Source organism: Phyllobacterium calauticae, assembly GCF_019991125.1.
Lineage (GTDB): Bacteria > Pseudomonadota > Alphaproteobacteria > Rhizobiales > Rhizobiaceae > Phyllobacterium > Phyllobacterium calauticae.
This window is the reverse complement of record NZ_JAGENB010000001.1, coordinates 726,999-956,586: the sequence shown is the minus strand read 5'-3', so window position 1 is coordinate 956,586 and position 229,588 is coordinate 726,999. Positions and strand designations below refer to the sequence as shown.

Here is a 229,588-nt window from a genome sequence, read left to right as displayed (position 1 = left end):
CCTCTACCAGCTTTTATGCCAACGCCAACTTTGAAACCACGTTCGATGCCCGCAGCTATGGTATCGACGGCAAAATGGGGCTGAGAGTCAATTGGTAACGATGGCTTGATGCAAATCGATGGGATGGAAGGCTCCCGCTCCGCCAGTGCTAGATCGGCACCGGTTAGGATGGACAAACCGGGAGTGTTCGAATGGAAGAGGCGATCTGTGAGGCGGTGATGCGCCCGACGATGCGCTTCGTGTCGATAAAATCGGTCGAGCAACAATCGGCGGCGATGTTACACCGCTCACGGGCTCTCCTAATCAAGCAGCGGACGATGCTGCCGAATGCGATCCGCGCACATCTGGCCGAGATCGGCATATCAACCGGGGCCGGGACCAGCCAAATGGCCCGTGTCATTCGGGAACTTGTGCAGGGCGAACGCACCGATCTGCTGGAACTTGCCCGGTTCGTGCTCGAAGCACTGGCCAACCTGGTGCAAGATCTCGCGCAGCGGCTTCAGGAGATCGAAAAGAAACTGATCTCATGGCATTATCGGAACGATCTCTCGAACCGGTTGGAGACCATTGCCGGAGTGGGCTTAGTGGCTCGACAAAATTCATCGGGCGGCAAGACGCGTCTTGGTCGCATCAGTAGGCAAGGAAATCGATATATCCGGCAACTGCCAATCCTCGGCGCGACATCAGTGCTGCGATACGTTCGTCGTGACCGAGGCGGCGGCACAAGCTGGGTCGGTGGGTTGTTGCGTCGCCGAAGGCCAGCAGTCGACAACAATGGCTGCATCAAAGGCCGGACACACGACTGCACTCGAGATGTGCTGCATGACCGAACCAGTTTCGCTTAACGCCGGCGCCTTGCACACACTTCGCTAAGCTCTCTTTCACACCTGCCGGACGATGGAACCGATTGTGTTGACGACAATGCGCGCAGCCGTCAGCGCTGACATGCCGTCAATGTCCGCGGGCGGATAGAGCTCGACAAGATCGAATCCTGCGATCCTTGCCCGCTTGCCGACACCTGCTATCAGATCGATCACCTGCGTGTAGGTGAGGCCACCAGGGGTGCGCGCCGCCACGCCAGGCATGATGCTGGGATCGAGGCTATCGCAGTCGAGCGTGATAACCACCCGCGCACCTTGCGGAATATGCCGCAGAGCGGCTTCGACGCCGTGGGCGTGAATCTCGCGGGCCGTTACAAAGTGGCTACCATAGCGTCGTGCTGCGTCGACATCAGCCAGACGTGCGCTGCCAACACTGCGCAGGCCGGCTTGCACCATGCCCGCGACATGCGGCATCTCGCTTGCCCGACGCATAGGGCTGGAATAGCCGTAGCGTTCGCCGTGGACCTCGTCGCGCCAGTCGATATGGGCATCGATCTGCAAAACCCAGACAGGACCATCGTCTCTAAAGCTGCCAAGAAAAGGAAATGTCACAGAACAATCGCCGCCGAGCAGGATAGGTACAGCCTGCAAAGCCAAGGCTTCACGCGTCTTTGCCTCGATGCGTGCTCGGTTGCCTTCATTGTCATGCATGGTGGTCTGGACGTTGCCAACATCCACGCAGCATCCCGGCTCGCCGTTAAAAAGTGGCCCTCCAAGATCAAAATCCCAGTGCTCGACAAGCGTGGCATCGTCCTGGCTTGCAGCGCGAATGGCGTCAGCGGCCAAGGTGTAGCCGCCACTATCCTTGCCCGGATAGGTGCTGCCGTGACCAACGCCAAAAATCACGATACGAGGCGTGCGGTCGTCGCCAAGGTGAGCGGGGAAGCCGAGAAAAGAGGATGAGATGTTCATTGGGCTGTCCTGAAAAGGTGAAATTCTAGTGTTAAGCACGCATGGTGGTGTCGTTCGACGGCTACAAACCGGAATGGTACCGTAACATAACGCCGGCCATCTCCTGCAGGTATCCGATGGCCTGTTGTGGTCTATCGGTTATGCTGACATCGTGCGTTCTGATGGCATGAGATGGGAGCGCCTTGCGTTTCCGAGGAATTCCAGGATCGGATGATTTACGATAATGCCTGGCGCCAACGAGGGGATGGGTCGACGCAAGCGTGTGGGCGAGTAGTGTTGCGGAAATGATAAAAAAAGACAGAATACGCTAAGTGTTGCCGCTCTGGCCGAATGCCATCTTGGCGGAGCTGTGGCTGGGGCCACTTGACCGCGGTACAGGCTTGCAAATCAAAACAGAAATCGTTGAGATGGAACTTGACGCGGTGCTCAAGAATTTTCTGCCGGCATTGCGGCAACGCGGACTTAAAGTCGGGATCTGCTTCGATCAGGCAAGCGACGGACGCATTGAGTCCGTCCACAAGGTGATCGCCGATATCAGGCATGAGATCCAGACGGGGTTTTCCTACCTGAAACCCTGACGACGGACATGGAGGATCAGGTCGAAAGGCAGATCATGCCGCCGTGGCTCCATGGACAGGCCTGGCCTCGCATTCTACCGTGGCGCGAGAAGAACGTGCTTCGGATTTACCCAATGTCGTGTCGTGAGGGCATGTTGAGTATGTGCTCAGCAAAGAAGAGATTGATAGCGTTTGAAGTCCCATGAATAGGACGCCATCAAACCCGCTTGGTCGACAACACTTCAAATGTCTTGGCAAGGGTGGCAACAGACCGGTCGTAGTCGGCGAGAGCAAGGCACGCGATCAGTGCATCAACGATCGCGAGTTGAGCAATCCGGCTGGTCATAGCCTCCGTTCGGAACTGCGTCTCGCGTGCCAGCGTATTCAGCACGATATCTGCATGCGCTAGAAGCGGCGACTTGCCGAAGTTCGTGATGGCAATGGTCGTTGCGCCTGCTTCCTTGGCGAGCCTTGTAGCGGTCAATGTTTCTATGGTGCTGCCGGAGTGCGAAATTGTAATCACTGCGGTCGATGAGTCAGCCAGAGATGCGGTGATCGCCTGAACATGGCTGTCGACGCTTGCGCGCGATTCTATGCCAATGCGCAGCAGCCGATAATTGGTATCCTCCGCAATGGTGGCGGCGCTGCCTATCCCGAATACCTCGACACGGCGCGCGGTTCGTATCACCTCGACGGCGCGGGCCAAGGAATGGACGTCGAGGGCATTCTGCGTGTCACGCAAGGCCTGCAAATCCGACTGAAATACCTTTTCGATCACCGCAGCCGTATCATCATCCGGGGTCAAATCCTCGTGGATAAATTGCACAGGTTGCACCAGTTCACGCGCAAGGGAGAGCTTGATCTGTTGGAACCCACGGGCACCGATGGTCTGGCAAAAACCGATAACGCTTCCCTCGCTCACTTCTGCCCGTTCTGCGACCTCGGTCACGGACATGTGCACGACGTCGGCGGCGTTCTTCGTGATGAAATCCGCAATGCGGCCGGCAGCCGGCGCCAGGTCCTTTCGAATTGCCTGAATACGATCAATAACCCCGGAAAACGCTTGTCCACCCGATGTCTTTTCCCGGTCACTGGTCATTGTCGCCTCACGTTCTCAGAGCTTCAGACTGTGGCTAGTCGAAGCGGTTGCCTTATGATGCCATTCTGTACGAGATGGAACCGCATTCCGAGACGGTGTGCACCAAGACCGTCAGTTTGCGGATTGTCGCCGATCATCACGGCTTCTGACGGCTCTATTCCAAGCCTTTTGCACGCCAATTCAAACAGGATGGGTTCCGGTTTGCCGATGATGATGTAATCGCGCGCGCCGGCACAGGCAAGAATTGCTGCCGCCAATGCGCCGGTCTCCGGCACCGGCTTCCCATCCGTGCCGGGATGGCTGAGATCTGGTGCTGCCACGTAAAACTCGGCGCCATCCGTGAGTGCTCCGGCTGCGGCTGCGAGTTTGGCATAGGAGAATTGCCTGTCGCGGGCAACGAGAACGACATCCGGCTTCGGCGCGTCGAGGCAAAGACCCTTGTCCTTCGCATAGGTTTGCAATGCGTGGCTTCCGAGAAGCATGACAGCTCCACCAGGATAGCTCATCGCTATCCGGTCAATGGCGCATGTTCCTGCCAGGACGATCCCTTCCTCGGCAATCTCCAGGCCGAGCGTATGCAACATGTGCGATAACTGGTGCGGCGTGTGTTCGGCATTGTTGGAAACAAGAACATGGCGCCCGGCAACGGCTTTCAACAGCCAGCGCGCATCCGGCAGGATCGTCCGGCCACTCAGCAAAGTGCCATCAAGATCAATCAGGTAGCCCCTGGCATGCAAGTCGAATTCAATCACGGTTCAATCCTCGATTCCGGGAGATGAATGGACTGAGGAAAACTCAATGTCAACAATTATAAATAATGAGTATAGTTCATAAAACTGTTACGAGCGGTGTTTAATCCTTGGGTAAAGAGTGACCTAAAGGAGCAGGCATGAAGATCGCGATCATCACAGATATCCATCATGGGCCGCAGTCCCATACCAAGGACGCGAATTGGAATGGCTTGCCGTTTGTGCGCCAGTTCATTGATCGGGCAATCGAGGAGAAAGCCGATCTCGTGCTTGATCTTGGTGATCATATTTCAGACACGACCCACGAGAATGACTATCGCTGTGCCACAGAACTTGCCGAGATCTTCAAGACGTTCCCAGGCAATCGCGTTCACATCCTCGGCAACCATGATGTGAACAATCTGAGCATTGCTGATAATGAGGCGATCTTCGGACAATCGATGCAAAGCAGCGTGCATGATCTTGGCGCGTGTCGTCTGATCGCATGGCAGCCCGATGTAAAGATCCAGATGGGCATTGGCTTTTCCAAAGCAGAACCTCACCTTGAATGGCTGGTTGAAACGCTGAATGCGGACGACCGCCCGGCCATCATCGCGACCCATGTTCCACTGTCTGGACACTCCCAGATCGGTAACTACTATTTCGAGCGCAATGCGCACTATTCAAGCTATCCGGACCATGCCGTTGTCCGGCGCGCTGTCGAGGCGACTGGACGGGCGGCACTTTGGCTCTCCGGACATGTTCACTGGAACACGGTCACCAATGTGGGCAATGTGCAGCACATCACCATTCAGTCCCTGAGCGAACGGTTCACGACCATGCCCATGACGGCATGCGCCTACGCTGATCTCGATATCAAGGACGACCAATTCACCATTGACGTCTTGGGTAACGATCCCTTCCACGCCCGTTTACCCTTCCGCAAATCCGATGACCGTCCGTGGGTGGTTCCTGTTCCACCTTTCACGGAAGCCGATCGCACTATCGAACGGGAGCGGCTTCGTGCTTGATTTTCTCGCCAGGCGAATGATCGGGGCAATCATCACGCTATGCGTGGTCATCGCCGCCGTATTTGCCGCGACCCGTCTGTCGGGTAATGCGATGGATTATCTTCTGCCGCCCGGAACGGATGCTGCGACGCGGGCAGCCATGATCCAGCATTTTGGACTCGACCAGCCTCTCTGGAGCCAGTTTTTCCATTTTGTCCGGGGTTTGTTCAATGGCGATTTTGGGATCAGTCTGTATGAGCGCCGGCCCGTCGCAGATATCTATGCGGAGCGGCTGCCCAATACGCTGATCCTTTTTGCCTATGCATTGTGCTTTTCGCTCGCTGTTGGTGTGCCGCTCGGGATCTTTGCGGCACTGAAACGGGGCAGTGCGGTAGGCTCGGTCATCATGGGATTGGCGTTTCTCGGATACGCAACGCCAAACTTTGTCCTGGCGATCCTGATGATCCTGTTCTTTTCCTTGAAACTACACCTGCTTCCGAGTTCAGGATCGGCAACGCCATTGCACTTCGTCATGCCGGCATTGGTCCTTTCGGCGCTCATGCTCGCCGAAATACTGCGGTTCACCCGTAATGCGATGCTTGATGTGATGAGCCAGGATTATATACGAACCGCCCGGGCCAAGGGTATGTCGCGATTTTCCGTCATCGGTAAGCACGCTCTTCGCAACGCAGCAATACCGGTTGTAACGATCATAGGCTTGCAGATCGCGGGGATGGTCGGGCGTTGCGTCCTGGTCGAAGCCATCTTCGCAACAAAGGGCATCGGCGATCTCATCGTCCACGCCGCCATAGGCAGAGACTACCCCGTCCTGCAGTTCGGCGTCATCTTCATAGCGAGCCTCGTTGTATTCACCTCGGTCGTCATCGACCTGCTTTATGCCCTTATTGATCCTCGTGTGAAGGTAACCGTATCATGAGTGAGCTGACAGCATCCGCCGCATCCATCCCCCTGAACACAACGGCCGCACGGGCCCATCGACGCAAGACTGGGATTGCGCGCCTCTGGTCAAGAGCTGGCCTGATGCCTCGGATCTATATTGCCGCCTTCGCCTTGATCCTGGTTGCCGCAATTGCTGGCCCTGCGATCGCACCTTTCGATCCCAACGCACAGACACTGCTGGCACGACTGCGTCCGCCAGTCGGCTTTGATCGCGCCATGGCAATCCATCCACTTGGGACAGACGAACTTGGGCGGGACTTGTTGTCGCGCACATTGTCGGGGTTGCAACTGACGATGCTGATCGCACTCGCCGGCAGTTTCATCAGCCTGGTGGTCGGGGTCGCATTCGGAACTGTCGCTGGTTATTTTCGCGGCCGCCTTGGCATGTTTCTTGTTGCTGTGGTTGACGTGCAGATGGCCGTACCTTTCACCCTCATTGCACTTCTCGTCATCGCGACACTCGGTAACTCGCTTCCGGTTCTAATTTCGGTGATTGGTATTTCCGGCTGGGAAGTCTATGCGCGCTTGGTGCGTGCACAGGTGCTGTCCATTTCCCATCAACCGTTTGTCGAGGCCGCACGGGCCGCGGGTGCATCGCATAGCCGAATTCTGTTCCGCCATGTGATCCCCAATGTTTTCTCGCCGATCATCGTCATCTGGACCATGACCTTCTCGGCACTGATCCTGCTGGAATCGTCGCTCTCCTTCCTCGGTCTTGGTGTTCAGCCTCCAACTGCAACGCTTGGGTCGATGGTCGGTTCGGGCCGTGATTATCTTGCTACGGCGCCTTGGGTTGCCGTGGTGCCATCGCTGGTCATCATGTTCATCTCGCTTCTGGTGCTGCTGATTGGCGATTGGCTGCGCGACGCACTCGACGTCAAGCTCAAGTAAGCCCCTGGCGGCTGCGCCCGCCTGGTGTGTTCGACACTGATACCAATTCGATTTTTGTGCCCTGCCGCGCTGCGCGTTGGACGGAAGGGATAATTTTACCCGCAAAGGAACCTGATATGAACCCTAGATTCACGCTTGCGCTGGCTTCGGCGCTGCTTCTTTCCACCTCTGCAATTGCTGCCGACCTGCGGGTCGGCGTGCAGAACCTTCCCCCGTTCCTCGATCCCGGCAAGGATTTCAGCAATACCGGGTCGCAGATGTATTACAACGCATTCGATCCATTGATCGAGAAGGACTATTCCAAGCCGGAAGCCGTTTTCAAACCCGGTATTGCCACATCCTGGAAACAGGTTTCACCAACGGTTTTCGAGGTGAAGATCCGCAATGACGTCAAGTTCCAGAATGGTGATCCTCTGACGGTCGACGATGTTGTATTTACCTTTGAACGATTGCTGAAAGACATGACTCCTGAGTTTGCGGGAATCCACCGGCAGTTTTTTGCGAATTTCATCAATGTCGACGCTCTGGACGAGTCCACGGTCCGCTTCACGACCGAGAAGCCGGAACCTCTTTTCGAGACACTCCTGAATACCTCCGAGGGCTCGATTGTGCCAAAGAAATACATCATGGGCCTGACCGGTGATGCGAATCTTGCAGAAAAGTCCGACTTCGATGCTTTTGCCCTCAAACCGATTGGTACAGGCCCGTACCAGATTGCGGACTACACGCCGAACGAGAGCCTGACCTACAAGCGGTTTGATGGTTTCTTTGGCGACAAGGCACCGTTCGAGACTGTTACCGTGCGCCGCATTCCGGAAATGGCGGCACGCACCACAGCGCTTGCCAATGGTGAAGTCGACATGATCACCAATGTTCCGCCGGATCAGCTCGACGCGATCTCTTCCAATCCTGCGCTCAAGGTTGAAGGGGCGGTCACACCACTTTTCCATGTGGTTATTTTCAACACGAGAAATGGTGTGCTGAAGGACAAGCGTATCCGCGAGGCGCTCAGCATGGCGATCGATCGCGATTTGCTGAATGAGTCACTCTGGCTTGGGAAGGCCGTCGTCCCGGGTACGCATACCTATCCCCAGTACGGGCCGCTCTACATGCCTGAATTGAAGACCTTCGAATACAATCCTGAGAAGGCGAAACAACTGCTGAAGGACGCTGGCTATGATGGCTCACCGGTCCGTTACGACACGGAAGCCACCTACTATACCAACGGTCTTCTCGCAGCACAGGCGATCAAGGAGATGTGGGCTGCAGTTGGTGTGCCGATGAACATCAATGTGACGCCGAAATGGACCGCCGCCGATCCGGACATGAATTCGCGCAATTGGTCGAATCCAATGTATTTCGCCGATCCGGTCGGCTCCTTTGGCACCATGTGGGCGCCGAAAGGTGCTGGAACGGAAGCCTCCTGGTCAACCACGCCGGTCTATGATGCCATGTGGGAACGTTTTCGTTATTCGACGGATGTGAACGAGCGCAAGAAGGCCTATGCCGAGATGATGAATTATGTGAAGGACGAAGCGCCGTTCATCCCGCTGTATCAGCCGTTCGAATCCTATGGAATGAGCCGGAAGCTCGACTGGAAGCCGTTACCGGGGCACATCCCTTACGTCCTTGACTTCCGTGCTGGCGCCGTTTCCATCGCCACCAACTGAGGCCGCTTGCGCCGCCGGGCTTCGTGCCTTCCGGCGGCGCTCATTCTCCAGCTATCGAGGGGTCACCATGAACAAGCCGCCACTGCTTTCCATCGAAAACCTGTGCATCAGTTTCAAGACCGGAAGCGGCCGACTGCTTGCCGTGGAGAAATTGTCTTTCGATGTGTCTCCCGGTGAATGTGTCGCCATCGTTGGCGAATCCGGATCAGGGAAGTCAGTCACGGCGATGTCCATTCTTGGCCTGACCACCTTCAACGGCGGCGTCATCGAGCAAGGGACATTACAGTTCCGCCAGCGCAATGGGGAGCTTGTCGACCTGGCACAGCTTCCGGAAAGGCAACTCGAAAGCATCCGCGGCGATGAAATCGCAATGGTTTTCCAGGAACCGATGACCAGCCTCAACCCAGTTTTTACCGTGGGTGAGCAGGTGGCGGAGGTTGTCAAGCAGCACCGTCAAGTTGGCAAGACTGAAGCGTCTGCTCGTGCGCTCGAACTTCTGAAGCGTGTGCAGATTGCGGAAGCTGAGACCCGCTTCCGGCAATATCCGCATGAATTGTCAGGTGGAATGCGGCAACGTATCGTCATTGCCATGGCTCTTGCATGCTCGCCACGTCTGCTGATTGCCGATGAGCCAACGACAGCGCTGGATGTTACGATCCAGGCGCAGATTCTTGATCTATTAAAGGAACTTGCCAGACAGGATGGTTTATCGCTGTTGTTCATTACGCACGACATGGGTGTGGTTGCCGAGATCGCTGACCGGGTTATCGTCATGCGGCAGGGCTGCAAGGTTGAAGAAGGGCCAACGGAAACACTGTTTGCCTCTCCCGTCCAACCCTACACGCGCCAACTCCTCGACGCGGTTCCAAGACTCGGGGCAATGGCGTCGTTTGCAGAGCCGCGTGCGTTTGGCGATCATCGGCCAGACCTGGTTGGGGATAAACCGGCCAGATTGCCTCTGTTGCGGGTTCGCGATCTCGTGAGCCGGTTTCCAGTGTGCAAGGGCGCTCTGCAGCGGCATGTGGCAAATGTTCATGCTGTCGAAAACGTCTCCTTTGATCTGGCGCAGGGAGAGACCCTTTCCCTCGTTGGTGAATCCGGCTGCGGCAAATCCACCACCGGCCGATCCATACTTCGCCTCATAGAACCTCTGTCCGGAACCGTTGAACTGGCGGGCGAAGATATATTGGCCCTGAAGGGCAGGGAGCTTCAGGCGCGCAGGCGCGACATGCAGATCATTTTTCAGGACCCCTATGCCGCGCTCGATCCAAGGCTGACCGCGTTTGATCAGGTTGCCGAACCCCTTGTCATCCACAAGGTGGATCAAGGGTCTGCCCTTCGCGACCGCGTGGTCGCACTGATCGAGCGCGTGGGGCTTTCAGCCGAACATCTCGATCGCTATTCGCATGAATTTTCCGGCGGCCAGCGCCAGCGCCTCTGCATCGCCCGGGCTCTGACACTATCGCCCAAACTCATCATTGCCGACGAGCCTGTTTCAGCACTCGACGTATCGGTTCAGGCACAAGTGGTCAATCTTATCATCGAACTGCAGGAGGAACTGGGGCTGTCATATCTGTTCATCTCTCACGACATGGCCGTCGTCGAACGGGTGAGCCACCGGGTGGCCGTCATGAACATGGGACGCATAGTTGAGATAGGCTCGCGCGCGGCTGTATTCGGCAATCCGCAGCATCCCTACACGCAATCCTTGCTGGCGGCTGTTCCCAGCACCGACCCTACAACGAAAAGGAAAGTTCCGGTGGCGCCTACTCAGCTCGTTTCGCCGGTTCATCCTGTTGGCTACCTCCCGCCCGAGACAAGGTTTGAGCGCATCTCTGCGGATCATCACGTGCTCGTAAACTGAAGACAAATCGAGCGTGGGGAACACTTAGGCAAACAGGCGGATGATAGGCTTTCGACGAGTTTCTTCCCGTCGAGCATAGCAAAAATGCCAGGAAGGATGCCGCAGTATTGCCGCTCACTGCTGGTGGAATACGCAAAGATAAAACAAAATATGTGGGGCATTTCGGCCACAATGACAAACGTATCGCATCAGAATAGGGGATTCTTGCGAGCAATCAATTTCTTTCGTACGTTGAAGTTGTAGCAATGATTCCGTTGCGCAGCGCTATCAATATTTAACGGCAAGAATGGACGGGGATCATACATGCAGAGGCCATTGAAAATGCATTCGGCACAATTGCTTGCAGCAACGGCCCTCATTGGGACGTTTGTATTTGTCGATACATCGTTTGCAGCTTGTACCACCGTTGGCGGAGTGACGACGTGCGATACGACCGCCCCCAATCCTTGGACTACCAGAGTCGGAAACGGCCCGGCCGCGAGTGAAGACAACCGAACCCTTATTGTAAAAAGCGGAAGCCAGATCAATTCCGGCAATGACAATGCTGTCACGTTCCGCGACAATGCCAATATCACCGTTCAAAGCGGCGCTACGGTCAGCAATTTTGCCACGACCACCGCTGGCCAATACAACACGGGCGGCGACACGGTCGAGGTTCGCAACAATTCGACAATAACCGTCGAACAGGGAGGCCAGATTCTCGCAGCAGGACCGCAGAACAGCGGCGAGGCGATCAATCCGGAAGGCTTCGGCAATACAATTATCAACAATGGAACGATCAGGGGCACGAACTCCGCTGCCATCTGGTTTCAGAACACAACTGGCTCCAACACCGTCATCAACAACGAGACCGGCGTCATTCAAGCGCCCGGTAACGTCATCGGGGCGTCGGGCAACGGCTCCGTGGATTTCACCAACAAAGGCATGGTGATCGGCAATCTCGTCTTTGCGGGCGGTAATGATACATTGCGGCTCTACACGGGCTCGACCATCACCGGCAACTTCAATGGCGGCGGCGGCAACAATACTATTTTTCTCAGTGGAACCGGGCAATCGTCGCTGCCCGGCAACATGGCCAATTTCCAGACGCTGATCAAGAACGATACCGGCACGTGGACCCTGACCGGAACGATTACCGGCGTAACGGCCTCTACGGTGCAGGAAGGCACCTTGGTCCTGACCGGCAACAATACGAATTACACGGGAACGATTCTTGTTGCTCCCGCCGGCACACTCGAAGCGCGGGCCCAGAGTCTGCCACCGACCGTTACCGACAACGGCCTTGTGCGCTTCAACCAGCCGGATACCGGAACCTATAGCGGTCTTATTTCTGGCACAGGCGTTGTGGAAAAGACTGGCGCGGGCGTCGTCACCCTGGCCCCGACAGCTCCAGGCGGCAATACCTATTCCGGCGGAACACGGATCAATCAGGGTGTTGTCGCTGTCGGTGTCGATAATGCATTGGGCGCTTCGAACGGGGGCATCACGTTCAACGGCGGGACGCTGCAGCTTAACAACAGCTTCAATCTAGCCGCAACGCGGGCCATCGTCGTCAACGCGCCCGGTGGCACGGTTGATACGCAAGGGTATACCTCGACCGTTAGTCAGGGCATCACGGGTGCAGGCGCGTTGAACAAGGCTGGCTCCGGGGCGCTTATCTTGACGGGCAACAACGCCTATACTGGCGGAACGACGATTGCAGCCGGCACGTTGCAGCTCGGCAATGGCGGCGCGAGCGGCAGCATTGTCGGTAATGTCACCAACAACGGTGCCCTTGCATTCAACAGGTCCGACACATCCACCTTCAGCGGTGTGGTTTCCGGTTCCGGTTCCGTTGCGCAGATTGGCACCGGCACGACAATTCTTACTGCGGACAATACTTACACCGGCGGCACTACGATCAGCGCCGGAATCCTGCAGCTCGGCAATGGCGGTACGAGCGGCAGTATTGTCGGCAATATCACCAACAACGCTGCCCTCGCGTTCAACAGGTCCGACACGGCAACCTACGCCGGCGTGATTTCGGGTTCCGGTTCAGTTGCGCAGATTGGTGCGGGCACCACGGTTCTGACTGGGGACAGCAGCTATACCGGCGGCACAACGATCAGCGCCGGGACCCTGCAGCTCGGCAATGGCGGTACGAGCGGCAGCATTGTCGGCAATGTCACCAACAACGCTACCCTTGCATTCAACAGGTCCGACACATCCACCTTCGGCGGTGTGGTTTCCGGTTCCGGTTCCGTTGCGCAGATCGGCACTGGTACCACCATTCTCACCGCCAATAACAATTACACCGGCGGGACAACGATTTCAGCCGGGACGCTTGCCGTCGGTGACGCAGCCAATCCGGGCGCAGCGCTTTCTGGTGGCGGACCGATCAACATCGCATCGGCAGGCACACTCGCCGGCTTTGGCAGCGTTACTGGCGATGTCACCAATGACGGTACGATTGCCGTCGCCAATGCTCTGCCCGCATTCACATCCGGACCAAACGGCAATTTCACCATCAACGGAACGCTGACCAATCGTGGCCATGTTCAGCTTGGCGGCAACGGCGTCGGAAATACCCTGAATGTTACCAACTATGTCGGTCAGAGCGGGACCATAGGTCTCAACACCTACCTCGGTACCGACGGCTCGCCGTCCGACAGGCTGATCGTCAATGGCGGGACTGCGTCCGGCTCGACGGCATTGCAGATAACCAATGTCGGCGGTCCCGGTGCAGCAACCACCAACAACGGTATTCTTCTTGTCGATGCTGTGAATGGTGGAACGACCGCGCCCGGTGCATTCTCGCTGGCTGGACCCGTTGCAGCTGGAGCGCGCGAATATGTGCTCTTCAAGGGCGGCGTCACAGGCGGCACCGCGCAGAATTGGTATCTGCGGTCTGCCATTACACCGCCGGACGAAGGCGTACCACCGGCAGTGCCCGGCGACACTGCCGGCGGCACGCCACTACCCCCGACGCCGGGGGATCCAAACCCGCAGCCACCCAATCCCGGCGCAACGCCGGTTATCCCCACCAATGGGGAGGCCGTTCCGCTTTACCGACCGGAAGTGCCCACCTATACCGTTGTCCCGCCGGCACTACGGCTGGCCACGCTGGCCACGCTCGGGACCTTCCACGAACGACGGGGCGAACAGAGCGTGTTGACGACCGGAGACAATTTTTCTGCGGCTTGGGGCCGCGTCTTCGGACAGGACATCGAACAGAAGTGGTCTGGCACCGTTGACCCATCAATCGACGGATCGATATGGGGCGGCCAAGTCGGCCTCGACATTCTGCGCCGGGATAGCGGCAACGGTCACCGCGACACCGCAGGTGTGTTCTTCGGGTATTCGACGATCAACGCCAAGGTAAAAGGCCAGGCATTGGGTTGGAACGATCTGAGCGTCGGTGATATCAATGCCGATGTTTCCAGCCTCGGCGGATACTGGACTCATATCGGACCGACCGGATGGTATGTCGACGGTGTGCTGATGGGGTCATGGTTCAACGGTAGCGCCAAGACCAATCGCGGTATCGGCATCGACACAAACGGCAGCGGCATTACTGCTTCGTTGGAAGGTGGCTATCCAATATCTATTGCTCAGGATTGGGTGCTTGAGCCGCAGGCACAGATCATCTGGCAGGACCTATCCATCGATAATCAAAACGACGGGTTTTCGTCAGTCAATTTCAATACCGACAACAGTTGGACCGGACGCGTCGGCATGCGCCTGCAAGGCAACGTCGAGACCTCCGCAGGTTTGCTTCAGCCTTATCTGAAAGCCAATCTTTGGCATGCATTCGACGGCAGTGACCGCGTCCGATTTGGCTCGGATATCATCAGCACAGACTTCGGAGGGACCTCGCTGGAGCTTGGTGGCGGTATCGTGGCGGCAGTTGCGAAAGACGTCAGCCTCTACGCAACGGCGGACTACACTTTTGAAGTCGACGGTGAAAAGCAGCGGGTTATCAAGGGAAATGCAGGCATTCGGGTACATTGGTGATTGCCCGGCTCGCTCCCCACTCTCGCAGGCGCCATAGGATCGCTCATAGTCTATAATCGCTTCCATTTTGAAAGCATAAAAATTTAGCAAATTCAGCAGTTTGCAGAAGTTCTGCTGTCTTAAGCATCGACTGGTTCCGAAACGGAACCAGTTCTGAAATACTTTTGGGCATTTTTATAGGAAACAGCTCGCCAAGCGGCCTTCCGAACGCAAGTGAATGTCGCCCCGATGACAGCGTTGACTGCATCGCAACGGGAGCTGGCATTGTCATGATGAAACAGAGATCCAATGGAAATGCATTCGGTTGTGATCGCCCGGAGCAAAGGGTTCGTCGCGCTGTGCTGAAGGTGGATTACAGCCAGGAAGGTCATCCGGAGCACTTAAAGACATCGTGTTCCGCAGTAAGGGCAGAGCAGGAAATCCAATGCCCTCCTCATATTTTGCTGCCGGTCTGGGTCGGCGTGATCGCGGTCTGCCTGTTGTTTTGGGTATTCATCGCGACGCTCTTGCTGGATTTCTGAGACCGCTAATGCGCTGCGACGCTCCCCACGAATGACATTCACGGTCCTTCGACCGGCCGCGCTCTTTGGCCAATTGGGAAACGGAAATTCGAGCACGCCTACGGACCTCTCAGGTCGATATGCTTAAAAGGAAATTCAAATGCTTAAATCAGTTCTACTTTCTCTCGCGGGAGCTGGCATTGCCGCGCTCGCAATCTATAATCCGGCTTTCGCCGCCGACAGTGGGCTCCCAGGCGGTGCAACATCATTGCGCGAACAGTATGGCGCCTGGACCGTTATCTGTGGTGTCGATGACAAGCAGGCCAAGAACTGTGTCCTTCAACAGGAACAAGTTCGTCAGGTTAAGAATAGTCCAAGTCAGCGCGTTCTCGCCGTTGAGATTCAGCCAAAGGGGAAAGAGGCCGACGCTCTTTTGGTGTTGCCACTTGGTCTTAAGCTGGTAGGTGGCGCCGTACTTCAAATCGATGATGGCAAGGCCAGTGCGGCCAATCCATTTCGAACATGCGTTCCGGCAGGTTGCATTGTCAGCGTCAAGGCCGATGCCAAAATGTTAGCTCTGCTGGGCAACGGTAAGTCGCTGGCGGTCAAAACCACGACCGACGATGGCAAGGAAGCGAATTTTGCCATCACCCTTGATGGGTTCCAAAGCGCACTCAACCGCGCTGTCGCGCTGAAAAACTAAGGCGACCAACTAACTGAAATCATGCGGCGGGCTCTTCATCGGAAGAGCCCGATGCTTCGCCACGCCGGTTATCGCCAATTTACACAACAATCAAACGATCCAGCTGCCGGCCAATGGTGTCAGGCGCACAACAGCGAGTTCATAACATGCAAATGAAATCTAAAAGCAAAGGAGGGCTCTCTATCAGCTCCTCCATCAAGCGACTGGGGCTGTCCACGGCACTCGTATCCGTGTTGGCTGTTCCAGCATTCAGTCAAAGCTATGACCTCGTCATCGATACAGACCAGACATCTGCGGTGCAGCTTTCTGCATCTGGTGGTTCGGTTCTGGTACAGGAGGGGGTGACGGTAAGTCCCAACACGTCAGCCGCCGATTTTGCTCTCGGTGGACTCAACGCCCTGAACTGGACTGTCGTCAATAACGGAACGATCAACTACGACCCCGGAAGTGGTGGATATGGCGTTCAACTGGTTGGCGACACGAGCGCGGTCATAAACGCGGGCTCTATTTATGGCAGTTATGTTGGCCTACAGAGCGGAACCAATTACCTCGGCAATCTGGATGCAATTTCAGTCACCAATCTTGCGGGCGGGACGATCAGCGGTGCCAGTCAGGGCATCTTTGCCTGGGATGGTCTGAAGGTTGAAAATCACGGCACTATATCAGGCGGGTCGGTCGGCATATACGGCACCGACAGCGGCAAAACTGGTGGAGATACGACGAAATCCATTGCAAATTATGGGACCATCTCTGGTGGGAACGTCGCAATCTCATTGTCAAATGGCACCGAAATTCTCAACGCCGCTGGCGGCCAGATTCTTGGCGGGGCCAATGGCGATGGCATCGATGTATCGAATTCAAACTCGTTCAACATCACCAATGAAGCGGAATCCATCATCCGTGGTGGCCGTCGCGGGATAAACTCGGCCTATTTCGGTACATATGTCAATCTGGATAATGCCGGGACGATCGAGGGCGGGACTGGCGCAGGCGCGTACCTTTACGCCAGCAGCACTGTCAACAACAGGGAAGGCGCAACCATCAGCGGAGCCGGTGGTCTTACGTTGGGGCGTCTTTCTTATCATAGCCTGACCAATGCCGGCACCATCGTGGGAACCGGTACGAGCCTTGTTGAAGGAAGCATCTTCTATGACGATCTCGGAGCTGGTGCGGGCATTTATATTGGCGGCGGCTTTGCTGTCATCCAAAATCTTGCGCCCGGTCGCATCGAGGGAGGCGCTTATGGCATTTATACGGGTGCCCTGAATGGCACTGCTGCTGGTTATTCTTCCATAGACAATGCGGGCACAATTACCGGCAATACCGGCATTGGCGTTGATGGCGTCGGTATGAGCATCGTCAATTCCGGTACGATCGAAGGGACGGGCGGCGTTGCCATTGCCTTTGCCCAGTCCGATTCGTTCAATTGGAACAGCCTGCAGCTCAAGACCGGTTCCGTCATCAAGGGCGATGTCATTGGTAGTGTCGGTGACAGTGCACGTAATACGCTGGAGCTGACCGGAACAGGAAGCGAAGATATCTCGAAGTTCAAGAACTTTCAGATTTTGCGACTGAATAGAGATTCGATGGATCCGGATTATACTCCCGCCAATTGGACATTGACGGGTTCCAGCACCTTCTCTGAATCGGCTTCGATTAACGGCGGAACGATGGTTGTCGACGGCGCTCTGACGACCCCAAATTTGACCGTATATGACGGGACGTTAACCGGGTCTGGCATGATCGTTGGTGATGTCAGTCTTGGTTACGCGGCAAGACTTGCCGGCCGCCAGGGTCAGGTTCTGACGATCGATGGCAATCTTGCGATGAGCGATTATGCCAATGTTGACGTGGCACTGGGCGCGCCAAGCAGCAACGGCTTGTTCGACGTGAAGGGCGATCTGACAATCGGCGGGAAGCTCAACGTCTCTGATCTTGGCGGATTCGGCGCGGGCGTTTACCGTATCTTTGACTATGGTGGTTCGCTCACCGATAACGGCTTCAATCTGGGAACATTGCCTGGCGGCATCAATTCGGCTGATCTTTCAATCCAGACGGCGATCGATAAGCAAGTCAATCTGATCAGTGCTGCGGGTGTGAAGCTCAATTTCTGGGATGGAACGATCACGCCTGTCGACGGCCATATGCAGGGTGGCGACGGCGTGATTGCCGGCGGCGATGGCATCTGGGACGCTTCGAACGTGAACTGGACGGACGCCAATGGAGCGATCAATAGCCAGTGGAATGGTGAATTCGCTATCTTCCAGGGCGCGGCAGGAACTGTGACTGTTGATAACAGCAAGGGCCAAGTGGCCGCTGCGGGCATGCAGTTCGCAACCGATGGCTATGTCGTCGAAGGTGATGCAATCGAGCTCACCGAGAACGAGAGTGTTGTTCGCGTTGGTGTTGGCTCACGTGCTGGTGCGGATATGACCGCGACGATCAAATCGGAACTGACCGGTTCCGGAGGTCTGGTGAAGACCGATTACGGCACACTGATCCTTACGGCCAATAACACCTATACCGGCGATACGGCAGTGAAGGGCGGCGCGCTTGTCGTCGGCACGGCGACAAGCATGGATGCTGCGCTTTCCGGTAGCACGCAGGTGAATGTATCAGCCGGTGGCGCGCTCGGCGGTTATGGTAGCGTTGCAGGCAATGTGATCAATGATGGCGTGATTGCGGTCGGCGATGCTATCGGTTTGATCGGTGGACCCAAGGGCGAAGCCAACTTCCGTATCCTCGGCGATCTCGACAATGGCGGTACCGTCATTGTTGCCGGCTCCGGCATCGGCAACCAGCTGACTGTTGGCGGCAACTACATCGGTAGCGGCGGCACATTTGTTCTCAACACGGTTCTCAACGAGGGTGGTTCGAATGCGCAGACCGATAAGGTTGTGATCGCAGGCGACACATCCGGCACCGGAAAGATCGCCATTAACAATGTGGGCGGCACAGGAGGATTGACAGGTACCAATCCGACCGACGGCATCAAGATTGTGGAGATCGGCGGCGAAAGCAATGCAGAATTCAAGCTGGCGCATGCCGTCGTCGCAGGCATTTACGACTACGGTGCCTACAAGGCCGACGGCCAGAACTGGTATCTGCAGTCGCGTGAGGGTGATCCAACCGACCCCGGCAATCCTGGTGGCCATGTCGTCGATACGGTTCCGGGCTACAACACGGCACTTGCCGGAGCACAGGAGCATGTCCTGACCACGCTTGACACTTTCCACGAGCGTGTTGGTGAACTGCGATCGGAGGAAATGGAAGATGGCTTCCATGCCTGGACCCGCGGCATCGGCAAGACCGGCTCCTATTCGCCGAAGAGCATCACCGGCTACAATGGCCACGGCTTTGATATGACCACAGGCGGCGTGCAGGTTGGCGGCGACTATTCGCTTGGCGGTGTGTTCATCCCTGGTGACAAGTTGACCGTTGGTGTGTTCGGTGAATATGCCCATTCGAACTTTGATGTTCGTGGTCGTACGGCAAGTGGCTCGATCTCCAGCAAGGGCGTTGGGGCCTATGCGACGTGGCAGCAGAATGCCCCGACCGCGACCAAGCCGGGCACCGGCGCCTATGTCGATGCGGTCGTCAAGCAGGATTGGCTTGATTTGGGTGTTTCAGCAAAGTCCGTCTCCGGCTTTGACATCGGTCACTCGTATAAGGGCCGGGCCACCTCGGCATCGATCGAAACCGGGTATGGCTTTGATCTGGGCAACAATGTTGTTCTGCAGCCGCAGGCACAGCTGACCTGGTCGAAAGTGACCGCGGACAATTTCACCGACAGCACCGGCGTTGCTGTTCGTGGTCAGGAAGCCGAAAGTCTGCGCGGACGTCTCGGCATTCGCTTGGAAAAGACCTTCTTCTTTGGTGATGATCAGGACGAACAGGTCTCCCTGATGCCAGTTCCGGAAAAGCCGACAAAGGGCAAGGCCAAGGCCAAAGCCAATGGCAAGGTGAAGACCAAGGTTGTTGCTGCACAGCCGAAGAAGAACAAGAAGTTCGTCAAGTCGGTCACGACTTATGTCGATGCCAATGTCAAGCATGAGTTCAAGGGCAGGAACGGTCTCATTGCGTCCGACAATGCCATTGGCAATGACATGCGCGGCACACGCTACGATGTTGGCGTCGGCGCCGTTGCCAAACTATCCAAGAATGTCGGCCTGTTCGGCCGGGCATCGGTCGAGTTTGGTGGCAGCACCAATGTGGCAGGCACGGTCTCGGGCGGTCTCAAGATCACCTGGTAACGAAAACCGGAAGCCAGTTCTTAACGACTTCCGGACGCAGCACCTGCCCGGTTTGACTTCCGATTACCGGGTAGAAATGGTGCACATTGTTCCGGCCGAATGCTAGAAAAGCATTCGGCCGGAATACTGGCTAAGGCAATGTTACCCTCTGCTGAATTGCGATGATTTCCATTCATCTAGCCAAGCCCACCGAACAGGCGCTCCTTCTGAGGAAATCAGCAAATGTGATGCAGTTTTGATTGCGAAAAGTAGCGCACTATTGGAAACCGTGCAGTTCCTAGTGCCTTGTGAATAGCATCCGTAGATACACTAATATAAGTGAAGTCAACGGATGGGAAGATTGTGCGACATACCCCGAGCCGCTGAAAGTTGCTATTGATAGCGGGGCATAATCTGGAAAGGCCGATCGCCTATGCGTGCGTTGAAAAAATGAGTGCTCATAGAAGAATGGACCGGCGGACGATTGCCTCTTATTGGGCGGCTGTAATTTTTGTCATTTCGATCGCCTTTATCGGCGCAGCCACGATGATCTGGCAGGATTATCATAGCAGGATGAACGCGGCGAGCCAGGACGCAATGAATCTGGCGAGAGCATTAGCGGAGCACACCACTCAAATATTTGTCTCACTGGATGCACTCAGCCGTGCCGTAGTGGAAGACAGTACCAATCCGATCGTTTCACGGGACATGTTGTCTGAAGTGTTGACTCGTCGTGCGAAAGCCGAACCGGCCGCGACCGCCATCGCCATCGTAGATAAGGTTGGGCACGTTGTGGCGAGCAACGTTCTGACCTATCCAGTTGGCCTGGATATGTCCGCGGACACCTCATTTAAGATACTGAGCACGGAACCGGGACTGGCTAGATATGTCAGCCCACCCTATCAGACAGAATTTGGAGGAAGAAAGGACTGGAGCGGCTGGACAATGAACTATGCCCGCAAAATTCCTTCCGAGGACGGGAGCTTTAATGGCTTCATTCTGATCGTTGTTGATGGGCCATTTCTTTATGGATTTTACAATACACTTCAGGAGGAAAGCGGACGCGTTGTCGGCCTTGTCGGACAGGATGGCATTGTTCGTGCTTCCAACGTTACAGAGGTGATCGGAAGGAACCTTAGTGTGTTGGCCCAAACCGTCATCAGAAACGGTGGAGGGATCGTTGTTCGCCCTTCCGCAAGAACGGGTATCGAGCGGATATTCGCCTATAGCAAATCATCCGCTGCCCCGCTTCTCGCCTATGTCGGGGTTCCAACTGGGCCCATTTATCGGGCCTGGCTAACGGCATCGGGCATTATTGTCACTGCTCTACTCGCATTGTTTGCAGCGCTCGTTGCACTTGGCATTATCTTGGGAAAATACATCAAAAATCGCGCTTCACTGATGTCAAGCACGCTCGATATTGCGCGGGAGCGCCAGGAGCGGGAGTTTCTGGAATCGATCCTGAATACCGGTGGTGCACTGGTGGCTGTTACAGATGCTCAGGGTCGATTCGTTGTGGCCAATTCGGCTTTTCGAGAAATCTTCCAGCTCGAGAAAGTTCAACCTGCAGCGGCGGACGCCGGTACCAATCCTCTTGAATATGCGCTTGGCTATGAATTGCAGTCCATCATCGACCGGTTGCCCTATCAAACAAACCGCAATGTTGTTTCGCGCAGTGGTCAGAAGCGTGAACTCTCGTGGACGGTAACGCCCATTCGCACCAATGACGGATCAATTAAGAACCTGGTGGCGATCGGCTTCGACATCACCGAGCGGCGTGCGGCCGAGCTTGCGATCTACCAGTCCGGCAAAATGATTACGCTCGGTGAGATGGCAACAGGCATTGCTCACGAAATCAATCAGCCATTGGCAACAATCACCATGGCGCTCGACAATCTCCGCGAAAGGATCAAAAGGGGTAACGCAGAGCCGGATTTCGTTGATACCAATCTCCAGTTGGTCAGTGAACAGATTGAACGAACTGCCGCGATTGTGGGTCACATGCGGATATATGGTCACCGTACTGACGGACGTGCGCACCCGCTTGATCCGGCTCGTGCCATAGACGGAGCTCTGTCGCTGGCGCAAACGCAGATAGAGAATTCGGGAATTAAAATAATAAAGAACTATAAGCTTGGTCAGTTTCAAATACTGGGTGATCTGACGCTCTTGGAACAAATCCTGCTGAATATCCTCTTGAATGCCCGTGATGCGATCCTTGAAAAGCCAAGCCTCGTGAACGCGGTATCTGAATCCAATGAATGGATCGAGGTCAGTATTGCTGATGGCAAACATCCGCACATGATCGAGATAAGCATTACGGATTCAGGTCCCGGAATCGCACCAGCAAATCTGGACCGCCTGTTCGAACCGTTCTTTACGACGAAACCGATCGGCAGTGGTACGGGATTGGGATTGTCACTCAGCTATGGAATGGCACGTGATCTCGGCGGCAGCATAGAAGCTCGCAACACAGGCAGTGGCGCAGAGTTCCGCATTCTGATGCGAGAATATGAAAGTGCAGAATCCGATGAACAGTTGTCTATGAATTAGAAGGCAAAGCACATGAGCGTTCCCATCACTGTTGCATCGAAATCGAGAGTGCTGCTCGTGGACGATGAAATCGCTTTGCTTGGTGTGCTGGGCACGGCACTGACCGATAGCGGGTACGATTGCATTCGTGCCAATACGTCCTCTGATGCGCTCCGCTTTCTGGCGACGACGCCTGATATCGACGTCATTGTCAGCGATATCCGCATGCCCGGTATGAATGGAATTGAACTGCTCAAAACAATACGTGAGCGCTATGAAGACCGGAAATGGCTTCAGGTTATCTTCGTGACTGGTCACGCCACCATCGATAACACGGTTGCAGCGCTGCGACTGGAGGCAGTGGATTTTCTCCATAAACCTGTGCGCAGGGAACAATTACTTGCAGCAGTTGAGCGTTGCGCGCAGCGAGCCAAGGAGCACCGGACCGCTGCAAACGCCTGGCAAGAAGGAAGAGTGCATCTGGAGCGTATCAGCGAGGAGGCCAGGCGACTGGCTGAGATGCTGATGTCGTTTCCGGAAAAGATGCAATCTGCAGTTACCCCGGCAGAGATAAGCAGCAGCAAAGCAAGTGATGATGATAGTCCATCTCCGGAGCGGTTGCTCGAGCTTCTCCAAACACGTGACATTCGTACTCGTTATTTTACCGATAAATTGTTTGCAGATCCTGCTTGGTACATGCTTCTCGACCTTATGGAGAATCGTCTGTTGGGACGCAACGTGTCGATCTCAAGTCTTTACATTGTGTCGGGAGTTGCAGCGTCTACCGCCTCACGCAGGTTGGATGAGATGGAAGAATCGGGATTGATTGAAAAGTGGAATGATCCTGATGACGGGCGCCGTCAATATGCTTCTCTGACAGATCGCGCGGTGGAATTGCTCAATTCATACCTTTTTACATTGCACAGGCAGCTGCGCTAAATTTGTTCAGCTGTTTGGTAAAGGCAGTTCTGAAAACGAGCTTTCACAATAAGTTCTGATCTCATCGTTGAGGCTTCTGCATTTTAGCCTTCATAACTCGACTACTTGAGCAAATCCGTTCGGTTGTGGTGTAACATTTATATATATAATTCAATTACTTAGACAAGTATTTCTCCACGTGGATACAGTTGCTTCCAATTTGGAAGCTGTTTCCCGTGACGATCAACGGGATATGCGGGATGTAACGGCCATTCCGGCCTCTCAAGTTAATCGAAAGCATCGCCGGTAACGCAGCTTGTTGTTGCTCGTATCGGAGTTGACTTTGACATGACAAATCCAGAACCACGAACGATCCTCATGGTTGGGGTCGATGAGAAAATCAGGCCAGCATTGGTCGCCGCTTTCGAGGCGTTGGGTGGTCGGGCATATTGGCTTGATGTTCCATTTGGCGTTCCCACAGACGGGACAGGTATTGTGTCCACCGAAGGCGAAACTCGACTAGTCGAGGATCTGGACTGTGTGTGCCAGGCAATCGGTCATGTTGACGTGCTTGTTAATAGTGTGTCACTCGACGAGCAGGTCATGACCACCCCACTGCCTTCCTATACAGCCATTCACACTTCGGCCCTCATGCAGCTGTCCCGGCCTTTGAAGGCCGTGCTACCCGGTATGATCATTCGCCAGCATGGCCAAATGGTTACGCTTGTCACTTCTGTCTCCGACACCGTCGACACTGAAACATACGATGCCGTGGCAACAGCTGCGGCAGCGATCGACCAGCGCACGAGCGCGGCACTCAATGGAGACCAAATCAAAACCGATATATTGCTTCATCGCAGTTCTTTTAGCGAAGCCCACAAAACGCTCCTCATGAAGACCATTGTTGAGTTGGCAATGCCAAAAAGGGGTCATGACAAGAGTGTGCCGGGATGATTGTAATATTGGCAAAGGCATCATTTCGTGCTGACAAGAATGCCGGCCTTGTCAGGCTTCCCGGATGATGCCGAAATCTCACAAGGAGGAAAGTGCATGCGAGATTGACCGCAAGAGCACCGAGCCCTGTCAATGAAAGGGATAAGGGATCCTGATCAATCGCCCCTTTGTCGTTACGGAAAAGGGCGTGCGTCTTCAGCTTCTGCTCAAGAGCTATCTCCAATCTGCAACCCAGCGCGCCGACCGCAACAAGCATCAGATCGAAAAGCTGCGCCAGTCGCACCGCGATGTCCAAGCGGCCTTAACGCGACTACTGGCATTGGTGGAAAACGGGCTGATGGAGGCCGAGGACCCGAATCTCAAAGTTCGTTTGCTGGGTCTAGAACTTCAGCGCGATGACCTGTCCATCGAAATCAAAGAACTTCAAGAGCGGCTTTCATCGAACCAGGCTGAAATCACGCCGGAGCGAATCGAACAATTTGCCAAATTGCTGCGAGCCCAATTGGAGAACGGCTCTGCGGAATTCCGCCAAGCTTATGTTCGAATACTCATGCAGGAGGTAAGGGTTACAAAGAAGGAGATCAGGATCAGCGGATCGAAATCTATCCTTGCAAAAGCTGCTTCCCTACGTTGGGGCAACTCCGCCAGTAGTTCTCTCTTTTGTTCGAGAATGGCGCACCCGACAGGATTCGAACCTGTGACCTCTGCCTTCGGAGGGCAGCGCTCTATCCAGCTGAGCTACGGGTGCATGAGGCTGCGATAGCTCGCATGCGCGAAGCGGTTCTAACCGATGCGGGGCAAGGCTTCAATGGCGAATTTCGCACCTTCCCGAAAGAAATGATTGTGCCAGCCGCACGCCGTGCATCGGACAGGTCACCATTCCCAGACAAACCGACGCATTGGCCGGTCACAGCGGCTGTAGCCGCGTTCATTTATTCCCGGCTGAATGCGTCGATGAGGAAATCGAGAAAGGCGCGGATTTTTGGCGCGACGTGCTGCCGGGACGGATAGATGGCATAGAGCGTGGTTTCCACCGTGCTCCAGTCATCCAGCGCCGATTGAAGCCGGCCCTCCTTCAGGTCGTCTGCGACATAGGGATAGGGCATCAAACTCACGCCGAAGCCCGCCCGCAGCGCGTCACGCACAGCAAGGCTTGAGGTGACCGAGTATCGGCTGTTGACAATGATACTCTCCGTGCGGCCGAACTTGCGGAACTCCCAAAGGTCGGCATGGCCGGAAAGGCTGAACCGGACACAGGTGTGCGCCTTCAAATCCGACGGTTCTTCAGGTTTGCCGTGCGCCTCGAAATAGGAGGGCGCCGCACAGAGGACATGGGGCATGACGGCGAGTTTTCGCGCGATCAGGCTGGAATCCTCCAGATTGTCGCTGCCGCGAATGGCAAGGTCAAATCCTTCCCGGACGATGTCGACCCGCCTGTCGTCGAGATGCAGATCGAGGTGCAGGCCGGGATAGCGCGACAGGAAACCGGGAATTGCGGCCGAAAGCCGTGTCAACGTCACCGTCATCGGTGCGCTGACCCGCAATGTGCCGCTTGCTTCCGCCTTGATCGGACACAGGGCTTCGTCCGCCTCGGTCAGTGCATTGAGCCCGCGTATCACATGCTCCAGATAAATCCGGCCTTCTTCGGTCAGCGCCATGCGCCGCGTCGTCCGGTTGATGAGCCGAACGCCCAGATGCGCCTCCAGCTCGGCAATGTTCTTGCTGATGGCAGGCGGCGACAGGCCGAGACGGCGCCCGGCTTCGGCAAAGCTGTTGCGTTCCGCTACCTGGCGAAAGACCCGCAGGGCCGTGAGATGATCCATGTCATAGTTTTCCAATAGTGAATTATCACTTTCATATATCGCATATTATCATCATCAGGTGAATTATATATTTGATGTCAAAGCCACATACCAAGTTTGGAACGACGTGATGACCAACCCTACAATCGCTCTGATCGAACAGCGTGTTTCAGCCAATCGTTTCGATGCCTCGCACACGCTGTCGGATGCGGAAATCAGGGAGCTGACGCGTCTGGCAACGCGTGCCCCGACCGCTTACAACCTGCAGAACTGGCGCTTCATTGCAGTGCGCGCACCGGAGTCCAAGGTCCGATTGCAGCATCTGGCCCACGGTCAAACCAAGGTGCGCGATGCCGCCGTTACGTTCATTGTCTGCGGGCAACTTCCCGACCACGCAGCCCTTCCCGAACGGTTGCGTCCCTTCATCGAGGCTGGTTTCATGCCGGCCGACATGGCCGCGGTATGGCAGGAAGGGGCCCGCACACAATATGCCGATCCTCAGACAGCGCGCGATGAAGCCGTGCGCTCGGCGAGCCTTGGTGCCGCAACTCTGATTTTTGCCGCCGAAGCACTGGGCCTCGTCTCCGGCCCGATGGTCGGATTCAATGCCGAAGGCGTTGCGCGCGCGTTCGGCCTTGGGCCGAATGAAGTGCCGGTGATGCTCGTCACCGTTGGTCGCACCGCGCCCGGAAACTGGCCGCAGAAGCCCCGCCGTCCCCTGGCCGAGGTTCTGGAACTATCATGAGCGCGCGCGGTTCCGACCTTCTGCTGACGGCAATTGCCCCCATCATCTGGGGCAGTACCTATATCGTCACCACCGCGTTCCTGCCGGGCTTTTCTCCGATGACGGTCGCCATGCTGCGCGCCTTGCCGGCAGGACTGCTGCTGCTCCTGATCGTTCGGCAGCTTCCGGCCGGCATCTGGTGGCTGCGCAGTTTTGTTCTCGGCGCCCTCAATATCGCTATCTTCCTGAGCATGCTGTTCATCGCCGCCTACCGGCTTCCGGGCGGCGTTGCTGCGACGGTGCTGGCGGTCCAGCCATTGATCGTGGTTTTTCTCGCCTCGTTCGTTCTCGCCAGTCCGGCCCGCCCGGTATCGATCTATGCCGCCCTTGTCGGGATCGCCGGTGTCGCGCTGCTGGTGCTGGCCCCCAATGCGGCGCTCGACGGAGTTGGTGTCGCAGCGGGCCTTGCCGGAGCGGTCTCCATGGCCCTCGGCAATGTATTGACCCGCAAGTGGCAACCGCCGGTGTCGCTGCTCACCTTCACGGCCTGGCAATTGACGGCCGGAGGGCTGCTTCTCGTTCCGATGGCGCTGCTTTTCGAGCCGCCCATGCCGTTCCCGAGTGCGGCCAATCTGCTTGGCCTGGGGTGGCTTGGGCTGATCGGCGCTGCCCTGACCTATGTCCTGTGGTTCCGGGGGATTGCGCGTATGCAATCCGCGGTGGTGTCCTTGCTCCTGTTCCTCAGCCCGTTGACCGCCGTGCTGCTCGGATGGATGTTCCTCAATCAGACATTGACCTCACCGCAGATCGGGGGTCTCGTTCTCGTCATTGGCAGCATCTGGCTCGGACAACGGGCCAGCGCGGTTCCGGTCTCCGCCCCCGGAGCCGTTGAAACCCGCTAGGAAAGTCGGCCAGCTGCCTACCGCAGGAAGCGGCAAACCTCATTTTCTCCTGCCTGGGCGAAAGGCATCAGACCAAAGTCGAATTGTGTTCCGCGTTCGCATGATATTTACAACTTGAACGGTTCTTCGGGCGCTGCGCAATCGAGGCAGGGCGCGCGGTCATATTACAAAGTTTTCATTTCAGAATTTTCAGTTTTACCGATTTCAAGGTTTCGCCAGCAGTGATGAATGCGTCTGGATCCAATGAAAACATAATCGAGGCAGGATTGGCACCCGGGCCGGACAGGCGCTATTTCAGCGAAGCCATCCGCTGGGAAAACGATGTCATCCGCACCGTGAAGCGGTCCCGGCTGACCGCGTGGCTGGTGGCTGTCATCAGCTTTGCCCTGGCCTGCCTGACGTTGACCTGTCTCGCCTTGCTGCTTCCGCTCAAGAGCTTCGAGCCCTATGTCATCGAAGTCGACAAGACAACCGGATTTATGGAGATAAAACAACCACTTGCCGACGGTGATCTGACGCAGAACGAAGCGATCGCGCGCATGTATGTGGTTCGTTACCTGAAAGCACGCGAGACCTATGATCCGGCAACGGTGAAAGACAATTTTGATCTTGCCCAGCTGCTGTCGACACGTGATGCCGCGCGGGATCTCTTTGCGCTCTACAGTCCATCCAATGCGGACAATCCGGTGACGCGCTTCGGCCGCGAGACCCGGGTGGAACTGAAGATCAAATCCATACAACTTCCCAACAGGCTTACGGCCGTGGTCCGGTTTTCCACACAGCGGACAGGCCGCGAGTCCGGCGCAGAGGAACACTGGGTTTCTCTCCTGCATTTCCAGTATTCCAAAGCGCCCATGCCCAATGAATGGCGGTTCGAAAATCCGCTTGGTTTTCAGGTCGTCGACTATCGCCGCGATCAGGAAAGCCTGTCCGGCCAAGGCACTCCCGGTGACCGGTACCAGCCATGAGGACACGTGCCCGCGCCTGCATGGTATTGCCGGTTGGCGTCGCAATAACGATAGCGGCGGTCATCCATGCGGCGCAGGCGGAAGTAGCGCCGCGGCGTGGCACCGCGGATGCCCGTGTCAGGACGGTGAGTTACAACCCCAGCAACGTCGTTGCGGTCGATGCAACCTACGGTGTGTCGACGATGATCGTTTTGGGCGACACGGAAAAAATCGAAACGGTTGCCGTTGGCGACAGCATTTCCTGGAAAATCGAGCCTAACAAGAAGGGCAATATCATTTTTCTCAAGCCGGTGGAGCCGAAAGCCGCGACGAACATGAACATCGTCAGCGACAAGCATGTCTACACCTTTGTCCTGCGTGCACATCCGGATTCGCAGTCTGATCAGACCTACATGATCAAGTTCCGTTATCCCGACGTGGAGATGGACGCCAAGCTTCTGGCCCAGGCGCAACGGCTGGTATCGGAACCAAACCGCGCTGGGTTCCGCCATGAAGATGCCAATATGGATTATCATTTTCGCGGGGACCGTGCGCTTAAACCGGCCGAGGCTTTTGATGACGGCGTCAAGACATGGTTCCGGTTTCAGGGCGATGTTCCGGCGATCTTCAGTGTTGAAGGAGGCAAGCGCGAGATCCTCGCCAATTACCGGCGTGAGGGAGACTATATCGTTGTCGACAAGATTGCGAAGCAGTGGATGCTGCGGCACGGCGATTATGCGACCTGCCTGTTCAATCTGAACAGGAAAACAGCGCCATCGATTGTCGCCGCGCCGGCCGTCATCGCCGATGCCCCCGCCTCCAAGCGGCGCTGGAGATAAGCGATGCCCGATCTCGACTACCATCGCAGTCTGGATATCGAGGCAGGGACAGGTTCCCGCCTGCTGGAACCAAAGCGCACATTGCGGGCCGGCATCGTTGGCCTATGTCTTGCGGCAGGGGCAACCGGGCTTTTTGCCTTGCCGCTGTTGGGCCACCCGCGGCCGCCGCAAGGCGAGCGCGCGGTGTCCGACGAAGCTTTCCTGCCATCCCGTGCGGGCCAGCTCAATCTCACGCCGCCGCCCGAACGGAACGCAGCACCGCTCCTGCCGCAAGCCGCGGCGGTGATCGAAAGAAGGGCGGGCAACACTGACGATTCGGAAAGTCAGCGGCGCAGCGCCGAGGAAGAAGCACGCCGCCGTGCCGAGGCGGAGGAGGCGGCCTATCATGCGAAGCAACAGGACCGCTACCGTTCGCCGATGATCGTTTCGGAACTGGGCACCGCGGGTGAGCCGGCCCACAACGAGAGGGGTGCCGACGAGAAACCGAAAAGCCCGGATACGTTTCAGGCCACCAATCCGAACGATCAGTTTCTCGCCTCCCTGTCCGGAAAATCCGCCGAAACGGCCAAGGCTGAAAAGAACCCGCGCATCGACGCACTGGTGCCGCAGGGCACTATTGTGCGGGGTGTCCTCGAAACGTCAGTCCAAACCGACCTGCCGGGAATGGTGCGGGCCATAACCACGGATGATGTCTGGTCGTTCGACGGAAGGCGGATTCTCGTGCCATCAGGCACGCGGCTGATCGGCGAATACAACGCCGGACTGGCGCAGGGGCAGACAAGGGCTTTCATCGTCTGGACCCGGCTGTTGCGGTCGGACGGCGTGTCCATCAATCTCGGTTCCATCGGAACGGATGAGCTTGGCCGCTCCGGAATGAGCGGTCATGTGAACAGGCATGTTTTTGAGCGATACGGTTCCGCGATCCTGCTCAGCGCGATTTCCGCCGGCGGTCAAATATTGGCTTCCACGGACACGTCGTCCAGCCTGAATTCAGGCCCGGTGACGACAACCTATGTTGATCCGAAGACCAATGAAGTCCGGACCGTCACGACCCGTCCCAATATCGATATCGGCGCGAACATGGCGGCAAAGGGCGCAGCGGTTGCGGCGCAAACCTTTGCTCAGGTCGCAGGGGAGGCCTTGAAGGGGTCACTGAACATTCCACCCACGATCACCATCAATCAGGGAACGCCGGTAGCCATCTTTGTCCGCCGCGATCTCGATTTTTCCGATCTCTACACGGATCCGGTGCGCGAAAAGCTGCAGGAGCTCAAAAGGGGGCGCGACGGCTATGGACAATAGAAACCCGCACACACCCGCTTTCCGGGGTTTTGTGTGGCGCGAGGCTTCCTGATGGGCATGGTCTCCCGCAACGACGATCTGATCTCGCTGGCCTTTGCACCACTGCAATCGCTGCTGGAAAGGCAGGATGTCATCGAGATCTGCATCAATGAACCGCACAGGGTTTTCGTCGAATATGGTTCAGGCGTGCTGCAGGCGGGTATGGTTGCGCTCAACCTGCCGGAGCTGACCCGCGAGCGGATCTGCTTCATGGCGGAGCGGGTCGCCGCCGCCAGTCATCAGTTTGTCAACGAAGAAGAACCGCTGCTTTCCGCATCCCTGCCGGATGGTTCGCGCGTTCAGGTGGTGCTGCCGCCCGCGGCACCGGACGGAGGCGCCATTGCCATCCGGCGGAAGATCGTTCGTGATCTGTCACTCTCCGACTATGCCGAGGCCGGTGCGCTTCTCCGCGCGCGGGTGACCGGCGGGGCCGATGTCTTGACCGACGAGGAACAGGCCCTGTGCGGCCACCTCGATGCGGGCGATATCGCGCAATTCCTCCATTTGGCGCTGCGTCACCGTATCTCCATGATCATTTCAGGCGGGACGGGAACGGGAAAGACGACGTTTCTCAACGCCTTGATGCGGGAAATACCGGGGCACGAGCGGATCATCACAATCGAGGATACGCCCGAACTCATGCCGCCGCATGGCAACCATGTCCGGCTGATCGCATCACGGGGCAATCAGAACATCGCACAGGTGGACATGCGGCGTCTGGTGGAAGCGTCGCTGCGCTTGCGCCCCGACCGCCTGCTCCTCGGGGAAGTGCGCGGCAGCGAGGCGCTGGATTTCCTGCAGGCCATCAACACGGGGCATCCCGGTTCGCTTTCCACGGTTCACGCAAATTCTCCGCGTGCGGCCTATGAACGCTTGGCAATGCTGGTCATGCAAAGCGGCTTTGGCGGGAGTGGCGGTCTTTCAAAAGCGGAAATCATCGATCATCTGCATGCAACGCTGCCGATTGTCGTGCAACTGGGCCGTAAAGAGGGGCGGCCCGGCGCCGTGTCCGAGATTTTTTACGTTCCCTATGTCAGGCAGACCGGGCGCCCCGCTGCCGTACAGGGAAACATGTTGTGGAACGCCTCCGGCCGTCGCGCGCGCGGTGCCCCATGAGCTTTGTGGCAAACAGGTCCAGCAGTCCTGCTGCCGTCGACACAGGCCGTTTTGCCCGCACAGCTCATCGGCTGATGCGGATTCTGATCGGTCTTTGCCTGCTTGGCCTGACTGTCCCGGAAGCAGCCCGCGCCGTCGAAGCCAACGATCCCGGCATGCCGCCGGTCAAGATCACGGCGTCCGGCGAAAGAACCACAGCACCGCAACCGGCGGCGGATATGGCGGTATGCCAGTTCAAACGCGTGCCTTCGGCCGAAGATGGCAAGGCGCTGGTCCAGCGCATCGCCAGGGAGGAGCATGCCGATGTGGCGCTTGCCGTCGCTGTGGCCCGGCAGGAAAGCGGCTTTCGTATGGATAGCGTCTCCAGCGCCGGTGCCATCGGCCTGATGCAATTGATGCCGGCAACCGCACGCCGGTTCGAGGTGGATATTTGCGACCCGGAGGACAATGTCCGTGGCGGCGTGCGGTATCTGAAACACCTGCAAACCAAATATGCCAATCCGCTCTATGTCCTCGCCGCCTACAATGCCGGCGAGCTTGCCGTGGAGCAAAGCGGTGGCATTCCGCTTTATCCCGAGACGGTCCATTACGTCGCGGCCGTGCTTTCGGACGTCTATGACTGGCGGCCACTCGGTGACCGCAAAGTGCCTGGGAAAGCCGCCCATCAAGGCAGGAAAGCGCCGGACAAACCCGATGCAGGCAGTATCGGCGCATGGACGCAAGGATTTGTTCTTCACGTGGAGTAATCAAAGTGTTTTTTCATTCGTTCATTTTCAAAATCGCCCTGTCGCCGTCGCTCGCCGGGCGTATCGTCACCCGCGGGATAGCGGCCTGGATAACGCTTTGCGTTCTGGTCCAGGGTGCCCATGCCCAGACGGGGCTGCAGCCGGTGCAGTCTGTCCTGCAGACCCTCATCGGCATTCTCACCGGGCCAATTGCCTCAATGATCGCCATCCTGGCCGTCATCAGCTGCGGGTTTCTCGCCTGGACCGGGCGCTTCACCTGGGGCATTGCCGGGTCGGTGATCATGGGGATTGTCCTGGTGTTCGGGTCGACGCAGATCGTCGCCTTCTTCCAGAGCGCATTGGGGCACTGAGATGATCCCGGATGATGCGCCAGATCTCGTGCCTATGGTCAAAGCCCTGACCCGCGCGCCGACGCTGTTCGGGGTTCCCTACATGTTCGCCATGTTCAACATCGTCGTGACGGCATGCACATTCCTGGCAACGAAGAACCTGCTCATGCTTTTGCTTGTCCTGCCGATCCACAGCCTTGGTTATTTTCTGACACTGCTGGACGATCAGATTTTCACCATCCTGCGCGTGAAGATGTCGAAGGCACCGCCGCAATCCAAAGCGGTCTGGGGCATCAGAAGCTATGCAGCCGGTGACCGTCCATGACCAGCCGTCCCGTCCGCCGGGAGATGCGGTTCGGTTCGTCGAGCCAGCGCGAGCGCTCCGTTGCGGCGCACATCCCCTATACACGCCATGTGGATGACACGGTGTTGCGCACCCGGGATGGTTATCTGCTAAGCGTTCTGAAACTCGACGGCTTCTGTTTCGAGACCGCCGATATGGCGCAGCTGAACGGCAAGCTTGAAGCACGCAACACCCTGTTGCGATCCCTCGGCAGCAGCCGCTATGCCGTCTATGGCCATATGATACGCCGCCGCATTCAACCGGGCCTCGCGGGCAGGTTCGACAACCCCTTCGCCGATGAATTGAACCGGCGATACATGGCGCAACTCGAGCAGCATCGCATGTTCGTCAATGACATGTATGTCACCATCGTCCGCCGTCCCCTGCGCGGGCAGGTTGGCGTCATCGACAAGGCGACGCGGCGCCTGTTTGCCAAGGCGTCCGATGATGGCGGGGCCTCCGGCGAAGCGCAGGATCTGCGCGAACTGCAGGATGCCGTTCTCAACATCCGGGATGTCCTGCAGGATTACGGCGCGCGATGCCTTGGTATTCGCGAGCCGCAACCGGGGGTCTATTTTTCCGAACCGCTGGAGTTCCTCGTCCAGATCGTGAATGGCCTGGAACCGGTCAAAATGCGGTTGCCGCGCATGCCGCTTGACGGGGCGCTGGCGATGAAACGGCTGCACTTCGGCCGCAATGCCATCGAGTTCGTCGGATCGACCCCGCCTGATAACAGCAGGCTGGGCGCCATGCTTTCCATCCGGGAATATCCCCCCTATACCGGACCGCTGCTGCTCGACGGGCTTTTGAAGGTCCCGCATGAGTTCATCGTCAGCCAAAGCTTCGCGATCGTCGACAAGCCTGTGGTGCAGGCGCAGATAGAGCGCGTCTCCCGGCAGATCGCCATGGCCGATGAAGCCGGTTCCGTGGTGGGCAGCCAGCTCAACAGCGCCCGTGATGAATTGCTGGGCGCGCGTTCGATTTACGGCAATCACCATTTCTCCATCATGTGCCTCGGCGACGACAAGGCAGAGCTTGATCACTGCATCCGCGCCGTCGGCGCCACCCTGACGGATCAGGCCATTCTCTGGTTGCGCGAAGACCTGAATTGCGAACCGGCCTTCTGGGCGCAATTGCCCGGGAATTTCTCCTATATCGCCCGCTCGGCCATGATCTCCTCGAAGAACTTTTCCGGGTTCCTGTCATTGCATAATTTCCCGAGCGGCAAATCCGACGGCAATCATTGGGGCAGCGCCATTTCGTTGCTGGAGACGACGAGTCAAACCGCCTATTTTTTCAATTTCCATGTGCGCGATCTTGGAAATTTCACCATGATCGGCCCCTCCGGCTCCGGCAAGACGGTGGCTCTTTCGTTTCTGATGGCGCAGTCGCAACGCATCGCGCCAAAACCGCGCTGCATTTTCTTCGACAAGGATCGCGGTGCCGAAATCTTCATCCGGGCACTGGGAGGTAATTATGCCGTCCTGGAGCCCGGAGAGCCCTCGGGCTTCAATCCGCTGTCCCTGCCTGACACGGGACCCAACCGCGAGTTCCTGTTCCAGCTGTTTTCGCTCATGGTGCGGCGGCCGGATGGCGCAAGGCTGCCCGCCGGGGAGGAAAGCGTCCTCCGCTCGGCCATTGCGCAAATCTTTGCCTCAGGTCCGGACATGCGCTCGTTGGGCGCTTTCGGTTCCCTGCTGCGCGGGCGCCTGCGCGCCGGCGGCGATGATCTTCTCTCCCGTTTCGACAAATGGCTGCGCCCGGACCAGCTTGGCTGGTTGTTCAACAACCCCAGGGATCACTTCACATGGTCCGATGTTGCGGGATTTGACATGACAAAGGTGCTCGATGACCCGCTCATCCGCAGTGCGGCGCTGATGTATATTTTCCATCGGCTGGACGAATTGCTCGACGGCAACCCGCTGCTGATTTTCCTGGACGAGGGCTGGCGGCTTCTCGATGACGATATTTTTGCCGCCTTCATCAAGGACAAGATGAAGACCATCCGGAAGTTCAACGGCGTTGTTGGCTTCGGCACGCAAAGTGCATCGGACATCGCGTCCTCTTCGCTTGCCAATACGCTGATGGAGCAGAGTGCAACGCACATCTTTTTCCCCAATCCGCATGCCGATCTGCAAAGCCACACCACGGGCTTTGGTCTCTCGGCCCGGGAAATCCAGTGGATACGGACAGCCGACGCGTCAAGCCGGTCGTTCCTGATCAAGCATGGACAGGAATCGGTCATCGCACGCCTGCGCCTGAACGGCATGGATGACCTGATCAAGGTTTTATCCGCCCGCGCCGATACAATCGAGGAACTGACTGCCCTGCGCCGTCATCTGGGTGATGATCCGCAGAAATGGCTGCCTGCCTTTTGCCGCCCCGGAGACAAGACATGACGTTTCGCACCATCTGCCTGCTGCTCTGCATCCTGATGACGGGCACCGCCTGCGGGAGCGATCAGAGGTTGAAAACCCCCTGTTCCCCCGGATTGTTCTCGTTTGCCGCAACGACACGCGACTGCGGGCCGCTCAGGCCGGTGAATGAAGCGCTGGTTGCCTTGTTCGGGTTTGAGACCTGAACCATGGCCTTGCCGGAAGCACCCAATTACATCGCTCTGATGTCGGACAATATCGATCGTCTCGGCAGAAGTTTCACGGCGTCCACATACGGGGCTTTTGCCGGTCAACTCACGCCTGTCTTGTCCGGGCTGCTGGTGCTCTACCTGGTATTCTGGGGATTCCGGTTTTGGCAGGGCCGGGGTGAAAGCAGCGTCATTGACATCGCCTTCCGCCTGTTTCGCATCGCCATCATCTTCTCGATCGCCACGGGGTGGGGACCAATTCAAACCTTGGCATATGGTGTGATCTCGGGCATTCCCACGGCCATCTCTGCGGTCATGATGAACAACATCGTCAATGTCGGGCGTGGCGCCATGTCGCAAACGACGGTAGAACGGGATCTCCATGATTTTTATCAGATAGCGCTGCTGGCTTCGGCGCGGATGTCTGCGCCGGCCACGGGTGTGGTCACGCCAGTTCCGGTGGCAAAACAGGCGCCGCCGGACGCCGATCCCGCAGCCAAATCCGGCCCGGGCAACAGGGGAACGCCGCCGGCAGACGGGCTATTGTCTTCCCTGCATTCCGGCATTGTCTGGATCGCGGCAGCCTTGTTTGTCGGATATGCGGTTTTCCTGATGCTGTTCTCGAAGCTCGCATTGTGGATTGTCCTGGCTTTGGCCCCCGGTTTCATTGTGATGCTGTTGTTTCAGGGCGTGTCGCGGTTCTTTTCCGGCTGGCTGAGCGTTGCCATTCAGACAATGCTCGTGCCGATTTTCTTCTATGCGTTTTTGAGTTTCTTCCTGCTGATCATCAAAGAGGTTGTGATCGCCTTGAAAGTGTCGATGGATCAAGGGGCGGTTCCAACCATCAAGGAAATCGCACCCTTTGTGCTGGTCTGTTTTTCGGGATTGTTTCTTCTCGCACAGATTGTCCCATTGAGCGCCCGCATAGCCGGCGGTGCGCAACAATGGATCGGCGATGTTTTGCAAGGCGGGGCCGGTCGGATATTCCCTGCCTCCCTTGCCGCCGAGCGCGGAAACAGCGGGAGGACGATCCGCACAAAACCATCGGGCATGAGCCCGGTTCCACCGGGGATGCAGGGCGCCCCGTCATCCCTGTCCGAAATGAACGATACGTTGATACGGGATATTCAGGACCGGAACCTTGCGATAAACCGGCAGACCCGCAACCGGTAGTGCTCCCCGCCGAGGCAGGTCAAGAACGCAGATGATCAAGCGTCAAAACAAAATGATGCCAGTCAACGGCGTCCGCTGACCAGCATCATTTTAAGGGTCGTTCAAATCAAGCCGCTGTTGTTACATCTTCTTTGCATGATGACGATGATGGCGATGATGCTTCTTCATGTGGCGATGATGCTTCTTCATATGATGATGCTTCTTCATCGGTGCTGCCGATGCCGTGGTGCTGCTGGTGGCGAGCACAGGCGCAGAGAATGCAAGGGCAAGTGCAAGACCAAGTGCTGTGTAGAGTGACTTTTTCATAATGCCGTTTCCTCTCAGTTGGGGCTGTTGTGATGCAACCGTCAATTATTGGCGGGTTGCACACCGAGTACTTTCAGTGCTTTTGCAAAGGTCCGTATGCCCTGTGCCTGCCGATTGCTTGCACAAAAGCGGATAGCCTTTTTCTGCAGTGATTTTGCCTTGGCCGCCCGGGGAGCCTCGGCATGCTCGATGATTGCTTGATGAACCTCTGCCTGGAATTTCACGCAAAGCTCTTTGCGTGACGGTGGTCGCTCTGCAGCAAATACACTGTCAGCGCTTGTGGAGAGCATCATTCCGGCTAGCAGTATTGTTGGTAAAGTCGAAATATTTCTCACGGCCACCTGCGGGAAGAAGAAATGTATTCTTCTGTGATTCGAGAATACAAAATCATTTTACTTGCTCTTTATGGAGCGGGAACATTGCGACAATATTTCCGGTTTGTAGCGTTTTGTTTCCGTGATGTTTCTAAAATGAGGCGGCAATATTCCAGCGCATAAAGCAGTCCCGCGCCTGAATGGTTTGTCGCGGGAAAAGGTGGGCCAGAGGTGCCGTGCGTCAATCGATGGAACGCGGCTCCCCTGTGCGGCGCCGCGTCCAGAACGATGTCAGAGTGCGACGAGTTTCTTGTCCACCGGTTGCGTTCCGTCGCTGACGAGATGCCGGAAACCCTCCATCGGGCCCGGCATGCCCAGATAGAATCCTTGCCCGGCGCTGCATGATTCGCCCATCAGGAACTCCAGCTCGTCCGGGGTTTCGATGCCTTCAGCAAGAACCGGCATGCCCAGACCCCGGCCAAGGCCGAGCACCGCCTTGACGATGGCGGCAGCCTGTTCATTCTTGTCGACCGATTTGATGAAGGAGCGGTCAATCTTGATCATGTCAAACGGGAAGGCGCGGACGTTCGACAGCGAGGAATAGCCCGTACCGAAATCGTCCATGGCGATACGCACGCCGAGTGTCTTCAACTGGCGCAACGTGGTCAGGGCGCGGTTGGTATCCTTTATAAGTGCGGTTTCGGTGATCTCGAGCTCAAGCCGGTGTGCCGGCAGGCCCGTATGCAGCAAGGCGCTGTGTACGCGCTGGGTGAAATCGTGGCTGTAGAGCTGCACGGCAGAGACATTGACGGCAACAGACAGGGGCTTGTCCCAGCTGGCCGCTTCTCGGCAGGCTTCCCGCAACGCCCATTCGCCAAGCTGCAAAATGATACCGCTCTCTTCGGCGATGGGGATAAACACCGTAGGGGAAATATCGCCCTGGCGCGGATTGTGCCAGCGCATCAGGGCTTCGAAGCCGGTGATCGCGCCTGTGTCCATCCGTATCTGCGGCTGATAGACCAGCCGCAGCTCATTGCGCTGCAGGGCATTGCGCAGGTCGTGCTCTATCAGGCGCCGTTCCCTGGCCTGGGCCCCCATTTTTGCTTCAAAGAAACGATAGGTGTTGCGGCCTTCCGCCTTGGCCTGGTAAAGGGCCGTGTCGGCCTGGTTCAGCAAGGTTTCGCGATCGGTCGCGTCGACAGGAAAGATGGCAATGCCGATGCTGGTTGAAATCAGGAAGCCGATCGGGGAATTCGAATTCTCCGACTGCAGTGCTTCGAGGATTCTGTCAGCCAGGCGGCAGGCCGCCGTCGGTGTGACGAGCCCGGGGACGAGAACGGCGAATTCATCGCCGCCAAGGCGCGCCAGCATGTCGTCCTTGCCGAGCAGCCGCGTGATCGCGCCTGAAACCCGCTGCAATATATCGTCGCCGGCCGCATGGCCGAACAGGTCGTTGACCTCCTTGAACCGGTCAAGGTCCAGGCAGAACAGCGCGAGATAGGTTTCTTCGCCGCTTGCCGCAGTTGCAATCAACTGGTCGAGACGGGCATTGAAATTGCGGCGGTTGGGCAGCCCGGTGAGTGCGTCATGGTGCGCGAGATAGCTGATGTGCGCCTCCGCTTCCTTGCGCGAACGCAGGTCGCGGACCGCAAGAGCGCGATGCCATTTGCCATTGAAGTCGATCGTGTGGGCGATGAGTTCCACAGGGACGAGTTGGCCATCGCCGCCCACAAGATCGGCCTCGATCAGTTCATTCTGATCACTCAGCAATTTGGAGCGCAGGCGCGTATCGGGCAGGAAGGTTGCCAGCGAGATGCCTTCAAGGGAGGCGCTCTCCATGGTTGCCAATGTCAGGAAACTTTCATTGGCGGTTACAATGATGTCTCCGTCGCAGATGACCAATCCTTCCACTGCTGCGTTGACCAGCTTGTGCATGCGCTGCAGTTCGAGCCTGTTTCTGCGGTTATGAACGTCGACCGTGAACGCAATCGAACTGGCGACGAGAATAAGGGTGCTCACCAGCGCCACGGTTATTGCAATAAGGCTGGCGGGTAGTGCATTTGCCGGAACGGAGATGGACGAATCCGGAATGATCGCGACCGCACCCATGGCAATGAAATGGTGGCTGCAAATCGCCAGGGTCAGCATGCCGGCTGCCGCATGCCGGGTTTTGTCCTCCGCTTTGGCCAGCGCCAGGCGGACGGCGAAAGCGCCAAGGACAATGCCGGTACCAATGGACACCGCGACAAGAGTGGGGTCCCAGGCAATTCTGCCTTCAACCTCAAAGGCAGCCATGCCGGTAAAATGCATGGCGGCGATACCGGCGCCGATAATGGCGCCGCCGGCAAGATCCGCATTCTGCCATCTGGCGGTGATTGCGGTATGCGCACCAAGACCTGTGACGAGCACGGCTATGACGAGGGATAGTATGGTGAGAAGGCCATTATAGCCGTTGGGCAGGCCGGGTGAAAACGCCATCATCGCAATGAAATGCGTGGCCCAGATGCCGAAGCCGCAGGAAACCGCGGAAACGCTCAGCCAAACGGCCTGATGTGCCGAGTTGCGGGCGTGGCGAAGAAGATCAACAGCTGTCAGGCAAGAAAAGATACAGATGGCGGCGGCAAGAAAGACAAGCCTGATATCGTGCTGATTGACGATACAATTGTATACTGTCAACATACGTTTGTTCCCTGCTTTGAATTCTTTTCTTGGATAACTCTATTGTTTGTCATCTTAAGTCTAACTTAAGAGGAGAGTTATTTGCCGTTTTGAACAGGTTTGAGATGGTCAGAGTGATATTTAAGTAAACAAATATAAAATGGGCATAAGAAGTATTTATGCAAATGAATGGATGGGATTATCCAAAGTATAAAATTTTAATAAAACATGCGGCCTGCTGGCGACGACTCCATTCGAATAGATGCAGCTTTGGTCTTGTCTCCACAATAAGAAGCCCCCGGACTGAAAGGCCGGGGGCTGTATTGTTGCAGTCAGGGATATCGATCAGTCGATGTCGAAGGAAACACCCTGGGCCAAAGGCAATGCCTTGGAGTAATTGACGGTGTTTGTGGCGCGGCGCATATAGGCCTTCCAGGCATCCGAGCCGGATTCGCGGCCGCCGCCCGTTTCCTTTTCGCCGCCGAAAGCGCCGCCGATTTCAGCACCGGATGTGCCGATGTTGACGTTGGCAATACCGCAGTCCGATCCATCCGCGCTGAGGAAGCGTTCGGCTTCCTGCAGGTCGAGGGTGAAGATGGACGACGACAGGCCGGCACCAACCGCGTTGTGATCGGCAATCGCCTTGTCGAAATCGCTGTATTTCATCACGTAGAGGATTGGAGCAAAGGTCTCCTCCGTCACCGGACCGGCCTGCTTCGGCATTTCGATAAGGGCAGGACGGACGTAGTAGGCATTCGGATGCGATGTATCCACGCGGGCGCCGCCGGTAACCTTGCCGCCGTGGGCGACGGCTTCCTGCACTGCCTTCTGCATGTTGTCGAAGGCGGCTTTATCGATCAACGGGCCGACGAGGGCCGATGTCTCGATCGGGCTGCCGACGGAAACGCTCTCATAGGCCTTCTTCAGGCGCGGGACGAGCGTGTCGTAGACGCTTTCGTGCACGAAGAGGCGGCGCAGGGTGGTGCAGCGCTGACCAGCCGTTCCCATGGCACCGAAGGCGATAGCGCGCAGCGCCATGTCGAGATCGGCTGACGGGCAGACGATACCGGCATTGTTGCCGCCGAGCTCAAGGATCGAACGGGCAAAACGCTTGGCCAGACGCGGGCCGACTTCACGGCCCATGCGGGTCGAGCCGGTTGCCGAGACGAGCGCAACCTTGGGATGATCGACCAGGGCTTCGCCGACGGTCCGGTCGCCCATCAATGTCTTGGTCAGGCCGGCCGGCACGTCACCGAAGCGCGCGACCGCGCGGTCGAAGATGGCCTGGCAGGCGAGGGCGGTGAGCGGTGTCTTTTCCGATGGCTTCCAGACAACGGCATTGCCGCAGACGAGGGCAAGCGCCGTATTCCACGACCAGACGGCAACCGGGAAGTTGAAGGCGGAAATGACGCCGACAACGCCGAGGGGATGCCAGGTTTCCATCATGCGATGCCCTGGACGTTCCGTTGCAATGGTCAGGCCGTAGAGCTGGCGGGAAAGGCCGACCGCGAAATCGCAGATGTCGATCATTTCCTGCACTTCGCCGAGCCCTTCGGACGGGATTTTTCCCGCTTCAATCGAGACGAGGCGGCCGAGTTCCGTCTTCAGCGCCCGCAGCTCTTCACCAAAGAGGCGAACGAGTTCACCGCGCTTGGGTGCCGGAACAAGGCGCCATTCGCGGAAGGCCGCATCGGCCTGTTCAATGGCCTTGGCTGTATCGGCCGCCGAATGAATGGCAATATCGGCAATCTTCTCGCCGGTGACCGGGCTGTAGGAAGCCATTGTTCCACCGGTATAGGCGGCTTCGGCCACGCCAAGCTTTGCGAGGAGTGTTTTTACGTCTTGAGCAATCGTCATTTTGCCTTCCCTTTACATATCTTTTATCTGACCGTGCGGTGAGCGCCGGACTTTTGCCGGAGAGGCCGCAATAAGGTCAAATGAGTGTTCAACTTGCAAGTGCCGCAGGGCGCAGTATTTGTAGGCATTGTTGGATGGAGGCCTGTTCAAGCCCGGCATAATGGGCAAATTCGTCGAGGACCGCCGTACCGAGGTCGGTCTCGAATTCGCGCTGGCTGGGGCTGGCGACAAATTTCTGGCTGGCTTCGTCACCGAGATTGGACTGGAAAATACCCGCTGCGCTGACGGGGAGAAAATCCTCGTAGACGATAGGGTCGAACCGCACGGCACCGCGTGCGATCAAGGTCTCGATATCCCCAGCCTCGCGCGTGGTCACGCGGCCCGCAAAGCTCTCGACGACCGAATAGCGGAAATAGCCGAGACCGTCGCGGCGAATGTCCGCCCAATTGTCGGGAAACGCTTTGAACGTGTCCGACAGGGCGGCGATATAAGCTTTCGCGTTGGAGCCATCAGCCGCCGGACGAATGATCTTGCGGGTGTCATTCAGCAGCCTGTCATAGAGGGCCCGCCCCTTCGGTGTCAGTGCAATGCCGCGCTGTTCGATTTCGCCAAAGCGTGCGGTATGCGAGCCCGTTTCCCATGTGCCGTCGGAATTTTGAAACGATACATTCTCCTCCAGCGCCTTGAACGATGTCTGGCGCAAGAGGATGGGGCAGGCGCGCGTGGGCGGGCCTTCAATAACGGCCTTGGGAGAAATGCCGTGTTCCGGCATCAGATACTGCACCGCATCGATGTCGAGCGTGCGCGGCGTCAGGTGATTGATGTGCGGTCCCTTGAACGAGACGACATCGGCAATGAGCCGGTGGGCATCGTGCAGGCGCTGGTAAAGCGTGCCGCTGACGCTCGCCCGGTCGTGCCAGCGAAATGTCTCGAGAATCTCGCTCACGAATATTGCCGCGTCGTCAGAACCAAGGCCGCCCTCAGCTTCTGCCTTTTCAACGAGCGCAATGGCCTTGTCGGTGAAAATCCGCCGCGCATCCAGAATGGCGCGCGCCTTTTTCCGCAAGCCGGCATCGCCGATCAGGTTGAGGCGCAGCAGCGACGTGAACACCCGAAACGGATTGATCTTCAGCGCGGCGTCATCGACCGGACGGAAAGCCGTGGAATGGACGGGAACGCCTGCCTCGCTCAAATCGTAATAGCCGACGGGATACATGCCCATAACAGCGAAGGCGCGGCGCAGCATGGACAGCTCTTCCGGCGTGCCGACGCGGATCGCGCCGTGGCGCTCTTCCGATATGCGGTCGAGCGTATCGGTTTCCTGCAGCTGGTCTTTCAATTCCGGTGAAGCTGCCAGTGTCTTGCTGTTCACCTCGGCAACCAGGGACATGAGTGTGCCATAGGCAGGAACCTCTGTCCGGTACATGGATGACATGGCGGCCGAAAAGGACGCCCTGATCACGTCGGATGACGTAAACGTGCCTGATTTCATCGTGTTCTGTTCCGCTTTGTTGCTGCAACAGCATAAACTATCGCTGTCATGCTCAAACTGGATTATACAGTGATGATATCGCCAAAGATTGCGATGAATTGAACTAGGTTGATGCGAGATAAGAATGAAGTTGAGCCGCCGTCTGATTCCTGACATTGATATCCTGCAAACCTTCGAGTGTGCGGCGCGCCATGGCAGCTTCACGCAGGCGGCAAAGGAGCTGAACCTCACCCAGAGTGCCGTCAGCCGCCAGATGAGCGAGCTGGAAAGCCAGATCGGCGTCCTGCTTTTCGAGCGCATCCGGCAAAGGGTGGTTCTGTCCGACGCCGGGCAGAAATTCCTGCCCGAAGTGCGCCGCCTGCTTGGGCTGACCGAGGAAACCATGCTGCGGGCCATGGCGGCATCGCAATCGGCGTCATCCCTGAGCATTGCAACATTGCCGACCTTCGGCAGCCGCTGGCTGATGCCGCGCCTGCCGGATTTTCTGCGGCTCTATCCGGATATGGCCTTGAGCGTTGCATCGCGCTCGCAACCCTTTGATTTCGAGGAAGAGCCCTTTGATCTGGCAATCCATTATGGTCAGCCGGTGTGGGCTCATGCCACCTGCACATATCTTTGCAGTGAAATGATTGTTCCCGTCGGCAGCCCGGAACTGCTGGCCACCAATCCCGTCGTTACCCCGGCCGAGCTTGCCGGCTCGGCACCGCTGCTGCACCTTTCGACGCGGCCGAAAGCCTGGGCCGACTGGTTTGAATCGGTACAGGCGGAGGTAGTCAGCCCCTACAAGGGCCATCGCTTCGAGCATTTTTCCATGGTGATCGAAGCTGCGCTGGCGGGACTCGGTTTTGCCCTGGTGCCGCGTTATCTCATCGAGCACGAATTGGCATCCGGCCGCCTGCAGGTGTTGTTCGATCAGCCGCTGACGACAGAGAACAGCTATTATCTCGTCGTGCCGGACCACAAGAAGGAAAATCCGATGGCCCAGAGCTTTTTTGCATGGATCGCCGATCAGGTCAGCAAACGTCCCTAGGGTCCAGACCTAGTGGGTCATTCGCCCGCCGCATCACCTCTTCAACGAATTTCACTTTCGTCGCCGAAAACGCGGCTTATAAGCAGAATGGACGATGAGTCTGTGCAAGATTGCCGGCAAAGGCCGGACCGACCTGACGGTGACCCCATGCTGAATGATGAACGCTCCCACGGCCTCTGGGAAAAGACCGCGCCGCCCGCGCCTGCAACACAGAAGCTGGCGGGCAATATTTCCGTTGATGTCGCCGTCATCGGCGCCGGTTTTACCGGATTGTCCGCCGCCCTGCATCTGGCTGAAACAGGCTCAAGCGTTGCCGTTCTCGATGCCGTCGACATCGGCTATGGCGGATCAGGCCGCAATGTCGGTCTGGTCAATGCCGGCATGTGGGTGATGCCCAATGACCTGCCGCAGGTTCTGGGCCAGGTGCATGGCGAACGTTTGCTGGAACTGCTCGGCAATGCACCGCAATCCGTGTTCAACCTTGTCGACAAGCACAAGATCGCCTGCGAACTCGAGCGCAAGGGTACCTTGCACTGCGCCGTCGGCAAGAGCGGCGTCAAACAGTTGGAACAACGGGCTGAGCAGTGGCTGGCACGCGGCGCGGCCGTCCGCCTGCTGGGCGCAGAGGAAACCGCAGAGAAGGTCGGCTCGACCGCCTATGCCGCTTCGCTTCTGGACAATCGCGCCGGCACGATCCAGCCGCTGGCCTATGTACGCGGTCTTGCAACCGCTGCCATTGCCGCTGGCGTTGCCGTCCATACGGGAACCCCGGTGACATCCACGACCCGTTCCGGCGACCGCTGGATCGTCAACACACCGACCGGAACCGTGTCGGCCGAGTGGGTTGTCGTCGCAACAAACGCTTACACGACGTCACCCTGGCCGGAACTGCGAGCCGAACTCCTGCATCTGCCCTATTTCAATTTTGCCACGACGCCGCTGCCGGAAGACGTGCGCAACACGGTTTTGCCCGAGCGCCAGGGCGGCTGGGACACCAAGGAGATACTGAGCTCGTTCCGGATGGATCAGCGCGGCCGTCTGGTGTTCGGCAGCGTGGGGGCGTTGCGCGGCACGGGAATGGCCGTCCACAAGGCGTGGGCTGCCCGGTCGATCCGCAAACTGTTCCCGCAGATCAGGGATGTGACGTTTGAGGCGGGCTGGTACGGCCAGATCGGCATGACCAACGACAACCTGCCGCGATTCCACACCCTCGCGCCGAAGATCATCAGTTTCAGCGGTTACAACGGACGCGGCATCGCTCCGGGTACGGTCTTCGGCCGGGTCCTGGCTGAACACATCGCCGGCAGGATATCCGATGCCGACCTGCCTTTGCCGGTGACAAAACCCCGGGAAGAAGGCCTGCGCACCCTGCGCGAAGGATATTACGAAGTGGGTGCCCAGCTGGCGCATTTCGTTGGCAACCGGGTTTGAAGGCGCTCGCTTGATCTGATTGCTGCATTTGCTTGCCATTCGCGCGAACCCGACATATCTCTTATGCATGGACAGCAAGAAGCCAATGCGGCACACAAGACCCAGTGTCTCAGCCAGCATCCTCGCGGCGGTCAAGAACCGCAACAAGCGCCCGACTGGCGTGACCAAGGTCGTGCGGAACGACACGGTCATTGCGTCCTACAATGTCCATAAATGCGTCGGAATCGACAAGAAGTTCGATCCTGACCGCATTGCCCATGTCATCGGCGAACTTGGCGCAGATGTCGTCGCTGTGCAGGAGGCGGACAAACGCTTCGGCGAACGGTCCGGCCTGCTCGATCTTGCCCGGCTGGAACGCGAGAACAATCTTGTGCCCGTGCGTGTGGCATCGCTCTACCCCAAGGGACACGGCTGGCACGGCAATCTGCTGCTTTTCCGTGAAGGTGTCGTGCGGCGGGTGCAGCAGCTGACATTGCCGGGGCTTGAGCCGCGTGGCGCTCTGGTGGTCGACCTTGATCTCGAAGCTGGTCCTCTGCGCATCATCGCCGCGCATCTTGGCCTGCTGCGGCATTCCCGCATGCAGCAATCCGAGGCGATCCTCGATGCTGTTCATGCGGATCCATCACGCCCGACGCTTCTGCTCGGCGATCTGAATGAATGGCGTGTCGGCAGGGGATCGTCATTGCATTTCCTGCATCCGGTCTTCGATCCGATGAAGAATGCAGTGCCCAGTTTCCCCTCGCGTTTTCCGGTTCTGGCGCTGGATCGCGTGCTCGGCCATCCGCACAGTCTGGTCACCGGCATCGAGGTGCATGACACGCCGCTTGCCCGCGTGGCATCGGATCACCTGCCGATCAAGGCCTATGTCGACCTGAAGGGAGCCCTGGACGAAACGGCGGAGATCAGAGATAGGGCGAGCCTAGCCAGATAATCCGGTCGAGCAGCCGCACCCAGAATGAACGGGCGCGCAGGCTCTGCAACAGGACCGGCTTTGCGGTTTCAATGGCCGTCTCGATGAGCCCTTCCACTTTTTCTGCAAATGCCGCGTCTATGATCTCCAGGTCAACTTCGAAGTTGAGGCGCAATGACCGCGGATCAAGATTCGACGACCCGACATAGGCCCACTGTCCGTCAATGGCCAGAAGTTTGGAATGGTTGAAATTGCCGCTTGCCCGCCAGATGCGGCAATGGCTCTTGAGAATCTGGTCGAATTGCGCGGTCATCGCGCGATCAACGAGTTTCAGATTGTTGACCGCCGGCACGACGATATCGACCTCGACGCCCCGCCGGGCTGCGGTCACCAGAGCGCTGATCAGTTCGCGATCCGGCAGGAAATAGGGCGACATGATCCGGATATGGTTTCGCGCCACGGAAAACGCCCCCATCAACATGCGATGATTGGCTTCCACGCTCTTGTCCGGGCCGGCCGGGACAGCCCGGATAAAGACGGGATCGCCCGCCGGCGTGTCCGGCGAAGCGATCAGCCAGGGATCGCCAGCCAGCTGTTCACCCGTGGTGAAGCGCCAGTCTTCCGACGCGATATGGAAGAGGTCGGTGACGATCGGGCCGGTCAATCTGAAATGGGTATCGCGCGCATGGTCCTTGCCGGCAATTTCTTCGGAAAAACCGGCGCGAATGTTCATGCCGCCGGTAAAGGCCGTTGTCCCGTCAACAATCAGAATCTTGCGGTGGGTCCGCAGGTTCGCATAGGGCAGGCGCAAGCCGATGATGATGTTGCCGTTGAACACGTCGGTGCGCACGCCGCCTTTTTTCAGATATCCGACAATACTCGGTATGGAATAGCGGGCTCCGACAGCGTCGATGAGAACACGGACTTCAATGCCGCGCTGAACGGCAGCAATCAGCGCATCTGCCACGCGAAAACCGATCTTGTCCCGGTCGAAAATGTAGGTCTCGAGCAGAATGCTGCGCTGAGCAGCGTTGATATGGTCGATCATCGAACGGTAGGCATCGTCTCCGCTTTGCAGCATGGCGACGTCGTTGCCGGTTGTCAGGCGGCAGCGGCTCACCCGGTCGCCGAGCGTTTTCATGGCGGCAAAGCGTTGCCCGAAATGCGCAAGGACATTCCCTTCGTCCGCATCGAAACGCATCAGGTGATCCTGACCGATTTCGTGCAGGAAGGCGCGCTGCGAGCTTATGGAGGAGCGCCTGATCCGGTTGATGCCGGCGACCGCATAAATGACCGCGCCGATCACCGGGGAGAGGATGATGACGCCGACCCAGCCAATGGCCGCACGCACCTCCTCCTTCGTCATGGCCGCATGGACCGCGGCGGGAACGCCGAGGACGATGGAAAGGACAAAGAAGATCTGGGGCCAGTAGGTGGGAAGATAATCACTCATTTGCGAGTGTCATATCACGATATTGAATCCCGGCGCGAGCGCCATTCGGCGAGAGAGACGGGTTGATCCGGTATGCGGATTTCAAAACTTGTGCCCGCGCCTTCGCCGCCGCGCAGTTCAATGGTGCCGCCATGCGCACGAACCAGCTCGTGCACAATGGCAAGGCCGAGCCCGGTGCCACCGGAGCGGGCCGAGCCCTTGAATGCGGTGAACAGGTTCTCGCGCGCCTTGGGCGGCAGTCCCGGACCGGTATCCTCAATGCCGATGATCGATGTGGCGCCAATTTGTCCTGCCGTAATTGTCAGCCGTTTGACGATGGAGATGTCATCACCCGTAACGCCGCTCATGGCTTGAACGGAATTGCGGCAGAGATTCGAAATCACGCGGAAGAACTGATCCGGATCTGCGTCGACCTCAAAACTCTCCGGTACGAGGTTTTTGAATTCAATCCCCGACTTTGTATCAAGATTGAGCATTTCTTCCACGTCGCTGACGATGGTGTGCAGCTTCACCCGCCGCCGCTGTGGCGGCGGCTCCTGTGTTCCGCCATAGGCAAGCACGGTCTGGGAGTAGTTGATGGCTCGGTCGATCGTCCGTACGAGTTTCGGCACCATGCGCTGAATGGCGGGGTCGCTGGCATTGGCGAGGTGATCGGACATGAGCTGGGCCGACGCAAGAATGTTGCGCATGTCATGGTTGATTTTGGAAACGGCAAGGCCAAGGTCGGCCAGGTGTTTCTGCTCGGACAATGTGCGCTGCAAGCGCTGCTGCATGTCGGCCAGCTCGCGCTGGGCAATGCCAAGCTCGTCCTCGCGATTATCCGGCTGGATGACCCGCTGCGGATCATCCGGCTGCTGGGCAAAGGCCAGCATGTTCGCACTCATGCGCTGGATCGGCCGGATAAGCAGGTGGCTGATGGCAAGGAAGACCAGGCCGGCGGTAATGACCGAAATGAACATCGAAATCAGCGTCAGATTGCGGGCATAACGCAACATCGCGTTGCGCAGGGGCGCATCGGACGTGATGAGCTCGATGACTTTTCCCGTCTCGCCGATAGGACCGTAAACGCGGATGATGCGGTTGCCACCATTGATGAGCGTATCGAATGCGTCGCGGATCGTGGTCAACGGGTCAGTGACCGTCATGTCGATGTGCCGGTCGACCTTGGACGGCATGTCCGACACCGCCAGCAATCGCGACGCGCCCATTTCGCGCAGGGCAATCGCCTTGGTGCCCGTGGCAAGAAGCACATCGTTCTGTACGCTCTGCGGAATATCCTTGTCGTCGCTTGCCGCCAGCACGACACTCGCTGCCGCAACGGTATTGAGGCGGTCCGAAAGCCAGCGCATGCGCATATCGGCCATGGTCGGAACGAAAATCATCACTTCGGCCAGCAGGCCGAACAGGATGGTGAGGCGCAACAGCTTGCCCGAAAGGCGTTTGAGGATCGGCAAGCGCCGGCCCGCGTGCTGCATACGCGCGCCTGCCGGTTGCTGATCCTGTTGCGTTACCGCCATATTTGCTCCATCAATACCCGATGTAGGACAAACGTTGCGCCGGTACAATAAATCACTTCCCGATTTTTGCCTATGCGTGAAATGTCCGGTATCAATTGACTTCTCGGTATCATGCCTCTATAAGCCGCGCACGTCCGGGTTGACCGCCCCGGCGGCGTGTTGTTATGCGCCAATGGCGGTCCTGATATGCTCCTGTCAAAGAACAGACCACAAGAAGGGCCGCACACCGCGGTGTTAAACAAATGAAGCGTACTTATCAGCCATCCAAACTTGTCCGCGCACGTCGTCACGGGTTTCGCGCCCGTATGGCTACTGCAGGCGGCCGCAAGGTTATCGCAGCACGTCGTGCTCGCGGTCGCAAGCGGTTGTCGGCATAAGGCGTTCCGCGCAGGTTTGCGCGGTTGGCCGAAGTTGGCATTGCAGGAATGAATGATCAAAAACCACTCCGCCTTCGCAAGAGAGCGGAGTTTTTGGCTGTTCGGGCCGGAGAAAAACGCCGCGGCGGCTTTTTTCTGCTCGAAGTCAAGGAGCGCGAAGACCGGCAAGGTCCGCCGCGTGTTGGTTTTACAGTCACAAAAAAGAACGGAAATGCCGTTATCCGCAATCGCATCAAGCGCCGGCTGAAAGAGGCCGTACGCGTCAATGTTGCAGGTGACATGGCCCCCGGAACCGACTATGTGATCGTTGCTCGCCGTGACGCGCTTGATGCGCCATTTGCGGACTTATCCCGGGAACTCTCGAAACGGGTTTCCAAAAAATACCAAACCGGCGTTTCCCCAAGACATGACCGGCCCAACAGGACCCGATAATGGAAACCAATCGTAATTTCTTTATCACCATCGCCTTGTCCGTCGTTATTCTGGGACTGTGGCAGGTGTTCTATATGGGCCCCAAGATCGAGGCCGAGCGGCAGCAGGCACAGATTGAAGCCACGCGCCAGGCGCAGACCAAGGCCGCCGGGCAGCCCGCGACGCCAGCCGGTACGCCAGCAAGCAATCTGCCGGCATCCACACCCGCCGCACCCGGTGCCAATATTCCCGGCCAGACGCCGGATTCCGCTCAGGCCGGCAGCATCACCCGTGCCGCCGCGCTCGGGCAGACGTCGCGTGTGCAGATCGATACGCCAAGCCTCAGCGGATCCATCAGCCTGACCGGCGCGCGTCTGGATGACCTGCAGCTCAAGCAGTATCATGAAACGGTCGACAACAATTCACCGACCATTCAGCTGTTAAGCCCTTCGCAAATGGCAGACGGGCAATTTGTCGAAATCGGGTTCACCGGCAATGAGACATCGGGCACGGTTCCTGGCCCGACGACCGTGTGGACAGTGGACGGCAACAGCAAGCTTAGCCCGTCGACCCCGGTTACCCTGACGTTTACCAACGAAAGGGGCCTGGTTTTCAAGCGCACCTTCAGTGTCGACGACAATTATATGTTCACGGTCAAGGATGCCGTGACGAACGGAACCTCCGTGCCGGTTTCACTGGCCTCGTACGGTCGTGTCACGCGGTTCTACAAGCCTCTGCATGCCAGCACCTATGTGTTGCATGAAGGTCCGATCGGCGTGATCGCTGGAAAGCTGGTCGAATACAAATTCGCGGCAATCGAGAAGGAAAAAGAGGTTTCTCCGGAGAAAACGGACACTGGCGGCTGGATCGGCATCACCGATAAATATTGGGCCGCTGCGCTTGTTCCATCGCAAACGAAGCCTTTCAAGGCGCGCATGTCCTACTTCGACAATGGCCGTCCGCAGTATCAGAGCGACTATCTGTCCGATCCGACAACGATTGAGCCAGGTCAATCCACAACGATCGAGAACCTCGTTTTTGCCGGCGCCAAGGAAGTTGGCAAGATCAATGGCTATATGAACAACCTGCATATTCCGTTGTTCAAGAATCTGATCGACTGGGGCTGGTTCTACTTCATCACCGAACCGATGTTCTATCTCATCGACTGGCTGTACAAGGCCATCGGCAACTTCGGCGTGGCCATTCTCGTTGTTACGGTTCTGCTCAAGGCGCTGTTCTTCCCACTTGCCAACAAGTCCTATGCGTCGATGGCGCGCATGAAGCTGGTTCAGCCGAAGATGACCGAAATCCGCGAGAAATATGCGGATGACAAGGTCAAGCAGCAGCAGGCCATGATGGAGCTCTACAAGACCGAGAAGATCAATCCGATCGCTGGTTGCTGGCCCATCCTGATCCAGATTCCGGTCTTCTTCGCGCTCTACAAGGTGCTGTACGTCACCATTGAAATGCGCCACGCGCCGTTCTTCGGCTGGATCCAGGATCTGGCCGCGCCGGATCCGACATCGGTGTTCAACCTGTTCGGTCTCATTCCATGGACTGTTCCGGCGTTCCTGATGATCGGTGTCTGGCCGCTGATCATGGGTGTGACGATGTTCCTGCAGATGCGCATGAACCCGACGCCTCCCGATCCGACGCAGGCCATGATCTTTAACTGGATGCCGCTGATCTTCACGTTCATGCTGTCCAGCTTCCCGGCCGGTCTGGTGATTTACTGGGCGTGGAACAACTTCCTGTCGATCACCCAGCAGGGCATCATCATGAAGCGGCAGGGCGCGAAGATCGAACTGTGGGACAATCTTGCGGGGCTCTTCAAGAAGAAACCCAAACCCGCGGAATAGGCGGGTTTCACTCGAATGCCGAAAGCCCCCGCGTCATACCGGGGGCTTTTCATTTGCCGGTGAACGGCGCCGTTCAGTTGACAAGGCGGCGATAACATTGAATGCAGGTGGCTGCGGCCACCCCATGAACGGACGGAAAACAACGTGAGCGAAACCAACGACAATACGAACCGGCTGATCGAGAAGGGCCGGATGCTCTTTGCGCAGGGCTGGGTTTTCATTCGCGGCGTTCCGTCCATGAAATTCCTGCCGCCCGAAGGGCCCATCGAAATCGCCTTCGCCGGGCGCTCCAATGTGGGCAAGTCGTCGCTCATCAATGCGATCATCGGCCAGAAAGGTCTGGCGCGCACCTCCAACACGCCGGGGCGGACGCAGGAACTCAACTATTTCGTCCCGGATGGCCATTCCGGTGAAAATGGCGATCTGCCGCCGCTCGCCGTGGTCGACATGCCGGGTTACGGTTTTGCGGAAGCACCGAAGGAGCAGGTCGATGCATGGACGCGGCTTGTCTTCGATTACCTGCGCGGCCGTACCACGCTGAAGCGCGTCTATCTGCTTATCGATGCCCGTCATGGTGTGAAGAAGAATGATGCGGAAGTGCTCGATCTCCTGGATCGTGCGGCGGTGTCCTACCAGATCGTTCTGACCAAGATCGACAAGATCAAGCCTGCCGGTGTGCCGCGCCTCATGGAAGAAACGGCGCAGGCCATCAAAAAGCGCGCCGCTGCCTATCCAACGATCCTTGCCACATCGTCGGAAAAGGGCGGCGGACTGGATGAGCTGCGCGCTGCAATCGCGCTTCTCCTTGAATAATAGAGCCTTACCAGCTTCCTTGATTTCAGATGCTGCTCACAGCGCCCGCTGCGACGACAGCGCCGGTGGGCGCTCCGCTTGGAGAGCCGCCTGCCGGTTCAACCGAAATGGCCAGGGTCGTTCCATCCCGCAGCTTTGCGGCAGTTGGCGCGGGTACGTCGAATTCCGTCACCTTGGGCGATTTGAGAACGCCCAGCGATACCGGAGCGTCCTTTCCCGCAATCAGCCAGAGTTCCAGCGACTTGTTCTGCGGAATATCGCCTGAAACCAGCGTAATCCTGAGCTTTCTCGACTTGCCGTCAAAAACAGCAAGGCTTCGCATTGGACCGCTGTCGCTTGCCATGGAGGCAACAAGCTGCACAGGAGCTGGTCCGGTTTGGCGCAGAACGTACTCCCTACCGAAGTTGAACAGGACCAGTGCAAGCGCTGCAACGGCAACCGTTCGCCAGAATGCCAGGCTGTTCCAGAAGGAGGCGCCGGCCGCCACGCGGCCCGAGTCGATGCCAAACAGCCGCTGATCGATCTGGCTCTTCAGATAGCTGGGCGCCGTCACCGGCTGAAATTGCACGTTCAATGGGTCGAACCGGTTCTGCCAGTCGGATACAAGGCGCGCAAAGGAAGCATCGGTTTCGATGCGGCGGGCGGCGTCCTGCCGCTCCTGATCCGGCAGCACGCCCAGCACATACTCGGCTGCGACGAAATCGTCGCCTTCCGGCATTGTGTCATCGGGTGGTATCGTGCTCATCGTTCCAGACATTCCTTCAGTTTCATCAGGCTGCGCCGCAGCCAGGTTCTCATTGTATTCAATGGCACCCGATGGCGGATCGCCAGGAGATCATAGCTCTCGCCGTTCAGATAGGCGCCCCGCACGGCCGCAGCCCGGTCAGAATCCAGCTGATCGAGACACTCGTTGATGCGCTTTGTTTCACCGGATGCAATGGCAGACTGTTCGGGATTGAGGGACGGTTCCGCGAGACCGACCGCCTTTTCCAGTTCGGCTGTTGCTGGCTTGCGGGCACGCAGTACGTCAATCGAATGATTGCGCGCAATAGCCACCAGCCACGAGATGGGGCTTGTATCCGCGACGGCAAACCGGTCAGCCTTGTTCCAGATCTTGACGAAAATATCCTGCAGTGCATCCTCTGCTTCCGAGCGATTGCCCAAGATACGCAGGCATACGCCGAATAGTTTCGCGCTCGTGGAGGTATAAAGCTTATCGAACGCCGAGCGATCCCGCAAAGCGACCCGTGAAATCAGCTCTGATATGCCTTCGGGTGTCATGCGACCGGCGTTTCCAACTCTTTGACTATCCAGAGTCCTGCCCCTAAGTTAAATCTGCGGATATGTTGTCCTGTCAATGGGCCGCATGCAAAAACGTTCCCGCCCACCCTAAATCATGTTTGCCCATGACCGTCTTTAGGGTTATGAGACCCCGTCCTTTTCAAGCTGGAGCTTGCTTCCCCCATGTCCGAGACTGAGCACACCGCAGAAATTCAGGCAAGCCTTCTATCCGCGGCTCTTCCCTATATGCAGCGATACGAAAACAAGACCGTTGTTGTGAAATATGGCGGCCATGCCATGGGCAACGTGGAGCTTGGCAAGGCCTTTGCCCGCGATATCGCCCTGTTGAAGCAATCCGGTATCAATCCGATCGTTGTGCATGGCGGCGGCCCGCAGATTGCATCGATGCTTGCGCGCATGGGCATCGAATCGAAATTCGAAGGCGGCCTGCGCGTTACCGATGCGAAGACGCTCGAAATCGTCGAGATGGTTCTTGCCGGTTCGATCAACAAGGAAATCGTTGCGCTGATCAATGCGGAAGGCGAGTGGGCCATTGGCCTGTGCGGCAAGGATGGCAACATGGTCTTCGCCGAAAAGGCCAAGAAGACGATTGTCGATCCTGATTCCAATATCGAGAAGATTGTTGACCTTGGCTTTGTTGGTGAACCGGTCGAAGTGGACCGCACCCTGCTGGACCTGCTTGCCCGCTCGGAGATGATCCCGGTCATCGCTCCGGTTGCGCCAGGCCGCGACGGCCATACCTACAACATCAATGCCGACACCTTCGCGGGCGCCATTGCCGGTGCATTGGCCGCTTCGCGCCTGTTGTTCCTGACGGATGTCCCCGGCGTTCTCGACAAGGACAAGAAGCTCATCAAGGAACTGTCCGTCGGTCAGGCCCGCGCGCTGATCAAGGATGGCACGATTTCAGGCGGCATGATCCCCAAGGTCGAAACCTGTATCGATGCGATCAATCGCGGTGTCGAAGGGGTCGTCATCCTCAATGGCAAGACCCCGCATTCGGTTCTGCTCGAACTCTTCACGGAACGTGGTGCGGGAACGCTGATCGTTCCCTGATCATCGTTTCAGATGGTCGAGCGGAATTTTGCCCGGCCCCTTGATGTTCTGCAGCACGAGTTGGGTGTGCACATCACGCACACCCTTGAGGCGCATCAGCCGATGCATGACGAAATCGTTGAGATCATCGACGGTGGGCACCATCACGTGCAGCAGGAAATCGTGCTCGCCGGTCATCGTCCAGCAGGATGATACTTCGTCCATGCGCTGTATTTCCGTGATGAACCGTTCCGGCGATTCATCGCTGTGCGATGTCAGCCGCACCTGAACGAAGACTTCGACCATGAGCCCGATAGACCGGCGGTCGATCACGGCGGCAAAGCCTTTGACGACGCCGGTTTCCTGCAGGGCGTCAAAACGTCGACCGCAGGGCGTGGCCGAAAGCCCGATGGCCTGCGCCAGATCGGTGATGGGCACCCGGCCATTGTCGCGCAGGACCTGCAGCATCTTGATTTCAAATTCGTCAAATCGAGGGGATGTCACTTGTTTTTCTCCAGGATATTATATTTTCCTCTCCAGATAGTGGTTCATTGAGGCAATAAGGTCAAATTCACTTGATTTCTCGGAGTATTCTGGATGTCAGAATGGGAATCGAGGAGGAATTCATGACCATCAGTGTTGAGGCCTATGCCCGTGAATGTGCGGCACAAGGGTTGCGCGGCGACTATCACGCCTGCCAGCCGGATTTTACCGTCGAACAGCAATATGACTACTCGGCGGAAGATCAGCAGGTGTGGCGCACCCTCTGTGACCGTCAGACAAAGCTCACGTCGCGGCTTGCCCATCACAGTTACCTCGACGGCGTCGATGCGCTGGGCCTGCTCGACCGTATCCCCGACTTTCATGAAGTAAGCGAACGGCTGCGCAAATTGACGGGCTGGGAGATCGTGGCGGTCCCCGGTCTTATCCCGAACGAGCCGTTCTTCGATCATCTTGCCAACCGCCGCTTCCCGGTCACCAACTGGCTGCGCAGCAAGAAGGAACTGGACTACATCGTCGAACCGGACATGTTCCATGACTTCTTCGGCCATGTTCCCATTCTCAGCCAGCCGGTGTTTGCGGATTTCATGCAACTCTACGGTGAAAAGGGTGCCGCTGCGGTCCAGATCGGCGGTGAACAGATGGTCGCACGGCTTTACTGGTATACGGCTGAATTCGGTCTGATGCAGGAAGAGGGCGCCCCGCTCAAGGCTTTCGGCGCCGGCCTGATGTCATCGTTCAGCGAATTGCAGTTTGCGGTCGAAAGCCCGGATGCCCACCACGTTCCATTCGATCTGGAAACGGTCATGCGGACCGCCTACGAGATCGACAAGTTCCAGCGCGCCTATTTTGTTCTCCCAAGCTTTGCCGCGCTGCGCGATGCCTTCGAAACCGCCGATATGGCCACCCTTGTTGCCCGGTGGAAGGACAGCCCGCCGCTGGACCCGTCGGCAATCTAGGCTGCGGTTTTCATCGCTGGTTTCACGATGACGCAGTTGCGGCCATTGCGCTTGGCCTCGTAAAGCCGGCGATCGGCGGTCTGGAAATGATCGGCGATCGCCCCTGTCGAGACATCGATAACCCCGCCAATGCTGACGCTGAGCGGAACCCGCTCATTTTCAGGCGTCCGGAATTCAATCAACGTCACATCTTTGCGAATGATTTCGGCAATGGCGCGTACCTCATCCTCGTGTTCCGTGGCCAGGAAAACCGCAAACTCTTCGCCGCCGATGCGGCCGATGCTGTCGTTCTCGCCGATGCTGCGTGATATGCAGTGGGCAATGGCGGTCAGCGCTCCATCGCCATTGTAATGGCCGTGCTGGTCGTTGATTTTCTTGAAATGATCCGCGTCAATGATCAGCAGGGATCCGGGTATCTGCCGGCGAGCCCTGTCCACATGGGTGAAAAAAGCTTCACGGTTGAGCAGGCCCGTCATGCTGTCGCGCGAGGCTTTCTCCAGAAGCTTGGCATTGGTTTCCTCAAGCTGCAGCATAACCTGACTGAGTTGAAGCAGGGTCACGCGCAGTCGCTCGGACTGCCGGAACACCATCAGCGAGATCGGCGGGGTAATCGTCAACGGACAGATCGTGGCGATCACGAAGCCCATTTTGTTGTGCATGTCGAAAGCACTCATGATGCTCCCGGTGATCAGCAAAGAACAGACAATCGCGATCAGTGTGACAAGCGCACATTTGTACAGAATTCTGAACATTTCACCCCTAATGCTGCTACCTGATTACTATGCTGCATTCATGAAGCGGCTGTTAGCGGAAAATGTAAAAACGGTCGTAGTTCGGACTTTTTTCGTCTATTGAGTCGTTATGGCAACAGACTGCCTGTCCCGTTACCGATGTCCCTGCAATGGCGAGTATGCATGACGAAAAATCCCGATCCTCTGAATTTTGCCCATGTAACGGACTGGGTGTTCGATCTGGACAACACGCTTTACCCGCATCATTCCAATCTGTTTTCGCAGATCGACGTGAAGATGACGGGCTATATCGCGGATCTCCTGCAACTTTCCCACGCGGATGCCCGCCAGATGCAAAAGCAGTTCTACAAGGATTACGGGACGACCCTCAAAGGGCTGATGGATCGCTACAACATCGATCCGGACGACTTTCTGCAGAAGGTCCATGATATCGATTATTCATGGCTGGTTCCCAATCCGGCACTGGCCATGGCGATCAAACATCTGCCGGGGCGCAAGTTCATTTTCACCAATGGTGACCGTGGCCACGCAGAGCGGGCGGCACGGCAACTCGGTGTGCTCGACCAGTTCGACGATATTTTCGATATTGTCGCGGCCGAACTGATGCCCAAGCCGGCGCGGCAGGCCTATGACCGCTTTCTTGATCTGCACGGGATTGATGCCAAGAGCAGCGCCATGTTCGAGGACCTCGCGCGCAATCTGGTCGAGCCGAAGGCGCTCGGCATGAAGACAGTCCTGATCGTGCCGCACAATTTCGAACCGACGTTCTCCGAGATATGGGAACGCGATCCGGACTATACCGATCATGTCGATTACGTGACCGACGATCTCGCGTCGTTCCTCAATGCGATCCAGCCGGGGCAAGTCCGCGCAGGCATGCCCGCCTGAAGCGATTTACATCGGTCGAAGCAGTCATCGACGCTGCGGGGTACCGGGTCCTGGCCCGGCTCCCGCAGCCGCGATGAGGCAGAGGGTCAGGGCAGCTCGTAGAAGGTCTTGATCACGTCCCACGCCTCTTCGGCGTCATCGACAAAGGTGATCAATTCCCTGTCCGACGGCGAAATGACACCCTGTTCGGCCAGGAATTCAAAATTGATCGCCTTTTCCCAGAATGACCGGCCGAAGAGGAGGACCGGGATGCGCTCCATGCGCCCTGTCTGGATGAGTGTCAGCGTCTCGAATGTCTCGTCCATGGTGCCGAAGCCGCCGGGGAAAATCGCAAGCGCTTTTGCCCGCATCAGGAAGTGCATTTTCCGGATGGCAAAATAGTGAAAGTTGAAGCAGAGCTCGGGCGTCACATATTCGTTCGGCGCCTGTTCGTGCGGCAGGACGATGTTGAGACCAATGGTCGGCGCTCCGATATCGGCTGCACCGCGATTGCCCGCTTCCATCACGCCGGGACCGCCGCCGGTAACAACGACAAACTCGCGGTTGTAGGTGGTCGCGGAATAGGTCGAGCACAGCTGGGCGAACTTGCGCGCCTCGGCATAATAGCGCGAATTGGCTTCAAGGTTCTTCTTCTGCACTTCGTTCTTCGCGGCCCAGGCTTCACCGCCGGGCTCGGGAATACGCGCGCCGCCGAAAAGCACGACTGTCGAACGGATACCCCGCTGGGTCAGTGCCATTTCCGGCTTGAGCAATTCAAGCTGCAACCGTACTGCGCGCAGATCGCGGCGTGTCATGAACTCCGGATCGGCAAAGGCAAGACGATAGGTGTCCGATTGTGTTTGCGGGGTCTCGGGAGCGGTCTCTACCCGCCGTACGGCTTCGGTGGAGTGGGAAAATGGCGTCCAGCCGTTTTTTTCATCGGTATTCAATTATATTCTCCTTCTGCGGACGCAAGTGACGCTTACAGACATTAAATCCTATTCGTCGTCCAACATTGTGGCGCTGCGATTGACCCTCTCACAGACTTATCTTACTAGGCCTTACATCAGCCTTAACCGCCCGTGCAATGGAGTGACCTGAAAATGTCCAAGCCCGACCTGGCCAGTCTTGAAAAGACCATCAACAAGGCCTTTGACGAACGCGATGCCGTGAACACCGAAACGCGCGGCGAAATACGCGATGCAGTTGACACGTCATTGCTGCTTCTCGACAGTGGCGAAGCCCGTGTTGCCGAACGGCAGGCGGATGGTGCATGGACCGTCAATCAGTGGCTCAAAAAGGCAGTGCTCCTTTCCTTCCGTCTCAATCACATGGGCATCATCGACGGCGGACCTGGCGGTGCACCGTGGTGGGACAAGGTTCCCTCCAAGTTTGATGGCTGGGGTGCGACCGAGTTCAGCAAGGCGGGCTTCCGCACGGTGCCGAGCGCGATTGTCCGCCGTTCGGCCTATATTGCTCCCGGTGCCATCCTGATGCCTTCCTTCGTCAATCTCGGCGCCTATGTCGGCGAGGGGACAATGGTGGATACATGGGCCACGGTGGGCTCCTGCGCGCAGATCGGCAAGCACGTGCACCTTTCCGGCGGCGTCGGCATCGGCGGCGTTCTCGAGCCCATGCAGGCAGGCCCGACCATTATCGAAGACAATTGCTTCATCGGCGCCCGCTCGGAAGTGGTCGAAGGCTGCATCGTGCGCGAAGGCGCGGTCCTCGGCATGGGCGTGTTCATCGGCAAATCGACAAAGATCGTCGACCGCGCCACCGGCGAGATTTTCTATGGCGAAGTTCCGCCCTATTCGGTCGTTGTCGCGGGCACCTTGCCGGGCAAGCCTTTCCCGAACAATGAACCGGGCCCGAGCCTCTATTGCGCCGTCATCGTCAAGCGCGTCGACGAGAAGACCCGCTCCAAGACCTCGATCAATGAATTGCTGCGTGACTGAATAGGCGATTTACATCTGGACAGACGGAGATTCCCGACAGAAGCTGGTACCCAAGCCGATTCCATCTCAGCTGAGGTACCAGTATGACTGTGCAGGCTTCCCTTCTGACCCGCGATTATGACGCCAAGCGGCGCCATGCCATTGCCGCCGCCACCATCGGCAATGGCCTCGAATGGTTTGATTTTACCGTCTACGGCTTCTTCACGCCGATCATCGCGCGCTTGTTCTTTCCCGCGATCAATGACCTGACCTCGATCCTGCTCACGGTCGGCACATATGGTGTCGGCTTTTTCATGCGTCCGGTCGGGGCTGTGGTTCTCGGCGTCTACGCCGACCGGAAGGGGCGCAAGGCGGCACTGACCCTGACAATCCTGATGATGGCGTTCGGTACGGCACTGCTCGGCTTTGCGCCGACCTATGCGCAAGCAGGCATTGTCGGACCGCTGGTTATTGTTCTGGCGCGGTTGATCCAGGGCTTTTCCGCAGGTGGAGAGATCGGCGGCGCGACAGCTTTTCTCATCGAATACGCGCCGCCGGAAAAACGCGGGTTCTATGCCAGCTGGCAGCAGACAAGTCAGGCGCTGGCCGTCGTGCTCGGTGGTATCTGCGGCACGATCATCACGCACGCGCTTGATCCGGCAGCCATCGACAGCTGGGGCTGGCGTGTGCCGTTCCTTCTGGGTTTGCTGATCGGACCAGTCGGATTCTACATCCGCGCCCGCGTCGACGAGACGCCGGTCTTTACCGACAGCCACACGCAGAAGAGCGAGTCGCCGCTGCGTGATGCCCTGCGGGATCACCCGCGCGGTATCGCATCCGGCTTTGGCGTCACCATTCTCTGGACGGTATGCACCTATGTGCTGCTGTTCTACATGACGACCTATGCGGTCAAGCAGCTCAACATTCCGCTCGCCGATGCATTCGTTGCCACGACCATTGGCGGGCTGGTGCTGATGCTGGGTTGTCCCATTGCCGGGGCCTTGTCGGACCGCGTGGGGCGCAAGCGGCTGTTGCTGGCCGCCGCCATTGCCATCGGTGTTTTGATCTATCCGCTGTTTGCCTGGGTCAATGCCAAGCCCGATCTGATGACCCTGGCCATTGTCCAGGGCATTCTCGGGCTGCTTCTCGCCGCATTCACCGGTCCGGCACCGGCGCTGCTGGCCGAGCAGTTTCCCGCCGGGCTGCGCTCCACCGGGCTGTCACTGGCCTATAATTTCGCCGTGACGATTTTCGGCGGTTTTGCCGCTGTCATCGTCACGCTCCTGATCGAGGCGACAGGTACGAAACTGGCTCCGAGTTTTTATGTGATGGCGGCGGCGCTGGTGAGCGCGCTGACGCTTCTGACCATGAAGGACAAGACGGGAAAGCCGATCGACTGAACCGTTTACGCGACAAATTTCTGGCGGATCTCGGCCACCGCGTGGCAGCGGACCGGCTGCCCCTCAGCCTGTTTGACGCAGGCAATGACCTTTTGCGCCAGGGGCGTGGGGACATTCTTTTCCCGAGCCAGTTCCACGATGACACCCTGGAGGTAATCGATTTCGGTGGTCCGACCGCGGGAAAAATCCTCCCACATGGATGAGCGGGCACGCGGGTCGATGGCCAGCATCCTGCGGGCGATGCGGCGGAAGAGAAAATCGGGCAATCGCAGAATCCATGGGAGTATCGCGGGTGATACGCCCTGGACCGGGGCTGCAACAATGCCATGTGCGCGCATGACCTTGAGGCCTTCGCCCATCTGATCGGCAAGCAAGACGCGCCAGTCACGGTCTGCAAGCTGTGCGGCAAGCGGCAGGTTTGATAGGGCGTTGAGCGCGTTGTTCAGGTTCATCATCAGCTTGCCCCAGAGAATGCCTTGCATATTGTCGTGGTGGCTGACCGGAAGGTCCGGCGTCGACAGGGCTTCGGCCAGGCCTTCGACCTTGTTCTCGATAAGGATCGTGCCCTGCGTGGTGCGGCGTACGCTCAGCGGCAGTGCGCCCGCATCGGATTGGACAACGTTGAAAGGCACCATCCCGGCAATCACAGTCATGCTCTCCGGGAGGTTCTTTTGCAGAACGTCGGCGTTGCCAACGCCGTTCTGCAGGCTGACGACAATGCTGTCTGCAGGAGCGTATCTGGCAATCAGCCCCGCCATCTCTTGCGTCGCGCCGCTCTTGACCGCCACGAGAATGATCCGCGCCTTGTCGAAGGCAGTGGCAGGGTCCTGCGTGAGGGAAAGTCGGTCCGGCGATAGCAACCGCTCCGTGCCGTCGAGATTGACCACCTTCAGGCCGGCGCGCCGGATTTCGTCCGCCACGCGGGGCCGCGCCAGGAACGTGACTGCCTTTCCAGCGGCGGCAAGCTGCCCGCCGACATAGCAGCCAATGGAACCGGCACCTGCGACAACAATGCGGCTGGCGTTTTCAAGCATTGGCGGGCCCCGGTTTGACGCAATCGTCAGCCATTAAAACAGATGCACGCATTGTGATCCAGTGCGTGACAGGATGCTGCTTTTGGATTATCGCTTTGCACATGACATCCTCGACAGATCCCGTAAAAAACCTCGCCCAACTCATTGCTTGTCCGTCGGTTACGCCAGCGGAGGGCGGTGCTCTCACCACGCTCGAAGCCATGCTGGCGCCGCTGGGCTTTTCCGTCGAGCGCCCCACCTTCAGCGAAGACGGGACACCGGACGTGGAAAACCTCTACGCCAGACGTTCGGGCAACGGGCCGCATCTGATGTTTGCCGGTCATACCGACGTTGTTCCCGTCGGTGACGCGGCGGCCTGGACCTACCCGCCTTTTTCGGCGGCGATCCACAAGGGCGAGATGTACGGTCGCGGTGCGGTGGACATGAAGGGCGGCATCGCCTGCTTTGCCGCCGCCGTTGCCCGCCATATCGCGAAGAACGGTGCGTTGAAGGGCTCGATTTCCTTCCTGATCACCGGCGATGAGGAAGGCCCGTCGATCAACGGTACCGGCAAGTTGCTGGAATGGGCCAAGGCGAGGGGCGAAACCTGGGATGCGGCCATCGTCGGCGAGCCGACCAATCCCGACAAGCTTGGCGACATGATCAAGATCGGCCGGCGCGGTTCGCTTTCGGGAACAATCACCGTCCATGGCGTCCAGGGGCACGCGGCCTATCCGCATCTGGCAGACAGCCCGGTTCGCGGGCTGGTGACGCTGGTGGACAGCCTGCTTTATCCCGCTTTCGACAAGGGGACGAAGAACTTTCAGGCGACCAACCTGGAAGTCACGACGATCGATGTCGGAAATCCGGCGGTCAACGTCATCCCGGCCAAGGCAACCGCAACGTTCAATATCCGTTTCAACGACACATGGACCGATGAGACGCTGATGGCGGAAATCCACAACCGTCTCGACAAGGCATCCGGACGCCGCAAGCTGCGGCCGGGCCGGAAAACGGCGGTCAATTACGAGCTTGTCTGGCGCGACCGGCCAAGCCACGTCTTTCTCACCCATGATGAAAAACTTATCGGCACGCTGACGGCTTCGGTCGAGGCCGTGACCGGCAAGCGGCCGCAGCTGTCCACCTCGGGCGGCACCTCCGATGCGCGCTTTATCAAGGATTATTGCCCGGTGGTCGAATTCGGGCTCGTGGGGCAGACCATGCACATGGTGGATGAGCGCGTGGCGGTCGCAGACCTGGAAACGCTGACACAAATTTACGAGCGGTTCATTGCCGACTTTTTTGCCTGAGTGGCCATGCTGAATTTTGAAGACATCCAGCGTTATTTCTGGGGCTCGTGGCGGATCATGAACGGCCATGCCGACGGTCTGGAATTGTTCGACCTTTCCGAAGACGGCTTCTGGCAATCATTCCAGGCCATCACGGTGTCGCTGCCACCCCTGATTTTGAGCTGGATTGTTTTTGCCAATGATGCGGTGGCCTTCCGGCCAGAAACCGGAACCCGGTTGTCCCTGATCGGCCGGATCGCCTTTGTCGATTTGACCGCGTGGGTCCTGCCATTGGTGGTGCTGCTTTTTGTTGCACCGCGAATTGGCCTGCGCAACCGTTTCAGTGTCTATGTGATCACCAGCAATTGGGGTTCCGCATTGGTGAACTGGCTGGTTGTGCCCGCCACACTGGTTCATATTTTCATGCCGACCCGGCCGCAGCTCTCGCTGGGTGTCGACCTCGTCCTCAACGCCGTTGCGCTTGTTTTGACCTATCGATTGACGCATGTGGCATTGAAGAAAACCTATGCCTATACGACTGCGTTCTTCGCCATTCTGGTCACAGGATATATTGTTCTGGTGGTTGTTCTTCAGAGTGTGCTGGGCATTGCCATGCCGGAGCCGGTCACACTCGGATAATCCACGCCGACGAGGTAGAGCCCGTAAGGCGGCGCGACAGGACCGCAGGCCTTGCGGTCCCGGGCGGCAAGGGCATCGCTGACATCATCGGCTGTCCAGCGCCCGCAACCCACTTCGTTCAACGTTCCCGCAAATGAGCGGATCTGGTTGTGCAGGAACGAGCGCGCGGATGCCCTGATTTCGATGATTTCCCCGTTGCGAAGCACACTGAGGTGATCGAGCGATTTGACCGGGCTTTTTGCCTGGCACTGGGTGGCGCGAAAGGTCGTGAAATCATGGGTTCCGACCAGCCGTTGTGCCGCCTCGTGCATTGCCACCGCATCGAGCGGCTTCTTCACCCACCACGCGCGGAATGCTTCCAGCGGTGCCGGCGGACGGCGATTGATGATACGGTAAAGATAATGCCTGCCCGTCGCGGAGAAACGCGCATCGAAATTCTCGGTCATCCGCTCGACATTGATGATCCCGACCGTTTCACCGGCCACGACCAGATGGGCGTTGAGCGCCTCGCGCACCTTGGCGCTGCTCCAGTCCTTGGTCAGATCCACATGGGCAATCTGGGCAATCGCATGCACGCCGGAATCGGTGCGGCCCGCAGCGCCAAGGGAGATGGTTTCGCCGCAAAACTTGAAGATGGCCTGCTCGATGGCTGCCTGAACGGTATGGCCGTTTTCCTGCCGCTGCCAACCCGCATAGGGGGTGCCGTCATATTCGATGGTGAGTTTGTAGCGCGGCATCAAAGGCCCTCGAACGCTCTGGAATAGACCAGCGTTCCCGACAGAGGTGCATCAGCGAAAGCCAGCGCCTGGAGATACTCGCCCTGATATTGGCTGGCAAAACCCGATGCCCGTTCATTCGTATAGCCGAAGCGGCCGTAATAGGCGGGATCGCCGAGGACAATGGAAAGGGTTTCGCCCATGAGCACCAATTCCTGATGCGCGGCCCTGATCAGTGCCGATCCGACGCCTTTGCCCTGGTGACCGGAGACGACACTGAGCGGCGCCAGTGCAACCGCGTCAAAGCTGGTTCCATTCTCAACGCGCAGCCTTGAAAAAAGGATGTGGCCCGCCAGGGCACCATCGAACTCCGCAACCAGTTCGAGCACGATATCGCCGTTGCTACTGAGTTGCTCGACCAGCCTTGCCTCATCCGGTCCCGCAAAAGCGTCTTCGACGATAGCGGAGATCAACGCGCGGTCCGCGGGCTGTACGCGACGAATGGGGATGCTGCTCATGGCAGCTTCGCCCCTTGTGCAATCTTGGCGCCGCGCTGGAATTCCTGCCCGTCCATCGCCTTGCCGCCCGCCCGCTGCAGCGCGCGCAAACGCACTGCACCTTCTCCGCAGGCAATGCGCAGATCGTCATCAAGCACCGTGCCCGGCACGCCGGCACCGGTTGCAAGCAGCGAGCGCAGCAACTTGACGCGTTCGAGGCCGTCACCGATCTCCATCTCGCACCAGGCGCCCGGAAACGGTGCCAGACCACGTATACGATTGTGGATGTCAATGGCCGGCATGGTCCAGTCGATGCGGGTTTCAACCTTGGTGATCTTCGACGCGTAGGTGACACCGTCTTCCGATTGCGGTGTCAGGGTGAGGCTGTCCCGTTCCAGCGCGGCCATGGCGCGCACCATCAGGTCGGCGCCGATCATGCTGAGCTGGTCGTGCAGCTCGCCCGCGGTCGTGTCGGGTGTGATCTTGACCTTTTCGGCCATGGCGACCGGGCCGGTATCCAGCCCCTCATCCATTTTCATGATCATCATGCCGGTTTCGCTGTCGCCCGCCATGATGGCCCGCTGGATCGGTGCGGCGCCGCGCCAGCGCGGAAGAAGCGAGGCATGGCCGTTGTAGCAGCCAAGGCGCGTGCCTTCGAGAATGGCGGTAGGCAAGATCAGGCCATAGGCCACCACGATGGCAACGTCCGCATTGAGATCGCGGAACGCCTGCTGTTCCTCGGGGCTGCGAAGGCTTTTGGGCGTGCGCACTTCAATGCCGAATTCTTCGGCATTGCGATGAACGGGCGAGGGGGTCAGTTCCAGCCCGCGCCGGCCTGCCGGACGCGGCGGCTGACTGTAGACGGCGACGATCTCATGGCCCTGGCCAATGAGCGCGTTGAGAACCGGCACGGAGAATTCCGGGGTTCCCATGAAGACGATACGCAGGCTCATGGCTTACACCGCCAGCCGGCTCGGAACGCGATCCTTGGCAAGCTTCTTGAACTTCTTCACCACCATTTCACGCTTGAGGCGCGAGATGTAATCGATGAACAGAACGCCGTTGAGGTGGTCGATCTCGTGCTGAAGGCAGGTTGCCAGCAAACCGTCCGCCTCGATCTCGTGCTTCTTGCCTTCGATATCGAAATAGGCAACGCGCACTTTTGCCGGACGTTCCACTTCCGCATAATAATCCGGAATGGACAGGCAGCCTTCTTCATAGACGTTGCGTTCGGTGCTCGACGACAAAATCTCAGGGTTGATGAAAACCTGGGGTGCCTTCGGTTCGTCTTCCTTGGCAAGGTCGATCACCAGCATGCGCAGCGGTTCCGCCACCTGAATGGCGGCAAGGCCGATCCCCGGCGCATCATACATGGTGTCGAGCATGTCGTTGGAGAATTTGCGCAAATCGGCGTCAAAGCGCTCCACGGGTTTGGAAACCTGGCGCAACAGCGGATCGGGAAGAATGACAAGCGGTTTGATAGACATGAGCATCACCTAATATCTCGGCTTTCAACCGTCAATCCCGGCATAAATGGCATTTGTGAAAATGTTCTCGTTTTGATCTCACATTTGCCATCCGAATCGGTTAGTCTGCTTCCCATGGAAACATCACATTCACTCGACCAGCCACTGTTTCAGCTCGGTGCCACGTCGATATCGGTCGGTAGTGCACTGGTAATGGCGGCTGTCATCGTTGCACTTGCCATTGTCCTGTGCGGGATCGCGCTGTGGCGTTCGGCACGGGTACGGCTGATCGCGGAATTCCAGGCGGAAGACCGTGCGCGTGATGCGGAAGTGCGGATGGCCGAGATCCTGAAGAGCCAGTCAGAGATGCAGGGCCGCATGCAGACCATGGCGGAACTTTTCGGTTCGCGCCAGGCGGAGCTCAACCAGTCGATCCGCGAGCGCCTTGACGGCATGACCAGCCGCATCGGCCAGACCATGACGGAGCAGACGCAGTCGACCCATGAAAACCTGGCCAAATTGCAGGAGCGGCTGGCGGTCATCGATACCGCGCAGAACAATATCCAGTCGCTGGCCGGACAGGTTGTCCAGCTGCAGGCGATTCTCGCCAACAAGCAGACGCGCGGCGCTTTCGGTCAGGCGCGCATGGAAACCATCATTGCCGATGGCTTGCCGCAAGGGGCCTATGAGTTCCAGGCTACGCTTTCCAATGGAAGCCGGCCGGATTGTATCGTCCGCATGCCGAATGGCGCCCCCAATCTGGTCATCGACGCCAAATTTCCGCTGGAAGCATGGAACGCCATCCGCGAGTCCGAGACACCGGATACGAAGAAACTGGCGCTTGCCCAGTTCCGCCGGGATATCGAAATCCATATTCGCGATGTTTCAGAGAAATACCTGATCAATGGCGAAACCCAGGATACGGCATTTCTCTTTGTCCCATCGGAATCCATCTTTGCCGAAATTCACGAGAATTTCGAAGGCATTGTGCAGAAGGCCCATCGTTCGCGCATCGTCATCGTATCGCCGTCGCTGCTGATGCTGTCCATTCAGGTCATTCAGGCGGTGCTCAAGGATGTGCGCATGCGCGAGCAGGCACATCTCATCCAGGGTGAGGTGATCCGCCTGATGGAAGATGTCGGGCGCCTGGACGACCGGGTCCGGCGACTGCAGACGCATTTCGGTCAGGCGAGCAAGGATATTGACGATATTCTCGTCTCGTCCAGCAAGGTGACGAAGCGCGGCCAGAAGATCGAGGCGCTGGAGTTTGTCGATCCGGCGGCCGGCGAACCCGCGAAGGGGCCGGATGCTAACAGGTCGGCAGCATCGGCAACGGGCCAGTTGCGCCTGCGCGTGGTGGATGAAGATTAGCCCTCAACGATTTTTTGCCGCCGCGTCTTCCAGGTACTTGCAGTCTGCGGTTTGACGAAGACGGACACGATGTCCGGGTTGGCCTGACGGATTGCTGTTTCGATACGCTCGACGCAGGCTTCGATGTCGGGTGCGGTAAGATGATCCTCAAATTCAATGCTGAGCCCGGCAACGATCTGCTTGGGTCCCATATGGACGGTCAGCACGCCGTTTGCCTGCTGAATGGCCGGATCTTTGCCCGCAATATCAAGAATCTGCTGTTCCGCTTCCGGCAGCGCCGACTCGCCGATCAGCAGGCCCTTGCTTTCCCGGGCGAGGAAAATTGCGGTTGCACCGAGGATGATGGCAATGCCGATGGAGGCAACCCCGTCGAATTCGGGCATGTCGAAGAATTGCGCCGCTGAAATGCCGGCAAACGCTACGATAAGTCCCAGCAGCGCAGCCGTATCCTCAAACAGGACCGTAAAGACGCTCGGGTCCTTGCTCTGTTGCACGGCTTCGAGGTAACCGAGTTTGCCTTTCATGGTTCGGAATTCTTTCAGCGCGACTGTCCATGAGATGCCCTCGAACAGCAGCGCAAAGCCAAGCACGACATAATTGACAGTGGGGTTTGCGACGGGCTCCGGCTCGAGAATGTGGATGAGGCCTTCATAGAACGAGACACCGGCACCCACGGCAAACACCAGCAGCGCAACGATGAAACTCCAGAAGTAAAGCTCGCGTCCATGGCCGAGCGGATGCGCCTTGTCGGCTGGCTTGGCGGCCCGCCGCAGACCGTAGAGAAGCAGGCCGCCATTTCCCGTATCCACCAGCGAATGAACGCCTTCCGACAGCATGGCGGAACTGCCGGTGAAGAAGGCGGCAATGAACTTGGTTGCCGCGATCAGAAGATTGCCGAGGATGGCGGCATAGATAACCTTCTTCGATCCCGCATGACTGCCAGATTGTGATGCCATAGAAGCCCCCTTTTCCCACGCGTCAACGTAGCAGGAGTTGAATGGTTCCGGCAGTGTTGTGCTGTTGCGGCGGCAAATGGTCGGAATGACGCTAGTCGTTGGTGCCGTCATGGGATAACCCTGCCACAAACGGCGCAGGGCATCATGGCTGATTCACAGGTAGAGAACGCAATTTTCCTCGGTATTGATACGGGCGGCACCTATACGGATGCGGTTCTTTGGTCGGAGGCGCGCGGCGTTATCGCCAAGGCCAAGGCTTTGACGACGCGCCACGACCTGAGTGTCGGCATCTCCGGCGCGGTCGAGCGCATTGTCGAAGAGGCTTCGGTTGATCCCGGCCATATCCGCCTTGTGTCCATGTCGACGACACTGGCCACCAATGCCCTTGTCGAAGGGCAGGGCGGACGGATCGCGCTTGTCATGGTCGGGTTCTCGCCGGCCGATCTGGAGAAGGCGGACCTCGGGTCTGCCCTTGGCTCCGATCCCGTCGTCTTCCTGCCCGGCGGGCACGATGTCTATGGCCGCCCGCAACCTTTCGATGTCTCGGCGCTGCAGGAGGCCTTGCCGCGCCTCAAGGAGGAGGTGACGGGCTTTGCAGTCTGCGCCTATTTTGCCGTGCGCAACCCCGAGCATGAAATTGCCATTCGTGATCTTGTGCGCGCTGAGACGGGTTTGCCTGTTACCTGCAGTCACGAACTTTCGGCCAAGCTGAACGGTCCGCGCCGGGCCCTGACAACGGTCCTCAATGCGCGGCTCATCGCCATGATTGACCGCCTCGTCGCGGCGACGGAAGGTTTCCTCGACCGGCGCGGCATTCATGCGCCGCTCATGGTGGTGCGCGGCGATGGCGCACTGGTCTCGGCGGCTTTTGCACGGCATCGCCCGATTGAAACGATCCTGTCGGGACCGGCTGCCAGCCTTGTCGGTGCGCGCCACATGACGGGTCTCGACAACGCCATCGTGTCCGATATTGGCGGGACGACCACGGACGTTGCCGTTCTTGACAATGGCCGTCCACGGCTCGATCCCAATGGCGCCACCGTTGGCGGTTTCCGCACCATGGTCGAGGCGGTCGCCATGCGCACATTCGGGCTGGGTGGCGATTCAGAGGTGTCGCTGGACGACAATGCCATGGCACCGCGCATCATGCTTGGACCAAGGCGGCTGGTGCCGCTGTCGCTGCTTGCGGCTAATCACGGTGCCATCGTCATCGATCATCTGGCGCGGCAGGTGAAGACGGCCAATCCCGGACGCCTGGATGGCCGGTTCGCTCTGCTGACCGGCGTTCCCGAGCAAATGGCATCCGGATTGAGTAAGGGGGAAGCCGAGCTCTATCAGCGGATTACCCGGGAACCGCAGCCGCTCGACCGGCTCCTGAACTCCGTATCCCAGACCGCGACGATCAACCGGCTGGTCGCGCGGGGACTTGTTCATCTCTCGGGGTTCACGCCGTCCGATGCCTGCCATGTTCTCCATCTGCAGAACAATTGGAACGGCGAAGCGGCGCGCTATGGCGCCATTCTCTATGCCAGGCGCAAGGACGGCGCGGGCCGCCCGCTGTGCGATACGCCGGAGGAAATTTCGCGGCGTACCTATGACGCGCTCATCCGCCGTTCATCGGAAGTGGTGCTGGAAACCATCTTTGCCGAGGATGGATTGGATGGACCTGACATGGTAGCCAGTCCGCTGACCCAGCGCGCGCTTTCCGGGCAGGGCGGTATTGCCGGCGTCAAGCTTGATATTGACCGGCCGCTGATCGGCTTGGGTGCTTCCGCTCCCGTCTATTATCCCGCCGTTGGAGCCATGCTGGGTGCGCCAAGCATTGTTCCCGTCGATACGGATGTCGCCAATGCGCTCGGTGCCGTGGTCGGGCAGGTGCGCGTATCGGTCGAAGCCTACATCAGCCAGCCCGCCGAAGGGATTTTTCGCGTGGCAGCGGGGGAGGCGGTGAAGGACTTTCAGGAGGAAGATCTCGCGATTGCCTTTGCCGAAGAAACGCTGCAAGGGCAGGTTCGCAGTTTCGCGCTGGAAGCTGGCACCGACGAGGCACAGGTCACCATCGTCCGAAACATCAGCGCTGCGACCGTTGAAGACCAACGAAAATTCATCGAAGCGGTGCTGGTCGCAACCGCAACCGGCAGGCCTCGCATTGCCCACTGATTGATTGTTTCCCTTCTGGCATAAATCATGTTCATTTAGGCCGAATTGACGAGGAATGCTTTGGTGTGTTCAAGGGTACGCTAACAGAAAATCTTAAGGAGTATGGTATGAGCGAGCGGGTCGAGATCGATGGTCTGAAGGTGGCGAAAGAGCTCTACGACTTCGTGGCTAATGAAGCGGTGGTCGGAACATCGATCAATGCCGACGCCTTTTTCCAGGGTCTGGCAGCAATTGTCGATGATCTGTCGCCCAAGAACCGGGCCTTGCTCGCCAAGCGCGATGCATTTCAGGAAAAGCTCGATGCGTTCTATCGCGAAAAGCGGCAGACAGGATATACGCCAGAGCAATATGAAGCGTTCCTGCGGGAAATTGGCTATCTGCTGCCCGAGGGCGGAACATTCTCCGTCTCGACCGACAATGTGGATCCGGAAATCGCGGTAACGGCCGGACCGCAGCTGGTGGTGCCTGTCATGAACGCCCGCTATGCGCTCAACGCGGCCAATGCGCGTTGGGGTTCGCTTTACGATGCGCTCTACGGCACCGATGCCATTCCGGAAACCGAGGGTGCAGAGAAGGGCAAGGCATTCAATCCGCTGCGTGGCGCCAAGGTCATCGCTTGGGCCAAGGCCTTTCTCGACGACAGTGCGCCGCTCGATGGCGCACACTGGGCTGATGTGACCAGTCTTTCCGTTGATCATGGCACGCTTGTGCTCAAGACCGCCAAAGGGGTTTCCCCGTCGCTGAAGGATCAGGCACAGTTCGTTGGCTATAAGGGCGATGCTTCAAGGCCATCCTCCATTCTCCTGGTGAAGAACGGCATGCATGTGGAGATCGTCATCAACGCCGATCATCCCATTGGAAAAACCGACCCGGCCAATATTGCCGATGTGGTGCTGGAATCGGCACTCACCACGATTCAGGACTGCGAGGATTCCGTTGCTGCCGTCGATGCGGAAGACAAGGTTGTTGTCTATCGCAACTGGCTCGGCCTGATGAACGGCGATTTGCAGGATACGTTTGAAAAGGGCGGCAAATCAGTCACGCGCAAGCTCAATCCCGACCGGGACTACACGGGGAAAGACGGCAAGCCGCTGACGCTGCCCGGCCGTTCGCTCATGCTGGTGCGCAATGTCGGTCATCTCATGACCAATCCGGCCATCCTCGACAAGGATGGCAATGAGGTGCCGGAAGGCATCATGGATGCGGCAATCACCGGTCTGATCGCCCTGCACGACGTCGGCCTCAAGGGCCGCCGCATGAATTCGCGCGCCGGTTCGATGTATGTGGTCAAGCCGAAGATGCATGGTCCGGAAGAAGTCGCCTTTGCCTCGGAGCTGTTCGGGCGCGTTGAAGCCCTGCTCGGCATGCAGCCCAACACGATGAAGATGGGCATCATGGATGAGGAGCGCCGTACGACGGTCAACCTCAAGGAAGCCATCCGTGCGGCGAAGGAACGGGTTGTTTTCATCAATACCGGGTTCCTCGACCGCACCGGCGACGAGATTCACACCTCGATGGAGGCGGGTCCGATGATCCGCAAGGGTGATATGAAGCAGGCATCGTGGATCGGCGCCTATGAAAACTGGAATGTCGACGTCGGGCTTGAATGCGGCCTTTCCGGCCACGCGCAGATCGGCAAGGGCATGTGGGCCATGCCGGACCTGATGGCGGCCATGCTTGAACAGAAGATTGCCCATCCGAAGGCCGGTGCCAACACCGCGTGGGTGCCGTCGCCGACGGCCGCCACGCTGCATGCCACCCACTATCACAAGATTGATGTGGCCGAGGTACAGGCAAAGCTGAAGACGCGCGGCCGCGCCAAACTCAGTGATATCCTGTCGGTGCCGGTCGCTTCGCGGCCCAACTGGACACCGGAAGATATCCAGCGCGAGCTCGACAACAACGCCCAGGGCATCCTGGGGTATGTCGTACGCTGGGTGGATCAGGGCGTCGGCTGCTCCAAGGTGCCGGACATCAACAATGTCGGCCTGATGGAGGATCGCGCCACGTTGCGCATTTCCGCCCAGCACATCGCCAACTGGCTGCATCACGGCGTTGCCGGCGAGGCGCAGGTTCTGGAAACGCTGAAGCGCATGGCCGGGGTCGTCGACAAGCAGAATGAGGGCGATCCGCACTATCAGCCGATGGCCGCCGATTTTGACGCATCGGTGGCGTTTCAGGCCGCTTGCGATCTGGTGTTCAAGGGGCGGGCACAGCCGAACGGCTACACCGAGCCGGTCCTGCACCGCCGCAGACTGGAACTGAAAGCCAAGCGCGCGGCTGCATAGCAGCCGATGCGCGCTCTTCGCCTCCTGGCCCTGGTGTGTCCGGCATTGTTGGCCGGGGCGGGGCTTGCGAGGGCACAGGGCGCAGAACCGGCCATTGAAATCCTCAACTGGGGGCTGACGCGGGCGAAGGATGTCGGCACTGAAGCGGCACCGGATACGCCGACAGGCTATAACCGGCTTGTCGACGGGCCGGTGGACGTTGTCAGGGCCGACAAAATAACCGCCTGCCTCGGGACCAGTTTCGGCGTGATGTATGCCGCGTTCAATGTCCCCGATTTCCAGGTCGTGCCGATCGTGATCGTTGTCCGGCATCCGGTGATTCACACGCCTGATGGCCGCAGCATGCAGCGCAGCAGCTGGCCCGACGGCGCTATCCGGCAGCAGCGCTATGCGGGCTGGGTGTTCGAGAAGAGCTACGAACTGGTTTCCGGTGTCTGGACCTTTTCCCTGCAGGACACGCATGGGCGCGAGTTTGCCACCAGGAGTTTCGACGTGACCGCCGGAAGCTGCCCCATATCCTGACAATGGCCAAGCCCGTTCAGATATCGTGCTGGATCGGCATTTCCTCTCCCTGCGGCGACGCGGATCGCGGGAATTCGCAAATAGCAATTGTCACGGAGCAAAATTAGACTATTTGATAACCACGAAAACTCCCGTGTCTCTCATATAATCTGGCGATTGGGTTTATCCATGAGCGATTTGCCCCATTCAGTTCTTCAGGACGCCCATCGGCTGGCTGCCCTTGCTGAATATGATGTCCTCGATACGCCGTCAGAGCCGGCATTCGATAATATTGTCTCTCTTGCCAAGCAGATTTGCGAGACACCGGTTGCTTTGATCAGCCTGGTCGCCGGAGACCGGCAATGGTTCAAGGCGCGGTCAGGCTTTGAGACTTGTGAAACCCCTCTGGAGCAATCGGTTTGTGCGCATGCGCTGCCGACGGGCTCCGTCCTGATTATTCCGGATCTCACACTGGATGAGCGCACCAGACACAATACCCTGGTGACGGGAGAACCCCATATCCGGTTCTATGCCGGGGCCGTTCTCAACACACCCAGCGGTGAAGCGATCGGAACCCTGTGCGTGATCGACAGCGTGCCGCGCCCCGGCGGGCTGACCGATGCGCAGACCGAGGCTCTTCAGGACCTTGCCGAGCAGGTCATTACCATCCTCGAACTGCGCCGGGTTCTGGAAGACCGCAACGACGTTGTTCTCCAGCAGCGGCGTTCGATTCGCTCCAGCCTGAAACGGGCCCTGTCGAGTGAAGCGGCGCGCAACAAGCAGTACAGGGTCGATGGATGGCTTGGTCCCGCGCAACAGGCGGGGGGCATCGGGGCATTCGAACTCAATCTCAAAACCAATATTGCGCGCGTTACGCCGGAAATGTGCCGGTTATACGGACTGCCGGAGAGCGAGCAATATTCCGCTCCGACGTTCGAGGTGCTGACCTATGCGGACGACAGGCATCTGGTCTCCGATCAACCATCGCGCCTTGATGGAAACGTCATGCTTGATATCGAATACCGGATCCGCCGTGCCGATGACGGGTCGCTGCGCTGGCTGAGCCGCCGTGGCGAGCTTGCCTATGATGACGTTGGTCAACCCGCGTTTTTCCGCGGCACGGTCCAGGATGTCACCAAGCGCAAGCAGGCGGAAATCCGCCAGGCTGCCCTTCTCGAACTGGGTGACAGTATTCGCGACGCCCATACAACAGCCGAAGCTGCGGAAATTGCCTCACGGATTCTCGGTGAAAACCTGAATGCCGGTCGTGCGGGATTTGCCATCATCGATTTGACGGCGGATCTTTTCAATGTCGAGCGGGATTGGACAGCGGCCGCACTGAAGTCCATGGCCGGCCGCCACTCGCTGGTGAACTTCAAGGCGACGATCAAGAACTCGCAGATCGGGATTCCGATTGCCGTCTCCGACATACCGGGAACGGACTGGCTGGCGCAGGACTATGACGGCTATGCCGCCCTTCAAGCCCGGTCGTTCATCAATGTACCGCTGATGCACGCCGGTGAACTCGTGGGGCTGATGTTTGTTCACGGCGAGAATCCGAGGGATTGGCAGACCGACGAGATTCAGTTTGTCGTCAGCATTGCCGACCGAACCTACGCGGCGATTGCCAAGCTGCAGGCCGAGCATGAACAGGGTATTCTCAATCAGGAATTGAGCCATCGCCTGAAAAACACGCTTACCATGGTTCAGGCCATTGCAACGCAAACGCTGCGCGATGCGCCGCAGGACGCGGTCGAGGCATTCAAGCAGCGTCTGATGGCACTCAGCTCGGCGCATAATGTGCTGCTGCACCAGAACTGGTCGGCCGCGCGTATCCGCTCGGTGCTGGAGAGCGTCCTGGCGCTGCACGGCGAAACAGCGCAGTTCGTCTTGCGCGGACCCAATCTCAATCTCGGGCCAAAGGCCGTTCTTTCCCTGTCGCTGCTGCTGCATGAACTTGCCACGAACGCACTGAAATATGGATCGCTGTCCAACAGGCAAGGCAAGGTGGAGATCAGTTGGGAAATCCAGCGTGCTCCGTCGCAGATGGAATTTGTCCTGACGTGGCGCGAGAGCGGCGGCCCGGCCACAACTGCTCCCGAAAAGAAAGGATTTGGCTCGCGCCTGATCCGTTTCGGCCTGTCGGGCACCGGGGATGCCGATATTCAGTATGAGAAAGAAGGGCTTGTGGCGCGGTTCAAGGCACCGCTGGCACTGATCATGGACAATTGATCAAGATCTTTGGTCAATCCGCGCGGACGGTCGGCGGAGCGTGGGTCGACTTTGGTATGCATTGTTTGCCGCATCATTCGATGCTAAAATCATGCCTGAACCAGGAAGCCGGAAATGCGCACCACACTTGCTCTTGATGATGAGCTTATTGCCAAAGCACAGGATTTCACGGGATTGCATGAAAAGTCCGCCCTCGTTCGGGAAGCCCTCAAGGCTTTGATCGAACGTGAAAGCGCACGCCGGTTGGCGCTCCTTGGAGGGAGCGAACCAGGTTTGAACACGATACCCCGCCGCCGCATCGGATCGGACGCATAGGCGTGATCCTCGCCGATACATCGATATGGATCGATCATTTGCGCGTTGGCGATGCCGAATTAAAACTGCGTCTCAACACCAATCAGATTATGGTTCACCCATTCATTGTGGGTGAAATTGCTTTAGGCATTTTACGGCAACGTGACCTCATCCTGGCTGCCCTTCGTGATCTGCCGAAGGTGAAAATAGCCAACGAGGAGGAAGTCCTGCATTTTATCGATGCCGAAGCGCTGTTCGGTCTTGGTATCGGCTATGTCGACGCGCACTTGCTGGCGGCAACGCGGCTAACACCCGGCACGCGGTTGTGGAGCAGAGACAAGAGATTGGCTGCCGCTGCCGCTCGCCTGCAACTCAACGCTGACTTTCCGTGATGCGGACAAGGCACAGGATTCAGTGTTCGCGATCGGGGCGGCAATCAGCAACAGGACTGAAAAGCCTCGTGCAATTTTGTCCAGATTAATGCGTGCCGCCCCGAACACTACTTGTTTGCTGGCTGATTCTTGTTTACGCGATTGGCCATGAAACTGCTTGCGCTTGATACGGCCTCCACTCTTTGCTCCGTTGCTGTTCTCGATGTCGAAACCGGGACTGTGCTTGCCGCAATAAGTGAGGATATTGGCAAGGGACATGCGGAGCGTTTGATGGCCTTCATTGAACAGACGTTGAACCATGCAGCGGTACCGATCAGTGCCATCGGCAAGATCGCGGTCAGCATCGGCCCCGGATCGTTCACCGGCGTGCGTGTCGGTGTTTCCACGGCGCGCGGCTTTGGTCTTGCCTTGCAATGTCCGGTCGTGGGTGTCAGCACGCTTGAAGCACTGGCTTTTGACGCACGGCGTGTGTTTCCGGAACGTCCCGTCCTATCGATTATCGATGCACGGCGCGACGAGATCTATGCGCAGTTCTTTGCGCCGGATGGTTCTGCCGGCTCGGTGCCCGGTGTGACAACCATACCGGACGTGTTCTCTGCCTTGTCGGAACGGCCGGACGATGTCGTGTTGTCCGGTTCGGGCGCGGCCCTCGTCAATGATGGCAAGGAACACAAGCTCGATGTGGCCGTAACCACGTCGACGGGAACGATTGAAGCCTTTGCCCGGCTGGGCGCTCTGCGCGCGGTTGATGGCGAAGCGCCGAAGCCGCTCTATCTGCGCGGGCTCGACGTCAAACCGCAGCAGGGTTTTGTCCTGCGAAGGAAGGTCTCGGAATGATGGGCTTTCCCCTGGGTAATCTGCGCAACCGTCCTTTTGTTATTGAACCGTTGGCAAGCACGGATTCGATTCACCTGGCAAAGCTGCACGCCCTGACGTTCAGCCAGCCATGGAGCGATGAGGAATTCCATGCGCTGATGACGCAAGGGAATGTCTTCGGCTTCATTGCGCGGGAAGAGGGCAGGCGATCTGCGCCTCCCGGCGGCTTTGTGCTGGCAAGGCTCGTTGTCGACGAGGCGGAAATCCTGACGATTGCGGTGGCGCCGTCCGCGCAACGGCGTGGTCTTGGCCATGCCTTGATGGACGCGACCCTGCGCCATCTGCACAATGCCCGGGCGGAAATGCTGTTTCTGGAGGTTGACGAGACAAATATGCCGGCCCTGGCGCTCTACCGCCGTCTTGGATTCAAGCAGGTGGGCAAACGTCCCGGCTATTATGAAACTGCGGGCGGCCGTTCCGCGGCCCTGACCATGCGCCGTGACCTGAAGCGGGCGCGCTGACATGATGTCCTGGGTCCGTTTTACTGTCACGGCAACGGCTTTTGCGCTGGTCACCCTGATCTCGGTGCCATTGCAGTACTTTTTCCTCAAGGCCGGCTGGGGCTTGCGCAAGCGGTTTCCGATTTTCTATCACCGCATCGTTGCCAAACTGCTTGGCTTGCGCATCCACATGCATGGGGACATGGCAACGCAGCGTCCGCTGCTGCTGGCGGCCAATCACGCATCGTGGACCGATATCGTGGTGCTGGGGGCGCTCAAGGAATTGTCCTTCATCGCCAAGATCGAAGTGGCAAGCTGGCCACTGTTCGGCATGCTCTCCAAACTGCAGCGCTCCGTCTTCGTGGAGAGGGAAAAGCGCGGCAAGACCCATGATCAGGCGAGCGAGATTGCAACGCGTCTGGCCGCCGGTGACGTCATGGTGCTGTTTGCCGAGGGAACCACGTCCGACGGCAATCGTGTCCTGCCCTTCAAGACCTCGCTTTTCGGTGCCGCCCAGGTGGCAATCCGCGAAACCAGCGTGGAAACAGTGACGGTGCAACCCGTCGCGATTGCCTATACGCGGGTGCATGGCGTGCCGATGGGCCGCTTCCATCGCCCGATCATTTCCTGGCCGGGCGACGTGCCGCTGGGACCGAGCCTGATCGGGCTTTTGAAGGACGGTGCGATCGATGTCGATGTCTGGTTCGGCGAACCGATGACCATCGACAGCAAGACAAACCGCAAGATGCTGGCACGGTTGATGGAGAAGCGGGTGAGGGAGATGATGTTGTCGTCGCTCCTTGGCCGGGATCTTGTCACGGCGGCGGGAGAAACGCCGGAGTCAGCCATTCCGGGTGACTCTGCTATTCTCAAAGGCCTCAAAAAGCTTTAGAAGCCTCGCATGGACGATATCAGCACCCCGCATAAACCGGACGAGACATCCGGAACAGTACCCATTTCGCCAGCACTTGCGAACACGCGCAAGGTCTATGTGAAGACCTATGGCTGCCAGATGAATGTCTATGACAGCCAGCGTATGACGGACAGTCTGGCGGCGGAAGGCTATAGCCCCACCGATACGGCGGAGGACGCTGATCTGGTGTTGATCAACACCTGTCATATTCGCGAGAAAGCCTCGGAAAAACTCTATTCGGCGCTCGGCCGCCTGCGCAAGATGAAGGACGCCCGCGCCAAAGAAGGCCGCGATCTGACCGTCGGCGTTGCCGGTTGCGTGGCACAGGCAGAAGGCGACGAGATCACCCGCCGCGCGCCGGTGGTGGATCTGGTGGTCGGTCCGCAGACCTATCATCGCCTGCCGCAGGCGCTTGCCCGCGTGCGGCAGGGCGAGCGGGTCGTCGAGACGGAATATGCGATCGAAGACAAGTTCGAGCATCTGCCGGCTCCCCGCAAGGAGCAGACAAGAAGCCGTGGTGTGACGGCTTTTTTGACTGTCCAGGAGGGGTGCGACAAGTTCTGCACATTCTGCGTTGTGCCCTACACCCGCGGTTCGGAAGTCTCGCGACCGGTCGCGCAGATCTTGAAGGAAGCCGAAAAGCTGGCTGATGCCGGTGTGCGCGAACTGACCCTGCTCGGCCAGAACGTCAATGCCTGGCATGGCGAAGGCGCCGACGGGCGCGAGTGGGGATTGGGCGAGCTGCTCTACCGGCTGGCTGAGATACCCGGCATTGCGCGCCTGCGCTACGTGACCAGCCATCCGCGCGATATGGACGACACGCTGATCCATGCCCACCGCGACTTGCCCATGCTGATGCCCTATCTGCACCTGCCGGTACAGGCGGGGTCGGACCGCATTCTCAAGGCCATGAACCGCAGGCATACGGCTGCGGAATATGTGCGGCTGATCAACCGGATTCGCGAGGCGCGCTCGGACATTGCCCTTTCCGGGGATTTCATCGTCGGCTTTCCCGGCGAGACCGACGAGGATTTCGAGGCGACGCTGCAGATCGTGCGCGACGTCACCTACGCCGCGGCTTATTCGTTCAAATACTCGCCCCGCCCCGGCACGCCTGGTGCGGATATGGAAGATCATGTCCCCGAAGCCGTGAAGGACGAAAGGTTGCAGCGCCTGCAGGCACTGCTGTCCGAACAGCAATATGCATTCCAGCGCAGTCTGGTCGGTCAAACCATGGACGTGCTGATCGAAAAGGCCGGGCGGGAACCCGGACAGATGGTTGGCCGATCTCCCTGGTTACAACCTGTAATTATCGATGTACATGGGGGCGAAATCGGCGACATAATCAGGGTACGAATCATCAGCACGGGAACCAACAGCCTGATTGGGGTTCGTGAGATGGAAACGACGAGCGACGGGACTATATAAGCACTGAACACCTTTTGGTAAGGAGAGCCGATTGACCGCCACCGAAAAGCTGAAACCCGCTCCGTCAGGGGCCTCGGATCTGGCGCATATCGTACTGACATTCGACAATAACCGGCTGGCAAGCGCCTTGTTCGGTCAGTTCGACGAGAACCTTGCCCGCATCGAGCAGAAGTTGGGTGTCGATGTCCGCTCCAAGGGAAACCAGCTTGCGATTCGCGGTGAACCGGGCGCGACCGAACAGGCCCGAAGGGCTCTCGACCAGCTCTATGAACAGCTGCAGAAGGGCCATGATATTTCGGCATCCGATGTGGATGGCGCTTTGCGCATGGCTATTGCCGCCGACGATCAACTGACGCTTCCCAGCATGGAAAACAAGAGCAAGATGGCTGCAGCCCAGATATCGACCCGCAAGAAGACGATTTTTGCCCGCACGCCCACACAGGATGCCTATATGCGGGCACTGGACCGCTCGGAAATGGTGTTCGGCGTCGGCCCTGCCGGTACCGGCAAGACCTATCTGGCCGTTGCCCATGCCGCCATGCTTCTGGAACGTGGTCTGGTGGACCGGATCATTCTGTCGCGTCCGGCCGTGGAGGCTGGTGAACGTCTTGGCTTCCTGCCCGGCGATATGAAGGAAAAGGTCGATCCGTATCTGCGGCCGCTCTATGATGCGCTGTATGACATGATGCCCGCCGACAAGGTCGAGCGGGCCATTGCTGCCGGTGTCATCGAAATTGCACCGCTGGCTTTCATGCGCGGACGCACGCTGGCGCATTCTGCCATCATTCTTGATGAGGCGCAGAACACGACAGCCATGCAGATGAAGATGTTTCTCACCCGCCTTGGTGAAAACGGACGCATGATCATCACCGGTGATCCCAGTCAGGTCGATCTTCCTCCTGGCCAGAAATCCGGTCTGGTTGAAGCGCTGAGAATTCTCGACGGCGTCAGCGGTATTGTCACAGTCCGCTTCTCGGATGTGGACGTTGTCCGCCATCCGCTTGTTGCGGCAATCGTCCGTGCCTACGACAAGGAAGGCGCCAAGCCCTGAGATATTTCGATCACTCCATCCCGTTGGCCGTCTGATGCGATTTTCTGCACTTCCGGCGTTTATGGACTACAATGTCCACGGCGCTCCGGTTCTTGAAAACCGCGCTATCCGACTCAACGGGCCGAGTGCTCGAAAGATATCCAACGCTTGATGGTACAATTTTGATCGATACCGATATTCTCGTTGAAACCGACGGCTGGCCCGAGGAGGCCACCCTGCAGGCGCTTGCCGAAAAGGCCATTGCTGCTGCATGGCAGACATTGGATGGCGGCCCGCAACCGGTGAGTGAACTCAGCCTCGTCTTTACCGACGACGCGGCGATCCGCGAACTCAACAATGACTGGCGCGACAAGGACAAGCCAACCAATGTGCTGTCATTTCCCGCCTTTCCGATCAAGCCCGGCCAGAAACCCGGCCCCATGCTCGGCGACATCGTCATCGCACGGGAAACGGTCGAGCGTGAAGCTGCCGATGAACAGAAACCTTTCGACCATCATTTGACGCATCTGATCGTGCACGGCTTTTTGCATCTGCTGGGCTATGATCATATTATCGAGAGCGAAGCGGAAGAGATGGAAGGTCTGGAGCGTAAAATTCTCGCGCATCTTGCCATTCCTGACCCATATGCGCTATCGGTCACTGACGATCAATCCGATTGAGGACCATGTCTGACACGTCGCACCAGAACGATCCTGCCGCGCCCGCCAAGGGCATAACCGGGCAGGAGAGTGACGCCGAGGGGCAAAGTAGCACCAGAGCGCCCGCAACCGAAAAGCGCTCGCTTCTCACTGCAATTTTTCCATTTCTGCGCGCTCGCCCGGGCACATCCCTGCGAGAGGATATCGATGCGGCGCTGGCGGGCACGGATAATGGCGATACGGCGTTTTCGCCGGAAGAACGCGCCATGCTTCACAACATCCTGCGCCTGCGCGAATTGCGCGTGGAAGATGTGATGATCCCTCGCGCCGATATTGAGGCCGTTGATATCACCACGACTCTCGGCGATCTGCTGGAGGTTTTCGAAAAATCCGGCCATTCGCGCATGCCGGTTTTCGCGGAAACCCTGGATGATCCGCGCGGCATGGTGCATATCCGTGATGTGGTCAATTACATCACCAAGATTTCCAGGGTGAAGACCCAGCGCCGAACTTCGGCGAAGGCACCCAAGGCACCGGCTGCTGCCAAGTTTGATCTGAGCAATGTCGAACTGACCAAGACCATTGCAGAGCTCAGTCTCATGCGGCCGATCCTTTTCGTGCCGCCCTCGATGCTTGCCAATGACCTGATGGGCCGCATGCAGGCACAACGCATTCAGATCGCGCTGGTTATCGATGAGTACGGCGGGACCGACGGCCTGGTGTCGCTGGAAGATATCGTCGAAATGGTCGTCGGCAATATTGAAGACGAGCACGACGACGACGAAGTGATGATCATGGAGGAGCCGGAAGGCGTCTTCATCGCCGATGCCCGCGCCGATCTTGAAGAGGTCGCCGGAAAGATCGGGTCCGGCTTTGTCGTTGGCGAGCATGGCGAAGACGTCGACACGGTCGGTGGTCTGATCTTCTCGATTCTCGGGCGTATTCCCGTGCGCGGCGAAATGGTCCAGGCGGTTCCGGGTTATGAGTTTCATGTGCTCGAAGCCGACCCGCGCCGTATCCGCAAGGTTCGCATCGTGCCGCTGCGCCATGCCGAGCGCCGCCCGCGTCCTCCGCGTCCGGGCGCGGCGGATGAACCCGCTGAAATGGACGAATGATTGGCGCAAGTCTCACCCGCTAATACTGACGAAAAATCACCAAGGGTGGGGCATGGCATGATCCAGCGTCTGGCCGGAGAAATCATCCTGCTGTGGGGATGGAAGCGTGTTGCGCTGGCGTTTTTCATGGGTGCGCTGGCCAGTTTCGCGCTGCCGCCCTATGATTTTTTTGCCGTCTGCTTCATCTCCTTTCCGGTTCTTGTCTGGCTGATTGACGGTGCCGTCGACAATGCGGGCGCCGGGCCTCTCCGCAGGCTTTGGCCGGCAGCCATGATTGGCTGGTGGTTTGGTTTCGGCTATTTCGTCTTTGGCCTCTGGTGGCTGGGGAATGCACTGCTGGTGGACGCTGCCGGCTTTGCCTGGGCAATTCCGCTTGCTGTGCTTGGACTGCCGGCCGTTCTCGCCGTTTTCTACGCTTTTGCCGCAGCGCTGGCCCGGCTGTTCTGGAGTGAAGGGATGGGCCGTGTTCTGTCGCTGGCGTTTGCCTTCGGTATTACCGAGTGGCTGCGTTCCATTGTGCTCACCGGTTTCCCCTGGAATGCGATCGGTTATGCGGCGATGCCGGTTCCCGTTCTCATGCAGTCATCGGTTTTTGTCGGCCTCCTGGGCATGAATGCGCTGGCCGTGGCGGTGTTTTCCATGCCCGCCCTGCTTGCTGGCCGCCGGGATATCAGAACGGGCCTGGTTGTCGCGCTGATCCTGGTGTGCGCCCATGCGGGGTACGGGTTTTACAGGCTGCAGACAGCCAGCCTTGTCGCAAAGGGCCCCAATGTTCGTATCGTTCAGCCGTCGATCGCGCAGGATCTGAAGTTTGACGTGGAAGCACGCCGCGATATTCTTGATAAATATCTCGCCATGAGCGGCAAGCCACCCCGATCCGGTGCGCCCGCACCCGACGTGATTGTCTGGCCGGAAACAGCGGTCCCCTATATCCTGACGAAAACACCCGACGCGTTGCGGGCCATTGCCGGAATGCTGAAAGAGGGGCAAGTCCTGCTCGCCGGGGCCGTGCGGATGGAGGAGCCGGGAGGCAATCAGCCGCCGCTGTATTACAACACGATCTACAGCATCAATGATGCCGGTGAGATTACCGGTGCTGCCGACAAGGTGCATCTGGTTCCGTTCGGGGAATATCTGCCGCTCGAAGGCATTCTGCGCAGCCTGGGTTTGAGCGAAATTGCTGGAATGCCTGGCGGGTTTACCGCAGGCGCCTCCAAGCAGTCGCTCAAGGTGAGCGACAATCTCACCGCTTTGCCGCTCATCTGCTATGAAGCGATCTTTCCGGCTGAAATGGGGTATCAGGGGCCGGCGGCCGACGCGATCATCAATGTGACCAATGATGCATGGTATGGCGATACGCCGGGTCCGTATCAGCACTTCCGCCAGGCGCAATTGCGCGCGGTCGAGCAGGGTTTGCCGCTTGTCCGCGCCGCCAACAATGGACTATCAGCGGTTGTCGATCCCTACGGTCGAATCATCGATGCCCTGGCACTGAATGCAGTGGGTGTGGTCGATGTGGCGCTTCCCGGTAGGGTTCAACTACCATTAAGTGAAGGCTTACGCAGATTTCAATTTCTGATTGTACTCGGTCTGCTTTTTGCTGCCGTACTGGCGTATTTTTATCGGGATAGAAGGCGTCTCGGTTGACTTTTTTACCTTTGCCCTGTCGAATACCGTTATATTTGGTCTGTTGATACATTGATGATAAAATTAGTTTTCAGCCCCATTTCATACGAATGAGATTTTCATGCCCGATAATAAAAAGCGACCGAACCCAGTTGACGTCCATGTGGGCGCCCGAATCCGTCTGCGCCGGAACATGGTTGGCCTCAGCCAGGAAAGACTAGGCGATAGCCTGGGAATTACATTTCAGCAAATTCAAAAATACGAGAAGGGTGTCAACCGGGTAGGTGCCAGCCGTCTGCAAGCGATTGGCAACGTTCTCAACGTACCCGTCACGTTTTTCTTTGATGATATGCCCGACCAGCCGGAGAAGGTGCAGGGGTTCGAGGAGGAAAGTGACAACACATACGTGGTGGGCTTTCTCAACAGCTCCGAGGGGATACAGCTTGCGCGTGCCTTCGCCAAGATCGGCGACCCGAAGATTCGCCGGAAAATCCTCGATCTGGTGCGGACATTGAGCCACGAAGAAGATCCCGAAGGATAGATTCCCGTTGGCCTGTCGATCTTTCCGTTCAAACAGTAGAAAAATTCTTCCAATGCTGTTTGTTTGAAAACGAAAGCGATTGACTGAATCCCTGGACCTTGGCAAACACTACGCAGGCTCGTTCCCTGTGGAATGGGCGTACGTTTGTTTCAAGAGGGGTTTCCCGTGACACGCAGTTCCTATCTTTTTACCAGTGAGTCTGTATCGGAAGGTCATCCAGATAAGGTTTGCGACCGTATTTCCGATGAAATCGTCGACATGATTTATAAGGAAGCAAAGAAGACGGGTGTTGATCCGTGGACTGTGCGTATTGCCTGTGAAACCTTGGCAACGACCAACCGGGTTGTTATTGCCGGTGAAGTGCGTGTCCCCGACACGCTGCTCAAGAAGGACAAGAACGGCGCCGTTGTTCATGACGCCAAGGGTCATCCGGTCATCAATCCCTCCCGCTTCCGCGCTGCCGCCCGCCGTGCGATCCGCGATATCGGCTATGAGCAGGAGGGCTTCAGCTGGAAGACTGCAAAGATTGACGTGCTGCTGCATCCGCAGTCGGCCGACATTGCGCAGGGCGTCGACAATGCATCTGACCGTCAGGGCGAAGAGGGCGCAGGCGATCAGGGTATCATGTTCGGCTATGCCTGCCGGGAAACACCGGACCTGATGCCGGCTCCGATCTATTATTCGCACAAGATTCTCGAGCTTCTCGCCGCCGCCCGCCACAAGGGCGAGGGTGAGGCCGGCCGGCTTGGCCCCGATGCCAAGAGCCAGGTGACGGTTCGTTACGTCGATGGCGTAGCGGCGGAAGCGACGCAGATCGTTCTTTCGACACAGCATCTGGATGCCAGCTGGGATTCCAAAAAGGTTCGCAAGGTCGTTGAACCCTACATCCGCGAAGCGCTTGGCGATCTCAAGATTGCCGACAATTGCGTCTGGTACATCAACCCGACCGGCAAGTTTGTCATCGGCGGACCGGACGGCGATGCAGGGCTGACAGGCCGCAAGATCATCGTGGACACCTATGGCGGCGCGGCGCCCCATGGCGGCGGTGCATTCTCCGGCAAGGACACCACCAAGGTTGACCGCTCTGCTGCCTATGCAGCGCGCTATCTCGCCAAGAATGTTGTCGCCGCCGGCTTTGCCGATCGCTGCACGATCCAGCTGTCCTATGCCATCGGTGTTGCTCAGCCTCTGTCGGTCTATGTTGACCTGCATGGCACCGGCAAGGTGAATGAAGATGCCGTGGAAGCTGCCCTGCGCAAGGTCATGGACCTTTCGCCGACGGGCATCCGCAAGCATCTTGACCTGAACAAGCCGATCTACGCCAAGACATCGGCCTATGGCCATTTCGGCCGCAAGCCCGGTCGTGACGGTTCGTTCTCCTGGGAAAAGACCGATCTGGCCAAGCAGTTGAAGAGCGCACTGGCTGCGTAAGCAGCCAGTTTGATTGAAGATGATGACAGATACAGAAGAGCCCAGGCGCGAGCGCTCAACGGAAGCGTTTTTCGGCAGACGCAATGGCAAGACACTGCGGCCCCTGCAACGCTCCATCCGCGACGAGTTGCTGCCGCTGCTGAAACTGGATCTGTCGGAACCTGCACCCGGCGACCTTCGCAGTCTTTTTACTGCGGAGGTCGACAAGGTCCGGCTCGAAATCGGCTTTGGCGGCGGCGAGCACCTGCTGCATGAAGCTGCCCGTTTTCCCAAGTCCGGCTTTATCGGTGTCGAGCCTTTCGTCAACAGCATGGCAAAGCTGGTTGTCGATCTGCACGAAAATCCCCTGCAGAACATTCGCCTGTACGACGACGATGCAACGCAGGTCCTGGACTGGCTGCCGGACGCATCGCTTGACGGTATCGATCTGTTTTATCCGGATCCTTGGCCGAAAAAGAAACATTGGAAGCGCCGTTTCGTCAGCCAGAAGAACCTTGACCGTTTTGCCCGGGTATTGAAGCCGGGCAGCCCGTTCCGTTTTGCGTCGGATATCGATACTTACGTCAACTGGACATTGCAGCATTGCCGCGCTCATGGCGCGTTCGTGTGGCAGGCCGAAACATCCGCCGACTGGCACACGCCCTATGAGGCCTGGCCCGGCACCCGCTATGAGCAGAAAGCGCATCGCGAAGGGCGTGTCGGTGCTTATCTGACTTTTTCACGCCGCTGATTTGCCGATCCGGCCGATATTGGCCGGTCTTCCCCAATACGTGACAGCTTCCAGACAGTTTTCTCCTGTCAATCTGAGCATGAGGAGACCGCTGGGAGGCTGTCCTATAGTTTATTGGTGTACGTTGAATTGCGCGCTTGGCGTCAGTTCATGGCTTTGACTGTTGCCGCCTCCCGGCTTCTTCAAAGAACCAGCAAAACAGACGGCGGAATGCTGTCACGGGAGGATTTCTACAATGCGTAAAATGTTGCTTGCTTTCGCCGCTGCCGGCGCGATGATTGTGTCGGGTTCGGCCTTTGCTGCCGACTACAAGATCATGGCACCGGCTGCGCCCGGCGGTGGCTGGGATCAGACCGCCCGTACCATCCAGTCCGTGCTGCAGGATGAGAAGATTTCCGGAAGCGTTCAGGTAGTCAATGTTCCCGGCGCCGGCGGCACCATTGGTCTTGCCCAGTTTGCCAATTCGGCAAAAGGTGATCCTGCGCAGCTGATCGTCGGCGGTTACGTCATGGTCGGCGCCATCCTGACCAATGCGTCGCCGGTCAATCTCAGCCAGGTTACCCCCATCGCCCGGCTGACCGGCGAATTCGAAGCGCTGGTTGTCCCCGCAGCGTCGCCCATCAAGAACATGGCCGATCTCGTGGAAAAGCTGAAGTCCGATCCAGGTTCGGTGTCGTGGGGCGGCGGCTCGGCTGGCGGTACGGACCACATCACGGCGGGCCTGATCGCCAAGGCAGCGGGTGTTGACCCGACCAAGGTCAATTATATCGCCTTCTCCGGCGGCGGCGAAGCGCTGGCTGCCATTCTCGGCAATCAGGTGACGGTGGGTATTTCCGGTTATGGTGAATTCGAATCGCAGATCAAGGCTGGTACGCTGCGCATTATCGGCATTTCCAGTGATGCGAAGGTAGCAGGCGTCGATGCACCGACGTTCAAGGAGGGCGGCATTGATGTGGCCATCCAGAACTGGCGCATGGTTGCTGCGGCCCCCGGCATTTCCAAAGAACAGGAAGCTGTGATCAGCACCGATGTCGAGAAGATGGTGAAGTCGAAGGCGTGGCAGGATCAGCTTGCCACCAAGGGTTGGGCAGACACCTATCTTGCAGGTGATGCGTTCAAGACGCAGCTGGCGAAGGATACCGAAGCAACATCGGCAATCCTGAAAGATATCGGCCTTGTAAAATGACAAACAACGTGTCCGCATCCGCAACGCGCCGCCCTGATCGGGCGGCGCTTGTTGTAGCCGTCGTTCTCGCCCTGGTTGCGGCTGTCATTGTCTACAGCACCGCGACCGCCCACGGCGGAAGCACCACGCGCATCGGTCCCGGCGCATTTCCCTACACCATATCCGGCTGTCTTTTCGTGCTGTCCGTCTGGACCGGCATTGAAGCCTGGCGCGGGGATTTTCCCGAGCGCGAAGCGCAGGAGTTTGGCCCTGTCATCTGGATTGTCGGCGGGCTTGCCGCGCAGATGCTGCTCCTGAACACGGTCGGCTTTTCCATTGCAACCGGCATATTGTTTGCAGCAACAGCCCGCGGTTTTGGCAAAAGGCCGCTGTGGAAGACCATTCCGATCGGGATCGCCCTTTCTTTCGTCGTCTGGATCATTTTCGCCAAGGGGCTGCAATTGTCGCTTCCTGCCGGGCCGCTTGAGCACCTCATTTAAAAGGCATCACAGCCATGGATACATTTACACTCCTCGCCCACGGCTTTCTGGTCGCGCTGGAGCCGATGAACCTGTTTTACGCGCTCGTCGGTGTCACGCTCGGTACCGCTGTCGGCGTTCTGCCCGGCATCGGGCCGGCGCTGACGGTGGCGCTGCTTTTGCCGGTCACCTACAAGCTTGACCCGGCGGGTTCACTCATCATGTTTGCCGGCATTTACTATGGCGGCATGTATGGGGGCTCGACCACGTCGATCCTTTTGAACACGCCGGGGGAAAGCGCTTCCATCGTCACGGCGCTTGAGGGCAACAAGATGGCCCGCGCCGGCCGCGGAGGCCCTGCGCTGGCAACGGCCGCCATCGGTTCCTTCGTTGCCGGCCTGATCGCAACGCTTGGGCTTGCGCTGATTGCGCCGACAATCGTCAAATTTGCCCTGTCGTTCGGTCCGGCCGAATATTTTGCCCTGATGATCCTGGCGTTCATGACCGTATCCGCCGCCTTCGGCGATTCAACCCTGCGCGGGCTCACGGCGCTCTTTCTCGGGCTTGCCCTCGGATTGGTTGGTATCGACCTCCAGACCGGGCAGGCGCGGCTGGCTTTCGGTATTCCCGACCTTCTGGATGGTGTGGAAGTCACCACCCTTGCTGTTGCCCTGTTTGCAATCGGCGAGACCCTCAGTGTCGCGGCTGCCCGCTACGGCGGGGATGAAAAGATCGAGCCGGTCAAGGGATCGGTGTGGATGAACAGGGAAGACTGGTCGCGGTCATGGAAACCATGGCTGCGCGGCACGATCATCGGTTTTCCGATCGGCGCCATGCCGGCGGGCGGCGCCGAGATCGGTACATTCCTGTCCTATTCGGTGGAGAAGCAGCTGGCGAAGAAGCCGGAGGAATTTGGCCATGGCGCCATTGAAGGTGTGGCAGGTCCGGAAGCTGCCAACAATGCATCGGCTGCCGGAACACTGGTCCCGCTGCTGACGCTTGGGCTGCCGACGACGGCAACCGCAGCGATCATGCTGGCCGGTTTCCAGCAGTTCGGTCTGCAGCCCGGACCGTTGCTGTTCGCCACCAATCCGCAGATTGTCTGGGGATTGATCGCCAGCCTTCTCGTTGCCAATTTCATGCTGCTGGTGCTGAATCTGCCGATGATCGGGCTCTGGGTGCGCTTGCTGTCCATCCCGAGGCACTGGCTCTATGCCGGCATTCTCGTGTTTGCCACGCTTGGCACCATCGGCGCCAACCCGTCGACATTCGAGCTTGGCATGCTGCTGGCATTCGGTGTCATGGGGTATATTCTGCGCCGGTTCGGTTATCCGATTGCGCCGGTTGTGGTCGGCCTGATCCTCGGGCCGATGGCCGAGCAGCAATTGCGGCGCGCATTGGCGATCAGCCAGGGCGACGTTACCGTGCTGGTCGGGTCGCCCATTGCGATCATTCTGCTGGTGTTGGCGGTCTGTGCCGTGGTCGTGCCACTGATTTTGCGGGCACGGGGCAAAGGCAAGGTACTGTCGCAGCTTGCTGCGAACGAGGACTGATCAGTGATCAGCCCAGTCCACCGGGATATTAATTCCGGTGGATCGTGCTGAACTGAACAGGGTCAATGCCAAGATTGTGCAGATCCGACGGGATCGGCTGATGACCGAGGCGTGTTGCAGAAGCAACAGCAACGGCACTGCCGAATACGTTGAGAAAGCGGCTGATCTTGTAAGGCATATGTCTCTTGGTCATGGCTCATTCCTTTCGCAGTTATATTGCGATGCAGCATAGATAGGGGAGTTGGCTCGAAAGGGTTAGGCCCCGCAGCGCACGGCAGCCATGCGAAAATGCATTGCGGTGGCATGAATTCGGCATTTTCGGCCCTTACAAAACCCTGAATCCATTTGTTTGGATGATTTTTGACCAATCCGGCATATCGCCGTTTGAACGGCCGGCCCTTGCAACGCGGGAAGCGGTATGTGCGGCTGCATGCGGCGTTGAAATCGCCGAACTGTGGCGGACGCGCAGAAATTCGTCACAGAGCTTGAAACTCTCCCCTCATTTCGATATATAGAAGTCATATTCTTGGTCGATAGAACAGGGGTGGGTCCACACAGGTCCCGCTCTTTTTTGTTTCTTGGGGCCGAAACAGGGAAAATTCTGCGTGACAGACGGCACCAAAACAGAACACCAAGCGGTTGAAACAACCGCGCATGAAGAGCGCATTATCACCGAGACGGGCGTCGATGCCCGTATTGCTGGTATTATCGAGCCAGTGCTGGAATCCATTGGTTTCCGCCTTGTGCGTGTTCGGCTTTCCGGCCTGAACGGCCTGACCTTGCAGATCATGACGGAACGTTTCGATGGCACCATGACCGTCGAGGATTGCGAACTGGTCAGCCGGACGATGTCGCCGGTTCTCGATGTGGAAGACCCTATCGACCGTCATTACCACTTGGAAGTATCGTCGCCGGGTATCGACCGCCCGCTGGTGCGCAAGTCGGATTTCAACACGTGGTCCGGTCATGTCGTCAAGGTTGATACATCTGCGGTTCTGAGCGGGCGCAAGAAATTTCGCGGCCGCATCGCTGCCGTTACCGATGACAGTGTCACGATAGAAAGCGATCAGGCGAGTTATGGTGATGAGCCGGTGATCGAGGTGCCATTCGAGTTGATCTCGGATGCACGGCTCATTTTGACGGACGATCTCATTCGCGATGCCTTGCGTCGCGACAAGGACTTACGCGAAGGCCGGATTCCCGAGGAGGGCGCTGTATCGCCTGACGACGCCGAATCCGCTGAGCGGGAACAGACAAAACAGGATTGATCTTCATACGCCGCGGGAGAAGCGGTGCGATGAACCCCCAAGGGGAACTTCAAGGAGAAAGACATGGCAGTCAGTGCAAACAGGCTAGAACTTCTGCAGATCGCCGATGCGGTGGCCCGCGAGAAGTCGATTGACCGCGAGATCGTCATTGCGGCAATGGCCGATGCCATTCAGAAAGCCGCGCGTTCGCGTTACGGTCAGGAAACCAATATCCGCGCCGATATCAATGCCAAGACCGGCGAGATCAAGCTGCAGCGCCTGCTGGAAGTTGTCGAAGATGTTGAAGATCCGGTGACGCAGATCAGCATGGATGCCGCGCGCGACCGCAATCCCGATGCACAGCCCGGCGATTTCCTTGCCGATCAGCTGCCGCCGATGGATTTCGGCCGTATTGCCGCCCAGTCCGCCAAGCAGGTTATCGTGCAGAAGGTGCGTGAAGCCGAGCGTGACCGCCAGTATGACGAATACAAGGATCGTGTCGGCGAAATCATCAATGGCAGCGTCAAGCGCGTCGAATACGGCAATGTGATCGTCGATCTCGGTCGTGGTGAAGCCATTGTCCGCCGCGACGAACTGATCCCGCGCGAAACATTCCGCTACGGGGACCGTGTTCGGGCCTATGTCTATGACGTGCGCCGCGAACAGCGCGGCCCGCAGATTTTCCTGAGCCGCACTCATCCGCAGTTCATGGCGAAGCTCTTCACCATGGAAGTGCCTGAGATTTATGACGGCATCATCGAAATCAAGTCGGTTGCCCGTGATCCCGGCTCGCGCGCCAAGATTGCGGTGATTTCCCGTGATTCCTCGATCGATCCTGTCGGTGCCTGCGTCGGTATGCGCGGTTCGCGCGTTCAGGCTGTCGTCGGCGAGTTGCAGGGCGAGAAGATCGACATCATTCCGTGGTCGCCTGAACCGGCGTCCTTCATCGTCAATGCGTTGCAGCCGGCGGAAGTTTCCAAGGTTGTGCTTGATGAAGATGCGGAACGTATTGAAGTTGTGGTTCCGGATGACCAGCTATCCCTGGCAATCGGTCGTCGCGGCCAGAATGTGCGCCTTGCATCGCAGCTGACCGGCTGGGATATCGATATCCTCACCGAGCAGGAAGAGTCGGAACGCCGCCAGAAGGAATTCGTCGAACGCTCCAACCTGTTCATGGAAGCGCTTGATGTCGACGAGATGGTCGGTCAGGTTCTTGCATCGGAAGGTTTTGCCAGCGTCGAGGAAATCGCCTATGTGGATGGCGATGAAATTTCCTCCATCGATGGTTTCGATGAGGAGACGGCAAGCGAAATCCAGCAGCGCGCCCAGGAATATCTCGGCCGCATCGAAGCTGAACGTGATGCCCGCCGCAAGGAATTGGGTGTTTCGGATGAACTGCGCGATCTGCCTGGCATGACGAATGCCATTCTGGTTGCTGTCGGCGAAGACGGCGTCAAGACGATTGAAGATTTCGCCGGTTATGCGGTGGATGAACTGACCGGCTGGCGTGAGCGCAAGGATGGTGAGACAATCAACCATCCCGGCATTCTCTCGGCTTTCGAAGTCAGCCGTACCGATGCGGAGCAGATGGTTCTGACAGCGCGCCTCAAGGCCGGCTGGATCACCGAAGACGATCTGGTTGCTGTTGAGACGGATGAAGTGCCGGACGAAGAGGTCGCTGGCTGAGAGCGAGAGGCCTTTGTACGTGGAACCGGAAATGAATGACAGGACATGCATTGTCACGCGCGAAGGCGGTTCTGTCGATGACATGATCCGGTTCGTCGCAACCCCGGACGGGGCGGTTGTCGCTGATTTGAAGCGCAATCTTCCCGGGCGGGGGTGTTGGGTGAAGGCCCAGCGGCGTTATATTGATGAAGCGGTCAAGCGAAAGCTCTTCCCGCGCGCATTGAAAACCAATGTGACTGTCCCGGACGATTTCGGGTTGGTTGTTGAGCAGATGCTGGTAAAATTCGCGCTTGGCAGTTTTGGGTTGGCGCGCAAGGCCGGTGTTGTGGTAACAGGGGCCGCAAAAGTGGACTCAGCTATCCGCAACGGCACCGCAGCGATGGTTCTTCATGCCCGTGAAGCAGCGGAAGATGGCATCCGCAAGCTTGACCAGGCCCGCCGTTCGGTAGTTTATGCCGGCGGACCGGAAATTCCCGCCCTTTCATTGTTTGAAAGCAGTGAAATGGATTTGGCACTAGGCGGGGTAAATGTGATACATGCTGCCGTACTCAAGGGGAAGGCAGCTGCCGGGTTCGTCGAGCGAGCTTGGCTGCTACAGCATTTTCGCGATGGCCGTACGGATCTGGCCGACGCTAAAGCGGCATCTGCCGCGAAGGAAACGGAAACGGAATGAGCGATACAAAATCGACAGACGACAAGACGCTTGGCGTCAATAAAAAGACCCTGACCCTGAAGCGGCCTGGCGTTGAACAGAGTACTGTGCGTCAGAATTTCAGTCATGGCCGCACGAAGTCTGTTGTCGTTGAAACCAAGAAGCGCAAGTTTAGCCTTCCGGATCAGAAGCCGGAGGTAACGCCTCCTGCTGCGCCTGCACCGGCAACACCGGCGCCAGCATCCGCGGCACCTGCTCCTTCTGCACCGGTTGTGCGCCCGGCGGCCCCCCAGCCGGCCCCTGCACCCGTGCAGGCGACGACATCAACTGCTGCTCCTGCGCCAGCGCCGCGTCCGGCGGCTCCTGCGCCAAGCACGTCTGCAGCTTCTGCATCCGCGAGCGCGCGTCCCGCTGCTCCGGCACATTCGCAGCGGCCTGCCCAGCAGCCCTACCGTTCATCGCGTCCGAACGACCGTTCGGGTATGGTGCTGAACACATTGTCGACCGCCGAGCTTGAAGCCCGCCGCAAGGCACTCGAGGGTTCAAAAGTTCGTGATGCGGAAGATCGTGCGCGTGCGGCCGTCGAAGCTGCCCGCCGTGCGGAGGAAGATGCTTTGCGCGCCAAGGAGCGCGAAGAATCCGCCCGCCGCCAGGCCGAAGAAGAAGAGCGCCTGCGCAAGGAAGCCGAAGCCAAGCAGCGTTCGGAAGAGGAAGCCCGCAAGCGCCAGCCTGAAACCGCGAAAGCGGCTGAAGATACCGCTGCGCCGAAGGGTGCCGTCCGCAAGCCCGTCGCTGACGAGGAAGAAGAACGTCGTGGTCCTGCGGGTGCCCGCCGTGGCAGCAGTGCCGCTCCGGCAAAGCCGGAAGTGCGCACACCCAAGGTTGTCAAGGGCGAAGACGAGCGTCGTCGCGGCAAGCTTACCCTGGGTACGGCGCTGAACGATGAGGGCCGCAGCCGTTCGCTGTCCGCGATGCGCCGCCGCCAGGAAAAGTTCAAGCGTGGCATGCAGCAGGACACCCGCGAGAAAATCGCGCGCGAAGTCATTCTGCCGGAGACCATCACCATTCAGGAACTTGCACAGCGTATGGCCGAGCGTTCGGTTGACGTCATCAAGTTCCTGATGAAGGAAGGCCAGATGATGAAGCCGGGCGATCTGATCGACGCCGATACGGCTCAGCTGATTGCCGAAGAATTCGGTCATACGGTTCGCCGCGTTGCGGAATCCGACGTTGAAGAAGGTATCTTCAACGTGCAGGACGACGAAGGTGCGTTCGAATCCCGTCCGCCTGTTGTCACGATCATGGGTCACGTCGACCACGGCAAGACATCGCTGCTCGACGCCATCCGCAAGGCCAATGTGGTGTCCGGTGAAGCCGGTGGCATCACGCAGCACATCGGTGCCTACCAGGTCGAGCAGAACGGTCACAAGATCACGTTCATCGATACGCCCGGTCACGCCGCCTTTACGGCGATGCGCGCACGCGGTGCACAGGCCACGGATATCGCTATCCTTGTGGTTGCCGCCGACGACAGCGTGATGCCGCAGACGATTGAATCGATCAACCATGCCAAGGCAGCGGGTGTTCCGATCATCGTGGCGATCAACAAGATCGACAAGCCGTCCGCCGATCCGCAGAAGGTCCGCAATGGCCTGTTGCAGCACGAAGTCTTCGTGGAATCGATGGGCGGTGAAACACTCGACGTGGAAGTGTCGGCGAAAACCGGTGCTGGTCTCGACAAACTGCTCGAAACGATCCTGCTCCAGGCTGAAATTCTCGACCTGAAAGCCGATCCTTCACGGACGGCCGAAGGTGTGGTCATCGAAGCCAAGCTCGACCGCGGTCGTGGTTCGGTTGCGACCGTTCTCGTCCAGAAGGGCACATTGCGTCCGGGTGACATCATCGTTGCCGGCAGCGAATGGGGCCGTGTCCGCGCCCTCGTCAATGATCGCGGTGAAACGGTCAAGGAAGTCGGTCCGGCAACGCCGGTCGAGGTTCTGGGTCTTCAGGGCCCGCCACAGGCTGGCGATCGCTTTGCCGTGGTGGAAAACGAAGCTAAGGCCCGCGAGATTTCTGAATACCGCACGCGTCTTGCCCGTGAAAAGGCAGTGGCACGTCAGGCTGGCTCGCGCGGCTCGCTCGAACAGATGATGAGCCAGTTGCAGGTCACCGGCCTGAAGGAATTCCCGCTGCTCATCAAGGGCGACGTGCAGGGTTCCATCGAAGCCATTGCCGGTGCGCTGGACAAACTCGGAACCGACGAAGTTCGGGCACGCATCATCCATTCGGGTGCTGGCGGCATCACCGAGAGCGATATTGCTCTTGCCGAAGCCTCCAATGCTGCGATCATCGGCTTCAACGTGCGTGCCAACAAGCAGGCACGTGACCTGGCCGAGCGTGAAGGCATCGAGATCCGCTACTACAACATCATCTACGATCTGGTGGATGACGTGAAGGCAGCCATGTCCGGCCTGCTGTCGCCGGAACGCCGCGAAACCTTCCTCGGCAATGCGGAGATCCTCGAGGTCTTCAACATTACCAAGGTCGGCAAGGTTGCGGGTTGCCGTGTCACGGAAGGCAAGGTCGAACGTGGTGCAGGCGTACGCCTTATCCGCGACAACGTTGTCATTCACGAAGGCAAGCTCAAGACGCTCAAGCGCTTCAAGGACGAAGTGTCCGAAGTGCCTGCGGGTCAGGAATGCGGTATGGCGTTCGAGAACTATGACGATATTCGCGCAGGCGATACGATCGAAGCGTTCCGCGTCGAACACATTACCCGCACACTTTGACGCCAAGCCCTTGCGAGGGCAGCGTTTAAATCATCGATAACAGGATCGCCGGAACAAAAACCGGCGATCTCCTGTATCTTGGGATACGATAAATATGTCTCGTTTTGCCTCATCGTCCGGCCCCTCACAACGCCAGTTGCGCGTCAGTGAGCAGGTGCGTCACGCGGTTTCTCAGGTGCTTCAGCGCGGTGACGTGCGTGATGACACGCTGGAAAACGCCGTTGTCGCCATTTCTGAAGTGCGCATGTCGCCGGATCTCAAGATCGCCACCTGCTTTGTCTCGCCCATTGGCGCGAAAGACAGCGATGCGGTGATTGCCGCGCTGAACCAGCATGCGAAATTCATCCGCGGCCGGGCAGCGGCCTATCTGAAGCAGATGAAATACATGCCGGAGTTCCGGTTCCGCATCGACTCGAGCTTTGACAACTACGCCAAGATCGATGCGCTGCTGCGCAAGCCCGAGGTGACCCGCGATCTCGATGATCATCACGATCACGATGATGATCATGACGATCCCAATCCCGGCGATGTGCCGGGACATGGCCCTGACGGCAACGGAAACAATTGAATGTCGAGACAGCGCAAGAAAAAAGGCCGGCCCGTATCCGGCTGGCTGATCTTTGACAAGCCGAAGGGCATGGGCTCGACCGAAGCCGTCTCCAAGATCAAGTGGCTGTTCAAGGCTGAAAAAGCCGGACATGCCGGAACGCTCGACCCCCTCGCATCTGGCATGCTGCCGATCGCGCTGGGCGAAGCGACGAAGACCGTCCCCTATGTCATGGACGGCACCAAGATTTACCGCTTCACGGTCACGTGGGGGGCTGAACGCACCACGGACGACATGGAAGGCGAGATCACCGTCACATCGGAGCATCGTCCGGACGAGGCATCGATCAAGGCCATTCTTGCCAGATATACCGGTGTGATTCAGCAGATTCCGCCAAAATTCTCCGCCATCAAGATTGCCGGCGAGCGCGCCTATGATTTGGCACGCGGCGGTGAAGACGTGGAAATTCCTTCGCGCGAAGTCGAAATCGACCGGCTCGAACTGATTGAACAGCCCGATGCATCCACCGCGATTTTCGAAGTCGAATGCGGCAAGGGCACCTATGTCCGCTCGCTCGCCCGGGACATGGGGCGGGATCTCGGTTGTTATGGTCATATCTCCGATCTGCGCCGCATTGAAGTTGCTCCCTTTGACGAACAGGATTTCGTCACGCTCGAAGAACTGGAAGCGGCCCATCCGCCGGCGCCTGCCGAGGGTGAGGAAGGGGAGGACCGTTCCTACGAAGCCATCGAGGCGCGTTTCTCGGTGATGGATGCATTCCTGATCGATACCGGCGCCGCGCTGGAGAGCCTGCCGCAGGTCGCCCTCTCCGACGATCAGGCGCACCGTATCCGCATGGGCAACCCGGTCATCCTGCGTGGCCGCGACGCGCCGGTGGAGGCTGACGAAGCCTGCGTGACGAGCAAGGGTAAGCTTCTTGCCATCGGCTTCATCGAACAGGGTCAGTTCAAGCCCAAGCGCGTTTTCACCGCTTAAGCTTTTACGTAAACCCAGGCATCGGTTCCTGATTTCAACCGCACTTCGATGCGTTTGTAATCGGACACTTCGTAGGCGTCCGCCGCAGCGAGTTCGCTCGCCGTGATCTTGAAAACCGTCCCCGCGACCTCGTCGCCGGAATCGCCGCTTGGCACGACGATGGGATGGAAATTGCTGCCGCTGGCACGGATGACATCGGGATCGGTGATTTCGATCATCGATTGCCTGAAACCTGGCATCGCATCCGGCGTACCTTGCAGAAGGCGGCCGAAGGAAGACAGCTGGACACCCTCCTGCTGCAGGGTTCCGTAGGAAAACAGATGGATCGCCGGTGTATCATTCATGCTGTGCTCCTCTGGCGCTTCGTCCTTATTGGCGAATATCATTCCTTGATGCAACTGTAGGCTGCGGTGTCGTAGGGCAGGGTGACCTCCGCTTTTCCGGCGAGCGTCGGTTCGTTTGCGATAAGGGTGCGAACGTCGGCGGCAACCCGTTCCTGTTTCTCCGGCGGCAGGGCGGCGATGAAGCTGGTCGACAGCACCCGGTTGACGATGACGTCTTCTGGCGCACCGGTATGGTTGTTGGAAAAGTGATGTTCCCTCAACGCGCTGAAGCCATTGAACGGAAAAGGCTTTTTCCACTCACCGGTATGGTGCCGCGGCGTGTCGCCTTCGTAGGGCGCAAAGATATCGGCGAGTTTTGCCACCCAGGGAATACGCGCGTCCCGCGTGTTCCACACCAGCCCGAGACTGCCGCCGGGTTTGAGCACCCTGTGGATTTCCGTGAGTGCGGCTTGGGTGGCAAACCAGTGGAATGCCTGCGCACAGACGACCGCGTCCACGGATGCATCGGCAAGAGGGATCGATTCGGCTGTGCCTGATTTGGCCGAAATCTCGGGATGTTCATCGGTGAGTTTTTGCAGCATTTCGGCAACGGGTTCAACGGCGATGACCGCAGCGCCTGTCGTCATGAGCCGGCGCGTAAACTTGCCGGTTCCGGCGCCGAGATCGACAACGGTCTTACCGGGTTCCAGATCCAGTTCATCGCGCAGCCATGCATCGAGCGCCGGCGGATAGTCCGGACGGCCCAGGACATAGCTGTCGGCCTTAGCGGCAAAACCCGTGGCAGCGGCGTGATGAATGGTGTTCATGATTTTACTCCGGATCATTGGCCCGCCAACCAGTATGGAAAGGCGGATTGGCGGAATCGGGGCGGGCAGGGATATGCCATGCTCACGCCGCAGTTCCCGTCTAATATAAGATGGCAAAATGTATATGACCGTTTTGCCCCCGGTTCGACAGCTGAAAAGCGGTCGAATCATTTGCGGCTGGTAATTTGTCACATTTTCGACTATACGGCCCGCAGCGACAGGCTTTGCCTGCCGCTTTAACCGGCCCCCGCTGGACGACATCCCGGCCGTGGGCATCCCGTTTTCCCTTCAAAAGAAAGGACATACGATGTCGATTACCGCTGAACGCAAGCAGGCACTGATCTCTGAATACGCAACGAAGCCAGGCGACACCGGTTCCCCGGAAGTCCAGGTTGCAGTTCTGACAGAGCGCATTGTCAACCTGACCGAGCACTTCAAGGACCACAAGAAGGATAACCATTCCCGCCGTGGTCTTCTCAAGCTCGTCTCGACGCGCCGCAGTCTCCTTGACTACCTCAAGGGTGTAGACGAAGGCCGCTACCAGACGCTGATCGAAAAGCTCGGCCTGCGCCGCTAACGGATTGGACCGGCGGGTGCGTTCAGTCGCTCCGCCGGTCTCTGTTTATCCCCGATAGGGATGAACGCTACCATGAGGCAGGTCATGGGGCAGGATTGCAGGCAACTCGGCCATACGAGTTGCACGTTGTCTTGCCCGTGATTGGTCTGAAACGAAACGGGCGAAACATGCTGCATCAAAGGGATGCGCGTATTTCCCCACTGAAGGACAAGATATGTTTAATCAACACAAAGTTGAAATCGAATGGGGCGGTCGTCCGCTCATTCTGGAAACGGGCAAGATTGCCCGCCAGGCTGACGGCGCAGTTCTCGCCACCTACGGCGAAACCGTCGTTCTCGCCACCATTGTTTCCGCCAAGGAACCAAAGCCAGGTCAGGATTTCTTTCCGCTGACCGTAAACTACCAGGAAAAGACCTACGCAGCCGGTAAGATTCCAGGCGGCTACTTCAAGCGTGAAGGCCGTCCGAGCGAAAACGAAACACTGGTTTCGCGCCTGATCGACCGTCCGATCCGCCCGCTCTTTGCCGATGGCTACAAGAACGACACACAGGTTGTCCTGACGGTTATCCAGCACGACCTCGAAAACAATCCTGACATCGTTTCGCTCATCGGTGCTTCCGCAGCGCTGACACTGTCCGGTGTTCCATTCATGGGTCCGATCGGCGGCGCACGCGTCGGCTACATCGGCGGCGAATACAAGCTGAACCCGACCATCGACGAAATGGTTGAGTCGAGCCTCGATCTCGTTGTTGCCGGTACAGGCGAAGCCGTTCTGATGGTTGAATCGGAAGCCAAGGAATTGGCTGAAGACGTCATGCTCGGTGCCGTGATGTTTGGTCACAAGAGCTTCCAGCCGGTTATCGACGCGATCATCAAGCTTGCTGAAGTTGCTGCAAAAGAGCCACGCGATTTCCAGGCAGAAGATCTTTCTGCTGTTGAAGCTGCGGTTCTCAAGGTTTGTGAAGCCGATCTGCGCGCTGCCTACAAGATCACCGACAAGCAGCAGCGTTATGCCGCTGTTGATGCGGCCAAGGCAAAGGTCAAGGCACACTTCTTCCCGGAAGGTGTTGAAGAGCCGGAATTCTCCGCCGAACAGATCGCAACCGTGTTCAAGTCGGTTCAGGCGAAGATCGTTCGCTGGAACATCCTCGACACGGGCGGCCGTATCGATGGCCGCGACCTCTCGACGGTTCGTCCGATCGTATCGGAAGTCGGCCTTCTGCCGCGCACCCACGGTTCGGCCCTGTTCACCCGCGGTGAAACACAGGCCATCGTTGTTGCAACGCTCGGCACCGGCGAAGACGAGCAGTATGTCGACTCGCTGACCGGCATGTACAAAGAAACCTTCATGCTTCACTACAATTTCCCGCCCTATTCGGTCGGTGAAACAGGTCGCATGGGTTCGCCCGGCCGTCGTGAAATCGGTCATGGCAAGCTCGCCTGGCGCGCTATCCATCCGGTTCTGCCTGCCAAGGAACAGTTCCCCTACACGCTGCGCACGGTTTCGGAAATCACCGAATCCAACGGCTCGTCCTCAATGGCGACTGTCTGCGGCACATCGCTTGCCCTGATGGATGCCGGTGTTCCGCTGCTCCGTCCGGTTGCTGGTATTGCCATGGGCCTGATTCTCGAAGGCGAGAAGTTCGCTGTTCTGTCCGACATCCTCGGCGACGAAGATCACCTCGGCGACATGGATTTCAAGGTTGCCGGTACTGAAAGCGGTATCACTGCCCTGCAGATGGACATCAAGATCGACGGTATCACCGAAGAGATCATGAAGGTTGCTCTGGGTCAGGCAAAGGACGGCCGTCTGCACATCCTCGGCGAAATGGCCAAGGCCATCACCGAAGGCCGTTCGGAACTCGGCGAATTTGCACCGCGCATCGAAGTCATGAACATCCCGACCGACAAGATCCGTGACGTTATCGGTTCTGGCGGCAAGGTCATTCGTGAAATCGTCGAAAAGACCGGTGCGAAGATCAACATCGAAGACGATGGCACGGTCAAGATCGCGTCCTCCTCTGCCAAGGAAATCGAAGCCGCTCGCAAGTGGATTCATTCGATCGTTGCTGAGCCTGAAGTCGGCGAAATCTATGAAGGTACGGTCGTCAAGACCGCAGACTTCGGCGCATTCGTCAATTTCTTCGGTCCGCGCGATGGTCTGGTCCATATTTCCCAGCTCGCTTCCGAGCGCGTTGCCAAGACCTCCGATGTGGTCAAGGAAGGCCAGAAGGTCTGGGTCAAGCTCATGGGCTTTGACGAACGTGGCAAGGTTCGCCTGTCGATGAAGGTTGTCGACCAGGAAACGGGCAAGGAAATCGTTCAGGAAAAGAAGCAGGCTGAAGAAGACGCTGAATAAGCCTCTTGCTTTGACGTGATGAAAGCGCGCCCCCGTGGCGCGCTTTTTTCTTGGCGGGGTTCGATTGGCATGGAAAGTTGCCATTCCAGTCAATTCCGCTTCAGACAGACCTATTGATGGATGGACATTGCCATGGCCAACGGCGCACTCAAGACGCTCTTTCTGCCCTTTGAAGACGGGATATTGCCGGTTCCCGGCGCAGGCAGCGCATGGCTGTTTCTTGGCGCCGAGGTGGAGCGTGATATCGATCCTGCGTGGAAAGATGTCCTGACAGCCCTTCAACCATTCAGGCCGGATTACAACGCCTTGCAAAAGGCGGGCTTCCAGGCGGTTTCCCGTCTTGAGGGCAAGGAAAGCTTCAAGGGCGCGCTGATCCTTCTTGGCAAGCATCGTGGGCGCAATGAGGCATGGCTGGCGCAGGCTCTGCGCCATGTCGAAGCGGGCGGCCTGATCGTGGTGGGCGGCGACAAGAAACTTGGTATCGACAGTTTCCGCAAGACAGTCGAGAAATTTGCGCCGGTCACCGACCGGCTGTCCAAGCACCATGCGGTGGCTTTCTGGTTTACCCGCCCCGAGGCTGTCAATGAGGCACAGGTGGAGGCGCTTGTGGCTGAACCGACGCTGGTCGATGCGCGTTTTACCACCGCACCCGGCATGTTTTCCCACACGGCCATCGACAAGGGATCGGCGCTGCTGGTGAAACATTTTGCCGGACGCATCAGCGGTCATGTCGCCGATTTCGGCGCCGGTTGGGGCTATCTTGCCAGCGAAGTCCTGAAACATCCGGAAAAGCTGAAATCGCTGGCAGTCTATGAGGCGGATTTTGAAGCATTCGAAGCGGCAAAGCTGAACCTTGCCGGAGCAACCGAGCTGCCGTTGTCATTCCACTGGCACGACGTCAATGGCGAAGCCATCGCCGAGATTTACGACACGATCGTCATGAACCCGCCATTCCATGCGGGACGCAGTGCCGACCCGACCATGGGGCAGGGTTTCATTGCGGCTGCCGCCAAGCGGCTGAAGCCGGGCGGCAGACTGCTGCTCGTCGCCAACCGCCAGATGCCCTACGAGGCGGGCCTGAAGGCACTGTTCCGCTCCGTCCTGCCGATCGAGGACACTGCCGGTTACAAGATCATCGAAGCGAAAAAATAGTCAGTTCAATCGCCGCCGCCGGATACCGCACAGCCTCGTTTCTTCGATGGCCGCCTCGCTCATCCACGCCATGGATTTGAGGCTGACGACGATCCGTTGCAGAATGGCGGGACGTGGACCCCTGCGCCAGGTATCGCTGGAATAGAGCGCTTCCTGCGAAGCGTTGAGGTGATCTAGATTGTCATAGGCGCGCACGAGGAAATAGGCATCGGGGTGATGCTCCGATTGGCCGAAGTCGACCACGTCCATATCGATGGACTGGTGTATGGGCAGGCTTTCCTCGCACACCAGTTTGTGGAATTCGGCTCCTGTTCCCGGGCGCAGGCTGTAGATAAGCGTTTCAACGAGGCGCATGGTGGGTCTCCTGACATTCCTGACGAAAAAGGGAGGCCCACTTTCAACAAAAATCCCGCAAAACCAAGCCTGGTCTCACGGGACTGCTGTCAATTCTGGCAGGAGGGTTTATTCCTTGCCGTCGTCGGATTTCTTCAGTTCTTCGAGCGTTGGCATCGATACGATGTTGTAGCCGGAATCCACATAGTGGATTTCGCCGGTCACGCCGCTCGACATATCCGAGAGAAGATAGAGCGCCGAGCGGCCGACATCGTCGATATCGACAGTGCGGCGCAGCGGCGCGTTGCGCTTCTGGTAGGAGAACATGGCGCGTGCGTCGCCGATGCCGGCGCCAGCCAGCGTGCGGACCGGACCGGCGGAGATCGCGTTGACGCGGATGCTTTCCGGACCGTAATCGGCGGCGAGATAGCGCACCATGGCTTCAAGGGCAGCCTTGGCCACGCCCATGACGTTGTAGTTCGGCATGACGCGGGTCGAGCCGCCATAGGTCAGCGTCAGGATGGAGCCGCCATTCGTCATCAGTTTCGAAGCACGCTGCGCCACTTCCGTGAAGGAATAGGCTGATATCACCATGGTGCGGCTGAAATTGTCGCGCGTGGTTACATCGGCATAGCGGCCCTTGAGCTGCGACTTGTCGGAAAAGCCGATGGCATGCACGACGAAATCAAGCGTGCCCCATTCCTTTTCCAGGGTCTCGAACACGGCGTCGACGGTTGCGATATCCTCGACATCACAGGGAAGCAGCAGCTTGGAGCCGAGTTGTTCCGCGAGCGGTGCAACGCGCTTGCCGAAGGCATCGCCCTGATAGGTGAAGGCGAGTTCAGCGCCGTTGTCGGCCAGTTCCTTGGCAATGCCCCAGGCAATGGAATGGCTGTTCGCGACCCCCATAATGAGACCGCGTTTGCCTTTCATCAGTTCACCCATATTCTTCCCTCTCAACCCTGGAAACGCTGGAACACCAGCGTTGCATTGGTGCCACCAAATCCGAAGGAATTGGTCAGCACCGTATCCAGTTTGGCATTGTCGATCCGCTTGCGCACAATAGGCATGTCCTCGAATGCCGGATCGAGTTCTTCAATATTGGCGCTCTCGGCGATGAAATTGTGGTTCATCATCAAAAGCGAATAGATTGATTCGTGCACGCCGGTGGCACCCTGCGAGTGCCCGGTCAGTGATTTTGTCGCCGAGATCGGCGGGCAGCCGGCCTCCGCCGTGCCGAACACTTCGCGAATGGCTTCGATCTCCTTGAGATCGCCAACCGGTGTCGATGTGGCGTGCGGATTGATGTAATCCACCTTGCCCTTCACATTCTCGATGGCCATCCGCATACAGCGGGCGGCGCCTTCACCGCTTGGCGCAACCATGTCGGCACCGTCCGATGTCACGCCGTAACCGACGATTTCGCCGTAAATCTTGGCGCCGCGCGCCCTGGCATGTTCCAGCTCTTCCAGAACCAGCACGCCCGCGCCGCCGGAGATGACGAAACCGTCGCGGTTCTTGTCATAGGCGCGCGATGCAACCGAAGGCCGGTCGTTGAACTTGGAGGACATGGCGCCCATGCCGTCGAAAAGCACGGAAAGCGTCCAGTCGAGATCTTCGCAGCCGCCGGCAAACATCATGTCCTGCTTGCCATACTGGATCATCTCGAAGGCATTGCCGACGCAGTGATTGGACGTCGCGCAGGCCGATGAAATGGAATAGTTGACACCCTTGATCTTGAACCATGTGGCAAGCGTTGCCGATGCGGTCGAAGACATGGCTTTCGGCACGGCAAACGGGCCGACTTTCTTGGATGAGCCCGATTCGCGGGTCTTATCGGCAGCTTCGACGATGGTGCGGGTGGATGAACCGCCGGAACCCATGATGATACCGGTGCGCTCGTTGGAAATCTGACTTTCATCGAGACCGGCATCGGCGATGGCCTGGTCCATGGCCACATGATTCCACGCGGTTCCCCCGCCATGGAAGCGCATGGCGCGCCGGTCGACCAGCGTTGCCGGATCAAGCGTGGGAGCGCCGTGCACCTGACTGCGGAAACCGTATTTTGCATAGTCTTCCGCGAAGACAATACCCGATTTCGCTGCACGCAGGGATTCCAGCACCTCCTGCACGTTATTTCCGATAGAGGACACGATACCCATCCCCGTCACAACCACTCGCCGCATTGCGATCTCCTTGAAGGTGCTGCGCTGACCGATAGGGTCAGGCAGCGCTTTCCTTGAATAGGCCAACCCGCAGGTCGGTTGCCTTATAGATAGTTTCGCCGTCGGCTTTTAGCCAGCCGTCCGCAATGCCCAGCACCAGACGACCGCGCATGACGCGCTTGAAGTCGATGCCATACTCGACAATCTTGGTCTTCGGGGTGACCATGCCGGTGAACTTGACCTCGCCGGTCGACAGCGCGCGGCCCTTGCCGGGCTCGCCGAGCCAGCCCAGATAAAAGCCGGTCAGCTGCCACATGGCGTCGAGACCAAGGCAGCCCGGCATGACGGGATCGCCAATGAAGTGACACGGGAAGAACCACAGGTCCGGCTTGATGTCGAATTCAGCACGGATATAGCCCTTGCCGTTTTCGCCGCCGGTCTCGGAAATCTCGGTAATGCGATCAAACATCAGCATGGGTGGAGCTGGCAACTGGGCATTGCCCTGACCGAACATCTCTCCGCGGGCACACGTAAGGAGCTCTTCGTACCCGTAGCTTGATTTCTGTTCTGGCATTCTGTCTCCCATCAATTGCTTCAGTGCTGGCGCTTTTGCGCGGGCGGACCCTATCACAGAGTGTTTCTCGCTGAAAACGGTCTGTTGGCTTATCCCTAACGGAATGGCTGAATTGCGGCCTATTGATCGATTTCGCAAGACGGCATATATCAATGATGTAACACGATAGACAACAGTCTATGGTGAGACTTTTGATATCATTTAACGGAGTGGCAGACGGGCCATGCATATTTCTTATGAGATTGATGCCGACGTACCCTTGCAAGAGCGCCTGCGCTTTGCGGGTTTGCGTCCCACCCGTCAGCGTGTAGCGCTTGCCAGTCTGATCTTTGCCAAGGGCGATCGTCATCTTTCGGCGGAAGAACTGCATGAAGAGGCGCTCGGCGCCAATGTGCCTGTTTCCCTTGCGACGGTCTACAATACCCTGCACCAGTTCACCCAGGCAGGCATGTTGCGCATCCTCGCCGTCGAAGGCGCAAAAACCTATTTCGATACCAATGTTTCCGATCACCATCACTTTTTTGTCGAAGGCGAAAATCAGGTGATCGATATTCCGGATGGCTCGGCCATGGTCGGCCATCTTCCGCCGGTGCCGGAAGGCATGGAAATCGTCAACGTGGACATCATCATCCGCCTGCGCAAAAAACGCGGCTGATCCAATCGCATATCAATGATGACGGATTGTGCAGTCTGACGGGCATGTCAGGCAAGCCCGCCCGGATTCTATGGATTAATCAAACTTCTCGCCGGGATAGGCACCCCAGATATCCGATTGGCGCATCCAGCCGCTGGCACCGCTGAATACCAGCCGGCACCAATCCCCATTGCACATCTTGAGGGTTGCCAGAACGCCGGGCTGCACCTGCGCCACGATGCCCGCCTTGTCATCGGCGCTGCGATAGACATTCAGCATGACATTGTCCTTGTCACGCTGCCACGGGGCTGTCATCGCGGTGCGCTTGCCGGAGAGGAGGGACTGATAGACCCAGCCTTCCGTTCCCTCGGAATCGCGAATGCGCCGCCAGTTGTCATATTCCTGGACGATTTCCACCGGCAGGCCCGATTTCAGAAACAGCCAAGTCACGGCGTAGTCGCGCCCCGGTCCGACGCGCAAATTGACGCGGCCGGGTTTCAGGCTGACAAAACGCGGCAATGGCAGGCCGCTGGGGCCAACCTGTTGGGCGGCATAAGCCGTGGCAATGCCGGGAATCGCCGCGGGAACAGCGAGGGAAAGGGCCGACGCAATACCGGCGGTCAGTGTGAAAGAACGAATAAATGAGATGCCCAACAAAATCAGTCCTTCATCGTTCTGAGCTCTTTTCCGGCAATTATGCGGTTGAACAAGGAACGATCCCTATTTTTCTTTGTCTTTGACGCGCCGCCTTGATAGACAAGTATCGGAGCTCAAGAGCAATTGCAGTTTGCAATGACTTGGTTAAAGAGGTCTCAATATCATCGGAAAAAGGGAGGGGAATATTGGTTAACAAAAAGCCTCTGGTCGTCATCACCCGAAAACTGCCCGATTCCGTTGAGACGCGCATGCGTGAACTCTTCGAAGCGCGGTTGAATGTCGATGACCGGCGGTTGTCAAAGGCGGAACTGATCGAGGCCGTCCAGCAAGCCAATGTTCTCGTGCCCACGGTTACCGACCGTATCGATGAAGAGATCATCAATGCAGCCGGTCCGAATCTCAAGCTTATCGCCAATTTCGGCAATGGCGTTGACAATATCGACGTTCCTGCCGCCGCCAAGCGCGGCATCACTGTCACCAATACCCCCAATGTCCTGAGCGAAGACACGGCCGACATGACTATGGCCCTGATGCTGGCTGTGCCGCGGCGCTTGGTGGAAGGCGCATCCATTCTGCTCGATGACGGCAAATGGGAGGGCTGGGGCCCGACCTGGATGCTTGGGCGGCGTATCTGGGGCAAGCGCCTCGGCATTGTCGGCATGGGCCGTATCGGCACTGCCGTTGCCCGCCGCGCCAAGGCTTTTGGCCTGTCGATCCATTATCACAACCGCAAGCCGGTCAGTCCCAGGACAGAAGTCGAACTGGAAGCAACCTATTGGGACAGTCTCGATCAGATGCTGGCCCGAATGGACATCATCTCGGTCAACTGTCCGTCCACTCCAGCCACGTTCCATTTGCTCTCGGCGCGGCGGCTGGCGCTGATGCAGCCTTCCGCTTTCATCGTCAACACGGCGCGCGGCCAGATCATCGATGAGCAGGCGCTGATCGCCCAGCTAGAAACCGGAAAGCTCTCCGGCGCGGCGCTTGATGTCTTCGAACACGAGCCTGCAGTCAATTCAAAGCTCCGTAAGTTGGCCAAGGCGGGCAAGGTCGTCATCCTGCCGCATATGGGTTCGGCAACGCTGGAAGGCCGCATCGACATGGGCGAGAAGGTGATCATCAATATCCGCACCTTCATTGACGGGCATCGTCCGCCGGATCGGGTTTTGCCCAATCTCGTTTAAGCCGGTGTCGCTGGCAACAACGCGAATTATTGAACGCTGACCATCCCGGCAACATCAATCGCGAGCGTTTGATCGGTCAGGTGGGTAAACTCCCTGCGGTCGAGTTTGACAGCCATGGGCGTTGCGTGGCCCATCTCCTGCGCAACAATCAGGCCCAGGAGGAGAATGGCGTCGGGCTCATGCAGGATGATGGCGGCGGGTGCGAGACCGGCAGAAACGAGTTCCAGAAGCACGGCTGCCGCCGATGATGACCCGATGGTTCCCGGTAGGCACAGAACCTTGCCGGTGATGGCGATGCCGTGCTGGGGATGGCGCACGTCGGCGATCCGTCCGGTCTTGGGATTGACGCCGCCCCAGAAGCTGATGGGGGCTGTCAAAACCAGCGCCTCTGCCAGAGCTGGCTGGCCTTGCACAAGAATTTCTGTTTGAAACCGGTTCATTCGGTGGCTCCAAACACTGGGTGCCCGGTAACGGCACTTTCCACACATTCGGCCATGGAGCCGTAAATAACGCCATAACCCGTATTCCCCGGCGCATAATGGGCAAACTTTCCCGAATTGGTCATCAGCACGGCATTGTCGATATCGGGCAGGATGGGCGTGACGACGACACAGGTATCGGCGACGATAATGACGCCGCTCTGTTCCAGTATCAGGCGCTTGCCGCTGCTTTCGAGCGCGGCGAGGGCATGGCGGCCGGTGCAGGCATAGAGCGGAACATGGAGACGACGCCCGGCGATCAGCCGCTCCAGGCGATCAAACTCGGCGCCGGAAAGGTGCGGGCTGCCGATGGCCACGGCATGGATGGATTCGGCGCTGGCCGCTGTGGACAGCCTGCGCCGGGAATCCCCAATCATGTCGGTGGTGACCTTGATCACCGTTTCCGGCGCCCGATGATGCAGGGCGGTCGCAAGGTCCGGCGCTTCGGGCGTAACGCCGGCCACGTGGAAAAGCCCGACGGCACCGGCGGAGGCCGCTGCTGCGCCAAAAGCTTTCAGCGCATCTTCTCCGGGATGATGCTCGATACCGGTGACAACACCCACGGCATCGCCTATTTCCCGCCCGTAAAGACTGCCAAGGATCGGCCACGCGGCCTCGGATGCCAGGAACTCCGCGTCCAGCCCCGATACATCGAAGACGATTCTGGCCCGGCGGTTTTCCGGGAGATGAAATCCGTAGTACGGGGCGTAGCCTGCAATCGCGCAGGCGATATCGAGAAAGTCGCCATAGCGGTTGGTCCGCGCGCCGAAGACGGAATTGCAGAAGACCACCGCATTGGATTCGCCCCAGGCGACGTCGCTGCCGTAGGCGGGGCGATGCCCGGCCTGATAGGGCGCGCATGTCCATGTCGGTTCGCAGCCAAGCGTCCGGTAGGCATCCATCATTCGCCGGGCCATGCCGCGCTCATGCGGCTCCAGCCGGTTCTTCGAACAGCCGGTCAGGTCAAGTGAGCCGACATTGAGCGTGGCTCTCACAGCAACCCTTGCCCCGCCTTCCACGAGCTTCTCGGCAAACAGCGTGCCGGAATCCCCGTGATAGAGTGCGCCGTCGATATGGGCTGAGGCAATGGGAATGAGCGACGGGGCGCCCATCAAGCGGGCTGTCGCCGCGACAATGCGCAGAGCCATCGCCGCACCCTCGCCGCGTGCACCATTGGCGATTGCCCTTTGCTCCGCAGTCAGCTCAAGCGCCATGGCGAAGGACCTTCTGTCCGGTCACGCCGCAGCTCCGGCGGTGTTTGCCTTGTACCTGATCGTCTCGAAGCGCGAGCTCAATGCATCGTAAAGCAGCAGCCTGCCGATCAGCGGCTCGCCGATACCTGTGATCAGCTTGATGACTTCGGTGGCCTGCAGGCTGCCGATAACACCGGGGAGCACGCCGAGAACACCGGCTTCCGCGCAGGCAGGCACGAGACCTGGCGGCGGCGGGGAAGGGAAGAGATCGCGATAGGATGGGTTCTGTTCGCCCTTGCCATTCCGTTCATAGGGTTTGAGCGTTGTCAGGGAGCCGTCGAACCGTCCGAGCGCTGCGGAAACCAGCGGACGTTTTCCCGCTGCACAGGCATCGGCAAGCAGATAGCGTGTGTCGAAATTGTCCGAGCCGTCGACGACGATGTGATAACGGCTGATGAGATCGGCGGCGTTATCGGGTGCAATGCGCGTTTCATGGGCTTCGACCGTAACGTGCGGATTGATCGCGGCAATGGCGCGGACGGCGCTTTCGACCTTGGGCGAGCCGACGAGGTCGGTGTCGTGAATGACCTGCCGCTGCAGATTGGACAGCGAAACCCGGTCATCATCGACAATGCCAAGCGTACCGACGCCTGCGGCCGCCAGATACTGCAGCACCGGCGCGCCCAGTCCGCCAGCGCCCACGACAAGCACGCGGGCGCGCTTGAGCTTCTGCTGGCCGGGACCGCCGATCTCCGCCAGGATGATGTGACGGGCATAGCGTTCAAGTTCGGTGGAGGTGAAGGCAGGGTTTTCAGGGTCGCTCATGGCGCTACATTAGAACAAGATGGACCCCGAATGCAGCATCCGATTTGTCTCAGGCAAGAAATTTCAACCCGGCAATGCCGGAGACGATCAGGCCGATGCAGACGAGACGGATGACCGTTGCCGGTTCTCCGAAAAGATACATGCCGAGCAGCGCGGTGCCGACCGTGCCGATACCGGTCCAGACCGCATAGGCGCTGCCCACGGGCAGCTCACGCAGGGCAAGGCCCAGCACGAGAACGCTGATCACCATGCTGGCGCCGGTCAGTACCGACGGCGTCAACCGGGTAAAACCGTCGGTGTACTTGAGCCCGATGGCCCAGCCGATTTCAAAGAGTCCTGCGACGACGAGATAAATCCAGGCCATGACGACCATCCTTTTCCATGTGCGGGCCGTCCCGGCTTGTGTTCAGACGCAGCCTTTTACGGCCGCGAGGAGGTCGTCCTCCAGAGTTCTATCTAGGCTGGCGGAATTGCCGGGGCAAGTTTCCGGTCGCTGAGTAATTTTGGTGTTTAACATCAAGCGGAATGAACGAAGATCATCCCCAACGATACCCCGGATACCACACTCCAGCCGGGGCGCAGGCAAACGCCGCCAAAGCGGCGGCGTTCAGAGGTTCGTAACAAGGAATCGGAGCAGTCGGGCGCCTATGGGCGCTTGGGTATATCGAGACCGCGCTGCACCGCCGGGCGCGCAAGCCCGCGCTCGAGCCAAGCCGGGACATTCTTCAGGCTGGCATAGTCGACCAGATCGCCCGCACCATAGAAGCCAACCAGGTTGCGCACCCAGCCAAGCGTGGCGATATCGGCGATGGTGTAGTCGTCATCCATGATCCACTGACGGCCTTCAAGGTGCGTTTCGAGCACGCCGAGCAGACGTTTCGATTCAGTCACATAACGCTCGAGCGGACGTTTGTCCTCATACTCCCGGCCGGCAAACTTATGGAAAAAGCCGACCTGACCGAACATTGGGCCAATGGCAGCCATCTGGAAGAACACCCACTGGATGGTCTCGTAGCGCCGGGCCGGATCAGCAGGCAGGAGTTTGCCGGTTTTCTCGGCGAGATAGAGCAGGATCGCGCCGGATTCAAACAGCGGCAGAGGCTTGCCGCCCGGACCATCCGGATCGATGATCGCGGGAATCTTGCCGTTGGGGTTCAGTGACAGGTATTCCGGCGTCCAGCTTTCATTCTTGCCGATATCAACGAGATGGGTCTCATATGGCAGCCCAAGCTCTTCCAGCATGATGGATACCTTCACGCCATTGGGCGTCGGCAGCGAATAGAGCTGAAGGCGGTCGGGATGCTGTGCCGGCCAGCGCTTGGTAACAGGGAAGGCAGAAAGATCAGACATGGGAATTCCTTTGTTGGATCAAGGCACCGGGCCATAGCAGCCCATGTGTCCATGGAGGCCTTGTTTCACGGGATTGTTGCAGAAAGAATTCGATTCTCCGGCATGCTAACACGGCCGCAGGCGGGCTTGCCATCACCCGCTCTATCCGGCGTGCACTTCTCCGTGCGACACGTCAAAAAACTGCGCGCGGCCGGCAAGGCTGGAAAACAGCGAGCGGTCAGTACCCGTCATGAAGGCCTGTCCGCCAAGGTCTTCGATGATGTCAAAAAGGGCGGCGCGGCGGCCTTCATCAAGATGGGCGGCGATCTCGTCCAGAAGCAGGATGGGTGCCATGCCCGCCAGTTCTCCCGTGAGGCGCGCGTGCGACAGGATAAGGCCGATGAGCAGGGCTTTCTGCTCGCCGGTGGAACAGAGTTCGGCAGGCATGGCCTTGGGCCGGTGGCGTACCAGAAGGTCGGAGCGGTGCGGACCATCCAATGTGCGTCCCGCCGCCCGGTCACGGCTGCGTCCGTCGTGCAGTGCCCGGCGAAAGGCCTCCTCAACGTCTGTTGCCGATTCGATACCGATGCGTGCTTCCAACTCGCCGTCGAGGATGCAGTCGGCCTTGGGGAAGGGACTGTCGTCCGGCAGCCGCTCGATCATGCCGTTGATCAGGCGCATGAGCTCGGCCCGGGCAGCGGCAATCGCGATGCCGAGCTCCGCCATGGGAGTTTCAATGGCGTCAAGCCAGGCGCCGTTGCTGCGCTCTTCCGTCAGCAGGCGGTTGCGGCTGCGCATGGCCTTCTCATAGTCGAGCACACGGCGGCCATGCGCCGGATCGATGGCCAGCACCATCCGGTCGAGAAAACGCCGCCGGTCCCCGGCCGCACCGGTAAAGAGGCCGTCCATCGAGGGCACCAGCCAGAGGATGCGGGAATATTCCAGGAGGTCGTCGGCACTGGATGCGGTGACACCATTGATGCGCACCCGCCGCGCCGTATCGCCCGGTGCATTGCCTGCAAGTCCGGTACCGACATCCACGGAGCCCTCCTCGGTCTCGATGGCCGCATGGATGGCAAAACCATCGGGCGCGTCATTGCGGGTGACATCCGTATAGGTGGCGCGGCGCAAACCGCGGCCGGGAGAAAGAAACGAGATGGCTTCCAGCAGATTGGTCTTGCCCGACCCGTTCTCGCCGGTCAGCACCACATGCGACGGGCCGAGCCGCAATGACAGGTTTTCGTAATTGCGGAAATGCGCAAGCTTCAACCGGCTGATCGAAACGCGGGCCGGTTTGCCCGCGTCCGTTCTGGGATCATCGGTCACAGCGGGATTGTCCGTTTGCGTCAAACCCGCATCGGCATGAGCACGTAGAGCGCATTCGCATCGCCTGTATCACGCACCAGTGTCGGCGAGCCGGCGTCGGCCAGCATGAAGATCGCTTCCGTGCCGGAAAGCTGGGCAGTGATGTCGAGGAGATATTTGGCATTGAAGCCGATCTCGATCGGATCGGAGTCATAATCAGCCGCAAGCTCGTCCGTGGCGCTGCCCGAATCCGGATTGTTGACTGTCAATGTCAGCTGGCCATCGGCAATCGTCAGCTTGACGGCGCGGCCGCGCTCGCTCGAAATCGTCGAGACGCGGTCAACGGCAGACGCGAAGCTCTGGCGGTCGATGGTCAGTTTCTTGTCGTTGCCGGATGGAATGACGCGCTGATAGTCCGGGAATGTGCCGTCAATCAGCTTGGAGGTCAGAACCACCGAGCCGATGGTGAAGCGGATCTTTGTGTCCGACAGTTCGATGGTCACGGCAATGTCCGGATCATCGACAAGCTTCTGCAGCTCGGCAACGGTCTTGCGCGGAATGATGATGCCGGGCATGCCTTCCGCGCCGGAGGGCGCTTCCAGCTCGGCGCGGGCCAGACGATGTCCGTCCGTGGCCACGGCGCGCAGCTTCAGCGAACCCTCGCTCTCGATGGCATGGAAATAGATGCCATTGAGGTAATAGCGGGTTTCTTCCGTGGAGATGGCGAATTGCGTCCGTTCGATCAGGCTTTTCAACGCCGTGGATGTGATGCGGAACGTGTGTGTGAAGGATCCTGCGGTCAGTTCGGGGAAATCCGATTGCGGCAGGCACTGCAGGCGGAAATTCGACCGGCCCGAGGTCACGGTCATGGAATTGCCGTCGGCATTGGTTGCCAGCATCACTTCCGCGCCGTCGGGCAGCTTGCGGACGATGTCATAGAGCAGGTGGGCCGGCACGGTGGTGGCACCGGATTGTTCGATTTGCGCGGCAGTGGCTTCGGTGACTTCAAGGTCAAGGTCCGTGGCCTTGAGGGCAAGGCTTGCACCCTCGGCATGCAGAAGAACGTTCGAAAGGATCGGAATGGTGTTGCGTCGTTCGACCACGCGATGAACATGGTTGAGCGACTTCAGAAGATTGGAACGTTCAAGAGTTACACGCATGATAAACCGGTCTCACTGTCTTATTCGACCCAAAGCCCGTGAGGGCCTGCGGCGCTTTTTCTGGCGAGAGGGCGAAGTTCCCCCAAGGTCAAGCAAATTGGCAGAAAGTCACCCTAAAAAGCAAGCCTGCGGCTGGCTGCAACGCACCATACCGCAGGCTTTCTGTTGATAAGTGGCGAAGTAGCCTTATTGGGCCTGGTCGTTGATCAGGCGCTTCAGGAGCTCGAGTTCCTGCGACAGTTTCTGGTCCTTGCCGACAATATCTTCGATCTTGCGCACCGCATGCAGAACGGTTGTGTGGTCACGGCCGCCGAAACGCCGACCGATTTCCGGCAGCGAGCGGGGTGTGAGCATCTTGGCAAGATACATGGCGATCTGGCGCGGCTTGACGATGGTGCGCGTGCGCCGGTTGGACAGAAGGTCCTGCTTGGAGACGTTGTAATGGCGCGCAACGATGCGCTGGATTTCTTCGATGCGGATACGCTTGGCCTCACCGCCGCGCATCAGATGGCTGAGCAGCTCGTCGACCCGGTCGACCGACAGGTTCGGCTCGAAGGTCTGGCGGAACAGCAGCTGGTTGAAAGCGCCTTCCAGCTCACGGCCGCTTCCGGTGACGGACTGGGCGACGTGATCGAGAATCTCCGGCGAAATATCCAGGGACTGGTCTTCCTGCTGGGCGGCAACCAGGCGGCGCTTGAGAATCTCAAGGCGCATCGCATAGTCCGGCGAAATCATTTCAAGGGCAACACCGCCCTGCAGACGCGAACGCACGCGCGCATCGAGCGATTCCAGCTCTGACGGCGGGCGGTCAGCGGCAACCACGACCTGCTTGGCACTGTCGAGCAGCGTATTGATCAGATGGCAGAATTCGTGCTGGATCGATTTGCCCTGCAGGAACTGCATGTCATCGATGATCAGGAGATCGATATCGCGCAGCTGTTCCTTGAACGACAGCGCGTTGTTGTCGCGAATAGCCGTTGCGAAACGCCACATGAAATATTCGGCAGTCAGGTACACCACGCGGGCGCGCTCCGAGCGCTTCAGGGCATCGGCGGCGATGGCCTGCAGCAGATGCGTCTTGCCGAGGCCGACGGAGGCGTGAATGAACAGCGGATTGAAACGGACGGCACTGGCGCCGGCATCCGCAATGGTGCGCGCAGCAGCCAGGGCCACCCGGTTTGGCGTGCCATCAACAAATGTCTCGAAAGTGTAGCGCGGATCCAGCGGCGAACCGAACACGGAGTTCTGTCCCGGGCGATCCGTTGCACGGTCGGCAAAATGTGCCGGTGCCTTCTTGTCCTGCGATGTGCTGCCAACGGGAAAAACCGGCTTGTCGCGGGCAATCGCACGCTGGTCGGCCCGCAAGGCAGGCTCTGCCTCAAGCGAGGGGCGGCTGGCGCGGCTGGCGCTGCGGAAAACGATCTCCACCTTCAGGACCTGCTCATCCTCCTCATGCCACAGCGTGTTGATCATGTCGGAGTAGTGGTTGTTGATCCAGGAACGAAGAAATGCGGTCGGCACGGAAAGGCGAACAATGCTCTTGGATGTCTCATCCAGCTTCAGGCGGCCGAACCAGCTGGAGTAAACTTCATTTCCGAGTTTGGCTTTGAGCTTGGTCTTGACCCTCTCGAAAATCGTCTCGCCCTGGCTGCCGGCCGATACCATACTTTTCCCTTCGTCCATATGGAGCGGGACCATGGCTGCATTCGTGCCGTTTTCCATTATTCCGCTGGTCATTGTCATTGCCTCATCCTGATATTTATCTGTTCGGGCTTGATAGTGCCCGTGTTCGCATGTGGACCGGTCCATGACCGGTTGCAGTCCTCAAGAGCCGGTCACCCCTATGACCGGCTTTCAATCTCCTGGAGCTAATTGTTGGATAAGGTCAGGGACGCGTAGTACAGGTCTGAACAATCTCGCACCGAAATTCTAAAAACCGCCACGTCCACATCCCTTTCAACTTTGGCGCAAAAAGACTCACGCCCGGCTGATGCCAGCGCCGCCAACTTGCTTCTTTTCTGAAACGATCCAGGGTCGTACAACCCGGATACCCGACAAAAACGTACTCGTTACGCAAACGAAAAATCTGCGTCCGAACCCACTAATTTGATAAGCCTGTTAAATGGGTTTTTGCCCACCCCTTCGATGTCTGGACCTTACAAAAACCTTTGCAGGGAGGGCAAGGGCAGGCGCGCCGCTTTTTTAGTGAATTAAAGGTTAACGCTTTTGCGTTTTTTTTAACTACCTCCGGTTGGGCAGGGAAAAAGCCTTCGGATTCAAAGCCTTTTTTGGAATGCCGATTTTGCTGCACTGCGGACTCACGCGATCAAAAAAAAATATTAAATTATCGCTTGACATAGGCTGGGGTGACAGATTCTTCCGGCTAGGGTCTGGCGATTATGGCTACCTGCCGTAAGTCATTGAAATAAAACAAGAAATGATGGTTGTCGCTTTTTGTATGAAACTATTTATGACCAGCATATGTCAGGGTTTTGATATGCCACAATCTTTTTCATCGGAAACGAATTTATGCCCAAAAAAATGGCAAATAAAAAACCCGGCTAAGGACCAGCCGGGTTTAAAATAGATTATTTATGTCTGATTAGGCAGACATGCCCTTAAGGCGCTGTGCGAGACGGGAAACCTTCCGGGATGCCGTATTCTTGTGCACGACACCCTTCGTGGCAGCGCGCATCATTTCCGGTTCAACAGCCTTGAAGGCTACGGAAGCGGCTGCCTGATCACCGCTTGCCACCGCATCTTCGAACTTGCGAAGGAAGGTGCGCACGCGTGAGCGGCGGGATTTGTTTACTTCGGTGCGGGCTTCAATCTTACGCGCCGCTTTCTTGGCCGAAGGAGTGTTGGCCATGATGCCTCTCTTTTCTGTCAGCTACTCGGCAGCATCAACGCGGCCGTCACAAAATAATAGGGTGGCCGAGGGGCCACCAAACGTTGTCGGGCTTATAGATCACGTTTCCGGTTGCGTCAACTTGGAATCGTCGCCTTGCCGGTGGATATTTCGGCCTCAGCGATTCTTGAAATTCGGCGCGCGTTTTTCCGCGAAGGCAGCCATCCCCTCCTTCTGGTCTTCCAGCGCAAACATGGAATGGAAGACACGCCGTTCGAATCGCAGGCCTTCCGACAGGGTCGTTTCATAGGCTCTGTTGACCGTTTCCTTGGTCATCATGGCGACAGGCAGCGAGAAGGACGCGATTTTCTTGGCAGCCTTCAGCGCTTCTTCCACAAGCTCGCCCGCGGGGACAACACGCGAGACAAGGCCGCAACGCTCCGCTTCCGCCGCATCCATCATTCGCCCGGTCAGGCACAGATCCATCGCCTTGGACTTGCCGACAAAGCGCGTCAGCCGCTGTGAGCCGCCCATGCCGGGCATGACGCCGAGGGTGATCTCCGGCTGGCCGAATTTGGCGGTATCGGCCGCGATGATGAAATCGCACATCATGGCGAGCTCGCAGCCGCCGCCCAGCGCATAACCGGCCACAGCGGCGATCAGCGGCTTGCGCAGGCGCGTGACCCGCTCCCACTCGCTGAAATAATCGCCGAGATAGGCATCGGCGAAATCCAGTGTCTGCATTTCCTTGATGTCGGCGCCTGCGGCAAAGGCCTTTTCCGAGCCCGTGATGACGATGGCACCGATACCATTGTCCCGGTCGAAAGCTTCAAGCGCTGCGCTGAGTTCGCCGAGCAGGGCGGAGTTGAGTGCATTGAGCGCCTGTGGACGATTGAGCTGGATGAAACCAACTTTCTCACGCGTCTCCACAATGATGTTTTCGTAGGCCATCCGGATACTCCTCCTAATGCTGGCAGATCGGGCAGAAAAACGTCGAACGCCCGCTTTGGACGATGCGGGCTATCGTGCCATCACAGGCAGGACGCGGGCAAGGCTCGCCTTCACGGTCGTAGACAGAAAATGAATGCTGGAAATAACCGAGTTCTCCGTCCGCCTGCCGGTAGTCTTTCAGGCTGGAACCGCCTGCCGCGATGGCATCGGCGATGACGGAACGAATGGAGGTGGCAAGCCGATCCGCCATGGGGTCCGGATCGCCGCTTTTCCCGGCAATGGATCCGGCCAATCGCCGGGGTGATAATTCGGCACGCCACAGGGCTTCGCAGACATAGATGTTGCCGAGGCCTGCAATCAGCTTCTGGTCGAGCAAGGCTGCCTTCAGCGGCGCATTCCTGTCGGCGAAGAGCCTGGCCAGCAATGCGCCGTCCAACCGGTTGCCTGTTGGCTCGATACCGAGGTCTTGTATGAATTTATGGGTGTTGAGCGCTCCTGGCTCGGCAAACAGCATGAAGCCGAAACGGCGCGGATCGTTGTAGACGATCCGGCTTCTGATCCCGTCTCTTGATTGCACATGGATCACCACATGGTCATGGGTCGTGTTTCTTGACCGGTCATGATGGAAGACACCCGGTGCCGTCTCTGCCCCGTCCTGTTCGATGCGATAGGAGCCGGACATGCCGAGATGACTGATCAGACCCAGTCCGTCATCCATATGCATGATGAGGTATTTCGCACGGCGCTCGAGCGAGTCGATCGTGCGTCCGGTCAGCCGTTCGGCAAACCGGTCCGGAAAAGGAAAGCGCAGATCCGCCCTGCGCTGCTCGACACGCGCAATGGTTGCTCCCTCCATGAAAGGCTGCAATCCGCGGCGGACGGTTTCGACTTCGGGAAGCTCAGGCATGGGATGCAGTGCCCCGCAGGAAGCTTTTTCCGTATGGGCCGGGCGCAATGGCAAGATGGGCTGCGACTGTCTCGCCAATATCGGCAAATGTCGTGCGGATGCCGACAGATCCATGCGGCAGGTCGGGCCCGAAGCACAGAACCGGAACGCGTTCACGCGTGTGGTCCGTTCCCCTGAAGGTCGGGTCGCAGCCATGGTCGGCGGTCAGGATCAGGAGATCGCCGGGTCGCAGTTTCGCCATGGCCTCCGGCAGCCGCCGGTCAAAGGCCTCAAGCGCGGCGGCATAGCCGGGCACGTCGCGGCGGTGTCCGTAGAGCATGTCGAAATCGACAAAATTGGTAAAGACGAGATCGCCGTCCTGTGCGTCGTCCATGGCAATCAGCGTTTCATCGAACAAGGCCATATTGCCGTTGGCCTTGCGCACCTGGGACACCCCCTTGTGCGCATAGATGTCACCGATCTTGCCGATGGCGATGACCGTACGGCCCGCCTCCGTCAGCCTGTCGAGCAAAGTGGGTTCCGGCGGCGGCACCGAATAGTCGCGCCGGTTGCCTGTGCGCTCGAAGGTTTGCGTGGTTTCCCCGACAAACGGACGGGCAATGACCCGGCCGATGTTCAGGGGGTCGACCAGTTCACGAACAAGCACGCACAGATCATAGAGCCGGTCCAACCCGAAATGTTGTTCGTGCGCGGCGATCTGGATAACGGAGTCCGTGGATGTATAGAATATCGGCTTGCCGCTGCGAATATGTTCTTCGCCATATTCCTCGATGACCTCGGTGCCGGAGGCATGCTTGTTGCCCAGAATGCCCGGCAGGCCGGCGCGCCGCACAGCTTCGGCAATCAATGTGTCCGGAAATGTCGGGATTGTCCTGGGAAAGTAACCCCAATTGAAAGTGACCGGTACACCGGCAATTTCCCAATGCCCGGAGGGGGTGTCCTTGCCATTCGACACTTCCTCGGCAGCACCCCACAGCCCGACAGGATCGGCGGCCGGTGCGGGGATATTGATACCGGAAGCGAGATTGGCGGCATGAACAAGGCCCAGTGAACTCAAATGCGGGAGAGTGAGCGGGCCGGAGCGCAGGCCGTCCTTGTCGCCGCGCCCGTCGGCGCAGGCTTCCATGATATGGCCGAATGTCGTTGAACCTGCATCGCCGAAAGCTGCTGCATCCGGCGCACCGCCTATACCAAAAGAATCGAGCACAAAAAGAAAAGCGCGAGACATGCCTCACTCCATCAGAACCAGAATCCACAGATAGGTGAAACTGACGCTGATGACAAACACCATGTGCGCAGGCGGTTGTTACGGCAGGCTCCGGCTATTCAGCAGTTGGTGCAGGCTACCGCGTCCGCGCCCTGACGGATTCGGCCATAGATCATCTTGCCCATGACGATACCTGGGCCGCTGGTGCCTATGGACGTGTTGACGGTGTCTTTCATTGTCCAGGCAACGAGCGGAATATAGGCAATGCTCGTTTCAACGCGCACAAAGTTTGACGTGGGAATCTTCAGGTTGGGATCGATGGTGATGGTACTGCCCTTGGCATAGGGCGTTGAGATGGTTTGGCCCCGTTTGCGCTGCGACCACGCAACCGTGGCGTTGCCGTTTACGTCCACGTTGATGGATGTAATGGTGATTGTCGGCAGGTCGCGCCAATAGGGCAAGAGGATGGAAGTCCCGATTTCCATGATATCGGCGATCTTTTCCTTTGTGATGGATTGTTGCTGTGTCACCAGATCGCCCACCATCGCTCCGGCCCGCGCCAGCTTCTTGTTCACGTCGAATCCGTTGGTGATTTCAATGCTCCCGAGAAGAAGCATGATCATCACCGGCGCAATCAATGCAAATTCCAGTGCGGCAACACCTCGGCGGTCTTTGCCGAACGCAGCCAGGATGCGCCTGGAAGCGGCCATTTTTTCACGGATTCTTTTGAATGGCGGCATGGCGGGAGCCTTCGCGGAAGAAAACAGGTGATTGGTTGTTTGGCGACGCATCAGAGGTACGGTTCATTTTGCCAGGTGGCGGTGGAGAACAGCAGGGTTTTCCCCTGGTTCTTTATGCTTGCGATACGGGTTTTCATCAAATCCGTCAGAATGGGCCAGCGATAGAAAATCCGCAGCTGATTGATCGTGCCAGCACCGCCCGGATTGACTTTCAAGGTGCTGACATCGACGTCATTGTTCGATGTGAGCGGGACTGTCGTGGGGACGGTTTTGAATGTCGCATAGGTCTGCAGGTCGACCACCAGATCGGGGCAGGGCGTGGCGGCCATGAGCAAGCGGGGACAAATCAGTGCCTTCAATTTTGTGGCGTCACTGACATCCGTTGTCCTCAATTGCCCGGTGCGCAACTGGCGCGCAATATCATCGACCGTATTCGACATGACCTGCTCGGCGGTGAAGCTGAGAGTAACTTCGACAACGGCAAAGATCAGGAGAAAGAAGGGAAGGGCGATCAGGGCGAATTCAATGGCAACACTGCCGCGATTGTCTTTGCGAAAACCTGTGAACAGTGAGCTTTTTCTTGCGAAGCGCGTGCTTTCCGGCAAATCGGAGTTTCCGCGTTCTTCACCTCTGACAGCTTCCTGCATCATCACTGGACCTTCTCCGTCTCCCCGCCACGGACAAAGCTCTATCAGGCAGATATTAGAATCTCGTGTGAAGGAACGTGCAAATTGTGATGAGTGAATTCACGCTTTCTCAACTGTGATGCAAGCGCCGCGGCAGGCCGGTCAGTTCCCGCCAATTTCCGCGTCCGACTTCTTCTCCGCTGCCGTCTTCTGGGATGTCTCGCAAAAGGGAGAACAGGAGAGTGTTTGCACAAAGGCGCGCCGGTAGACGCGCACAGTGTTGGCGACACTGCGGCTGACGAGAACCTGGTCATCGACGATTGCTCCGCCTTCAGCATCCATGATGACGATATTGGTCATGCCGAAGCCTTTCCCCGTCAAGACGACGGTTCGGGAATCCTTGACAACTGCGTCCGCTATTTCAGGATCGCCAACGACAACCGTATCTGCGGGGCGCGCAAGCTTCAGCACGGTTGCCTGGTTCATGACCACGTGGATACCCGTGTCAGCATGGGCTTGCACGCTTCCGGACAGGGCAGCAGCGAGCATAAGTGCGATCATTGTAGCATGCTGACTGAAACGTCGTTGGCCGTTGTATCGAACCATGGGAGTGCCCTTCGCAAAATCGTTGAATGAACGATGCCGATGATTGGTGAAGGAAGCCTTAAACCTGTGAACTTATCATTAAGTATAATTGTGACGGCTGCTCTGCCCGTGGTGGCACGGCGGTAAGGCTTTTCGAAACGGGGGATTTTACCGTTCTCCTTCACCCTTTCGTAACGGTCTTTCTTAAGCTGAAAGCAATGCGCCGGGGATATTGTTCAAGACATCACGTTACAGAGTTGGCGACCGTGCGCGGTTGCAGACATGCGGGGGGAAATCATGATGTTCAATGCAAAGCGCCTCGCTCAGTCGGACGATAATATATTCACCGGTTTTCCCCGGAACAGGTCGGGTGCGACAGCTATAGAATATGCTTTGATTGCCGGTATCATCTCCATTGGCATCGTTGCTGGCGCCGGTACGCTCGGAACCGCTGTAAAGGCAACCTATGATGGCTTTGCCACGACGGTGAGCAATGTCACCAAATGAGGGTCTTGCACGCGGGGATTGTGACATGCGGGATGGCTCTGCCCCTTGGTTTGAAGGAACGGCGCGATGATTGAAGCAGCAATACTGATCGTTTTCCCCTTCGCCATGGCCTTTGCAGGGACATCGGATCTTTTGTCGATGACGATCCAAAATCGTGTATCGCTTATTCTGCTTGTCGCCTTCGCCGTTCTGGCGCCCATGACCGGGATGCCTTGGGATATCTACGGACTGCATTTTGTCGCCGGGGCTGTCGTGCTTGCCTTCACATTCCTGCTGTTTGCCACGGGAACGATGGGTGGTGGTGACGCCAAGCTCATGACCGCGACAGCGGTCTGGATGGGATGGAACATGGATCTGGCCGGCTATCTGCTGGTGATGTCATTGCTCGGCGGCGCGCTTACCCTGGCCATCCTCAAGTATCGGAACTCGCACTTTGCCATTGTGTATTCAGGTCGCTTGGATTTCATGCAGCGATTGGCACAGAAGAACGAAGGCGTTCCCTACGGTGTTGCCCTTGGCGCTGCCGGTCTCATCATGTTTCCATCCTCACCCATGTGCGTCTGGGTCATAGACCGGTTGGCCCATGCCTGACGGCTTTCGGTCGCCCAAGGGGTGATCGGCCATTGAAACGGTGCCGCTTCGTGGGAGACGGCACAAACAGACGCAGGTGAGCGTCGTTTTTTGTCCTTTTAAGTAAACTGTTAACCATAATTACACGATTGCCAAGTCAAGGTGCAACCCTGGGTAAATTAGACAAAAGTCTATTGGGGTTCATCGATGCAAAAGGCACGCGTTGTTATTCTCATCGTGGCGATTACAGCCGCCGGTGCGGCTGGCTATATCGCGACGAATATGAAGCCTGATGCACCGGTTGTCGTTGAAACAGTTCCCCTGCCACAGATTGAATTGCAGGATGTACTGGTTGCCACGGATGGGCTCGGCGTCGGTGCCGAAATGCGAAACCAGATGCGTTGGCAGCCCTGGCCGGTGTCCGCCCTTGCCGATGGCTACATCAAGCGCTCGGAACGGCCCAACGCCGAGGAAGAATTGCGCGGTTCCACCGTCCGGCTGCAGATATTTCCGGGAGAACCCATTCGGGAAGCAAAACTGATCGGCAAGGGCCAGAGTTTCATGTCCGCGCAATTGCCTTCCGGAATGCGCGCCGTGGCAACGCAGATTGCCGCGGATACGTCGGCCGGCGGTTTCATCCTGCCCAATGATTATGTCGACGTGATCATGATCCGGCAGATCGATGGAGAGCAGAAGCAGTTCGCGACAGAGACGATCCTGAGCAATGTCCGGGTTCTCGCCATCGACCAGACAATCCAGGAAGACGAAACAGGCCAGAAAAACAAGGTCGGTTCCACGGCAACGCTCGAGCTGACGCCGCAGCAAGCGGAGATATTGGCTGTGGCCCAGCAAATGGCGAGCCGCATGACATTGGTCCTGCGGTCCTTGCAGGATGCACAGGAGCCGACGGGGCCGGGTGCGGAATATCTCGTCAATTCACCCGGCCGGGCCGGGAACGTCAAGCTGATCAAATCCGGGACTGTCACTGAAATATTGGGGCGCAAATAAAATGGGTTTCGGAGCAATTTTCAGAATGGGTAGATCTGGCAATCGCGCGCATCGGTTTTGGAAAGCCGGACTTGTCGCAGTCGGCTGCTGCATCGCTCCCTTGCCAATCCAGACCGCCGCCGTGGCGCAGAGCAATGTGGTCAAGTTGAATCAGGGGCAAGGCGCGCCAAAGCGGATCAGTCTTGCGCTCAACAAGTCATTGGTGGTCGATCTTCCGGCAGACGCCTACGACATCCTTGTCGCCAATCCGACGGTGGCTGATGCCGTGACCCGCACGGCCCGCCGTATTTATCTATTCGGAAAACAGGTCGGCCAGACCAATGTTTTCGTTTTTGGACCGAATGGCGAACAGCTGGCCAGTTTCGATCTGGTAATCGAGCGTGATGTTGCCGGGCTTGAGGGCAGTCTCAAGAAGTACATTCCGGATTCCGATATCAAGGTCGAACTCTTGAATGACAACGTCATCCTGACAGGTACGGTGCAGACGCCGCTCGATGCCAAGCGGGCCACGGATCTGGCAACCCTGTTGGTCACCGGCGGTGAAGCCACCACGGGCCAGTATCAACAGACCGCCACTGCCGGCGGCAATGGCAGTAGCAGCGTTATCATTGGTGACCAGAACGAAGCGCGGCAGAAGAGCAAGATCGTCAACCTTATCCAGATTGCCGGTGAAGATCAGGTGACGCTCAAGGTCACGGTTGCGGAAGTCAGCCGTTCCGTGATGAAGCAGCTGGGCGTCAACATGGTCGGATCCACGAAATCCGACGGCATTCTGTTCGGCTCGGAGAATTTGGCTTCCCTTGTCGGCAAGGGGCTAAGCAGTTCAGGCGCAAGCATTCCCATATCGATCGGCAGTGCGACGATCGACTCCTATATCAACGCCATGGAACTGGCCGGTGTGATGAAAACCCTCGCCGAACCGACGCTGACGGCGATTTCGGGTGAAAAAGCCACGTTCCGCGTGGGCGGCGAATATAACATGATCAATGGCTCCGATGTCGATGACAAGGGAAAAATCACGTACAACATTGGAAAGATCGATTACGGCATCGGCCTTGAATTTGTGCCCGTGGTTCTTTCTCCGGGGCGTATCAGTCTCAAAGTGCGTACGTCCGTATCAGAACCAACCATGGAAGGGTCGGTTTCTCTGAGTATCGGTCAGACAAAGCCTTCGACCAACGTCATTTCCATTCGCAAACGCCTGGCTGACACGACCGTGGAGCTTCCCTCCGGCGGATCCATGATGATTGCCGGCTTGATGCGGGATGATGCGAGACAGGCTATTTCCGGTCTTCCCGGGCTCTCCAAAATACCCGTCCTTGGCACGCTGTTCCGCAGCCGCGAATTCGTGCGCAACGAGACTGAGCTTGTCATCATCGTCACACCCTATCTGGTGCGGCCGGTTGCCCGTAGCGCCCTTGCCCGGCCCGACGATAATCTCAATCTTGCCAGCGATGCGGCCGGGATGTTCCTCGGAAAAGTCAACCGGGTCTATGGGACAAAAGCTGCCACCCCGCCCACCGGCCGGTATGAGGGTGTTGTCGGATACATCTACAAATGAGCAAGGACCCTGCCATGTCAGCCCTGAGGAAATTGAAACCGATGAAACCGGTGCTTGCGCTTCTCGCTGTTGCTCTGCTTGCGGGATGTGCGGATCGCGGTACGACCGTCGGCAGCATCCCGGACGATTACCGGACCAATCATCCCATTGTCATCTCAGAAAAAGAGCAGGTTGCCGATATTCCGGTCGGCCATGCCGACAACAGGCTGTCGATCACCCAGCGCAGCATCGTTCAGAATGTTCTGACCAATTATCACGCCAACGGTTCGGGCGTCATTCACATACTTCTGCCGTCGGGTACGCCGAACGAGCACGCGGCGAGCCGCCTGCGCGATGACATTGTCGCTGTGTTGCGCAGGAGCGGGGTAAAACCGTTCAATATTTCCAGCGAGCGGTATCGGGCTGACCCGGCTGATTCGGCGCCGATCCGCCTATCCTACTCGGCAATGACGGCCTCGACCGGGCCTTGCGGTCAGTGGCCCAAGGATCTCCTCGAAACAGCGGATAACAAGCACTATGCGAACTTTGGCTGTGCCAGCCAGAACAATCTGGCGGCGCAGATAGCCAATCCAGCGGATCTTCTCGGGCCAAGGGCGTCGACGACAATCGATGCAGAGCGTCGCGGCAAGGTTATCGATGCGTACAGAAATGCCACACAGCCGGCCCCGATCGTCACGCAGGAAGTACAATACTAGGTGCTGAAACAGACCTTTCGACAAAACGCGGAATGCTAAAATGAGCCAGCTGGCCTTTGAAACAGACAATCAATTCGGGGATGCCGAGGGCCGGCCGGCCGGTACGGGGCTGCACGCCTTCCGGCCAATTCCCCGGATCTCGATACAGGCATTTTGCGAAAGCGACGCTGTTGCGCAGCAGATATCGCGTGCAAGCGAAGATCGCCGCATGGCGAAGACCCACGCACAACTTCACATGGGCGGAACAGCAACGGCTGTCGAACTCTTTCAGACCGTGCCAACACCCAATCTGATCGTTCTGGAATCATCGGCTGCCCCGCGTGACATGCTGGAACAACTCGCTGCCCTGTCGGAGGTTTGCGATCCAAGCACCAAGGTGGTGGTCATCGGACATTACAACGATGTTTGGCTTTACCGCGAGCTGATCCGCAATGGCATTTCTGAATATATGGTCGCGCCGGTCAATCTGGCCGATATCATTGGTGTGATTGGCGGTCTCTTTGTTGATCCCGACGCAAAGCCGCTGGGAAGCTCCATCGCATTCATCGGCGCCAAGGGCGGTGTCGGCGCCTCGACAATGGCGCATAATATCGCTTGGTGCATTTCCTCGCTGTTCAAGAACGAGGTGGTCATCGCCGATATGGATCTGCCTTACGGCACCGCCAACATCAATTTTGACCAGGACCCGCCGCAAGGCATAGCGGAAGCAGTATTCTCGCCCGAACGCATCGATGATGTTTACCTCGACCGGCTCCTGGCGCAATGCGCCGAAAACCTGTCACTGCTTGCAGCGCCGTCGACCCTCGATCGCGTCTTCGATTTCCGCGAGGATTCCTTTGCCCATCTGATTGATGTGGCCCAAAGGTCCGTTCCGCACGTGATTCTGGATATTCCGCACACGTGGAACGGCTGGACCCGCACAACCCTGGCGCGTGCGGACGAGATCGTGATTGTAGCGTCGCCGGAACTGGCCAATTTGCGCAACACAAAGAACCTGCTGGACACGTTGAAACAGCTTCGCCCCAATGACGGGCCGCCGCGCCTCATTCTCAATCAGGTCGGCATTCCCAAACGGCCGGAAATCGCACCCGCAGATTTCTGCAGCCCGCTGGGGATTGCGCCGATCGGCGTGATCCCTTTCGAACCCGCATTGTTCGGGAACGCGTCAAACAATGGGCGGATGCTTGCGGAGACCGATTCGTCCAATGCAATTGTCCAGAACATCAATGAGATTGCCCACATCCTGACGGGACGGTTGGAGCTGAAGGCCAAGAAGAAGCCGGTGCTTTCCACGGTCTTGTCCAAGCTGAAGCGCAAGAAATGAGACTGAAGGAATAGACCCATGTTCGGCAAACGCGGAAGTACGGGGGAAGGCCGCCCGGTCCAGGAGTTCCGGGCGCTTGCGCTTGAGACGGCGTTGCCCACGAATCATGCCTCGCTCGCCGCGGAACCGGCAAAGCTCCCTCGGGATATTGCTGAGGTAAAGCGTTTGGCGGTTGTCGAGCAGCCGCCAAAGCCGGCCGCACCACAGCGCGAAAAGAACGAGAGCTACTACGATACAAAATCGCAGGTTTTTACGGCCCTGATCGATACGATCGATCTCTCCCAGCTGTCCAAACTCGATCCGGATGTGGCGCGTGAGGAAATTCGCGATATCGTCAACGATATCATCGCCATCAAGAATTTTGCCATGTCGATTGCCGAGCAGGAAGAATTGCTCGACGATATCTGCAATGATGTTCTCGGCTATGGTCCGCTGGAGCCCTTGCTTGCCCGTGACGATATCGCCGACATCATGGTCAACGGGGCGCGCAAAACCTACATTGAAGTCCTTGGCAAGGTCCAGGAATCGGGGGTCCGTTTTCGCGACAACCAGCAACTGCTGAACATCTGCCAACGCATTGTCAGCCAGGTTGGTCGCCGCGTCGATGAATCCAGCCCCATATGCGATGCGCGTCTTCCGGATGGCTCGCGCGTGAATGTCATTGCGCCGCCTCTTGCACTCGATGGACCGGTTCTCACAATCCGCAAGTTCAAGAAAGACAAACTGACCCTTGATCAGTTGGTGCGCCTGGGAGCGATCTCGCCACCCGGTGCCGAACTGCTTCAGATTATCGGACGCGTGCGCTGCAATATTGTTATTTCCGGTGGCACGGGCTCGGGCAAGACCACGCTTTTGAACTGCCTGACGAATTATATCGACCGGGATGAGCGCATTATTACCTGCGAGGATTCGGCCGAGCTTCAGCTCCAGCAGCCGCATGTGGTGCGTCTTGAAACGCGCCCTGCCAATCTGGAGGGGGAAGGTGAGATCACCATGCGTGACCTGGTCAAGAATTGCCTGCGCATGCGTCCTGAACGGATCATCGTCGGTGAAGTCCGCGGACCGGAGGTGTTCGACCTTCTGTCGGCCATGAACACCGGTCATGACGGGTCGATGGGCACCATCCACGCCAACAGCCCGCGGGAATGCCTCAACCGCATGGAATCCATGATCGCCATGGGCGGATTTGCCCTGCCTCAGCGCACGGTGCGGGAGATCATTGTCGGTTCTGTCGATGTCATCATTCAGGCCGCCCGTCTGCGCGACGGTTCGCGCCGCATCACGCATGTGACCGAAGTTGTCGGCATGGAAGGGGATGTCATCATCACGCAGGACCTCATGCTTTACGATATCGAGGGCGAAGATGCGAATGGCCGGCTCATTGGAAAACATGTCTCGACTGGCATAAGCCGGCCGAAATTCTGGGATCGTGCCCGTTACTACAATGAGGAGCACAGGCTCGCCAAAGCCATCGATACAATGGAATTGCAGTCATGATGCACACCGCACGGCGGGAGACCCATCATGTTCGGGCTTGATCTTGAACAACTCACCTTCGTGTTGCTCGCAACGACTGCGGTTGCGGCGCTCGCCTATTTCTTCGTTTTCGACAACATTGAACAGCAGAAAAAGTCAGATGAACGGCTGAAATCGGTCAAGCTGGCCGCGATCGACGGTTTGAGCAAATCAACAGCCAGAGACAAGCAGGTTGAAGCAACAAGGCGCCGCAAGTCGGTACAGGACACGCTGAACGATATCGACCAGCGGCAAAAACTGCGTGACAAGAACATCAAGTCTCCGCCGCTGAAAATGCTGCTGCAACAAGCGGGCATGAAGGTGACCGTAAAGCGGTTCTACATCTATTCGGGCATCGTCGGGTTGCTGCTGGTTGTGCTCCGCACGTTCTTCGGCGCCCCGCTTTATCTGGCGCCAGGCTTTTTCCTGATCGGTGCCTTGGGGTTGCCGCGCGCATTCGTCTATTTCAGGCGGCGGCGGCGCGTGGCGGCTTTCCTGCATGAATTTCCCAATTCCATCGATGTCATTGTTCGCGCCATCCGATCCGGTCTGCCACTCAATGACGGTATTCGATTGATCGCGCAGGAAGCCCATGAACCGGTTCGCACCGAGTTTCGCCGGATTGTGGATATGCAACAGGTTGGGGTGAGTATTCCGGAGGCGGCCATGCGGATGTCGGAATACATGCCCTGTCCGGAAGCAAGCTTCTTCGGCATCGTCATTCAGATTCAATCACAGGCAGGCGGTAACTTGTCGGAAGCACTTGGCAATCTTTCCAGAGTGCTGCGGGATCGGAAGAAAATGAAGGCAAAGGTTCAGGCCCTGTCGATGGAAGCCAAAGCGTCCGCCTATATCATCGGCGCCTTGCCTTTCGTGGTTGCATGCCTCGTCTACTTGTCCAGTCCTCACTACATCATGGTTCTGTTCACAACCGATATGGGCAACATGATCATAATATGTGCCGGGATATGGATGTCCATTGGCATCGCCGTGATGCGCAAAATGATCAACTTCAAGTTCTGAGCGGAGTAAGCGCGGTGTTCTCTTCCCTTCTCAAAGCCGTGCAGGACAATCCGGATACGGTCCGGACCGCCCTTGTTGCAATCTCAGCCTTTGCAACGGTGGTAACGGTTTTCCTGCCAAAGCTTCGCACTTCCGTGTTGAAGACGCGGATGAAATCCGTCGCACTGGAGCGTGACCAGTTGCGCGCCAAGGATCGAACCCGCCTTGCCACGGAAAGTATCAGCCGCCACAAGGCCGCGTCGCAGGGTAGCCTGCGCATGGTGCAGAGGCAGGGCGTTCGCCAGTTCGTGGAAAAGCTGGACCTGCAGCGGGCGCTTGCCGATGAAAAAACACTGGCATCCCTGCGAACGGCCGGGTTTCGCGGACAGAATGCTTTGAATCTGTTCTTGGCGGCGCGCTTCGGTCTGCCATTCCTGACACTCAGCCTGACTGCCTTTTGGGTGTTCGGTATGAATGGCCTGATCCAATACCCGACGATGGTCCGAATACTCGTCTGTCTCATCGGTGGTTATGCCGGCTTTTACGCGCCCAATCTTTATGTGAGCAATGCAGGCAGCAAGCGCAAACACTCGATCCAGATGGCGTGGCCGGACTCGCTCGATCTCATGCTGATCTGCGTTGAATCCGGTATGTCCATCGAAGCTGCCTTCAAGAAAGTCTCAGAGGAGATCGGAGTCCAGTCGACCGCCCTGGCGGAAGAGTTCGTCCTGACGAACGCCGAATTGTCCTTCCTGCCCGAGCGGCGGCAGGCCTACGAAAACCTTGCCATGCGGACGGGGCTTGAGTCGGTCAAGGCCGTGGTTCAGGCACTGACGCAGTCGGAGCGCTATGGTACGTCCATTGGTGGCGCATTGCGTGTCTTGTCTGATGAAAGCCGCGAAGCCAGGCTGAACGCGGCGGAAAAGAAGGCGGCAGCCCTGCCGCCCAAACTGACGGTTCCGATGATCCTGTTTCTTCTGCCCGTGCTTTTTGCCGTTATTCTCGGGCCCGCTGTGATCCAGGTCTCGGCGCAGGGCGGGCTCTTCGGGACGGCCCTTAAATAAGATCAAATAAGATTGAGGCCTGCCCGCAGCCCGAGAGAAAAGGCCGTCTGATCCAAGCGGCCTTTTTCCTGCTTTGTCAGCTGTTGGGCTTCTTCTTGTCTTTGAGCATCGTCCAGGAGTTCTGCTGGGCGAGCATGGACCGCAGATATTTGACGTTGGCTTCCGCCTGTTGCGGCGAAAGCTCCTGCTTCGCAATCGTTTCCGCTTCGGGAAACCGTCCTTGAAGTCCGACCACGAGCGCCAGATTCTGCCGGACGCGGCTGTCGGCACCCTGTGCGTTAACCGCCCTGCGCATGTAGGTTTCGGCTGTATTCAATTCGCCTGACAGCACATACGACATTCCGAGATTGGATAGCAGCGATGCCTCGTTCGGATTGAGGTCCATGGCCTGCTTGTAGATGTCACGGGCTTCGCCGGTTTTGCCAAGCTGGTCGAGGATCGCAGCTTCAGCGGAAAGCAGTTTCCAATCCGGATATTCAGGCGTCTGGGCGCGGCGAACTGCGTCAAGCGCCGCTTCGAATTCACCGCTGCTTGCCAATGCCTTGCCGTAAGCGGCCAGAACCTCGCGGTCCTTCGGATAGGCGATAGCAAGGCTGCGCATGACTGCAAGCGCCTGATCGTTTCGCCCCATCATGCGCAGCACCGCAGCAAAACTCATGGCTGTGGCTTTGTCTTTCGGGTTGCTTTGATACCGCGCTCCCAGGCTAGTGGAGGCCTGCGCAAGCTGCTGGGCGTTCATATGATCAAAATTGCCGGTGGGACTTGCTGTCGATGCCGCTGGCGCAATGGAGCCGGTGGTTGTCTTGTCGGTGGTGGCGCAACCGGAAATGCTCATCGCAAAGGCAGCCACGGTTACGGAAAAAATGAGCCTGCGGTTGCGTTGAATAATCCCTGCGCTTGTCATAGTTTGCCCCGTCAGATCCCAGCGCACATCCATTGGTGCGTTAACCAATCCCATGTGAAAGAAATATTCTGTTAACCCTAACGGACCGTTAATGACGCCGCCTTTGCCGGCGCAAAAGCAGAAAATTGACACCAGGAGCAAACGATCATGCCTGCCGAAATCACCAAACAAAAATCATCGGATAGCAAGCCTGTCTGGTTCGTGGCGAAGGGCGGGCTGGAAGCGCTTGGACTTGATCCGGCAGCACTTGCCTGGGCCAGGGCAAACGGGTTCGAAGGGCAGGCCGGCCGGCTGCTCATTGTTCCCGGCGAAAACGGTCAGATCGCCGGCGCATTGCTTGGGACCGGCAAGGATGACAATCCTCTGGCGGCAGGCAAACTCGCGCAGGCTTTGCCGAAGGGCGCCTGGCATCTGGCAGGCCCTGTCAGCGCGCCTGATCTGGCCGCTCTCGGTTTCCTGCTCGGTGGTTACAAGTTCACCCGGTACACGAAGAAGGATGATGCGGAGATCGCGCTGATGCTGCCGGAAGGCGCTGATAAGGCCGATGTGAAGCGGCAGGCGAGGGCGGTGACGCTCGCGCGTGACCTCATCAATACGCCGACCAACGATATGGGCCCCGAGGCGCTGGAAGCTGCCGTGCGCAAGGTCGGCGATGAGCACAAGGCGTCTGTCAGCGTGATCAAGGGCGATGCGCTGCTCAAGAAGAATTTTCCGATGATCCATGCCGTCGGCCGCGCCGGAAGCGAGGAGCCGAGACTGATCGATCTGGAATGGGGCAAGAAGGATGCTCCGAAGGTTACCCTGGTGGGCAAGGGCGTCTGCTTCGATACCGGCGGTCTTGATATCAAGCCCGCCAGCAGCATGCTTCTGATGAAGAAGGACATGGGCGGTGCCGCCAACGTGCTGGCCCTTGCGAGCATCATCATGGATGCGAAACTGCCGGTCCGCTTGCGCGTCCTCATTCCCGCGGTGGAGAACTCCATCTCGGCCAACGCCTTCCGTCCGAGCGATATTCTGACGAGCCGCAAGGGCATCACCGTCGAGATCGGCAATACCGATGCGGAGGGACGCCTCGTCCTCGCCGACGCACTGGCATTGGCCGATGAGGAAGAGCCGGAAATCCTGATCGACATGGCGACACTGACGGGCGCAGCGCGTGTTGCACTTGGTCCGGATGTGCCGCCCTTTTATGCGACCGATGAGAGCTTTGCGGCTGATGTGGCCAAGGCGTCCGAAGCCGTGGCCGATCCCGTCTGGCGCATGCCGTTGTGGCAGCCCTACGAAGCAAGGCTTTCATCCCGCGTGGCCGACATCAACAATGTGACGACCGATGGCTTTGCCGGATCGGTGACAGCGGCGCTGTTCCTGAAGCGCTTTGTCGAGAAGACCAGAATCTGGGGTCATTTCGATATCTATGGCTGGAACCCGGTGGAGAAGCCGCATTCTCCCGTTGGCGGGGAAGCGCAGGCCATCAGGGCGCTTTACCATGTGTTGAAGGCGCGTTTTCCCACTGGGAAATAACGGAGATTCGTCAGTCTGCGTCCGGCGGCAAATTTATCGAATGCTGTCGGATACACCTGCGCCCGGCTAAGAAGCCGCCGACCGATTATGACGGCTTGCACTTCGCACCGCGAGGAATAAAATGATACGGAACCGAAATGATCTCGGAAGCCGTTCATGCAGATTGAGTTGAAGCCGTTTCAGGCGCTGACATTGTGGAAGGAAATTGCCGTCTCCGAAGTGCGGGATGACGCGCATGACCTGACGATGCGGCAATTGGCGGTGCTGCTGACGGTTTATCTGGAGCCGCCGCCGCACACGATTCGTGGTATGGCTGCCAAGCTCAAGGTGACGAAGCCGGTGATTACCCGCGCGCTGGATACAATGGGTGGTTATGGATTGGTGGACCGGCACCGTGATGAAAAAGACAAGCGCAACGTTCTCGTCAAGAGAACGGTAAAAGGTGCGCTCTATGTTGAAAAGCTCGGCGATCTCGTCATCGCCAAGGCAAGAGGATTACCCCTGTGACATTGGATAAACGGTTGAACGCGTTCCGTCCCGATCTGGCGGACGAAAGCCTGCGTGGGCAGGTAGAGGCGGAACACTTCGTGGAAGGCAAGCCCATGCGCATTGCCGATCCGGTCGTTGATGTGCGTGGCGCAGCACGCGGCGATGCGGGTGTGACCACGCAGTTGCTGTTCGGCGATGACGTCCTGGTGTTCGAAGACAGCAATGGCTGGTGCTGGGTCCAGAACGAACGGGACGGATATGTCGGCTATGTCGTCGATACGGCGCTGGACAAGCGCTATGACGAGCCGACGCATATCGTCATTGCGCCGCGCACATTTGTCTATCCGGGATCTGACCTGAAGTTCCCGCCAACCAATGCACTGTCCATGGGATCGCTCGTCACGATAAAGGGCGGCGAGGAACGCCGTGGAACGCTCTACGGCATCCTGCCAAGCGGCGAGGCCATCATTGCCAAGCATCTCGTTCCGATCAATGAAGTCACCGACGATCACGTGGCGGTTGCCGAGACCCTGATGCACACGCCTTATCTGTGGGGCGGCGTGTCCGGTTTCGGAATTGATTGCTCCGGTCTGGTCCAGTTGTCACTGCTGATGACCGGCCAGTCCGTTTTGCGCGACTCCGACATGCAGGCTGATACGATCGGCGATGCGATCGAGCCGGATGCAAATTACAACAATCTGAAGCGCGGTGATTTTGTTTTCTGGAAGGGCCATGCCGCGATGATGGCCAGCCATTCCATGCTGCTGCACGCGAGCGGTCATACGATGAGCGTGACACTTGAGCCTCTGCACGATGCCATCGAACGCATTGCCTATCTCTATGGCAAGCCGACAGCGGTACGGCGGCTCTGATTTCACCCCCTCTGGCGGGCCAGAGGGGGATAACCACAAGCTCTCCGCTTGCGTCTTATGCCGCCGATAGCTCAGCCACGTGCTGGAATGTGCGGATGATCTGCAGGCAGGCGCGCGCCGCTTCCTGTCCTTTGACCAGGAAATGCCCGGTGAAGAAGTCGATATGCTGGGCGGTTTCCTGGAAATGATGCGGTGTCAGCACGGCTGACAGCATGGGAACACCGGTTTCCATCTGGGCGGTGAGAAGCGCATTGACCACAGTTCCGGCGACGAAATCGTGCCGGTAAATGCCGCCATCGACGACGAGACCTGTTGCGACAATCGCGTCGTACTGGCCGGTTTCGGCGAGCTTCTTGGCCAGCAGGGGAATGTCGAACGATCCCGGCACGTCATAGACGTCAAACCGACCGGCAGTGACACCCTGGCTTTTGAGTTCGCCTTCAAAACCGATACGGCACTGGTCAACGATTTCCGCATGCCATCGCGCCTGGATGAAGGCGATGCGCGGGGCGAAATGTGGGGTATTGTTATTCTGGAACTGATCCATGTCGGTCTCCTCAAGAGTTGACGTGAATCAGGGCACAACCAAAAACGGTCAGGGACTGCCGGAAAGGCAGCCCTTGCTTTCAGTTGTTCTCTTTCATCCGGACTATACCGTCGGCTTCGGAATTGCACCGAAATCTGCTGACCTTTCCGGCAAACCGGAAAGCGCTCGCGGGCTCGCACCTGACATCTTTCGACACCCAGTGATTACCGCCGGTGGGGAATTGCACCCCGCCCTGAGAACACTTGCGCGGGCAATCTATCCGAAGGTTCTGGGCTGTCAAAGCCAAATTTTTCTAATACTGGGCTTTCCGGTCGACAATATTTTTAAGCGGCTCGCCGCGCTCGAAGGATTCGATCTGGGCGACAATCTCCGGAACCAGCGCCGACGGGCTGGAGCTTGCGGCCGCATGCGGGGTGATGATGACCTGCGGATGCGTCCATAACGGGCTGTCTTTCGGCAGGGGTTCCCTGTTGAACACATCAAGCGTGACAGCCGACAACATGCCACGTTCCAGCGCGGCCAGGATATCCGCCTCGTTCTGCAGCCCGCCGCGACCGGCATTGATGAGAATCGGCGCGCCGAGCGGCCCATCCGCCTTCATCTGGGCAAAAAGGCTCATCGACAGGATACCCTTGGTCTCCGGTGTGAGCGGCAGCAACGAAACGATGATATCCGCATCCTTCAGGAAATCCTTCAGGCCATCATTGCCGAAATGGCTGGTCACGCCTTCGACACTCTGGGGACGGCGGCTCCAGCCGCTGACCTTGAATCCCAGCATTCGCAGTTTCGAGGCCGCATCCCGGCCAAGCACGCCCATGCCGAGTATGCCGACATTGACCTCATGCGCCGCCGGCTGGCGCCGGTCCTCATGCCAGACCTTGCCGGCCTGCTGCTGCCGGTAGCGCAGGCCGAGGCGGTGGTGATCCAGCACCTGCCAGACCACATATTCCGTCATGCGCATCGTCAGATCAGGGGATACGATGCGCACGATAGGCACATCGGGAATCTTGTCATCATGGAAGACGTGATCGACACCTGCGCCCAATGAGAAAATGACTTCGAGGTTCGGCAGGTCCGCGAGGGAACCGGGGCGCTGTTTCCATACCAGTGCGTAGCGAACCTTTTCCTTGTCCGTATCGGTGTTCAGGACAAGTTTGCGCTGCGGGGCGTTCTTGGCAAACTCCGATAGCCAGACCTCCGGGTCCCATCCCGTTACAGCCAGAAAAATCGTGTCGCTTGTCCCGGTCATTCGCTTACTGCTCCCTGTTCCGCCGTTTCTATCCTGAAGGCCGCTGCCATCAGTGCTTTTGTATAATCGCTCTTCGGATTGGCGAAGATCTCCTCCGACGGGCCATATTCAACCGCTTTGCCATTGCGCATGACAAGCACGTCATTGGCCAGCGCTTTCACCACCTTGAGATCATGGCTGATGAAAAGATAGGCCAGATTGTGCTTTTGCTGCAATCCGCGCAAGAGGTCGACCACCTGTGCCTGCACGCTCATGTCGAGCGCCGAGGTCGGCTCGTCCAGCATGACGAAGCGCGGGTTGAGCACCATGGCCCGGGCAATGGCAATGCGCTGGCGCTGGCCGCCGGAAAATTCATGCGGATAGCGGAAGCGGTTCTCCGGATCGAGATTGACCTCCTTCAGTGCGGCAACGACGCGTGCATCCCGCTCGTCTGCCGACAGTTTCGGCTCGTGCACGGCAAGGCCCTCGGCCACGATATCGGCAATCGACATGCGCGGCGACAGCGAACCGAACGGGTCCTGGAACACGATCTGCAGCTCGCGGCGCAGCGGCCGCATCTGCTTGAAGGAGAACTGGTTGATGTCCTTCTCGCCGAAGCGGATGACGCCCTGAGAGGAAATCATGCGCGACAACGCAAGCCCGAGCGTGGTTTTGCCCGAGCCGGATTCGCCGACAACGCCAAGCGTCTGTCCGGCGCGGATGGTCACATCGATTCCATCGACCGCCTTCACATGATCGACAGTCCGTCGCAGGAAACCCTGCTTGATCGGGAACCAGACCTTCACCTGCTCGCCGCGCATGACGGGCGCGGCGGACAGATCAGCGGAGGGGGGATTGCCTTTTGGTTCGGCGGCAAGCAGATGGCGCGTATATTCATGCTGCGGATTGTCGAAAATCTGCCTGGTAGGACCGGTCTCGACGATTTTACCCTTGGTCATGACGCAGACGCGATCGGCAATCTTGCGGACGATGCCGAGGTCATGCGTGATGAACAGCATGGACATGCCCTGCGCCTTCTTGAGGTCGGCAAGCAGTTGCAGGATTTGCGCCTGCACGGTCACATCGAGCGCTGTGGTCGGCTCATCGGCAATCAGCAGCTTCGGCTTGTTGGCGAGCGCCATGGCAATCATCACACGCTGACGCTGGCCGCCGGAGAGCTGGTGCGGATAGGCATCGAGGCGTTTTTCCGGTTCGCGGATGCCCACTTCGTGCAGAAGCGCTAGTGTGCGTTGCCTCGCCGGTTTGTCAGCCATGCCCTGGTGCAGTTTAAGAACTTCGACAATCTGCTTCTCGATCGTATGGAGCGGATTGAGCGAGGTCATCGGCTCCTGGAAGATCATGGTGATGTCGTTGCCGCGCACACGCCGCAGATCGTTCTCGTCGCTGTCCAGAAGGTCCTGTCCGTTGAACAGGATCTGGCCGGAGGGGTGCGAGGCCGGCGGGTAGGGCAGAAGCTTCAGGATCGACAGGGCCGAGACCGACTTCCCGGAACCGGATTCGCCGACAAGCGCAACCGTCTCGCCCTGAGCGATGTCGAACGAGATATGATCGACGGCAATCGACTGGCGGCCGTTCTGGGTAAAGGCAACCGAGAGATCACGGACGGAAAGGAGGGGGGACGCACTCATTTGAAAGCCTTGCGCGGATCGAATGCGTCACGGGTTGCCTCACCGACGAAGATTAGCAGCGACAGCATCAGCGAGATGACGACGAAACCGGTCAGGCCAAGCCATGGCGCTTGCAGGTTGTTCTTGCCCTGGGCCAGGAGTTCGCCGAGCGAGGCAGAGCCCGGCGGCAGGCCGAAACCGAGAAAATCGAGCGAGGTGAGCGTCGTGATCGATCCGTTGAGGATGAAGGGCAGGAAGGTAAGCGTGGTCACCATGGCGTTGGGCAGCAGGTGACGGAACATGATTGTCCGGTCACGCACGCCAAGTGCACGCGCGGCATTCACATATTCGAAATTGCGGGCCCGCAGGAATTCAGCGCGGACGATGCCGACAAAATGCACCCACGAGAACAGCAGCATGATGCACAGCAGGATCCAGAAGCCGGGCGGCAGGATCGAAGCCATGATCAGGAGAAGGTAGAGCGTGGGCACCGAAGACCAGATTTCAATGAAGCGCTGTGCCAGAAGATCGAGCCAGCCGCCGAAATAGCCCTGCATGGCGCCGGCCGTGACCCCGATAACCGCAGACGCTGCCGTCAGGATCAGCCCGAACAGCACGGAAATGCGGAAACCATAGAGCGCCCGGGCAAACACGTCGCGCGCCTGATCATCCGTGCCCAGAATGTTCATGTTGCCGAACGTGCAGTTGGCGTCGTTCACACCCTGCGGATAGCGGGCACATCGCTCCTCCGGCGTATAGAGCCAGAACGGTTTTGACGGCGCCGTATCGGGAAGCTCGTTGTTGACGGTGCGGTAGGAATAGCGGATCGGCGGCCAGATGGCCCAGCCATTGGCGTTGATCTCGTCCTGGATCACGGGATCGCGATAGTCGGTCACCGCATAAAAGCCGTTGAACTTCTCCTCCGGATAATCGACGAGAACGGGAAAGAGGATCTCCCCCTTGTAGGAAACAAGGATCGGCCGGTCGTTGGCAATGAACTCGCCGAACAGCGATCCAATGAACAGGAACAGGAACAGCCACAAGGCCCACCAGCCGCGGCGGTTGGCCTTGAAGTTCTGCCAGCGCCGGGCATTGAGCGGCGACAGGCGCGGGCGGCGAACGGCAACGGGTGAGGGCTGGGTGCCAATGCTTGTATCGGTCATCAGACGTCCCTCCGCTCGAAGTCGATACGCGGGTCGATCCATGTATAGAGAAGATCAGACAGGAGACTGACGACGACGCCGACAAGGGCGAAAATATAGACCGTGGCGATCACCACCGGATAGTCGCGGTTGATGATCGATTCATAGCCAAGCAACCCCAGTCCATCCAGCGAGAAAATCGCCTCGATCAGCAGCTGACCGGTGAAGAAGATCGAAATGAAGGCGCTGGGAAAACCGGCAATGACGATGAGCATGGCGTTGCGGAACACATGTCCATAGAGAATCTTGCGCTCGGTCAGGCCCTTGGCCCGCGCCGTGGTGACATATTGCTTGCGGATTTCATCGAGGAACGAATTCTTGGTCAGAAGGGTCGTCGTGGCGAAGGCCGACAGCAGCATGGCCGTCAGCGGCAGGGCAATGTGCCAGGCATAGTCGACGATCTTGCCGAAGAACGAGAGTTCGGCGAAATTGTTGGACGTCAAACCGCGCAGCGGGAACCAGTCGAAGAATGAGCCGCCGGCAAAAAACACGATCAGCATGATGCCGAAGAGGAATCCCGGTATCGCATAGCCAACCACGACAACGGCGCTGGTCCACACGTCGAAGGCAGAACCGTCCTTGATGGCCTTGCGAATGCCGAGCGGAATGGAAATGGCATAGGATATCAGTGTCATCCACAGGCCCAGCGATATCGAGACCGGCAGTTTCTCCTTGATGAGCTGCACGACGCTGATATCGCGGAAATAGCTGTTGCCGAAATCGAAACGCAGGTAGTTCCATACCAGGATACGGAACCGCTCGAGCGGCGGCTTGTCCAGGCCGAACTGCTTTTCGAGGCTAGCTATGAAAGCGGGATCGAGGCCTTGAGCGCCGCGATATTTCGAGTTGGCCGTACCAAGGCCGAGCGATTCATGGCTCTGACCAAAATCAGCACCGCCGCCACCGATGCGGTCAAGCGCGTTGCCGCCCTGTCCGGTGAGTTGGCCGATAATGCGCTGGACCGGACCGCCGGGGACGAACTGTACAATCACGAAGCAGACAAGCAGGACTCCGAACAGGGTCGGTATCATCAGAAGCAAACGCCGTAGAATATAGGCTCCCATTAAGACGGTGCTCCAGGAGATATCATTTTAAATCTTGCCAATTGCCTTTGCCTTTGCTTCGTCAAGCCACCATAGCGTTTCAACCGGAAAGCCATAATCGGGTTTGGGCTCCTTGAAGCCGAACATATCCCAATAGGCGATGAGGTGATTCGCACTGTACCAATTTGGAATCCAGTCACGCCTTATACGCAAGAGCCGATCCAAAACACGCATAATCGTGACCAGTTCTGCCCGTGACTTCACCTCACCGACTTTCTGGATCAGCGCATCGATGGCCGGATCCGCAATACCCGCGAAGTTGGTCGATCCGGGCATGGCAGCCGATTTGGAGCCAAAGATGGCCTGCAGGCTCTCCTGTGTCGGCGTGGAACCAAGGGAGTAGGCAGCGCCCATCATATCGAAATCAAAGTCCTGCAGCCTGACCTGATACTGCGCCGGATCGACCAGTCGCAGGGTGGCATTGATGCCGATGGCGTTCAGATTGTTGATGAAAGGTGCCGACGAGCGTGTGAAGACTTCCGCCTGGATCAACATTTCCAGGTTGAGTGGTCTGCCGCCGGCATCGGCGAATTTGCCGTTCTGCCGCGTATAACCCGCCGCGGTGATCAATTCGACCGCGCGGCGCAGATTGTTTCTGTCGCGGCCCGAACCATCCGATACGGGTTGCAGGACCGCATCGCCGAAAATCTCCGGCGGCAGCATGTCGCGCAGCGGTTCCATGATGGCCAGCTCTTCGGCGGAAGGTTTGCCTTCGGCGCGAAATTCCGATTTCTCAAACAGCGATTGCGACCGGTTGTAGACATTGTAAAAAAGGTTCTTGCTGGTCCATTCGAAATCAAAACACAACGTGATGGCTTCGCGCACCCTCGGATCGCGGAACTGTTCCCGGCGCTGATTCAGAGCCCAGGCCTGCATCACCGGCCGTTTTTCGCTGGAGAACTCGCGTTTGACGACACGCTTTTGCTGAATGGCCGGGAAATTGTACTCTGTTGCCCATGTCTTCGCGACGGACTCCGAACGCCAATAGATATCGCCTTTCTTGAAGGATTCGAAATCCGGTTGCCGGTCGCGAAAGAACTCGATGCGGATGCGGTCAAAATGGTTGGAGCCGCGTTGAACCGGCAAATCCTTTGCCCAGTAATCGGCAACGCGCTCGTATTCAATCGTTTGACCGGCAAGGATCATGCCCGCGCGATAGGCTCCCGAGCCGAGAGGCGCTTCCAGCGTCGATGCGCCGAAATCCCGCGTGGCGTACCACGCCTTGGAAAAGATCGGTATCCCTGCCGCTATGTCGAGAATGGCGCGACCGGAATGCTTGCCGGAAAAGGTCAGACGCACTGTATGGTCATCCTCGGCGACAATTTCGGTGAGCTCCGCCATCATCACCACGAGATCGGGATGCCCCTTTGTCTTGAGCGTCTCATAGCTGAACACCGCATCGTGGGCCGTCAGGGGGGAGCCGTCGTGAAAATGCGCTTGCGGGCGCAACTTGAAAATGAATGTCCGCTTGTCCGGGGAAACCGTAACGCTTTCAGCAACCAGGCCATAAATGGAATCGGGCTCGTCCAGCGCCGATGTCATCAAGGAATCAAAGCACAATTCCACACGTGGCGGTGCATCGCCGCGTGCCCCGAAACCGTTCAGCGTGTTGAATGTCTGCGTCGACTGGTTGAAATACCATGTCGGCGGCGAGAAGCAGAATGTACCACCCTTCGGCGCATCGGGATTGGTGTATTCGAAATGCGTGAAATCCTTCGGATATTTGAGCTCGCCAAAGGCGGAAAGACCATGCAGCGGAACATCCGTCTTCACATCCGCCAGTGCCAGACGCGGAGTGAGGGCGGACAAAGCCGCTGCACTGGAGTATTTCAGCAGATCGCGGCGATTGAGACGCCCGGCCATCATTGCGCGTGGGCTTTCAGAGCTTGTTCCTTGGCAGGGTCAATCCACCAGGAAAGCGGGTCGACACCGATATAATCCGGTTGTTTTTCAGGCATGCCGAACTTGTTCCAGTAGGCGATCTTGACCCTGTCGTCATACCACTGCGGAACAACATAGTAATTCCACAGCAGAACCCGGTCGAGCGCATGGGTTGCGGCAACAAGCTCTTCGCGGTCCTTGGCAAAGATGACCCTGTCGATCAGCTTGTCGATGGCCGGGTTTTTGATGCCCATGTAATTGCGCCCGCCAGGCGTGTCGGCGGTGCTGGATCCCCAGAAATCGCGTTGCTCGTTGCCTGGCGACAGCGTTTGCCCGATCCCGGCGATTGCCATCACGTCAAAATCATAATCATTGACCCTGGCCGCGTACTGGGCAGCATCGACAGCTCGTATTTGCGCATCTATGCCTAGCTTGCGCAGATTCGTCATGAACGGTCCGATCGTACGCTCATTGCCCGGATCGTCCGCCAGAAATTCGATGGTCAGAGGTTGACCAGTCGCTGTATTGACGAGCTTTCCATTTTTCTGATCATAACCAGCCTCCCGCAAAAGCGTGACGGCCTTGCGCAAATTATCGCGTTGCGCCTGCGGCGTATCAGAAACCGGGTTCTTGAATTCCTCTTTGAAAACCCCTTCCGGTACTTCACCTTTAACCGCTTGAAGTATCTCCAGCTCTTTGCCTGTCGGGACGCCGCTCGATGCGAGTTCCGTGCCGGAGAAATAACTGTCTATTCGCTTGTATTGACCGAAAAATGCATTCTTGCTCATCGATTCAAAGTCGAAGGCGAAATTCAAAGCTTCGCGTACCTTGATATCCTTGAATTTGTCGCGGCGTGTGTTCAGGAGAAATCCTTGCATGCGACCAGACGACCGCTGTGGATACACGGCCTTGACGACATCACCCCGGGTGAATGCCGGGAAATCATAGCCACGCATCCAGCGGCCGATGCTCGGCTCGCCGCGGTAATCCTGGAATCCCCCCTTCTTGAAGGCTTCCCACATGGCGTTTGCGTCCCGGAAATATTCATAGCGAATACGATCGAAATTGTTGCGCCCGACATTGGTGGGGAGATCCTTGCCCCAGTAATCGGCTACCCGGCTCCATACGATGGTCTTGCCGAAGTCGACGCTTTCGATTTTGTAGGCAGCCGAGCCCAGAGGGATTTCCGTCGTGGGCTTGGTGATGTCGCGCTTCTTTCCGGATTGATCGGTGCCTTCCCACCAGTGCTTTGGCAGTACGGGAAACTCGCCGACAATGCTGGGCAACTCACGGTTCCCGCCGCTCGCAAACGTGAAGGTAACCTCTCGGTCCCCGGTCTTCTCGGCCTTTGTCACATCATGATAATACTTGTTGTAAATCGGGCTTTGCGCTTTCAGGGTATCGAACGACCAGATGACGTCATCGACGGTGATGGGTTGTCCATCATGCCATTTTGCAGCGGGGTTGAGGCGGAACTTTACCCAGGAAAAATCATCTGGGTAAGCAACTGCTTCTGCGAGAAGACCGTAATTTGTTGCCGGCTCATCAAGCGCCCGGCTGAGAAGCGTATCGTAGAGATATCCACCCAGGATTGTTCCGCCCGGAAGCCCCGCCGCAGACGTTCCCTGGACGACGAAGGGGTTGAGGCTGTCAAATGAACCTTGAGCAATTTGATTCAAGGTTCCGCCTTTGGGCGCATCGGGATTCACAAAATCAAAATGCTTGAAGTCCGGCCCGTATTTCGGCTTGCCCAGAGCGCTGACCGCCGTCCGCCATTCAGCATCCGCAGCCCGTGCATTCGATAGGGGAATCACGGCTGTCATGGCAAGGAGCGCGAGGCTGGCAACGAGCGGACGGAATTGCAAATCAGATCTCCACGGTTCTCTTTTTTGGTCAGTCTAAGAGAAAATGCGGCGGAGAACAGACCTTCGGCAAAAAAACACGCAGTCTTGATAGGATCAGGCTGACGGATACAAAAAAGCCGGGCACTGGACCCGGCTTTCCCTTGGAATTGACGGCTGACTTATTTTGTCGGTGCCGGCGCAGCGCCATCTGCAGGCTTTGCTGCATCGGCTGGCTTTTCACCGCCGGCTGGCGCGGCATCGGCAGCAGGCAGCGGCTTTGGACTGTCGGAGAGCGTGCGCAGGTAAGCGATCAGGTCTGCGCGTTCATTGTCCTTCTTGTCACCGGCAAAGCCCATGGCAGTGCCCTTGATATAGCCCTTGGGCGAGGTCAGGAAGTGATTGAGATGGTCGAATGTCCAGAGTTCCTTGCCGCCCTTGGAGAAATCCTTGATGGCGCCGGAATAGCTGAAGCCTTCATGCGTGGCCATGGGACGGTCGACGATGTCCCAGAGGTTCGGGCCGACCTTGTTGGCGCCGCCCTTTTCGCCGGTATGGCAAGCCTGGCAGCGCTTGAAAATCGCTTCACCGCGCGTCGCGTCCGCCGATGCGAGCAGGGTTGCGATCGGCACGGCCGCAGCTGCTGCGGCTGGCGCGCCGGCTTCACCTTCACCGCCGGCTTCGGCAGCCTGGATGATAAAGCCGGGTTTTTCGGGCGCACGGGAATCAAATAAGAAATCCGAAAGGATGCCCGCTGTCATGACAACGAAAACTGTTGCCAGGAACGCCATGGCATATTTGTTGAATGCGCTCGAATCCATTGTCGATCATTGCTCCTCTTGCGGAGGTTCTCATTATCTGGTCAATGCAGACCGCTGCACAACTTGACGAGAGTCCCCTCGTGATCGCGCGGAAACTAGGTCTTTTGCTCAAGACTTGCAACACATATAAGGGCAGTTCTGCCTGAGACTTTTTGACACCGTAGGGTGCTTGTGACGATGAAAATATTGACCCTGATTCCCGCCCGCATGGCCTCCACACGTTTGCCCGGCAAGCCATTGGCCGATATTGCCGGCAAGCCGATGATCGTGCATGTGGCTGAACGTGCCCTGGCGGCCGGTCTTGGCCGTGCCGTTGTTGCCACGGATAGCGCCGAGGTGAAGGTGGCGGTCGAAGCCCACGGGCTTGAAGTGGTCATGACACGCAGCGACCATGAATCGGGTTCGGACCGCATCTATGAGGCCTTGCTGGCACTTGATCCGGAAGGCACTGTCGATGCCATCGTCAATGTCCAGGGCGACCTGCCGACCATCGATCCGGAATTGGTCAAACGCGCGCTCCTGCCGCTGCGTGAAGGTCCCGCCGATATCGCCACATTGTGTGTTGAGATCACCAGGGAAGATGAAAAGACCAATCCGAATGTGGTGAAGATCGTCGGGTCAGATATCGGCACCGGGAAAATGCGCGCGCTCTACTTTACGCGGGCGACGGCTCCCTACGGCAACGGCCCGCTCTACCACCACATCGGTCTGTATGCCTATCGCCGTGCAGCTCTGCAGCGATTCGTCAGCCTTGGCCCGTCACCGCTCGAACAGCGCGAACGGCTGGAACAGCTGCGCGCGCTGGAAGCCGGCATGCGCATCGATGTCGAGATCGTTGATTCGGTGCCACTGGGTGTGGATACCCAGGAAGATCTTGAGCGGGCACGTGACATTCTTACTTCAATAAAGGGCAATTGATTATGGCCAAGACCAACCGCATCTCCTTTCAGGGCGAACCGGGTGCCAATTCCGACACCGCATGCCGCAACATGTTTCCGCACATGGAGCCGTTGCCATGCCCGACCTTTGAGGATGCGTTCAATGCGGTTGAAAGCGGTGCTGCTGATCTGGCGATGATCCCGATCGAGAACACGATCGCCGGACGTGTCGCGGACATCCACCACCTCTTGCCGGAATCGCGCCTGCATATTGTCGGCGAATACTTTCTGCCGATCCATTTTCAGCTGATGGTTCTGCCGGGCACCAAACGCAGCGAAATCGTCACGGTTCACAGCCATATCCACGCGCTGGGCCAGTGCCGCAAATACATCCGCAAGAACGGCTGGAAGCCGGTCATTGCCGGGGATACGGCAGGTGCGGCGCGGCTGGTCTCCGACGTCAAGGACAAGACGATGGCGGCGCTCGCACCGCGGCTCGCCTCCAGCCTTTATGGTCTCGATATCCTGGAAGAGGATGTCGAGGACACGGAAAACAATGTCACGCGCTTCGTTGTCCTGAACAAGACGAAAAAGTGGGCGCCGCGCACATCCGACGAACTGATGATGACGACCTTCGTCTTTCGCGTGCGCAACGTTCCGGCGGCGCTCTACAAGGCGATGGGCGGCTTTGCCACCAATGGCGTCAACATGACCAAGCTGGAAAGCTATCAGATTGACGGCAAGTTCACCGCCACGCAGTTTTACGCCGATATTGAAGGGCATCCGGACGACAAGAACCTTGCCCATGCCCTGGAAGAACTGGAATTCTTCTCCAAGGAGGTGCGGGTTCTCGGAGTCTATCCGGCGGATACCACGTTTCGCAGCAGCCAAGGTGAGGAAGAGTAGATTGACGGTCTAATCCTCCCAGTTTTCAACGCTGAGTCCCTCGACCCTCTGAAATTCACGGACATTGCGTGTGATTAGGGTCAGAGACCGTGCAAGGGCCTGCCCTGCGACCAAAACATCGTAAGGGCCGATGGGACTGCCCGCGCGCGCAAGCTTTGCGCGCAACTCGCCCGCATGTCTGGCGTCGTCCAGATCAAACTCAAGTGCCGGGAATTGCAAGCTTTCAACAAGGCCGACATTCTGAACGGCGCGCTGTGATTTGTAGGCTCCGTAAAATAGTTCATGGGCAACAATGGCCGAGATTGCAAAATCCTGCGGCTGATGTCGACGCAATCGGCTGTGCAGCCGTTCATTGCCTTTCAGCAACGCAATGATGGCGTTGGTATCAAGCAAGAATTTCATTTGAAATAGTCGAGATCAGGTCTTTCCTGCGGTACTGGCTTCTCGCTCGCAGCTTTCACAAAGTCGTCGTCTAACGGGCCTGTAAGGGCATCCAGCCAAGTCCAATTTTCCGGCACCGGCTCAAGAATCACGGATTGCCCGTGACGCCGTATGCGAACCTCTGTGGCGTCAAATCGGAACTCCTTTGGAAGGCGCACGGCCTGCGAGCGTCCGGACCAGAAAATTTTGGCTTTTTCCATGTCGCACCTCTTTTGAGATATGACAATGATATATACCAATTGGGAGATATTTTCAATTCAACCTTGGTAGGGCTTAAACCCCGCTCTCAACCCAGCTGCGGATCAGATGGGCGGCGATGGCGCCGGGTGGCGGCGTCATCAATCCTTCCGGGTGTGTCCGGTCGAGCATCAGGGCGACTTCATCGCGTGTGAACCAGCGGCCCGCCTCCAGCTCAGCCTTGTCGAGCGTGTAGTCGTCGGACAAAGCCTCCGCATGGCAGCCGATCATCAGCGAATAGGGAAACGGCCAAGGTTGCGATGCGTGATAGACCACCCGGCCGATAGGCAGGTTGGTTTCTTCCAGCGTCTCGCGCCGCACGGCATTTTCGATGGTTTCCCCTGGTTCAATGAACCCGGCAAGGCAGGAATACATGCCCGGTCCGAAATGGGGTCCACGGGCCAGAAGACATTTATCGCCGCGCACCACCATCATGATGGCAACCGGATCGGTGCGCGGGAAATGCTGGGCGTCGCAATTCGGGCAAGTGCGCCGGTACCCGCCATCGCGCATCACCGTTTCCGTGCCGCAGCGTCCGCAGAAGCGGTGATTCTCATGCCACGTCAGCAGCGAAACGGCTTGCGCCATGGCGCCCAGCTGATCTTCGGGTATGAGGCCTTGCGTGTAGACAGGGCGGTATTCAACGGCCTTGATTGTCTCGGGAAGGGTTGCCAGATCGATACCGCTCACAGCAGCGAGAACCGGCATGTCCTCCTGCATTCCCAAATAGATTGTCCTGTTTGGATTGGGCAGCAGCGCGGCGGCTTCTTCAAGGCCGAAAAAGGCATTGCCTATGTCATTGCCCTGCGACAACAATATCTGGCCTTGCCCGATCAGCAGCATGCGCGCCTTTGCATCTGCAAGCGCGACCGTCACCACATCATCGCTGCGGTTTTCAGCGTGGCGGTTTATCCTGTTGCCGGCAAAGCCGACGAAGCGGCTCGCTTCCGCTTCCGGTACATCATAAAGGCGAAATGACATAAGTGGGGCTCCAGAAGACCGGTCCGGAATGGGACTGTGTGATGATGCTGATTAGATAGCGTTGAGAATGGCGTTCGCAAAGTCCCGTGCGTCTTTTTCGCCGTAGGGTTCGCGCGTGCCATAGCCCCAGACGGGACCGGGCCATGCCGGATCTCCGGTGTTGCGAGCGATGATATGCAGGTGCAACTGCCGGACGATATTGCCGAGAGCACCGGTGTTGATCTTTTCGCAATTGACGACAGCCTTGAGCGCCTGTGCGGCAATGCCCGATTCAAAGACAAGCATTGTCTGGTCGAGGGGGGTAAGGTCGTGAATCTCGCTGATATCAGCCCTTTGCGGCACGAGAATGAGCCAAGGCCAGCGCCGGTCATTCATCAGGCGCAGATCGCAAAGGCCCAGCCTTGCAATGGGAATCGTATCAGCTGCAAGTTTGCTATCGAGTATGAACGTCATGATTTGCAACAATTAGCAGTTTTTTTGTCGTCCCGCTTGCTTTTTGCGCAAAGATTGCCGATATGAGCCTCGGGAGGTTGGTGGTGGACGAGCCACTCGCCAACCGGGTCAGGTCCGGAAGGAAGCAGCCCCAACGAGCCAGGCACGGGTCGCCGTGCCAGCCTCCCACCTTTATCCTCTTTAAAGCCGTGATCCGGCATTGACGCTGCGGTGTGCAGCGGTACAAACTTGCCTGGTGGAACGAATTTGACATCACGCGAGACATGCGAATGTCAGAATCGGACAATTAGCGCCATGAAGAGTAATGCAGGAGCGGAATCAACCGGGATGGACACCAAAACGGCAGATAGCGCCTATCGCGTGCTTGCCCGCAAATATCGCCCGCAGAATTTCGACGATCTGGTCGGTCAGGAGCCGATGGTTCGGACCCTGACCAATGCGTTCGAGACCGGCCGCATTGCGCAGGCGTGGATGCTGACCGGTGTGCGCGGTGTTGGCAAGACCACCACTGCCCGCATTCTGGCCCGCGCCCTCAATTATAAAACAGCTGAAATCGACAAGCCAACGATCGACCTGTCTGTTCCCGGTGAACATTGTCAGGCGATCATGGAAGGCCGCCATGTCGATGTCATCGAGATGGATGCGGCCTCGCATACGGGTATCGATGACATCCGTGAAATCATCGAGCAGGTTCGCTACCGCCCGGTTTCGGCCCGGTACAAAGTCTACATCATCGACGAAGTGCACATGCTGTCCAATCAGGCTTTCAACGGCCTGTTGAAAACATTGGAAGAGCCGCCGCCCCACGTCAAATTCATCTTCGCCACGACCGAAATCCGCAAAGTTCCGATCACGGTGCTATCGCGCTGCCAGCGCTTTGACCTGCGCCGTATCGACGCGAACATGCTGACGGCGCTGCTGAAGAAGATCGCCGACAAGGAGAGCATCACGGTTGATGCCGCATCCCTGGCGATGATCGCCCGTGCGGGCGAGGGTTCGGCGCGCGATTCCCTGTCGATCTTCGATCAGGCAATCGCCCATGGTGCGGGCAATGTCGACGCCGAGACCGTACGCTCCATGCTGGGGCTGGCGGATCGCGCCCGGATCATCGATCTTTTCGAGATGCTGATGCGCGGTGATGTGGCTTCCGCCCTGCGCGAGTTTCGTGCCCAGTATGATGTCGGCGCGGACCCCAGTGTTGTTCTTTCCGATCTTGCCGACTTCAACCATCTGGTGACGCGTATTCGCTTCACCCCGGATGTCGCGGACGATATCTCCCTGTCCGAGGATGAACGCCTGCGCGGCCGGGATTATGCCGAAAAGCTTTCCATCCGGGTCCTCTCCCGGACATGGCAGATGTTGCTGAAAGGCATTGCCGAGGTGGATGCGTCCAATCGCCCGGTCCAGGCTGCAGAAATGCTGTTGATCCGGCTGGCGCATGCAGCCGATTTGCCGACGCTGGATGAAGCCCTGAAATCGCTGGAAAATGGGGCGTCTTCCTCCCTGCAGCCGCGAAGCGATGGCCCGCGTCCCGGCAATGGCGGCGGCGAGACGATGAACCGCGCTGCGCCGGCGGACGCTGTTGCACCGATGCGCGGTTCCGTTGCCTCTGGTGGTGGTGCAACCATGCGGCTGGTCGAACAATCAGCACAGCCTGTGCCTGTTGTGCCGGTGCAACCGGCTGCCGAAGAACTGGCGCCGGCCGTTCCCGTCACCAGCATCGCCGATATCGTGGCGCTCGCCGACAAGCAGCGCAACATGCAGTTCAAGATACTGGTCAAGAACTGTGTGCGGCTCGTTAGCATCAAGCCGGGACGGCTCGAGATCAATCTGACCGACGACGCGCCAAAAACACTTTTGACAGACCTGTCACAGAAACTCAGCGAATGGACCGGTACGCGCTGGATGGTATCCCTGTCGCGGGAACAGGGTGGCCGGACCATCAATGAAACCGAGACGGCCCGGCGCGATTCCATGCTCAGCGATGCGCGCGCCGATCCGGATGTCGCGGCGATCCTGTCGCGATTTCCGGGTGCCAAGATTATCAATGTACGGATCGCAACACCCGCCGGGCAGGCAGGTGGCGACCCCGACGGCATGGACGGGATCGGCTCCGGCGATGACACGCTGGCCCCCGTCGAAGAAGATGATTGATCAAAAGGAGTTTTTCCCATGCGTGACATTATGGGCATGATGAAACAGGCCAAGGAAATGCAGGGCAAGATGGCTGCCATGCAGGAAGAAATCGCGGCGCTGGAGGCAGAGGGCCATTCCGGCGGCGGTCTCGTCACCGTCAAGCTGTCCGGCAAGGGGGCGCTGACCTCGCTCAAGATTGATCCATCGCTCTTCAAGGAAGATGATGTCGAGATTCTCGAAGATCTGATCATCGCTGCCCATAACGAGGCAAAAGCCAAGGTTGAAGCCATCATGGCGGAAAAGACTCAGGCACTGACAGCGGGTCTGCCGATCCCTCCGGGCTTCAAACTGCCGTTCTGATCAGGTTCTGCACAATCACAAGTTTATTGGAAATAGCACTGCGATAGTTTATGTTGCTCTTGGAGTGGATGATGAGCTTTCGCCCATCACCCGTTTCCTTATTTAAATTGAACCCGGACGGTCCATGACCAGCTCGTCCGGGTTTTTCTTAAAACAAGTGTGATGCTAAACGGAAAGATCCGCATAGAGTCACCTCCAAGTTCAAAGGCAAGGCTGTTGCCGCAGTCGGGTAGCCCATTCTCCCGATGCACCGGCTGACACGGTGTTGCTGCCTCTGCCCTCAAACTGTGATCACGCTTTTCAGCGCCCGTTCGATCATTGCTTGGTTGGTGAGTGGCAACAACGAATGCAGAGTTGTAAAATAGCGGTCTCTTTTTCGCTTGGGTTGAGTTCGCGGTGCGTCTCCGATTCCCTATGGGCAAAATTTGCTTTAAACCGGCGATATGTCGAAACGAATCGCCGGTCCCGAAATTGAACGCCTGATCCAGCTTCTGGCCAAAGTGCCGGGGCTCGGGCCGCGTTCCGCCCGCCGCGCCGCGCTGCATCTCATCAAGAAGAAGGAAGCGCTGCTGATCCCGTTGGGTTCTGCCATGCAGGACGCAGCGGACAAGGTGCGTATCTGCTCCACATGCGGCAATGTCGATACATCTGATCCGTGCATGATCTGTACCGATCCGCGTCGCGAACGGGCGACGCTGATTGTGGTCGAGGATGTTGCCGACCTTTGGGCGCTGGAGCGGGCCGGTTCAATGAATGTCCGCTATCATGTGCTTGGCGGACGGCTGTCGCCGCTGGATGGTGTTGGTCCAGACGATCTCAACATCGGCAGCCTTGTCAGCCGCGTGGCGGAAGGCGAGATCAAGGAGGTCATTCTCGCCGTCAATGCGACGGTCGAGGGGCAGACGACGGCTCATTACATCACTGATCAGCTTGCGGATTTTGACGTGCGTATCACGCGGCTGGCGCATGGCGTTCCGGTCGGCGGGGAACTCGACTATCTGGACGAGGGCACGTTGGCCGCTGCCCTGCGCGCGCGGACCTCTTTATAGGGAGAAGGCTTTTGATCAGACGTCCGATGCGACTTGCCCTTGCGGCGCTGTTTGCGACCTTTCTCCATGCAACAGCCGGGTTGGCCGCGTCAAAACCGGAAGTTGAAGCACAGTTCCGGGCATGGCTTGTCAACGATCTTTGGCCCGAAGCCAAGGCGCAGGGTATTTCCAAAGCGGTTTTCGATCAGGCGTTTTCGGGCGTCACGCTCAATTTCGATCTGCCCGACCTGGTCATGCCGGGCGAAAAACCGCAGACGCCCAAGGAGCAGCGGCAATCCGAGTTCGGCTCTCCCGGCAAGTATTTCAACGACAAGACAGTCAACGCGGTGACATCGGGTGGCGTAGCGCGGTCTGGCCAGTATGCCAAAATCCTCAAAGCGGTTGAAAGCAAATATGGCGTTCCGGGGCCGATCGTTCTTGCCATCTGGGGGCGCGAAAGCGGTTATGGCAGCGTGAAAATCCCTTACAACGCCTTTGCCGTCCTCGGCACAAAAGCCTTTATGGCAACGCGCAAGGACATGTTCCGCAAGGAGCTCTTGGCTGCGCTCCAGATCGTGGAAAAGGGCTATATCGGCGTTGCAAGCATGAAAAGCTCGTGGGCAGGTGCGCTGGGCCAGCCGCAATTCATGCCGACATCCTATCTCGAACATGCAGTGGATTTTGACGGCGACGGCAAGCGGGACATCTGGAATTCCGTTCCCGATACGCTCGGTTCCATCGGTCATTATCTCGCGCAGTATGGATGGCAGCGCGGCCGCGACTGGGGCTATGAAGTCAGCGTTCCGCAGACTGTCAGCTGCTCCCTGGAAGGCCCGGATCAGGGCAAGCCTTTCGCCGCATGGGCCAAGCTTGGCATCACCCGGGTCAACGGCAAGCCGTTTCCGGCCAGCGAAACCAATCGCGAGGGCTTCCTGTTGATGCCTGCCGGGCGTCACGGCCCGGCCTTTGTGGTCACCAAGAATTTCTACGTGATCAAGGAATACAATATGAGCGATCTCTATGCGCTCTTCATCGGGCATGTGGGTGACCGCATCGCCAATGGTGCGAAGGGTTTTTCCGCCGGTTGGGGTGATGTCGGCGGGCTCTATCGCTCGGACATTGCGGGTTTGCAGAAAGCGCTGGAAAAAAAGGGTTATGACGCGGGCGGAGCCGACGGTTTCCCCGGCTTCAAGACACGGCGATCCATTGGTGATTGGCAAACGAAACAGGGCCTGCCCGCCACCTGTTTTCCCGACAAGGATCTCGTCAAGGCGATCCGTTGAACGCCGAGGCAATATCAATCAGATGTCTGAGCGCCGGCGACGGATCGTCTCGGCGCCAGACAAGCCCGGTCTCGATCCGTGGCGGCGTGCCTGACAGTTTCAGGTAGCGAACGCCGGCACGGCCAAGATTCCGCAGCGATTCCGGCACCAGCGCGATTCCCATCCCCGCTGAGACCAGGCTGATGATTGTCTGCATCTGGATGGCTTCCTGCCCGATGCATGGGACGGCACCATTGCCGGCATAATAGCCGGTGATCAGATCGTGAAAGGCCGGTGCGCTGCGGCGGGGAAAGATAATCAGTGGCTCCGATAGAGCGCCTTTGATGTCGAGCGCTCCGTTGGAGAGAGCCAACCTGCCTGATGCCACCCATTCCTCCGGGACCGCAGCGACAAGTTCCTCCTGAAGCAATGACAGATAGGTGAGAGAAGCGTGAAGGCTGGTCTGCGACGGCGGGATGATCAAGCCGGCGTGAATGTCTCCGTTCAGAAGCGCTCCGATCTGCACGTCACTCGTTGCCTCCTGCAGGGCGATCTGCACGCCGGGATAATCCGTCTTGTAACGGCCGAGCAGTGCCGGCAGCAGGCTGTAATCGGCTGTGCTGACGAAAGCGAGTTTCAAACTGCCCATGGTGCCGTGCGCGAGCTGCCGGGCAACGCCGGGGAGCGCGCCTGCTGCGTCCAGAACCTTGCGCACATGGTCCAGCCATTGGGCGCCCGCAGGCGTCAGCGCGACGCTGCGCTTGGTGCGCGTGAACAGTTCGATGCCGATCTCCTCTTCGAGCGCGAGTATGGTTTGGCTGAGCGGCGGTTGGGTCATGTTGAGCCGCGCCGCAGCTCTCCCGAAATGCAGTTCCTCGGCAACAGTGATAAAGTAGCGCAGCTGACGCAGATCCATGCCGCATTTCTAATATAAAATACGACCTAATCAAGTGTGAATTATATATTTCACACGTGTTTGGAAGCGCTCTAAACAATAGGCAATCCGGTCTTGGACCAAAATATCCCAGTGGAGAAACAGTCATGGCAGTCAATGAACGCTCGAAACACATCACGCAGGGAATTGCGCGCTCGCCCAACCGGGCCATGTATTATGCGCTCGGGTATGAGAAGGCGGATTTTGACAAGCCGATGATCGGCATTGCCAATGGCCATTCCACAATCACGCCTTGCAATGCCGGTTTGCAGCCGCTCGCCGATGCGGCGGTTGCTGCGGTCAAGGCTGCGGGCGGCAATCCGCAAATCTTCGGCACGCCGACCATCTCCGATGGAATGGCGATGGGCACGGAGGGCATGAAATACTCGCTGATCTCACGTGAGGTGATCGCCGATTGCATCGAAACCTGCGTGAACGGTCAATGGATGGACGGCGTTCTTGTGCTGGGTGGCTGCGACAAGAACATGCCCGGCGGCATGATGGCCATTGCCCGGACCAATGTTCCGGCGATCTATGTCTACGGCGGCACGATCAAGCCGGGTAAATGGAAGGGCAAGGATCTTTCCATCGTTTCCTCCTTCGAAGCCGTGGGTTCCTTCATGGCGGGCAAGATGAGCCAGGAAGATTTTGAAGGCATCGAGCGGCATGCCTGCCCCTCCACCGGTTCCTGCGGCGGCATGTACACCGCCAACACCATGAGCTCTTCGTTCGAGGCACTGGGCATGTCATTGATGTCCTCGTCGACCATGGCCAATCCGGATGCCGAAAAGGCGGACAGCACCGCCGAATCAGCACGCGTTCTGGTCGAAGCGGTGCGCCGGGGTATCCGGCCGCGGGATATCATCACCCGCAATTCCATCGAAAATGCCGTATCGCTGATCATGGCCACCGGCGGATCGACCAATGCTGTGCTGCATTTTCTGGCCATCGCCCACGCGGCGGAAGTCGAATGGACGCTGGATGATTTCGAGCGCGTGCGCCGCAAGGTTCCGGTGATCTGCAACCTTCGTCCTTCCGGCCAATACATGGCTGTGGACCTGCACCAGGTCGGCAGCATCCCGCAGGTCCTGAAAATCCTGCTCAATGCCGGGTTGCTGCATGGTGACTGCCTGACGATCACCGGCCGGACCATTGCCGAGGAACTGGCCCACGTTCCCGATGCTCCGCCCGTCGATCAGAACATCATCAGACCCATCGACAAGGCTCTCTACAAGGAGGGACATTTGGCTATCCTCAGGGGAAATCTGGCGACGGGTGGTGCTGTTGCAAAAATCACCGGCCTCAAAAACCCGGTTATCCAGGGCCCCGCACGGGTGTTCGATGACGAGCAATCGGCGATGGACGCCATCCTCTCGGACAAGATCAGGCCGGGCGATGTGCTGGTCCTGCGTTACCTCGGCCCCAAGGGCGGACCCGGCATGCCGGAAATGCTGGCGCCGACATCGGCAATCATCGGACGCGGTCTGGGTGAAAGCGTCGGGCTCATCACCGACGGACGGTTCTCCGGGGGAACCTGGGGCATGGTGGTCGGCCACGTCACGCCGGAAGCGTTCGAGGGCGGCGCAATTGCCCTCGTCAGGGAAGGCGACACGATTACCATCGATGCCCACAAGCAGCTGCTGCAGCTGGAGGTCAGCGATGCTGAACTCGAAGAGCGGCGCAAGCTATGGCGGCAACCAGCACCACGCTATACGCGCGGGGTGCTGGCCAAATTTGCCAAGTTGGCCAAATCCGCCAGTGAAGGCGCCGTCACGGATTAAGGGCCGGACTCTCCTATTGTCGCGAAGGCAAAAACAGTCTGTCAAAGCATGGGTGGTATGAATGCCACCCATGAAATGCGATCCTGACATGCAATTGAATAGTCAGGAAATCCGCACATGCCAGCCTTGGTGAATGGACAATGGAACAAGGGCGACGTCGCCGCCAGTGAAATGAAAGATGGAGCCTTCCACCGCGAGCCGACCCGGTTTCGCAACTGGATTACGCCAGATGGCGTGCTCGACAAGGAGGGAACGCCAACCTTCAAGGCTGAGGCCGGGCGCTATCAGCTCTTCGTTTCATATCTGTGTCCCTGGGCTTCGCGGACGCTGATCTTCCGTCATCTCAAGGGGCTAGAAAACATCATCAGCGTTGCGGTTGCCGAGCCCGCGCTCGGTGAAAACGGCTGGACATTCACCAATCTCGTCGATGCCGGGCAAAAAGCGCCGCCGATCCATTATCTGCACCAGCTCTACACCGCCAGCCTTGCGACCTATACCGGCAAGGTTTCAGTGCCGGTGCTGTGGGACCGCCGTGAGGGGCAGATCGTCAACAACGAGTCTGCCGATATTATCCGCATTCTGAACAGCGCTTTTGACGGACTGACCGGCGATAAAAGGGATTTCTATCCAGAAAGCCTGCGGCCGGAGATCGAGCGGTGGAACGGCCTCGTCTATGACAACATCAACAACGGCGTCTACCGCGCCGGCTTTGCAAAGTCACAGGCAAGCTATGACGAGGCCGTGCGTGATGTCTTTGCGGCGCTTGATCGCGTGGAAGCCCATCTGGCCGATCATCGCTATCTGGCGGGGCAGTACCTGACCGAGGCCGACTGGCGGCTGTTTGTTACGCTCGTCCGGTTTGACGCGGCCTATAATGGCGTCTTCAAATGCAACATCCGGCGGCTCGAGGACTATCATCATCTCTCGCATTATCTGCGAGAGCTCTATCAGTTTGAAAACGTGCGCGAGACGGTGAAAATCGATCATATCAAAGCCGGGTACTATTCCATCGCCTCTGTGAATCCGACGGGTATTGTGCCTGCCGGTCCATTGATTGATTTCGACCGGCCGCATGATCGCGAGCGCCTGATGGGTAAGGGTATTGCCATGCGCTAATGCATCGAAGGACAAGATTTGGAACAAAGAAGCCCGGTGGCCGGATGAAAATGTCCGGCCATCGGGCTTTTTGCATTGCAGCACAATTTTCCCTGTTTTTTGGCTTGTCAGATATACCCATATGTGAAAATAATATTTACAAAAGAAGATGGAGGAGGCGAGGACAATGAAACACCCGTTCGATTTCAGGTGTCTGGAACAGCGCGGAACTGTGCACGAAGATCAGGGCGGGGTGCAGCTGTGACCGGGTTTTCACCGACTGTCGGCGTCTCCTCGACGCATCCGAAGAACATGCCGGCCGATCATGCGGCTTTGCCGGTCTGGAATGCTGAAAACTGGTTTTACGAGGATTGGCCTGTCGGACAGAAAATCCGTTCGCTGCGGCGGACGATTTCGGAAAGTGACAGCCACCTCTTCAACACGCTGGTCACCGACATCCATCCCTATGTGCAGGATCAGATGTTTGCGGAAAGCGAAGGCATTTTCGGCAGGCGGCTGGTCGCCGGTGCCTTTGTCTTTTCCGCCGGGCTTGGCCTTGTTGCGACCAACTGCGTCAACGCCTTTTCCTATGGTTATGACAAGCTGCGATTCATCAAGCCCGTGTTCCTGAACGATACGATTTATACGATCAGGACCAATCTCGATAAGCGCCCGCGCTACAAGGATTTGGGGCTGATCCGCGCCAGCTATGAAGTGTTCAAGAACGAAGGCGAGCTCGTCCTCTACTGCGAGCATCTGCAAACGGTGAAATACCAGAATCCCGCCGATTTTATTGGAAAGACCGAGAAGTGATGACCACGGACAATGCTGATCTGCCGCTTGCCGGCCTGCTCGTCGTTGATATGAGCCAATTCCTGTCGGGCCCCTATGCCTCGCTGCGCCTGATGGATCTTGGCGCGCGGGTCATCAAGATCGAGCGCCCCGACGGCGGCGATCTCTCACGCCGGCTCTATCTGAGCGATACCGAAATCGGCGGTGACTCGACGATTTTTCATGCGATCAACCGTGCCAAGGAAAGTCTTGCGATCGACCTGAAAAGCGAGGGCGACCTTGCTTCCCTGCGAAAACTGCTCGGCAAGGCCGATGTCCTCATCCAGAATTTCCGCCCCGGCGTCATCAAGCGACTGGGACTGGACTACGACGCGGTGAAAGCCATCAATCCGCGGCTGGTCTATGCCAGCATCAGCGGCTACGGCGAGGAGGGACCTTGGGTGAGCCGTCCGGGACAGGATCTGCTGGCGCAATCGCGCTCCGGCCTGATGTGGCTGAATGGCGATGAAAGCCAGGGCCCCGTGCCGTTCGGGCTTGCGGTCGCCGACATGCTGGCGGGTGCCGCCACGGTTCAGGGGGTTCTTGCAGCCTTGGTGCGGCGCGGGATCAGCGGAACCGGCAGCCATATCGAAACAAGCCTGCTGGAATCGCTCATCGATTTCCAGTTTGAAGTGCTGACCACCCATTTGAATGACGGCCGCCGGCTGCCCAAGCGCTCCGACTTCCGCAGTGCGCATGCCTATCTCTCCGCCCCATATGGCGTTTACCCGACCAAGGACAATTATCTGGCCCTTGCCATGACGCCGTTGCCCAAGCTTGCTGACCTTCTTGGTCTGGATGAACTGGCACCCTATCGCGATACGCCCGCCAGCTGGTTTACCGCCCGGGATGAGATCAAACGCATCATCGCTCAAAAACTCGCCACGCAGGAGACCGAGCATTGGCTTTCGATCCTCGAACCTGCCGATATCTGGTGCGCGAAAGTGCTGAACTGGGAAGAACTGATGGCAAGCGAAGGTTTCAAGGTTCTCGATATGCTGCAAAGGGTGGAACGGGCGGACAATGTTTCCATTCTCACGACGCGGTCGCCTATCCGGGTCAACGGCAAGCGGGCAAAATCCGACCGCGCCGCGCCGCGCATTGGCGAACACAGCGAGGCGATCCGCAAGGAGTTCGGTCTGTGAGCGATATCACGTTGAAAGGCATGACGTGGAGCCATCCGCGCGGCTTTGACCCCATGGTTGCCTGCTCCAGGCTCTGGCAGGAAAAGACAGGCGTCACAGTGGAATGGGCCAAGCGCTCGCTGCAGGATTTTGAGTCCTTTCCAGTCGAGGAACTGGCGCGAACCTATGATCTGATCGTCATCGATCATCCGCATGTCGGGCAGATTACGGCAGAGAACTGCCTCGCCCCGCTGGATGTTGTCGGCCGGGAGGCGGAGCGCCGCACGCTGCTCGAGGGCAGTGTCGGGCAATCCTACCCGAGCTACCACTGGCAGGGACATCAATGGGCATTTCCGATCGATACGGCAACGCAGGTTTGTGCCTGGCGCCCCGATCTTCTGGAGCGGTCACCCGGCAGCTGGGACGAAATGCTGGTTCTCGCCCGCGCAGGCAGGGTTCTTCTTCCGCTCCGGCCGCCCCATTCGCTGATGACCTTTTACACCCTGAGCGGAAACATGGGGACGCCCTGCGCCACGACAACCGGAGAGCTGATCGAACGGCAGCATGGGGTTCGTGTGCTGGAAATGATGCGCGAGATCAGTGCCCTCGTTGATCCCGCATGTTTCGAGATGGATCCGATTGCCGTGCTTGAACGGATGGCCGAGGCCGGATCGGCGGTCGCCTGCGCACCGCTGATCTATGGCTACGTCAACTACGCCATTCCGGGATTTCGGCCGCATCTTGTGGCCTTTGCCGACATTCCAACCGCGGGCAACAGCGGACCAATGGGTTCTGCCCTCGGCGGAACCGGGATTGCCGTTTCTGCCTTTTCCGAACACCGGCAAGCGGCTGTCGATTTTGCCTACTGGATTGCCAGCGGCGATGTCCAGCGTGGTCCTTATGCGCACACGGGCGGCCAGCCGGGGCACGCTGACGCGTGGGAAGACGAGGCGGTGAATACGGCGACGTCAGATTTCTACACCGCGACGCGCCGGACACTGGAAGCGGCGTGGGTGCGCCCGCGCCACAATGGCTACATGGCGTTTCAGCAATCGGCGTCGGATCGCCTCAACGCGGGTTTGCGCGGTCACCATGGGGCGGAAACCATTGTTGATGATCTCAATGATCAATTCCGCCGCAGTTTCGGCGCGTAGCGTCAGCCCTTGCCGGCGCGCATTTGTCCGGAGCGGCCATAGTCGCTCGGGCAAATACCGATGCCGCGCTGGCATTCGGGCGGGTTTTTCCCCGTAATCTCGGTTTGCCGCGGCGTCCATGTCGCATAGGTTGAGCCACAGGCAGACAAAGCCAGGCCACATAGGAGTGTCGCGACAGTGATGAATTTCATTCTAAGACCTCGACCCAAACAATGAAGGTCACATCTGCCGCAAATGAAGCTGAATGTCAAAGCAGCAAGGGTGTGTGCGGGGTGGATTGCGTCAGGCGTATCGCTTTTCGGGCCGGGTGTCCGTTCCGCTGACGTCCGGATGGGCATTGACGGCCGTGATCACCGCAAGAGCGGCGAGCGAGTTTACGCTGCGATTGCCGCGGTTAAACGCGGTCATCACGGTCTCCGCGATAATCCTCGCTTCGTCATCTGTACTCGACTGCACGAGAAGGGTGGCAGCGGCCCTGTTGTAGGCCGCCAGCATCAGGTCCCAATCATCCTGCGAATAGGCTGGCTCTGGAGGATTTGTGAAAGGCATGGGGAATAGTCCTTTCCTGAATCGAATGAAGTCCCGCTTGGGAAAAAAGCTAGCCCTTCAAATGCGGCATGGCAATTCGAAACGATTTGTTGCGGCTGCGGAAGAGCTTACCGCAGTGCAAACAGACGAGCGGCATATCGGAATATGGCAGATGACGTCACGGGTATTGAGCCGGCTTCCACAGGCTGCGGGACGCCGGTCCCGAGCCCGCTACATCGTGTTTTCAGCGTCGGTTCTGGCTTGGATATGCCGCGAAAGCCGGGCCCATCTCTGGCTGAACCAGGGCGTGACAAGTGAAACCTTTTCAAAGTGTTGGCTGGAGAAGGACGGCTTGGTCTCTTCGAACGTCCAGACCTTGAAGTTCGTCAGCTGGTGCGGCCCGAATGTATAGATAAGAGGGATATCAGCGGCGTCCCGCCCACGGGCGACAACGATGCGGCCAATGCGGCGCTTGTTATGGCGCGCGTCGAATGTGTGCCACTTACCGCCGAGATAAACTTCGAACCAGGCGTTGAAATCCATGGGGGCGGGATCGGCGGGAACGCCGATATCGCCCATGTATCCGTTGACGTAACGGGCCGGAATGTTCATGCAGCGGCAGAAGGCCACGGCCAGATGCGCAAAGTCGCGGCATACGCCGACCCGCTCTTCATGCGCTTGCGCGGCGGTCCGCGTGGCCCGGGCAAAACCATAGCTGAACGTCAGGCGCTGATTGACGTAATCACAGATCGCCTGAACACGTGTCCAGCCCGGCTCCACCTGACCGAAGAGGTTCCATGCCAGATTGCTGAGCTCGTCTGTTTCGCAGTAGCGGCTTGCCGACAGAAAGGCCAGACACTCGGTCGGCAACTTGTCGACAGTCAGCTCCCGGGCATCGCCGTCAACAGGGTCGGGTAAGCCATCATCCCGCAGCACCGCGTCGTATTTCAACGATAGATTTCCGGCAGGAGCCAGAAGGCGCAGGCAATTATTCCCGAAGAGATCGCGAAAATTCTCCAGCTTCACACCGGGTGTTACGACGGGGCCGCGTTCACAAACAATGTCGGAAAGCCGGTCCGACTCCAGATTCAAATAGGTCGTCATAGGTGTTGGTTCGTTGCATTGAATAGCAATTTCATATCCGACACGGATCAACATGGCGCATCCTTTTGGGGTTTTGAGGAAAACGCGACAATGACGGTTTGGGTTCCTGTCCGGCGAAATAAAATATCGCGCGAGGACATCCCTGCAGGGTCCTTCAGCTTTTGTTGACCATAGGCCGGTAAAATCTGAAACGAATGCGCGTGAAGCCCGTTATGCCCAGAGAGCGCCATCGCGGAAAACCGGTGGATACCCGTATGACAGGCCGCTTTGAGGATTGGGTGCGCATTGGAAGGTGAATGCCAATCTTGCTCCAGAAATGGTTGGGAAGGGCTATGGCAGTAAAACACGGAACATCGCATCGACGGGTCGCCGCTGTCGTCCGCGCGCAGATCACGCGGCAGGAGTTCCGCAATGCGGTACAATCCTCCCGGCCGTCTCAGGCCGACCGGGAACTCCCTTCCCAGCTCGTCGAGTTGCTCAAACGCCTGGAGAAGGCCGAGAAACCCAAACGATAGCATTCCTGTGAAAAGCCCGGGTCAGTTCCGGCTGGCATCCTGCATGACCTTGCCCTGGGAGGCGAGGTGCGGGTAACGGCCATATTTTGCCGTGTGGTTGACAAAGCTGCCAAACGACAAGGCAAACGTCAGGAAGATGAAAAAGACGATGCCAAGACGCTGTGCAAGCATGGCGGATACCCCCTTTGTAACTGGCGCAACAATATGCGGGGCAACCTGAACAGACGTGGAATCCGTTGTTCATCCAGCGTTTCGATTTGCTAAAAGTCTATGAAATTTTCGCTTGTGCCGAGGGTATTCCGGCCTTGCCTGCGGTGTCGGGCGCGGCTGCGGTAGCGGGTTTTCTGACCGACCAGCGGTGATGCAGCCGTGCCAGCATCAGGTAGATGACGGGCGTCGTGTAGAGGGTCAGAACCTGCGAGACGATGAGGCCGCCGACGATGGTGATGCCGAGCGGGCGGCGCAGCTCGGTGCCCGGACCGGTGGCAATGATCAGCGGTATGGCGCCCATGATGGCGGCGAGTGTTGTCATCAGGATTGGCCGGAAACGCTTGAGGCAGGCCTGGTAGATGGCCTCTTCGGCCGAGAGACCGGAAACCCGTTCGCCGTGCAGGGCGAAATCCACCATCATGATGCCGTTCTTCTTGACGATGCCGATCAGAAGGATGATGCCGATGAAGGCGATCAGTGTCAGGTCCGTGCCCGTCACCACCAGCGCCAGCAGGGCGCCAAGCCCGGCAGACGGCAAGGTGGATATGATGGTCAGCGGATGGGCGAGACTTTCATAGAGAATACCCAGCACGATGTAGACCGTCAGCAGGGCTGCCAGGATAAGCAGGGGCTGGCTGCCCGTGGATTGGGTGAGCGATGCCGCATCGCCGGCAAATTCCGCATGCAGCGAATCCGGAAGATGCATTTCGAGCACAGCCGCCTGCACCGCATTGTTTGCCTCTTCCAGTGACGTTCCCAGAGCCAGATTGTAGGAAATGGTGACGGACGGAAACTGGCCCTGATGGTTGACGACGAGAGGCGCCAGCGTGCGCTCGATCCTGGCCACGCTGCTGAGTGGCACCTGAATTCCACCGGTTCCTGTGACGTGCAGATTGGCGATCTGTGCGGGGTCCCGTGCATAGTCATTGTTCGCTTCGATCACCACGCGGTACTGGTTGCGTGCGGAATAGATGGTTGAAATCTGCCGTTGCGAAAAAGCATTGTTGAGCGCGCTGTCTATATCGCCGATTGCTACCCCCATCCGGGCTGCGGCAACGCGGTCAATGGTGACATTGGCCTGCAAGCCGTTCGGCTGGCGGTCCGTCGCAACGTCGGTCAACCCCGGTTCCTGCTTCAGGCGGTCGAGTATCTTTGGCGCCCAGGTAACCAGTTCGTTGTAATTGGCATCCCACAGCGTGAACTGATATTGCGACTGGGTCGAGCGGCCGCCGGCACGGATGTCGCCCGGTGAAAAAAGGAAGGTCGAAAGGCCTGCCACGGATGCAAGCGATTTGCGCATGCGGTCGATGACGACAGCGGTCGGATCACGTTCTTTCTCTGGTTTCAGTGAAATCAGCAGCTGTCCGCGATTGACGCCGGAGGAAAAACCGCCGCCGCCCACCGAAGAGCCAACGCCCGCAACGGCCGGGTCCTGGCCCGCGATCGCCGCCGCCTGCCGTTGCAACAGCACCATGGCCGGATAGGAGATGTCGGTGGAGGCCTGCGTGCCACCCATGATGAAGCCCGTATCGTCCTGCGGGAAAAAGCCCTTGGGGACCTTGATGTAGAGAAAGACCGTGATGGCCACGCAGGCAAAAATCACGAGAACAGCCAGAACCCGGTGATAGAGAACGCTCTTCAGGGTGCGGCCATAGAAACCGATAACCGCATCCAGCGTGCCTTCGACGATACGGCCGAAAATACCCGGGCGTGCATCGGTGGCATGGGCCTTCAGTCTGTGTCCGCAGATCATGGGCGTGACGGTCAGCGATACCACGGTGGAAACCGCAATGGTGAATGCAAGCGTCAGCGAGAACGTCTGGAAGAAACGGCCGACAATGCCACCCATGAAGAAGAGGGGAATGAAGGCGGCAAGCAAAGACAGGCTGATCGAGACAACGGTGAAACCGATCTGCCGCGCGCCTTCGAGCGCCGCGCGCATCGGCTTCATGCCCGCTTCCAGATTGGCATAGATGTTTTCGATCATCACAATGGCATCGTCGACAACGAACCCGACGGACACGGCCAGCGCCATCAGGGAAAGATTGTCGATAGACAGGCCCCAGGCCCACATGGCGGCGAATGTACCGGCCAGCGACAAGGGCACCGTGACACCTGCCGCAATGGTCGGTGTCGCGCGCCGCAGGAAAACCATGACGACCGCCATCACCAGGCAAATGGTTGCCAGAAGGGTCCACTGCATATCGTTGACGCTGGCATGGATGGTCGTGGTCCGGTCCGAGAGGACGGCGATGTCGATGCCCGGAGGGATCAGCCGTTTCAGATCGGGCAGCAATGTCTTTACCGCATCGACGGTGGTGATGACATTGGCATTGGCCTGCTTCGTGATGTTGAGAAGCACGGAGGGCTTGCCGTTATACCAGGCATCCGAACGGCTGTTTCTCACGCCCTGGTCGACCGTGGCGATATCGGAAAGGCGCACGGCAGTTCCGTCGCCGCTGCGGATAATGACGCGGCCGTAATCCTCCGGCGTTTTCAGTTGCGCATTGGTGCCGATCGAGAAGGCAAAATCGGCGCCGTCGATGGAGCCGACCGGTTCGGCAACATTGGCGTTCGTGATCGCCGTGCGCACGTTGTCGAGTGACATGCCCATGGCAGCCAGCCGGTCTGGATCGAGGCGGATGCGCACAGCGGGCTGATCAGCGCCGCTGGCCGTCACTTCGCCGACGCCGTCGACTTGCGAAATGCGCTGGACGATAACCGTGTCTGCCGCATCATAGATGGCGCTGGCAGAGATCGTATCCGACGTCAGCGCCAGGATGAGGACCGGTGCGGCTGCCGGGTTGACCTTGCGGAAACTGGGCAGTGTCGGCAAATCGGACGGCAAGTCGGTTGCCGCCGCATTGAGCGCGGCCTGCACATCCTGTGCGGCACCATCGACATCGCGCGACAGATCGAACTGGACTGTAATGTTGGTTGATCCGAGCGAACTGACCGAGGTCAGTTCGGTAACGCCGGCGATGGAGCCCAGGCGGCGTTCCAGCGGAGCGGCGACGCTGGCGGCCATTGTGGCCGGATCGGCACCGGGACGGCTGGCCGACACGCGGATAGTGGGCAGGTCGACCGAGGGCAGGCTGGCGACCGGCAGAAAGCCATAGGCGACAATCCCGAGGATCAGCAGCCCCAGCGCCAGAAGCGTGGTTCCAACAGGCCTGCGGATGAACGGGTCCGAAATGTTCATAGGGCGCCGTCCGTTTCAGGGGCGGGCGTGCCGGTCGGCCGTCCGACGATGCGGCTGCGCAGCCGTTCGAAGCCGAGATAGATGACGGGCGTCGTATACAGCGTCAGAAGCTGGCTGAGGACGAGACCGCCAATGATGCTGATGCCAAGCGGGATACGCAGTTCCGATCCTGTCCCTTGGGCAAGCGCCAGCGGCAGGGCGCCGAAGAGCGCCGCGAGCGTGGTCATCATGATCGGGCGGAAGCGCAGGATCGACGCTTTGACAATCGCCGCGCGCGGATCCAGCCCTTCGGTTCGTTCCGCCTCGAGGGCAAAATCGATCATCATGATCGCGTTCTTCTTGACGATACCCATCAGCAGCACGATGCCGATAAGCGCGATGATGGACAGGTCCTGGCCAAATACCATCAGTGCAACCAGTGCGCCGACACCCGCCGAGGGCAGTGTCGACAGGATGGTGATCGGATGGATCGCGCTCTCGTAGAGTACGCCAAGCACGATGTAGATCGTGACGATAGCCGCGAGGATCAGCCATGGCTCACCCGCCAGAGAGCTGGCGAACTCGGCGGCATCGCCGGAATATTGCCCACGGATGGAGTCGGGCAGGGCGATTGCCTTTTCGGCCGATTGGATTGCGGTGACGGCGTGGCTGAGCGATGCCCCCGGAGCAAGGTCGAAACTGACCGTAACGGCAGGAAATTGCTCGTCGTGGCCGATGACGAGGGGAGCCGTCGTGAACGAGGCAGTGGCAAACGCGCTCAGTTGCACCTGCGTACCGTTGGCGCCGCTGACGTAAAGCTTGTCCAGCGATTTCGGGTCTGCCTGATATTGCGGCGAGGCCTCGAGGATGATGCGGTATTGGTTCGCCTGTCCGTAAATGGTGCCGATCTGGCGCTGCCCGAAGGCATCATTGAGGGTGTCGCTGACCGCCTGCATCGACACACCTAGCCGGGATGCGGTTTCCCGATCGACATTGACGAAGATGCGCCCGCCGCCCATTTCGACTTCCGAAGCGACATTGACAAGAGACGGATCGCGCTGCAGTTCCGTTGCAAGCCGCTGCGCCCAGTTGACGACAGTCGCTGTATCCGTGCCGGTCAACGTATATTGATAGGGCGCACGGCTGGTCCGGGTGCTGATGCGGATATCCTGCACGCTTTGGAACGTGACCTGCACACCGGGAATACCGGTGGTTTCGCCGCGCAGGCGATCTATGATCTGGATGGCGGAATCCGACCGCTGGTCCTGCGGTTTCAGCACAAGGCTGAGCGTGCCGGTGTTGGGCGTGAGATTGGTCGTGCTGGTTCCGACGACGGAAACAACACCGGCGACGTCGGGATCGTGCTGCAGCCTGTCGGTGACGATAGCCTGGGTCCGCTTGATCGCCTCGAACGAGGTTGTCGGCTCGGTTTCGATGATCGCCGTTATCAGCCCCGTATCCTGCGAGGGCAGGAAGCCTTTGGGAATAATGACATAAAGCGCAATGGTCGCCGCCAGTGTGATGGCTGTCAGCAGCAGCATGAGCTTGCTGCGGTCCAGCGCCCAGAGAAGGCTGCTGCGGTAACCCGCTATGATCCGGTCCATCCCGCGGTCAATGCCATGCAGAATGCCGCGGCGTTCGCCTTCGCCCTTGCCGTGCAGGATGCGGGCGCACATCATCGGCGTCAGCGTCAATGAAACCACCGCCGACACGACAACCGCTATCGTCAGCGTCAAAGCAAATTCGCGGAACATGCGCCCGACAATGCCCGTCATGAAGAGCAGCGGAATGAACACGGCGATCAGCGAAACGGTCAGCGATATGATGGTGAAGCCGATCTCGCCCGCGCCCTTGAGCGCGGCATCCAGCGGACCTTCGCCATCTTCTATGTGACGCACGATATTCTCGATCATCACGATGGCATCGTCGACCACGAAGCCGGTGCCGATGGTGAGAGCCATCAAGGAGAGATTATCAAGGCTGAACCCGGCAAACCACATCACGCCGAATGTCGCCACAAGCGAGAGCGGCAGGGCAACGCCCGCAATGATGGTGGCCCGGACAGTCCGCAGGAAGATGAAGACGACGAGGATGACAAGCGCGACACTGATGGCGAGGGTCATCTGCACGTCATGGATCGATGCGCGGATGGTGTTGGTCCGGTCGTTCACCACATCCAGCGTGACACCGGCCGGCAAGGCCTGTTTGAGCCGTGGAATCTGTTGCAGCACGCGCGAGACCGTATCGATGACATTGGCACCCGGCTGGCGCATGACGTCGATGACGACCGCCGGCTGCCCCTGGTACCAGGCGCCGACACGGGCATTCTCCAGCCCTTCAACAACCGTCGCCACGTCCTTGAGCAGGACGGGGGAACCATTCTTGTACGTCACGATGATCGCGTTGTAGTTCTGCGGATCGACAATCTGGTCATTGGCCGAAATGGTATAGGACTGATGGGTGCCATCAAGCGCGCCCTTGGCACCGGCAACGCTGGCATTGGTGATCGCCGTGCGGATGTCTTCGAGCGATATGCCATAGGAGGCAAGCCGCGGCAGGTCTGCCTGTATCCGCACCGCCGGCCGCACGCCGCCCTGGATATTGACATTGCCGACGCCAGTGACTTCGCTCAGGCGCTGCGCCATCATCGTGTCGGCAAAATCGCTGAGGTTACGGATCGAATAACTCGTCGAGCGCAGGGCAAGGGTGATGATCGGCGTATCGGCGGGATTCACCTTCGCATAGGTCGGCGGGTAGGGCAGGGTTCGCGGCAGCATGGAACCGGCGGCGTTGATCGCAGCCTGTACATCCTGCGCTGCCCCGTCGATATCCCGGTCGAGATCGAACTGGAGGGTCACCTGGCTGATGCCGAAAGCGCTGGACGAAACCATCGACGAAAGTGAAGGAATTTGCCCCAGCTGCCGTTCGAGCGGCGCGGTAACGAGCGAAGCCATGGTGTCGGGATTGGCGCCCGGCAGCTGCGTCGTCACCTGGATCGTCGGAAAGTCCACCTGCGGCAAGGGGGCAACCGGCAGCGCGAGATAGCCGAGGATACCGCCGAGCAGGACGGCAATCCCCAGCAGCGAGGTTGCGATCGGACGGTGAATGAAGGGGGTGGAAACACTCATTTCGCGGTTCCGTTGTCAGCCTCTTCGCCGTTTGCGCCAGCATTCTTCTGGTTGCGCCGTTTGTGTTGCCGTTCGCCGCTCTTGGGTGCGCCCGCCGGTTGTTTGTCATCGGCCGCCGGGGTGCTGTCCGGTGCAGGCGCAGCCCCCTGATCCCCGGCGCTGGTCACCTGCACCTTGGCGCCATCCTGCAGGCGGGCGAAGCCGGTGGTGACAATGCGGTCGCCGGCTGCGACGCCATCGGTAATGACTGCCTGCACATCGTCTTGCTGTCCCACGGTGACCGGGCGCATGGCAACCGTATCGCCCTGCTGGAGCAGATAGACAAAGGTTCCCGATGGCCCGCGCTGCACCGCTGCTGTGGGGACGACAATCGCGCCGCTCAGCGTCTGGACAAGCAGGCGCGCATTGACGAATGCGCCGGGCCAGAGAACGAGTTTGTCATTGGGGAAATTGGCCTTCAGCTTCACCGTTCCCGTTGTCGGATCGACCTGATTGTCAATGACGGCAAGCGTGCCGTTGTCGATGACGGTTTTGCCGTCTCCGGAAATGGCTTGCACGGCCAGTGTGCTGGCCGAACTTGCCCGGTTGATCTTGCTCAATTGCTGTTGGGGAATGGCGAATTGCACCGATATCGGCTTGATCTGCGAGAGTGTCACGATGCCCGTCGCATCGGAGGTGCTGACGATATTGCCGATATCGACATTGCGGATGCCGGTGCGCCCGTCAATGGGCGCGCGGATGACCGTGTAGTTAAGCGTTGCCTGCGCGCTTTCGATGGCGGCCTCGTCGGATTTGATCTGCGCTTCGTATTGCGCCACCAGCGCGCGCTGCGTGTCTGCCTGCTGCTGGGTGCCGGCATTGGTCTGGGCAAGCTTGGTATACCGTTCGAGGTCAAGCCTGGAATTGGCAAGGAGTGCCTGATCCTGTGCCTTCTTTGCCGTCGCCTGGTCGAGCTGCGCCTTGTAGATCGCATCGTCGATGCGGGCGAGCACGTCACCCGCCTTCACGTCCTGCCCTTCCTGGAATTCGATGGCCGCCAGCTTGCCGCTGACCTGCGAGCGCACCACCACGGAATTGAGAGGCCGCACCGATCCGACGCCATCGATATAGACCGGGACATCGGCGGATTTGGCGTCAGTCACCAGGACAGGCGTGGGGCCGAGGCTCTGTCCGCCACCGCGCCGTGATCCGCCCCGGCGTCCGGTGTCACTCTGGCCGCCGGACGGGGCGGCAGCATTCTGCGCCGCAACGCCCAGACCATTTGTCCACCAGCGATCCCGCGTCACATAAGCGCCTGCACCCAGCGCCGCAATGACCAGGATCGATACCAGGACACGCGATTTCGATACCATTCATTCACCTGTTCTTGTCATCCCTCGAAAGGGCATAAGTTAAACAGGACATTAGCGGGTATTGGGGTTGCTTGGAAATTGCCGCAGCCATTAAATTTTGTCCATATTCGAGCCGCTTTTGCTTGCGTCCATACGCCGTTCAAGGCTAGGAACAATCCGAAACAGATCGCCCTTCTCAAGGTGCCACTTGCTGACTGCCACAAGGCTCTATATTGCGTCTTTCGCCCTGACGCTCGTCGCCCTCTTTGCCGTCCTGCAGCTAGGACTGCTTTCGGCTCTGCTATCCGGACTTCTTGTCTACAATCTTGTTCATCTGGCCGCGCCCCAACTGGGTAAACTGGGTGTTTCCAACAGCTTGACGAAGACCGTGGCGCTGGCCCTGCTGGCGATCATTTTCATTCTTCTGATCGTTGCCGCCGTGGTCAGCGGACTCGGACAATTGACCAACGGCACCGAAGGGGTTGTCTCGCTGTTCAAGAAGATGGCTGAGATCATCGATACGGCGCAGGTTCACCTGCCGGACTGGGCGAAGGCGTATTTCCCGGCCAGCCTCGACGAGCTGGAATCCATGGCGGCCAAGTGGCTGCGCGAACATGCCGGCCAGCTGCAGCTTGTCGGTCGCGATTTCGGTGTCCTGATCGTTCGCGTCATCGTCGGCATGGTGATCGGCGGCATGATCGCGCTGAGCACGGTGAATGTATCGCGCGAGCCGGGCCCTCTGGCTGTCGCGCTGGTCGAGCGGGCCAGCCTCCTCAGCGGCGCGTTCCGCAACATCGTTTTCTCGCAGATCCGCATTTCGGCGCTGAACACGTTCCTCACGGCGATCTACCTCGTCGTCATCCTGCCGATCCTTGGCGTGCACCTGCCGCTGGTCAAGACCATGATCGTCGTGACCTTTGTCGCCGGTCTCCTGCCGGTCATCGGCAACCTGATCTCCAATACCATCATCGTCGTTGTGGGTTTGAGCGTGTCGTTCATCGCTGCCGTCGGCTCGCTCGCCTTTCTCGTCGTCATTCACAAGCTCGAATATTTCCTGAATGCCCGGATCATCGGCGCCCGGATCAAGTCCCGCTCCTGGGAATTGCTGCTCGCAATGGTAGTGCTGGAAGCGTGGTTCGGCGTGGCCGGTCTCGTCGCCGCCCCGATCTATTACGCCTATCTGAAGGACGAGCTGACGCTGCGCAAGCTCATCTAATCCGCCGGGTCGGTTGGGCTGCGCGCAAACAGCTGTTCGAACCCATCGACATATTTTTCAAAAAGCTTGGAGAAGATTTCGATGTCCTCGGGCGACCAATCGGCGACCACGCTTTCGACAATGGACTGCTTCAGCGCGTGAAGTTCGGCGACCAGCCGTTGTCCGAGCGCTGTCATGACCACGACGATCCGCCGTGCATCGTTCTGCGAAGCCTTGCGGCGCAATACGTTCTTGGCGACCATCTCGGCCACGATGCGGCTGGCGCGCGAGGGGTCGATCCGCAGGGTTTCGGCAATGACGCCGACCGTCACCTCACCGGCGAGTTTGCCGCGGCGGACCGCATCGAGAACGTCGAGATGGGTCAGTTCGAGACCGGGCGCCAGCTTCTGGATGGCAAGGCGGCCAATCACCCGCCGGCCCGTCATCAGCCGCATGCGGGTCATCACCCGCCCGATGCGCAGGAGATCATCATTCGACCCGGTTTGCGGGGTTTCAATTTTTTGCGTCGTCGTGATTTCTGTCATGATTCCAGCATAACAGATGCCTGTCGGCATTAAAATATGCAAAAGGCATTAAAGTGCGATTGACATATGTATGCTAATAGCACATAAATTGTGCCAATCAAAACCGGATACCCCCGCTCCATGAACATGACCAACACGTTCGAGCCGCTCGTTGCGGACCCGCGCAAGCGGCTGATGCTTTTCTTCTTCCTGATGGCGGCCATGTTCATGGCCGTGCTCGACAACCAGATCGTGTCGACGGCGCTGCCGACCATTGTCGGCGAGTTCGGCGAGCTCGAGCGCTTCGCCTGGATCGGCTCAGCCTATCTGCTTGCCGTCAGTGCGGTGATGCCGGTCTATGGCAAGCTGGGCGACCTGTTCGGGCGCAAATATGTGATGATCGCCGCCATATCCATCTTCACGCTGGGTTCGGCGGTCTGCGGTCTTGCCATTTCCATGAACACGCTGATTGCAGCGCGCGTGCTGCAGGGCCTCGGCGGCGGCGGCGTCATGGTCTCGATTTTTTCTGTTACTGCCGATCTGTTCGAGCCGCGCGAGCGCGCCCGCTACCAGAGCTATATCAGCCTTGTGTTCATGGCTTCCGGTGCCATCGGCCCGGTGCTCGGCGGCACGATGAGCGACCTGTTCGGCTGGCGTTCGATCTTCCTGATCAACCTGCCGATCGGCATTGCCGTGATTGCCGGGCTGGCCTTCATGCTGCCCTACCGCAAACCGGCGCGCCGGCCCAAGATCGACTATGCCGGTGCCGTTCTGCTCGCCCTGACCACGACCAGCCTTGTTCTGGCCGCCGATGGCGCCCAGCTGTTCGGCTCGCTGCTGGCACCCCAGACTGTTTCGCTTGTGGCATTTGCCGTCCTTTGCGCCACGGCATGGATCCTGGTCGAGCGCAACGCGCCCGAACCGATCATTCCACTGTCGCTGTTCCGCAATTCGACCTTCACCCTGTTCCTGATCATTTCGATCGCCAGCGGTTCGATCGCCATCGGCATGGTCAATTACTTCGCCTTTTTCCTGCAGACCACGACGGGCCTGTCCCCGTCGCTCGCAGGGCTGCTGTTCATTCTTCTGACGGGCGGCATTGTCGGCGGCTCGCTTCTGACCGGCCGGCTGATCTCGACCACCGGCCGCTACAAATACCTTTCCGTGGCCAGTCTCACGCTCAGTGCCATTGCCTTTGGCCTGCTCACTCAGGTGCATGCCGGAACGCCCGTGGTCATCATCGGCCTGTTGATGCTCATGCATGGCGCCGGCATTGGCATCGGACAGCAGCTTCCGATCATCGGTGTCCAGAATACAGCGGGCAGCCGCGATGTCGGCGCGGCGACCGGTTCCGTGTCGCTGGCCCGCATGGCCGGTGCCTCGATCGCCATATCAGCCTATGGCGCGATCATCGCGGCCAACCTGCCGCACGGTGCCGGTGCCATTCCCGGCGTCAGCAATATCGGCGAGCTGACGCCCAAGATGATGGCGGCGCTTCCCGAGGAAACGCGCCGGATGCTCGCCGACAGCTATGCCGCTGCCTTCACGCCGCTGTTCCTGACGGCAGCCTGTATCGCCCTGTTCGGATTGCTGATGGCATTGCTCCTGAAGCCGGTGCAATTGCCCGTGGCCGCTGCGGCCAAGAAGCTGGACGCGGCCGTGGCCAAGGCGGCGGAATAGGAGAGGTTCCGCCGTCGGTTCAACGTCCCGCCAGCTTTGTGCGCGGTGCGTGGTTCGCCCTTCGACAAGCTCAGGAAGCTCACCATGAGGGAGGTGATTTGGTTGAAATGCCAATCGCAAAGGTTGCAGAATGGTGCTGCCTGCAATCCTCACTCTCCCTCATGGCGAGCTTGTCGAACCACGCACCGGAGGTTTTGCAGTCTTCAATATACAAACCGATACCCTAACCCCTTCCACCCGCTTCACTTTCCCACTATGGTCCGCGGTGAGGCCGGTCGAAACGGATCGGTCTTGGGGCTTAGAAACCCCACCGCAAGCGGTTGGCATCAACCGCAATGATGCCTCCTCAGCCCTATGGCCGGGGAGGTCTCGGCGTATGTCCAGAGCTTCGGCTTAAAGGCCGTGGCGGTCGTCTTGCGGCGGCTTTCTAACTCCCCGGTCACCAGAGGATAAACCTCGGGTGACCACTTTCCTCGCGAGACAAGGGAGTGAACATGGACAACTACAATTTCTGGTCAGACCTGCTCGACACGTTCCAATCCTCGCCCGATTAGATCAAGGCGCTGTGGCTGCTGATTCCGCCGGCCTTCGTGCTGGGGCTGGTGGCGCTGACGCTGCGCTTTCGCATCGAGAGCAGGAAGGTGGAACGGGGTCTTGACGGTGAACTAGTCTACTCCATTCACCGCGATGCGGGCAACCAGCTGCATGTTGTCAGCCATATCCCGCTTGCCGGAGGCAAGACGCCGCTGCTGCTGCTCGATCCCGCAGAAACCACAGAAGTGGTGCGCGATTTGATCGGCAAATAGGACAGGCATTTCTCCAATAGAAAATCAGGCCGGGTTTGCGCAGTCCATCATCGGGACTGCGGCGCGGGGAGAGCGGCGGCTTCCAATTTGGAGGATTGTGCAACAAGCCTGCAGGATTGCGCTATTGCTCCGGGCCTATCCTGCGGCATAGCTGTTTGCCCTACTCATCTCGTCATCTCAAAAGGAATCATTCATGGCTCTTGCTAAAGGCTATGCGGCAACCGACGCCTCCAAACCGCTCACCCCGTTTGTCTTCGAACGGCGGGAACCCAATGACGATGACGTCGTCATCTCGGTAAAATATTGCGGGGTCTGCCACTCCGATATCCATCAGGCACGCGACGAATGGGGTGGCTCCAAATTCCCCATGGTGCCGGGTCATGAGGTCGCCGGGATCGTGGCGGCCGTTGGCGCAAAGGTCACGAAGTTCAAGAAGGGCGACCGCGTCGGTGTTGGCTGTTTCGTCAATTCGTGCACGAAATGCGCCGCGCGCGATGCCGATCTCGAGCAATACATGCCGGGCATCGTCCTGACCTACAATGACGTTGAAGCCGATGGTGTCACGCCCACCCAGGGCGGCTACTCGGATTCCATCGTGGTCAAGGAAGGTTATGTCCTTTCCATTCCGGACAACCTGCCGCTCGATGCCGCCGCTCCGCTGCTGTGCGCCGGCATCACGCTCTATTCGCCGCTGCGGCACTGGAAGGCGGGTCCGGGCAAGAAAATCGCCATTGTCGGCATGGGCGGACTTGGCCATATGGGCGTCAAGCTGGGTCACGCGATGGGGGCGGAGATTACGGTGCTTAGCCAGACCCTGTCGAAACAGGACGATGGGCTGAAGCTCGGCGCAAGCCACTATTATGCAACCAGCAATCCCGAAACGTTCAAAACTCTTGCGGGAACCTTTGACGTCATCATCTGCACCGCCGGTGTGGCGATTGACTGGAATGCTTATCTCGGCCTGCTGAAGATCGACGGCACCATGGTTCTCGTCGGGGCACCGGAGCACCCGGTTCCCGTCAATGCCTTCTCGGTGATCGCCGGACGCAAGAGCCTCGCCGGATCGGGTATCGGTTCGATCAAGGAAACCCAGGAAATGCTGGATTTCTGCGGCGAGCACAACATCGTTGCCGAAATCGAGACCATCGATATCAAGGATATCAACGAAGCCTATGAGCGCGTGCTCAAGAGCGATGTGCGCTACCGCTTCGTCATCGATATGGCCACCCTGTAACCATCGGGTGGCTTGCCGGAGGGCGGTTGAAGCCAGCCGCCCGTCCGGGAAAAATGCGGTGCATCACTGTGCTGGTGTAAACACCGCACAGGGCACGGCAATACCGCGCAGCCGGTGCTCGCCGAGCGGGATCAGCGGCTGCGCCGTTTCCGCCGCGAAGGCGCCCGAAAGCAAGACGGTGTGGCCAAGCGGGCGGCACAGGCCCTCCAACCGGCTGACCAGATTGACGGCGGGGCCGATGGCCGTGAAATCCAGCCGGTCGGCCGTACCGATATTGCCCCACAGCATGTCGCCGAGATGCAGTGCCGTGCCGAACGACAGCGGCGGCACACCCCGCGCGGCGCGGTCGCGGTTGAGGTGGTCCATCCCGGCACGGGCAGCGGCGACCGCACGCAGCGCCGCGCCGCAGGCGCCGGCAGCATCACGCTCGCCAATCGGAAAAATCGCCAGAACGCCATCGCCGATGAATTTCAGCACCTCGCCGCCAAAGGCATGGACGGCACCGGCGATCCGATCGAACCACGCGTCGAGTGCGGCAATCACGTCCTTCGCTCCTGTTGTCTCCGACAATTCGGTGAAGCCGCGAAGATCAGCGAACAGCAGGGCGGCCCGGATGGTCTCGCCCGGCTCGCGCCGCAAACGCCCGGCCAGGACCTGCGTCGCGCTGCGCCGGCCGAGATAGGTGGTCAGGAGTGCGGTCAGCGTCGAACGCGCGGCCAGCAATGCCAGCGGCGCAGCGGCAAAGCGGGCGGCCTGGCGCAGCAGGTCCGACTCCTCCCCGGTCAGCGGGCGGTGTGCGGCCCAGCCAAGCATGGCACCATTGGCGAAATCCTCCTGCACGGTATTCGTCCCGAGGCTGGCCAGCCAGTTGCCGGCAAGGTTGGCGTCCTGGGGCTCGGCTGGACCGGCCAGGCCCAGCGCCTCGATCACCTGTCCCGTGTCGGCGCGCCAGAGCCAGGTGCGCCGTCCAATGACCGGATGTGGTGCCGCCTGGGTGAGCGTGCCGCCGGCCAGCGGCAGGCCGTCGGCGATGAGCCGGGCCGCGAGCGCCGTCAGAAAGGCATCGCCATCCGGCATACCGGTCGCTTCGTCGACGAGAAAGGAAAGAGCGGACGGCAACTGCATGCCCGCCATCATGCAGCGATGCCGGGTCCCTGTCATCCGCTTTTGTTTCTTGCGCGAAATCCCGATTGGCTTACATTGCGCGATGCCGAAGTGAGAATGCGTCCTGTTGGGAGGAGATCGCCGATGACCGAGACGCTTCGCAATGAAATCGAGATTGCCGCCCCGCAGGCGACGGTCTTCGCCTTCCTCACCGATCCCGACAAGATCCTGCGCTGGATGGGGACGAAAGCGACAATCGAGCCGCATCCCGGCGGCATTTATCTCCTGAGCATCAACGACGCGCACACCGTTCGCGGTCAGTTCACCGAGGTGATTCCTGTCCACCGCCTCGCCTACAGTTTCGGCTGGGACGGGCATGAAAATGTGCCGCCGGGGTCGAGCCTGGTCGAGATCGACCTCATCGAGAAGGAGGGAGGCACGCTGGTGCGCTTCACCCATAGCGGGCTGCCGGACGAGACGGAACGCGTCAACCACGAAAAGGGCTGGAACCACTATCTGCGCAGGCTGGTGGTGGCGGCAGCGGGCGGCGACCCGGGACCGGACAAGCCGTTCAATTCCTGAGGTTCGCGGACAATGGCGATGGCACACCATGCGGTGCGAGACCATGCATGGGACATGCCCAAGGAAATCCCGTCACAATTGTAACTCCCATGCTTTCGGTATCCGGCCCTAAACTCAGGACCGGTAAGCAACATGTCGCACCGGCAATGACGGACGACAGGCAACCGACAATCGAAGGAGAAGAATGATGACATCTCATATAACTGGAACGCGCGAGGAATGGCTGGCTGCGCGGATCGACCTGCTCAAGGATGAGAAGGATCTGACGCGGCGCAGCGACGCGCTGACACAGCGGCGCCAGGAACTGCCCTGGGTTCGCATCGACAAGGAATATCGGTTCGATACCGATGCGGGAAGCGCCTCGCTGGCGGATCTGTTCAAGGGCCGTTCGCAGCTTCTCGTCTACCACTTCATGTTCGGACCCGACTATACCGCCGGCTGCCCGTCCTGCTCGGCGATCGCCGACGGGTTCAACGGCGTTACCGTCCATCTGGAAAATCATGACGTCGCCTTCTCGGCGATATCGCGTGCACCGCTGGCGAAACTGCAGGGTTTCAAACAACGCATGGGCTGGAGTTTTCCTTGGGCTTCGTCGTTCAACAGCGATTTCAACCAGGATTTCAGCGTCTTGTTCACGGAGGAGCAACAGCACAACGGCGGCATAGAATACAATTTCCGCCGGGAGGCACCGGCGCCCCAGTCGCCGGCGGGCAAGACCGTGCAGCAATGGAAGCTGCGCGGTGAAGAAGGGCCGGTCGATCTGATGGCGGCCATGACAGGCACCGATGCTGCCACCTTCACCCGCGACCGGCCGGGGCTGAGCGCTTTCGTGCTCGATAAGGGCGTCGTCTACCACACCTATTCCAGCTATGCGCGCGGCCTCGACGGCATCTGGGGTATGTATCAATGGCTGGATCGTGCACCGTTCGGCCGGAATGAGAACGGTGTCTGGTGGCGCCATCACGATAAATACGGTCAGGGTTGAACGTCGATGTTCCGCCCGGACTCCGGCAGCGCGTCTGATCCCGGCATTGCCGGCTGGCTGCGTCTCGCCGCGGCACCGACATTCGCTGTTATGGCGCTCGTCACAGCCCTCTCCGGCGACGCCGGCATGATCTGCTCGGCGACGCAGAATGCATCGCCCTTCAGCGGCATGACCCTCATGTATGTGCTGATGAGCATTTTCCATGGGATGCCTTGGCTTAACCTGCTGGCACGGCTGAGACATGGTGCTGCCCGTCAAGTTTGATCCAGAGCGGGCAAACAACATTAAGCCGGCGCGCGGCTTCGCGCGCCGGTCTCGAAAACCGGGGTGAAGATCAGATCAAGGGGATGGCGAGACTCGCCTTGACGCGGTCCATCACCACAACCGTGCGGAAGCGTTTGACATTGTGGTTGGCAAAGAACAGCCGCCGGGTCAGGCCTTCATAGGCGGCCATGCTGGCCACGATGATCACAAGCATGAAATCGGCCTCACCGGTGACATAGTAGCATTGCTGCACCTCCGGTGCGGCGGCAAAGCTCTTTTTCGCCGCATCGATCAGATCGATGCGCTCGCTTTCCACCTCCACTTCGACAAGGATCGTGATCGGCTGCCCGAGCCTGGCGGGGTCGAGGACGGCAACATTGGCCTGAATGACGCCGCTTTCCTCCATGCGCTTGATCCGGCGCTGCACCGCCGGAGCGGAAAGGTTGACCGCTTCGCCGATGACCCGTTGCGGCGTTGCATTGTCCCTCTGCAGGATGTCGAGGATCGCAAGATCGAAATGATCGAGCTCGGCTGGCGCGGTCAGCAGTGGTTTGGCCATGGAACACCTCCTTCATGCAACAAACTTGCGCAAGACACGCCAAATAAGAGCGCTTTTCTCGCTTCAAGCGCACTATAAATGCGTAAACGGCAGGAGTGAAAGAGCAATGTTGATCCTTAACCGGCATTCCACCCACAATGAGCCGCTCGACCCGCGCGACGCGGAAACCCTTGGTGTCGACGCGGCGGCGGAAGTGGAACGGTATCTGTCCCATCGGGACAATCACGCGCCGACGCCGCTGCATGCACTGCCCGCGCTGGCCGCCGGTCTCGGCATTGCCGCGCTCCACGTCAAGGATGAGGGCACGCGCCTCGGTCTCGGCAGCTTCAAGGCGCTGGGCGGCTCCTATGCCGTGATCCGGCTCGTGCTCGAGGAAGCGGAGCGGCAATTGGGCCGAGCCGTGGATATTGCGGAACTCCACACGCCGCCCGTTCGCGCCATCGCCAGCGGCATGACCTTCGGCTGCGCGACCGATGGCAATCACGGCAAGTCCGTCGCGGCGGGGGCCCAGCTTGTGGGTGCGCAGTCGGCGATCTTCGTGCATGCCGGGGTGAGCGATGAACGGGTGGCGGCCATTGCCCGCTACGGTGCCGAGATGATCCGCGTCGACGGCACCTATGACGATTCCATCCGGGAGTCGGCGCGGGTATGCGCGGCCAATGGCTGGACGGTTGTGTCCGACACTTCCTGGCCGGGTTATGAGCGCATTCCCGGGCTGGTGATGCAGGGCTACACGGCCATCGTCCGCGAAGCCTTGCGTGCACTGCCGCAAACGCCAACCCACGTCTTCGTGCAGGCCGGTGTGGGCGGTGTTGCCGCGGCACTCGCAGCATATCTGTCGCTTGTTCTTGGAAAAAAACGTCCAGCCTTCATCGTGGTCGAACCGGCCCGCGCCGCCTGCATTTTTGCCAGCGCGCAGGCGGGCGAGGTGGTCCAGATCGCCCACGGCGAAGCCACCGTCATGGCGATGCTCGAATGCTACGAGCCGTCACCCGTGGCCTGGCGTATCCTCTCGCGTGCCGCCGATGCGTTCATGACGGTTGAAGAGGAAGGCGCTGTCGCGGCAATGAACCGCCTGGCCCGGCCGCTGGGAAAGGACATGGCCGTCGTTGCGGGCGAAAGCGGCGGCGCCGGTTTGGCTGGCCTGCTCGCTGTTGCCGAAGATCGCGATTTGCGCAAAGCCATCCATCTTGATGCCGGTTCGCGCGTGTTCATTGTCAACACCGAGGGGGCGACGGACCCGGCGCGTTACACACAGCTCGTGGGTTTGGCGCCTGAGATGGTTTTGCGCGCTGCAAGCTGATCGTGCGTGGTTCGACAGGCTCACCATGAGGGACGTGGATGGCTGCAAAGCTAACCGCAAACATTGCAGAATATGGCTTCTTGCAATCAACCCAGCCCCCTCATGGTGAGCTTGTCGAACCACGCAGAGCCGGGATGCCAAGCATCACCCAACTTCGATTTAAACTCGTATTAAATGGTGCTATCGATTGCACGCAGTGTGTCGGTGAACATTGCCGATGGGTCGATTTCCAACGCGCGCGCAAGTGCGATGAATTCAATGATGTCGAGACGGCGCTCGCCACCTTCAATCTTCGCCACATAGGATTGCGGCTTTTGCAACCGGTCTGCAACGGCCTGCTGGGTAAATCCCTTCGCCCGTCGAGCGGCAACAAGAACAGCCAAGAAATCGGCATAAGGCTCTGAATGAAGGGACTTTGTCATGTGCTCCAACCAACAACTGGAGCATTGTGATTAATCCCACTTTCGGATTATCCCATTATAGGATATTGTCGTCTTTTCTAGTAGCAATGATTTCGAGCGCGTCGTGGATACCTACAATTTCTGGCAGGATTTTTTTGACACGTACCAATCGCTCTCCGATTGGCTGAAGGTGCTGTGGCTGATCGTTCCGCCTGCCTTCGTGCTGGGGCTGGTGGCGCTGACGCTGCGGTTCCGGCTCGCAAGCAGGCAGATGAACAGCGGTCTTGATGGCGAACTGGTCTATTCCATCCGTCGTGATGCGCAAAACCGGATCCATATCCTCAGTCACATGCCGCTTGGTGACAGCAATCCACCACTGCTCTTGGCTGACCCTGCGGGTCGTGACAAGGCGGAGCGCGGCCGGGATGACGGCCTGGAGCAGCATATTGCCTGAACTTCTTAGGGATGGATGGCCCTGAGCGTGATATGATCCTTCCATTGTCGCGTCCGAAAAGGTATGAGCCGCGTATGTCCAGTTCCATGTCATCACTCGAAAACGCTGCAAAATACCTCTCGCCCGAAGACAAGGCGCAGTTCGTCAAGATCAAGCGCGAGATGGAAAAAGCCGGCGCTTCCAGGAAAAGCATCGAAGAGCGTTTGAACGCCTTCATCTGGGATGTGATCGAGTCCGATGATGACGAGGAAGAGGAAGAATAGGCATCCCTCTTTCAAGGCCTCGCGCCGCCGGATTTGATGAAATCCACGAATGCGCGCAGCGGAGCCGGCATAAGCCTGCGGCTCGGATAGTAGAGGAAGGGGCCTGAAAAACTCTGCCACCATTCGGCGAGTACGGGCTGGAAGGCGCCGCTTTCGAGGCCTTCCGTCAAAAATTCCTCGAATGTACTGATGATGCCGAGTCCTGCCAGCGCTGCACCGAGTTCCAGATCCATGGTGGAGGCGATCAACGGTCCCGTCGGGTTGACCTTCACCAGCTCCCCATTCCGCTCGAACTCCCACGGCGCAATGGCGCCGCTGGCAAAGCGGTGGCGTATGCAGGCATGCTGCAGCAGGTCCTTCGGGTGCTGCGGTTCGCCGTGCTTTTCCAGATAGGCCGGTGTTGCAACGCAGATGAAACGCTGGATGCGCGGGCCGATGGGCACGGCGATCATGTCCTGCTCGATGCTTTCATCATAGCGGATACCTGCGTCGAAACCGGCTGCCAGCACGTCGATGAAGGTGTCGTTGGTGGTTACTTCCAGCCTGATCCCCGGATGTGCCGCGAGGAACCGGTTGACAATCGGCGGCAGGATGCAGTGGGCGACGATGGTGGGAACATTCAGCTTCAGCGTTCCCGTCGGGCTATCGCGAAAACTATTGAGCGCATCGAGCGCGCCGGTGATCTCGCCGAGTGCCGGCGTCAGCCGTTCGAGCAGGCGTGTGCCTGCCTCCGTGGGCGTAACGCTGCGGGTGGTGCGGTTGAGCAGGCGCACGCCGACACGCTCTTCGAGCCGGCGGATGGCATCGCTGAGCGACGAGGCCGAGACACCGCGCAGCTTGGCGGCGCCGCGGAAGCTGCGGGCTCGCGCCACGGACACAAGCGCATCGAGATCGCTGAGATTGGGATCGTTCATTGTTCGGTTTTCCGTACAGCCCGTACATAGTAGGATGGATTATCGCACAAATGCCCTTGGTTTATAAAGAGCCAACCTGCCGCAGGAAGTGCGGCGGCAAAAGGAGTTCGACAAGATGCAAATTCGTCCATTGGGTGCAACCGGTCCACAGGTCTCGACATTGGGTCTGGGCTGCATGGGCATGTCCGGCATATACGGTCCCGCTGACCGTGCCGAGAGTATTGCAACCATTCACGCGGCGCTGGAAGCGGGCATCAACCTGCTCGATACCGGCGATTTCTACGGCATGGGCCATAATGAGCTGCTGATCAGCGAAGCGCTCAAGGGCACAAAGCGCGATCAGGCGATCCTCAGCGTCAAGTTCGGTGCGCAGCGCGACCCTGCTGGCGGCTGGATCGGCTTTGACGGACGGCCCGCGGCGGTGAAAACCTCGCTCGCCTATTCCCTGCAAAGGCTGGGTGTCGACTACATCGACGTCTATCGCCCGGCGCGCCTTGATCCGAATGTGCCGATCGAGGAGACAGTCGGTGCCATCGCGGAGATGGTGAAGGCCGGGTTTGTCCGGCATATCGGCCTGTCGGAGGTTGGACCCGAAACCATCCGCCGCGCTGCCGCCGTCCATCCGATTGCCGATCTGCAGATCGAGTATTCGCTGATTTCGCGCGGTATCGAGGACCGTATTCTCACCACCTGCCGGGAACTGGGCATCGGCATCACCGCCTATGGCGTGCTGTCACGTGGCCTGATCAGCGGCCATTGGCGCAAGGATGCGGCTGGTCCTGCCGATTTCCGTACCCACAGCCCGCGCTTTCAGGGTGAGAATGTCGACAAGAACCTGCGTCTGGTCGATGCGCTGCAGGGCATTGCCGAAGCCAGGGGTGTCACCGTGGCGCAGATTGCCATTGCCTGGGTCGCCGCGCAGGGCGATGACATCATTCCCGTTGTCGGCGCCCGCCGCCGGGATCGCCTGAGCGAAGCACTGGGCGCGCTGGATCTGACCTTGTCCGGGGATGATCTGGAGCGCATCGAGCAGGCTGTGCCGAAAGGCGCTGCGGCCGGAGAACGCTATGCCGCCGCCCAGATGGCGCATCTCGACAGCGAAGCGGGCAGCCACTGATCGGCCTTCGCCGATTGGTCCTGCAAAAATCTAATGGATGGCCGTGTGCACCCGGCCATCGTCCGGCGGGGCAAATGCGGTGGCGATGCGTGCGCCGATATAGTTCTCGATGTTTTCCACGTGGCTGATCTGCTTGCGGAAATCCGTCAATCGCGCGCCTTCAAGATCGGTTCCGGCAGGCAGCGGTGTTGCGGTCGGGTCGTAATATTTATCGCCGATGCGCAGTTCGTAGTAGAGATGCGGGCCCGTGGAGAGGCCGGTCGAGCCGATATAGGCAATCACCTGCCCCTGGCTGACACGCTGGCCGACTTTCAGCGATGGCGGGGTTCGCGAAATATGCGAATAGGTGGTGAAGAACCCGCCATCATGCTTGATGCGGACATATTTGCCGTAGCCGGATTCCGATGAGATCAGCACCACCTCGCCATCGCCCGCCGCGAGAATGGGCGAGCCGAACGGCGCGGCGTAGTCGACACCGTTGTGGTGCTTGCGCACTTTCAGGATCGGGTGCGTGCGCCAGGCAAAACCATCGCCGAGCCGCCCGTTTGGAACCGGGTTTTTCATCAGGGTCTTGGAGGCCGACTGGCCGTCCTCGTCGAAGAATTCCGCCTTGTTGCCGGGCGCTGCGCGGAAATGGTAAAATCGCTTGGTCTTGTCCTTCGTGTTGAAGGTCACGGCAACAGGCTCGGATTCGCCCTGTTCATTGGTGCGGAACACCAGTTCGACGGATTGGTCGAGCAGAGCCGCATCGGTCAGCTTGATGCCGTTTTCCTTGGCAAGCTGCAGGATTTGTCCCGCCATGTGGGCCGGAACATTCAGCTTTTCCAGCTGCTGCATGGCGGCGGGAAATTCCTTTTCGGCCGCCTGCGCCCGGTCGTCCCTGCGCGTATCGGGGCTGGTCACATCGGCGCTTGCCATGTGGGCATCATGGGCGAGGCGTTCGAACTGCCGCGGGTTGCTGACACGCCGCAGAATGCCGCCATCGTCGCGCGCCAGATCGGATGGCGGGCTGTCATGCCGGAAAAGCCGCGCCATCAGCAGCCGCTCCGGCGCATCCTTGCGCGGCGCCTTTTCCAGGAGAAGCTCGATCCGCTCCGGCGACGCGCTGCTGCTGGCCGTCAGTGCCGTCTGCAGCGCCGCCCGGTCCTCGTTGGTCATGTTGGCTGCGGCCAGGAGACCGCCGATGTCTCCGCCCTGGGTGGGCAGGGCAACCACCTGTTCGACAGCGGGGGCGGGCTGCACCTTGGCCGTGCTGACATTGATCGGCGTTCCGCGCACGAGAATGCGTTCTTCGCCCAAGCTCGCCAATGCCACCGGCATGGCCGTGGTTTTGGTCTTCGTGGATTTCTCCGTCAAAATGGACCGGAACGGATCGGTGCTGGCGGGCGGAAACCGCTGGGCGAGTGCGGCGGCATGGCCCGCGCCGGTCCGCGTCTGCGCTTGCTTGTTCGCGCCGATCTTGACCTGATGATAGGCGAATTTTTCCGTCGAACCGTCCGCCTGGCTTTCCAGCACCTTGGCCACCGGTGCCGCCTGCACGATGGCGGGCGGGGGGAGGCGGTCGCCCTTCGGCGCGGCTGCCGGCCGCGTGCGCAGCGGTGCGGCAATGGCGGCTATGGCCACGGGCGGGCGCCGGTTCATGACGGTGAGGACGCCCGCAAACATGGCGGCAGAGGCAATCCCGGCGACCAGAATGGCCGAGAGGAAGCGCGCATGGGTGAAAAGCGAAAAGCGGACAATGCGCGATATCTGGCGGATGGCGCCAAAATTATCGTCGATTGCCTGTTCGATTCTGCTTTTTGCGTTTGATCGCGTCATCAGGTCCCGTACGTCACGCTTCCATTGCGCGCGAGGCTATTGTCTAACATGGCAATATCGAGGCACGCGGAACTTTATCCCCAACAAACCGCACTGCGCCCCCTTATAAGGGCTGATTTGGCGATTGGCGAGCAATCATTTGCCGATGAATTGTCTGTTCAAAGCTCCTGACATCAGGATGTCAGGAGCCCTGTTGTAGGCTGAAACAGCACCGCGGGAAATTGGACTTTCGATGAACGAGCCTTGCAATACGGCCGGAATGCCTGAATTTGAAGTCAGCGATCTTCTTGATACGGATGTCGTGTCGCTGAAGAATGTCCGCTGCCACGGCCATTGCCGGCATCGCAGCGCCGAGGAATGCACATCCGCCACCCACCTCGTTTTCCCCTATCGCGGGGTCTATGTCAGGCATGTCGGCAGCGGGCAGGCGGTGGCCGATGCCAACCACGTGCTGTTCTTCAATGCGGGCGAGGGCTATCAGGTCAGCCACCCCGTCCGCGGCGGTGACTCGAGCCTGTCCATGGCGTTGCCCGAAACGGTTTTGCAGGAGCTGGCGCCGCCGTCCCTGCTGAAAAAGGGCGGTGAGTTCGGGTTTTGCGGCCAGCACCAGCGCATCGACCCGCGGGCGCAGGCGCTGGTGGCACTCCTCCGGCACCATCTGGAAAACGCCAGCATCGAGCCGCTGGAAGCGGAAAGCCTGCTGCTGACGCTGGTGTGCCGCAGCCTTGGTCCGCGCACCTCACACGTGCCACGCGCCAGCTTTGCCCGCAGCCGTCTGGCCGACAGGGTCAAGCTGCTGCTGGCGGGCGATCTCTCCCGCCGCTGGACCCTGGCGGACATTGCCCGGGAGATCGGCGGCTCACCCGTCTATCTCACCCAGGTGTTCCAGCAGGTCGAAGGCATGCCGCTCTACCGCTATCACCTGCGCCTGCGCCTTGCCCGCGCGCTCGATCTGCTGCCGCGCTCGGATGATCTGACGGCGCTGGCGCTCGATCTCGGCTTTTCCAGCCACAGCCATTTCACCGCGGCGTTCAAACAGGCCTATGGCCGTTCGCCCAGCGCCTTTGTCCAGTCGGCGCACCCCGGAAACAGCTAAAGATCTCGATAGCAGCGAAACGCCCGCGATGGTCTCCTGCACCTGCCCGATAGGCGGGTAAAAGGAGGTGAGATCATGAGCCAGAAAACCTGTGCCGTCTGCGATGACGCGCTGGATGCGACCATCATCGAAGTCAAGATCGGCGACCAGACCGTGGAAGTCTGCTGCGAGGAATGCGCCGGCAAGCTGCGGGAAGCCGCCCCGAGGAAGCCGTCATGACCGTGCAGCAGTTTCAGGCTGCCCGCAAGCACGTGGATACGCCGTCCGGGCGTATCCATTATGCCGAGGCGGGCACGGGCCCTGTTGCGCTTTTCGTCCATGGCATTCTCGTCAACAGCCATCTCTGGCGGCATCAGCTGGCCGGCCTGTCGGATATCCGCCGCTGCATTGCCATCGACACGCTCGCCCACGGTGCGACGGAGGCGTCCGCGACGCAGGACCTGTCCACCGCCGCGCAGGCGGCAATGCTGGCGGAGTTTCTCGATGCGCTTGGCATCGATGCGGTCGATCTCGTCGGCAATGACGGCGGCGGCGCGGTGTGCCAGATCTTTGCCGTCAACCATCCAGGCCGTGTCCGCAGCCTTACCCTGACGGACTGCGACACCCATGACAACTGGCCGCCGCAGGCGTTCCAGGGCTTCGTTGACCTGTGCGCGTCGGGCGGCCTGCGCGATACGCTGGCGGCGATGCTGGACAACAAGGACATCTTCCGTTCGCCCGGCGCGCTCGGCCCCTGCTACGAGGACACGGCAAGCGTCAGCGACGCGACGATCGACATCTATCTCAAGCCCTATTTCTCCGCGCCGGATCGCATCCGAGGACTCGAGCGTTTCGTTGCCGCCTTTGACAACGGCCAGACCGTCGCCATCGAGCCGAAACTGCGCTCGCTGGATGTGCCGACCCTGATCGTCTGGGCGACCGATGACGTCTATTTCGACCGGAAGTGGGCCCATTGGCTGGCCGGGCGCATTCCCGGCACGCGCCGCGTCGTCGAGTTCGAGGGCGCCCGGCTGTTCTTCCCCGAGGAGCGGCCGGAAGCATTCAACCGTGAATTGCGCGCGCATTGGTCCTGACCGGCGCTCGCGGTTTGCGTGGCAACGGCATCTCCCCCTTTCCGGGGGGGCAATGGACGCACCAACCGGGAAACCAGAATGATGGAGGCTGAAATGGCCGATTTGATTTCACATGTCATCACCGGGATGAAGCGCCTGTCCGGCCCTCTTGCGCGGCGCTGGCGCAAGGCCCGTACGCACCGGCATATCAACGAGCTTCCCGACCATATTCTTGACGATATCGGCTGGCCGGATGCTTATATGGACCGGCGGGTCAAGGAAGATGCTCCCCCAAGGGCGAAGATTGTCTCAAGCAAGCAGTGTCGGAATCCCGCATAGCCAATCGTCTTCAGGACGCAGAAGCGATGGAGAACCGCCATGACGATAACCATTACCGCCTTTGAACGCTCACCCGACAAGGGCCAGGGCCTGGCGCGCGACATGCGCGTGCGCTGGGCGCTGGAAGAAGTCGGCCAGCCCTACACCACCAGACTTGTCTCGTTCAACGCGATGAAGGAGCCCGCGCATCTGGCGCTGCAGCCGTTCGGACAGATTCCGACCTATGAGGAAGACGGGCTCGCTTTGTTCGAATCCGGGGCCATCGTCTTGCATATCGCCGGGCGCAATCCCGGCCTCCTGCCGGATGATGGGAATGCGCGGGCGCGCGCCATCGCGTGGATGTTTGCCGCTGTCGCCACGGTGGAACCGCCGATCCTCGAGCGTCAGGTCGCCCTGTTTGCGGAGGGGGACAGGAGCTGGCGCGCGGAGCGCATGCCTCTCGTCGACAACCGCATCCGGGACCGGCTCGGCGAAGTTTCCACCCGGCTTGATGATGCCGAGTGGCTCGACGGCGCGTTCAGCGCCGGGGACCTGATGATGGTGCACGTGCTCATCCGGCTGCGGGCGTCGGGGATACTGGCGGAATATCCGAGCCTTGCCGCCTATGTCGCGCGCGGCGAAGCGCGCCCCGCCTACCAGCGCGCCTTCTCAGCCCAACGGGCGGTGTTCACCGCCGCATCGGATCGCGATTAGGGCGCGATAACACCTAGGCAACTGCCTTGCGGTAGGCCGTGACGGCAAGCCAGATTGCGGAAAGCAGGAAGTAGAATGCGCCGAACGCCGCATAGGGAGCAATGTCCAGGATTGTCGGCGCAACAGTGCCGATGGATCGGCTGATCATGAAACCGCCGGCAAGGGCGGATTGCGCGCCGCTCAGGATCATCGGCCATTGCGCGCCGTAGTGACGCCAGCGTTTTATTCCCGTGTTCAACTGCAGCAGACCTGAAAAGATCGCCCAGCCGCCAAACACCGCCAGAACGGCATACATGCTGCTGCTCAACGCTGCGATAACGGCGAGCGTCGTTATCGTGCTGACCGCGACATTCAATGCTTGGGACGGGTTGGCTTTCAGGCCGCCATTGACACGGGCATCAACCAGATTGGCGAGGGCGTCCCATGCCGGGTAGATGACGAGCAGAACCACGGCGAGAGCGGGTTGCGCACTGAAGAGAATGGCGGCGGCAACCCATGCGGCGGAGAAGATGGCGCGCGCAAAATAATAGGTTCGCAGCCAGCTGGACGGGGTTGAAGATTGGCTTTGCATTGGCAGATTCCTTGTTGTGATCTACCTACCAGTAGGAAGGCTGTACTTGTGAGTCAACCCGGTGCTCGAACACCTCATTGTGAAAAGCGGGAGCGATGCACAATCTTGACATCCAGCCTACCAGAAGGTAGGCAGCGCTATGAAATCAATGGCTTCGACTTCAGAAAAGATTCTTGATATCGCGCAGTCTCTCATCGTCGCGGGAGGCTATAACGGGTTCAGCTATGCCGATATCTCGGCTGCGATCGGCATCCGGAAGGCGAGCATCCACCATCACTTTCCGACGAAGGCGGAACTGGTCGCGGTGCTGGTGGACCGTTACAGGCAGCAGGCCGAAACCGGTCTGCAAGCGCTCCGCGCGCAGGTCGCAAGCCCTGCCGAACAGTTGCAGTTCTACCTGAACTACTGGGACACATGCATTCGCGATGCCTCGCAGCCCTTCTGCGTCTGCGCGATGCTGGCTGGCGAGATGCCGATGCTGCCCGATGAGGTCGCATCACGCGTCCGCGCGCATTTCCAAAGTCTCGCGGCATGGCTTGCGTCGGTGCTGAGCGCCGGAGCGCAGCAGGACCTGTTCCGGTTGAACGGGCGGCCCGAGGAGGAGGCCCAGATTCTGATGGCCTCGGTTCACGGGGCCATGCTCTCTTCGCGGGCTTTTGGCGATCCCGGATTGTTCATTGCCATCATCAGCACGCAGGTCGCCAAGCTGACGAAATAACCAGCGCAGATGGCCTCCGAGGCGGCTTGCTTGGCCGCCAATGTCAGCATTGGAGCTGCCTTGTGCGCTGGCAGGTGGCTATGCGGGGGCGAGAGTTATGTCCTGCAAGGCTAGAATTCTGTTGCTCTTGATTGATTGGTAAGCAGCGCTGCCGCCGTGGTTCCAAGAACTTCCGCGATCTTGGCGACAATCGTAATGGTTGGATTTCGCGTTTCCCGCTCGATGCCCGAGATATAGGTGCGGTCAATATTTGCTTGAGCCGCGAGCTCTTCCTGAGAAAGATGCAGCTGCTGTCTGCCAAGCCTGACATTGCGCGCCAGAATTCCGCGAACGTTTTCCATTCTGCGGATTGATCACGCTGTAGACAATAGTCCAACGGATTATAGTCCACAAAAATGCTTCCGCTTTCAGTCTGTTGACTATATTCTACATACTGTCATGTAGCGGAGGACGGCAAATGTTGGATATGATTTTCCGAGGTATAGCTTTGTTTCTGCTGATCTTCTGCGGCAGTCAGGTTGTGATTTTCATTGGCCTCATCCTATGGGTGTTTTGGATAGACGCTATTAAGCCGAGAATGATCCCGAAAGCTGAGATCGACAGCATGGCAGGTGACATTATTGCCAGCTACGCCGACCCGGAACGTGAGGCTTTCGCCCGACATGAGCGCGTGTGGTATCGCAGCGACGGTGCGGAGCAGACTTACTGGTGGCGCGTGCGGAAAGTAGTTAGGAAGCGTCTGGCGCAGTCTTGAAGCCGCCATTCGAAAAACGAGCCATATCCCCGGGTCGAATTACCGGCGCGCGCAACTATATCAATGGGGAGCTGGTGCCGCTTCCCGGAATCGAACCGAGGACCCCATCATTACGAATGATGTGCTCTACCAACTGAGCTAAAGCGGCAGGGAAGGGACTTCCCGATCCCTGGACCGGCCATCGGAATGTGCCGGAGGGATGACGCGCCTGATAGCGTTATTGCATGCGGATTGCAAGCCTCGTCATGCCGGCTTTTGGCTGAAACCGCGAAAATCCCTGTGCTCACCACCTCTTGTCCCGCAGTACAGCCAGATTGGAATATTTCCATTTTGCCGATAGACAAGCGTGCAGGACAGGTTAAACTTTCGGTTGTGGTCATGCGGCCTAGGGAGGGGCGGTGACCAAGGCGTTCTGGGAGGAACCGATGGCCAAAGTCGAACTGGTGGTCAATGGGCGCGCCGTCAAGGGCGAAGCCGAAGACCGCACGCTGCTTGTGCATTTCCTGCGTGAAAATCTGGGACTGACGGGAACCCATGTGGGGTGTGACACCTCGCAATGCGGCGCCTGCGTCGTGCATGTGGACGGGCGGGCCGTCAAATCCTGCACCATGCTGGCGGTGCAGGCGTCCGGCGCCGAGGTGACAACCATCGAGGGCATTGCCCTCAATGGCGAGTTGCATCCGGTGCAGACGGCCTTCCGCGAACATCACGGCCTGCAATGCGGTTTCTGTACGCCGGGGATGATCATGTCGTCGGTGGATATGATCCGCCGCCACCCGGAAGGGCTCGACGAAGCCACGGTGCGTGCGGAGCTGGAAGGCAATATCTGCCGCTGTACCGGCTACCACAACATTGTTCAGGCCGTGCTCGACGCATCGGAAAAAATGGGCAAGGGCGCCGTCAAGGCCGCCTGAGAAATCAATTCACGTCGTGCAGTCCGCTTCCGGCCAAACAGACAATTGAGACATTTTGGCGAGGCGCCTGCGACAGGGAGGTAGTGTCATGGGTGTCGAAGGCATTGGATCACGCGTTCTGCGCAAGGAGGACAAGCGGTTCCTCACCGGCAAGGGTCGCTATACCGACGATATGGTGGTGCCGGGGATGAAGCACGCGGTCTTCGTGCGCAGCCCGCACGCCCACGCAAAAATCACCGGGATCAGCACGGGCGCGGCACTCAAGATGCCCGGCGTCATCGGGGTGCTCACCGGCAAGGAATTGAAGGCCGACGGTATCGGCAATCTCATCTGCGGCTGGATGATCCAATCGAAGGACGGCACGCCGATGAAGATGGGCGCCTGGTCGCCGCTCGCCACCGATACGGTGCGCTATGTCGGCGATGCCGTGGCGATCGTCGTCGCCGATACCAAGGGCGAGGCGCGCGATGCCGCCGAGGCGGTGGAAATCGCCTATGAGGAGCTGCCCGTCGTGGTCAGTGCCGTCGAGGCGCTGAAGCCGGGCGCGCCGCAAGTGCACCCGGAAGCGCCGGGCAACCTGATTTTCGACTGGGATATCGGCGATGAAAAGGCGACGGCTGACGCCTTTGCCCGCGCGGCGCATGTAACGACGCTCGATATCGACAACAACCGCCTCGTGCCCAATGCCATGGAGCCGCGCGCGGCGCTCGGCCAGTACGATGCGGCGGAGGATCACTACACCTGCTGGACCACCTCGCAGAACCCGCATGTGGCGCGGCTGGTGATGAGCGCGTTCTATAATGTCGCCCCGGAGAACAAGCTGCGGGTGATCGCGCCGGATGTCGGCGGCGGTTTCGGCTCGAAGATTTTCATCTATCCGGAAGAGATCGTCTGCCTGTGGGCATCGAAGAAGACGGGCGTTCCGGTCAAGTGGGTGGCGGACCGCACGGAAAGCTTCCTGTGCGATGCGCATGGGCGCGACCACGCCACCCATGCGCAGATCGCCTTTGACAAGGACCACAAAATTCTCGGCTTGAAGGTGGAAACCATCGCCAATCTCGGCGCCTACATGTCGCTGTTTTCGAGTTCCGTGCCGACCTATCTCTATGCGACGCTTCTGTCCGGCCAGTATGACATTCCGGCGATCCACGCCAATGTGAAGACGGTCTACACCAACACGGCGCCGGTCGATGCCTATCGCGGCGCCGGGCGGCCGGAGGCTTCCTATGTGCTGGAACGCATCATGGAGACGGCGGCGCGCGAGCTGAAAATATCGCCGGCGGAATTGCGGCGGCGCAATTTCATCCGCGCCTTCCCGCACCAGACGCCTGTCATCATGGCCTACGATGCCGGGGATTTCGACGCGACGCTCGACGCCAGTATGAAGGCGGCGGACTATGCCGGTTTCGAAAAGCGCCGCACGGAGGCCGCCGGCCGCGGCAAGCTGCGCGGCATCGGCATGAGCTGCTACATCGAGGCCTGCGGCATCGCACCGTCGGCGGCGGTCGGGGCGCTGGGCGCCGGTGTCGGCCTGTGGGAAAGCGCCGAGGTGCGGGTCAATGCCGTCGGCACCATCGAAATCCTCACCGGCTCGCATTCGCACGGGCAGGGGCACGAAACCACGTTCGCCCAGCTGGCGGCGGAGCGTTTCGGCGTACCGCTCGACAGCATTTCCATCGTCCACGGCGACACGGACAAGGTGCAGATGGGCATGGGCACCTATGGCTCGCGCTCCGGCGCGGTTGGCATGTCCGCGGTCGTCAAGGCCATGGACAAGGTCGAGGCCAAGGCCAAGAAGATCGCCGCGCACCTGCTCGAGGCAGACGAGGCGGATATCGAGATCAAGGACGGCAATGTCCGGGTGGCGGGGACGGACAAGTCGCTGCCGTGGTTCCAGGTGGCGCTCGCCTCCTACACCGCGCACAACCTGCCCTCCGGCATGGAGCCGGGGCTGAAGGAAACGGCGTTCTACGACCCGAGCAATTTTACCTTCCCGGCCGGCTGCTACATCTGCGAGGTGGAGATCGATCCGGAAACCGGCACGACCAAGATCGTGCAGTTCGTTGCCGCCGACGATTTCGGCAAGATCATCAATCCGATGATCGTCGAAGGGCAGGTGCATGGCGGCCTGGCGCAGGGCATCGGCCAGGCGCTGCTGGAAGGCACGCATTACGATGAAAGCGGCCAGCTGCTGACGGCGAGCTACATGGACTACACCATGCCCCGCGCGCAGGACCTGCCGTCGTTCAACATCATGACGACGGAAACCCCGTGCCCGTCCAATCCGCTGGGGATCAAGGGCTGCGGCGAGGCTGGCGCCATCGGTTCGCCGCCTGCCGTGATGAATGCCATCACCGATGCCATCCGCAACAACAGCCTGAGCATGCCCGCGACCCCGCAAAAGGTCTGGGCTGCCATTCAGGCGGCGAAATAGGGAGATGTGCCATGTATGAAACCCAGTATCATCGGGCCACTTCGGTCGAGGACGCCGCAAGGCAGATGGGCGCGGCCGAGGACGGCAAATTTCTGTCTGGCGGCATGACCCTCATCCCGACCATGAAGCAGCGGCTGGCGTCACCGAGCCATCTGATCGACCTGCGCCATATTCCCGGCTTGAAAGGCATCACCATCACGGGCAAAACCGTGCGTATCGGCGCGGCGACCACGCATTATGACGTCGCGACCCATGCCGAGCTGGCACGGCTCTGCCCGGCGGTCACGCATCTCGCGGCACATATCGGCGATCCACAGGTGCGCAACATGGGCACCATCGGCGGCTCGGTCGCCAACAACGATCCGGCGGCCGACTATCCCGCGGCGCTGCTCGCCCTCAATGCAACCGTCATCACCAGCGCGCGCTCGCTTGCCGCTGCGGATTTCTTTGCCGGGCTGTTCGAAACGGCGCTGGAGCCGGACGAGATTGTCACGGCAGTCGAATTCACCGCGCCCGACAGGGCGGCCTACAAAAAGTTCCCGAATCCGGCGTCGCTCTATGCCATGGCCGGCGTGTTCGTTGCCAAGGCTGGCAGCGAGGTGCGGGTTGCGGTGACCGGGGCTGGCGATAATGGCGTGTTCCGGGCGCAAGCGCTGGAGGCGGCTCTGGCAAAGAGTTTCAGTGCTGCGGCGCTGGACGGCGTTGTGGTTTCCGCCGATGGCCTGATGTCCGATATGCATGCCTCGGCCGACTACCGCGCCAATCTGGTGAAGGTCATGGCCAAGCGTGCCGTGGCGGAGATTGCGGGCTAGGCCTGCGGCTTCTCACGTCTGTCGCAGCACGATCACCGCATAGCGGCAGGGCTCGTTCGTCTCATTGGCGAAGACGCAGTCATTGGGGGTGCCGAGTTCGAGACAATCGCCCTCTTCGAGCCGGTGAAACGTTTCACCCTCGGTAAAGCTCAGCACGCCGCTTAAAATCCAGATCAATTGCCGCTGGAAGGTATAGGCGGACGCGGGGAGTGCCACCCGCGCCTTTGCCGGCAGGTCGACATGCACCACATCCATGGGCAGGTCGGAGGCAGGCGAGACATGGCGGCGGATGTAGCCGGTTTCGGGATCGGTCCACAGCGGCTGGTCCTTGTGGCGCAGCAGCCGTCCTTCCTGCATTTCCGCCCGCGCCATCAGCGTCGACATGCTGAGGCCGAAAGCGCCTGAGAATCGCGCCATCAGCATGGCCGTCGGGCTGCTCTGGCCGCGCTCCACCTTGTTGATCATGGCGCGTGACACGCCGGATTTTTCCGCGAGTTCCGTCAGCGACCAGCCGCGTATTTCCCGCTCTATCCGGATGCGGGCACCGATTTTTGCATCGACATCGTCTATTTTATGAGACATAATGAAACTATAGTAGACGATTGAAAGGGATGCAAGTCGTGATCGTGCGTGCGGCCAGTGAGGCGGATCTTCCAGCCATTCTCGAGATTTACAACGACGCGGTGCTGAACACCACGGCGATCTGGAACGAAACGCAGGTCGATCTGGCTAACCGCAAGGCGTGGCTCAGCGAGCGGCAGTCAAATGGATTTCCGGTGCTGGTCAGCGTCGATGATGATGGTGGTGTCACCGGCTATGCCTCGTTCGGCGACTGGCGTGCTTTCGATGGCTATCGTCACACGGTCGAGCATTCCGTCTATGTGCACAAGGCGGCGCGCGGCGGCGGGATCGGCAAGGCATTGATGCTGGCGCTGATCGGCAAAGCCCACGAGCTTGGCAAGCACGCCATGGTTGCCGGTATCGAGTCCGGCAACGCGGCGTCCATCCGCCTGCACGAAAAACTGGGCTTTCAGGCGGTGGGCCATCTGCCGGAAGTCGGAACCAAATTCGGCAAATGGCTCGACCTGACATTCATGCAGATCGTTCTGGATAATGCTCCGCCGCGTTAGGCGGCGCAGAGTTTTGCCTTCGCCTCGTGGTATTCGCGTTCCAGCCGTTCAACATATTCTGCGGCGCCGGTTACTTCCTTGATCGCGCCGATACCCTGGCCGCAACCCCAGATATCTTTCCAGGCCTTGGCACCGGTGGTTGCCGCTTCGAAATCCATCTTTGAGGGGTCGGCTTCCGGCAGGTGATCGGGATCCATGCCGGATTTGGTGATGGACGGCTTGAGATAGTTGCCGTGAATGCCGGTGAAATAGTTGGAATAGACAATGTCGGATGAGACGGAATCAACGATCATCTGCTTGTAGGCATCGACTGCCCGCGCTTCCTTGGTCGCAATGAAAGGCGAGCCGATATAGGCAAGGTCCGCACCCATGGCCTGTGCTGCCAGGACGGCCTTGCCCGTGGCGATGGCGCCGGACAGCAGCAGCGGCCCATCAAACCATTCGCGGATTTCCTGGATGAGCGCGAAGGGCGACAATGGTCCGGCGTGCCCGCCTGCACCGGCGGCAACCGCGATCAGCCCGTCCGCACCCTTGCGGATGGCTGAGTTGGCGTGGCGGTTGTTGATGATGTCGTGCAGCACGATCCCGCCATAGGAGTGGATGGCAGCGTTGACTTCCGGTACGGCGCCGAGAGAGGAGATAACGATCGGCACCTTGTATTTCACGCACATGGAAAGGTCATGCTCGAGCCGCTTGTTGGAGCGGTGCACGATCTGGTTGACCGCAAACGGTGCTGCCGGGCGGTCCGGGTTTTTGGCGTCGTGGTCGCGCAGGCCTTCGGTGATCTCGGCCAGCCATTCGTCGAGCTGGGCCTCGGGCCGTGCGTTCAGGGCGGGGAAGGAGCCGACAACGCCAGCCTTGCATTGCGCCAGCACGAGGGCCGGATGCGAAATGATGAACAGCGGCGCGCCGACAACGGGAATGCGCAGCTTTTTCGTCAGGATTTCGGGCAATGCCATGTGTTTCCTCCCATGGAATAAATTTTGACGTTTCCGTAAACGTAACTCTTTTTATCAGACCGCGTGCCGTGATCAAGCGAAAGGTTGGCGCGATTGCCTGCGCCTGATCAAAGGCGTGTGAGCGCGGGCGATGCATTGATCTCAGTAAAGATGATCCGGGTGCCTCACCGCAAGGGCGATCGCATCGGCCACTTCGTCTTGCCTGTCCCGCAAGATGCTGGTGGCCACGCGGATATGCGGCGACGGGTTCACGACATATTTGCGGCCGATGCCCACCGCGATTCCACGCGCTGCAAGGGTCACGAGGGCAAATTGTTCCGAAGCCACGGGAACCCAGAGGCTGAACCCTTCGCCGCCGGAAAGATGAACACCGCGCTCGCGCAGTGCCAGCATCAACCCCTCGCGCCTCTCCCGATAGATACCTCTTGCCCTCTGCAAGCTCAGCAGTGTTGCCGCGTCCTTGATCAGGAAAGCCACGGCTGATTGCAGCACCCGGCTGGTCCAGCCTGCACTGAAGCTGCGGTAGGACTGGATCTGTTCGACGATGCGCGTCGAACTCGACAGGACTGCCAGCCGCAGATCGGGGCCGAGGGATTTCGAATAGGAAACGATGTGAATGACCCGGTCCGGAAACCGGTCCCCGAGGCTGATCGGTGGCAGGGACGAGATATCGCCGACACCGTCATCCTCGATGATGAGCGCGTCGCTATCGGCAAGGACATCGCCCAGCGCCGCAAGCCGTTCCCGGCTGACACCCCGTCCGGTCACCGCGTGGGTGCGTGGCTGAAAAAGGAACGCAGCCGGCTTGCGTTTGAGGGCCTCCATCAGAGCATCCGGCAGCGGGCCGTTCTCATCGCACGCCACCGGCAGGATGTGCGCGCCGAGATCCTCGAGGATGTCGAGAAGCCTGAGGGCTGTCGGCTCCTCGATCGCCACGAACGATCCCGGCATGACGAGCGCATGCAGAAGGGCATAGACGGCGTTATAGCCGCCATTGGTCGCGAGAAACGCCTCCGGCCTGCAGGGCCAGTTCGGTTCCACTGCCGCCTGCAATTCAGGCAGTATCGGGACGCGCTGGTAACTGTTCAGCGCTTCCGCCGTAGCGCCATGTTTCAAGGCTTCTTCAAGAGGCGGAAGCACATCCACGTCAGGCGATGCGATGGCAAGGTTGAGCACACCATCGCCGTAATCGCCCGAACTCGCCAGCCGCAGGGGTCTTGGCGCAATGCGGTCGCCGCTGACCCATGTGCCGTTGCGCCCGCGCCCAGTGATGATCTTCTGCCGCCGCAGCTCGCTCCATGCTTCCGAAACAGTCGCCGGGCTTATGCCGAGCGTATAGGCGAGATCACGGATAGCAGGCAGTTTGGTGCCGACGGGAATGGCGCCGGCGCGGATCAATGCGCTGGTCTCGATGGCGATGCCGCGCATCGTCCGGTCTCGCAATTTCTCTGCAAACCACTGAACTGAGGCCAATTCGCTCATATCTGTCCCTCTTTTAAATGTTCAGTAACGTAATAGTATTTGATCAGTCAATAATGAACATTTAGCTTCCCGCATGAAAACCGAAATTGCAACGAGGAAATGTCTTGCGTATCACTGTTCGATTGGCTGTTCGCGATTGGGATTATTATACGCCGCTGGCGTTGGGTGACGTTACCTCCGAGAGACTGGATGTCAAAGTTGATCGCGTCGGCACGCTGATCGGCAATGTCGCCGCCGATCCGCATCACGATGCGGCTGAAATGTCCTTCAGCCGCTATGCGTCGGCGCGTGCCAATGGCGAAACCGATGTCCTTGGCGTTCCCAACTTTGTCATGCGCGGCTTTCGCCATCGCTGCATCATCACGGCCAGGAACAGCCCGGTTACCCGGCTGGAACATCTGGCGGGCAAGAAGATCGGCGTGACCGGCTGGCGCGATTCCGGCAATACCTGGACCCGCGCGGCGCTTTCCCATGCCGGCGTCGGTATCGAAGACGCATTCTGGTATGCCGGCCGCCTGACCGAGGCCCATCCCATCACCGACAGGCTCGACGGTTTTGGCCGCCCCGGCCGCATCGAAGCGGTGCCGGGCGAGCGGCCGATGATGCAGTTGCTGGAAACCGGCGAACTTGACGCCGTATTCACGCCGTTCATGCCGGAAGGCTTTTTTGGCCCCGCTTCCAAATTCCGCCATGTGCTGACGGATTTCCGGGCAGAAGAACTCGCCTATTTCCACGAGGTTGGCTACATCCCCGGCATGCATCTTCTGGGCCTGAAAACATCCTTTGTCGCCGAGCATCCCTGGCTGCCGGATGAGCTCAGCAACCTGCTGGATGAATCCCAGCGGGTTTGGCTGGAGAAGCGGCGCAAATATGCCGATACCACGCCATGGATCATTGATGAGCTTGGCCACGTCGCCCGGGATTTGCCTGCCCACTGGAACGACAGCGGGTTTGCCGTCAACGAACGGATGATCGCCGATTTTGCCGAACAACTGCACCTGCAAGGATTGACACCGATACTGCTCTCGCCCGCCGACCTTTTCCCGCATTACAGCGGCCAGACTTCCGGCTCCACCAGCCGCACGGGAGTGCCGGCATGAGGGTCGCGCTGGGTCAATTTGCCGTCAGCAAGGTCTGGCAGGAAAATGCCGACATCTGCACGACGCTGATGCGCGATGCGCATGCGGGCGGTGCCGATCTTCTGGTTCTGCCGGAAGGCATCCTTGCCCGTGACATCACCGATCCGGATATCGTGCTGAAGACGGCGCAGCCGCTGGATGGCCCGTTCATGACGCAATTGCTGGCCGAAAGCCGCAACAGCGACATGACCGTGATGATGTGCGTGCACGTTCCAACAGGCGGTCAGCGCGTCTTCAACAATCTGGTGACCATCCGCGGCGGCGAAATCGTCGCGCAATATCTGAAGCTTCATCTTTATGACGCTTTTGCCGCCAAGGAATCCACCAATGTGCAGCCGGGTGGCGAGATTCCCGGTCTTATCGAAATTGCAGGGCTCAAGCTTGGCCTCATGACCTGTTACGACCTGCGCTTTCCGGAACTGGCGCGCCGCCATGCGGTGGATGGCGCGGATGTGCTCATCCTTCCCGCCGCATGGGTCAAGGGCCCCGGCAAGGAGGCGCATTGGGAGGTGCTGGTGACGGCGCGGGCGCTGGAAAACACCTGCTACATCGTTGCCGTGGGTGAGTGCGGCGAGCGCAATATCGGTGCCAGCATGGTGGTGGACCCGCTCGGCGTGGCCGTCGTGCGGGCGGGGGAAGGCCCCGCACTGATCTTCGCCGACATCGATCCCAAGCGCATCAGTCATGCGCGTGCGGTCCTGCCGGTTCTCGCCAACCGTCGTTTTGCCCGGCCCGAACTGGCCGATACGACTGCCTGAACGCAATAGGTTTTCAAAAGATATAAAAAGGGGAATAATAATGAAATTCAAACACCTGACCTTTACCGCGCTGTTTGCGGCAACTCTCGTCGCTGCACCCGCAATGGCCGCGGAGGTGGCCATCGCCAAGCAGACGGTCAACGAGGCACTACGGGCCAAGCTGCCCGAGGAAATCCGCAAGGCCGGAAGCATCACCTCGGTCAACAACGGCTCCTTCCCACCCTATGAAATCGTCACCGGCAACACGGAAATGCAGGGCGCCAGCGCCGATCTGACCAAGGCTGTCGGCGAGTTGTGGGGTGTCGAGATCAAGCACGCAACGGTCAGCGGCCTTCCGGCGCTCTTGAGCGGCATCAATTCCGGCCGCTACCAGTTCGCCATGGGCCCTGTGGGCGATTACCCCTCGCGCCAGGGTGCCAATGATTTTGTCGATTATGTGCAGGAGTTCGTGGTGTTTGCCGTGCAGAAGGGCAATCCCAAGGGCATCACCTCGCTCGACAACACCTGCGGCAGCCGCATTGCCGTCATGGCTGGCGGTTCGGCGGAAAAAGTCATCAAGGAGCAGGCGGAGAAATGCACCAAGGATGGCAAGGCAGCCATCGAGGTCCAGTCCTTCACCGACCAGCCCACTTCCATCCTGGCGGTTCGCTCAAAACGGTCCGACGCTTTCTTCTCGTCGCAGGCGCCGCTGATCTATTTCGTCGAGCAGGCCAATGGCCAGCTTGAGCTGACGGGCACCGGCCTGAAAAACGGGTTCGACGATATTTTCCAGGGCGCCGTGGTCGCCAAAGGTTCGCCGCTTGGTGGCGTCCTCCTGGAAAGCATCAAGACCCTCATGGACAATGGCACCTACGCCGCCATTCTGAAGAAGTGGGGCCTTGAGAAGAACATGTTGAAGGAGCCCGGGATCAATCTCGCGGGCAAAGCTGCAAAATGACCGGAAACACGCAAACATTGGCATCGCCCGCAAAGGGCGATGCGGAGGCTGCGCTTCGCGATGTGGCGAATGCGCATAAGCCCTTTCGCACGGATCGCTGGCTCCTGTGGGGCATCACGCTTCTCATTGCCGCGAACTTCCTCTGGATCGTCGCCAACAACCAGAATTTCGGCTGGCCGATCGTGTTTCAATGGTTCACCGAAGCCACCGTGCTGCGCGGCCTCTATGTCACGCTTGGCCTGACCGTTGTTGCCATGGCCATCGGCGTGGTCATTGGGCTGGTTCTTGCCATTGCCCGCCTGTCGAACGACCGGCTGGCAAGTTCCCTGGCGGGGCTTTACATCTGGTTTTTCCGCGGGACGCCGCTGCTGGTCCAGCTGATCTTCTGGTACAACCTCTCGACGCTTTTTCCGGAAATTTCCATTGCCATTCCCTTCGGCCCGACACTGGCGAGCTGGAATACCAATGATCTGATCACGCCGATGACGGCGGCCATTGCCGGCCTTGCGCTGAACGAGGCCGCCTATATGGCCGAAATCATTCGCGGCGGTCTTCTGTCCGTCGACAAGGGGCAGATCGAAACCACCGAAGCTTTCGGCATGACGCGCACCCGCGCCCTCAGGCGCATCATCATCCCCCAGGCCATGCGGTCCATCGTGCCGCCGACCGGCAATCAGCTGATCAGCATGATCAAGGCGACGTCACTCGTCAGCGTCATCGCCATGGCCGATCTGCTCTATTCGGTGCAGGCGGTCTATAACCGGACCTTCGAGGTCATCCCGATGCTGATGGTCGCCGTCATCTGGTATCTGTTCATCACGTCGATCCTCAACGTCGGACAGGGCTTCATCGAGCGCTACTACGGTCGCGGCGAACGGGGCTCTTCAACGGCCAGGAAACAGGACAAGGTTGCCGCTGCCGCGTTGAGCGCCGTAGTGCCAGCCCTGGCGCAGGAGGCAAGCAAATGACCGCGCAGTTTTCCATGAATGGCACCGAACCGGGCGAAGCGCTGGTGCGGGCCCGCAATGTCCACAAGTCTTTCGGCGACGTGGAAGTGTTGAAGGGAATCGACCTCGATGTTGCCCCTGGCGAAGTCGTGGTTGTGCTTGGCCCTTCGGGCTCGGGCAAATCTACGTTCCTGCGCTGCATCAACCATCTGGAGGCGATCGACCGCGGTTCGATTGTCGTGGCCGGGGAACAGATTGGCTATTCCCTGCGCAATGGCCGGCTCAACAAGCTGCCGGCGCGGGCCATCGCCGTGCAGCGGCGCCAGATCGGCATGGTGTTCCAGCAATTCAACCTTTACCCGCACATGACCGCCCTGCAGAACATCATCGAAGCGCCCATCGGCGTGCACAAGCAAAGCCGCAGGGAAGCCACGGAACTTGCCATGGAACTGCTGGCCCGCGTCGGGCTGACCCACAAGGCCGATGCCTACCCCCGGCAATTGTCCGGCGGTCAGCAGCAGCGCATCGCCATCGCACGCGCCCTCGCAATCCGGCCCAAACTGATGCTTTTCGACGAGCCGACCTCGGCGCTCGATCCGGAACTCGTCGGTGAAGTGCTGGCCACCATGCGCGATCTGGCTGACCAGGGGCTGACCATGATTGTGGTCACGCATGAAATCGGTTTTGCCCGGGAAGCCGCTGACCGGGTGGTCTTCATGGATGGCGGCTACATCGTCGAACAGGGCAAACCCGAAGACGTTCTCGGCAACCCGCAGCATCCCCGCACACGGGCGTTTCTCAGCCGTTTCATCTGAATATCGATCCCCCGGCCGTCCGCTCGCGTTCGATGCCGGGGATATTCGCTTTGTATAGAGCGCCAATTCGGGCGAAAACCGCCATCATTGCGCCGCGGTAGTCTTGAATAAGCAGTCAAATCGTCTATGCCTACCCGGGTCATACGAGCTGCTTTGAAGGGGAAATCGTCGAGTTGGAAGCGATTGAACAAGCCATCCGAAATGCTTTCGCCAAAGCGGATGTGAGCAACCCTGCCGTTCGTCAGAAAATTTACGAATCAGCCTGGACCGCGCATGAGCGTTCGCTGATCGCCAACGGCGCGCTGGATGAGGCCGAGCGTGAAGAGCGCCGGGAGCATCTGAAGGCCACGATCACACGCATAGAGGGTGAATCGCGCGACTCTTCGCGTGTTGCGCCGGAACCCGTCGCGGAACGGCGCGAGCCTTCCATGTCGGCGGGCCCCGCGCAATCCAGGCAGACAACATCCGGCCGCGTCGAACCCTCCATGGGCGGATCGCTGGATTCCGACCTCGGCCCGACGGACAACAGCCGCGCCGACAATTACCGGCCCGCCTACAACCAGCCGCGTGTCAAGAAGACCCGCGAACGCCAGAAGGCGCGTGGCCTGAAGAAATTCGTCATCATGGTGGCGATCCTGCTGGTAGCCATCGGCCTTCTCTGGCTTGTTGCATCGGGTCTGATCAATTCGAAGCCATCGGGCAGCACGCCGCCTTCGTCGAGTGCCGGTCCTGCCGTTGGCAGCCACGAGCCGATGAAGGGCGGACAGCTTGCCGCGGATGGCAACTGGATTTCAATTTTCGACCCGTCTGACATGACCCGCGTTTCGATGGCGGGCCGGGCGACCGCCAGCGTTGCCGGCGACAATCTGCAGAAATTCGTGCGCATCAAGTCGCCGGGGGAGAACGACGATATCAGCTTCCAGGTCGGGCAGGGCGTTCTGCAGCAACTGGCGGGCAAGCATGCCATCTTCGATATCATTGCCAAGGCCGAGGACGGTTCCGCGACGCAGATGGCGGTCAGCTGTGATTTCGGTACCCTCGGCGATTGCGGACGCAAGCGTTACGACGTGACCGATGCGAGCAACGAGTATCTGTTCGAACTGCAATTCCCGGAAGGCAAGAAGCCGGGTGCGGGTGGTATCATCAAGATCAACTCGGACATTGCCCGCACGGGGAAAGCGATCGATATCTTTTCCATCCGCGTGCTGGTTGCGAACTGAACCAGCATGGCGCGGGCGTTCCTGTCCTCGGGTGATCTGATTGCGGACCGCCGCGCTTCCTATGCCGACATGCTGTTCGAGTCCGGTGATCACGTGGCCGCCGCCGATCTGATGCGGCAGGCGCTGGACATCACGCCGGAATGGACCGCCGGACTCTATCGCCTGGGCGAAATGGAGGAAGCCGCGGGTGACGAGGACGCCGCAGCCGAAACGTGGCGGCGCCTGCTGGAACTCGATCCCGACGACCGCTTTGGCGCGACGTTGAAACTGGCGGCCTCGGGCTATGCGGTGGTGCCGGACAATCCGCCGACGGCCTATGTCGAGACGCTGTTCGATGCCTATGCCCCGACCTTCGAGACGGCGCTTCTGGACAAGCTGCACTATCGCGTGCCGGAACTGCTGGCCAAGGCCATCAAGGCGGTGGCGCCCGGAAGACACTATCTGTCCATGCTCGATGTCGGCTGCGGCACCGGGCTGATGGGCGACTATTTCCGGGCGGATGTGGATCATATGGCAGGCATGGACCTCTCCGAAGCAATGCTGCAGAAGGCCGAGGAAAAGCACGTCTATGACCGCCTCTTCAAAGGCGATGTCAACGAACTCGATTATCCCGCAGGTTCGGCCGATCTCATTATCGCGGCGGATGTGTTTGTCTATGTCGGCGATCTCGACAGAGCCTTCGCCCGTCTTGTCCACGCGCTCGGCCCCAACGGGCTGTTTGCCTTCTCGGTGGAAACCCATGCCGATGATGGCGAACTGATCCTGCAATCCTCGCTGCGCTATACCCATTCGGAAGACTATGTCCGCCGCCTGCTGGCCGAACATGGCCTTGCTCCGGCAACGATCGAGCGCGAGGCGATCCGCTTTGACCGGGGTGAGCCCCTGCAGGGGCTGATCGTCGTTGCCGGGCGCGCCTGATCAGTCTTTCCTGAACATCAGGCGGCCCATCCAGCCGGTAATCACGGCCAGGAACACGGCAAACAGACCGTAGAGCAGGCTATTCTCGTGCGCCGCCTTGTAGATGCGGTATTCCAGCCCGGCTTTCACGATATTGAGGCTGGTCGAGCTTTCGCGCAGGAATTCGCCATTGCGGAACAGAAAGGCCCGCGCCTGATGCTTGCCCACCGGCACATTGGCAGGCAGGGACAGCGTTGCGCGGAACAGGGTCGATGACAGGAACTGCACGTCACCCGGACGCTGGCTGTACAGGTTCTGCTTGAGCTTCAGCCTTGGCAGCTCCTTGGTGAATTCCCGCAGCGATGCGCTGGAGCCGAAGCCGTCGGGCATGGGCTCGTAAAAGATATTGTTCACGCCGAGTGACAATTGGGCAAATGTCTTGGGAACGGCGATGTCCTGAAGGTTCCGCGTCGAGGCCAGGGAATAGGATGCCGGAATATGCTGGAACGACACCGATTCCGCATTGATCCAGACGCCGAAAAACCGGTCCTTGCGGCGCACGACGAAATCGCGTTCGGGCCCCTGCAGGATCACGACGATATCATAACGGCCCTGCCGCTGGATCAGCGGGTCGGCATTGTCGAGCGCGCCGAAGACGGTCAGGTCCGTGCCGCGAAAGCCCGAGGTGATGGCGATGGTATCGGTCGACAGGCCAATCTCGATCGTTTCCTTGTTCCCCGGCAACTGCTGTGCCATGGCCGCGGACAGCGACGCCAGGATGAGAAGAAGGGCGGTTGCCAGTATTCTCATGATGCCCCCGGCGCGGCAAGCGCGATGGCGATCGAATAGAGATCGTCGGGGGTGACAAAGAGTTCGATGGCAAGGCGCAGGCCCACCGCCAGAACCAGCGTGGCCAGCAGCGCACGCAATTGTTCGCCGCGCAGTTTTTGCCCGATGCGGGTGCCGTACTGCGCGCCGATGACGCCGCCGCTCATCAGCAGAAAGGCCAGCACGATATCGACCGACTGGTTGGTCGTTGCCTGCATGACGGTGGTGAAAGCCGTCACGAAAACGATCTGGTAGAGCGATGTGCCGATAACCACATTGGTCGGCACTTTGAGAAGGTAGATCATGGCGGGGACCATGATGAAGCCGCCGCCGACGCCCATGATCGACGAGAGGAAGCCGATGGCCGCGCCCAGCGCCAGGATCGGGATGATGCTCACATAGATCTTCGAGGCGCGAAACCGCATCTTGAAGGGCAGGCGATGCACCCAATTGTGCTGTCCCGGTTTCTTGAGACTGGCAAGCTGGCCGGCCCTTGTCCGGCGCATGGACCTGACGCTTTCCAGCAGCATCAGTCCGCCGATCGTGCTCAGGAAGATCACGTAGAGCAGCGACACGATCAGGTCGAGCTGGCCGAGTTCGCGCAGCAGGACAAAGACGTAAATGCCGACGCCCGCGCCCACCACGCCGCCGATGACAAGCAGCGTTCCCAGCTTGACGTCGAGCGTGCCGCGCTTGAAGTGCGACAGCGCACCGGTGAAGGACGAGGCAATAACCTGGTTCGCGCCGGTGGCAACGGCAACGGCGGGCGGGATGTTGTAGAAGATCAGCAGCGGCGTGATGAGAAATCCGCCGCCGACGCCGAACATGCCTGACAGGAATCCAACCGCTGCCCCCATGCCGAACAGCACGAAGATATTGACCGAAATCTCGGCTATTGGCAGGTAGATTCCCAATTCAGACCCCGAACCCATCACGGCGTTATGGCGATTGTTCGCACACCATGATGACAGAAATTCTTTAATGCATTCTGCGCGCAGGCTGACACAGAATGCGTTAAAGTTTCTTGCCCTCAGCCGCGCGCCAAGTCAAACAATGACTGCTGGGGCGTCAACGTGTTGCCCCAAACACGAACCCATGTGTCGCAACAGTCGCCTTGGCCGGTTCAGGTGTTCTTTTCGAGCAGCCGCTTGACCAGGTCCTTGTCAATATTGCCCGTTGGCTTCAAGCCGTTGCTCTTCTGGAACGCCATGATGGCATCGCGGGTTTTCGTACCCATCTTGCCGTCCGAGCCGCCGGCGTCATAGCCATTCTTGTTGAGGATCAGCTGAATGTTGCGGACGGCTTTTTCCATGTTGATCGAACCGGTGGTGGTCGGGCTCTCGCGCCATTCCTCCGGCACGCTCAAGGCATTGCTTTCCGGATTCATCTGTTTTGGCTTCCACAGAGCGGTGGCTTCGCGGGCCCGGGTCAGCTGATCGGAGGTCATGGCCTTTGCCACTTCGTCGCGCTTCTGGCCGGCATCCTTGTCACCGGCATTGGCGGCAAGCGCAAACCATTTATAGCTTTCTTCCAGATCCTGCCGCATCCCCATGCCTTTGGCCGACAGGATGGCGAGGTTGAACTGGCTGTCCTTGACGCCGAGTTCGGCCGCCTTGGTAAACCACATGACCGCGGATTCATTGTCCGGCGCGCCATTCGCTCCGGCTGCGAACAGCACGGCCAGATTGTGCATCGCGCTGGCATTGCCCTGTTCGGCGGCCAGTTGGTAATAGGTCTTTGCCTTGGCAAGGTCGCGCGGAACGCCGAGACCCTTTTCGGCAAAATTCCCCAGGCGGTATTGTGCAGGCGCAAAGCCCTTGTCGGCGGCAAGCGTGTACCATTCGGCGGCCTTGGCGTAATCGCTCTGGACGCCCCGGCCTTCCATGTAGCGGTCGCCGATTTCAAACAGAGCCTTGGTATTGCCGCTGGCCGCCGCTTCGCGCAGCGGTTCCGGGCCTGCTTCGACCGGGATGGCAGGAATCTGGCTCACGCTCGTATCGACCTTCGCCGATGCCGGGACATCCGTACCGGAAGACTGGGCGGCAATCAGGCTGCCCACGGTTTCCTGCGTTGGTGCCGGTGCAGCGGTTTGCTCCTGGTTCGGGGTGTTTCCGGCTGCAGTTTGCGGTGCGGGGGCAGGAGCGGACGGTGCCGGTGCTGCAGGAGCTGCCGATGCGGCAACCTGCGCCTTGGGTTCGACTGTCGGCACCATCGGCGCAGCGACGGAACCGGTATCGCCGTTCACTGCTGCGGGGCCGCTGAAGAAGGCGTTTTTGAGTTGCAGGCCCGCGATCGCAATCATGATGGCGCCGATGGCAAGGAGAATGGGTTTGCGCTGGCGGGCCAGCAGACTGCCCTTCTTGCCCTCCGCGCTATCCCTGCGGCTGGAACCGCGTGTCTGGCTTTCGACTTCCGCTGCCGCTGCCTGCGCGGCGCGGCGGGCTGCGGCAATGAAATCCGCCTTGCCAATGCCCGTATCGCCGCCAAGGCTCATCTCGCGGCGTTCGTCACGCACGCGCTTGAGGATGGAGTTGAGATCCGGCATGCCCGAGCCGGGTTCAAGCGGCCGGTTGAGAATTTCGGCGTCAAGATCGACCTTGTCGTCGATCTTTTCATCGCTGCCGATTGTCTCGATGGTTGGTTCCCGATGCACCTGTTCCTGTTTGCTGCGGGATTTCATGCCGCGGGTCAGGCTGCCCAGCAGGGATTTGCGCGCCGGAGCCGCCTCTTCCAGCTGGTCAGCGTCGTCTGCGGCCATTGTCATGTGCGCCGGTACATCGTCCAGCTTGGAAAAGACCGGGGCTTCAAAAGCGGTCTCGGCGTCGCGGTATGGTGCCTCATAGGCATCAACCCCGGTCTTGGTTTTGGCGACCGCCGTGACATGCGATCCGACGACAGCGCCGTTCTCCAGGGAGCCAAGGCGGTCAACGATCTTCAAAAGCGTGTCATGAATGGCCTCGAAAGTCTTGGAATTGCGGTCTTCCGACTTGCGGGCAAGGCTTTCCAGCGTTTTCAGATCGTCGGCAAGCTCGCGGGCGATGACGCCGTCATGGGCGTTGCTGAAATTGGCCGAATTGCGGATGGCTTCCGATGCCGCCTGGCGTGCAGCTTCCACGACGAAGTCGCGGTTCATGGCCATCGATTCCTCGATGGCGTCGAGGCGCGGCGGGATGGCTGCAAATTCCGCATAACGATCGTTGGAATGCGAGAGATGCTCGGCAAGACCGGCAATCTGCAACTCGAGATTGCGGATGGCATCGTTCGAACCATCGACCTGCGGCACGTTCTGGGCGATATAGCGCGCCATGTCGTCAAAGCGGGCTTCGAGATTGTCGGTCAGCCGGATGTCGCTGTGCTCGGCCATCATGTGGTGGTCATCGAGGCGGCGGGTCAGCTCTTCGAAGCGCTGGTCGATCTGGTGCATGAATGCCGGATCGGCGACCGGTGCCTGCTGGGGCGCTGTTTCCAGACGATGGATGATGTGCAGGACCCGGTCTTCCAGATCGCGGAAATCAGAAATGCTGATGGAGGCCGGTGTATTCTCCAGATGACGGGTGACGGACGACAGCTGTTCGGATAGCGCGTCAAGATTGATGGCCGGTGTTGCGCGCATCGCTGCCAGATGATCAACGCGCTCGGCCAGTTCGCCCATGCGCTGCAGGATTGTGTCCGAGGTGCGGTCGTAGGCAACCGCTTCGACCTTGCTGCTCAGGGTTGCGATGCGTGCTTCCAGCCGCTCGAACGCATCGGTGTCAATGTGATTTGCCTGGGCAGGGCGGGCCGTTGCCACGATGGCGCGGCTGATTTCATCGAGCCGCTCGTCCATCTGGCGCATGAAGTCGCCATTCACGCCTGATGCTCCCGTGCGCGACATCTGCTCCACGGCGCTTGCCAGTGTCTTGAGCTTGTCTTCGACCTTCTTCAGCGGAATCGATTGCGGCAATACATCCACTGCCTGGCGGATCTGGTCGAGCCGTCCGCCCAGCGGATGATCCTGACGGAAGGCGTCGAAGCGTTCGTCCATCGCATCCCAGCGATTGTTCAGGCTTTTGACCGATTCTTCGCGGGCGAGTGTCGTAACGGTGCGCTTCAATTCATCAAGATCGCCGCGCAGCATCGACAGATGACCATTATCCGCGCGACCGGACCTGTCGTCCAGATTGCGGCTTGCAGTTGACTGGTGCAGGCGCTGCAAGGTTTCCGTGTGCGGTTCGGCATGATGCCGGGCCGGTGCACGGGCATCGTCGCGCATTTCTTCGCGCAACTGCTTGATCCTGGCCGCAATGGCCGAAAGGTCGTGCTTGCCGTTGTGGGGCTTGCTGGCAAAGGACGGCAGGTCGTCGGATGGCTTGTGTCTCGGCGCCGATGCCGCGCCGGCGCGGGAAGCCAGTGCGGCGAAGCGGTCGGCAATATCCGTCTGGTCGTGGTCGAAATCCGGATCCATCGTCTCGCGCAGCTGGCTTTCCAGCGCTTCGAGCGTGCGGTTGATACTGTCGAGCGATGTGGTCTCGCGGCGTGACCGGTTCACATTGACCTGTTCCAGTAGTGACCTTTGGTTCGTCATGGACGCCTGCTTTGCCGTGTTTACGCCAGTGATCCGGCGGGTTAATTCTGTTCCACGGGGCAGGGCCGGAAGCGCTGGCGATGTTCGCCTGCCATTCTGGCTTTGTCTGGTCTCGGTCTTCCGAAGCTCAAGAATGCGTTCTGCACATTGCCAATCCGGAAAGCCGGGACCGTTTGCCCCATGCGGTCCGACAAGCCGTGAAAAACAAATCACTCATAGACACGGTTTACCGACACCGTGACATTGGCGAAACGTGGTAAACAACTGGTTAAGAGATGGGCCGGAAGCGTTAAAAATGTGATACGCTGGCATTGTAATTCATAGACGCGGCACCAGCCGAAATCGCTGGAATCCATCTCTCATCGCCATCGTCTCGTTGAACAGGGCATCCCATTCAGAAAGATTGATCCACAGGAGCAAAACTTCACAAAATTTTGACGTTTACGGAAACGTCAAAATTTGTTAAAGAGATGGAAAATCCGACGGCACCGAAGTCTCCGGGCCGTTTTGCTCGTTTATGTTTTGGAGGAAACTGATGCCGAGTTATCGCGCGCCCGTTGAAGACACGCTTTTCATTCTGAACGATGTTCTGGGCTATGAACGCTACAACAACCTGCCAGGTTTCGCCGATGCATCGCCCGATATCGTTGCGGCAATCCTGAGCGAAGGCGCCAAGCTGGCCGAAAACACGCTGTTTCCGATCAACCAGTCCGGTGATCACGAAGGCTGCGTGCGTCATGCGGACGGCACGGTCACCACACCCAAAGGCTTCAAGGCCGCTTTCGATCAGTACCGCGAAGGCGGCTGGATGAGCCTGGCCATACCGCCGGAATTCGGCGGTCAGGGTCTTCCTTACGCGCTGCATGTTGCGGTTGGCGAATACATGTCCTCGGCCAATATGGCGCTGGTGATGTATCCCGGCCTGACGCAGGGCGCGATTGCCGCGATCCTGACGCATGGCACCGACGATCAGAAGCAGACCTATCTGCCGAGAATGGTCGATGGCACCTGGACCGGCACCATGAACCTCACCGAGCCGCATTGCGGCACCGATCTGGGCCTGCTGCGCACCAAGGCCGCGCCCAATGGCGATGGCTCCTACAAGATTTCCGGCCAGAAGATTTTCATCTCTGCCGGTGAGCATGACATGTCGGAAAACATCATCCATCTGGTGCTTGCCCGTATCGAGGGTGCGCCGGAAGGCGTGAAAGGCATTTCCCTGTTCATCGTGCCGAAGTTCAATCTCGACGACAGTGGCAATGCCGGTACCCGCAATGGTGTATCCTGCGGCTCGATTGAAGAGAAGATGGGCATCCACGCCAATTCGACCTGCGTGATGAACTATGACGAAGCCACGGGCTACCTGATCGGCGGCGAGAACAAGGGTCTGCGCGCCATGTTCACGATGATGAACGAGGCGCGTCTCGGCGTTGCCCTGCAGGGCCTGTCCATCGGGGAAATCGCCTACCAGAACGCGGTGGAATATGCGCGCGAACGTCTCCAGGGCCGTTCGTTGACCGGACCGAAGGCGCCGGACAAGAAAGCCGATCCGCTGATCGTGCATCCGGATATCCGCCGCATTCTGATGACGATCAAGTCGTTCAATGAAGCGGGCCGCGCCTTCATCCTGTGGTCCGCGCTCAAGTCGGATGTCGCGCACCGTTCCGACGACGAGGGTGACAAGCAGATTGCCGATGACATTCTTGGCCTGATGACCCCGGTTCTCAAGGGCGTCCTGACGGACAAGGGCTTTGAACATGCGGTCATGGCGCAGCAGGTCTATGGCGGTCACGGCTACATCGAAGAACACGGCATGAGCCAGTATGTGCGCGATGCGCGCATTGCCATGATCTATGAAGGTGCCAATGGCGTGCAGGCGCTCGATCTCGTCGGCCGCAAGCTCGGCGCCAATGGCGGCCGCGCCGTCATGGCGTTCTTCAAGGAGGTCGGTGATTTCTGCGAGGAGAACCGCAACGATGAAAAGCTCGCCTTCTTCACCAAGCATCTGAAGAAAGGCCTCAATGACCTGCAGGCCGCCTCGATGTGGCTGATGCAGAACGGTATGGCGAACCCGGACAATGCCGGTGCAGCGTCGACCGATTACATGCATCTCTTCGGTCTGGTATCGCTTGGCTACATGTGGGCGCAGATTGCCAAGGCATCGCATGCGAAACTGGCGGAAGGTGCCGAGAAGAAGGATTTCTACGAGACCAAGCTCGTCACCGGGAAATTCTTCATGGAACGCGTCATGCCGGAAACATCGGCGCATCTCGCCCGCATCCAGACCGGTGCGGACACGATGATGGCGCTGACGGCGGAGGCATTCTGATTGATGCAAAAGGGAGCGGAGGCTCCCATATGCAGCGAAAGGTGATTTCTAGGGAGGTTAGAGATGTCTATTCGGCCGGAAGACGTGTTGGGCGTGCCAAAACCCGACTGGAAGACTGACGATGTGGTGATGCTGCAGGACATGGCTTCGAAGTTTCTCGAAGCCGAGGTGCTGCCGCACTACGACCGTTTCGAGAAGCAGGAAATTTTTGACCGTTCCATCTGGGAGCTTGCCGGCGAGAACGGGCTTCTGTGCGCCTCCATGCCGGAAGAATATGGCGGTGCCGGCGGTACCTATGCCCATGAAAGCGCCATCCTGGAAGCCATCAGCCATGTTGGTGTCGATGGCTTCGGCATAGCCCTGCACAATTCAATCGTTGCTCCCTATATTCTGCATTATGGTTCGGAAGAGCAGAAGAAGAAGTGGCTGCCGAAGATGGCGACCGGCGAACTGATCGGCGCCATCGCCATGACCGAGCCGGGTGCCGGTTCCGACCTTCAAGGCGTGAAGACAAGCGCCAAGAAGGACGGCAATCAATACGTCATCAACGGATCGAAGACCTTCATCACCAATGGTCAGCTCGCCAATCTGGTTGTCGTCGTGACCAAGACGGACCCGTCGCAGGGCGCCAAGGGCACATCGCTCATTGTGGTCGAGACGGACGGACAGGAAGGGTTCGAGCGCGGACGCAACCTCGACAAGGTCGGGCTGAAATCGAACGATACCTCGGAACTGTTCTTCAACAATGTCCGCGTGCCCACAGCGAACCTGCTCGGAACCGAAGAGGGTCAGGGCTTTGTACAGCTGATGCAGCAACTGCCGCAGGAACGTCTGCAGATCGGCGGCACCGCGATCGCCATGGCCGAGCGCGCCATCGCGATTACCTCGGACTATGTCAAGGAGCGCAAGGCCTTCGGCAAGGCGGTCATCGACTTCCAGAATACCCAGTTCAAACTGGCCGAAATGAAGACGGAAGCCACCATCGGCCGCGTCTTTTACAATCACTGCGTGGAACGCCACGTCAACGGCGGGCTCGATCCGGTCACTGCCTCCATGGCGAAATACTGGTTGAGCGACCTGCAGAACAAGATCGTTGACGAATGCCTGCAATTGCATGGCGGCTACGGTTATATGAACGAATACCCGATCGCACGTATGTTCCGCGATGCCCGCGTCCAGCGGATCTATGGCGGAACCAATGAAATCATGAAGCTTTTGATCGCCCGCAGCCTCTGAGGTGCGGTTCGAAAAGGGAGAATGAAATGGCCGAAGCATATATTTATGACCACGTCCGCACGCCGCGCGGCAAGGGCAAGAAGGATGGCAGCCTGCATGAAGTGCCCGCCGTCCGTCTCGGCGCCAAGGTGCTGGAAGCGCTGCGCGACCGCAATGGTCTCGACACGGGACTCGTCGACGACATCATCTATGGCTGCGTTGATCCCGTCGGTGAAGCCGGCGCTGTCATTCCGCGTTCATCGGCTTTCGAAGCCGGATACGATTTCAAGGCGCCCGGCATGCAGATTTCGCGCTTCTGTGCCTCTGGCCTCGACGCGGTGAATTTTGCCGCCGCCAAGATCGTGCAGGGTGCCGATGACATCGTCATCGCCGGCGGCGTGGAATCCATGTCGCGCGTCGGCATGGGCATGTCCGGTGGTGCCTGGTACATGGACCCGTCGGTGGGCCTTCCCGGCTATTTCATGCCGCAGGGTGTATCGGCCGATCTGATCGCCACCAAGTATGGTTTTACCCGCGATGATGTCGACGCCTATGCCGTCGAAAGCCAGAAGCGCGCCGGGGAAGCCTGGAAGAAGGGCTACTTCAAGAATTCGGTTCTCAGCATCAAGGACCAGAACGGCCTGACCATCCTTGACCATGATGAACACATGCGTCCGGCAACGGATATGCAGGCACTGGCCTCGCTCAATCCATCCTTCGTGATGCCGGGTGAAATGGGCGGCTTCAATGCCGTTGGCATCCAGGCACATCCGGAAGTTGAGACCATCAACCACGTACACCACGCCGGCAATTCCTCCGGCATTGTTGACGGTGCCGCTGGTGTCCTGCTCGGCTCGAAAAGCGCCGGCAAGGCATTGAGTGCCAAGCCGCGCGCCCGCATCCGCGCCTTTGCCAATATCGGTTCCGATCCGGCCTTGATGCTGACCGGTCCGGTCGATGTGACGGAAAAGCTGCTGAAGCGCGCCAAGATGAAGATTTCGGATATCGACCTGTTCGAACTGAATGAAGCCTTTGCGGCTGTTGTGCTGCGCTACATGCAGGCCTTCAACATTCCGCGCGACAAGATCAACGTGAATGGCGGTGCCATCGCCATGGGCCATCCACTCGGTGCAACCGGTGCGATGATCCTCGGCACGGTGCTTGATGAGCTGGAGCGCCGCGATCTGAATGTGGCCTTGGTCACCCTATGCATTGGTGCCGGCATGGGCACCGCAACGATTATCGAACGCGTCTGAGGGAGAGCAGAAGATGAGCTATACAAACTTCAAATTCGACGTCGACGCGGACGGCATTGCGCTGGTCACCTGGGATATGCCCGACAAGTCGATGAATGTCTTCACTGAAGAGGTGATGAAGGAACTCGACGCTATCGTCGACCGCGTTGCCAAGGACGAGGCGATCAAGGGTGCAGTCATCACATCCGGCAAGGATACCTTCTCCGGCGGCGCGGACCTCACCATGCTCAAACGCATGTTCCAGCTGTTCCAGGAGGAAAAGGCACGGGATCCCAAGAAGGCCGTCGAACTCCTGTTCGAAAACACTGGCAAGATGGGCGGCCTGTTCCGCAAGCTCGAAACATCGGGCAAGCCATGGGTTTCGGCCATCAACGGCACCTGCATGGGCGGCGCATTCGAAATGTCGCTGGCCTGCCATGGCCGCGTTGTTTCCGATGATCCATCGGTGAAGATGGCCCTGCCTGAGGTGAAGGTCGGTATTTTCCCGGGTGCCGGCGGCACGCAGCGCGTTCCGCGCCTGACCAACCAGCAGGATGCCCTGCAGATGATGACGACGGGCTCCAGCCTGACTGCTGCGCGTGCGAAGGCCATGGGTCTTGTGCATGAAATCGCGCCGGCCAAGAAGCTCGTCGAAACCGCCAAGAAGATGATCAAGGCCGGTTTGAAGCCAGTCCAGCCATGGGATGAAAAGGGTTTCAAGCTCCCCGGTGGTGCGATCTATTCGGCAGCGGGTGCCAATCTCTGGCCTGCCGCCACGGCCATCCTGCGCCGCGAAACCTATGGGAATTATCCCGGTGCCGCAGCGATCCTGAAATCCGTCTACGAAGGCCTTCTCGTGCCCTTCGACACGGGTCTGAAGATCGAGCAGCGTTACTTCACCAACATCCTGCAGAGCACGGAAGCGGGCATGATGATCCGCTCGCTGTTCGTTTCCCTGCAGGAACTGAACAAGGGTGCGCGCCGCCCGGCCGATGTCAAGCCGACCAAGTTCAAGAAGGTCGGTGTCATCGGTGCCGGTTTCATGGGGGCGGGCATTGCCTTTGTCACAGCCAAGGCCGGGATTCCCGTTGTCCTGATCGATCAGACGCAGGAAGCCGCCGACAAGGGCAAGGCGCATACGGCTGACCTGATCACCAAGGATATCCAGCGTGGCAAGGCAACTGCGGAAGACAAGGAAAAGCTCCTTGGCCTGATCACCGCCACCACGCAATATGCCGAGCTTGACGGTGCCGACCTTGTGATCGAAGCCGTGTTCGAGGACCGCGACGTCAAGCGCAAGGCAACGGAGCAGGCAGAAGCCGTGCTGAAGCCTGCGGCCGTGTTTGCCTCCAATACCTCGACCCTGCCGATCACCGGCCTTGCCAAGGTATCAGTGCGCCCGAAGAACTTCATCGGCATCCACTTCTTCTCGCCCGTCGACAAAATGATGCTTGTCGAGGTTATTCTCGGCAAGAAGACCTCGGAAAAGGCGCTGGCTGTCGCACTGGATTACGTGCGTGCGATCAAGAAAACCCCGATTGTCGTCAATGATACTCGCGGTTTCTACGTCAATCGCTGCGTCCTGCGCTACATGTCGGAAGCCTACAACATGCTCGTGGAAGGCGTTCCGCCGGCAATGATCGAGAATGTTGCCCGCATGGCAGGCATGCCGGTCGGGCCGCTCGCGCTCAATGATGAGACGGCCATCGATCTGTCGCAGAAAATCCTCAAGGCGACGCTTGCCGATCTCGGACCGAAGGCCGTCGATCCGCGGCATGTGGAACTGGTCAACACGCTGGTCGACAAGTACGACCGCCGTGGCCGCAAGAACGGCAAGGGCTTCTATGATTATCCGGCCAAGCCGGCCAAGAAGCATCTCTGGCCGGAACTGAAGACACTCTATCCGCAGCAGGACGCCGACAAGATCGATGTGGAAGTGCTCAAGCAGCGTTTCCTCTTCACCATCGCGCTGGAAGCGGCGCGGGTCATGGAAGAGGGGATTGTCACCGATCCGCGCGAAGCGGATGTCGGCTCGATCCTGGCGTTCGGCTTTGCGCCTTATACGGGCGGAACGCTGTCCTATATCGATGGCATCGGCGCGGCGAAGTTCGTGGAAATCGCCAAGGGCCTGCAGCGCAAATACGGTGCCCAGTTCAAGGCGCCGAAGCTGTTGCTCGACATGGCCGAGAAGGGTGACACCTTCTATGAACGCTTCAATCCCTATCCGGTTGAAGCCAAGAAGAAAAAGGCTGCCTGACTGAGATATGAGGGGATCACTTGCTGATCCCCTCATTGCTGTTGGTGCGTGGTTCGACAAGCTCACCATGAGGGGAGTGATTTGGCTGCAAGGCTAATCGCAAACGTTGCAGAATATAGCTCCCTGCAATCCTCGCCCTCCCTCATGGTGAGCGTGTCGAACCACGCACGGGTCCTCTCGCATTATAAGAAAGTTTTCCGCGTTTTATCTCGACTTTTCCCCAATTCCCTCCTAAAACTTTAGTGAAGGTATTTTTTCCTTTATCTGGAAGAGTCCCATGTTCTCACATGACCGTATCTGGGCGGCCATCGATGCGCTGGCGGAACGTCATTCGCTTTCCGTTTCGGGACTGGCGAAGCGCGCCGGGCTTGATCCGACCACGTTCAACAAATCCAAACGTTATGCGGTCGACGGTCGTGCCCGCTGGCCGTCGACGGAGTCGCTGGCCAAGATCATGGAAGCGACGGGCGCTTCGCTCGATGAATTCATGACGCTGGTTGTCGGCGGCAAGGGTACAAGGGCCGGCATGGGTGCCATACGGTCCGTACCGCTTCTGGGGTTTGCCCAGGCGGGCGCCGGCGGCTTCTTCGACGATGGGGGATTCCCGGTCGGCCAGGGCTGGGACGTGGTTGAGTTTCCCGTTGGTTCCGGAGAAGCGGTTTATGCGCTGGAGGTTTCCGGGGATTCCATGCTGCCGCTTTATCGCGACGGCGATACGATCATTGTCGCCCCGGGCGTTCCGGTGCGCCGCGGCGACCGTGTCGTTGTCCGCACGAAGGAAGGCGAGGTCATGGCAAAGATTCTTACGCGCCAGACCCCGCGCACCATTGAACTGCAATCGATGAATCCGGAGCATGCCAACCGGACGTTTGATGCGGTTCATATCGACTGGATTGCCCGAATCCTGTGGGCCAGCCAATAACAGGGAGCCATTTCCCATGCGCCGGATGCCGCTTTACGTTCTGACCATTCTGGTCGGACTTTGTCTGGCCTATGTTTTTGTTTCCCCGTTCTATATCGGGCTGCCAGCGGCAGGGGTAAGCGGGCAGGACGTGACGATTGCCCCCGAAAATTTTCAGGTGCCGGCTGATGCAGCTGGGGCCGCGCCGGACACACCGCCGCAACCGCCGGAATCTGTATCACCCCCAGCACAAACCGCCACTGCCGCGCGGCAGGTCGATCCGGATGGATTTTCGATGGCCGGCAAGGAATCCGGGCCGTTGCAGCGTATTGAACCACGCCAACCCTTGAGTGACATGGGCCACGCGACCCCGCCTGCACCCCCTCCGCCTCCCGTGCCTGTCGATACGACGGCACGGCCCAAACTGCTTTACCGCCCGGTAGCGACGGCCGCGGGAACCGTGGATGTCTCAGGCTACAGGATCGCCATCGAGGGGATCAATGTCGTGCCGCCGGAAGAAACATGCGCTGTCGATGGCGGGACGTCGTGGCCATGCGGCACGGCGGCGCGCACTGCCTTTCGCAACTGGCTGCGTTCGCGCGCCATAGAATGCAATGTTCCCGACCTTCCTCCGGACGCGCTCGTTGCCACCCAGTGCAAGCTTGGTACGACCGATCTGGCCGCATGGCTTGTCGACAATGGCTGGGCGAGAGCCAGTGACGGCTCGCCCCTGGCCGATAATATGAAAAAGGCGCAGGAGGCAAAACTCGGCATTTTCGGCAGTCCGCCGCCATCGCTTCCGGCCGCCAGCGACTTGCCATCTCCCGTTGCTATCGGCGACCTGCCGCTGCCATCGGCAGAACCACAGCCGGCACCGCTGGCTGTACCCGCTCCGGATGCGCCGTTCCCGCCAAAGCCGCAGTAGAAAGGTTTGAGGTGTCAGCCTTCGTGGCAGACGGCCTCGATATTGTGGTTGTCCGGATCACGCACGAAGGCGCCATAATAGTCCGGATGGTAATGGGGGCGCAGTCCTGGCTGGCCATTGTCGTTGCCTCCAGCTTCCAGGGCTGCCTTGTGAAAGGCATCGACGAGTGCGCGCGTGTTGACACGAAATGCAACGTGCGCCGGTGGATTGTTCGCGATGCCGCTGGCGATCCAGAAATCGGGCTTGCCGCCTTCGCCAAAGCCGGCAACGTCGGCACTCCCGGTCACGGATGCCGGGAACTCGAGGATCAATTCATAGCCAATGGCCGCGAGGGCTTTCTGGTAGAACTTTTTGCTCTCGTCGAAATTGCTGACATTCACTCCGATATGGTCAATCATTCCGTCCTCCCTCGATTTTGCTCCAGATATGGAGCAATTATGCCAGTTGGCCCATCAACGCCTTTTTAATGAGGGCCCGCGTTTCGGCGATACCGTAAAGCGCGACGAAGGAACCGAACCGCGGCCCGCGTTCCTGTCCGATCAGCACTTCATAGAGCATCTGGAAGAACGACACCGATACGCCGGGCCCGCCTTCGGGGCTCTTCTTGGTGTGATCCTGATAGCGTTCGATGCCACGGGCAACATCCAGCATGGCGTTCTGGATGGCATTGCCATCCGCATCCGCCGGCAAGGTGGCAAGCTGCGCATCAATACCCTTCAACGCCGCGAGCTCAACGTCGTCCGCGGGGCGGAACTTCTTGGTCGGCTTGACGAAATCGTTGAAGTAACGGATCGCATAGGTGACGAGCTCGTTCAGCTTCGGATTGTTTTCCTGCGTCACGCCGGGCGCATAGCGGGAGATGAACCCCCAGAGAACATCGGCATTTTCGGCATTCGACGCGCTGACGAGGTTGAGCAGCATGGCAAAGGGCACCGGCATGTCGAGCACGGGCGGATTGCCGTAATGCTGATGCCAGACCGGATTGCCGAGGCGCTCCTTCCATTCCTGCCGCTGATAGGCGGACAGGAAGGTGAAATACTCGTCCACGGCCTTCGGGATCACGTCGAAATACAGCTTCTTCGCCGTCTTCGGCTTCTGGAACATGTAAAGCGCCAGACTTTCGGTCGGCGCGTAGGTCAACCAGTCATCGATGGTCAGGCCATTGCCCTTCGACTTGGAAATCTTCTGCCCCTTGTCATCGAGGAAGAGCTCGTAATTGAAGCCTTCGGGCGCCCGGCCGCCAATGGCGCGGCAGATCTTGGACGACAGGGTCACGGAGTCGATGAGATCCTTGCCGGCCATCTCGTAGTCAACGCCAAGGGCGGTCCAGCGCATGGCCCAGTCGGCCTTCCACTGGCACTTGACCTTGCCGCCGGTCACTTCCGTTTCGACATGCTCGCCGGTATCGGGGTCCTCATAGGTGATGGTGCCCTTCTGCACATTGCGGGCGATCATCGGGACCTGCAGGACAACGCCGGTGCGCGGGCTGATGGGCAGGAAAGGCGAATAGGTTGCCCGGCGTTCCTCACCCAGGGTGGGCAGGATGATGTTCATGACATCGTCATAGACTGCCAGCATCTTGAGCAATGTCTCGTCGAACCGGCCGGAAGCGTAATAGTCCGTTGCCGAGGCAAATTCGTAGTCGAAACCGAAACGGTCGAGAAACGCCCGCAGCCGCGCATTGTTGGCCGCACCAAACGATGGATACTCGTTGGAGAACGGGTCGGGAATGCGGCTGAGCGGCTTGCCCAGATGCGACGTCATCATCTCCCGGTTCGGCACATTGTCCGGAACCTTGCGCAATCCGTCCATGTCGTCCGAGAAGCAAAGGATCTTTGTCTTGACGCTGTCCTTCGTCAGGACGCGAAAGGCGTGGCGGACCATCGACGTGCGCGCGACTTCGCCGAACGTGCCGATATGCGGCAGGCCGGACGGGCCGTATCCTGTCTCGAACAGGATCGAGTCGGGATAGCCGGACTTTTCATAGCGTTTGATGATCTTCTGCGCCTCTTCGAAGGGCCATGCTTTGGCCTCTGCTGCCGCCGCGATCAGCTCGGGGGTCAGTTCGATTTGGGTGTTGGGGCGCGAAGTCATTCTTGGTTTCCTGTTTTCCTGCCATGTGGTGAAGCGCGCGGACACTATGGCGGCAGCTTCGCCGCGTCAATTGCCACGGCGTCTCACAAGGCTTTTGCATGCGGTTTCAATAAAAATCGACGGGGAAGTACCGTAGATAGAGTTCGGAGGTCGTGCCCTTTTCCTCCATGGATTTCAATGCAAAATTGAAGGCATCGACCAGATCGGTGTTCTTCGCGGTTGCGGCAATCATCATGCCGTCGCCCAGAAACTGTGGTGCGATATAAGGCCCGCCGGAAAATGTGCAGCAATTCTGCGCTTCCGGGCTGCCGATCCAGAACGACAGGTCGGATCCGTCTCCAAAAACCGCATCGATTTTCTTGTCGCGCAAATCCTTCAGCATCAAGGCGCGTGTGGGATAGCCGACCCATCTGTCCCTGGGGAAGTAATCGGCGAAAATCGCCTGATGCACCGACCCGTCCACGACGCCAACCACTTTCTTGTCGAGCTTGTCTGCCAGAGGTTCCTCCAGCGTCGTTTCCTTCAGGGTGACGAAACGGGCAGGCAGCCGCATGTAGGGGGCGGTGAATGCAAACTTTTCACGCAATTGTGTCGTGGGCTTCAATCCGGCGATAATGGCCTCGGCTTCGCCGTTTTCCACGGTCTGCTGAAGTTCATTCCATGGACGCGCTTCGATCTGGCAAATCGCGGTCACATTCAATTCGCTGCAGATGGCCCGCACCAGATCGATGTTGAAACCGGATATCCGTCCGCTGGCGTCGATGAAATTGAACGGAGGGTAATCCACCGTGGTCACAAACCGGATGCGTTCGACCGTCGAAAGATTTGGCTTGGCAACATGTTCCCGGCCATCCCAATAGTGCGGGAAATCCGATGCTGCACTGAATTGTGACAATCCTGCCCCAAGGAAAACTGCCGTGCAAAAAGCGATTGTGCGGATATGCATTCGATTTGAGATGCCCATGTGATTTGCCCGAAGAGTAGCATGGGTGATCCTGAGATGACAGGTTTGATGGCCGTCCTGTGCCGCTGCACGGAGTGATGGGCTGCAATAGGTGCCGTTCTTCGACTTATGAAGAATTGCCATTGGTATAAAGAGACGTAACAATATTATTCTTCGCTTATAACGCTATAGATTGTTCCGAATCTTATTTTCAATTATGAATTGTGAGTTGAGTTCATGCTGTTGGCGTTTCCTCTACAGAAAACACGCGCCTTGACGATCGATAATATTCAAAGATCAGGCTCTCGGTAGAGGGAAGATGCTGCATCGAGACCTCGAAGTGGCTCTGGCCGCGCGTCTCCATCGCGCCGGATTGGCAAAAATCCTGATCGTACGGGCCTTCAGGGATTCCATTGCCGGCAACACGTCCTTTATCGACGAACTCTACGCCAGCGTTCGCGGCAAAGATGCGCTGATCGGCCAATGTATCGCCGACATAACGGGACTGGCTTTTGAAGCGGCACCGCAAACAACCGGCATTTTTCTGCGATCGGGCCCGGATATCACCATTCTGCCGCACGCACGCATTGCGACGACACTCAACCACGACAGCAATGCATTGACCTATATTGCGCCGACAATCGCCGACATTGCCGTAGTCAAACGCCATCTGTCGAGCCGCAAGGAGCTGGCTGGCCGCTTGAGCGTGACCACGCCCTCAGGGGTGCGCGAGCTTCTCAGGGCCGGGCATCAGCATCTGCTCGCCGATAGAGCCGCAAGAATGATCGAAGACTCCCGCTGCGAATACTCGGCCAAAACTGTCCTGACAGGCCAGCAAGGCATCCTGATCGGCATATTGGCAAGCTGTCTGCTGCTGGGCGCCTTTGAGAAGCAGCAACTGAGCTGGAAGGGTGCGCATGTCATCCTCTCGCTGTTCTTTCTTGCCTGTGTCCTGCTGCGCCTCGTGGCATGCAAAAATGCGCGTGGCGACAATCCGTTGCCCCTGCTGGCAATAAATCCTGCAGAGCTTCCGATCTACACGGTTATGATTGCACTGTATCAGGAAGCAGACATTGTTCCGCAGCTCGTCAGAGCCATACTGGCGTTGAACTGGCCGCGTTCAAAGCTTCAGGTTCTCTTCCTCTGCGAAGGGGATGACGCGGCGACACTCGCCGCATTGAGGCGCCAGGGGCTGCCTCAGTCCTTCGATATCATTTCCGTATCCGGATATGGCCCGCGGACGAAGCCAAAGGCGCTCAATTACGGGCTCCTGCTGTCGAAGGGAGCGTTTGTCGTGGTCTACGATGCAGAGGATCGCCCCCACCCAGACCAGTTGCTGGAAGCCTTTCAACGCTTCCAGCGCGCCGATGAAAAGCTCGGCTGCCTCCAGGCTCCGTTGACGGTCGCCAATGCCCATGAAAGTCTGGTCGCGCGTCTGTTTGCCTTCGAATATGCGGCGCACTTCCAGAGCTTCCTGCCGTGGCTTGCGCATCGCGGGCTGGTCTTGCCCCTTGGCGGCAGCTCCAATCATTTTCGTTCCGATTGCCTGACCGCCATCGGAGGGTGGGATCCGCACAACGTCACGGAGGACGCGGAGCTCGGAACCCGTTTGGCGCGTCTGGGGTATCGGACGGATATGATCGAACGCGCGACGATCGAAGATGCGCCAACTGAAATCGGCATCTGGTTTCGCCAGCGAACGCGCTGGTTCAAGGGCTGGATGCAGACGTGGCTTGTACAGATGCGCCAGCCGTTTACCCTTCTCGTCCAGTTGGGCATTCTGCGCTTCGTCGTCTATCACCTTCTGGCGGTGGGGATGATCGTTTCATCCCTGCTTTATCCCGTCACGCTGCTGTTTATGCTCTCGGTCACCTTGTGCTGGCTTTCCGGAAGCGATGTCTTTGCGCTGCATCGGGATATTCTCTGCATCGATCTCATCAATATCGTGATGGGGTATCTCTCGTTCCACCGGCTGGGGCAGCGCGCGCTGGCGGGCAAGGGAATGCCCGGCAGGATACTGCCATGGATACCGCTCTACTGGTTGGTCATGTCGCTGGCGGCATGGCGCGCCTTGGGGCAGTTGAACACGCGGCCTTTCCTATGGGAGAAAACGCCGCATCGGCCCGCACAATCTACTCAAGAAACCCCGGACCGGAACCAATGATCAGAGCGTCTTCATTGCCGATCACCCCGACATCCCGGCCCTTGTAGGGCAAGCTCAGCAAAACCCGGCGGATAACGGCGATGCGGGCGCGGCGCTTGTCATTGGAGCGCACCACGGTCCACGGGGCATGGGCCGTATGGGTCCGGGCCATCATTTCGTTCCGGGCGTTGGTGTAGTCATCCCATTTTTCGGCACCGGCAATATCCATCGGCGAGAACTTCCAGTTCTTCAACGGGCTGTGGCGTCGATCGTGAAAACGTTTCAACTGCATGATCTGGCCGATATTGAGCCAGAACTTGAAGAAGAAGATACCGTCGGCAACGATCATGCGTTCGAAGCCGGGTGTTTCCTCGAGGAACGATTCATGCTGTTCCGGCGTACAGAAGCCCATGACGGGTTCGACACCACCGCGATTGTACCAGGAGCGGTCAAACGTGACGAATTCGCCCCTTGTCGGAAAATGCGAGACGTAGCGCTGATAGTACCATTGCCCGCCTTCGGTTTCCGTGGGCTTGGGCAGGGCAACGTTGCGCGCATTGCGTGGGTTCATGTACTGGCGCAAGGTAAAGATCGTTCCGCCCTTGCCGGCGGCATCGCGCCCTTCGAAAACGGTTATCACGCGGCCGCCGGTTTCCTGCAGCCAGCTCTGCATTTTGACCAGTTCAATCTGCAGCTGTTCGAGTGTTTTTTCGTATTCGGCCCTGTTCATTTTATCCGTGTAGGGAAAGTCACCGGACGCAAGGGCGCCGTCGTCAATCCAGTCCGGCAGTTTGGCATCGTCGATATCGAAACTCCGCTTCTTCCCATCGATCCTGAGTTTAAGCGTTGTCTTACCGACATGCGGCTGGTCGGATTTCTCTTTCGAATTTTTGGCCAAGACAGTCTCCCTCAATTGACATGAAGCCATGTTATTGGGACAGCGTTGTGGCGTCCAGTGTCGATGACAAGCATGGCAGGGCAGGGAGTTGAACGCATGAGCATATTCGGTTCAGGGCAGGAAAGCCGCGGTTTGCGGCAAAGGGCGATGCAGCGGATCATTCGCGCGCGCTATATTCTTGGTGCCGCTGCCTTTCTCACCGCGCTCGTTCTGAATTCCGGCGTGTCCTGGTGGCTGAGCTTTGCCATTCTGATGCTTCTGCTCCTGGGCGTGGTCGCCTTGTCGGCAAGCATTCCGCGCAGCGACGACACCACCCGTGCACAGCCGGTCAGCGATCCGGCGATCTTCCGCCTGTCCGGTCAGCAGCTTGCGGCGCAATTGCCCGATCCCCTGATCATCTTTGATCACGAAGGGACA

217 protein-coding genes, 2 tRNA genes, 1 other RNA gene, 3 pseudogenes and 1 riboswitch (2 of these 224 only partly in view) are annotated in these 229,588 nt (G+C 58.8%); of the genes and pseudogenes, 135 read left to right on the top strand and 88 right to left on the bottom strand.

Annotated features, from left to right (window positions below):
• The 3 genes and pseudogenes from J1W56_RS04870 to J1W56_RS04865 all read left to right on the top strand — a co-directional run.
• Window positions 1-98: the 3' portion of an autotransporter outer membrane beta-barrel domain-containing protein gene (locus J1W56_RS04870; RefSeq protein WP_223612163.1), read on the top strand. 3,505 nt of this gene lie to the left of the window's left edge; only the last 98 of its 3,603 coding nucleotides appear in the window; its start codon lies off the left edge, out of view; its stop codon occupies window positions 96-98.
• Window positions 99-200: 102 nt separating this feature from the next.
• A pseudogene (locus J1W56_RS26130) lies at window positions 201-363 on the top strand (IS110 family transposase); the annotation flags it as partial.
• A 23-nt stretch (window positions 364-386) separates the two neighbouring features.
• Window positions 387-845, top strand: a complete 459-nt coding sequence (locus J1W56_RS04865) for a transposase (RefSeq protein WP_404928019.1) — start codon at window positions 387-389, stop codon at window positions 843-845.
• 36 nt (window positions 846-881) lie between these two features.
• On the opposite strand, the gene J1W56_RS04860 is transcribed toward J1W56_RS04865, so the two are convergent.
• On the bottom strand, window positions 882-1,793 hold the full coding sequence (locus J1W56_RS04860) for an agmatinase (protein WP_223612161.1): 912 nt from the start codon (window positions 1,791-1,793) through the stop codon (window positions 882-884).
• A gap of 311 nt (window positions 1,794-2,104) precedes the next feature.
• Between J1W56_RS04860 and J1W56_RS04855 the strand changes: the two genes are divergently transcribed.
• Entirely contained in the window at window positions 2,105-2,371 is a 267-nt protein-coding gene (locus tag J1W56_RS04855; protein WP_223612160.1) for a DUF2750 domain-containing protein, read from the top strand.
• A 196-nt stretch (window positions 2,372-2,567) separates the two neighbouring features.
• On the opposite strand, the gene J1W56_RS04850 is transcribed toward J1W56_RS04855, so the two are convergent.
• Together J1W56_RS04850 and J1W56_RS04845 are read right to left on the bottom strand one after the other, a co-directional pair.
• Window positions 2,568-3,449, bottom strand: a complete 882-nt coding sequence (locus J1W56_RS04850) for a MurR/RpiR family transcriptional regulator (RefSeq protein WP_223612159.1) — start codon at window positions 3,447-3,449, stop codon at window positions 2,568-2,570.
• Window positions 3,450-3,472: 23 nt separating this feature from the next.
• Window positions 3,473-4,201, bottom strand: coding sequence for an HAD-IIA family hydrolase (locus J1W56_RS04845; protein WP_223612158.1), 729 nt, complete (start codon window positions 4,199-4,201; stop codon window positions 3,473-3,475).
• A gap of 137 nt (window positions 4,202-4,338) precedes the next feature.
• Between J1W56_RS04845 and J1W56_RS04840 the strand changes: the two genes are divergently transcribed.
• From J1W56_RS04840 to J1W56_RS04785, 12 genes are all read left to right on the top strand, one after another.
• A complete protein-coding gene (locus tag J1W56_RS04840; protein WP_223612157.1) occupies window positions 4,339-5,208 on the top strand; it encodes a metallophosphoesterase family protein in 870 nt (289 codons plus the stop codon).
• Window positions 5,201-6,124 carry an ABC transporter permease gene (locus J1W56_RS04835; protein WP_223612156.1) on the top strand — a complete coding sequence of 308 codons (924 nt, stop codon included), beginning with the start codon at window positions 5,201-5,203 and terminating at the stop codon, window positions 6,122-6,124. The genes J1W56_RS04840 and J1W56_RS04835 overlap by 8 nt, the downstream gene beginning before the upstream one ends.
• Window positions 6,125-6,228: 104 nt before the next feature.
• Window positions 6,229-7,038 (top strand): ABC transporter permease, encoded by an 810-nt coding sequence (locus J1W56_RS04830; RefSeq protein ID WP_223612155.1) that lies wholly within the window; start codon window positions 6,229-6,231, stop codon window positions 7,036-7,038.
• Window positions 6,936-8,708 (top strand): ABC transporter substrate-binding protein, encoded by a 1,773-nt coding sequence (locus J1W56_RS04825; protein WP_223612154.1) that lies wholly within the window; start codon window positions 6,936-6,938, stop codon window positions 8,706-8,708. Before J1W56_RS04830 ends, J1W56_RS04825 begins: the two co-directional genes overlap by 103 nt.
• Entirely contained in the window at window positions 8,677-10,572 is a 1,896-nt protein-coding gene (locus J1W56_RS04820) for an ABC transporter ATP-binding protein (RefSeq protein WP_319025515.1), read from the top strand. Before J1W56_RS04825 ends, J1W56_RS04820 begins: the two co-directional genes overlap by 32 nt.
• 303 nt (window positions 10,573-10,875) lie before the next feature.
• Window positions 10,876-14,565, top strand: a complete 3,690-nt coding sequence (locus tag J1W56_RS04815; RefSeq protein ID WP_223612153.1) for an autotransporter outer membrane beta-barrel domain-containing protein — start codon at window positions 10,876-10,878, stop codon at window positions 14,563-14,565.
• Window positions 14,566-14,834: 269 nt separating this feature from the next.
• A complete protein-coding gene (locus tag J1W56_RS04810) occupies window positions 14,835-15,086 on the top strand; it encodes a hypothetical protein (protein WP_223612152.1) in 252 nt (83 codons plus the stop codon).
• Window positions 15,087-15,225: 139 nt separating this feature from the next.
• The gene (locus J1W56_RS04805) at window positions 15,226-15,768 is read left to right on the top strand and encodes an invasion associated locus B family protein (protein ID WP_223612151.1); all 543 of its coding nucleotides are present in this window, start codon (window positions 15,226-15,228) and stop codon (window positions 15,766-15,768) included.
• Between the two features lie 152 nt (window positions 15,769-15,920).
• Window positions 15,921-20,021 (top strand): autotransporter outer membrane beta-barrel domain-containing protein, encoded by a 4,101-nt coding sequence (locus J1W56_RS04800; protein ID WP_223612150.1) that lies wholly within the window; start codon window positions 15,921-15,923, stop codon window positions 20,019-20,021.
• A 447-nt stretch (window positions 20,022-20,468) separates the two neighbouring features.
• Complete coding sequence (locus tag J1W56_RS04795; RefSeq protein WP_223612149.1) at window positions 20,469-22,553, top strand: ATP-binding protein; 2,085 nt, start codon at window positions 20,469-20,471, stop codon at window positions 22,551-22,553.
• 12 nt (window positions 22,554-22,565) lie between these two features.
• Window positions 22,566-23,471 carry a response regulator gene (locus J1W56_RS04790; RefSeq protein WP_223612148.1) on the top strand — a complete coding sequence of 302 codons (906 nt, stop codon included), beginning with the start codon at window positions 22,566-22,568 and terminating at the stop codon, window positions 23,469-23,471.
• A gap of 327 nt (window positions 23,472-23,798) precedes the next feature.
• The gene (locus J1W56_RS04785) at window positions 23,799-24,404 is read left to right on the top strand and encodes an SDR family oxidoreductase (RefSeq protein ID WP_223612147.1); all 606 of its coding nucleotides are present in this window, start codon (window positions 23,799-23,801) and stop codon (window positions 24,402-24,404) included.
• Here the strand turns inward: J1W56_RS04785 and J1W56_RS04780 are convergent.
• The 3 genes and pseudogenes from J1W56_RS04780 to J1W56_RS04770 all read right to left on the bottom strand — a co-directional run.
• A pseudogene (locus J1W56_RS04780) lies at window positions 24,394-24,552 on the bottom strand (cation transporter); the annotation flags it as partial. The gene J1W56_RS04785 and the pseudogene J1W56_RS04780 overlap by 11 nt on opposite strands.
• A 523-nt stretch (window positions 24,553-25,075) precedes the next feature.
• Window positions 25,076-25,152: transfer RNA gene (locus J1W56_RS04775), tRNA-Arg, on the bottom strand.
• 184 nt (window positions 25,153-25,336) lie between these two features.
• Window positions 25,337-26,227 (bottom strand): LysR family transcriptional regulator, encoded by an 891-nt coding sequence (locus J1W56_RS04770; RefSeq protein ID WP_223612146.1) that lies wholly within the window; start codon window positions 26,225-26,227, stop codon window positions 25,337-25,339.
• Window positions 26,228-26,336: 109 nt separating this feature from the next.
• On the opposite strand from J1W56_RS04770, the gene J1W56_RS04765 reads away from it, so the two are divergent.
• The 12 genes from J1W56_RS04765 to J1W56_RS04710 all read left to right on the top strand — a co-directional run bounded on the left by J1W56_RS04765 (window position 26,337) and on the right by J1W56_RS04710 (window position 37,250).
• Window positions 26,337-26,951 (top strand): nitroreductase family protein, encoded by a 615-nt coding sequence (locus tag J1W56_RS04765; RefSeq protein ID WP_223612145.1) that lies wholly within the window; start codon window positions 26,337-26,339, stop codon window positions 26,949-26,951.
• A complete protein-coding gene (locus tag J1W56_RS04760; protein ID WP_223612144.1) occupies window positions 26,948-27,832 on the top strand; it encodes an EamA family transporter in 885 nt (294 codons plus the stop codon). Before J1W56_RS04765 ends, J1W56_RS04760 begins: the two co-directional genes overlap by 4 nt.
• 266 nt (window positions 27,833-28,098) lie before the next feature.
• A complete protein-coding gene (locus tag J1W56_RS04755; RefSeq protein WP_308526417.1) occupies window positions 28,099-28,800 on the top strand; it encodes a virB8 family protein in 702 nt (233 codons plus the stop codon).
• A complete protein-coding gene (gene virB9 / locus J1W56_RS04750) occupies window positions 28,797-29,618 on the top strand; it encodes a P-type conjugative transfer protein VirB9 (protein ID WP_223612142.1) in 822 nt (273 codons plus the stop codon). The genes J1W56_RS04755 and virB9 overlap by 4 nt, the downstream gene beginning before the upstream one ends.
• Window positions 29,619-29,621: 3 nt before the next feature.
• The gene (virB10, locus tag J1W56_RS04745) at window positions 29,622-30,920 is read left to right on the top strand and encodes a type IV secretion system protein VirB10 (protein WP_223612141.1); all 1,299 of its coding nucleotides are present in this window, start codon (window positions 29,622-29,624) and stop codon (window positions 30,918-30,920) included.
• A 51-nt stretch (window positions 30,921-30,971) separates the two neighbouring features.
• Complete coding sequence (gene virB11 / locus J1W56_RS04740; protein ID WP_223612140.1) at window positions 30,972-32,075, top strand: P-type DNA transfer ATPase VirB11; 1,104 nt, start codon at window positions 30,972-30,974, stop codon at window positions 32,073-32,075.
• Window positions 32,072-32,821 (top strand): lytic transglycosylase domain-containing protein, encoded by a 750-nt coding sequence (locus J1W56_RS04735; protein ID WP_223612139.1) that lies wholly within the window; start codon window positions 32,072-32,074, stop codon window positions 32,819-32,821. The genes virB11 and J1W56_RS04735 overlap by 4 nt, the downstream gene beginning before the upstream one ends.
• A 62-nt stretch (window positions 32,822-32,883) precedes the next feature.
• Window positions 32,884-33,171 carry a TrbC/VirB2 family protein gene (locus tag J1W56_RS04730; RefSeq protein ID WP_288191833.1) on the top strand — a complete coding sequence of 96 codons (288 nt, stop codon included), beginning with the start codon at window positions 32,884-32,886 and terminating at the stop codon, window positions 33,169-33,171.
• A gap of 1 nt (window position 33,172) precedes the next feature.
• On the top strand, window positions 33,173-33,475 hold the full coding sequence (locus J1W56_RS04725; protein WP_223612138.1) for a type IV secretion system protein VirB3: 303 nt from the start codon (window positions 33,173-33,175) through the stop codon (window positions 33,473-33,475).
• A complete protein-coding gene (locus tag J1W56_RS04720; RefSeq protein WP_223612137.1) occupies window positions 33,472-35,892 on the top strand; it encodes a VirB4 family type IV secretion system protein in 2,421 nt (806 codons plus the stop codon). The genes J1W56_RS04725 and J1W56_RS04720 overlap by 4 nt, the downstream gene beginning before the upstream one ends.
• Complete coding sequence (locus J1W56_RS04715) at window positions 35,889-36,074, top strand: hypothetical protein (RefSeq protein ID WP_223612136.1); 186 nt, start codon at window positions 35,889-35,891, stop codon at window positions 36,072-36,074. Before J1W56_RS04720 ends, J1W56_RS04715 begins: the two co-directional genes overlap by 4 nt.
• 3 nt (window positions 36,075-36,077) lie before the next feature.
• Entirely contained in the window at window positions 36,078-37,250 is a 1,173-nt protein-coding gene (locus J1W56_RS04710; RefSeq protein ID WP_223612135.1) for a type IV secretion system protein, read from the top strand.
• Window positions 37,251-37,370: 120 nt separating this feature from the next.
• Here J1W56_RS04710 and J1W56_RS04705 read toward each other — a convergent pair whose 3' ends face one another.
• The 5 genes from J1W56_RS04705 to hglS form a co-directional block, all read right to left on the bottom strand.
• Window positions 37,371-37,556, bottom strand: a complete 186-nt coding sequence (locus tag J1W56_RS04705) for a hypothetical protein (RefSeq protein ID WP_105737844.1) — start codon at window positions 37,554-37,556, stop codon at window positions 37,371-37,373.
• Between the two features lie 41 nt (window positions 37,557-37,597).
• The gene (locus tag J1W56_RS04700) at window positions 37,598-37,780 is read right to left on the bottom strand and encodes a hypothetical protein (protein ID WP_223612134.1); all 183 of its coding nucleotides are present in this window, start codon (window positions 37,778-37,780) and stop codon (window positions 37,598-37,600) included.
• Between the two features lie 381 nt (window positions 37,781-38,161).
• Entirely contained in the window at window positions 38,162-40,549 is a 2,388-nt protein-coding gene (locus J1W56_RS04695; protein WP_223612133.1) for a bifunctional diguanylate cyclase/phosphodiesterase, read from the bottom strand.
• 324 nt (window positions 40,550-40,873) lie between these two features.
• On the bottom strand, window positions 40,874-42,385 hold the full coding sequence (amaB, locus tag J1W56_RS04690) for an L-piperidine-6-carboxylate dehydrogenase (protein ID WP_223612132.1): 1,512 nt from the start codon (window positions 42,383-42,385) through the stop codon (window positions 40,874-40,876).
• An 88-nt stretch (window positions 42,386-42,473) separates the two neighbouring features.
• Window positions 42,474-43,877: a 2-oxoadipate dioxygenase/decarboxylase HglS gene (hglS, locus tag J1W56_RS04685; protein WP_223612131.1), complete on the bottom strand. Its 1,404-nt coding sequence runs from the start codon at window positions 43,875-43,877 to the stop codon at window positions 42,474-42,476.
• 124 nt (window positions 43,878-44,001) lie between these two features.
• Between hglS and J1W56_RS04680 the strand changes: the two genes are divergently transcribed.
• From J1W56_RS04680 to J1W56_RS04670, 3 genes are all read left to right on the top strand, one after another.
• Window positions 44,002-44,907 carry a LysR family transcriptional regulator gene (locus tag J1W56_RS04680; protein WP_223612130.1) on the top strand — a complete coding sequence of 302 codons (906 nt, stop codon included), beginning with the start codon at window positions 44,002-44,004 and terminating at the stop codon, window positions 44,905-44,907.
• A gap of 147 nt (window positions 44,908-45,054) precedes the next feature.
• Window positions 45,055-46,338 (top strand): NAD(P)/FAD-dependent oxidoreductase, encoded by a 1,284-nt coding sequence (locus tag J1W56_RS04675; RefSeq protein ID WP_223612129.1) that lies wholly within the window; start codon window positions 45,055-45,057, stop codon window positions 46,336-46,338.
• An 85-nt stretch (window positions 46,339-46,423) separates the two neighbouring features.
• Window positions 46,424-47,269, top strand: a complete 846-nt coding sequence (locus J1W56_RS04670) for an endonuclease/exonuclease/phosphatase family protein (protein WP_223612128.1) — start codon at window positions 46,424-46,426, stop codon at window positions 47,267-47,269.
• Here J1W56_RS04670 and J1W56_RS04665 read toward each other — a convergent pair.
• A complete protein-coding gene (locus tag J1W56_RS04665) occupies window positions 47,241-48,701 on the bottom strand; it encodes a phospholipase D-like domain-containing protein (protein WP_223612127.1) in 1,461 nt (486 codons plus the stop codon). The genes J1W56_RS04670 and J1W56_RS04665 overlap by 29 nt on opposite strands.
• A 14-nt stretch (window positions 48,702-48,715) precedes the next feature.
• Entirely contained in the window at window positions 48,716-50,218 is a 1,503-nt protein-coding gene (locus tag J1W56_RS04660) for an ATP-binding protein (protein WP_374042650.1), read from the bottom strand.
• 242 nt (window positions 50,219-50,460) lie between these two features.
• Between J1W56_RS04660 and rpmH the strand changes: the two genes are divergently transcribed.
• The 4 genes and pseudogenes from rpmH (at window position 50,461) to yihA (ending at window position 53,678) form a co-directional block, all read left to right on the top strand.
• Window positions 50,461-50,595, top strand: a complete 135-nt coding sequence (gene rpmH / locus J1W56_RS04655) for a 50S ribosomal protein L34 (RefSeq protein WP_040853797.1) — start codon at window positions 50,461-50,463, stop codon at window positions 50,593-50,595.
• Window positions 50,596-50,643: 48 nt separating this feature from the next.
• Window positions 50,644-51,043, top strand: a pseudogene (gene rnpA / locus J1W56_RS04650) (ribonuclease P protein component).
• Window positions 51,027-52,865 carry a membrane protein insertase YidC gene (gene yidC / locus J1W56_RS04645; RefSeq protein ID WP_223612125.1) on the top strand — a complete coding sequence of 613 codons (1,839 nt, stop codon included), beginning with the start codon at window positions 51,027-51,029 and terminating at the stop codon, window positions 52,863-52,865. Before rnpA ends, yidC begins: the two are co-directional and overlap by 17 nt.
• A 192-nt stretch (window positions 52,866-53,057) precedes the next feature.
• Window positions 53,058-53,678 carry a ribosome biogenesis GTP-binding protein YihA/YsxC gene (gene yihA / locus J1W56_RS04640; protein WP_223612412.1) on the top strand — a complete coding sequence of 207 codons (621 nt, stop codon included), beginning with the start codon at window positions 53,058-53,060 and terminating at the stop codon, window positions 53,676-53,678.
• A gap of 25 nt (window positions 53,679-53,703) precedes the next feature.
• On the opposite strand, the gene J1W56_RS04635 is transcribed toward yihA, so the two are convergent.
• Both J1W56_RS04635 and J1W56_RS04630 read right to left on the bottom strand, forming a co-directional pair.
• Complete coding sequence (locus tag J1W56_RS04635) at window positions 53,704-54,423, bottom strand: anti-sigma factor (protein ID WP_223612123.1); 720 nt, start codon at window positions 54,421-54,423, stop codon at window positions 53,704-53,706.
• On the bottom strand, window positions 54,420-54,959 hold the full coding sequence (locus J1W56_RS04630; protein ID WP_223612122.1) for a sigma-70 family RNA polymerase sigma factor: 540 nt from the start codon (window positions 54,957-54,959) through the stop codon (window positions 54,420-54,422). Before J1W56_RS04630 ends, J1W56_RS04635 begins: the two co-directional genes overlap by 4 nt.
• A 183-nt stretch (window positions 54,960-55,142) precedes the next feature.
• On the opposite strand from J1W56_RS04630, the gene argB reads away from it, so the two are divergent.
• On the top strand, window positions 55,143-56,036 hold the full coding sequence (gene argB / locus J1W56_RS04625) for an acetylglutamate kinase (RefSeq protein WP_105737814.1): 894 nt from the start codon (window positions 55,143-55,145) through the stop codon (window positions 56,034-56,036).
• Here argB and J1W56_RS04620 read toward each other — a convergent pair whose 3' ends face one another.
• A complete protein-coding gene (locus J1W56_RS04620; RefSeq protein ID WP_223612120.1) occupies window positions 56,037-56,519 on the bottom strand; it encodes an Lrp/AsnC family transcriptional regulator in 483 nt (160 codons plus the stop codon). It abuts the gene before it with no gap.
• A gap of 122 nt (window positions 56,520-56,641) precedes the next feature.
• Here J1W56_RS04620 and phhA point away from each other — a divergent pair, with 122 nt between their 5' ends.
• Window positions 56,642-57,475, top strand: coding sequence for a phenylalanine 4-monooxygenase (phhA, locus tag J1W56_RS04615; protein ID WP_223612118.1), 834 nt, complete (start codon window positions 56,642-56,644; stop codon window positions 57,473-57,475).
• On the opposite strand, the gene J1W56_RS04610 is transcribed toward phhA, so the two are convergent.
• Window positions 57,472-58,149 (bottom strand): GGDEF domain-containing protein, encoded by a 678-nt coding sequence (locus J1W56_RS04610; RefSeq protein ID WP_223612117.1) that lies wholly within the window; start codon window positions 58,147-58,149, stop codon window positions 57,472-57,474. The genes phhA and J1W56_RS04610 overlap by 4 nt on opposite strands.
• Window positions 58,150-58,389: 240 nt before the next feature.
• Between J1W56_RS04610 and J1W56_RS04605 the strand changes: the two genes are divergently transcribed.
• On the top strand, window positions 58,390-59,115 hold the full coding sequence (locus J1W56_RS04605) for a pyrimidine 5'-nucleotidase (protein WP_223612115.1): 726 nt from the start codon (window positions 58,390-58,392) through the stop codon (window positions 59,113-59,115).
• Window positions 59,116-59,201: 86 nt separating this feature from the next.
• Here J1W56_RS04605 and J1W56_RS04600 read toward each other — a convergent pair whose 3' ends face one another.
• Window positions 59,202-60,044 (bottom strand): LOG family protein, encoded by an 843-nt coding sequence (locus J1W56_RS04600; protein ID WP_223612113.1) that lies wholly within the window; start codon window positions 60,042-60,044, stop codon window positions 59,202-59,204.
• Window positions 60,045-60,197: 153 nt separating this feature from the next.
• Here J1W56_RS04600 and dapD point away from each other — a divergent pair, with 153 nt between their 5' ends.
• On the top strand, window positions 60,198-61,052 hold the full coding sequence (dapD, locus tag J1W56_RS04595) for a 2,3,4,5-tetrahydropyridine-2,6-dicarboxylate N-succinyltransferase (protein ID WP_223612111.1): 855 nt from the start codon (window positions 60,198-60,200) through the stop codon (window positions 61,050-61,052).
• Between the two features lie 83 nt (window positions 61,053-61,135).
• Window positions 61,136-62,431, top strand: coding sequence for an MFS transporter (locus J1W56_RS04590; RefSeq protein WP_223612110.1), 1,296 nt, complete (start codon window positions 61,136-61,138; stop codon window positions 62,429-62,431).
• Between the two features lie 5 nt (window positions 62,432-62,436).
• On the opposite strand, the gene J1W56_RS04585 is transcribed toward J1W56_RS04590, so the two are convergent.
• Window positions 62,437-63,465, bottom strand: a complete 1,029-nt coding sequence (locus J1W56_RS04585) for a 2-dehydropantoate 2-reductase (RefSeq protein ID WP_223612108.1) — start codon at window positions 63,463-63,465, stop codon at window positions 62,437-62,439.
• A gap of 101 nt (window positions 63,466-63,566) precedes the next feature.
• On the opposite strand from J1W56_RS04585, the gene dapE reads away from it, so the two are divergent.
• Together dapE and J1W56_RS04575 are read left to right on the top strand one after the other, a co-directional pair.
• Window positions 63,567-64,754, top strand: a complete 1,188-nt coding sequence (gene dapE, locus J1W56_RS04580; RefSeq protein ID WP_223612107.1) for a succinyl-diaminopimelate desuccinylase — start codon at window positions 63,567-63,569, stop codon at window positions 64,752-64,754.
• A gap of 6 nt (window positions 64,755-64,760) precedes the next feature.
• The gene (locus J1W56_RS04575; protein WP_223612105.1) at window positions 64,761-65,372 is read left to right on the top strand and encodes a hypothetical protein; all 612 of its coding nucleotides are present in this window, start codon (window positions 64,761-64,763) and stop codon (window positions 65,370-65,372) included.
• On the opposite strand, the gene truA is transcribed toward J1W56_RS04575, so the two are convergent.
• From truA to def, 4 genes are read right to left on the bottom strand one after another with little or no spacing between them, the layout of a single operon-like run.
• Window positions 65,324-66,109 (bottom strand): tRNA pseudouridine(38-40) synthase TruA, encoded by a 786-nt coding sequence (gene truA / locus J1W56_RS04570; protein ID WP_223612103.1) that lies wholly within the window; start codon window positions 66,107-66,109, stop codon window positions 65,324-65,326. The genes J1W56_RS04575 and truA overlap by 49 nt on opposite strands.
• On the bottom strand, window positions 66,109-66,606 hold the full coding sequence (locus tag J1W56_RS04565; RefSeq protein ID WP_223612102.1) for a GNAT family N-acetyltransferase: 498 nt from the start codon (window positions 66,604-66,606) through the stop codon (window positions 66,109-66,111). The genes truA and J1W56_RS04565 overlap by 1 nt, the downstream gene beginning before the upstream one ends.
• Entirely contained in the window at window positions 66,603-67,532 is a 930-nt protein-coding gene (fmt, locus tag J1W56_RS04560) for a methionyl-tRNA formyltransferase (RefSeq protein ID WP_223612411.1), read from the bottom strand. Before fmt ends, J1W56_RS04565 begins: the two co-directional genes overlap by 4 nt.
• A gap of 9 nt (window positions 67,533-67,541) precedes the next feature.
• Window positions 67,542-68,072 carry a peptide deformylase gene (gene def, locus J1W56_RS04555; RefSeq protein WP_223612100.1) on the bottom strand — a complete coding sequence of 177 codons (531 nt, stop codon included), beginning with the start codon at window positions 68,070-68,072 and terminating at the stop codon, window positions 67,542-67,544.
• A gap of 114 nt (window positions 68,073-68,186) precedes the next feature.
• On the opposite strand from def, the gene J1W56_RS04550 reads away from it, so the two are divergent.
• The gene (locus J1W56_RS04550) at window positions 68,187-69,422 is read left to right on the top strand and encodes a DNA recombination protein RmuC (RefSeq protein WP_223612099.1); all 1,236 of its coding nucleotides are present in this window, start codon (window positions 68,187-68,189) and stop codon (window positions 69,420-69,422) included.
• On the opposite strand, the gene J1W56_RS04545 is transcribed toward J1W56_RS04550, so the two are convergent.
• Window positions 69,419-70,378: a cation diffusion facilitator family transporter gene (locus tag J1W56_RS04545; protein WP_223612097.1), complete on the bottom strand. Its 960-nt coding sequence runs from the start codon at window positions 70,376-70,378 to the stop codon at window positions 69,419-69,421. The two genes, J1W56_RS04550 and J1W56_RS04545, sit on opposite strands and share 4 nt — an antisense overlap.
• Before the next feature lie 144 nt (window positions 70,379-70,522).
• Between J1W56_RS04545 and J1W56_RS04540 the strand changes: the two genes are divergently transcribed.
• From J1W56_RS04540 to J1W56_RS04445, 20 genes are all read left to right on the top strand, one after another.
• Window positions 70,523-72,538 (top strand): hydantoinase/oxoprolinase N-terminal domain-containing protein, encoded by a 2,016-nt coding sequence (locus J1W56_RS04540; protein ID WP_223612096.1) that lies wholly within the window; start codon window positions 70,523-70,525, stop codon window positions 72,536-72,538.
• A 107-nt stretch (window positions 72,539-72,645) separates the two neighbouring features.
• Entirely contained in the window at window positions 72,646-74,826 is a 2,181-nt protein-coding gene (locus J1W56_RS04535) for a malate synthase G (RefSeq protein ID WP_223612094.1), read from the top strand.
• Window positions 74,827-74,832: 6 nt separating this feature from the next.
• Entirely contained in the window at window positions 74,833-75,348 is a 516-nt protein-coding gene (locus J1W56_RS04530) for a DUF3859 domain-containing protein (RefSeq protein ID WP_223612093.1), read from the top strand.
• Between the two features lie 168 nt (window positions 75,349-75,516).
• Entirely contained in the window at window positions 75,517-77,559 is a 2,043-nt protein-coding gene (locus tag J1W56_RS04525) for a GAF domain-containing protein (protein WP_223612091.1), read from the top strand.
• Window positions 77,560-77,673: 114 nt separating this feature from the next.
• The gene (locus tag J1W56_RS04520) at window positions 77,674-77,874 is read left to right on the top strand and encodes a type II toxin-antitoxin system VapB family antitoxin (RefSeq protein WP_223612090.1); all 201 of its coding nucleotides are present in this window, start codon (window positions 77,674-77,676) and stop codon (window positions 77,872-77,874) included.
• A 2-nt stretch (window positions 77,875-77,876) separates the two neighbouring features.
• Window positions 77,877-78,245, top strand: a complete 369-nt coding sequence (locus J1W56_RS04515) for a type II toxin-antitoxin system VapC family toxin (RefSeq protein ID WP_223612088.1) — start codon at window positions 77,877-77,879, stop codon at window positions 78,243-78,245.
• 147 nt (window positions 78,246-78,392) lie between these two features.
• Entirely contained in the window at window positions 78,393-79,082 is a 690-nt protein-coding gene (gene tsaB / locus J1W56_RS04510) for a tRNA (adenosine(37)-N6)-threonylcarbamoyltransferase complex dimerization subunit type 1 TsaB (protein WP_223612087.1), read from the top strand.
• On the top strand, window positions 79,079-79,582 hold the full coding sequence (gene rimI / locus J1W56_RS04505; protein WP_223612085.1) for a ribosomal protein S18-alanine N-acetyltransferase: 504 nt from the start codon (window positions 79,079-79,081) through the stop codon (window positions 79,580-79,582). The genes tsaB and rimI overlap by 4 nt, the downstream gene beginning before the upstream one ends.
• A gap of 4 nt (window positions 79,583-79,586) precedes the next feature.
• A complete protein-coding gene (locus J1W56_RS04500) occupies window positions 79,587-80,453 on the top strand; it encodes a lysophospholipid acyltransferase family protein (protein WP_374042656.1) in 867 nt (288 codons plus the stop codon).
• Window positions 80,454-80,462: 9 nt separating this feature from the next.
• Window positions 80,463-81,902: a tRNA (N6-isopentenyl adenosine(37)-C2)-methylthiotransferase MiaB gene (gene miaB / locus J1W56_RS04495; RefSeq protein WP_223612082.1), complete on the top strand. Its 1,440-nt coding sequence runs from the start codon at window positions 80,463-80,465 to the stop codon at window positions 81,900-81,902.
• Window positions 81,903-81,933: 31 nt separating this feature from the next.
• Window positions 81,934-82,953: a PhoH family protein gene (locus tag J1W56_RS04490; RefSeq protein ID WP_223612080.1), complete on the top strand. Its 1,020-nt coding sequence runs from the start codon at window positions 81,934-81,936 to the stop codon at window positions 82,951-82,953.
• Between the two features lie 161 nt (window positions 82,954-83,114).
• Window positions 83,115-83,612 carry an rRNA maturation RNase YbeY gene (gene ybeY, locus J1W56_RS04485; RefSeq protein ID WP_223612079.1) on the top strand — a complete coding sequence of 166 codons (498 nt, stop codon included), beginning with the start codon at window positions 83,115-83,117 and terminating at the stop codon, window positions 83,610-83,612.
• 5 nt (window positions 83,613-83,617) lie between these two features.
• Window positions 83,618-84,706, top strand: a complete 1,089-nt coding sequence (locus J1W56_RS04480; protein ID WP_223612077.1) for a hemolysin family protein — start codon at window positions 83,618-83,620, stop codon at window positions 84,704-84,706.
• A gap of 57 nt (window positions 84,707-84,763) precedes the next feature.
• On the top strand, window positions 84,764-86,353 hold the full coding sequence (gene lnt, locus J1W56_RS04475) for an apolipoprotein N-acyltransferase (protein ID WP_223612075.1): 1,590 nt from the start codon (window positions 84,764-84,766) through the stop codon (window positions 86,351-86,353).
• A gap of 100 nt (window positions 86,354-86,453) precedes the next feature.
• On the top strand, window positions 86,454-86,873 hold the full coding sequence (locus J1W56_RS04470; RefSeq protein ID WP_223612073.1) for a helix-turn-helix domain-containing protein: 420 nt from the start codon (window positions 86,454-86,456) through the stop codon (window positions 86,871-86,873).
• A 165-nt stretch (window positions 86,874-87,038) separates the two neighbouring features.
• Window positions 87,039-88,304, top strand: coding sequence for a methionine adenosyltransferase (gene metK / locus J1W56_RS04465; protein ID WP_223612072.1), 1,266 nt, complete (start codon window positions 87,039-87,041; stop codon window positions 88,302-88,304).
• Between the two features lie 22 nt (window positions 88,305-88,326).
• Complete coding sequence (gene trmB, locus J1W56_RS04460; protein ID WP_223612070.1) at window positions 88,327-89,034, top strand: tRNA (guanine(46)-N(7))-methyltransferase TrmB; 708 nt, start codon at window positions 88,327-88,329, stop codon at window positions 89,032-89,034.
• 235 nt (window positions 89,035-89,269) lie between these two features.
• The gene (locus J1W56_RS04455) at window positions 89,270-90,220 is read left to right on the top strand and encodes a Bug family tripartite tricarboxylate transporter substrate binding protein (RefSeq protein WP_223612068.1); all 951 of its coding nucleotides are present in this window, start codon (window positions 89,270-89,272) and stop codon (window positions 90,218-90,220) included.
• Complete coding sequence (locus J1W56_RS04450; RefSeq protein WP_223612066.1) at window positions 90,217-90,699, top strand: tripartite tricarboxylate transporter TctB family protein; 483 nt, start codon at window positions 90,217-90,219, stop codon at window positions 90,697-90,699. Before J1W56_RS04455 ends, J1W56_RS04450 begins: the two co-directional genes overlap by 4 nt.
• 14 nt (window positions 90,700-90,713) lie before the next feature.
• Window positions 90,714-92,231 carry a tripartite tricarboxylate transporter permease gene (locus J1W56_RS04445; RefSeq protein ID WP_105736718.1) on the top strand — a complete coding sequence of 506 codons (1,518 nt, stop codon included), beginning with the start codon at window positions 90,714-90,716 and terminating at the stop codon, window positions 92,229-92,231.
• 28 nt (window positions 92,232-92,259) lie between these two features.
• Here J1W56_RS04445 and J1W56_RS04440 read toward each other — a convergent pair whose 3' ends face one another.
• On the bottom strand, window positions 92,260-92,424 hold the full coding sequence (locus J1W56_RS04440; RefSeq protein WP_223612065.1) for a hypothetical protein: 165 nt from the start codon (window positions 92,422-92,424) through the stop codon (window positions 92,260-92,262).
• A gap of 412 nt (window positions 92,425-92,836) precedes the next feature.
• On the opposite strand from J1W56_RS04440, the gene rimP reads away from it, so the two are divergent.
• The 6 genes from rimP to truB all read left to right on the top strand — a co-directional run bounded on the left by rimP (window position 92,837) and on the right by truB (window position 100,148).
• The gene (rimP, locus tag J1W56_RS04435; RefSeq protein WP_223612063.1) at window positions 92,837-93,499 is read left to right on the top strand and encodes a ribosome maturation factor RimP; all 663 of its coding nucleotides are present in this window, start codon (window positions 92,837-92,839) and stop codon (window positions 93,497-93,499) included.
• 63 nt (window positions 93,500-93,562) lie between these two features.
• Complete coding sequence (gene nusA, locus J1W56_RS04430; RefSeq protein ID WP_223612061.1) at window positions 93,563-95,164, top strand: transcription termination factor NusA; 1,602 nt, start codon at window positions 93,563-93,565, stop codon at window positions 95,162-95,164.
• 31 nt (window positions 95,165-95,195) lie between these two features.
• Complete coding sequence (locus tag J1W56_RS04425) at window positions 95,196-95,837, top strand: RNA-binding protein (RefSeq protein ID WP_404927914.1); 642 nt, start codon at window positions 95,196-95,198, stop codon at window positions 95,835-95,837.
• On the top strand, window positions 95,834-98,605 hold the full coding sequence (infB, locus tag J1W56_RS04420) for a translation initiation factor IF-2 (RefSeq protein ID WP_223612060.1): 2,772 nt from the start codon (window positions 95,834-95,836) through the stop codon (window positions 98,603-98,605). The genes J1W56_RS04425 and infB overlap by 4 nt, the downstream gene beginning before the upstream one ends.
• Window positions 98,606-98,699: 94 nt before the next feature.
• Window positions 98,700-99,173: a 30S ribosome-binding factor RbfA gene (gene rbfA / locus J1W56_RS04415; RefSeq protein WP_223612059.1), complete on the top strand. Its 474-nt coding sequence runs from the start codon at window positions 98,700-98,702 to the stop codon at window positions 99,171-99,173.
• The gene (gene truB / locus J1W56_RS04410; protein WP_223612057.1) at window positions 99,174-100,148 is read left to right on the top strand and encodes a tRNA pseudouridine(55) synthase TruB; all 975 of its coding nucleotides are present in this window, start codon (window positions 99,174-99,176) and stop codon (window positions 100,146-100,148) included. It abuts the gene before it with no gap.
• Here the strand turns inward: truB and J1W56_RS04405 are convergent.
• The gene (locus tag J1W56_RS04405) at window positions 100,145-100,492 is read right to left on the bottom strand and encodes a gamma-glutamylcyclotransferase family protein (RefSeq protein WP_223612055.1); all 348 of its coding nucleotides are present in this window, start codon (window positions 100,490-100,492) and stop codon (window positions 100,145-100,147) included. The two genes, truB and J1W56_RS04405, sit on opposite strands and share 4 nt — an antisense overlap.
• A gap of 38 nt (window positions 100,493-100,530) precedes the next feature.
• Window positions 100,531-101,298: a class I SAM-dependent methyltransferase gene (locus J1W56_RS04400; protein WP_223612053.1), complete on the bottom strand. Its 768-nt coding sequence runs from the start codon at window positions 101,296-101,298 to the stop codon at window positions 100,531-100,533.
• Between the two features lie 307 nt (window positions 101,299-101,605).
• Between J1W56_RS04400 and rpsO the strand changes: the two genes are divergently transcribed.
• The 3 genes from rpsO (at window position 101,606) to J1W56_RS04385 (ending at window position 105,386) form a co-directional block, all read left to right on the top strand.
• A complete protein-coding gene (gene rpsO / locus J1W56_RS04395) occupies window positions 101,606-101,875 on the top strand; it encodes a 30S ribosomal protein S15 (RefSeq protein WP_105736700.1) in 270 nt (89 codons plus the stop codon).
• A gap of 214 nt (window positions 101,876-102,089) precedes the next feature.
• Window positions 102,090-104,234: a polyribonucleotide nucleotidyltransferase gene (pnp, locus tag J1W56_RS04390; RefSeq protein WP_223612051.1), complete on the top strand. Its 2,145-nt coding sequence runs from the start codon at window positions 102,090-102,092 to the stop codon at window positions 104,232-104,234.
• A gap of 132 nt (window positions 104,235-104,366) precedes the next feature.
• A complete protein-coding gene (locus tag J1W56_RS04385; protein ID WP_223612049.1) occupies window positions 104,367-105,386 on the top strand; it encodes a class I SAM-dependent methyltransferase in 1,020 nt (339 codons plus the stop codon).
• On the opposite strand, the gene J1W56_RS04380 is transcribed toward J1W56_RS04385, so the two are convergent.
• From J1W56_RS04380 to fabA, 4 genes are all read right to left on the bottom strand, one after another.
• Window positions 105,387-105,740 carry a hypothetical protein gene (locus tag J1W56_RS04380; protein ID WP_223612048.1) on the bottom strand — a complete coding sequence of 118 codons (354 nt, stop codon included), beginning with the start codon at window positions 105,738-105,740 and terminating at the stop codon, window positions 105,387-105,389.
• A 108-nt stretch (window positions 105,741-105,848) separates the two neighbouring features.
• Window positions 105,849-106,664: an enoyl-ACP reductase FabI gene (fabI, locus tag J1W56_RS04375; RefSeq protein WP_223612046.1), complete on the bottom strand. Its 816-nt coding sequence runs from the start codon at window positions 106,662-106,664 to the stop codon at window positions 105,849-105,851.
• Between the two features lie 11 nt (window positions 106,665-106,675).
• On the bottom strand, window positions 106,676-107,905 hold the full coding sequence (gene fabB / locus J1W56_RS04370; RefSeq protein WP_223612045.1) for a beta-ketoacyl-ACP synthase I: 1,230 nt from the start codon (window positions 107,903-107,905) through the stop codon (window positions 106,676-106,678).
• A 37-nt stretch (window positions 107,906-107,942) separates the two neighbouring features.
• Window positions 107,943-108,458: a 3-hydroxyacyl-[acyl-carrier-protein] dehydratase FabA gene (gene fabA / locus J1W56_RS04365; protein ID WP_223612043.1), complete on the bottom strand. Its 516-nt coding sequence runs from the start codon at window positions 108,456-108,458 to the stop codon at window positions 107,943-107,945.
• Window positions 108,459-108,681: 223 nt separating this feature from the next.
• On the opposite strand from fabA, the gene irrA reads away from it, so the two are divergent.
• Window positions 108,682-109,113 (top strand): iron response transcriptional regulator IrrA, encoded by a 432-nt coding sequence (gene irrA / locus J1W56_RS04360; protein WP_105736688.1) that lies wholly within the window; start codon window positions 108,682-108,684, stop codon window positions 109,111-109,113.
• 75 nt (window positions 109,114-109,188) lie between these two features.
• Here irrA and J1W56_RS04355 read toward each other — a convergent pair whose 3' ends face one another.
• A complete protein-coding gene (locus J1W56_RS04355) occupies window positions 109,189-109,746 on the bottom strand; it encodes an SH3 domain-containing protein (protein WP_226904560.1) in 558 nt (185 codons plus the stop codon).
• A gap of 185 nt (window positions 109,747-109,931) precedes the next feature.
• Between J1W56_RS04355 and J1W56_RS04350 the strand changes: the two genes are divergently transcribed.
• Window positions 109,932-110,933: a 2-hydroxyacid dehydrogenase gene (locus J1W56_RS04350; RefSeq protein WP_223612408.1), complete on the top strand. Its 1,002-nt coding sequence runs from the start codon at window positions 109,932-109,934 to the stop codon at window positions 110,931-110,933.
• A gap of 26 nt (window positions 110,934-110,959) precedes the next feature.
• On the opposite strand, the gene J1W56_RS04345 is transcribed toward J1W56_RS04350, so the two are convergent.
• From J1W56_RS04345 to J1W56_RS04275, 15 genes are all read right to left on the bottom strand, one after another.
• Window positions 110,960-111,373: an aconitase X swivel domain-containing protein gene (locus J1W56_RS04345; protein WP_223612041.1), complete on the bottom strand. Its 414-nt coding sequence runs from the start codon at window positions 111,371-111,373 to the stop codon at window positions 110,960-110,962.
• On the bottom strand, window positions 111,370-112,626 hold the full coding sequence (locus tag J1W56_RS04340; protein ID WP_223612040.1) for an aconitase X: 1,257 nt from the start codon (window positions 112,624-112,626) through the stop codon (window positions 111,370-111,372). The genes J1W56_RS04345 and J1W56_RS04340 overlap by 4 nt, the downstream gene beginning before the upstream one ends.
• 21 nt (window positions 112,627-112,647) lie before the next feature.
• A complete protein-coding gene (locus J1W56_RS04335; RefSeq protein WP_223612039.1) occupies window positions 112,648-113,430 on the bottom strand; it encodes a molybdopterin-synthase adenylyltransferase MoeB in 783 nt (260 codons plus the stop codon).
• 49 nt (window positions 113,431-113,479) lie between these two features.
• Window positions 113,480-113,794: a quaternary ammonium compound efflux SMR transporter SugE gene (gene sugE, locus J1W56_RS04330; RefSeq protein WP_105736796.1), complete on the bottom strand. Its 315-nt coding sequence runs from the start codon at window positions 113,792-113,794 to the stop codon at window positions 113,480-113,482.
• 281 nt (window positions 113,795-114,075) lie between these two features.
• Window positions 114,076-114,780, bottom strand: coding sequence for a glutathione S-transferase N-terminal domain-containing protein (locus J1W56_RS04325; RefSeq protein ID WP_223612037.1), 705 nt, complete (start codon window positions 114,778-114,780; stop codon window positions 114,076-114,078).
• A gap of 141 nt (window positions 114,781-114,921) precedes the next feature.
• A complete protein-coding gene (recF, locus tag J1W56_RS04320; protein WP_223612035.1) occupies window positions 114,922-116,085 on the bottom strand; it encodes a DNA replication/repair protein RecF in 1,164 nt (387 codons plus the stop codon).
• A gap of 20 nt (window positions 116,086-116,105) precedes the next feature.
• Window positions 116,106-117,224, bottom strand: a complete 1,119-nt coding sequence (gene dnaN / locus J1W56_RS04315) for a DNA polymerase III subunit beta (RefSeq protein ID WP_223612033.1) — start codon at window positions 117,222-117,224, stop codon at window positions 116,106-116,108.
• A 186-nt stretch (window positions 117,225-117,410) separates the two neighbouring features.
• Window positions 117,411-118,961, bottom strand: a complete 1,551-nt coding sequence (dnaA, locus tag J1W56_RS04310; RefSeq protein ID WP_374042655.1) for a chromosomal replication initiator protein DnaA — start codon at window positions 118,959-118,961, stop codon at window positions 117,411-117,413.
• Between the two features lie 865 nt (window positions 118,962-119,826).
• Window positions 119,827-120,093 (bottom strand): 30S ribosomal protein S20, encoded by a 267-nt coding sequence (gene rpsT / locus J1W56_RS04305; protein WP_105736677.1) that lies wholly within the window; start codon window positions 120,091-120,093, stop codon window positions 119,827-119,829.
• Between the two features lie 156 nt (window positions 120,094-120,249).
• Window positions 120,250-121,023 (bottom strand): enoyl-CoA hydratase, encoded by a 774-nt coding sequence (locus J1W56_RS04300; RefSeq protein WP_223612032.1) that lies wholly within the window; start codon window positions 121,021-121,023, stop codon window positions 120,250-120,252.
• 13 nt (window positions 121,024-121,036) lie between these two features.
• A complete protein-coding gene (gene mutM / locus J1W56_RS04295) occupies window positions 121,037-121,930 on the bottom strand; it encodes a bifunctional DNA-formamidopyrimidine glycosylase/DNA-(apurinic or apyrimidinic site) lyase (protein WP_223612030.1) in 894 nt (297 codons plus the stop codon).
• Entirely contained in the window at window positions 121,923-123,158 is a 1,236-nt protein-coding gene (locus tag J1W56_RS04290; RefSeq protein WP_223612028.1) for a phosphopentomutase, read from the bottom strand. Before J1W56_RS04290 ends, mutM begins: the two co-directional genes overlap by 8 nt.
• 98 nt (window positions 123,159-123,256) lie before the next feature.
• The gene (locus tag J1W56_RS04285; protein WP_223612027.1) at window positions 123,257-123,847 is read right to left on the bottom strand and encodes a TadE/TadG family type IV pilus assembly protein; all 591 of its coding nucleotides are present in this window, start codon (window positions 123,845-123,847) and stop codon (window positions 123,257-123,259) included.
• A gap of 80 nt (window positions 123,848-123,927) precedes the next feature.
• The gene (locus J1W56_RS04280; RefSeq protein WP_223612025.1) at window positions 123,928-124,527 is read right to left on the bottom strand and encodes a TadE/TadG family type IV pilus assembly protein; all 600 of its coding nucleotides are present in this window, start codon (window positions 124,525-124,527) and stop codon (window positions 123,928-123,930) included.
• Between the two features lie 138 nt (window positions 124,528-124,665).
• On the bottom strand, window positions 124,666-125,064 hold the full coding sequence (locus J1W56_RS04275) for a pilus assembly protein N-terminal domain-containing protein (protein WP_223612024.1): 399 nt from the start codon (window positions 125,062-125,064) through the stop codon (window positions 124,666-124,668).
• A 321-nt stretch (window positions 125,065-125,385) separates the two neighbouring features.
• Here J1W56_RS04275 and J1W56_RS04270 point away from each other — a divergent pair, with 321 nt between their 5' ends.
• From J1W56_RS04270 to J1W56_RS04230, 9 genes are all read left to right on the top strand, one after another.
• Window positions 125,386-125,595: a Flp family type IVb pilin gene (locus tag J1W56_RS04270; protein WP_223612022.1), complete on the top strand. Its 210-nt coding sequence runs from the start codon at window positions 125,386-125,388 to the stop codon at window positions 125,593-125,595.
• 66 nt (window positions 125,596-125,661) lie between these two features.
• Window positions 125,662-126,186, top strand: coding sequence for an A24 family peptidase (locus tag J1W56_RS04265; RefSeq protein ID WP_223612020.1), 525 nt, complete (start codon window positions 125,662-125,664; stop codon window positions 126,184-126,186).
• Between the two features lie 186 nt (window positions 126,187-126,372).
• On the top strand, window positions 126,373-127,173 hold the full coding sequence (cpaB, locus tag J1W56_RS04260; protein ID WP_223612019.1) for a Flp pilus assembly protein CpaB: 801 nt from the start codon (window positions 126,373-126,375) through the stop codon (window positions 127,171-127,173).
• 25 nt (window positions 127,174-127,198) lie between these two features.
• Window positions 127,199-128,734: a type II and III secretion system protein family protein gene (locus tag J1W56_RS04255; protein ID WP_223612017.1), complete on the top strand. Its 1,536-nt coding sequence runs from the start codon at window positions 127,199-127,201 to the stop codon at window positions 128,732-128,734.
• A gap of 41 nt (window positions 128,735-128,775) precedes the next feature.
• Window positions 128,776-129,429, top strand: a complete 654-nt coding sequence (locus J1W56_RS04250; protein WP_223612015.1) for a CpaD family pilus assembly protein — start codon at window positions 128,776-128,778, stop codon at window positions 129,427-129,429.
• A gap of 40 nt (window positions 129,430-129,469) precedes the next feature.
• Window positions 129,470-130,753: an AAA family ATPase gene (locus J1W56_RS04245; RefSeq protein WP_223612014.1), complete on the top strand. Its 1,284-nt coding sequence runs from the start codon at window positions 129,470-129,472 to the stop codon at window positions 130,751-130,753.
• Window positions 130,754-130,771: 18 nt separating this feature from the next.
• On the top strand, window positions 130,772-132,250 hold the full coding sequence (locus J1W56_RS04240) for a CpaF family protein (RefSeq protein WP_223612013.1): 1,479 nt from the start codon (window positions 130,772-130,774) through the stop codon (window positions 132,248-132,250).
• Between the two features lie 27 nt (window positions 132,251-132,277).
• Window positions 132,278-133,291: a type II secretion system F family protein gene (locus J1W56_RS04235; protein WP_223612011.1), complete on the top strand. Its 1,014-nt coding sequence runs from the start codon at window positions 132,278-132,280 to the stop codon at window positions 133,289-133,291.
• Window positions 133,292-133,305: 14 nt separating this feature from the next.
• Window positions 133,306-134,334, top strand: coding sequence for a type II secretion system F family protein (locus tag J1W56_RS04230; RefSeq protein ID WP_223612010.1), 1,029 nt, complete (start codon window positions 133,306-133,308; stop codon window positions 134,332-134,334).
• Window positions 134,335-134,410: 76 nt separating this feature from the next.
• Here the strand turns inward: J1W56_RS04230 and J1W56_RS04225 are convergent, their stop codons facing one another.
• Window positions 134,411-135,238, bottom strand: coding sequence for a tetratricopeptide repeat protein (locus J1W56_RS04225; RefSeq protein WP_223612406.1), 828 nt, complete (start codon window positions 135,236-135,238; stop codon window positions 134,411-134,413).
• A 147-nt stretch (window positions 135,239-135,385) separates the two neighbouring features.
• Here J1W56_RS04225 and J1W56_RS04220 point away from each other — a divergent pair, with 147 nt between their 5' ends.
• From J1W56_RS04220 to J1W56_RS04210, 3 genes are all read left to right on the top strand, one after another.
• Window positions 135,386-136,759, top strand: a complete 1,374-nt coding sequence (locus J1W56_RS04220) for a leucyl aminopeptidase family protein (protein ID WP_223612008.1) — start codon at window positions 135,386-135,388, stop codon at window positions 136,757-136,759.
• A gap of 156 nt (window positions 136,760-136,915) precedes the next feature.
• The gene (locus J1W56_RS04215) at window positions 136,916-137,266 is read left to right on the top strand and encodes a MarR family transcriptional regulator (protein WP_105736645.1); all 351 of its coding nucleotides are present in this window, start codon (window positions 136,916-136,918) and stop codon (window positions 137,264-137,266) included.
• Entirely contained in the window at window positions 137,254-138,120 is an 867-nt protein-coding gene (locus tag J1W56_RS04210; RefSeq protein WP_223612405.1) for a C40 family peptidase, read from the top strand. Before J1W56_RS04215 ends, J1W56_RS04210 begins: the two co-directional genes overlap by 13 nt.
• Before the next feature lie 55 nt (window positions 138,121-138,175).
• Here J1W56_RS04210 and J1W56_RS04205 read toward each other — a convergent pair whose 3' ends face one another.
• The 8 genes from J1W56_RS04205 to J1W56_RS04170 form a co-directional block, all read right to left on the bottom strand.
• Complete coding sequence (locus J1W56_RS04205) at window positions 138,176-138,667, bottom strand: 6,7-dimethyl-8-ribityllumazine synthase (protein ID WP_223612007.1); 492 nt, start codon at window positions 138,665-138,667, stop codon at window positions 138,176-138,178.
• An 81-nt stretch (window positions 138,668-138,748) separates the two neighbouring features.
• Window positions 138,749-138,911: riboswitch (FMN riboswitch) on the bottom strand.
• A gap of 48 nt (window positions 138,912-138,959) precedes the next feature.
• A complete protein-coding gene (locus tag J1W56_RS04200) occupies window positions 138,960-139,916 on the bottom strand; it encodes a 2-hydroxyacid dehydrogenase (RefSeq protein WP_223612005.1) in 957 nt (318 codons plus the stop codon).
• The gene (locus J1W56_RS04195; protein WP_223612003.1) at window positions 139,913-141,544 is read right to left on the bottom strand and encodes an ABC transporter ATP-binding protein; all 1,632 of its coding nucleotides are present in this window, start codon (window positions 141,542-141,544) and stop codon (window positions 139,913-139,915) included. The genes J1W56_RS04200 and J1W56_RS04195 overlap by 4 nt, the downstream gene beginning before the upstream one ends.
• Window positions 141,541-142,686 carry an ABC transporter permease gene (locus J1W56_RS04190; protein ID WP_223612002.1) on the bottom strand — a complete coding sequence of 382 codons (1,146 nt, stop codon included), beginning with the start codon at window positions 142,684-142,686 and terminating at the stop codon, window positions 141,541-141,543. The genes J1W56_RS04195 and J1W56_RS04190 overlap by 4 nt, the downstream gene beginning before the upstream one ends.
• A complete protein-coding gene (locus tag J1W56_RS04185) occupies window positions 142,686-143,789 on the bottom strand; it encodes a microcin C ABC transporter permease YejB (RefSeq protein ID WP_223612000.1) in 1,104 nt (367 codons plus the stop codon). The genes J1W56_RS04190 and J1W56_RS04185 overlap by 1 nt, the downstream gene beginning before the upstream one ends.
• A gap of 27 nt (window positions 143,790-143,816) precedes the next feature.
• Window positions 143,817-145,691 carry an extracellular solute-binding protein gene (locus tag J1W56_RS04180; protein WP_404928015.1) on the bottom strand — a complete coding sequence of 625 codons (1,875 nt, stop codon included), beginning with the start codon at window positions 145,689-145,691 and terminating at the stop codon, window positions 143,817-143,819.
• On the bottom strand, window positions 145,691-147,532 hold the full coding sequence (locus tag J1W56_RS04175) for an extracellular solute-binding protein (RefSeq protein ID WP_223612404.1): 1,842 nt from the start codon (window positions 147,530-147,532) through the stop codon (window positions 145,691-145,693). Before J1W56_RS04175 ends, J1W56_RS04180 begins: the two co-directional genes overlap by 1 nt.
• 200 nt (window positions 147,533-147,732) lie before the next feature.
• Entirely contained in the window at window positions 147,733-148,371 is a 639-nt protein-coding gene (locus J1W56_RS04170) for a c-type cytochrome (RefSeq protein WP_223611997.1), read from the bottom strand.
• A gap of 165 nt (window positions 148,372-148,536) precedes the next feature.
• Here J1W56_RS04170 and J1W56_RS04165 point away from each other — a divergent pair, with 165 nt between their 5' ends.
• Together J1W56_RS04165 and J1W56_RS04160 are read left to right on the top strand one after the other, a co-directional pair.
• On the top strand, window positions 148,537-149,289 hold the full coding sequence (locus J1W56_RS04165; RefSeq protein WP_223611995.1) for a 3-deoxy-manno-octulosonate cytidylyltransferase: 753 nt from the start codon (window positions 148,537-148,539) through the stop codon (window positions 149,287-149,289).
• Between the two features lie 2 nt (window positions 149,290-149,291).
• A complete protein-coding gene (locus J1W56_RS04160) occupies window positions 149,292-150,155 on the top strand; it encodes a prephenate dehydratase (protein WP_223611993.1) in 864 nt (287 codons plus the stop codon).
• Between the two features lie 9 nt (window positions 150,156-150,164).
• Here J1W56_RS04160 and J1W56_RS04155 read toward each other — a convergent pair whose 3' ends face one another.
• The 4 genes from J1W56_RS04155 to J1W56_RS04140 form a co-directional block, all read right to left on the bottom strand.
• Complete coding sequence (locus tag J1W56_RS04155) at window positions 150,165-150,557, bottom strand: type II toxin-antitoxin system VapC family toxin (protein ID WP_223611992.1); 393 nt, start codon at window positions 150,555-150,557, stop codon at window positions 150,165-150,167.
• The gene (locus J1W56_RS04150) at window positions 150,554-150,796 is read right to left on the bottom strand and encodes an antitoxin (RefSeq protein ID WP_223611990.1); all 243 of its coding nucleotides are present in this window, start codon (window positions 150,794-150,796) and stop codon (window positions 150,554-150,556) included. The genes J1W56_RS04155 and J1W56_RS04150 overlap by 4 nt, the downstream gene beginning before the upstream one ends.
• 73 nt (window positions 150,797-150,869) lie before the next feature.
• Complete coding sequence (gene nudC / locus J1W56_RS04145; RefSeq protein WP_223611989.1) at window positions 150,870-151,814, bottom strand: NAD(+) diphosphatase; 945 nt, start codon at window positions 151,812-151,814, stop codon at window positions 150,870-150,872.
• Window positions 151,815-151,865: 51 nt separating this feature from the next.
• Window positions 151,866-152,270 (bottom strand): HIT domain-containing protein, encoded by a 405-nt coding sequence (locus J1W56_RS04140; RefSeq protein WP_105736783.1) that lies wholly within the window; start codon window positions 152,268-152,270, stop codon window positions 151,866-151,868.
• 69 nt (window positions 152,271-152,339) lie between these two features.
• Here J1W56_RS04140 and ffs point away from each other — a divergent pair.
• From ffs to J1W56_RS04115, 5 genes are all read left to right on the top strand, one after another.
• An RNA gene (gene ffs, locus J1W56_RS04135) (signal recognition particle sRNA small type) lies at window positions 152,340-152,436 on the top strand.
• A 158-nt stretch (window positions 152,437-152,594) separates the two neighbouring features.
• Entirely contained in the window at window positions 152,595-154,421 is a 1,827-nt protein-coding gene (locus J1W56_RS04130; protein WP_404927900.1) for a DNA polymerase III subunit gamma/tau, read from the top strand.
• Between the two features lie 18 nt (window positions 154,422-154,439).
• On the top strand, window positions 154,440-154,763 hold the full coding sequence (locus tag J1W56_RS04125) for a YbaB/EbfC family nucleoid-associated protein (protein ID WP_091878585.1): 324 nt from the start codon (window positions 154,440-154,442) through the stop codon (window positions 154,761-154,763).
• Window positions 154,764-155,206: 443 nt separating this feature from the next.
• Window positions 155,207-155,812, top strand: a complete 606-nt coding sequence (gene recR / locus J1W56_RS04120) for a recombination mediator RecR (protein ID WP_223611985.1) — start codon at window positions 155,207-155,209, stop codon at window positions 155,810-155,812.
• Between the two features lie 26 nt (window positions 155,813-155,838).
• A complete protein-coding gene (locus tag J1W56_RS04115; RefSeq protein ID WP_223612403.1) occupies window positions 155,839-157,074 on the top strand; it encodes a lytic murein transglycosylase in 1,236 nt (411 codons plus the stop codon).
• Here J1W56_RS04115 and J1W56_RS04110 read toward each other — a convergent pair.
• The gene (locus J1W56_RS04110; RefSeq protein ID WP_223611983.1) at window positions 157,058-157,969 is read right to left on the bottom strand and encodes a LysR family transcriptional regulator; all 912 of its coding nucleotides are present in this window, start codon (window positions 157,967-157,969) and stop codon (window positions 157,058-157,060) included. The genes J1W56_RS04115 and J1W56_RS04110 overlap by 17 nt on opposite strands.
• 125 nt (window positions 157,970-158,094) lie before the next feature.
• Between J1W56_RS04110 and ilvD the strand changes: the two genes are divergently transcribed.
• The 5 genes from ilvD (at window position 158,095) to J1W56_RS04085 (ending at window position 163,972) form a co-directional block, all read left to right on the top strand.
• Window positions 158,095-159,768 (top strand): dihydroxy-acid dehydratase, encoded by a 1,674-nt coding sequence (gene ilvD / locus J1W56_RS04105; RefSeq protein ID WP_223611982.1) that lies wholly within the window; start codon window positions 158,095-158,097, stop codon window positions 159,766-159,768.
• A gap of 117 nt (window positions 159,769-159,885) precedes the next feature.
• Window positions 159,886-160,884, top strand: a complete 999-nt coding sequence (locus J1W56_RS04100) for a glutathione S-transferase family protein (protein WP_223611980.1) — start codon at window positions 159,886-159,888, stop codon at window positions 160,882-160,884.
• 240 nt (window positions 160,885-161,124) lie between these two features.
• Window positions 161,125-161,676, top strand: a complete 552-nt coding sequence (locus tag J1W56_RS04095) for a MaoC family dehydratase (RefSeq protein ID WP_223611979.1) — start codon at window positions 161,125-161,127, stop codon at window positions 161,674-161,676.
• A complete protein-coding gene (locus J1W56_RS04090) occupies window positions 161,676-162,839 on the top strand; it encodes a CaiB/BaiF CoA transferase family protein (RefSeq protein WP_223611978.1) in 1,164 nt (387 codons plus the stop codon). Before J1W56_RS04095 ends, J1W56_RS04090 begins: the two co-directional genes overlap by 1 nt.
• Window positions 162,840-162,859: 20 nt before the next feature.
• On the top strand, window positions 162,860-163,972 hold the full coding sequence (locus tag J1W56_RS04085; RefSeq protein ID WP_223612402.1) for an extracellular solute-binding protein: 1,113 nt from the start codon (window positions 162,860-162,862) through the stop codon (window positions 163,970-163,972).
• 2 nt (window positions 163,973-163,974) lie between these two features.
• On the opposite strand, the gene J1W56_RS04080 is transcribed toward J1W56_RS04085, so the two are convergent.
• From J1W56_RS04080 to J1W56_RS04045, 8 genes are all read right to left on the bottom strand, one after another.
• The gene (locus J1W56_RS04080) at window positions 163,975-164,163 is read right to left on the bottom strand and encodes a hypothetical protein (RefSeq protein WP_223611977.1); all 189 of its coding nucleotides are present in this window, start codon (window positions 164,161-164,163) and stop codon (window positions 163,975-163,977) included.
• Between the two features lie 91 nt (window positions 164,164-164,254).
• The gene (locus J1W56_RS04075) at window positions 164,255-164,521 is read right to left on the bottom strand and encodes a hypothetical protein (protein ID WP_223611975.1); all 267 of its coding nucleotides are present in this window, start codon (window positions 164,519-164,521) and stop codon (window positions 164,255-164,257) included.
• A 210-nt stretch (window positions 164,522-164,731) separates the two neighbouring features.
• A complete protein-coding gene (locus J1W56_RS04070) occupies window positions 164,732-165,658 on the bottom strand; it encodes a transglutaminase-like domain-containing protein (RefSeq protein ID WP_223611974.1) in 927 nt (308 codons plus the stop codon).
• Entirely contained in the window at window positions 165,652-166,122 is a 471-nt protein-coding gene (locus tag J1W56_RS04065; RefSeq protein WP_223611973.1) for a hypothetical protein, read from the bottom strand. The genes J1W56_RS04070 and J1W56_RS04065 overlap by 7 nt, the downstream gene beginning before the upstream one ends.
• A gap of 18 nt (window positions 166,123-166,140) precedes the next feature.
• Window positions 166,141-166,290: a hypothetical protein gene (locus J1W56_RS04060; protein ID WP_223611971.1), complete on the bottom strand. Its 150-nt coding sequence runs from the start codon at window positions 166,288-166,290 to the stop codon at window positions 166,141-166,143.
• 97 nt (window positions 166,291-166,387) lie between these two features.
• On the bottom strand, window positions 166,388-169,531 hold the full coding sequence (locus J1W56_RS04055) for an efflux RND transporter permease subunit (protein WP_223611970.1): 3,144 nt from the start codon (window positions 169,529-169,531) through the stop codon (window positions 166,388-166,390).
• Window positions 169,528-172,638 carry an efflux RND transporter permease subunit gene (locus tag J1W56_RS04050; protein WP_223611968.1) on the bottom strand — a complete coding sequence of 1,037 codons (3,111 nt, stop codon included), beginning with the start codon at window positions 172,636-172,638 and terminating at the stop codon, window positions 169,528-169,530. Before J1W56_RS04050 ends, J1W56_RS04055 begins: the two co-directional genes overlap by 4 nt.
• Complete coding sequence (locus J1W56_RS04045) at window positions 172,635-173,990, bottom strand: efflux RND transporter periplasmic adaptor subunit (RefSeq protein WP_223611967.1); 1,356 nt, start codon at window positions 173,988-173,990, stop codon at window positions 172,635-172,637. The genes J1W56_RS04050 and J1W56_RS04045 overlap by 4 nt, the downstream gene beginning before the upstream one ends.
• Before the next feature lie 187 nt (window positions 173,991-174,177).
• Here J1W56_RS04045 and J1W56_RS04040 point away from each other — a divergent pair, with 187 nt between their 5' ends.
• Window positions 174,178-175,185, top strand: coding sequence for an AI-2E family transporter (locus tag J1W56_RS04040; protein ID WP_223611965.1), 1,008 nt, complete (start codon window positions 174,178-174,180; stop codon window positions 175,183-175,185).
• On the opposite strand, the gene J1W56_RS04035 is transcribed toward J1W56_RS04040, so the two are convergent.
• A complete protein-coding gene (locus J1W56_RS04035) occupies window positions 175,182-175,709 on the bottom strand; it encodes a MarR family winged helix-turn-helix transcriptional regulator (RefSeq protein WP_223611963.1) in 528 nt (175 codons plus the stop codon). The genes J1W56_RS04040 and J1W56_RS04035 overlap by 4 nt on opposite strands.
• A gap of 120 nt (window positions 175,710-175,829) precedes the next feature.
• Between J1W56_RS04035 and J1W56_RS04030 the strand changes: the two genes are divergently transcribed.
• From J1W56_RS04030 to J1W56_RS04020, 3 genes are all read left to right on the top strand, one after another.
• Entirely contained in the window at window positions 175,830-177,368 is a 1,539-nt protein-coding gene (locus J1W56_RS04030) for an MDR family MFS transporter (protein ID WP_223611962.1), read from the top strand.
• Window positions 177,369-177,958: 590 nt separating this feature from the next.
• Window positions 177,959-178,174, top strand: a complete 216-nt coding sequence (locus J1W56_RS04025; RefSeq protein WP_223611960.1) for a hypothetical protein — start codon at window positions 177,959-177,961, stop codon at window positions 178,172-178,174.
• Window positions 178,175-178,367: 193 nt separating this feature from the next.
• Window positions 178,368-179,408, top strand: coding sequence for an NAD(P)-dependent alcohol dehydrogenase (locus tag J1W56_RS04020; RefSeq protein ID WP_223611958.1), 1,041 nt, complete (start codon window positions 178,368-178,370; stop codon window positions 179,406-179,408).
• Between the two features lie 63 nt (window positions 179,409-179,471).
• On the opposite strand, the gene J1W56_RS04015 is transcribed toward J1W56_RS04020, so the two are convergent.
• Window positions 179,472-180,533 (bottom strand): adenylate/guanylate cyclase domain-containing protein, encoded by a 1,062-nt coding sequence (locus tag J1W56_RS04015; protein WP_223612401.1) that lies wholly within the window; start codon window positions 180,531-180,533, stop codon window positions 179,472-179,474.
• Between the two features lie 123 nt (window positions 180,534-180,656).
• Here J1W56_RS04015 and J1W56_RS04010 point away from each other — a divergent pair, with 123 nt between their 5' ends.
• The 3 genes from J1W56_RS04010 (at window position 180,657) to J1W56_RS04000 (ending at window position 182,343) form a co-directional block, all read left to right on the top strand.
• Entirely contained in the window at window positions 180,657-181,094 is a 438-nt protein-coding gene (locus J1W56_RS04010; RefSeq protein WP_223611956.1) for an SRPBCC family protein, read from the top strand.
• Window positions 181,095-181,281: 187 nt separating this feature from the next.
• The gene (locus tag J1W56_RS04005; protein ID WP_223611955.1) at window positions 181,282-182,079 is read left to right on the top strand and encodes a DUF899 domain-containing protein; all 798 of its coding nucleotides are present in this window, start codon (window positions 181,282-181,284) and stop codon (window positions 182,077-182,079) included.
• Between the two features lie 6 nt (window positions 182,080-182,085).
• On the top strand, window positions 182,086-182,343 hold the full coding sequence (locus J1W56_RS04000) for a hypothetical protein (RefSeq protein ID WP_223611953.1): 258 nt from the start codon (window positions 182,086-182,088) through the stop codon (window positions 182,341-182,343).
• Window positions 182,344-182,413: 70 nt separating this feature from the next.
• Here J1W56_RS04000 and J1W56_RS03995 read toward each other — a convergent pair whose 3' ends face one another.
• Window positions 182,414-182,902 carry an Lrp/AsnC family transcriptional regulator gene (locus J1W56_RS03995; RefSeq protein ID WP_223611952.1) on the bottom strand — a complete coding sequence of 163 codons (489 nt, stop codon included), beginning with the start codon at window positions 182,900-182,902 and terminating at the stop codon, window positions 182,414-182,416.
• A 106-nt stretch (window positions 182,903-183,008) separates the two neighbouring features.
• On the opposite strand from J1W56_RS03995, the gene J1W56_RS03990 reads away from it, so the two are divergent.
• Window positions 183,009-184,205: a diaminopropionate ammonia-lyase gene (locus tag J1W56_RS03990; protein ID WP_223611950.1), complete on the top strand. Its 1,197-nt coding sequence runs from the start codon at window positions 183,009-183,011 to the stop codon at window positions 184,203-184,205.
• Window positions 184,206-184,375: 170 nt separating this feature from the next.
• Here J1W56_RS03990 and J1W56_RS03985 read toward each other — a convergent pair whose 3' ends face one another.
• Window positions 184,376-184,627, bottom strand: coding sequence for a helix-turn-helix domain-containing protein (locus tag J1W56_RS03985; RefSeq protein WP_223611949.1), 252 nt, complete (start codon window positions 184,625-184,627; stop codon window positions 184,376-184,378).
• 103 nt (window positions 184,628-184,730) lie between these two features.
• Between J1W56_RS03985 and J1W56_RS03980 the strand changes: the two genes are divergently transcribed.
• Together J1W56_RS03980 and J1W56_RS03975 are read left to right on the top strand one after the other, a co-directional pair.
• Entirely contained in the window at window positions 184,731-185,060 is a 330-nt protein-coding gene (locus J1W56_RS03980) for a hypothetical protein (protein WP_223611948.1), read from the top strand.
• A 74-nt stretch (window positions 185,061-185,134) separates the two neighbouring features.
• Window positions 185,135-185,323 carry a hypothetical protein gene (locus J1W56_RS03975; RefSeq protein WP_223611946.1) on the top strand — a complete coding sequence of 63 codons (189 nt, stop codon included), beginning with the start codon at window positions 185,135-185,137 and terminating at the stop codon, window positions 185,321-185,323.
• A gap of 11 nt (window positions 185,324-185,334) precedes the next feature.
• Here the strand turns inward: J1W56_RS03975 and J1W56_RS03970 are convergent, their stop codons facing one another.
• Window positions 185,335-186,237 carry a LysR family transcriptional regulator gene (locus J1W56_RS03970; RefSeq protein WP_223611944.1) on the bottom strand — a complete coding sequence of 301 codons (903 nt, stop codon included), beginning with the start codon at window positions 186,235-186,237 and terminating at the stop codon, window positions 185,335-185,337.
• 115 nt (window positions 186,238-186,352) lie between these two features.
• Between J1W56_RS03970 and J1W56_RS03965 the strand changes: the two genes are divergently transcribed.
• Complete coding sequence (locus tag J1W56_RS03965; protein WP_223611943.1) at window positions 186,353-187,354, top strand: aldo/keto reductase; 1,002 nt, start codon at window positions 186,353-186,355, stop codon at window positions 187,352-187,354.
• Between the two features lie 30 nt (window positions 187,355-187,384).
• Here the strand turns inward: J1W56_RS03965 and J1W56_RS03960 are convergent, their stop codons facing one another.
• Window positions 187,385-189,172 (bottom strand): M23 family metallopeptidase, encoded by a 1,788-nt coding sequence (locus J1W56_RS03960; protein WP_223611941.1) that lies wholly within the window; start codon window positions 189,170-189,172, stop codon window positions 187,385-187,387.
• A 259-nt stretch (window positions 189,173-189,431) separates the two neighbouring features.
• Between J1W56_RS03960 and J1W56_RS03955 the strand changes: the two genes are divergently transcribed.
• From J1W56_RS03955 to J1W56_RS03935, 5 genes are all read left to right on the top strand, one after another.
• Complete coding sequence (locus tag J1W56_RS03955) at window positions 189,432-190,268, top strand: helix-turn-helix domain-containing protein (protein ID WP_223611940.1); 837 nt, start codon at window positions 189,432-189,434, stop codon at window positions 190,266-190,268.
• A gap of 75 nt (window positions 190,269-190,343) precedes the next feature.
• Entirely contained in the window at window positions 190,344-190,487 is a 144-nt protein-coding gene (locus J1W56_RS03950; RefSeq protein ID WP_223611938.1) for a hypothetical protein, read from the top strand.
• On the top strand, window positions 190,484-191,341 hold the full coding sequence (locus J1W56_RS03945; protein WP_223611937.1) for an alpha/beta fold hydrolase: 858 nt from the start codon (window positions 190,484-190,486) through the stop codon (window positions 191,339-191,341). Before J1W56_RS03950 ends, J1W56_RS03945 begins: the two co-directional genes overlap by 4 nt.
• Window positions 191,342-191,434: 93 nt before the next feature.
• On the top strand, window positions 191,435-191,659 hold the full coding sequence (locus tag J1W56_RS03940; protein ID WP_223611935.1) for a DUF1127 domain-containing protein: 225 nt from the start codon (window positions 191,435-191,437) through the stop codon (window positions 191,657-191,659).
• 39 nt (window positions 191,660-191,698) lie between these two features.
• Window positions 191,699-192,352: a glutathione S-transferase family protein gene (locus J1W56_RS03935; protein ID WP_223611934.1), complete on the top strand. Its 654-nt coding sequence runs from the start codon at window positions 191,699-191,701 to the stop codon at window positions 192,350-192,352.
• Window positions 192,353-192,365: 13 nt separating this feature from the next.
• Here the strand turns inward: J1W56_RS03935 and J1W56_RS03930 are convergent, their stop codons facing one another.
• Window positions 192,366-192,923 carry a DUF308 domain-containing protein gene (locus J1W56_RS03930; protein ID WP_223611932.1) on the bottom strand — a complete coding sequence of 186 codons (558 nt, stop codon included), beginning with the start codon at window positions 192,921-192,923 and terminating at the stop codon, window positions 192,366-192,368.
• Window positions 192,924-193,062: 139 nt separating this feature from the next.
• Between J1W56_RS03930 and J1W56_RS03925 the strand changes: the two genes are divergently transcribed.
• Entirely contained in the window at window positions 193,063-193,641 is a 579-nt protein-coding gene (locus J1W56_RS03925) for a TetR/AcrR family transcriptional regulator (protein WP_223611931.1), read from the top strand.
• 110 nt (window positions 193,642-193,751) lie between these two features.
• Here J1W56_RS03925 and J1W56_RS03920 read toward each other — a convergent pair whose 3' ends face one another.
• Entirely contained in the window at window positions 193,752-193,982 is a 231-nt protein-coding gene (locus J1W56_RS03920; protein ID WP_223611929.1) for a helix-turn-helix domain-containing protein, read from the bottom strand.
• 116 nt (window positions 193,983-194,098) lie between these two features.
• On the opposite strand from J1W56_RS03920, the gene J1W56_RS03915 reads away from it, so the two are divergent.
• Entirely contained in the window at window positions 194,099-194,395 is a 297-nt protein-coding gene (locus tag J1W56_RS03915) for a hypothetical protein (protein WP_223611928.1), read from the top strand.
• A 72-nt stretch (window positions 194,396-194,467) separates the two neighbouring features.
• Here J1W56_RS03915 and J1W56_RS03910 read toward each other — a convergent pair.
• Window positions 194,468-194,543: transfer RNA gene (locus J1W56_RS03910), tRNA-Thr, on the bottom strand.
• Between the two features lie 277 nt (window positions 194,544-194,820).
• Here J1W56_RS03910 and J1W56_RS03905 point away from each other — a divergent pair.
• The 3 genes from J1W56_RS03905 to J1W56_RS03895 all read left to right on the top strand — a co-directional run bounded on the left by J1W56_RS03905 (window position 194,821) and on the right by J1W56_RS03895 (window position 198,555).
• Window positions 194,821-195,309 carry a (2Fe-2S)-binding protein gene (locus J1W56_RS03905; protein WP_223611926.1) on the top strand — a complete coding sequence of 163 codons (489 nt, stop codon included), beginning with the start codon at window positions 194,821-194,823 and terminating at the stop codon, window positions 195,307-195,309.
• A gap of 88 nt (window positions 195,310-195,397) precedes the next feature.
• Entirely contained in the window at window positions 195,398-197,743 is a 2,346-nt protein-coding gene (locus tag J1W56_RS03900; protein ID WP_223611924.1) for a xanthine dehydrogenase family protein molybdopterin-binding subunit, read from the top strand.
• A gap of 11 nt (window positions 197,744-197,754) precedes the next feature.
• The gene (locus tag J1W56_RS03895; protein ID WP_223611923.1) at window positions 197,755-198,555 is read left to right on the top strand and encodes an FAD binding domain-containing protein; all 801 of its coding nucleotides are present in this window, start codon (window positions 197,755-197,757) and stop codon (window positions 198,553-198,555) included.
• 12 nt (window positions 198,556-198,567) lie between these two features.
• Here J1W56_RS03895 and J1W56_RS03890 read toward each other — a convergent pair whose 3' ends face one another.
• Window positions 198,568-199,137, bottom strand: coding sequence for a helix-turn-helix domain-containing protein (locus J1W56_RS03890; RefSeq protein WP_223611921.1), 570 nt, complete (start codon window positions 199,135-199,137; stop codon window positions 198,568-198,570).
• Window positions 199,138-199,175: 38 nt separating this feature from the next.
• Between J1W56_RS03890 and J1W56_RS03885 the strand changes: the two genes are divergently transcribed.
• On the top strand, window positions 199,176-199,685 hold the full coding sequence (locus J1W56_RS03885) for a GNAT family N-acetyltransferase (protein ID WP_223611920.1): 510 nt from the start codon (window positions 199,176-199,178) through the stop codon (window positions 199,683-199,685).
• Here the strand turns inward: J1W56_RS03885 and J1W56_RS03880 are convergent.
• A complete protein-coding gene (locus J1W56_RS03880) occupies window positions 199,682-200,644 on the bottom strand; it encodes an NAD(P)H-dependent flavin oxidoreductase (protein WP_223611919.1) in 963 nt (320 codons plus the stop codon). The genes J1W56_RS03885 and J1W56_RS03880 overlap by 4 nt on opposite strands.
• A 141-nt stretch (window positions 200,645-200,785) precedes the next feature.
• On the bottom strand, window positions 200,786-202,126 hold the full coding sequence (locus J1W56_RS03875) for an aminotransferase-like domain-containing protein (RefSeq protein WP_223611917.1): 1,341 nt from the start codon (window positions 202,124-202,126) through the stop codon (window positions 200,786-200,788).
• Between the two features lie 104 nt (window positions 202,127-202,230).
• Between J1W56_RS03875 and J1W56_RS03870 the strand changes: the two genes are divergently transcribed.
• From J1W56_RS03870 to J1W56_RS03840, 7 genes are all read left to right on the top strand, one after another.
• A complete protein-coding gene (locus J1W56_RS03870; protein WP_223611915.1) occupies window positions 202,231-203,226 on the top strand; it encodes a substrate-binding domain-containing protein in 996 nt (331 codons plus the stop codon).
• Complete coding sequence (locus J1W56_RS03865; protein WP_223611913.1) at window positions 203,223-204,023, top strand: deaminated glutathione amidase; 801 nt, start codon at window positions 203,223-203,225, stop codon at window positions 204,021-204,023. Before J1W56_RS03870 ends, J1W56_RS03865 begins: the two co-directional genes overlap by 4 nt.
• A gap of 40 nt (window positions 204,024-204,063) precedes the next feature.
• Window positions 204,064-204,960 (top strand): ABC transporter substrate-binding protein, encoded by an 897-nt coding sequence (locus J1W56_RS03860; RefSeq protein WP_223611912.1) that lies wholly within the window; start codon window positions 204,064-204,066, stop codon window positions 204,958-204,960.
• Window positions 204,957-205,928 (top strand): amino acid ABC transporter permease, encoded by a 972-nt coding sequence (locus tag J1W56_RS03855; protein ID WP_223611911.1) that lies wholly within the window; start codon window positions 204,957-204,959, stop codon window positions 205,926-205,928. Before J1W56_RS03860 ends, J1W56_RS03855 begins: the two co-directional genes overlap by 4 nt.
• Window positions 205,929-205,942: 14 nt before the next feature.
• Window positions 205,943-206,722 carry an amino acid ABC transporter ATP-binding protein gene (locus J1W56_RS03850; RefSeq protein WP_223612400.1) on the top strand — a complete coding sequence of 260 codons (780 nt, stop codon included), beginning with the start codon at window positions 205,943-205,945 and terminating at the stop codon, window positions 206,720-206,722.
• Window positions 206,723-206,895: 173 nt separating this feature from the next.
• Window positions 206,896-207,942, top strand: a complete 1,047-nt coding sequence (locus tag J1W56_RS03845; RefSeq protein ID WP_223611909.1) for a hypothetical protein — start codon at window positions 206,896-206,898, stop codon at window positions 207,940-207,942.
• 6 nt (window positions 207,943-207,948) lie between these two features.
• Window positions 207,949-208,860, top strand: a complete 912-nt coding sequence (locus J1W56_RS03840; protein ID WP_223611908.1) for a methyltransferase domain-containing protein — start codon at window positions 207,949-207,951, stop codon at window positions 208,858-208,860.
• On the opposite strand, the gene J1W56_RS03835 is transcribed toward J1W56_RS03840, so the two are convergent.
• The 3 genes from J1W56_RS03835 to J1W56_RS03825 all read right to left on the bottom strand — a co-directional run bounded on the left by J1W56_RS03835 (window position 208,861) and on the right by J1W56_RS03825 (window position 214,231).
• Window positions 208,861-209,649: a TIGR02186 family protein gene (locus tag J1W56_RS03835; RefSeq protein ID WP_226904557.1), complete on the bottom strand. Its 789-nt coding sequence runs from the start codon at window positions 209,647-209,649 to the stop codon at window positions 208,861-208,863. It lies immediately after the preceding gene.
• Complete coding sequence (locus J1W56_RS03830; RefSeq protein ID WP_223611906.1) at window positions 209,646-210,599, bottom strand: sulfite exporter TauE/SafE family protein; 954 nt, start codon at window positions 210,597-210,599, stop codon at window positions 209,646-209,648. The genes J1W56_RS03835 and J1W56_RS03830 overlap by 4 nt, the downstream gene beginning before the upstream one ends.
• Window positions 210,600-210,790: 191 nt before the next feature.
• Window positions 210,791-214,231 carry a peptidoglycan-binding protein gene (locus J1W56_RS03825; protein WP_223611904.1) on the bottom strand — a complete coding sequence of 1,147 codons (3,441 nt, stop codon included), beginning with the start codon at window positions 214,229-214,231 and terminating at the stop codon, window positions 210,791-210,793.
• Window positions 214,232-214,766: 535 nt separating this feature from the next.
• On the opposite strand from J1W56_RS03825, the gene J1W56_RS03820 reads away from it, so the two are divergent.
• From J1W56_RS03820 to J1W56_RS03795, 6 genes are all read left to right on the top strand, one after another.
• Window positions 214,767-216,560, top strand: coding sequence for an acyl-CoA dehydrogenase C-terminal domain-containing protein (locus J1W56_RS03820; RefSeq protein WP_223611903.1), 1,794 nt, complete (start codon window positions 214,767-214,769; stop codon window positions 216,558-216,560).
• Window positions 216,561-216,623: 63 nt separating this feature from the next.
• Window positions 216,624-217,796, top strand: a complete 1,173-nt coding sequence (locus J1W56_RS03815; protein WP_223611901.1) for an acyl-CoA dehydrogenase family protein — start codon at window positions 216,624-216,626, stop codon at window positions 217,794-217,796.
• A 26-nt stretch (window positions 217,797-217,822) separates the two neighbouring features.
• Window positions 217,823-219,031, top strand: coding sequence for an acetyl-CoA C-acetyltransferase (locus J1W56_RS03810; protein WP_223611899.1), 1,209 nt, complete (start codon window positions 217,823-217,825; stop codon window positions 219,029-219,031).
• Window positions 219,032-219,044: 13 nt separating this feature from the next.
• Window positions 219,045-221,267, top strand: a complete 2,223-nt coding sequence (locus J1W56_RS03805) for a 3-hydroxyacyl-CoA dehydrogenase NAD-binding domain-containing protein (RefSeq protein WP_223611897.1) — start codon at window positions 219,045-219,047, stop codon at window positions 221,265-221,267.
• A 277-nt stretch (window positions 221,268-221,544) separates the two neighbouring features.
• A complete protein-coding gene (locus tag J1W56_RS03800) occupies window positions 221,545-222,189 on the top strand; it encodes a S24 family peptidase (protein WP_223611896.1) in 645 nt (214 codons plus the stop codon).
• A 16-nt stretch (window positions 222,190-222,205) separates the two neighbouring features.
• Window positions 222,206-223,093 (top strand): thermonuclease family protein, encoded by an 888-nt coding sequence (locus J1W56_RS03795; protein WP_223611894.1) that lies wholly within the window; start codon window positions 222,206-222,208, stop codon window positions 223,091-223,093.
• Between the two features lie 14 nt (window positions 223,094-223,107).
• On the opposite strand, the gene J1W56_RS03790 is transcribed toward J1W56_RS03795, so the two are convergent.
• The 3 genes from J1W56_RS03790 to J1W56_RS03780 all read right to left on the bottom strand — a co-directional run bounded on the left by J1W56_RS03790 (window position 223,108) and on the right by J1W56_RS03780 (window position 226,082).
• Entirely contained in the window at window positions 223,108-223,491 is a 384-nt protein-coding gene (locus tag J1W56_RS03790; RefSeq protein ID WP_223611893.1) for a VOC family protein, read from the bottom strand.
• 37 nt (window positions 223,492-223,528) lie between these two features.
• Window positions 223,529-225,187, bottom strand: coding sequence for a lysine--tRNA ligase (locus tag J1W56_RS03785; protein WP_223611891.1), 1,659 nt, complete (start codon window positions 225,185-225,187; stop codon window positions 223,529-223,531).
• Between the two features lie 106 nt (window positions 225,188-225,293).
• Complete coding sequence (locus J1W56_RS03780) at window positions 225,294-226,082, bottom strand: transporter substrate-binding domain-containing protein (RefSeq protein ID WP_223611890.1); 789 nt, start codon at window positions 226,080-226,082, stop codon at window positions 225,294-225,296.
• 367 nt (window positions 226,083-226,449) lie between these two features.
• Between J1W56_RS03780 and J1W56_RS03775 the strand changes: the two genes are divergently transcribed.
• Window positions 226,450-228,294 (top strand): glycosyltransferase, encoded by a 1,845-nt coding sequence (locus tag J1W56_RS03775; protein WP_223611889.1) that lies wholly within the window; start codon window positions 226,450-226,452, stop codon window positions 228,292-228,294.
• On the opposite strand, the gene ppk2 is transcribed toward J1W56_RS03775, so the two are convergent.
• A complete protein-coding gene (ppk2, locus tag J1W56_RS03770; protein ID WP_374042651.1) occupies window positions 228,263-229,105 on the bottom strand; it encodes a polyphosphate kinase 2 in 843 nt (280 codons plus the stop codon). The two genes, J1W56_RS03775 and ppk2, sit on opposite strands and share 32 nt — an antisense overlap.
• Window positions 229,106-229,267: 162 nt before the next feature.
• On the opposite strand from ppk2, the gene phoR reads away from it, so the two are divergent.
• Window positions 229,268-229,588, top strand: the start of a protein-coding gene (gene phoR / locus J1W56_RS03765) for a phosphate regulon sensor histidine kinase PhoR (RefSeq protein ID WP_223611886.1). Its footprint extends 957 nt past the window's final position; 321 of the gene's 1,278 nt are visible here — the first part of the coding sequence; its start codon is at window positions 229,268-229,270; its stop codon lies off the right edge, out of view.

Excerpts from the sequence above, each read along its gene's own strand:
- J1W56_RS04050 (WP_223611968.1), bottom strand. The coding sequence starts at position 172,638 with ATGAGTGTTTCCACCCCCTTCATTCACCGTCCGATCGCAACCTCGCTG.
- fabB (WP_223612045.1), bottom strand. The coding sequence starts at position 107,905 with ATGCGGCGAGTGGTTGTGACGGGGATGGGTATCGTGTCCTCTATCGGA.
- J1W56_RS03950 (WP_223611938.1), top strand. The coding sequence starts at position 190,344 with ATGAGCCAGAAAACCTGTGCCGTCTGCGATGACGCGCTGGATGCGACC.
- pnp (WP_223612051.1), top strand. The coding sequence starts at position 102,090 with ATGTTTAATCAACACAAAGTTGAAATCGAATGGGGCGGTCGTCCGCTC.
- J1W56_RS04195 (WP_223612003.1), bottom strand. The coding sequence starts at position 141,544 with ATGAGTGCGTCCCCCCTCCTTTCCGTCCGTGATCTCTCGGTTGCCTTT.
- lnt (WP_223612075.1), top strand. The coding sequence starts at position 84,764 with ATGATCCAGCGTCTGGCCGGAGAAATCATCCTGCTGTGGGGATGGAAG.
- J1W56_RS04075 (WP_223611975.1), bottom strand. The coding sequence starts at position 164,521 with ATGCCTTTCACAAATCCTCCAGAGCCAGCCTATTCGCAGGATGATTGG.
- J1W56_RS03880 (WP_223611919.1), bottom strand. The coding sequence starts at position 200,644 with ATGGCATTGCCCGAAATCCTGACGAAAAAGCTGCGCATTCCCGTTGTC.
- J1W56_RS04200 (WP_223612005.1), bottom strand. The coding sequence starts at position 139,916 with ATGACCGGGACAAGCGACACGATTTTTCTGGCTGTAACGGGATGGGAC.
- hglS (WP_223612131.1), bottom strand. The coding sequence starts at position 43,877 with ATGAAATCAGGCACGTTTACGTCATCCGACGTGATCAGGGCGTCCTTT.
- J1W56_RS04500 (WP_374042656.1), top strand. The coding sequence starts at position 79,587 with ATGTCCTGGGTCCGTTTTACTGTCACGGCAACGGCTTTTGCGCTGGTC.
- J1W56_RS04160 (WP_223611993.1), top strand. The coding sequence starts at position 149,292 with ATGGCCAAGACCAACCGCATCTCCTTTCAGGGCGAACCGGGTGCCAAT.
- J1W56_RS04270 (WP_223612022.1), top strand. The coding sequence starts at position 125,386 with ATGATGTTCAATGCAAAGCGCCTCGCTCAGTCGGACGATAATATATTC.
- truB (WP_223612057.1), top strand. The coding sequence starts at position 99,174 with ATGTCGAGACAGCGCAAGAAAAAAGGCCGGCCCGTATCCGGCTGGCTG.
- yidC (WP_223612125.1), top strand. The coding sequence starts at position 51,027 with ATGGAAACCAATCGTAATTTCTTTATCACCATCGCCTTGTCCGTCGTT.
- J1W56_RS04185 (WP_223612000.1), bottom strand. The coding sequence starts at position 143,789 with ATGGGAGCCTATATTCTACGGCGTTTGCTTCTGATGATACCGACCCTG.
- J1W56_RS03835 (WP_226904557.1), bottom strand. The coding sequence starts at position 209,649 with ATGAGAATACTGGCAACCGCCCTTCTTCTCATCCTGGCGTCGCTGTCC.
- cpaB (WP_223612019.1), top strand. The coding sequence starts at position 126,373 with ATGCAAAAGGCACGCGTTGTTATTCTCATCGTGGCGATTACAGCCGCC.
- J1W56_RS04705 (WP_105737844.1), bottom strand. The coding sequence starts at position 37,556 with ATGAAAAAGTCACTCTACACAGCACTTGGTCTTGCACTTGCCCTTGCA.
- J1W56_RS03790 (WP_223611893.1), bottom strand. The coding sequence starts at position 223,491 with ATGATTGACCATATCGGAGTGAATGTCAGCAATTTCGACGAGAGCAAA.
- J1W56_RS04275 (WP_223612024.1), bottom strand. The coding sequence starts at position 125,064 with ATGATCGCACTTATGCTCGCTGCTGCCCTGTCCGGAAGCGTGCAAGCC.
- J1W56_RS04715 (WP_223612136.1), top strand. The coding sequence starts at position 35,889 with ATGACGTTTCGCACCATCTGCCTGCTGCTCTGCATCCTGATGACGGGC.
- J1W56_RS04735 (WP_223612139.1), top strand. The coding sequence starts at position 32,072 with ATGAGCTTTGTGGCAAACAGGTCCAGCAGTCCTGCTGCCGTCGACACA.
- J1W56_RS04400 (WP_223612053.1), bottom strand. The coding sequence starts at position 101,298 with ATGAACACCATTCATCACGCCGCTGCCACGGGTTTTGCCGCTAAGGCC.
- J1W56_RS03900 (WP_223611924.1), top strand. The coding sequence starts at position 195,398 with ATGGGTGTCGAAGGCATTGGATCACGCGTTCTGCGCAAGGAGGACAAG.
- mutM (WP_223612030.1), bottom strand. The coding sequence starts at position 121,930 with ATGCCTGAGCTTCCCGAAGTCGAAACCGTCCGCCGCGGATTGCAGCCT.
- J1W56_RS04545 (WP_223612097.1), bottom strand. The coding sequence starts at position 70,378 with ATGGCATCACAATCTGGCAGTCATGCGGGATCGAAGAAGGTTATCTAT.
- def (WP_223612100.1), bottom strand. The coding sequence starts at position 68,072 with ATGTCTATCAAACCGCTTGTCATTCTTCCCGATCCGCTGTTGCGCCAG.
- J1W56_RS04480 (WP_223612077.1), top strand. The coding sequence starts at position 83,618 with ATGTCTGACACGTCGCACCAGAACGATCCTGCCGCGCCCGCCAAGGGC.
- miaB (WP_223612082.1), top strand. The coding sequence starts at position 80,463 with ATGGACGATATCAGCACCCCGCATAAACCGGACGAGACATCCGGAACA.
- J1W56_RS03930 (WP_223611932.1), bottom strand. The coding sequence starts at position 192,923 with ATGCAAAGCCAATCTTCAACCCCGTCCAGCTGGCTGCGAACCTATTAT.
- J1W56_RS04100 (WP_223611980.1), top strand. The coding sequence starts at position 159,886 with ATGCCAGCCTTGGTGAATGGACAATGGAACAAGGGCGACGTCGCCGCC.
- nudC (WP_223611989.1), bottom strand. The coding sequence starts at position 151,814 with ATGTCATTTCGCCTTTATGATGTACCGGAAGCGGAAGCGAGCCGCTTC.
- rpsO (WP_105736700.1), top strand. The coding sequence starts at position 101,606 with ATGTCGATTACCGCTGAACGCAAGCAGGCACTGATCTCTGAATACGCA.
- recR (WP_223611985.1), top strand. The coding sequence starts at position 155,207 with ATGTCGAAACGAATCGCCGGTCCCGAAATTGAACGCCTGATCCAGCTT.
- J1W56_RS04530 (WP_223612093.1), top strand. The coding sequence starts at position 74,833 with ATGCGCGCTCTTCGCCTCCTGGCCCTGGTGTGTCCGGCATTGTTGGCC.
- nusA (WP_223612061.1), top strand. The coding sequence starts at position 93,563 with ATGGCAGTCAGTGCAAACAGGCTAGAACTTCTGCAGATCGCCGATGCG.
- rpsT (WP_105736677.1), bottom strand. The coding sequence starts at position 120,093 with ATGGCCAACACTCCTTCGGCCAAGAAAGCGGCGCGTAAGATTGAAGCC.
- J1W56_RS04470 (WP_223612073.1), top strand. The coding sequence starts at position 86,454 with ATGCCCGATAATAAAAAGCGACCGAACCCAGTTGACGTCCATGTGGGC.
- J1W56_RS04525 (WP_223612091.1), top strand. The coding sequence starts at position 75,517 with ATGAGCGATTTGCCCCATTCAGTTCTTCAGGACGCCCATCGGCTGGCT.
- J1W56_RS04665 (WP_223612127.1), bottom strand. The coding sequence starts at position 48,701 with ATGAGTGATTATCTTCCCACCTACTGGCCCCAGATCTTCTTTGTCCTT.
- J1W56_RS04340 (WP_223612040.1), bottom strand. The coding sequence starts at position 112,626 with ATGGCGCTTGAGCTGACTGCGGAGCAAAGGGCAATCGCCAATGGTGCA.
- J1W56_RS04240 (WP_223612013.1), top strand. The coding sequence starts at position 130,772 with ATGTTCGGCAAACGCGGAAGTACGGGGGAAGGCCGCCCGGTCCAGGAG.
- J1W56_RS03985 (WP_223611949.1), bottom strand. The coding sequence starts at position 184,627 with ATGACAAAGTCCCTTCATTCAGAGCCTTATGCCGATTTCTTGGCTGTT.
- J1W56_RS04060 (WP_223611971.1), bottom strand. The coding sequence starts at position 166,290 with ATGCTTGCACAGCGTCTTGGCATCGTCTTTTTCATCTTCCTGACGTTT.
- ilvD (WP_223611982.1), top strand. The coding sequence starts at position 158,095 with ATGGCAGTCAATGAACGCTCGAAACACATCACGCAGGGAATTGCGCGC.
- J1W56_RS04710 (WP_223612135.1), top strand. The coding sequence starts at position 36,078 with ATGGCCTTGCCGGAAGCACCCAATTACATCGCTCTGATGTCGGACAAT.
- J1W56_RS04290 (WP_223612028.1), bottom strand. The coding sequence starts at position 123,158 with ATGTCTCGCGCTTTTCTTTTTGTGCTCGATTCTTTTGGTATAGGCGGT.
- J1W56_RS04590 (WP_223612110.1), top strand. The coding sequence starts at position 61,136 with ATGACTGTGCAGGCTTCCCTTCTGACCCGCGATTATGACGCCAAGCGG.
- J1W56_RS03960 (WP_223611941.1), bottom strand. The coding sequence starts at position 189,172 with ATGACGCGATCAAACGCAAAAAGCAGAATCGAACAGGCAATCGACGAT.
- J1W56_RS03975 (WP_223611946.1), top strand. The coding sequence starts at position 185,135 with ATGTCCAGTTCCATGTCATCACTCGAAAACGCTGCAAAATACCTCTCG.
- J1W56_RS04630 (WP_223612122.1), bottom strand. The coding sequence starts at position 54,959 with ATGACACCCGAAGGCATATCAGAGCTGATTTCACGGGTCGCTTTGCGG.
- J1W56_RS03935 (WP_223611934.1), top strand. The coding sequence starts at position 191,699 with ATGACGATAACCATTACCGCCTTTGAACGCTCACCCGACAAGGGCCAG.
- J1W56_RS04015 (WP_223612401.1), bottom strand. The coding sequence starts at position 180,533 with ATGCAGTTGCCGTCCGCTCTTTCCTTTCTCGTCGACGAAGCGACCGGT.
- J1W56_RS04720 (WP_223612137.1), top strand. The coding sequence starts at position 33,472 with ATGACCAGCCGTCCCGTCCGCCGGGAGATGCGGTTCGGTTCGTCGAGC.
- virB10 (WP_223612141.1), top strand. The coding sequence starts at position 29,622 with ATGCCCGATCTCGACTACCATCGCAGTCTGGATATCGAGGCAGGGACA.
- J1W56_RS04765 (WP_223612145.1), top strand. The coding sequence starts at position 26,337 with ATGACCAACCCTACAATCGCTCTGATCGAACAGCGTGTTTCAGCCAAT.
- yihA (WP_223612412.1), top strand. The coding sequence starts at position 53,058 with ATGCTCTTTGCGCAGGGCTGGGTTTTCATTCGCGGCGTTCCGTCCATG.
- J1W56_RS04565 (WP_223612102.1), bottom strand. The coding sequence starts at position 66,606 with ATGAGCAGCATCCCCATTCGTCGCGTACAGCCCGCGGACCGCGCGTTG.
- J1W56_RS03800 (WP_223611896.1), top strand. The coding sequence starts at position 221,545 with ATGTTCTCACATGACCGTATCTGGGCGGCCATCGATGCGCTGGCGGAA.
- irrA (WP_105736688.1), top strand. The coding sequence starts at position 108,682 with ATGCATATTTCTTATGAGATTGATGCCGACGTACCCTTGCAAGAGCGC.
- virB9 (WP_223612142.1), top strand. The coding sequence starts at position 28,797 with ATGAGGACACGTGCCCGCGCCTGCATGGTATTGCCGGTTGGCGTCGCA.
- J1W56_RS04805 (WP_223612151.1), top strand. The coding sequence starts at position 15,226 with ATGCTTAAATCAGTTCTACTTTCTCTCGCGGGAGCTGGCATTGCCGCG.
- J1W56_RS04265 (WP_223612020.1), top strand. The coding sequence starts at position 125,662 with ATGATTGAAGCAGCAATACTGATCGTTTTCCCCTTCGCCATGGCCTTT.
- J1W56_RS04285 (WP_223612027.1), bottom strand. The coding sequence starts at position 123,847 with ATGGCCGCTTCCAGGCGCATCCTGGCTGCGTTCGGCAAAGACCGCCGA.
- J1W56_RS04660 (WP_374042650.1), bottom strand. The coding sequence starts at position 50,218 with ATGGCGGTAACGCAACAGGATCAGCAACCGGCAGGCGCGCGTATGCAG.
- J1W56_RS04380 (WP_223612048.1), bottom strand. The coding sequence starts at position 105,740 with ATGCGCCTCGTTGAAACGCTTATCTACAGCCTGCGCCCGGGAACAGGA.
- J1W56_RS04585 (WP_223612108.1), bottom strand. The coding sequence starts at position 63,465 with ATGCTTGAAAACGCCAGCCGCATTGTTGTCGCAGGTGCCGGTTCCATT.
- sugE (WP_105736796.1), bottom strand. The coding sequence starts at position 113,794 with ATGGCCTGGATTTATCTCGTCGTCGCAGGACTCTTTGAAATCGGCTGG.
- J1W56_RS04080 (WP_223611977.1), bottom strand. The coding sequence starts at position 164,163 with ATGAAATTCATCACTGTCGCGACACTCCTATGTGGCCTGGCTTTGTCT.
- J1W56_RS04130 (WP_404927900.1), top strand. The coding sequence starts at position 152,595 with ATGGACACCAAAACGGCAGATAGCGCCTATCGCGTGCTTGCCCGCAAA.
- J1W56_RS04190 (WP_223612002.1), bottom strand. The coding sequence starts at position 142,686 with ATGACCGATACAAGCATTGGCACCCAGCCCTCACCCGTTGCCGTTCGC.
- J1W56_RS04810 (WP_223612152.1), top strand. The coding sequence starts at position 14,835 with ATGATGAAACAGAGATCCAATGGAAATGCATTCGGTTGTGATCGCCCG.
- tsaB (WP_223612087.1), top strand. The coding sequence starts at position 78,393 with ATGAAACTGCTTGCGCTTGATACGGCCTCCACTCTTTGCTCCGTTGCT.
- amaB (WP_223612132.1), bottom strand. The coding sequence starts at position 42,385 with ATGACGATTGCTCAAGACGTAAAAACACTCCTCGCAAAGCTTGGCGTG.
- J1W56_RS04770 (WP_223612146.1), bottom strand. The coding sequence starts at position 26,227 with ATGGATCATCTCACGGCCCTGCGGGTCTTTCGCCAGGTAGCGGAACGC.
- J1W56_RS03805 (WP_223611897.1), top strand. The coding sequence starts at position 219,045 with ATGAGCTATACAAACTTCAAATTCGACGTCGACGCGGACGGCATTGCG.
- J1W56_RS03785 (WP_223611891.1), bottom strand. The coding sequence starts at position 225,187 with ATGACTTCGCGCCCCAACACCCAAATCGAACTGACCCCCGAGCTGATC.
- J1W56_RS04000 (WP_223611953.1), top strand. The coding sequence starts at position 182,086 with ATGTTCCGCCCGGACTCCGGCAGCGCGTCTGATCCCGGCATTGCCGGC.
- J1W56_RS04070 (WP_223611974.1), bottom strand. The coding sequence starts at position 165,658 with ATGTTGATCCGTGTCGGATATGAAATTGCTATTCAATGCAACGAACCA.
- dapE (WP_223612107.1), top strand. The coding sequence starts at position 63,567 with ATGACATCCTCGACAGATCCCGTAAAAAACCTCGCCCAACTCATTGCT.
- J1W56_RS04280 (WP_223612025.1), bottom strand. The coding sequence starts at position 124,527 with ATGATGCAGGAAGCTGTCAGAGGTGAAGAACGCGGAAACTCCGATTTG.
- virB11 (WP_223612140.1), top strand. The coding sequence starts at position 30,972 with ATGGGCATGGTCTCCCGCAACGACGATCTGATCTCGCTGGCCTTTGCA.
- J1W56_RS04670 (WP_223612128.1), top strand. The coding sequence starts at position 46,424 with ATGCGGCACACAAGACCCAGTGTCTCAGCCAGCATCCTCGCGGCGGTC.
- J1W56_RS04865 (WP_404928019.1), top strand. The coding sequence starts at position 387 with ATGGCCCGTGTCATTCGGGAACTTGTGCAGGGCGAACGCACCGATCTG.
- J1W56_RS04455 (WP_223612068.1), top strand. The coding sequence starts at position 89,270 with ATGCGTAAAATGTTGCTTGCTTTCGCCGCTGCCGGCGCGATGATTGTG.
- J1W56_RS04220 (WP_223612008.1), top strand. The coding sequence starts at position 135,386 with ATGCCTGCCGAAATCACCAAACAAAAATCATCGGATAGCAAGCCTGTC.
- rbfA (WP_223612059.1), top strand. The coding sequence starts at position 98,700 with ATGTCTCGTTTTGCCTCATCGTCCGGCCCCTCACAACGCCAGTTGCGC.
- J1W56_RS04055 (WP_223611970.1), bottom strand. The coding sequence starts at position 169,531 with ATGAACATTTCGGACCCGTTCATCCGCAGGCCTGTTGGAACCACGCTT.
- argB (WP_105737814.1), top strand. The coding sequence starts at position 55,143 with ATGTCCGAGACTGAGCACACCGCAGAAATTCAGGCAAGCCTTCTATCC.
- J1W56_RS03795 (WP_223611894.1), top strand. The coding sequence starts at position 222,206 with ATGCGCCGGATGCCGCTTTACGTTCTGACCATTCTGGTCGGACTTTGT.
- J1W56_RS03890 (WP_223611921.1), bottom strand. The coding sequence starts at position 199,137 with ATGTCTCATAAAATAGACGATGTCGATGCAAAAATCGGTGCCCGCATC.
- J1W56_RS04325 (WP_223612037.1), bottom strand. The coding sequence starts at position 114,780 with ATGTCTGATCTTTCTGCCTTCCCTGTTACCAAGCGCTGGCCGGCACAG.
- J1W56_RS04575 (WP_223612105.1), top strand. The coding sequence starts at position 64,761 with ATGCTGAATTTTGAAGACATCCAGCGTTATTTCTGGGGCTCGTGGCGG.
- J1W56_RS03955 (WP_223611940.1), top strand. The coding sequence starts at position 189,432 with ATGCCTGAATTTGAAGTCAGCGATCTTCTTGATACGGATGTCGTGTCG.
- J1W56_RS04250 (WP_223612015.1), top strand. The coding sequence starts at position 128,776 with ATGAAACCGGTGCTTGCGCTTCTCGCTGTTGCTCTGCTTGCGGGATGT.
- J1W56_RS04695 (WP_223612133.1), bottom strand. The coding sequence starts at position 40,549 with ATGTTGACAGTATACAATTGTATCGTCAATCAGCACGATATCAGGCTT.
- rimI (WP_223612085.1), top strand. The coding sequence starts at position 79,079 with ATGATGGGCTTTCCCCTGGGTAATCTGCGCAACCGTCCTTTTGTTATT.
- J1W56_RS04335 (WP_223612039.1), bottom strand. The coding sequence starts at position 113,430 with ATGAGCGACCCTGAAAACCCTGCCTTCACCTCCACCGAACTTGAACGC.
- J1W56_RS04255 (WP_223612017.1), top strand. The coding sequence starts at position 127,199 with ATGGGTAGATCTGGCAATCGCGCGCATCGGTTTTGGAAAGCCGGACTT.
- J1W56_RS04005 (WP_223611955.1), top strand. The coding sequence starts at position 181,282 with ATGACATCTCATATAACTGGAACGCGCGAGGAATGGCTGGCTGCGCGG.
- J1W56_RS04010 (WP_223611956.1), top strand. The coding sequence starts at position 180,657 with ATGACCGAGACGCTTCGCAATGAAATCGAGATTGCCGCCCCGCAGGCG.
- J1W56_RS04450 (WP_223612066.1), top strand. The coding sequence starts at position 90,217 with ATGACAAACAACGTGTCCGCATCCGCAACGCGCCGCCCTGATCGGGCG.
- J1W56_RS04550 (WP_223612099.1), top strand. The coding sequence starts at position 68,187 with ATGGAAACATCACATTCACTCGACCAGCCACTGTTTCAGCTCGGTGCC.
- J1W56_RS04635 (WP_223612123.1), bottom strand. The coding sequence starts at position 54,423 with ATGAGCACGATACCACCCGATGACACAATGCCGGAAGGCGACGATTTC.
- dapD (WP_223612111.1), top strand. The coding sequence starts at position 60,198 with ATGTCCAAGCCCGACCTGGCCAGTCTTGAAAAGACCATCAACAAGGCC.
- J1W56_RS04035 (WP_223611963.1), bottom strand. The coding sequence starts at position 175,709 with ATGACAGAAATCACGACGACGCAAAAAATTGAAACCCCGCAAACCGGG.
- J1W56_RS04155 (WP_223611992.1), bottom strand. The coding sequence starts at position 150,557 with ATGAAATTCTTGCTTGATACCAACGCCATCATTGCGTTGCTGAAAGGC.
- J1W56_RS04675 (WP_223612129.1), top strand. The coding sequence starts at position 45,055 with ATGCTGAATGATGAACGCTCCCACGGCCTCTGGGAAAAGACCGCGCCG.
- J1W56_RS04215 (WP_105736645.1), top strand. The coding sequence starts at position 136,916 with ATGCAGATTGAGTTGAAGCCGTTTCAGGCGCTGACATTGTGGAAGGAA.
- J1W56_RS03815 (WP_223611901.1), top strand. The coding sequence starts at position 216,624 with ATGTCTATTCGGCCGGAAGACGTGTTGGGCGTGCCAAAACCCGACTGG.
- J1W56_RS04110 (WP_223611983.1), bottom strand. The coding sequence starts at position 157,969 with ATGGATCTGCGTCAGCTGCGCTACTTTATCACTGTTGCCGAGGAACTG.
- J1W56_RS03865 (WP_223611913.1), top strand. The coding sequence starts at position 203,223 with ATGAGGGTCGCGCTGGGTCAATTTGCCGTCAGCAAGGTCTGGCAGGAA.
- J1W56_RS04115 (WP_223612403.1), top strand. The coding sequence starts at position 155,839 with ATGCGACTTGCCCTTGCGGCGCTGTTTGCGACCTTTCTCCATGCAACA.
- J1W56_RS04540 (WP_223612096.1), top strand. The coding sequence starts at position 70,523 with ATGGCTGATTCACAGGTAGAGAACGCAATTTTCCTCGGTATTGATACG.
- trmB (WP_223612070.1), top strand. The coding sequence starts at position 88,327 with ATGACAGATACAGAAGAGCCCAGGCGCGAGCGCTCAACGGAAGCGTTT.
- J1W56_RS04405 (WP_223612055.1), bottom strand. The coding sequence starts at position 100,492 with ATGAATGATACACCGGCGATCCATCTGTTTTCCTACGGAACCCTGCAG.
- J1W56_RS04150 (WP_223611990.1), bottom strand. The coding sequence starts at position 150,796 with ATGGAAAAAGCCAAAATTTTCTGGTCCGGACGCTCGCAGGCCGTGCGC.
- J1W56_RS03915 (WP_223611928.1), top strand. The coding sequence starts at position 194,099 with ATGTTGGATATGATTTTCCGAGGTATAGCTTTGTTTCTGCTGATCTTC.
- J1W56_RS04680 (WP_223612130.1), top strand. The coding sequence starts at position 44,002 with ATGAAGTTGAGCCGCCGTCTGATTCCTGACATTGATATCCTGCAAACC.
- J1W56_RS04760 (WP_223612144.1), top strand. The coding sequence starts at position 26,948 with ATGAGCGCGCGCGGTTCCGACCTTCTGCTGACGGCAATTGCCCCCATC.
- J1W56_RS04030 (WP_223611962.1), top strand. The coding sequence starts at position 175,830 with ATGAACATGACCAACACGTTCGAGCCGCTCGTTGCGGACCCGCGCAAG.
- J1W56_RS04180 (WP_404928015.1), bottom strand. The coding sequence starts at position 145,691 with ATGGCCGGGCGTCTCAATCGCCGCGATCTGCTGAAATACTCCAGTGCA.
- J1W56_RS04445 (WP_105736718.1), top strand. The coding sequence starts at position 90,714 with ATGGATACATTTACACTCCTCGCCCACGGCTTTCTGGTCGCGCTGGAG.
- J1W56_RS04535 (WP_223612094.1), top strand. The coding sequence starts at position 72,646 with ATGAGCGAGCGGGTCGAGATCGATGGTCTGAAGGTGGCGAAAGAGCTC.
- J1W56_RS04790 (WP_223612148.1), top strand. The coding sequence starts at position 22,566 with ATGAGCGTTCCCATCACTGTTGCATCGAAATCGAGAGTGCTGCTCGTG.
- J1W56_RS04020 (WP_223611958.1), top strand. The coding sequence starts at position 178,368 with ATGGCTCTTGCTAAAGGCTATGCGGCAACCGACGCCTCCAAACCGCTC.
- fabI (WP_223612046.1), bottom strand. The coding sequence starts at position 106,664 with ATGGGTGAACTGATGAAAGGCAAACGCGGTCTCATTATGGGGGTCGCG.
- J1W56_RS03830 (WP_223611906.1), bottom strand. The coding sequence starts at position 210,599 with ATGGGTTCGGGGTCTGAATTGGGAATCTACCTGCCAATAGCCGAGATT.
- J1W56_RS04830 (WP_223612155.1), top strand. The coding sequence starts at position 6,229 with ATGCCTCGGATCTATATTGCCGCCTTCGCCTTGATCCTGGTTGCCGCA.
- J1W56_RS04725 (WP_223612138.1), top strand. The coding sequence starts at position 33,173 with ATGATCCCGGATGATGCGCCAGATCTCGTGCCTATGGTCAAAGCCCTG.
- J1W56_RS03875 (WP_223611917.1), bottom strand. The coding sequence starts at position 202,126 with ATGAGCGAATTGGCCTCAGTTCAGTGGTTTGCAGAGAAATTGCGAGAC.
- dnaN (WP_223612033.1), bottom strand. The coding sequence starts at position 117,224 with ATGCGTGTAACTCTTGAACGTTCCAATCTTCTGAAGTCGCTCAACCAT.
- J1W56_RS03940 (WP_223611935.1), top strand. The coding sequence starts at position 191,435 with ATGGCCGATTTGATTTCACATGTCATCACCGGGATGAAGCGCCTGTCC.
- J1W56_RS04610 (WP_223612117.1), bottom strand. The coding sequence starts at position 58,149 with ATGAGTGCTTTCGACATGCACAACAAAATGGGCTTCGTGATCGCCACG.
- J1W56_RS04860 (WP_223612161.1), bottom strand. The coding sequence starts at position 1,793 with ATGAACATCTCATCCTCTTTTCTCGGCTTCCCCGCTCACCTTGGCGAC.
- J1W56_RS03810 (WP_223611899.1), top strand. The coding sequence starts at position 217,823 with ATGGCCGAAGCATATATTTATGACCACGTCCGCACGCCGCGCGGCAAG.
- J1W56_RS04300 (WP_223612032.1), bottom strand. The coding sequence starts at position 121,023 with ATGGCCTACGAAAACATCATTGTGGAGACGCGTGAGAAAGTTGGTTTC.
- truA (WP_223612103.1), bottom strand. The coding sequence starts at position 66,109 with ATGCCGCGCTACAAACTCACCATCGAATATGACGGCACCCCCTATGCG.
- J1W56_RS03965 (WP_223611943.1), top strand. The coding sequence starts at position 186,353 with ATGCAAATTCGTCCATTGGGTGCAACCGGTCCACAGGTCTCGACATTG.
- J1W56_RS04795 (WP_223612149.1), top strand. The coding sequence starts at position 20,469 with ATGGACCGGCGGACGATTGCCTCTTATTGGGCGGCTGTAATTTTTGTC.
- J1W56_RS04850 (WP_223612159.1), bottom strand. The coding sequence starts at position 3,449 with ATGACCAGTGACCGGGAAAAGACATCGGGTGGACAAGCGTTTTCCGGG.
- J1W56_RS03895 (WP_223611923.1), top strand. The coding sequence starts at position 197,755 with ATGTATGAAACCCAGTATCATCGGGCCACTTCGGTCGAGGACGCCGCA.
- J1W56_RS04815 (WP_223612153.1), top strand. The coding sequence starts at position 10,876 with ATGCAGAGGCCATTGAAAATGCATTCGGCACAATTGCTTGCAGCAACG.
- J1W56_RS03905 (WP_223611926.1), top strand. The coding sequence starts at position 194,821 with ATGGCCAAAGTCGAACTGGTGGTCAATGGGCGCGCCGTCAAGGGCGAA.
- J1W56_RS03775 (WP_223611889.1), top strand. The coding sequence starts at position 226,450 with ATGCTGCATCGAGACCTCGAAGTGGCTCTGGCCGCGCGTCTCCATCGC.
- J1W56_RS03970 (WP_223611944.1), bottom strand. The coding sequence starts at position 186,237 with ATGAACGATCCCAATCTCAGCGATCTCGATGCGCTTGTGTCCGTGGCG.
- fabA (WP_223612043.1), bottom strand. The coding sequence starts at position 108,458 with ATGCCAGAACAGAAATCAAGCTACGGGTACGAAGAGCTCCTTACGTGT.
- J1W56_RS03840 (WP_223611908.1), top strand. The coding sequence starts at position 207,949 with ATGGCGCGGGCGTTCCTGTCCTCGGGTGATCTGATTGCGGACCGCCGC.
- J1W56_RS04085 (WP_223612402.1), top strand. The coding sequence starts at position 162,860 with ATGACGTGGAGCCATCCGCGCGGCTTTGACCCCATGGTTGCCTGCTCC.
- J1W56_RS04440 (WP_223612065.1), bottom strand. The coding sequence starts at position 92,424 with ATGACCAAGAGACATATGCCTTACAAGATCAGCCGCTTTCTCAACGTA.
- J1W56_RS04840 (WP_223612157.1), top strand. The coding sequence starts at position 4,339 with ATGAAGATCGCGATCATCACAGATATCCATCATGGGCCGCAGTCCCAT.
- J1W56_RS04345 (WP_223612041.1), bottom strand. The coding sequence starts at position 111,373 with ATGAACCGGTTTCAAACAGAAATTCTTGTGCAAGGCCAGCCAGCTCTG.
- J1W56_RS04090 (WP_223611978.1), top strand. The coding sequence starts at position 161,676 with ATGACCACGGACAATGCTGATCTGCCGCTTGCCGGCCTGCTCGTCGTT.
- dnaA (WP_374042655.1), bottom strand. The coding sequence starts at position 118,961 with ATGACCAGCGGAATAATGGAAAACGGCACGAATGCAGCCATGGTCCCG.
- J1W56_RS04170 (WP_223611997.1), bottom strand. The coding sequence starts at position 148,371 with ATGGATTCGAGCGCATTCAACAAATATGCCATGGCGTTCCTGGCAACA.
- J1W56_RS04385 (WP_223612049.1), top strand. The coding sequence starts at position 104,367 with ATGGCCAACGGCGCACTCAAGACGCTCTTTCTGCCCTTTGAAGACGGG.
- J1W56_RS04235 (WP_223612011.1), top strand. The coding sequence starts at position 132,278 with ATGTTCGGGCTTGATCTTGAACAACTCACCTTCGTGTTGCTCGCAACG.
- J1W56_RS03925 (WP_223611931.1), top strand. The coding sequence starts at position 193,063 with ATGAAATCAATGGCTTCGACTTCAGAAAAGATTCTTGATATCGCGCAG.
- J1W56_RS04245 (WP_223612014.1), top strand. The coding sequence starts at position 129,470 with ATGAGCCAGCTGGCCTTTGAAACAGACAATCAATTCGGGGATGCCGAG.
- J1W56_RS03945 (WP_223611937.1), top strand. The coding sequence starts at position 190,484 with ATGACCGTGCAGCAGTTTCAGGCTGCCCGCAAGCACGTGGATACGCCG.
- J1W56_RS04065 (WP_223611973.1), bottom strand. The coding sequence starts at position 166,122 with ATGCTATCGTTTGGGTTTCTCGGCCTTCTCCAGGCGTTTGAGCAACTC.
- J1W56_RS04205 (WP_223612007.1), bottom strand. The coding sequence starts at position 138,667 with ATGGATCAGTTCCAGAATAACAATACCCCACATTTCGCCCCGCGCATC.
- rpmH (WP_040853797.1), top strand. The coding sequence starts at position 50,461 with ATGAAGCGTACTTATCAGCCATCCAAACTTGTCCGCGCACGTCGTCAC.
- J1W56_RS04125 (WP_091878585.1), top strand. The coding sequence starts at position 154,440 with ATGCGTGACATTATGGGCATGATGAAACAGGCCAAGGAAATGCAGGGC.
- J1W56_RS03825 (WP_223611904.1), bottom strand. The coding sequence starts at position 214,231 with ATGACGAACCAAAGGTCACTACTGGAACAGGTCAATGTGAACCGGTCA.
- J1W56_RS03855 (WP_223611911.1), top strand. The coding sequence starts at position 204,957 with ATGACCGGAAACACGCAAACATTGGCATCGCCCGCAAAGGGCGATGCG.
- J1W56_RS04520 (WP_223612090.1), top strand. The coding sequence starts at position 77,674 with ATGCGCACCACACTTGCTCTTGATGATGAGCTTATTGCCAAAGCACAG.
- J1W56_RS04785 (WP_223612147.1), top strand. The coding sequence starts at position 23,799 with ATGACAAATCCAGAACCACGAACGATCCTCATGGTTGGGGTCGATGAG.
- J1W56_RS03820 (WP_223611903.1), top strand. The coding sequence starts at position 214,767 with ATGCCGAGTTATCGCGCGCCCGTTGAAGACACGCTTTTCATTCTGAAC.
- J1W56_RS04225 (WP_223612406.1), bottom strand. The coding sequence starts at position 135,238 with ATGACAAGCGCAGGGATTATTCAACGCAACCGCAGGCTCATTTTTTCC.
- J1W56_RS04045 (WP_223611967.1), bottom strand. The coding sequence starts at position 173,990 with ATGGTATCGAAATCGCGTGTCCTGGTATCGATCCTGGTCATTGCGGCG.
- J1W56_RS03860 (WP_223611912.1), top strand. The coding sequence starts at position 204,064 with ATGAAATTCAAACACCTGACCTTTACCGCGCTGTTTGCGGCAACTCTC.
- infB (WP_223612060.1), top strand. The coding sequence starts at position 95,834 with ATGAGCGATACAAAATCGACAGACGACAAGACGCTTGGCGTCAATAAA.
- J1W56_RS04425 (WP_404927914.1), top strand. The coding sequence starts at position 95,196 with ATGAATGACAGGACATGCATTGTCACGCGCGAAGGCGGTTCTGTCGAT.
- J1W56_RS03920 (WP_223611929.1), bottom strand. The coding sequence starts at position 193,982 with ATGGAAAACGTTCGCGGAATTCTGGCGCGCAATGTCAGGCTTGGCAGA.
- J1W56_RS03995 (WP_223611952.1), bottom strand. The coding sequence starts at position 182,902 with ATGGCCAAACCACTGCTGACCGCGCCAGCCGAGCTCGATCATTTCGAT.
- phhA (WP_223612118.1), top strand. The coding sequence starts at position 56,642 with ATGACCATCAGTGTTGAGGCCTATGCCCGTGAATGTGCGGCACAAGGG.
- J1W56_RS04800 (WP_223612150.1), top strand. The coding sequence starts at position 15,921 with ATGAAATCTAAAAGCAAAGGAGGGCTCTCTATCAGCTCCTCCATCAAG.
- J1W56_RS04605 (WP_223612115.1), top strand. The coding sequence starts at position 58,390 with ATGACGAAAAATCCCGATCCTCTGAATTTTGCCCATGTAACGGACTGG.
- J1W56_RS04175 (WP_223612404.1), bottom strand. The coding sequence starts at position 147,532 with ATGACAGCCGTGATTCCCCTATCGAATGCACGGGCTGCGGATGCTGAA.
- J1W56_RS03850 (WP_223612400.1), top strand. The coding sequence starts at position 205,943 with ATGAATGGCACCGAACCGGGCGAAGCGCTGGTGCGGGCCCGCAATGTC.
- J1W56_RS03990 (WP_223611950.1), top strand. The coding sequence starts at position 183,009 with ATGTTGATCCTTAACCGGCATTCCACCCACAATGAGCCGCTCGACCCG.